At 36.2% G+C, this 230686-nt stretch carries 214 protein-coding genes, 1 other RNA gene, 4 pseudogenes and 2 riboswitches (2 of these 221 cut by a window edge); of the genes and pseudogenes, 57 read left to right on the top strand and 162 right to left on the bottom strand.

From position 1 onward, the window contains the following. The 4 genes from ACFSO7_RS10775 to ACFSO7_RS10790 form a co-directional block, all read left to right on the top strand. Nucleotides 1–1091, top strand: the 3' portion of a protein-coding gene (locus tag ACFSO7_RS10775; RefSeq protein ID WP_377877301.1) for an extracellular solute-binding protein. The gene continues 172 nt to the left of window position 1, outside the view; 1091 of the gene's 1263 nt are visible here — the last part of the coding sequence; its start codon lies off the left edge, out of view; the stop codon is at nt 1089–1091. Between the two features lie 82 nt (nt 1092–1173). Then, a complete protein-coding gene (locus ACFSO7_RS10780) occupies nt 1174–2379 on the top strand; it encodes a carbohydrate ABC transporter permease (protein ID WP_377877629.1) in 1206 nt (401 codons plus the stop codon). Between the two features lie 14 nt (nt 2380–2393). Beyond that, nucleotides 2394–3227, top strand: coding sequence for a carbohydrate ABC transporter permease (locus tag ACFSO7_RS10785; protein ID WP_377877302.1), 834 nt, complete (start codon nt 2394–2396; stop codon nt 3225–3227). A gap of 20 nt (nt 3228–3247) precedes the next feature. Beyond that, nucleotides 3248–5518 (top strand): glycoside hydrolase family 65 protein, encoded by a 2271-nt coding sequence (locus tag ACFSO7_RS10790; RefSeq protein ID WP_377877303.1) that lies wholly within the window; start codon nt 3248–3250, stop codon nt 5516–5518. 67 nt (nt 5519–5585) lie between these two features. Here the strand turns inward: ACFSO7_RS10790 and ACFSO7_RS10795 are convergent, their stop codons facing one another. From ACFSO7_RS10795 to ACFSO7_RS10805, 3 genes are read right to left on the bottom strand one after another with little or no spacing between them, the layout of a single operon-like run. Further along, nucleotides 5586–6857 carry a DUF4129 domain-containing protein gene (locus tag ACFSO7_RS10795; RefSeq protein ID WP_377877304.1) on the bottom strand — a complete coding sequence of 424 codons (1272 nt, stop codon included), beginning with the start codon at nt 6855–6857 and terminating at the stop codon, nt 5586–5588. Then, nucleotides 6854–8050, bottom strand: coding sequence for a DUF58 domain-containing protein (locus tag ACFSO7_RS10800; RefSeq protein ID WP_377877305.1), 1197 nt, complete (start codon nt 8048–8050; stop codon nt 6854–6856). Before ACFSO7_RS10800 ends, ACFSO7_RS10795 begins: the two co-directional genes overlap by 4 nt. Continuing rightward, nucleotides 8050–9009, bottom strand: coding sequence for an AAA family ATPase (locus ACFSO7_RS10805; RefSeq protein WP_377877630.1), 960 nt, complete (start codon nt 9007–9009; stop codon nt 8050–8052). The genes ACFSO7_RS10800 and ACFSO7_RS10805 overlap by 1 nt, the downstream gene beginning before the upstream one ends. A gap of 234 nt (nt 9010–9243) precedes the next feature. Here ACFSO7_RS10805 and ACFSO7_RS10810 point away from each other — a divergent pair, with 234 nt between their 5' ends. Continuing rightward, a complete protein-coding gene (locus ACFSO7_RS10810) occupies nt 9244–10434 on the top strand; it encodes an SLC45 family MFS transporter (RefSeq protein WP_377877306.1) in 1191 nt (396 codons plus the stop codon). A 98-nt stretch (nt 10435–10532) separates the two neighbouring features. Beyond that, nucleotides 10533–10970 (top strand): ASCH domain-containing protein, encoded by a 438-nt coding sequence (locus tag ACFSO7_RS10815; RefSeq protein ID WP_377877307.1) that lies wholly within the window; start codon nt 10533–10535, stop codon nt 10968–10970. Between the two features lie 13 nt (nt 10971–10983). Here ACFSO7_RS10815 and pgmB read toward each other — a convergent pair whose 3' ends face one another. The 4 genes from pgmB to ACFSO7_RS10835 form a co-directional block, all read right to left on the bottom strand. Beyond that, nucleotides 10984–11661, bottom strand: coding sequence for a beta-phosphoglucomutase (gene pgmB, locus ACFSO7_RS10820; protein ID WP_377877308.1), 678 nt, complete (start codon nt 11659–11661; stop codon nt 10984–10986). A gap of 340 nt (nt 11662–12001) precedes the next feature. Continuing rightward, nucleotides 12002–12529, bottom strand: coding sequence for a superoxide dismutase family protein (locus ACFSO7_RS10825; protein WP_377877309.1), 528 nt, complete (start codon nt 12527–12529; stop codon nt 12002–12004). Nucleotides 12530–12615: 86 nt separating this feature from the next. After that, on the bottom strand, nt 12616–12819 hold the full coding sequence (locus ACFSO7_RS10830; RefSeq protein WP_377877310.1) for a hypothetical protein: 204 nt from the start codon (nt 12817–12819) through the stop codon (nt 12616–12618). A 116-nt stretch (nt 12820–12935) separates the two neighbouring features. After that, complete coding sequence (locus ACFSO7_RS10835) at nt 12936–13682, bottom strand: peptidylprolyl isomerase (protein WP_377877311.1); 747 nt, start codon at nt 13680–13682, stop codon at nt 12936–12938. A gap of 105 nt (nt 13683–13787) precedes the next feature. Here ACFSO7_RS10835 and kapB point away from each other — a divergent pair, with 105 nt between their 5' ends. Both kapB and ACFSO7_RS10845 read left to right on the top strand, forming a co-directional pair. Then, the gene (gene kapB, locus ACFSO7_RS10840; protein ID WP_377877312.1) at nt 13788–14177 is read left to right on the top strand and encodes a kinase-associated lipoprotein KapB; all 390 of its coding nucleotides are present in this window, start codon (nt 13788–13790) and stop codon (nt 14175–14177) included. A 177-nt stretch (nt 14178–14354) separates the two neighbouring features. Further along, nucleotides 14355–14741, top strand: a complete 387-nt coding sequence (locus tag ACFSO7_RS10845) for a cupredoxin domain-containing protein (RefSeq protein ID WP_377877313.1) — start codon at nt 14355–14357, stop codon at nt 14739–14741. A gap of 50 nt (nt 14742–14791) precedes the next feature. Here the strand turns inward: ACFSO7_RS10845 and ACFSO7_RS10850 are convergent, their stop codons facing one another. Next, nucleotides 14792–16213 carry a PQQ-dependent sugar dehydrogenase gene (locus tag ACFSO7_RS10850; protein ID WP_377877314.1) on the bottom strand — a complete coding sequence of 474 codons (1422 nt, stop codon included), beginning with the start codon at nt 16211–16213 and terminating at the stop codon, nt 14792–14794. A gap of 172 nt (nt 16214–16385) precedes the next feature. After that, on the bottom strand, nt 16386–17009 hold the full coding sequence (gene kapD / locus ACFSO7_RS10855) for a 3'-5' exonuclease KapD (protein WP_377877315.1): 624 nt from the start codon (nt 17007–17009) through the stop codon (nt 16386–16388). Between the two features lie 222 nt (nt 17010–17231). Between kapD and ACFSO7_RS10860 the strand changes: the two genes are divergently transcribed. Continuing rightward, entirely contained in the window at nt 17232–19082 is a 1851-nt protein-coding gene (locus ACFSO7_RS10860) for a transglycosylase domain-containing protein (RefSeq protein WP_377877316.1), read from the top strand. A 30-nt stretch (nt 19083–19112) separates the two neighbouring features. On the opposite strand, the gene ACFSO7_RS10865 is transcribed toward ACFSO7_RS10860, so the two are convergent. Together ACFSO7_RS10865 and ACFSO7_RS10870 are read right to left on the bottom strand one after the other, a co-directional pair. Beyond that, a complete protein-coding gene (locus ACFSO7_RS10865; protein ID WP_377877317.1) occupies nt 19113–19673 on the bottom strand; it encodes a DUF5366 family protein in 561 nt (186 codons plus the stop codon). A 72-nt stretch (nt 19674–19745) separates the two neighbouring features. Continuing rightward, nucleotides 19746–19967 carry a hypothetical protein gene (locus ACFSO7_RS10870; protein ID WP_377877318.1) on the bottom strand — a complete coding sequence of 74 codons (222 nt, stop codon included), beginning with the start codon at nt 19965–19967 and terminating at the stop codon, nt 19746–19748. Nucleotides 19968–20231: 264 nt separating this feature from the next. Here ACFSO7_RS10870 and ACFSO7_RS10875 point away from each other — a divergent pair, with 264 nt between their 5' ends. Genes ACFSO7_RS10875 through mnhG form a run of 7 tightly spaced genes read left to right on the top strand, consistent with a single transcriptional unit; the run spans nt 20232 to nt 25963 of the window. Next, nucleotides 20232–22628 carry a Na+/H+ antiporter subunit A gene (locus tag ACFSO7_RS10875; RefSeq protein WP_377877319.1) on the top strand — a complete coding sequence of 799 codons (2397 nt, stop codon included), beginning with the start codon at nt 20232–20234 and terminating at the stop codon, nt 22626–22628. Beyond that, complete coding sequence (locus ACFSO7_RS10880; protein WP_377877320.1) at nt 22625–23047, top strand: Na(+)/H(+) antiporter subunit B; 423 nt, start codon at nt 22625–22627, stop codon at nt 23045–23047. Before ACFSO7_RS10875 ends, ACFSO7_RS10880 begins: the two co-directional genes overlap by 4 nt. Continuing rightward, nucleotides 23047–23385: a Na(+)/H(+) antiporter subunit C gene (locus tag ACFSO7_RS10885; protein ID WP_377877321.1), complete on the top strand. Its 339-nt coding sequence runs from the start codon at nt 23047–23049 to the stop codon at nt 23383–23385. The genes ACFSO7_RS10880 and ACFSO7_RS10885 overlap by 1 nt, the downstream gene beginning before the upstream one ends. Continuing rightward, on the top strand, nt 23378–24862 hold the full coding sequence (locus ACFSO7_RS10890; protein ID WP_377877322.1) for a Na+/H+ antiporter subunit D: 1485 nt from the start codon (nt 23378–23380) through the stop codon (nt 24860–24862). Before ACFSO7_RS10885 ends, ACFSO7_RS10890 begins: the two co-directional genes overlap by 8 nt. Nucleotides 24863–24865: 3 nt before the next feature. Continuing rightward, nucleotides 24866–25342, top strand: coding sequence for a Na+/H+ antiporter subunit E (locus ACFSO7_RS10895; RefSeq protein WP_377877323.1), 477 nt, complete (start codon nt 24866–24868; stop codon nt 25340–25342). A 47-nt stretch (nt 25343–25389) separates the two neighbouring features. Next, nucleotides 25390–25626 (top strand): Na(+)/H(+) antiporter subunit F1, encoded by a 237-nt coding sequence (locus ACFSO7_RS10900; protein ID WP_377877631.1) that lies wholly within the window; start codon nt 25390–25392, stop codon nt 25624–25626. After that, entirely contained in the window at nt 25610–25963 is a 354-nt protein-coding gene (gene mnhG / locus ACFSO7_RS10905; RefSeq protein WP_377877324.1) for a monovalent cation/H(+) antiporter subunit G, read from the top strand. The genes ACFSO7_RS10900 and mnhG overlap by 17 nt, the downstream gene beginning before the upstream one ends. Nucleotides 25964–25988: 25 nt before the next feature. Here the strand turns inward: mnhG and ACFSO7_RS10910 are convergent, their stop codons facing one another. The 8 genes from ACFSO7_RS10910 to ACFSO7_RS10945 form a co-directional block, all read right to left on the bottom strand. Next, the gene (locus ACFSO7_RS10910; protein ID WP_377877325.1) at nt 25989–26375 is read right to left on the bottom strand and encodes a hotdog fold thioesterase; all 387 of its coding nucleotides are present in this window, start codon (nt 26373–26375) and stop codon (nt 25989–25991) included. A gap of 32 nt (nt 26376–26407) precedes the next feature. Beyond that, nucleotides 26408–27034: a DedA family protein gene (locus ACFSO7_RS10915; RefSeq protein ID WP_377877326.1), complete on the bottom strand. Its 627-nt coding sequence runs from the start codon at nt 27032–27034 to the stop codon at nt 26408–26410. Between the two features lie 330 nt (nt 27035–27364). Then, entirely contained in the window at nt 27365–28867 is a 1503-nt protein-coding gene (locus tag ACFSO7_RS10920; RefSeq protein ID WP_377877328.1) for a leucyl aminopeptidase, read from the bottom strand. 138 nt (nt 28868–29005) lie between these two features. Continuing rightward, nucleotides 29006–29719 carry a 3D domain-containing protein gene (locus ACFSO7_RS10925; protein ID WP_377877329.1) on the bottom strand — a complete coding sequence of 238 codons (714 nt, stop codon included), beginning with the start codon at nt 29717–29719 and terminating at the stop codon, nt 29006–29008. Between the two features lie 148 nt (nt 29720–29867). Then, nucleotides 29868–30185, bottom strand: coding sequence for a YuiB family protein (locus ACFSO7_RS10930; protein WP_377877330.1), 318 nt, complete (start codon nt 30183–30185; stop codon nt 29868–29870). A 132-nt stretch (nt 30186–30317) separates the two neighbouring features. Then, complete coding sequence (locus ACFSO7_RS10935; RefSeq protein ID WP_377877331.1) at nt 30318–30446, bottom strand: YuiA family protein; 129 nt, start codon at nt 30444–30446, stop codon at nt 30318–30320. 161 nt (nt 30447–30607) lie between these two features. Next, nucleotides 30608–31096, bottom strand: a complete 489-nt coding sequence (locus ACFSO7_RS10940) for an NUDIX domain-containing protein (protein ID WP_377877332.1) — start codon at nt 31094–31096, stop codon at nt 30608–30610. A 244-nt stretch (nt 31097–31340) separates the two neighbouring features. Then, nucleotides 31341–32564, bottom strand: a complete 1224-nt coding sequence (locus ACFSO7_RS10945) for an NAD(P)/FAD-dependent oxidoreductase (protein WP_377877333.1) — start codon at nt 32562–32564, stop codon at nt 31341–31343. Nucleotides 32565–32952: 388 nt separating this feature from the next. Here ACFSO7_RS10945 and ACFSO7_RS10950 point away from each other — a divergent pair, with 388 nt between their 5' ends. Continuing rightward, on the top strand, nt 32953–33945 hold the full coding sequence (locus ACFSO7_RS10950) for an NAD(P)/FAD-dependent oxidoreductase (protein ID WP_377877334.1): 993 nt from the start codon (nt 32953–32955) through the stop codon (nt 33943–33945). A 64-nt stretch (nt 33946–34009) separates the two neighbouring features. Here the strand turns inward: ACFSO7_RS10950 and ACFSO7_RS10955 are convergent, their stop codons facing one another. Continuing rightward, nucleotides 34010–34216, bottom strand: a complete 207-nt coding sequence (locus ACFSO7_RS10955; protein ID WP_377877335.1) for a hypothetical protein — start codon at nt 34214–34216, stop codon at nt 34010–34012. Between the two features lie 193 nt (nt 34217–34409). Next, nucleotides 34410–34772 carry a HesB/IscA family protein gene (locus ACFSO7_RS10960; RefSeq protein ID WP_377877336.1) on the bottom strand — a complete coding sequence of 121 codons (363 nt, stop codon included), beginning with the start codon at nt 34770–34772 and terminating at the stop codon, nt 34410–34412. A 219-nt stretch (nt 34773–34991) separates the two neighbouring features. Between ACFSO7_RS10960 and ACFSO7_RS10965 the strand changes: the two genes are divergently transcribed. Beyond that, nucleotides 34992–35681, top strand: coding sequence for a DUF2225 domain-containing protein (locus ACFSO7_RS10965; protein ID WP_377877337.1), 690 nt, complete (start codon nt 34992–34994; stop codon nt 35679–35681). A 66-nt stretch (nt 35682–35747) separates the two neighbouring features. Here ACFSO7_RS10965 and ACFSO7_RS10970 read toward each other — a convergent pair whose 3' ends face one another. Continuing rightward, nucleotides 35748–35987 carry a YuzB family protein gene (locus ACFSO7_RS10970; protein ID WP_377877338.1) on the bottom strand — a complete coding sequence of 80 codons (240 nt, stop codon included), beginning with the start codon at nt 35985–35987 and terminating at the stop codon, nt 35748–35750. 358 nt (nt 35988–36345) lie between these two features. On the opposite strand from ACFSO7_RS10970, the gene ACFSO7_RS10975 reads away from it, so the two are divergent. Next, nucleotides 36346–37410 carry an NAD(P)/FAD-dependent oxidoreductase gene (locus ACFSO7_RS10975; RefSeq protein ID WP_377877339.1) on the top strand — a complete coding sequence of 355 codons (1065 nt, stop codon included), beginning with the start codon at nt 36346–36348 and terminating at the stop codon, nt 37408–37410. A 35-nt stretch (nt 37411–37445) separates the two neighbouring features. On the opposite strand, the gene ACFSO7_RS10980 is transcribed toward ACFSO7_RS10975, so the two are convergent. Continuing rightward, a complete protein-coding gene (locus ACFSO7_RS10980) occupies nt 37446–37775 on the bottom strand; it encodes a YuzD family protein (protein ID WP_377877340.1) in 330 nt (109 codons plus the stop codon). Between the two features lie 87 nt (nt 37776–37862). Here ACFSO7_RS10980 and ACFSO7_RS10985 point away from each other — a divergent pair. After that, a pseudogene (locus tag ACFSO7_RS10985) lies at nt 37863–38154 on the top strand (NifU family protein). 23 nt (nt 38155–38177) lie between these two features. On the opposite strand, the gene thrB reads toward ACFSO7_RS10985, so the two are convergent. The 3 genes from thrB to yutH all read right to left on the bottom strand — a co-directional run bounded on the left by thrB (nt 38178) and on the right by yutH (nt 41209). Further along, nucleotides 38178–39086, bottom strand: a complete 909-nt coding sequence (gene thrB / locus ACFSO7_RS10990) for a homoserine kinase (RefSeq protein ID WP_377877341.1) — start codon at nt 39084–39086, stop codon at nt 38178–38180. Between the two features lie 75 nt (nt 39087–39161). Continuing rightward, nucleotides 39162–40148: a 2-hydroxyacid dehydrogenase gene (locus ACFSO7_RS10995; protein ID WP_377877342.1), complete on the bottom strand. Its 987-nt coding sequence runs from the start codon at nt 40146–40148 to the stop codon at nt 39162–39164. A 53-nt stretch (nt 40149–40201) separates the two neighbouring features. After that, nucleotides 40202–41209 carry a spore coat putative kinase YutH gene (yutH, locus tag ACFSO7_RS11000; protein WP_377877343.1) on the bottom strand — a complete coding sequence of 336 codons (1008 nt, stop codon included), beginning with the start codon at nt 41207–41209 and terminating at the stop codon, nt 40202–40204. 518 nt (nt 41210–41727) lie between these two features. On the opposite strand from yutH, the gene ACFSO7_RS11005 reads away from it, so the two are divergent. Continuing rightward, nucleotides 41728–42228: a phosphatidylglycerophosphatase A family protein gene (locus ACFSO7_RS11005; RefSeq protein ID WP_377877344.1), complete on the top strand. Its 501-nt coding sequence runs from the start codon at nt 41728–41730 to the stop codon at nt 42226–42228. 39 nt (nt 42229–42267) lie between these two features. Here ACFSO7_RS11005 and ACFSO7_RS11010 read toward each other — a convergent pair whose 3' ends face one another. The 3 genes from ACFSO7_RS11010 to ACFSO7_RS11020 form a co-directional block, all read right to left on the bottom strand. After that, nucleotides 42268–43032 carry a TIGR01457 family HAD-type hydrolase gene (locus ACFSO7_RS11010; RefSeq protein WP_377877345.1) on the bottom strand — a complete coding sequence of 255 codons (765 nt, stop codon included), beginning with the start codon at nt 43030–43032 and terminating at the stop codon, nt 42268–42270. 329 nt (nt 43033–43361) lie between these two features. Beyond that, a complete protein-coding gene (locus ACFSO7_RS11015) occupies nt 43362–43799 on the bottom strand; it encodes a DUF86 domain-containing protein (protein WP_377877346.1) in 438 nt (145 codons plus the stop codon). A 49-nt stretch (nt 43800–43848) separates the two neighbouring features. After that, complete coding sequence (locus ACFSO7_RS11020; protein ID WP_377877347.1) at nt 43849–45162, bottom strand: EAL domain-containing protein; 1314 nt, start codon at nt 45160–45162, stop codon at nt 43849–43851. Between the two features lie 177 nt (nt 45163–45339). Between ACFSO7_RS11020 and ACFSO7_RS11025 the strand changes: the two genes are divergently transcribed. Beyond that, nucleotides 45340–45606: a DUF3055 domain-containing protein gene (locus ACFSO7_RS11025; RefSeq protein ID WP_377877348.1), complete on the top strand. Its 267-nt coding sequence runs from the start codon at nt 45340–45342 to the stop codon at nt 45604–45606. 49 nt (nt 45607–45655) lie between these two features. Beyond that, complete coding sequence (locus tag ACFSO7_RS11030; protein ID WP_377877349.1) at nt 45656–45952, top strand: cytosolic protein; 297 nt, start codon at nt 45656–45658, stop codon at nt 45950–45952. Between the two features lie 28 nt (nt 45953–45980). Here ACFSO7_RS11030 and ACFSO7_RS11035 read toward each other — a convergent pair whose 3' ends face one another. Continuing rightward, nucleotides 45981–46256, bottom strand: a complete 276-nt coding sequence (locus tag ACFSO7_RS11035; RefSeq protein ID WP_377877350.1) for a YutD family protein — start codon at nt 46254–46256, stop codon at nt 45981–45983. A 238-nt stretch (nt 46257–46494) separates the two neighbouring features. On the opposite strand from ACFSO7_RS11035, the gene ACFSO7_RS11040 reads away from it, so the two are divergent. Then, nucleotides 46495–47154 (top strand): YhcN/YlaJ family sporulation lipoprotein, encoded by a 660-nt coding sequence (locus tag ACFSO7_RS11040; protein ID WP_377877351.1) that lies wholly within the window; start codon nt 46495–46497, stop codon nt 47152–47154. A 263-nt stretch (nt 47155–47417) separates the two neighbouring features. Here ACFSO7_RS11040 and lipA read toward each other — a convergent pair whose 3' ends face one another. Continuing rightward, nucleotides 47418–48332: a lipoyl synthase gene (gene lipA / locus ACFSO7_RS11045; RefSeq protein ID WP_377877352.1), complete on the bottom strand. Its 915-nt coding sequence runs from the start codon at nt 48330–48332 to the stop codon at nt 47418–47420. A 218-nt stretch (nt 48333–48550) separates the two neighbouring features. Between lipA and ACFSO7_RS11050 the strand changes: the two genes are divergently transcribed. After that, nucleotides 48551–49501: a M23 family metallopeptidase gene (locus ACFSO7_RS11050; protein ID WP_377877632.1), complete on the top strand. Its 951-nt coding sequence runs from the start codon at nt 48551–48553 to the stop codon at nt 49499–49501. A gap of 194 nt (nt 49502–49695) precedes the next feature. Here ACFSO7_RS11050 and ACFSO7_RS11055 read toward each other — a convergent pair whose 3' ends face one another. The 7 genes from ACFSO7_RS11055 to ACFSO7_RS11085 form a co-directional block, all read right to left on the bottom strand. Continuing rightward, entirely contained in the window at nt 49696–49803 is a 108-nt protein-coding gene (locus ACFSO7_RS11055) for a methionine/alanine import family NSS transporter small subunit (RefSeq protein WP_377877353.1), read from the bottom strand. Between the two features lie 2 nt (nt 49804–49805). After that, complete coding sequence (locus ACFSO7_RS11060; protein ID WP_377877354.1) at nt 49806–51320, bottom strand: sodium-dependent transporter; 1515 nt, start codon at nt 51318–51320, stop codon at nt 49806–49808. 262 nt (nt 51321–51582) lie between these two features. Beyond that, nucleotides 51583–52338 carry a sporulation protein YunB gene (gene yunB / locus ACFSO7_RS11065; protein ID WP_377877355.1) on the bottom strand — a complete coding sequence of 252 codons (756 nt, stop codon included), beginning with the start codon at nt 52336–52338 and terminating at the stop codon, nt 51583–51585. Between the two features lie 217 nt (nt 52339–52555). Next, the gene (locus ACFSO7_RS11070; RefSeq protein WP_377877356.1) at nt 52556–53653 is read right to left on the bottom strand and encodes an HD-GYP domain-containing protein; all 1098 of its coding nucleotides are present in this window, start codon (nt 53651–53653) and stop codon (nt 52556–52558) included. A 121-nt stretch (nt 53654–53774) separates the two neighbouring features. Further along, nucleotides 53775–54077 carry a YunC family protein gene (locus ACFSO7_RS11075; protein WP_377877357.1) on the bottom strand — a complete coding sequence of 101 codons (303 nt, stop codon included), beginning with the start codon at nt 54075–54077 and terminating at the stop codon, nt 53775–53777. 58 nt (nt 54078–54135) lie between these two features. Beyond that, nucleotides 54136–54960, bottom strand: coding sequence for a sulfite exporter TauE/SafE family protein (locus ACFSO7_RS11080; RefSeq protein ID WP_377877358.1), 825 nt, complete (start codon nt 54958–54960; stop codon nt 54136–54138). A 38-nt stretch (nt 54961–54998) separates the two neighbouring features. After that, complete coding sequence (locus tag ACFSO7_RS11085; protein ID WP_377877359.1) at nt 54999–55844, bottom strand: DUF72 domain-containing protein; 846 nt, start codon at nt 55842–55844, stop codon at nt 54999–55001. Nucleotides 55845–56121: 277 nt separating this feature from the next. Here ACFSO7_RS11085 and ACFSO7_RS11090 point away from each other — a divergent pair. Together ACFSO7_RS11090 and ACFSO7_RS11095 are read left to right on the top strand one after the other, a co-directional pair. Next, nucleotides 56122–56193 (top strand): annotated as a pseudogene (locus tag ACFSO7_RS11090) (CotG/ExsB N-terminal domain-containing protein); the annotation flags it as partial. Between the two features lie 112 nt (nt 56194–56305). Next, nucleotides 56306–56590: a hypothetical protein gene (locus ACFSO7_RS11095; protein ID WP_377877648.1), complete on the top strand. Its 285-nt coding sequence runs from the start codon at nt 56306–56308 to the stop codon at nt 56588–56590. A 77-nt stretch (nt 56591–56667) separates the two neighbouring features. Here the strand turns inward: ACFSO7_RS11095 and sufB are convergent, their stop codons facing one another. The 18 genes from sufB to ACFSO7_RS11185 form a co-directional block, all read right to left on the bottom strand. Beyond that, the gene (gene sufB / locus ACFSO7_RS11100) at nt 56668–58065 is read right to left on the bottom strand and encodes a Fe-S cluster assembly protein SufB (RefSeq protein WP_377877360.1); all 1398 of its coding nucleotides are present in this window, start codon (nt 58063–58065) and stop codon (nt 56668–56670) included. Between the two features lie 166 nt (nt 58066–58231). Continuing rightward, nucleotides 58232–58666: a Fe-S cluster assembly sulfur transfer protein SufU gene (gene sufU / locus ACFSO7_RS11105; RefSeq protein WP_377877361.1), complete on the bottom strand. Its 435-nt coding sequence runs from the start codon at nt 58664–58666 to the stop codon at nt 58232–58234. Further along, nucleotides 58656–59885, bottom strand: a complete 1230-nt coding sequence (locus tag ACFSO7_RS11110) for a cysteine desulfurase (RefSeq protein ID WP_377877362.1) — start codon at nt 59883–59885, stop codon at nt 58656–58658. Before ACFSO7_RS11110 ends, sufU begins: the two co-directional genes overlap by 11 nt. Next, entirely contained in the window at nt 59885–61195 is a 1311-nt protein-coding gene (gene sufD, locus ACFSO7_RS11115) for a Fe-S cluster assembly protein SufD (RefSeq protein ID WP_377877363.1), read from the bottom strand. Before sufD ends, ACFSO7_RS11110 begins: the two co-directional genes overlap by 1 nt. A gap of 17 nt (nt 61196–61212) precedes the next feature. Next, on the bottom strand, nt 61213–61998 hold the full coding sequence (gene sufC, locus ACFSO7_RS11120) for a Fe-S cluster assembly ATPase SufC (protein WP_377877364.1): 786 nt from the start codon (nt 61996–61998) through the stop codon (nt 61213–61215). Nucleotides 61999–62332: 334 nt separating this feature from the next. Then, entirely contained in the window at nt 62333–63172 is an 840-nt protein-coding gene (locus tag ACFSO7_RS11125) for a MetQ/NlpA family ABC transporter substrate-binding protein (protein ID WP_377877365.1), read from the bottom strand. Between the two features lie 14 nt (nt 63173–63186). Beyond that, nucleotides 63187–63855: a methionine ABC transporter permease gene (locus tag ACFSO7_RS11130; protein ID WP_377877366.1), complete on the bottom strand. Its 669-nt coding sequence runs from the start codon at nt 63853–63855 to the stop codon at nt 63187–63189. Continuing rightward, complete coding sequence (locus ACFSO7_RS11135) at nt 63848–64873, bottom strand: methionine ABC transporter ATP-binding protein (RefSeq protein ID WP_377877367.1); 1026 nt, start codon at nt 64871–64873, stop codon at nt 63848–63850. Before ACFSO7_RS11135 ends, ACFSO7_RS11130 begins: the two co-directional genes overlap by 8 nt. A gap of 99 nt (nt 64874–64972) precedes the next feature. After that, a riboswitch (SAM riboswitch) is annotated at nt 64973–65083 on the bottom strand. A gap of 140 nt (nt 65084–65223) precedes the next feature. Next, nucleotides 65224–66540, bottom strand: a complete 1317-nt coding sequence (locus tag ACFSO7_RS11140; RefSeq protein WP_377877368.1) for an O-acetylhomoserine aminocarboxypropyltransferase/cysteine synthase family protein — start codon at nt 66538–66540, stop codon at nt 65224–65226. Nucleotides 66541–66615: 75 nt separating this feature from the next. Continuing rightward, a riboswitch (SAM riboswitch) is annotated at nt 66616–66717 on the bottom strand. Between the two features lie 350 nt (nt 66718–67067). Beyond that, nucleotides 67068–67463: an SCP2 sterol-binding domain-containing protein gene (locus ACFSO7_RS11145; protein WP_377877369.1), complete on the bottom strand. Its 396-nt coding sequence runs from the start codon at nt 67461–67463 to the stop codon at nt 67068–67070. 127 nt (nt 67464–67590) lie between these two features. Further along, nucleotides 67591–68838 (bottom strand): MFS transporter, encoded by a 1248-nt coding sequence (locus ACFSO7_RS11150; protein WP_377877370.1) that lies wholly within the window; start codon nt 68836–68838, stop codon nt 67591–67593. Nucleotides 68839–68951: 113 nt separating this feature from the next. After that, entirely contained in the window at nt 68952–69257 is a 306-nt protein-coding gene (locus ACFSO7_RS11155) for a thioredoxin family protein (RefSeq protein ID WP_377877372.1), read from the bottom strand. Nucleotides 69258–69263: 6 nt separating this feature from the next. After that, entirely contained in the window at nt 69264–69614 is a 351-nt protein-coding gene (locus ACFSO7_RS11160; RefSeq protein ID WP_377877633.1) for a toprim domain-containing protein, read from the bottom strand. Nucleotides 69615–69937: 323 nt separating this feature from the next. Next, entirely contained in the window at nt 69938–70321 is a 384-nt protein-coding gene (gene gcvH, locus ACFSO7_RS11165) for a glycine cleavage system protein GcvH (protein ID WP_377877373.1), read from the bottom strand. A 131-nt stretch (nt 70322–70452) separates the two neighbouring features. Continuing rightward, nucleotides 70453–70809: an arsenate reductase family protein gene (locus ACFSO7_RS11170; RefSeq protein WP_377877374.1), complete on the bottom strand. Its 357-nt coding sequence runs from the start codon at nt 70807–70809 to the stop codon at nt 70453–70455. Between the two features lie 159 nt (nt 70810–70968). Then, nucleotides 70969–72753 (bottom strand): acyl-CoA dehydrogenase family protein, encoded by a 1785-nt coding sequence (locus ACFSO7_RS11175; protein ID WP_377877375.1) that lies wholly within the window; start codon nt 72751–72753, stop codon nt 70969–70971. 18 nt (nt 72754–72771) lie between these two features. Beyond that, nucleotides 72772–73947, bottom strand: coding sequence for an acetyl-CoA C-acetyltransferase (locus ACFSO7_RS11180; protein WP_377877377.1), 1176 nt, complete (start codon nt 73945–73947; stop codon nt 72772–72774). A gap of 49 nt (nt 73948–73996) precedes the next feature. Further along, nucleotides 73997–76381 (bottom strand): 3-hydroxyacyl-CoA dehydrogenase/enoyl-CoA hydratase family protein, encoded by a 2385-nt coding sequence (locus ACFSO7_RS11185; RefSeq protein WP_377877378.1) that lies wholly within the window; start codon nt 76379–76381, stop codon nt 73997–73999. A 201-nt stretch (nt 76382–76582) separates the two neighbouring features. On the opposite strand from ACFSO7_RS11185, the gene ACFSO7_RS11190 reads away from it, so the two are divergent. The 3 genes from ACFSO7_RS11190 (at nt 76583) to ACFSO7_RS11200 (ending at nt 77446) form a co-directional block, all read left to right on the top strand. Then, nucleotides 76583–76714, top strand: a complete 132-nt coding sequence (locus ACFSO7_RS11190; RefSeq protein WP_377877379.1) for a YuzL family protein — start codon at nt 76583–76585, stop codon at nt 76712–76714. A 103-nt stretch (nt 76715–76817) separates the two neighbouring features. Then, nucleotides 76818–77093: a hypothetical protein gene (locus tag ACFSO7_RS11195; protein ID WP_377877634.1), complete on the top strand. Its 276-nt coding sequence runs from the start codon at nt 76818–76820 to the stop codon at nt 77091–77093. 71 nt (nt 77094–77164) lie between these two features. After that, nucleotides 77165–77446, top strand: a complete 282-nt coding sequence (locus ACFSO7_RS11200; RefSeq protein ID WP_377877635.1) for a spore coat protein — start codon at nt 77165–77167, stop codon at nt 77444–77446. Between the two features lie 195 nt (nt 77447–77641). On the opposite strand, the gene ACFSO7_RS11205 is transcribed toward ACFSO7_RS11200, so the two are convergent. The 5 genes from ACFSO7_RS11205 to ACFSO7_RS11225 all read right to left on the bottom strand — a co-directional run bounded on the left by ACFSO7_RS11205 (nt 77642) and on the right by ACFSO7_RS11225 (nt 81586). Continuing rightward, nucleotides 77642–77908 (bottom strand): DUF2573 family protein, encoded by a 267-nt coding sequence (locus ACFSO7_RS11205; RefSeq protein WP_377877380.1) that lies wholly within the window; start codon nt 77906–77908, stop codon nt 77642–77644. Continuing rightward, nucleotides 77844–78650 carry an IucA/IucC family C-terminal-domain containing protein gene (locus tag ACFSO7_RS11210; protein WP_377877381.1) on the bottom strand — a complete coding sequence of 269 codons (807 nt, stop codon included), beginning with the start codon at nt 78648–78650 and terminating at the stop codon, nt 77844–77846. Before ACFSO7_RS11210 ends, ACFSO7_RS11205 begins: the two co-directional genes overlap by 65 nt. Beyond that, nucleotides 78643–79464 carry an ABC transporter ATP-binding protein gene (locus ACFSO7_RS11215; protein WP_377877382.1) on the bottom strand — a complete coding sequence of 274 codons (822 nt, stop codon included), beginning with the start codon at nt 79462–79464 and terminating at the stop codon, nt 78643–78645. The genes ACFSO7_RS11210 and ACFSO7_RS11215 overlap by 8 nt, the downstream gene beginning before the upstream one ends. A gap of 65 nt (nt 79465–79529) precedes the next feature. Continuing rightward, nucleotides 79530–80585 (bottom strand): FecCD family ABC transporter permease, encoded by a 1056-nt coding sequence (locus ACFSO7_RS11220; protein ID WP_377877383.1) that lies wholly within the window; start codon nt 80583–80585, stop codon nt 79530–79532. Continuing rightward, on the bottom strand, nt 80582–81586 hold the full coding sequence (locus tag ACFSO7_RS11225; protein ID WP_377877384.1) for a FecCD family ABC transporter permease: 1005 nt from the start codon (nt 81584–81586) through the stop codon (nt 80582–80584). The genes ACFSO7_RS11220 and ACFSO7_RS11225 overlap by 4 nt, the downstream gene beginning before the upstream one ends. 188 nt (nt 81587–81774) lie before the next feature. On the opposite strand from ACFSO7_RS11225, the gene ACFSO7_RS11230 reads away from it, so the two are divergent. The 4 genes from ACFSO7_RS11230 (at nt 81775) to ACFSO7_RS11245 (ending at nt 86557) form a co-directional block, all read left to right on the top strand. Beyond that, nucleotides 81775–82743 (top strand): ABC transporter substrate-binding protein, encoded by a 969-nt coding sequence (locus ACFSO7_RS11230; RefSeq protein ID WP_377877385.1) that lies wholly within the window; start codon nt 81775–81777, stop codon nt 82741–82743. A 126-nt stretch (nt 82744–82869) separates the two neighbouring features. Then, entirely contained in the window at nt 82870–84363 is a 1494-nt protein-coding gene (locus ACFSO7_RS11235; RefSeq protein WP_377877386.1) for a spore germination protein, read from the top strand. 29 nt (nt 84364–84392) lie between these two features. Then, nucleotides 84393–85481, top strand: coding sequence for a GerAB/ArcD/ProY family transporter (locus tag ACFSO7_RS11240; RefSeq protein WP_377877387.1), 1089 nt, complete (start codon nt 84393–84395; stop codon nt 85479–85481). Beyond that, on the top strand, nt 85478–86557 hold the full coding sequence (locus tag ACFSO7_RS11245; RefSeq protein WP_377877388.1) for a Ger(x)C family spore germination protein: 1080 nt from the start codon (nt 85478–85480) through the stop codon (nt 86555–86557). Before ACFSO7_RS11240 ends, ACFSO7_RS11245 begins: the two co-directional genes overlap by 4 nt. A 95-nt stretch (nt 86558–86652) precedes the next feature. Here the strand turns inward: ACFSO7_RS11245 and ACFSO7_RS11250 are convergent, their stop codons facing one another. The 9 genes from ACFSO7_RS11250 to ACFSO7_RS11290 all read right to left on the bottom strand — a co-directional run bounded on the left by ACFSO7_RS11250 (nt 86653) and on the right by ACFSO7_RS11290 (nt 95129). After that, nucleotides 86653–87819: an FtsW/RodA/SpoVE family cell cycle protein gene (locus ACFSO7_RS11250; protein WP_377877389.1), complete on the bottom strand. Its 1167-nt coding sequence runs from the start codon at nt 87817–87819 to the stop codon at nt 86653–86655. Nucleotides 87820–87925: 106 nt separating this feature from the next. Beyond that, nucleotides 87926–88687: a DUF4931 domain-containing protein gene (locus ACFSO7_RS11255; protein WP_377877390.1), complete on the bottom strand. Its 762-nt coding sequence runs from the start codon at nt 88685–88687 to the stop codon at nt 87926–87928. A 140-nt stretch (nt 88688–88827) separates the two neighbouring features. Continuing rightward, the gene (gene pstA, locus ACFSO7_RS11260) at nt 88828–89715 is read right to left on the bottom strand and encodes a phosphate ABC transporter permease PstA (RefSeq protein WP_377877391.1); all 888 of its coding nucleotides are present in this window, start codon (nt 89713–89715) and stop codon (nt 88828–88830) included. A 2-nt stretch (nt 89716–89717) separates the two neighbouring features. Then, the gene (pstC, locus tag ACFSO7_RS11265; RefSeq protein WP_377877392.1) at nt 89718–90653 is read right to left on the bottom strand and encodes a phosphate ABC transporter permease subunit PstC; all 936 of its coding nucleotides are present in this window, start codon (nt 90651–90653) and stop codon (nt 89718–89720) included. Between the two features lie 64 nt (nt 90654–90717). Beyond that, nucleotides 90718–91590, bottom strand: coding sequence for a phosphate ABC transporter substrate-binding protein (locus ACFSO7_RS11270; protein ID WP_377877636.1), 873 nt, complete (start codon nt 91588–91590; stop codon nt 90718–90720). 9 nt (nt 91591–91599) lie between these two features. Then, on the bottom strand, nt 91600–92676 hold the full coding sequence (locus tag ACFSO7_RS11275) for a TolB family protein (RefSeq protein WP_377877393.1): 1077 nt from the start codon (nt 92674–92676) through the stop codon (nt 91600–91602). A 169-nt stretch (nt 92677–92845) separates the two neighbouring features. Then, the gene (locus ACFSO7_RS11280; protein ID WP_377877394.1) at nt 92846–93583 is read right to left on the bottom strand and encodes an amino acid ABC transporter ATP-binding protein; all 738 of its coding nucleotides are present in this window, start codon (nt 93581–93583) and stop codon (nt 92846–92848) included. A 21-nt stretch (nt 93584–93604) separates the two neighbouring features. Beyond that, nucleotides 93605–94306, bottom strand: coding sequence for an amino acid ABC transporter permease (locus tag ACFSO7_RS11285; RefSeq protein WP_377877395.1), 702 nt, complete (start codon nt 94304–94306; stop codon nt 93605–93607). Beyond that, complete coding sequence (locus tag ACFSO7_RS11290; protein WP_377877396.1) at nt 94293–95129, bottom strand: amino acid ABC transporter substrate-binding protein; 837 nt, start codon at nt 95127–95129, stop codon at nt 94293–94295. The genes ACFSO7_RS11285 and ACFSO7_RS11290 overlap by 14 nt, the downstream gene beginning before the upstream one ends. Before the next feature lie 264 nt (nt 95130–95393). Between ACFSO7_RS11290 and ACFSO7_RS11295 the strand changes: the two genes are divergently transcribed. Then, complete coding sequence (locus ACFSO7_RS11295) at nt 95394–96287, top strand: YitT family protein (protein ID WP_377877397.1); 894 nt, start codon at nt 95394–95396, stop codon at nt 96285–96287. A 124-nt stretch (nt 96288–96411) separates the two neighbouring features. Here ACFSO7_RS11295 and ACFSO7_RS11300 read toward each other — a convergent pair whose 3' ends face one another. The 5 genes from ACFSO7_RS11300 to ACFSO7_RS11320 form a co-directional block, all read right to left on the bottom strand. Further along, complete coding sequence (locus ACFSO7_RS11300; protein ID WP_377877398.1) at nt 96412–97644, bottom strand: Ger(x)C family spore germination protein; 1233 nt, start codon at nt 97642–97644, stop codon at nt 96412–96414. Beyond that, nucleotides 97641–99221, bottom strand: coding sequence for a spore germination protein (locus tag ACFSO7_RS11305; protein WP_377877399.1), 1581 nt, complete (start codon nt 99219–99221; stop codon nt 97641–97643). The genes ACFSO7_RS11300 and ACFSO7_RS11305 overlap by 4 nt, the downstream gene beginning before the upstream one ends. Further along, nucleotides 99208–100326, bottom strand: coding sequence for a GerAB/ArcD/ProY family transporter (locus ACFSO7_RS11310; protein WP_377877400.1), 1119 nt, complete (start codon nt 100324–100326; stop codon nt 99208–99210). The genes ACFSO7_RS11305 and ACFSO7_RS11310 overlap by 14 nt, the downstream gene beginning before the upstream one ends. 7 nt (nt 100327–100333) lie before the next feature. Continuing rightward, on the bottom strand, nt 100334–101422 hold the full coding sequence (locus ACFSO7_RS11315; protein WP_377877401.1) for a GerAB/ArcD/ProY family transporter: 1089 nt from the start codon (nt 101420–101422) through the stop codon (nt 100334–100336). A 405-nt stretch (nt 101423–101827) separates the two neighbouring features. Continuing rightward, complete coding sequence (locus tag ACFSO7_RS11320) at nt 101828–103438, bottom strand: ABC1 kinase family protein (RefSeq protein ID WP_377877402.1); 1611 nt, start codon at nt 103436–103438, stop codon at nt 101828–101830. Between the two features lie 142 nt (nt 103439–103580). Between ACFSO7_RS11320 and ACFSO7_RS11325 the strand changes: the two genes are divergently transcribed. Beyond that, nucleotides 103581–104594, top strand: a complete 1014-nt coding sequence (locus tag ACFSO7_RS11325; protein ID WP_377877403.1) for an LLM class flavin-dependent oxidoreductase — start codon at nt 103581–103583, stop codon at nt 104592–104594. A 57-nt stretch (nt 104595–104651) separates the two neighbouring features. On the opposite strand, the gene ACFSO7_RS11330 is transcribed toward ACFSO7_RS11325, so the two are convergent. The 5 genes from ACFSO7_RS11330 to ACFSO7_RS11350 form a co-directional block, all read right to left on the bottom strand. Continuing rightward, nucleotides 104652–105323: a GNAT family N-acetyltransferase gene (locus ACFSO7_RS11330; RefSeq protein ID WP_377877404.1), complete on the bottom strand. Its 672-nt coding sequence runs from the start codon at nt 105321–105323 to the stop codon at nt 104652–104654. Between the two features lie 20 nt (nt 105324–105343). Then, a complete protein-coding gene (locus ACFSO7_RS11335; protein ID WP_377877405.1) occupies nt 105344–106006 on the bottom strand; it encodes a GNAT family N-acetyltransferase in 663 nt (220 codons plus the stop codon). A gap of 13 nt (nt 106007–106019) precedes the next feature. Further along, entirely contained in the window at nt 106020–106895 is an 876-nt protein-coding gene (locus tag ACFSO7_RS11340; protein WP_377877406.1) for a carbon-nitrogen hydrolase family protein, read from the bottom strand. A gap of 118 nt (nt 106896–107013) precedes the next feature. Then, nucleotides 107014–107925, bottom strand: a complete 912-nt coding sequence (locus ACFSO7_RS11345; RefSeq protein ID WP_377877407.1) for an alpha/beta fold hydrolase — start codon at nt 107923–107925, stop codon at nt 107014–107016. Between the two features lie 52 nt (nt 107926–107977). Continuing rightward, nucleotides 107978–108433 (bottom strand): MarR family winged helix-turn-helix transcriptional regulator, encoded by a 456-nt coding sequence (locus tag ACFSO7_RS11350; protein WP_377877409.1) that lies wholly within the window; start codon nt 108431–108433, stop codon nt 107978–107980. A gap of 166 nt (nt 108434–108599) precedes the next feature. On the opposite strand from ACFSO7_RS11350, the gene ACFSO7_RS11355 reads away from it, so the two are divergent. Next, entirely contained in the window at nt 108600–109169 is a 570-nt protein-coding gene (locus tag ACFSO7_RS11355; RefSeq protein ID WP_377877411.1) for a GNAT family N-acetyltransferase, read from the top strand. A 57-nt stretch (nt 109170–109226) separates the two neighbouring features. On the opposite strand, the gene ACFSO7_RS11360 is transcribed toward ACFSO7_RS11355, so the two are convergent. After that, on the bottom strand, nt 109227–110048 hold the full coding sequence (locus tag ACFSO7_RS11360; protein ID WP_377877413.1) for a helix-turn-helix transcriptional regulator: 822 nt from the start codon (nt 110046–110048) through the stop codon (nt 109227–109229). Between the two features lie 128 nt (nt 110049–110176). On the opposite strand from ACFSO7_RS11360, the gene ACFSO7_RS11365 reads away from it, so the two are divergent. Together ACFSO7_RS11365 and ACFSO7_RS11370 are read left to right on the top strand one after the other, a co-directional pair. After that, nucleotides 110177–110707: a type 1 glutamine amidotransferase domain-containing protein gene (locus ACFSO7_RS11365; RefSeq protein ID WP_377877415.1), complete on the top strand. Its 531-nt coding sequence runs from the start codon at nt 110177–110179 to the stop codon at nt 110705–110707. Nucleotides 110708–111046: 339 nt separating this feature from the next. Next, on the top strand, nt 111047–111361 hold the full coding sequence (locus ACFSO7_RS11370; RefSeq protein WP_377877417.1) for a hypothetical protein: 315 nt from the start codon (nt 111047–111049) through the stop codon (nt 111359–111361). 220 nt (nt 111362–111581) lie between these two features. Here ACFSO7_RS11370 and ACFSO7_RS11375 read toward each other — a convergent pair whose 3' ends face one another. The 8 genes from ACFSO7_RS11375 to ACFSO7_RS11410 form a co-directional block, all read right to left on the bottom strand. Continuing rightward, complete coding sequence (locus tag ACFSO7_RS11375; protein ID WP_377877419.1) at nt 111582–114704, bottom strand: MMPL family transporter; 3123 nt, start codon at nt 114702–114704, stop codon at nt 111582–111584. 3 nt (nt 114705–114707) lie between these two features. Then, nucleotides 114708–115160, bottom strand: coding sequence for a MarR family winged helix-turn-helix transcriptional regulator (locus ACFSO7_RS11380; RefSeq protein ID WP_377877421.1), 453 nt, complete (start codon nt 115158–115160; stop codon nt 114708–114710). Between the two features lie 471 nt (nt 115161–115631). Continuing rightward, nucleotides 115632–116465: a hypothetical protein gene (locus tag ACFSO7_RS11385; protein ID WP_377877423.1), complete on the bottom strand. Its 834-nt coding sequence runs from the start codon at nt 116463–116465 to the stop codon at nt 115632–115634. Nucleotides 116466–116470: 5 nt separating this feature from the next. Next, nucleotides 116471–120478 (bottom strand): S-layer homology domain-containing protein, encoded by a 4008-nt coding sequence (locus tag ACFSO7_RS11390; RefSeq protein WP_377877425.1) that lies wholly within the window; start codon nt 120476–120478, stop codon nt 116471–116473. Nucleotides 120479–120809: 331 nt separating this feature from the next. Then, on the bottom strand, nt 120810–126203 hold the full coding sequence (locus ACFSO7_RS11395) for an S-layer homology domain-containing protein (RefSeq protein ID WP_377877427.1): 5394 nt from the start codon (nt 126201–126203) through the stop codon (nt 120810–120812). Nucleotides 126204–126401: 198 nt separating this feature from the next. Beyond that, entirely contained in the window at nt 126402–127496 is a 1095-nt protein-coding gene (locus ACFSO7_RS11400) for a response regulator (RefSeq protein ID WP_377877429.1), read from the bottom strand. Then, the gene (locus tag ACFSO7_RS11405; protein WP_377877431.1) at nt 127471–130539 is read right to left on the bottom strand and encodes a hybrid sensor histidine kinase/response regulator; all 3069 of its coding nucleotides are present in this window, start codon (nt 130537–130539) and stop codon (nt 127471–127473) included. Before ACFSO7_RS11405 ends, ACFSO7_RS11400 begins: the two co-directional genes overlap by 26 nt. Nucleotides 130540–130711: 172 nt before the next feature. Beyond that, nucleotides 130712–131182, bottom strand: a complete 471-nt coding sequence (locus ACFSO7_RS11410) for an SRPBCC family protein (RefSeq protein WP_377877433.1) — start codon at nt 131180–131182, stop codon at nt 130712–130714. A 192-nt stretch (nt 131183–131374) separates the two neighbouring features. Between ACFSO7_RS11410 and ACFSO7_RS11415 the strand changes: the two genes are divergently transcribed. Next, entirely contained in the window at nt 131375–132238 is an 864-nt protein-coding gene (locus ACFSO7_RS11415; RefSeq protein WP_377877435.1) for a hypothetical protein, read from the top strand. 69 nt (nt 132239–132307) lie between these two features. Here the strand turns inward: ACFSO7_RS11415 and ACFSO7_RS11420 are convergent, their stop codons facing one another. Together ACFSO7_RS11420 and hflX are read right to left on the bottom strand one after the other, a co-directional pair. After that, nucleotides 132308–133108, bottom strand: a complete 801-nt coding sequence (locus tag ACFSO7_RS11420; RefSeq protein WP_377877437.1) for an AAC(3) family N-acetyltransferase — start codon at nt 133106–133108, stop codon at nt 132308–132310. Beyond that, nucleotides 133101–134384 carry a GTPase HflX gene (gene hflX, locus ACFSO7_RS11425; protein WP_377877439.1) on the bottom strand — a complete coding sequence of 428 codons (1284 nt, stop codon included), beginning with the start codon at nt 134382–134384 and terminating at the stop codon, nt 133101–133103. Before hflX ends, ACFSO7_RS11420 begins: the two co-directional genes overlap by 8 nt. Before the next feature lie 537 nt (nt 134385–134921). Here hflX and ACFSO7_RS11430 point away from each other — a divergent pair. Further along, a complete protein-coding gene (locus tag ACFSO7_RS11430) occupies nt 134922–135503 on the top strand; it encodes a hypothetical protein (protein ID WP_377877441.1) in 582 nt (193 codons plus the stop codon). Nucleotides 135504–135617: 114 nt separating this feature from the next. On the opposite strand, the gene ACFSO7_RS11435 is transcribed toward ACFSO7_RS11430, so the two are convergent. The 5 genes from ACFSO7_RS11435 to ACFSO7_RS11455 all read right to left on the bottom strand — a co-directional run bounded on the left by ACFSO7_RS11435 (nt 135618) and on the right by ACFSO7_RS11455 (nt 139421). Beyond that, nucleotides 135618–136901 (bottom strand): dicarboxylate/amino acid:cation symporter, encoded by a 1284-nt coding sequence (locus tag ACFSO7_RS11435; protein ID WP_377877442.1) that lies wholly within the window; start codon nt 136899–136901, stop codon nt 135618–135620. A 135-nt stretch (nt 136902–137036) separates the two neighbouring features. After that, on the bottom strand, nt 137037–137510 hold the full coding sequence (locus ACFSO7_RS11440) for a DMT family transporter (protein WP_377877444.1): 474 nt from the start codon (nt 137508–137510) through the stop codon (nt 137037–137039). A gap of 17 nt (nt 137511–137527) precedes the next feature. Continuing rightward, complete coding sequence (locus ACFSO7_RS11445; RefSeq protein WP_377877445.1) at nt 137528–138226, bottom strand: Crp/Fnr family transcriptional regulator; 699 nt, start codon at nt 138224–138226, stop codon at nt 137528–137530. A 14-nt stretch (nt 138227–138240) separates the two neighbouring features. Further along, nucleotides 138241–138666: a DMT family transporter gene (locus ACFSO7_RS11450; RefSeq protein WP_377877446.1), complete on the bottom strand. Its 426-nt coding sequence runs from the start codon at nt 138664–138666 to the stop codon at nt 138241–138243. A 146-nt stretch (nt 138667–138812) separates the two neighbouring features. Continuing rightward, complete coding sequence (locus tag ACFSO7_RS11455) at nt 138813–139421, bottom strand: undecaprenyl-diphosphatase (protein WP_377877447.1); 609 nt, start codon at nt 139419–139421, stop codon at nt 138813–138815. A 278-nt stretch (nt 139422–139699) separates the two neighbouring features. On the opposite strand from ACFSO7_RS11455, the gene ACFSO7_RS11460 reads away from it, so the two are divergent. Next, entirely contained in the window at nt 139700–141535 is a 1836-nt protein-coding gene (locus tag ACFSO7_RS11460) for an LTA synthase family protein (RefSeq protein ID WP_377877448.1), read from the top strand. Between the two features lie 106 nt (nt 141536–141641). Here ACFSO7_RS11460 and ACFSO7_RS11465 read toward each other — a convergent pair whose 3' ends face one another. The 4 genes from ACFSO7_RS11465 to ACFSO7_RS11480 all read right to left on the bottom strand — a co-directional run bounded on the left by ACFSO7_RS11465 (nt 141642) and on the right by ACFSO7_RS11480 (nt 146202). Continuing rightward, complete coding sequence (locus tag ACFSO7_RS11465) at nt 141642–142802, bottom strand: hypothetical protein (RefSeq protein ID WP_377877449.1); 1161 nt, start codon at nt 142800–142802, stop codon at nt 141642–141644. Beyond that, the gene (locus ACFSO7_RS11470) at nt 142802–143374 is read right to left on the bottom strand and encodes a sigma-70 family RNA polymerase sigma factor (protein ID WP_377877450.1); all 573 of its coding nucleotides are present in this window, start codon (nt 143372–143374) and stop codon (nt 142802–142804) included. The genes ACFSO7_RS11465 and ACFSO7_RS11470 overlap by 1 nt, the downstream gene beginning before the upstream one ends. Before the next feature lie 283 nt (nt 143375–143657). Then, nucleotides 143658–144905, bottom strand: coding sequence for an MFS transporter (locus ACFSO7_RS11475; RefSeq protein WP_377877637.1), 1248 nt, complete (start codon nt 144903–144905; stop codon nt 143658–143660). 262 nt (nt 144906–145167) lie between these two features. Beyond that, nucleotides 145168–146202 carry a DUF418 domain-containing protein gene (locus tag ACFSO7_RS11480; protein ID WP_377877451.1) on the bottom strand — a complete coding sequence of 345 codons (1035 nt, stop codon included), beginning with the start codon at nt 146200–146202 and terminating at the stop codon, nt 145168–145170. Nucleotides 146203–146392: 190 nt separating this feature from the next. Here ACFSO7_RS11480 and ACFSO7_RS11485 point away from each other — a divergent pair, with 190 nt between their 5' ends. Beyond that, a complete protein-coding gene (locus ACFSO7_RS11485; protein WP_377877452.1) occupies nt 146393–146872 on the top strand; it encodes a hypothetical protein in 480 nt (159 codons plus the stop codon). Between the two features lie 263 nt (nt 146873–147135). Here ACFSO7_RS11485 and ACFSO7_RS11490 read toward each other — a convergent pair whose 3' ends face one another. The 19 genes and pseudogenes from ACFSO7_RS11490 to ACFSO7_RS11580 form a co-directional block, all read right to left on the bottom strand. Next, nucleotides 147136–147492: a 2Fe-2S iron-sulfur cluster-binding protein gene (locus ACFSO7_RS11490; protein WP_377877453.1), complete on the bottom strand. Its 357-nt coding sequence runs from the start codon at nt 147490–147492 to the stop codon at nt 147136–147138. 6 nt (nt 147493–147498) lie between these two features. Further along, a complete protein-coding gene (locus tag ACFSO7_RS11495; protein WP_377877454.1) occupies nt 147499–148347 on the bottom strand; it encodes a family 1 encapsulin nanocompartment shell protein in 849 nt (282 codons plus the stop codon). Nucleotides 148348–148361: 14 nt separating this feature from the next. After that, nucleotides 148362–148925: an IMEF encapsulin system ferritin-like cargo protein gene (locus tag ACFSO7_RS11500; protein ID WP_377877455.1), complete on the bottom strand. Its 564-nt coding sequence runs from the start codon at nt 148923–148925 to the stop codon at nt 148362–148364. 109 nt (nt 148926–149034) lie between these two features. Continuing rightward, entirely contained in the window at nt 149035–150624 is a 1590-nt protein-coding gene (locus ACFSO7_RS11505; RefSeq protein WP_377877456.1) for a histidine kinase N-terminal 7TM domain-containing diguanylate cyclase, read from the bottom strand. Nucleotides 150625–150651: 27 nt separating this feature from the next. Next, nucleotides 150652–151167: a GNAT family N-acetyltransferase gene (locus ACFSO7_RS11510; protein WP_377877457.1), complete on the bottom strand. Its 516-nt coding sequence runs from the start codon at nt 151165–151167 to the stop codon at nt 150652–150654. A 130-nt stretch (nt 151168–151297) separates the two neighbouring features. Beyond that, nucleotides 151298–152110 (bottom strand): alpha/beta fold hydrolase, encoded by an 813-nt coding sequence (locus tag ACFSO7_RS11515; protein ID WP_377877638.1) that lies wholly within the window; start codon nt 152108–152110, stop codon nt 151298–151300. Between the two features lie 31 nt (nt 152111–152141). After that, complete coding sequence (locus ACFSO7_RS11520) at nt 152142–154529, bottom strand: ABC transporter permease (protein ID WP_377877458.1); 2388 nt, start codon at nt 154527–154529, stop codon at nt 152142–152144. Then, the gene (locus ACFSO7_RS11525; protein ID WP_377877459.1) at nt 154526–155209 is read right to left on the bottom strand and encodes an ABC transporter ATP-binding protein; all 684 of its coding nucleotides are present in this window, start codon (nt 155207–155209) and stop codon (nt 154526–154528) included. Before ACFSO7_RS11525 ends, ACFSO7_RS11520 begins: the two co-directional genes overlap by 4 nt. Nucleotides 155210–155277: 68 nt before the next feature. Beyond that, nucleotides 155278–156549 carry a HAMP domain-containing sensor histidine kinase gene (locus ACFSO7_RS11530; protein WP_377877460.1) on the bottom strand — a complete coding sequence of 424 codons (1272 nt, stop codon included), beginning with the start codon at nt 156547–156549 and terminating at the stop codon, nt 155278–155280. Beyond that, nucleotides 156546–157244 (bottom strand): response regulator transcription factor, encoded by a 699-nt coding sequence (locus tag ACFSO7_RS11535; protein ID WP_377877461.1) that lies wholly within the window; start codon nt 157242–157244, stop codon nt 156546–156548. The genes ACFSO7_RS11530 and ACFSO7_RS11535 overlap by 4 nt, the downstream gene beginning before the upstream one ends. Nucleotides 157245–157395: 151 nt before the next feature. Continuing rightward, nucleotides 157396–158952, bottom strand: coding sequence for a sensor domain-containing diguanylate cyclase (locus tag ACFSO7_RS11540; protein ID WP_377877462.1), 1557 nt, complete (start codon nt 158950–158952; stop codon nt 157396–157398). A gap of 244 nt (nt 158953–159196) precedes the next feature. Further along, a complete protein-coding gene (locus ACFSO7_RS11545; protein WP_377877639.1) occupies nt 159197–160144 on the bottom strand; it encodes a methyl-accepting chemotaxis protein in 948 nt (315 codons plus the stop codon). Continuing rightward, nucleotides 160139–160933 (bottom strand): annotated as a pseudogene (locus tag ACFSO7_RS11550) (HAMP domain-containing protein); the annotation flags it as partial. The pseudogene ACFSO7_RS11550 and the gene ACFSO7_RS11545, both read right to left, overlap by 6 nt. 70 nt (nt 160934–161003) lie before the next feature. Continuing rightward, nucleotides 161004–161579: a DNA-binding protein gene (locus ACFSO7_RS11555; protein ID WP_377877463.1), complete on the bottom strand. Its 576-nt coding sequence runs from the start codon at nt 161577–161579 to the stop codon at nt 161004–161006. A gap of 142 nt (nt 161580–161721) precedes the next feature. Then, a complete protein-coding gene (locus ACFSO7_RS11560; protein ID WP_377877464.1) occupies nt 161722–163038 on the bottom strand; it encodes a putative bifunctional diguanylate cyclase/phosphodiesterase in 1317 nt (438 codons plus the stop codon). Between the two features lie 216 nt (nt 163039–163254). Next, entirely contained in the window at nt 163255–163638 is a 384-nt protein-coding gene (locus ACFSO7_RS11565; RefSeq protein WP_377877465.1) for a hypothetical protein, read from the bottom strand. A gap of 65 nt (nt 163639–163703) precedes the next feature. After that, nucleotides 163704–165857 carry an ATP-binding response regulator gene (locus ACFSO7_RS11570; protein ID WP_377877466.1) on the bottom strand — a complete coding sequence of 718 codons (2154 nt, stop codon included), beginning with the start codon at nt 165855–165857 and terminating at the stop codon, nt 163704–163706. Further along, on the bottom strand, nt 165841–166563 hold the full coding sequence (locus ACFSO7_RS11575) for a response regulator transcription factor (RefSeq protein ID WP_377877467.1): 723 nt from the start codon (nt 166561–166563) through the stop codon (nt 165841–165843). Before ACFSO7_RS11575 ends, ACFSO7_RS11570 begins: the two co-directional genes overlap by 17 nt. Nucleotides 166564–166863: 300 nt before the next feature. Further along, nucleotides 166864–167418 carry a DJ-1/PfpI family protein gene (locus ACFSO7_RS11580; protein WP_377877468.1) on the bottom strand — a complete coding sequence of 185 codons (555 nt, stop codon included), beginning with the start codon at nt 167416–167418 and terminating at the stop codon, nt 166864–166866. Nucleotides 167419–167532: 114 nt separating this feature from the next. Here ACFSO7_RS11580 and pdxR (ACFSO7_RS11585) point away from each other — a divergent pair, with 114 nt between their 5' ends. Continuing rightward, nucleotides 167533–168978, top strand: a complete 1446-nt coding sequence (pdxR, locus tag ACFSO7_RS11585; RefSeq protein ID WP_377877469.1) for a MocR-like pyridoxine biosynthesis transcription factor PdxR — start codon at nt 167533–167535, stop codon at nt 168976–168978. Nucleotides 168979–169121: 143 nt separating this feature from the next. Then, nucleotides 169122–169571, top strand: coding sequence for a GNAT family N-acetyltransferase (locus tag ACFSO7_RS11590; RefSeq protein ID WP_377877470.1), 450 nt, complete (start codon nt 169122–169124; stop codon nt 169569–169571). A gap of 209 nt (nt 169572–169780) precedes the next feature. On the opposite strand, the gene ACFSO7_RS11595 is transcribed toward ACFSO7_RS11590, so the two are convergent. From ACFSO7_RS11595 to ACFSO7_RS11610, 4 genes are read right to left on the bottom strand one after another with little or no spacing between them, the layout of a single operon-like run. Continuing rightward, nucleotides 169781–170113: a tetratricopeptide repeat protein gene (locus ACFSO7_RS11595; protein WP_377877471.1), complete on the bottom strand. Its 333-nt coding sequence runs from the start codon at nt 170111–170113 to the stop codon at nt 169781–169783. Nucleotides 170114–170135: 22 nt separating this feature from the next. After that, nucleotides 170136–170630, bottom strand: a complete 495-nt coding sequence (locus tag ACFSO7_RS11600; RefSeq protein ID WP_377877472.1) for a GNAT family N-acetyltransferase — start codon at nt 170628–170630, stop codon at nt 170136–170138. Nucleotides 170631–170671: 41 nt separating this feature from the next. Then, a complete protein-coding gene (locus tag ACFSO7_RS11605) occupies nt 170672–171553 on the bottom strand; it encodes a GNAT family N-acetyltransferase (protein ID WP_377877473.1) in 882 nt (293 codons plus the stop codon). After that, nucleotides 171546–171995 carry a MarR family winged helix-turn-helix transcriptional regulator gene (locus ACFSO7_RS11610; protein ID WP_377877474.1) on the bottom strand — a complete coding sequence of 150 codons (450 nt, stop codon included), beginning with the start codon at nt 171993–171995 and terminating at the stop codon, nt 171546–171548. The genes ACFSO7_RS11605 and ACFSO7_RS11610 overlap by 8 nt, the downstream gene beginning before the upstream one ends. Nucleotides 171996–172171: 176 nt before the next feature. On the opposite strand from ACFSO7_RS11610, the gene ACFSO7_RS11615 reads away from it, so the two are divergent. Beyond that, nucleotides 172172–173380 (top strand): MFS transporter, encoded by a 1209-nt coding sequence (locus ACFSO7_RS11615; protein WP_377877475.1) that lies wholly within the window; start codon nt 172172–172174, stop codon nt 173378–173380. Nucleotides 173381–173419: 39 nt separating this feature from the next. Next, nucleotides 173420–173986 carry a histidine phosphatase family protein gene (locus tag ACFSO7_RS11620; protein ID WP_377877476.1) on the top strand — a complete coding sequence of 189 codons (567 nt, stop codon included), beginning with the start codon at nt 173420–173422 and terminating at the stop codon, nt 173984–173986. 168 nt (nt 173987–174154) lie between these two features. Here the strand turns inward: ACFSO7_RS11620 and ACFSO7_RS11625 are convergent, their stop codons facing one another. From ACFSO7_RS11625 to ACFSO7_RS11640, 4 genes are read right to left on the bottom strand one after another with little or no spacing between them, the layout of a single operon-like run. Beyond that, on the bottom strand, nt 174155–174721 hold the full coding sequence (locus tag ACFSO7_RS11625; protein ID WP_377877477.1) for a hypothetical protein: 567 nt from the start codon (nt 174719–174721) through the stop codon (nt 174155–174157). Nucleotides 174722–174740: 19 nt separating this feature from the next. After that, nucleotides 174741–175799, bottom strand: a complete 1059-nt coding sequence (locus ACFSO7_RS11630) for an outer membrane lipoprotein-sorting protein (RefSeq protein ID WP_377877478.1) — start codon at nt 175797–175799, stop codon at nt 174741–174743. After that, nucleotides 175783–177258, bottom strand: a complete 1476-nt coding sequence (locus tag ACFSO7_RS11635; protein WP_377877479.1) for a sensor histidine kinase — start codon at nt 177256–177258, stop codon at nt 175783–175785. Before ACFSO7_RS11635 ends, ACFSO7_RS11630 begins: the two co-directional genes overlap by 17 nt. Further along, nucleotides 177255–177962: a response regulator transcription factor gene (locus ACFSO7_RS11640; protein WP_377877480.1), complete on the bottom strand. Its 708-nt coding sequence runs from the start codon at nt 177960–177962 to the stop codon at nt 177255–177257. Before ACFSO7_RS11640 ends, ACFSO7_RS11635 begins: the two co-directional genes overlap by 4 nt. A 223-nt stretch (nt 177963–178185) precedes the next feature. On the opposite strand from ACFSO7_RS11640, the gene ACFSO7_RS11645 reads away from it, so the two are divergent. From ACFSO7_RS11645 to ACFSO7_RS11660, 4 genes are all read left to right on the top strand, one after another. Further along, nucleotides 178186–178746 carry a tyrosine-type recombinase/integrase gene (locus ACFSO7_RS11645; RefSeq protein WP_377877481.1) on the top strand — a complete coding sequence of 187 codons (561 nt, stop codon included), beginning with the start codon at nt 178186–178188 and terminating at the stop codon, nt 178744–178746. Nucleotides 178747–178794: 48 nt separating this feature from the next. Further along, the gene (locus tag ACFSO7_RS11650) at nt 178795–179292 is read left to right on the top strand and encodes a cation:proton antiporter regulatory subunit (protein ID WP_377877482.1); all 498 of its coding nucleotides are present in this window, start codon (nt 178795–178797) and stop codon (nt 179290–179292) included. A gap of 6 nt (nt 179293–179298) precedes the next feature. Next, on the top strand, nt 179299–180537 hold the full coding sequence (locus ACFSO7_RS11655) for a cation:proton antiporter (protein WP_377877483.1): 1239 nt from the start codon (nt 179299–179301) through the stop codon (nt 180535–180537). Nucleotides 180538–180654: 117 nt separating this feature from the next. Further along, nucleotides 180655–180957 carry a hypothetical protein gene (locus ACFSO7_RS11660; protein WP_377877484.1) on the top strand — a complete coding sequence of 101 codons (303 nt, stop codon included), beginning with the start codon at nt 180655–180657 and terminating at the stop codon, nt 180955–180957. Nucleotides 180958–180986: 29 nt separating this feature from the next. Here ACFSO7_RS11660 and ACFSO7_RS11665 read toward each other — a convergent pair whose 3' ends face one another. Beyond that, nucleotides 180987–181373 (bottom strand): DoxX family protein, encoded by a 387-nt coding sequence (locus ACFSO7_RS11665; protein ID WP_377877485.1) that lies wholly within the window; start codon nt 181371–181373, stop codon nt 180987–180989. 313 nt (nt 181374–181686) lie between these two features. Between ACFSO7_RS11665 and ACFSO7_RS11670 the strand changes: the two genes are divergently transcribed. Then, nucleotides 181687–182637 carry a helix-turn-helix transcriptional regulator gene (locus ACFSO7_RS11670; protein WP_377877486.1) on the top strand — a complete coding sequence of 317 codons (951 nt, stop codon included), beginning with the start codon at nt 181687–181689 and terminating at the stop codon, nt 182635–182637. A 64-nt stretch (nt 182638–182701) separates the two neighbouring features. Here ACFSO7_RS11670 and ACFSO7_RS11675 read toward each other — a convergent pair whose 3' ends face one another. The 8 genes from ACFSO7_RS11675 to ACFSO7_RS11710 all read right to left on the bottom strand — a co-directional run bounded on the left by ACFSO7_RS11675 (nt 182702) and on the right by ACFSO7_RS11710 (nt 190917). Beyond that, on the bottom strand, nt 182702–183346 hold the full coding sequence (locus tag ACFSO7_RS11675) for an MBL fold metallo-hydrolase (RefSeq protein ID WP_377877487.1): 645 nt from the start codon (nt 183344–183346) through the stop codon (nt 182702–182704). After that, nucleotides 183343–184224 (bottom strand): alpha/beta hydrolase, encoded by an 882-nt coding sequence (locus ACFSO7_RS11680; RefSeq protein WP_377877488.1) that lies wholly within the window; start codon nt 184222–184224, stop codon nt 183343–183345. The genes ACFSO7_RS11675 and ACFSO7_RS11680 overlap by 4 nt, the downstream gene beginning before the upstream one ends. A gap of 254 nt (nt 184225–184478) precedes the next feature. After that, nucleotides 184479–185051 (bottom strand): NADPH-dependent FMN reductase, encoded by a 573-nt coding sequence (locus ACFSO7_RS11685; RefSeq protein WP_377877489.1) that lies wholly within the window; start codon nt 185049–185051, stop codon nt 184479–184481. A gap of 104 nt (nt 185052–185155) precedes the next feature. Next, nucleotides 185156–186118: a DMT family transporter gene (locus tag ACFSO7_RS11690; protein ID WP_377877490.1), complete on the bottom strand. Its 963-nt coding sequence runs from the start codon at nt 186116–186118 to the stop codon at nt 185156–185158. Nucleotides 186119–186167: 49 nt separating this feature from the next. Then, a complete protein-coding gene (locus ACFSO7_RS11695) occupies nt 186168–187175 on the bottom strand; it encodes a serine hydrolase domain-containing protein (protein WP_377877491.1) in 1008 nt (335 codons plus the stop codon). Between the two features lie 58 nt (nt 187176–187233). Continuing rightward, complete coding sequence (locus tag ACFSO7_RS11700) at nt 187234–188040, bottom strand: hypothetical protein (RefSeq protein WP_377877492.1); 807 nt, start codon at nt 188038–188040, stop codon at nt 187234–187236. Nucleotides 188041–188243: 203 nt separating this feature from the next. Continuing rightward, a complete protein-coding gene (gene cyoE, locus ACFSO7_RS11705) occupies nt 188244–189176 on the bottom strand; it encodes a heme o synthase (RefSeq protein ID WP_377877493.1) in 933 nt (310 codons plus the stop codon). A gap of 478 nt (nt 189177–189654) precedes the next feature. After that, nucleotides 189655–190917 carry a Zn-dependent hydrolase gene (locus ACFSO7_RS11710; RefSeq protein WP_377877494.1) on the bottom strand — a complete coding sequence of 421 codons (1263 nt, stop codon included), beginning with the start codon at nt 190915–190917 and terminating at the stop codon, nt 189655–189657. A 208-nt stretch (nt 190918–191125) separates the two neighbouring features. Between ACFSO7_RS11710 and ACFSO7_RS11715 the strand changes: the two genes are divergently transcribed. After that, nucleotides 191126–191998 (top strand): alpha/beta hydrolase, encoded by an 873-nt coding sequence (locus ACFSO7_RS11715; RefSeq protein ID WP_377877495.1) that lies wholly within the window; start codon nt 191126–191128, stop codon nt 191996–191998. 68 nt (nt 191999–192066) lie between these two features. On the opposite strand, the gene ACFSO7_RS11720 is transcribed toward ACFSO7_RS11715, so the two are convergent. From ACFSO7_RS11720 to ACFSO7_RS11755, 8 genes are all read right to left on the bottom strand, one after another. Next, nucleotides 192067–193368 (bottom strand): purine/pyrimidine permease, encoded by a 1302-nt coding sequence (locus ACFSO7_RS11720; protein ID WP_377877496.1) that lies wholly within the window; start codon nt 193366–193368, stop codon nt 192067–192069. Nucleotides 193369–193494: 126 nt separating this feature from the next. Continuing rightward, the gene (locus ACFSO7_RS11725) at nt 193495–193950 is read right to left on the bottom strand and encodes a nucleoside deaminase (protein WP_377877497.1); all 456 of its coding nucleotides are present in this window, start codon (nt 193948–193950) and stop codon (nt 193495–193497) included. A gap of 323 nt (nt 193951–194273) precedes the next feature. After that, nucleotides 194274–195815, bottom strand: coding sequence for a xanthine permease (locus ACFSO7_RS11730; protein ID WP_377877498.1), 1542 nt, complete (start codon nt 195813–195815; stop codon nt 194274–194276). 451 nt (nt 195816–196266) lie between these two features. Then, on the bottom strand, nt 196267–197217 hold the full coding sequence (gene arcC / locus ACFSO7_RS11735; protein ID WP_377877499.1) for a carbamate kinase: 951 nt from the start codon (nt 197215–197217) through the stop codon (nt 196267–196269). Between the two features lie 21 nt (nt 197218–197238). Further along, nucleotides 197239–198414 (bottom strand): ankyrin repeat domain-containing protein, encoded by a 1176-nt coding sequence (locus tag ACFSO7_RS11740; RefSeq protein ID WP_377877500.1) that lies wholly within the window; start codon nt 198412–198414, stop codon nt 197239–197241. Between the two features lie 93 nt (nt 198415–198507). Next, entirely contained in the window at nt 198508–199935 is a 1428-nt protein-coding gene (locus ACFSO7_RS11745; RefSeq protein ID WP_377877501.1) for a YlbE family protein, read from the bottom strand. A 2-nt stretch (nt 199936–199937) separates the two neighbouring features. Further along, on the bottom strand, nt 199938–201488 hold the full coding sequence (gene fdrA / locus ACFSO7_RS11750) for an acyl-CoA synthetase FdrA (RefSeq protein ID WP_377877502.1): 1551 nt from the start codon (nt 201486–201488) through the stop codon (nt 199938–199940). After that, nucleotides 201485–202375, bottom strand: a complete 891-nt coding sequence (locus ACFSO7_RS11755) for an oxamate carbamoyltransferase subunit AllH family protein (RefSeq protein WP_377877503.1) — start codon at nt 202373–202375, stop codon at nt 201485–201487. The genes fdrA and ACFSO7_RS11755 overlap by 4 nt, the downstream gene beginning before the upstream one ends. Nucleotides 202376–202711: 336 nt before the next feature. On the opposite strand from ACFSO7_RS11755, the gene ACFSO7_RS11760 reads away from it, so the two are divergent. Then, nucleotides 202712–204415: a PucR family transcriptional regulator ligand-binding domain-containing protein gene (locus ACFSO7_RS11760; protein WP_377877504.1), complete on the top strand. Its 1704-nt coding sequence runs from the start codon at nt 202712–202714 to the stop codon at nt 204413–204415. Nucleotides 204416–204618: 203 nt separating this feature from the next. Here the strand turns inward: ACFSO7_RS11760 and ACFSO7_RS11765 are convergent, their stop codons facing one another. The 9 genes and pseudogenes from ACFSO7_RS11765 to pdxR (ACFSO7_RS11805) all read right to left on the bottom strand — a co-directional run bounded on the left by ACFSO7_RS11765 (nt 204619) and on the right by pdxR (ACFSO7_RS11805) (nt 214313). Beyond that, nucleotides 204619–205851, bottom strand: coding sequence for a DUF438 domain-containing protein (locus tag ACFSO7_RS11765; RefSeq protein ID WP_377877505.1), 1233 nt, complete (start codon nt 205849–205851; stop codon nt 204619–204621). Nucleotides 205852–206061: 210 nt separating this feature from the next. Next, a complete protein-coding gene (locus ACFSO7_RS11770) occupies nt 206062–207282 on the bottom strand; it encodes an MFS transporter (protein WP_377877506.1) in 1221 nt (406 codons plus the stop codon). Nucleotides 207283–207464: 182 nt separating this feature from the next. Continuing rightward, nucleotides 207465–209261, bottom strand: a complete 1797-nt coding sequence (locus ACFSO7_RS11775) for an ABC transporter substrate-binding protein (protein WP_377877507.1) — start codon at nt 209259–209261, stop codon at nt 207465–207467. A 98-nt stretch (nt 209262–209359) separates the two neighbouring features. Then, nucleotides 209360–210331, bottom strand: coding sequence for a Gfo/Idh/MocA family protein (locus ACFSO7_RS11780; protein ID WP_377877508.1), 972 nt, complete (start codon nt 210329–210331; stop codon nt 209360–209362). A gap of 160 nt (nt 210332–210491) precedes the next feature. Continuing rightward, a complete protein-coding gene (locus ACFSO7_RS11785) occupies nt 210492–210770 on the bottom strand; it encodes a hypothetical protein (protein ID WP_377877509.1) in 279 nt (92 codons plus the stop codon). Nucleotides 210771–210922: 152 nt separating this feature from the next. Further along, nucleotides 210923–211299, bottom strand: a pseudogene (locus ACFSO7_RS11790) (hotdog family protein). Nucleotides 211300–211400: 101 nt separating this feature from the next. Continuing rightward, nucleotides 211401–212177, bottom strand: a complete 777-nt coding sequence (locus ACFSO7_RS11795; RefSeq protein ID WP_377877510.1) for an AraC family transcriptional regulator — start codon at nt 212175–212177, stop codon at nt 211401–211403. 25 nt (nt 212178–212202) lie between these two features. Further along, entirely contained in the window at nt 212203–212778 is a 576-nt protein-coding gene (locus ACFSO7_RS11800) for a LysE family translocator (RefSeq protein ID WP_377877511.1), read from the bottom strand. Between the two features lie 101 nt (nt 212779–212879). Then, entirely contained in the window at nt 212880–214313 is a 1434-nt protein-coding gene (gene pdxR, locus ACFSO7_RS11805; protein WP_377877512.1) for a MocR-like pyridoxine biosynthesis transcription factor PdxR, read from the bottom strand. Between the two features lie 99 nt (nt 214314–214412). On the opposite strand from pdxR (ACFSO7_RS11805), the gene ACFSO7_RS11810 reads away from it, so the two are divergent. Further along, nucleotides 214413–214565 carry a hypothetical protein gene (locus tag ACFSO7_RS11810; RefSeq protein WP_377877513.1) on the top strand — a complete coding sequence of 51 codons (153 nt, stop codon included), beginning with the start codon at nt 214413–214415 and terminating at the stop codon, nt 214563–214565. Between the two features lie 773 nt (nt 214566–215338). On the opposite strand, the gene ACFSO7_RS11815 is transcribed toward ACFSO7_RS11810, so the two are convergent. Beyond that, on the bottom strand, nt 215339–218812 hold the full coding sequence (locus ACFSO7_RS11815; protein ID WP_377877640.1) for a DUF4073 domain-containing protein: 3474 nt from the start codon (nt 218810–218812) through the stop codon (nt 215339–215341). 477 nt (nt 218813–219289) lie between these two features. Then, nucleotides 219290–220984, bottom strand: coding sequence for a WG repeat-containing protein (locus ACFSO7_RS11820; protein WP_377877514.1), 1695 nt, complete (start codon nt 220982–220984; stop codon nt 219290–219292). Nucleotides 220985–221282: 298 nt separating this feature from the next. Between ACFSO7_RS11820 and ACFSO7_RS11825 the strand changes: the two genes are divergently transcribed. Continuing rightward, complete coding sequence (locus tag ACFSO7_RS11825; RefSeq protein ID WP_377877515.1) at nt 221283–222494, top strand: GMC family oxidoreductase; 1212 nt, start codon at nt 221283–221285, stop codon at nt 222492–222494. A gap of 23 nt (nt 222495–222517) precedes the next feature. Further along, a complete protein-coding gene (locus tag ACFSO7_RS11830; protein WP_377877516.1) occupies nt 222518–222964 on the top strand; it encodes a GMC family oxidoreductase in 447 nt (148 codons plus the stop codon). 576 nt (nt 222965–223540) lie between these two features. On the opposite strand, the gene ACFSO7_RS11835 is transcribed toward ACFSO7_RS11830, so the two are convergent. The 7 genes from ACFSO7_RS11835 to eno form a co-directional block, all read right to left on the bottom strand. Beyond that, nucleotides 223541–224416, bottom strand: a complete 876-nt coding sequence (locus ACFSO7_RS11835) for a cation diffusion facilitator family transporter (RefSeq protein WP_377877517.1) — start codon at nt 224414–224416, stop codon at nt 223541–223543. 462 nt (nt 224417–224878) lie between these two features. Then, nucleotides 224879–225237, bottom strand: a transfer-messenger RNA (tmRNA) gene (gene ssrA / locus ACFSO7_RS11840). Nucleotides 225238–225408: 171 nt separating this feature from the next. Beyond that, complete coding sequence (gene smpB, locus ACFSO7_RS11845; protein ID WP_377877518.1) at nt 225409–225876, bottom strand: SsrA-binding protein SmpB; 468 nt, start codon at nt 225874–225876, stop codon at nt 225409–225411. Nucleotides 225877–225974: 98 nt separating this feature from the next. Then, on the bottom strand, nt 225975–228425 hold the full coding sequence (rnr, locus tag ACFSO7_RS11850; RefSeq protein WP_377877519.1) for a ribonuclease R: 2451 nt from the start codon (nt 228423–228425) through the stop codon (nt 225975–225977). A 29-nt stretch (nt 228426–228454) separates the two neighbouring features. Continuing rightward, a complete protein-coding gene (locus ACFSO7_RS11855; RefSeq protein ID WP_377877520.1) occupies nt 228455–229201 on the bottom strand; it encodes an alpha/beta hydrolase in 747 nt (248 codons plus the stop codon). A gap of 225 nt (nt 229202–229426) precedes the next feature. Beyond that, nucleotides 229427–229660, bottom strand: a complete 234-nt coding sequence (gene secG, locus ACFSO7_RS11860; protein ID WP_377877521.1) for a preprotein translocase subunit SecG — start codon at nt 229658–229660, stop codon at nt 229427–229429. 175 nt (nt 229661–229835) lie between these two features. Continuing rightward, nucleotides 229836–230686, bottom strand: the 3' portion of a protein-coding gene (eno, locus tag ACFSO7_RS11865; RefSeq protein WP_377877522.1) for a phosphopyruvate hydratase. Its footprint extends 445 nt past the window's final position; 851 of the gene's 1296 nt are visible here — the last part of the coding sequence; the start codon falls outside the window, past its right edge; its stop codon occupies nt 229836–229838.

The following is a 230686-nucleotide window of genomic DNA, read 5'->3' on the forward strand; positions in this document are numbered from 1 at the left end:
CTGCAACAGATAAGCTGATTCAAGCGTTTAACGAGAAATCGGATAAATATGATATTGAATGGGTCGAAATGACAAATGATTCAGCCCAAATGCATGATCAATTATTAAATTCTCTTTCTAGTGGTTCATCCGAATATGATGTCGTTTCACTTGACGTCGTTTGGGCTGGGGAGTTTGCTGGTGCAGGCTATCTTGAACCGATTGATGTTCGTATGAACGAATCAGATTACAAGAAAGACGACTTCAACTCTGGGTCCATGGCATCTGGTAACTACAAAGGAAAACAATACACACTTCCTTTCTTCCCAGACTTAGGATTACTTTACTATCGTTCCGATCTTGTTAGCCAAGAAGATGCAGCTAAATTAGATGGTGGAGATTATACGTATGACGATTTATATACAATGGCTGAGAAATATACTGGCCAAGGCGGAACAAAATTTGGATTTGCGTATCAATCAAAGCAATACGAAGGATTAACGGTTAACGTAACGGAATACTCAAAATCTTACGCAGATGTATCTACTGGATTACAAACAATGTACAAATTTACTAAAGCACCTTTCTCTCCTAAAGATATCTTAAACTTTATGGAAGGGGAAACTCATACAAACTTTGAACAAGGAAATGCCGTATTTGCTCGTAACTGGCCATATCAATTTGGTCGAATCAAAGGCCAAGAAGAAGGCGTAAAAATTAAAGAAGATCAAGTCGGAATTGCTCCACTTCCAAACGGTGGTTCAGTAGGTGGATGGTTGCTTGGATTGAACAAGAACTCTGAACATATCGACGGCGCTTGGGAATTTATTAAGTTCGCTGCTGGCCCTGAAGGTCAAAAAATCATGTCCACACAAGGTGGTTACTTACCAGGATATAATGCTTTATTAGACGATGAAGAGGTAAAAGGTTCAAACGCATTGCTTTCATTCCCTGGATTCCAAAAAGCATTGACAACTACAATTGCTCGCCCAGTATCACCTGAATATTCTAAAGTGTCTGATACAATCCAAGTTCAAGCACATAAGTATTTAAGTTCAGGAACAGGACTGGAAGAAGCAGTAAAAGCGATTGAAGATGCAGTAAAACAGTAGGCTGAATGAGGCTCTAATATTTATTAGAGCCTTTTTTTATAAAAATTTAGTTATGAAAGGGTGAATGAATTTGCTCAGGAAAATGGGTTTTAAAGAATGGCTTTTTATTCTTCCTACAGTTCTTTTAATTGGAATCTTTTCTTTATGGCCTGTCGTGCAATCCTTTACATATACTTTTTTCGATTATCGATTAAATGACCAGCAAAAAGCTGGCCTTTATTTGCAAGAAAGATTTAATGTCAACCTTTTTAAAGAGACTCAATTATATGTAAAAATGTTTTTAGAAGAAGAGTTAGAAAATGTGAAAGATACCGCTGACCAAATTGAAATAAACGATGTGACTAAACGTTTAGATGCGGTCGGTGACAAATATAAAAACGAAGCGAAAGTCATTAAAATTAGCACAAAACAACGAGAAGAAATTGAAGGTTTACATCAAGATGCCGCCAAGCTTGTTGCAGACTTAAACGCAAAATACACCCTCGCACATAAAGAAGATTTACCTGCTCTTGTGGATGATATTGAAAATAGCATTATTCCATCAAACTTTATCGGCTTCAAAGGGTATAGTAAAGTTTTTAAAGATGACCGTGTCGGAATTGCCTTATGGAATACAACGCTTTTTACAGTAGTATCTGTATTCATCGAGCTCGTCCTTGGATTAGGTTTAGCTCTTATTTTAAATAAATCGATTGCTGGCCAAGGATTAATCCGAACAACCTCGCTCATTCCTTGGGCCATTCCTACAGCTGTTGCTGCCTTAATGTGGAGTTATTTATACAATGGGAGCAGTGGAATTGTTGCTTATTTCTTTGAACAAATAGGATTGATTGAACAATCCCAAGATTTATTACTAAGCGGTTCTGGTGCCATGGTGTCAACCATACTAGCGGACGTGTGGAAAACAACTCCATATATGGCTCTATTATTGCTAGCAGGCTTACAGAATATTCCGAACTCCCTTTATGAAGCAGCCAATATTGACGGAGCGAACAAAGTACAATCTTTCTTTAAAGTGACGTTGCCATTATTAAAACCATCCATACTTGTTGCTTTACTTTTCCGGACTTTGGATGCATTTCGTGTGTTCGATTTAATCTTTGTTCTCACTGGTGGAGGGCCAGGTGGAAAGACCGAAACGATGTCAATTTACGCATATAAAGTCATGTTTGCCCAAACGAATTTTGGCTATGGCTCGATTATTGTCATGCTGATGTTTGTTTGTGTGGCATTTATAGCGATTTTATTCGTTAAATTTTTAGGTGCCAACTTAATGGAGAAAAGTTAAAGGAGGGATGAATCATGCAATCTTCTAAACGAAAATTATGGATCTTCTTCGGAATATTTGTTGTATTGTATTTATTTGCCATGGTTTTCCCGTTTTTCTGGATTATCATCACCTCCTTTAAAACATCCGGTGAAATCTTTGGTGAAGGGGCTTTTCGAATCATCCCTGAAAATCCAACATTAGGAAATTATATTACCGTTCTTTTTGAAAAAGGGATCTTGAAAGCCATTTTAAATAGCCTAGTTGTCGCCACAACGACAACCCTTTACGTGGTAGTTGTCGCTACTTTTGCAGCGTATGCAATTTCTCGTTTTCATTTTCGAGGAAAAAATATTTTACTTGGAGTCATTTTAGCCGTATCAATGTTCCCGCAGATGATCGTAACAGGACCAATTTATAATTTATTTTTAAAATTAGATTGGTTAAATAGTTATGCGATTGTTCTGCCTTATTCAACGATTACTTTGCCAATGGCAGTCTGGATTCTCGTTACTCATTTTAACCAAATCCCTGTTGCCTTAGAAGAATCGGCTAAAATTGATGGGGCTACCCCTTTTCAAACCTTGCATAAAATTATGTTTCCGTTAGCAGCACCAGGCGTATTTACGGTAGCGATTATTACGTTTATATCTGCCTGGAACGAGTTTCTTTTAACCGTAACGCTCAATTCGGAAGAAAAATATCATACCGTACCAGTAGCGATTTCATTTTTAAGAACTCAGTTTGAAATATTATGGGGTGAGGTTGCAGCTGCCACTGCTATTGTAACGATCCCAACATTAATTATCGTGCTATTATTCCAGAAACAAATTGTATCTGGCCTAACCTCTGGTGGGGTAAAAGAATAGATTAAGAGGGGTTTTTTAAAATGACTTGGAAAATCAACTCAGAATCCATCCAGGAAAAGCAGCTCTTAACAGAAGAAAGCCTCTTTTTCACAGGAAATGGTTACTTAGGAGTTCGTGGGAATTTTGAGGAAGGGTTACCGGAGGGCATCAGTTCCATTAGGGGTACATACTTGAATGCTTTTCACGACGTCGTTTCGATTGATTACGGTGAAAAGCTTTACGCCTTTCCTGAAACTCAGCAAAAGCTTGTTAATTTGATCGATGCTCAATCAATTTATCTTTACTTAGGAGAGGAAAAGTTTTCACTGTTTGAAGGGGAAGTCCTTTCCTATGAAAGATATCTCCATCTCGATAGAGGGTTTTCAGAACGCATCGTTCATTGGCGTTCGAACGCTGGAAAAGAAGTGAAACTGCGTTTTCTAAGACTTGCTTCTTTTTCCGATAAAGAAGTATTCATTCAAAAAGTCATCATTGAACCGGTTAATTATTTTGGTGAAATCAGGATTGTTTCAACTGTGAATGGAAATGTAACGAATTTCGTTGATCCTAATGATCCTCGTGTTTCTTCTGGTCATGCAAAGTGCTTGAAGGTGACGAATCAATTTTCAGATGAGAATTTAGCTTATGTTGAAGTGGAGACACTAAGGTCCGAATTGAAATCGGCTTGTGGTGTTCATTACTTGGTTAATCCAGAACTACATCGTGAAGATAAACAAATCGATGGATTGATTGAGAGTGAATTTACAGGTGTTTTAAATGAGACACTCGTTTTTGAGAAAAGAAGTGTGTATGTCGATTCACTGCGTCATGGCGAAAAGATAGATCAAATCGTTCTGGAATTGAATCGTCGCGTCGCAAATGAGACATTTGATTCTTTTTTAGCCAAACAATCGAGCTACCTTAATGCGTTTTGGAAAAATGCAGATGTGCAAATAAAAGGTGATGACAAGCTACAAGAAGGACTTCGCTTTAATCTATTCCACCTTTTGCAATCTGCGGGACAAGACAAATTCTCTAATATAGCGGCAAAGGGACTTTCTGGTGAAGGCTATGAAGGGCATTATTTCTGGGACACGGAAATTTATATGATCCCTGTCTTTCTCATGACCAATCCTGAAATTGCAAAACGACTGCTCATTTACCGCTATTCTATTTTAGATGGTGCTAGAGAACGAGCGAAGGAAATGGGGCATCGAAAAGGGGCTCTATTCCCGTGGCGAACGATATCGGGGTCAGAATGTTCCTCTTATTTCCCTGCAGGAACTGCTCAATACCATATTAGCGCGGATATTGCTTATAGCTTTATTCAATATTTTATGGTGACAGGGGATTTGGAATTTTTAAAGGAATATGGTGCAGAAGTGCTTTTTGAAACGGCTCGCCTTTGGTTAGAGGTTGGTCATTTTAAAAGGGATGAATTCCGAATTGATACAGTAACAGGACCGGATGAGTACACTTGCATAATTAATAATAATTATTACACAAATGTAATGGCGAAGCATAATTTGAAATGGGCGGAGAAGGTATATCGATTATTGGATGATGAGACTTTGAATGAATTGAAGGGAAAAATTTCTCTGGATGAAAACGAAGTCTCAAAATGGCTGGAGGCAGCGAATAAGATGTTTTTACCTTATGATGCTGAATTAAAGCTAAATCCACAGGATGACTCTTTTTTAAATAAGGAAGTTTGGGATTTTGAACAAACGCCGTCAGATCACTATCCTTTATTACTTCATTACCATCCATTGACATTGTATCGCTATCAAGTGTGTAAACAAGCAGACACGATTTTAGCTCATTTCTTGCTTGAGGATGAGCAAAGTTTGGAAACGATGGGTCACTCCTTTGAATACTATGAAAAAGTGACAACACATGATTCTTCGCTATCTTCCTGTGTTTTTAGTATCATGGCTTCAAAATTGGGCTACGAAGATAAAGCATATCAATACTTTATTGAGACAGCAAGAATGGATTTAGATAATACACATGGGAATACGAAAGACGGACTCCATATGGCCAATATGGGCGGAACATGGATGGCGATTATTTTCGGTTTCGCTGGATTACGAATCAAGGAAAGCGGCTTAACCCTTCAACCTATTGTACCGAAACAATGGGAGGGCTACACATTTCCCCTTCAATACAAAGGAAGAGAATTATCTGTTGAAGTTTCAAGGGATGTTACCACCATCAAATTGCTCTCTGGAGAGGAATTAAAGATTAGTGTGTATGGGAAACCTTATATGGTGCAGCCGAATGTAGCGGTTAATGTTAAGAAGTCAGAATAGATATAGCGAAAAAGAGCACTTATTAGTGCTCTTTCGCGCTTATTTTTTCTAATCGCCACATACTTTACTATTTCAACCACTCCTCAACGGATTTCTTCATTTCCTCTATTCTAGTTGTATCGGTCGGCTGATTACCATAGCGGTGTTCCTCATATAACTTTGTAAGTGTATTCAAATCCTCAATGTTTACTGGAAGTTGCTCGGATGCTTTTTTTGCAATGTCTCTAGTTGTAAAATGGGAAGCTAAATTTTCCCCACGCATCTTTTGATCATATTGTTTTAGAAAATCCATATACAGAAGCCTTATTTTATCTAATTTTGAATTTCGTCTTAGTATTTTTTTGACAAAATCGGAAAAAAAGTGGTTGTTTGTATCCTTTTCGAATTGCTGGTCAACCATTTCAATCCAATCATTCATTTCTTCGTTTTTCAGTGGTTCTCTATAAAAGGAATTCTTGATCTTTCTTACAAAAAAGATTAACAAACTAACACTAGCAATGATGGTTAAAAGGATCCAAAGCCACTCTAGTGAAGGGGAATCATCATTTACTTTAACTGTATTGAGCATGTCCGAAAATTCCATTTTCATTTTGACTTCCCTTTTGCTCCCCTCATTAATTAGCGAATAAAAAAAGTTAATCATTTTAGAAAGTAAAATGATTAAGGGAGTTGTTATAAGGCTAACTAATTTTCCAAATAGGAAAAGTATCTTCGTTAAAAGGAAAATAATCTTAAATCTAAAATAGACAAAAAATCCGACTAAGGTCCCCATGGTAACGATAAATAATAGTTGATTTCTACAAATACGTATCCAATCTTCACGGCTCGGTTTCCACCGATATTGTTCTAGAAGATTATGACAGGCAATTCCCACTATCGTAAAACTAAAACAACCAGTAACAAGCATTGGTATCGCCCACCATACCTCAATATGGTATAGATGGACTGTCATCAAGTAAATCGTCAATACGGCAATACTTATGATAATACGTTTGTAGGTTGATCCTAAATAATTATGTTCGTTTGCCACTGAAATCGATCGCCAAATACCTAAAACAACAGATATCCACAAGGCGGATACCCCAAGAAAATAACCTGAAATGGACCAACCAATAAAAGAAATGATTAACCAACTATATATCATTTTTTTTCTTAAAATATAGAACAAAGGAAGGGCCGTTAAGACAAATAATAGATTGATCCAAATAACTTGTGTGAAATCCATATCAGTCTTAAATAATAGATTCATTAATACGTGTACAAATAAAATGAGGATCATTGCTTCTAATTCAATCATTACAAAACGCTGAATGGCTATTAATAGATTGGTAGGCTTCAAAGAATGGCCACTCCTTTCCTCATTAAATAAGGATAGACTTCAATCTGTTCAGCAGATGGGTCAATCACCCAGATTGTATTACCTGCTTCCATTTGTCTTTTCCATTCTAGCTCCATTTGCTGCGTAACAAAATTTGTAACGACCAAAATGACGGCACTTTCATAAGTTGTCTCACGAAGATGCACAAACACATCCTCTACATTCATCATTGTATATGACTTTAACCGACCCAATCTTTCAAGATTGCGTACTAATTCTTTATTATCCGCTTTACACTTATGGTGATAAACTTGTTTCGTGTATGGATTTTTAATATTAAACATCCATTCATATGGGTAACCATTTGCTGTGCACCATCTTATCAATCCTGCCATCAATCCAATCACTCGTTCAATGACTATTGGATCGTTTCCTAAATACCATTTTTCCTGAGTTCGAAGATTTCCGACCAGTATAAGTTGTTTTTGGGAAGTGAAAGCAAAATGTTTCGTATGAAGCTTACCAGCACGAGCGGTTGCTTTCCAATCAATTCTGTTTAATGGGTCCCCCATTTGATAGCCTCTTGAACCGATAAAAAACGAAAGGTCGTCGTGAATTAATCTTTTCACTTGATGATTCCCTTCAATCCCTTTTAAATTTGCCTTTGGAGGGAGGGCTTCGATAAAGGCTGGAAAGACGATGAGCTCTGCTTTCACAGGTTTTTTTGCGACAATTTTCCCTAAGCCTGTTGGATCTTTGATTTCGATCAACATTTCATAAATATGATAGACACCACGCTTATTCGGAAAAACCTTATACTCATAGATTAAGGTTTTTCTTGGCTTTATCCCGAACATTCTTGTCCAAAAGCGATCTGTCACTGTTTCTTCCAAAAGAGTTAATCCTTCTATATTCATTTCCTTTGATGTATTCATTGTTAGTTTCATAGCTGGGGGAAGGACGAGTTTGCTGCATTGTATGACCATTTTAACTGTGGTAGATTCGCCTGGAAATATTCTTTTTTTTGTAAAATCGATGTTTACTAGAATTCCCTTTAGAGCATATTTGCACCACCATAAACTGAACAACAATAAGAAAAAGCCACCACCACTTAAAGCAAACAGTACAGGTTCTTTCGTGACCATTCCAGCGATCAGTAGAAAAATAGAAAAATCTCTCACTCTTGTTTGCAATTTTGTCCATTTTTTCGACATTAGGCAATCCCGTTTTCCAATGGCACTTGGGCATTTTGAACAATCTCTTGAATAACTAATTCCGGTGTTGTTTGTATTTGCGCTTCCATTGTTAAAGTAATTCGATGTGCGAGTACTTCGACTGCCAATCCTTTTATATCATCAGGTAAACAAAACGATCTTCCTTCTATTAATGCCATTGCCTGAGCAGCTCTCATTAAAGCAATACTGCCCCGCGGACTAATTCCAATCTCGATATCAGTATGTTCTCTAGTCATTCGAACAATATGTAATAAATATTTCTCTACATCTTCATGAATGTCTATTTCACGTACTTTCCTTTGAATTTCGATAATTTCGTCATAAGTCATTACCGCTCGAATATAATCTAGTGGTTCATCCAAACGAAATCTTCTTAAAATGAGTAGCTCTTGATCATAATTAGGATAACCAAGGGAAATCTTCATTAAAAAACGGTCCATTTGAGCATCTGGAAGAGGAAAAGTTCCATGAGATTCAACTGGGTTTTGGGTAGCTATAACAAAAAATGGCCGATCGAGTTTATACGTTTTTCCATCTGCGGTTACTTGTTTTTCTGCCATCGCTTCAAGTAAACTCGACTGGGTTCGTGGTGTCGCACGATTAATTTCATCTGCGAGTAAAACATTAGTCATGATTGGACCTTTGCGAAATTCAAATTCATTTATTTTTTGATTAAATATGGAAACTCCTGTTATATCTGAGGGTAGTACATCAGGAGTGAATTGAATTCTAGAAAATTGACATCCAAGTGAAGCAGCTAATGTTTTGGCAAGTACTGTTTTACCTGTACCTGGAACATCCTCAAGTAAAACATGTCCTTCACTAAACAATGCCACTAACAGCAATTTAATCTCTCGCTCTTTACCGATGATTACTTTATTTACATTAGATATAATGTTGTTTATCCGATTTATATTGGTTTGAGCTGTTTTCTCCATCACATCTGTTGCCTCCTACTTTATGCTATTGTATATTTCTTCTAATTTTAACATCATCTAACAGAAGATTCTAATTATTTTTCCTCCTTAAAGGTCTGTCTCCTTAAAAAAATAATCAAAAGGACCTACACTCCGCATAAAATAATAGTGCGTTATTTTTTCCCAAATTTGTGACCTCATCTTTCTTTCAAGATTCATCTGGAATATTTAAATTTCAACATGAGGAGAACTGCGATGAAGAAAACGTGGTTGTTAGGGGTTGGTTTTTTTAGTATTAGTTTAGGATGGTCCTTATATAACGGATTTGTTCCATTTTTTCTGAACGATTATCTCACAAGCACGGCTCTCATTGGATTTCTAATGACGATTGATAATTATTTTGCGCTTTTTTTACAGCCCTATATCGGAAATCGTAGTGATCGTACCCATACTCGCTTTGGTCGCCGGATGCCCTATTTGCTCGTAGGTATCCCAATCGCAGCTATCTTTTACGGGCTTATTCCCTTCCATAAAAGTTTGGATACTTTAATCCTCTTTATGATCTGTATGAATTTATCCATGGCTATTTTCCGATCGCCCACGATTGCTTTAATGCCCGACATTACTCCAGAGTCTAAGCGTACAAATGCAAACGGTGTGATTAATTTCATGGGAGGATGCGGTGCTATTTTAGCGTTTAGTGTTGGCTCCTATCTTTTTAATTTGGATGAAGCGCTGCCGTTTTTAGCAGTTTCTGTAACTTTTTTAGTGGCTTTGTGGGTTATTTTTAAAAATATTAAAGAAAATCGAGATACGCTTCCTTTTACTGTATCAACCACCCCAAAAATTAATTACAAGAGAGAATTAAATTGGCCAACGTTTTTCCTGTTAGCTGCGATCTTTTTTTGGTTTATGGCGATTCAAGGGATGGAGGCATTATTTACCTTGTATGGCGTAAATGAACTTGGCTTATCAAAGAGTGCCTCTGCGTTTTCACTAGCCTTCTTTTCCTTAAGCTTTGTTCTTTCCGCTATACCGAGTGGACTATTAGGAGCTAAATATGGTGAGAAAAAAATCATCCTTGTAGGGATCATCGGCTTAGTATTCATCTTTCTTCTATTAAATTGGGTTGAATCAGCCTTGTCCTTACGCGTCATTCTTCTTTTTGGCGGCATGTTTTGGGCCTGTGTTAATATCAATGCCTATCCGTATATGGTTTCTACGGGGAGTGAACACAGTTACGGAACACGAACAGGGTTATATTATTTGGTATCTTCCTTAGCTGCAATTATTTCTCCTCCAACCCTTGGGTTATTCATCGACTTATTTGGTTTTGGTATTTTATTTTTTGCTACTGCAGGAAGTATGGTATTAGCTTTATTGTGTATGATGAAGGTCAAACCAGCTAGGGATGTATCAATAAGGTTACATAAATTGAATAGCTAAATTTTAAGGATTAATTAAGAATTCGTTTACTAGGGATTATGAGTTTCAGGATACAATGAGGTAAAGTTATCCAATCGAAAGTTTATAGGGGAAAATCAATGAAAAGTATGACGTTTTGGGGTAGAAATGAACATGATGAAAGACTACTAGTAGAGTGTTTATTAGGTTTAAAAACAGCTACTTGCACACCGAAAATTTGGTATGATGCATTGCCTGAAGAAGAATTAGGGGTTGTTGGAACCCAATTTGAAGTTTATACAAAAAAAGGGATCCACGCTTGTACAATCGAAACAACAGAGATAATTGAAATTAAATTTGGTGATATAAAAGGAACAATTGGCGAGAAAATTGCTAAAGCGGAAAATTCATCACTAGATCAGTTTACCCGAGATCACATCTTCACTTGGAAAAATTCGCTTTTAGAAGAAGGAAGCGAATTAAACGAAGATACACCAATTATCGTCGAGTTCTTCAAGCTAGTCGATACAAAAATTGATTTCAGGGAATTAGGTCATCGGATTAGTGTACTTCTTTAGAAAAAAGAACGAATCATTCCGATTCGTTCTCTCTTTTTAATATCATTTCATTAAAAGAAAGCTCTGAAGTTGAAGAATAGATTAAATCTGCTTTAGCAAGTGTTTCTTTGCTGCCAACACCTACCGCAAACATTCCAGCATCCTTTATCGAATCTACACCAGCTGCTGCATCTTCAATCCCGATACAAGCGGAAGGTTCAATGTTTAATAGCTTTGCAGCAGTTAAGAAAATTTCCGGATCGGGTTTACCTCTTTTAATCGTAGCCGCATCTACAATGACATCAAACTCATCCTTTAATTTTAATGAATTCATGACCGTAAAAGCATTTTTACTAACGGAAGCTAGTCCAAGTTTAAAGCCTTTTTCTTTTATTTCTGAGATTAATTCTTTTATTCCAGGTAAAATATCCTCAGGTGTTATATTGGCAATCAACCGAACATAATGTTCATTCTTTTTTGCCGCTAGCGCCTCTTTTTCTTCTATGGAAAAATCATTTTGGCGCCCACCTAGAGCAAGAATTTTATCAAGGGAATCCATTCTTGATACCCCTTTTAATTCTTCATTAAATTCTCTTGTAAACGGAATTCCGAGATCTTCCCCGAGTGCTTTCCAAGCAAGGTAATGATATTCTGCGGTATCCGTTATGACACCATCTAAGTCAAAAATGAATGCTTGTATTGGTTTGGACAATGTTAACCCTTCTTTTTAACGTATTTTTTAGGCACTTAAAGACAATTTGCTCGTCGTTATGACGTGTAATGTACTTAAGAAGTCTCATTGAAGACATTTTACTTAGTGTTATGACGTGCTTTGTCCTTAAGATTGCTTATTAAAGACATTTCTCTTGATATTTTAACCTATTTTGTCCTTAAGCGGACTCTTATAAAACATTTTATTACAGAAGGGGATTTATTATCGAATACCTCGCCAAAAGCAACCGATTGAGATGCATTAGTCAAAAAAAGGTGAGCAAAAGTAGAATGTAAAATAGAGGGACACACTCAATGTTGCTTAAGTGCTCCCTCTATTATCACTTCTTCTTTTTATCTTTCGAAATTTCCCCACAAGCAATACGGTTTCCAGATTCACCAGCGGGCTGCGTCATGCCATCATCCTTTGCTTCGTGTATGACGATGGATGTACCGTTATTCGGTAAGAGGGACATTTTCCCCTCTTTTAAGGTAACTTGAGGGGCTGTAAGTTTCGCCTTCACTTTTCCATCTTCTTTCACGATAAGATTAGGAAGATCTCCTGCATGCGCACCTTTTGGATGTAATAGTCCATGTTCTTTATTGTCAGGATTCAAATGATTTCCAGCAGATTTAAAATCAGGTGGCTTACATACCCCTTTGTCGTGAATGTGTATCGCATGCTCTCCAGGAGGTAAGCCTTCTAAATTTATATCTAACTCTACGCCCTTTGACTGCTGTTGAAGAGTAATTTTCCCTAGCGAATCCCCTTCTGGATTAAAAATTTCAACATCCATCTGCTTCGGATTACCCTCTACCCCACAGCCTACTAAGAGCAAAATTAGGAATCCTATTAACCCTTTCCACATTAGCAAGTTCCTCCAACTAGACAATTTGCCAATAGTATGGACGAATGGTTTGGAGAATATACTTTGTTAATAGTAACGACTTTTTTCTACTCAATTTCCCTTTGTTGTTTCAATAATTTTTCTTCCAATTCTTTTGTTTTCTCGGCTTCTTTTTTGGAAATATGGATAATGAATTTCATGGTGAAGACTGCTCCAATAACAAAGATCAAGAACGTGAAGCCTGCACCCCAATATTCAGATTTATCTTCAGGAAAATATAAAAATAATGATAGGACATAGTTAAAAAACATCATAGTGATTCCTTTCCATCTAAATTTCAGTACTACTATTATAGCATGAATGGGAAAAGTTTTTTCAGTTAAAATGGCCACCTGATATCTCAGATGGCCAACCTTTAACTATTTTATTATTTGATCACATAAATCTTCTTAATCTTGATATCGTCCTCTGGTTTATCATTTTCAATCGTTTTCGCGTTGGCAATTTTATCAACAATATCCATACCTTCAATTACTTGACCAAATACTGTATGTTTGAAATCTAACCAAGGTGTTCCACCATTTTCGTAAGCTTTGATCACATCATCCGGATATCCAGCCTGCTTCATTTGATCAGCCATGCCCTCATCCAGAGCATTCTTTTGGACTATGAAGAATTGGCTTCCATTCGTGTTTGGCCCAGAATTCGCCATCGATAAAGCACCACGAATATTGAACAGCTTGTCAGAAAATTCGTCTTCAAACGCTTGCCCATAAATACTTTCTCCACCCATACCTGTTCCTTGCGGGTCCCCACCTTGAATCATGAAATCTTTTATAACACGATGAAAAATCAATCCATCATAATAACCGTCTTCACTATGTTTAATAAAATTTTCTACTGTTTTCGGTGCTTGGTCTGGGAAAAGTTTAATTTTGATACATCCCATTGTCGTATCCATACCCACTAGTCTTTCATTACCTTGAACATTAGTAGTTAATTGTGGATACACTTTACTTGCCTCGCTTTGTTCTTCAGAAGATTGTTCAGGCATTTGCTCACAAGTTGATTTTGACACCTCTTCGCTTCCATTTTTCTCTTTTTCTGAACTTGTCCCACAAGCCGTTAAAAGTAAAAATACGGCAGCTAATATGGTCATTAATTTGAATTTCATTATTTATCATCCTCCATTTTTTTACTTTACCCGATTTTATTGGAAAATGCACCTCATTTTAGTCATAATTAGAAATAGACATATTAAAAAAGGAGGAAACATTTTATGTCAGAATTAAATATTGGGGATATCGTCACATCCATTTATAAAACAGGTAAATATATTGGTGAAATAACAGACATTCGTCCAGAGCATTATTTAGTAAGAACACTTGCTGTTCTAAAACATCCGATGCAAGGGGATTTACATAACCCGAAGGAAGTTGGATTTGGCTTTTTTCATGAGCGAAAAGCGATGTCGTTTCGTGAACAGGCGAACGTACCTAAAAAAATGGTAAAGCCTTATGCGGATTCTGTTCCAACATACGAAGAATCCCTAAAAGCCTCAATTGAAAAATTAAAAACAGAACTACATGACGATGATTCTGAATGGGCTGCTTTGAGTTTGAAAAATATTGAAACATTAGAAAAGGAATACTTCAAATCTCAATCATAGTCCTATGAACAACATTACTCAGTGAATCAGCATACGAAATGTTTTTCATAAATGCTATGAACAACATACCGTTTGGGTATCCATGAATAACTCCTAAATCAATTAAATATTGAACTTTTCTTTGATAATATTTTACAAATTGGGAAAAAGTAGTATTAAAGAAAGGAGGGATTATGAGTGTCTGTGAAAAAGTGGATATCAGGATTAGTCGCAATGCTTACAATGGTTGTGGTAGTAACAAATCTAGGCTCTCTCGGTGTATTTGCCGAATCCGGTATTGTCACACCTATGGAGACAGCAAAAGCAATTGAAGTAGAGTTGAACGATGATTATTTTAATCCAAAAGCCATTACTATTCCGAATGGAATAACCACAACTTTAATTTTAAAAAACAAAGGTGTGAAAGAGCATACTTTCACAGTGAAAATGCTCGGAATTGACGTCGAGGTACTGCCAGGAAAAGATAAAACCATTACCGTGAAACCTCAACAGCCCGGTACATATGAACTGATTTGTCGATATCATTTCCAGCAAGGAATGGTTGGAAAAATAATTGTCAAATAACGAGCAAGGCCAATAAGGCCTTGCTTGTTTAATAGGTATAGTAAATTTACTTATGGAACGATTTCAAATATAGTGCCTTGGTTAAAATCAGTCACTTTCATAGAGCCATAAACTCCTAAATATAATTTCGTTTGATTCAGATTCGTTCCCAAATTAACATAATAGGCTGACTGCGACCCAAAATCATAATCAGTTTGAATCACACTAAAATCATTTTGTTTACCATCTGGTCTTACGAAGGTATAAGCTAAAGCCCCTTTAACATGAGGTTGAGATCCTTTCCTGGCAATATCGGTAAACACACAGCTTCCCGTTAATGCGGGTATTCCATTTCCCATATAAGCTTGCACTCCTGTAAGTGCAGTTCCTCCAAACTTATCAGGTCTTAAATCTTTATGAAAATAACTTGTTAAAGGCTGAAGACGACTCCCTGAAAGTGTTATTGCTTCATTGTAATAAGCAATTGTTTTCTCATCCAAAGTCGGATCTTTTATGCAACCTCTTATAATCGAAGTAGGAAAAGCACCTTCCCACCCACGCCAGCCAAAGTTAATCAATCCTTCTTGCTTAGGTTTCATTAGGGAAGTTTGAACAATCTGAGTAACCGGTATTGGTTTATAATGAACGAATGAAAAAATCGACTCGACCAAATCCTGTCCGACATTTCCCACATATTTAATATACTGATTATTAAACTTTTGAAACGAAATGCCTGGTATATTGCGTACCCCTTTGGCCACTACCGCGAGCGTTCCCTGAATAGTAGTGGGAAGTTCATTAAAACGTGTTACAATTGGGGGATTATTAATGAATGTATTCTTACTTACATCCATTTCAATTATTTTACCAGCGATTTCAAGATTGTCCTGGCTTAAATTAAATGGATCATAGCCTGATCCACCATCTCCGACTGTTAAAACAAGTCTTCCTGTTTCAGGTGAAAAATTTAAGCTATTAAAACCATTATGATTGAAAAAGGGTCTTCTTAAGTTAAGCAATGTCCGCCGTTTCCTGTGTTGACCATTCGATTGTAAAATCCACTCTTCAACGGTATCAATATGATCATATTGAGTTTCTCTATTTATCCACTTTAGGTTTTGGGTTTTAGGATCACACGGGTCAGGCTTATAAGGTTCAGAAAGAGCACCTGGACCTTGTGTTCCAGCTACTGAATAATGAAGATAAAACAGACCGTTATAAGTAAATTGGGGATGAAAAGCCAGTCCAAGTAATCCACGTTCATCATATCCTGGACCAGAAACACCAGATTCAGAAGTACCTAACTTTATGATTCGTTGGCGAATATCTAAAAAAGTCCTTATAACCCCATTTTGTATGTAAAAGATCTCTCCAACCTGGGTTGCAATAAATAAACTTTCAAATGAGTCACCGGGAAGTATGGTTGTTTTCAAAACAGTCGGTAAGTTTATTTTACTTACAATAGGCCGTAAACCAACCTTAACTTTTTTCAATCGACATTGCACCCCTTCTAATCATATTCTTTTATAAGAATATGATTAGAACTGTCTATTAGTACAAAATTATGCCGGGAAATCTGACAAAGCATTACACCACATTCCGCAACAAAGTAAATTAAATGGGAGGCACACAAAAGCCAAACCACACTTTAGGTGATTTGGCTTTTCATGCAAATTTATTTAGTAGCTTTGAGAAATCAATTCGGTCGCCAATGGTTGTTGGCTCTGGTTTTTCTAGATATCGCTTATCCTTTTCTACTAATCTGAAAATATTGTATGTTGTTAATGCATCATCAAGGGCACGATGATGTTTCCCTGTGCCTTCCTTCCCATACTCTTGAACAGCCTTCCATAGGCCTGTTTGGTTTTGGTCGCCAAAAAAACGCTTATACTCCATGGAAAGATCAATTTCTTTCGTTGAAAAAGGAAATGGAATACTTGCTTTCTCACAATTAGATCTAAGCACTCTCATATCCATATTTCCCCAGGTTACAACCGATGTGGCTAAAGCTTGCTCCTTTAATTCACCTAGTTTCTGAACTAATTGTTGAAAAGGCATTCCTTGATTCACTTGCTCCTGCGTGATATTAAGAAAGGTTTTACATCGATCGGATAATTTTTGGAATTTGGTTGGTGTGACAAAGGTTTCAAACTGTTCGACGATCTTTCCCTCACGAACAACGACAATTCCAGCTTCAATGATTTCAGGATAAAATTCTGGGTTTTTCTTATGTTTTTCTGGCATAGTAAATTCGAAATCAATAAATAAATATTGTTGCTGAATACTCATTTTATCACCTTCCTTCAATGGTAAATTGGATTCCCTCTTTTTTTCCTCTATTATAACACGAACAAATATGAATTATTTTAACTTTTCTGCAATTTTTCACAAAATTTAAAATAATCCAGTTGGTGCATGACTCAAACAAGAACAGAAGAGATTTTCTTCAGAATTTGAAAAAAAAACCGATAATTATATCGTAGTCATTCATTCTGTTAAGGTGGCAATCACATGCGTTTGTTTACGGGTTATTCCATATTTTTATTGCTTCTTCCCTTACTTATTATGTTGTTAAAATTAACAACGATTGAAGCTAATCAAAGTCAAAGCTTTCACGAATATCTAAATGATCATATTCAATTAGAGCAAAAGCTTGAAAAAAATAGTTATATACTTGACCAAGATGGAAAGGTCATAGATGAGCTAATCGGGAATGAAAGTCGCATTTTTAAACCACTTTCCGATATCCCTTTATTCACAAAACAACTGTTTCTTCAGTCAGAGGATAAGCGTTTTTATGAGCACCAAGGGTTCGATGTTCAAGCCATTAGCCGAGCATTATCCTTAAATGTAAAGGAGAAGGAGATCAGTCAAGGTGCGAGCACCATTACACAACAAACAGCAAGAAATCTTTATTTAAATCAAGATCGTTCATATAACCGAAAGCTGTCCGAATTATTATATGCATATCAAATGGAACGAAAACTGTCAAAAGAACAAATTCTAGAACTCTATTTAAATGTTATCTATTTTCAAAATGGTGTGTATGGAATGGAAGCAGCATCAATGTTTTACTTTAACAAAACCATAAGCTCGCTTACACAAGCAGAGCAGGCATTTCTTGCAGCGATTCCTAACAATCCAACTTTATACAACCCACTTAAACATTTTAATTTTACAAAAAAACGACAGGAACGTTTAATCGATCAGCTTGTTGATAGTGGCTCTATCTCACTTAATGAAGCAGATAAACTAAAGAAAGAGCCAATTCATCTTAACCTAAAAAAACACATACATGATTACCCAGATTATTCGAATTATGTAAAAGCAGAACTAGTAGATTTGATCTCTGAACAGGAAGGCTATCAGAAGCAACTGACCCATGCAAAAGGAATGGAAAAAGCAAAACTAGAAGAAAAATTAAATGATAGAGTCGAACAAGTTCTTGCTTCGGGCGTTTCTATTCACACTTCTCTTGACCCTAGATTGCAGCAAAAAGCAAAAAAAGCCGTTACGAAGCATTTACCTTACAGCGAGATTGAAGGAGCTTTGTCAATCGTTCGTAATGATAATCATACAATCGTCGCTTTAATCGGAGGTAAAAATTATCAAAGTGATGATTTCAATCGTTCTTATCAAGCCTTTCGTCAGCCAGGATCTGCTATTAAGCCATTACTCGTCTATGCTCCTTATTTAAATCAACTGAAATCTACAACTAAGGATACTGTTAGCGGAGCCCCTTTTTGTAAACAAGGATATTGCCCAGAAAATTATGGCTGGGCTAAGGTCGGAAATGTTTCCATTGAACAAGCCTTTATCCACTCCTATAATACTCCAGCCGTACGATTGTTAGATCAAATAGGAGTTGAAAAAGGGTTTTTATTTTTAGAGAAATTTCAATTTAAAAAGATCACACACGAAGATTATCGTTTAACAGCCGCTATTGGTGGCTTCACATACGGAATGTCTCCACTTGAGATGGCAGGTGCCTATTCCACCTTTGCCAATGAAGGTTTATATGAAAAACCACGAGCAATCACTAAAATCACTGATTCAGCCGGGAAAACGATCTATCAATGGAAGACAGGATCGATTAAAGTGTGGGAAAAAGATACGGTAGAGGAAATGCGAGATTTACTAAAGAAAACCGTCACATCTGGCACTGCTAGAAAGGCAAAGATTTCAGGCGTATATGCAGGTGGAAAAACAGGTACGACAAATGACTACAAAGATTACTGGTTTGTAGGGTTAACCGAGCAATTGACAGCAGCCGTCTGGGTTGGGAAAGACAGCCCTGCAAATATCGAATCTATTGAGAAAGCTGCCCCTCATTTACTGATTTGGAGAGATATTATGAAGTGAAGCTGTGCCTTATCATTGGCACAGCTTTTTTTAAATCGGCAAACTCGCCAAAACACTGTTGTAAACTTTCACTACTAAATAAGCGACTCCGATTAGAAGAGTTGACCACACGATGACTTGGAAAAAAACTAATCCTGCCATTCCTACAACAGTTAACTCGGCGCTTATTTTATAGACGATAAAAATGAAATAACCAAACGTCGCAATTAAAAATATAACTAAAACTCCTATTAAGCTATAAAAACTAACGAGTAATGACACCCCGCTTGCAAAGAAATAAATCCCTGAGCCCGAGCGAATTTTCGTTAAGCTCTGCCCCTCTGTTTCCTTCGAGAAAAATAAAAGGGACAGTTCATTTATCGTATCAGCAATGATTTTCAAAGCCGATAAAACCATAAAAAACAATATCGTTAGCAGCGTTAATAGTGATAGCTTAATGCCGCTATCACTAAAAAATTCAAGCATTCCATTATAAATTCCGATATCCTTCAAAACATCAATGAGTTTGAATTCAAAGCTAACAGCAAAGGACAAACTTAATAGTAGTAAGGACAATAAGGGGAAATAACTAGTTAAATACGTATTTTTCATTATATTTTCTCCATTACTAAAAATCTACCAACCATCATTATCTGAGATTTTTGCAATAGATACAAGTGTTAGTCATTCATTATTTCCTAGAAAAACTTCAGTTATTCTAACATATTCCCTTGGTTGAAAGGTATTTTGATTAATCGGCACATGAATATTCGATAACGGAAGTACTTCCGTTACTCCTCCCTGTTTTAATGGAATTGGTGAAACATTTGAATTTTCTAATTTCCAAGCCCCTGCAAAAAGGAGGAAAAATATGAGACAAGCACCAGACACTTTATTTAAAATCATCCTAAACACCGTCCTTTATTTAGGATGATTCGTCGTTTTATTTTTATACAAAAAAATTTTTTTTCATGCTTAAATGACTAGTTTTTTCTTATTTATTATAAAAGCTGACTTTTCCCCGTTTCTTTGAGGCCTTTGCATGCAACGCTATTCGATTTGCGCTATAATTTGAAATAATAGCTTATTTCATCACATTTTAAGACAATAAAGTGGAAAAGTAAAAATGGGAAATTGAATGTAAATTTATTTAAAAGGGAGGTATTGGTATTGTCACTGCTACATCTTGCCATAGTGTCACCATTCATATTGGCTATTTTCATACCAATTTTATACAAGTACTTACGTAATCTACATACAGGCTGGCTTGTTCTTCCATTACCAATTTTGTTATTTAGCTATTTTTTAACTTTCCTGTCTACGACGAAACAGAATGGTCGCATTATGGAAACGATGTCATGGATTCCATCGATGAATATTGACTTTACAGTCAAAGTGGATAGTCTTGGGCTATTATTCGCTTTATTAATTACAGGAATTGGCTCGTTAGTCGTCTTTTATTCCATTTATTATTTATCAAAGGATAAAGAAAAGCTCAACACATTTTATGTGTATTTGCTTCTATTCATGGGGGCTATGCTTGGAGTAGTGCTCTCTGATAATTTAATTGTGTTATACATGTTTTGGGAGTTCACCAGCTTCTCATCCTTTTTACTAATTGGGTATTGGTATACCCGTGAAAAATCCCGATATGGTGCCCAAAAATCTATGCTGATTACCGTTCTCGGTGGCTTGTCGATGCTTGGGGGAATCGTTCTTTTATACATCATGACTGGGTCCTTTCAAATTTCAGAGATCGTAAGTCAAGCAAGTCATTTATATGAACAACCTCTTTTTATCCCTGCTTTACTTTTTATCTTGTTAGCGGCATTTACGAAATCTGCTCAGTTTCCATTTCATATTTGGTTACCAGATGCGATGGAAGCACCAACACCCGTCAGTGCTTATTTACACTCTGCTACGATGGTTAAAGCAGGAATTTATCTTGTCGCAAGAATGAGTCCGGTTTTTGCCGAGTCAGCATGGTGGTTATGGCTTGTGGCAGGTATTGGGATTATCACTCTTTTCTGGGGATCCTTTTCTGCTGTTAAGCAAACCGACTTAAAAGCGATCTTAGCTTTTTCGACAGTTAGTCAGTTAGGGTTAATTATGTCTTTGCTTGGAGTCGGTGCCGCAGCACTTCACTTCGATTTTATCGGTGATGGCTATTTCACGGTGGCGACCGCTGCAGCTGTTTTTCACTTGATCAACCATGCTACCTTTAAAGGAAGTCTATTCATGGTTGTTGGCATCATCGACCATGAAACGGGAACGCGTGATATACGTAGGCTTGGCGGATTAATGAATTTCATGCCTATTACATTTACTCTTGCGGTAATTGGTGCCTTTTCGATGGCGGGATTACCACCATTTAACGGATTTCTAAGTAAGGAAATGTTTTTTACAGGTATGGTTCGAATTACCGAATTTAACCTATTCAATCTTGACACTTGGGGAATCCTTTTTCCGATATTAGCTTGGATAGCTAGTGTATTTACTTTCATTTACAGCATGGTTATTGTTTTTAAAACGTTCACAGGAAAGTTCCAGCTAGAGAAGAAACCGCATGAAGCACCGTTTGGTATGCTTGTTCCACCAATTATTCTCGCTTCCCTAGTCGTTATCTTTGGGATTTTTCCAAATACTTTATCTCATTACTTCATTGAACCGACGATGGCATCTGTGCTGCCAAGCCTTTTAAAAGAAAAGTCAGTCTTTGATGTCCATATTTCCTTTTGGCATGGTCCAAACATTGAACTATTTATGACGATTGGGGTCATCATCCTTGGAATACTGCTGTTCATTTCCTTGCCTAAATGGAAAAAAGTGTACAGCCTGTTCCCAGAGAAACTCACTTTCAATCGACTTTATGATACATTCATAGATCGCTCTCAAAAAGGGGCATTACAATTTACCCAAGGATATATGAATGGATTTATCCGTACATATCTTGTTTATATTTTCTCTTTCTTTATTGTGATTCTTGGATTTTCTCTTTATTGGAAAGATGCTTTCAAGTTGGATTTAAGTAATACTTCCTCTATCGGGATTTATGAACTCATTCTCGCTTTCATTATTGCGATAGGATCCATTACGATTCTCTTTGCACGTTCAAGGCTTACTGCCATTATCCTATTAGGGTCTGTTGGGTATACAGTTGCTTTATTCTTTGTTCTTTTTCGGGCACCAGACTTAGCTTTAACACAGTTAGTGATTGAAACTGTATCGGTCTCGCTGTTCCTACTTTGCTTCTATCATTTGCCTAAATTAAAACGTTATGAAAGACCAATGGGCTTTAAGACAGTAAATGCCCTGATTTCTATAGGGGTTGGAGCGATTGTGACGTTAATCGCTTTATCGGCTCATAGCAATAAGCTGTTTCCTTCTATTGCTCAATATTATGTTGAAAACACATATAAAAAAGCAGGTGGAGAAAATATGGTAAACGTGATTCTCGTTGACTTCCGTGGCTTTGATACGATGTTTGAAATTTGCGTTCTTGGAATTGCTGCTTTAGGTATTTTTGCGATGATTAAATTACGAATGACAAGGAGGAAGGAAGAATGAAGACGAATGATCTCATTTTACAAACGGTTACAAAAGTAGTTCTCTTTGTCATCATTCTCTTTTCGATTCATATCTTTTTCGCTGGCCATTATTATCCGGGTGGCGGATTCATTGGTGGATTGATGACCTCTGGAGCCATCGTTTTACTTCTGCTCGCTTACGATTTGAAGACAGTCGCGAATATTTTGCCTATTGACTATAAATATTTGATTGGGACTGGTTTACTTTTTGCAGTTGGGACTGGAACGGGTTCGTTATTCTTCGGAGTCCCCTTCCTAACGCATGCCTTTACCTATGCAACCTTACCTATTCTAGGAAAAACCGCTCTTCATACCGCTGTTTTATTTGATACTGGAGTATTTCTAGTTGTTGTCGGAGTGACGATGACCATTATTCAAACGATAGGAGAGGACGAATAATGGAGATATTAATGGCTTTTGTTATTGGGATTCTTTTTATGACAGCTACTTATTTAATGCTTTCAAAAAGCTTACTAAGAATTATTATTGGGACTGGTCTATTAAGTCATGGTGCTCATCTATTAATTTTAACAATGGGGGGATTAAAAAGAGGAGCCGCTCCATTGCTTGGAGAACCTGGACCTTATGTAGATCCTCTGCCGCAAGCCTTGATTTTAACTGCGATTGTCATTAGTTTTGGTGTCACCTCCTTCTTCCTTGTGCTAGCTTACCGCGCTTATCAGGAGCTTGGGACAGATAATATGGATCAATTGAGAGGAACCGAAGGAAATGAATAATTTTATTATATTACCAATTTTAATTCCGCTTTTAACGGCCATTTTGTTAATTTTCTTTGCGAAAAAGGTTCCCTATCAACGAATCCTCTCGCTGATTGCTTCTTTTATTACGGTTGTGATCAGTTTCCAATTAGTACAAACAGTTCGAAAAGAAGGCATCCAAACATTAGATGTTAGTAGCTGGGAGGCACCTTTTGGGATTACATTAGTTTCAGACATGCTTTCGGCATTACTTGTTTTAACAGCTAGCATCATTGCGTTTGTCTGTATTCTTTACTCATTTCAATCGATTGGAAAGGGTCGAGAGAATTATTACTATTATCCGATTGTGCAATTTTTAATGGTTGGAGTAAATGGGGCATTTACAACAGGGGATATTTTTAACTTGTTCGTCTTTTTTGAAGTAATGCTTATGTCTTCCTATCTGTTACTTGTTCTGGGGGGAACAAAGATTCAACTCCGTGAATCGATTAAATACATTTTAGTAAATGTCATTTCATCCGCCCTATTTGTCATAACTGTTGCTTATCTTTACTCTGTTGTCGGTTCATTAAACATGGCCCATATTTCAACAAGAATTGCTGAAGTGAATCAGCCTGGAATTTTATCTGTCATTGCGATTCTCTTTTTAATCGTCTTCGGTTTAAAAGGGGCAATTTTCCCATTATTTTTCTGGTTACCTGGATCATATTATGCTCCACCAGCACCTGTAATGGCTTTATTTGGAGCATTATTAACGAAGGTTGGGGTCTATTCGATCATTCGAACCTATACATTGTTTTTTTATCATGATCCTGGCTTCACCCATCAAATATTAGGCATACTCGCGATATTGACGATCATTTTTGGATTAGTAGGTGCAATTGGGTATTGGGATGTTAAAAAGATTATCATCTACAATATCATTGTCGCTGTTGGTGTCATTTTGTTTGGAGTATCCGTGATGAGCCAGGTATCTTTAACAGGTTCTGTCTTCTATTTAGTTCATGACATGATTATTAAAGCGGCCTTATTTTTAATGGTAGGAATCATTGTAAAAATAACCGGTACAAGTGACTTAAGAAAAATACATGGACTCATACAAGGATATCCTGGCCTCGGTTGGACATTTTTTATCGCGACACTCGCATTAGCTGGAGTTCCACCTTTAAGTGGATTCATTGGGAAGCTTCTCATTATTCAAGGGGGATTTAAGGCAGAATACTATGCAAGTACGGTGATTGTACTCTTTTCAAGCTTACTTGTCCTCTTTTCTATTATGAAGATATTTATTAATGGCTTTTGGGGAGTTCCCAAGGAGTATAATACTAATGATAAGGTACCAGTAAGGTTTTTACTTATTTCACCTGTTATCCTAGTTACCATAGCTGTTTTGTACGGAGTTGGCACAGATTTCATTTACCCGTATATTACCCAAGCCGCTGATACACTTACAAATCCACATATTTATATTGATGCTGTATTAAAGGGGGAGTAAGTGATGGCCTTTCAAATACTATTGAATGTATTTCTTGCGTGGGTGTGGATGTTTTTAAATGTTTCATATGATTCTGTCACTTTTTTAAAAGGCTTTTTCTTCGGTTTAGTCATTATTTATTTGTTTCGAAGGTTTTTCCAATCTCGATTTTATCTTTACCGTGTCAATGCAGTGGTTCGATTATTCTTCATTTTTATAAGAGAGCTGATTTTATCAAATATATCTGTTTTGAAGGTTATTTTAAAACCAAAGCTTGATATTCGTCCGGGTATATTCGCCTTCGAAACGGTGTTATCACAGGATTGGGAAATTACGGTGCTAGCAAACTTAATTACGTTAACACCGGGTACTTTTGTGGTCGATGTCTCCCCTGATAATAAAATACTTTATATTCATGCTATGGATATTGGAGATGCCACAGAAGCCATAGAGAGTATCAAAAATAGCTTTGAAAAAGCGATTATGGAGGTGAGCCGATAGTGCTTGATACAGTCATTCACCTTTCATTATTGTTGATTTCCCTATCGATGCTAGGCCTCATTTACCGTGTGATTAAGGGGCCAACCATTCCCGATCGAGTGGTCGCTTTAGATGCAATTGGAATTAATCTTATTGCCATCATTGCTCTAGTATCTATTCTATTAAAAACACATGCCTTTCTTGAAATCATTTTATTAATAGGTATATTAGCTTTTATTGGCACCGTGGCATTTTCCAAGTATCTTGAGAAGGGAGAAATCATCGAACGTGATAGAAATCGTTAGAGTAATCATTGCCGCTTTAATTCTTATTGGTGCTTTTTTAAGCCTTGTTACTGCCTTCGGTCTCATTCGTCTTCCAGATGTGTATACGAGGAACCACGCGGCTTCCAAAGCAGCTACATTAGGGGTAATGTCGATTTTAATTGGAACATTTTTATATTTTTATATTGAAGAGGGTCATTTTAATTCGAGACTCATACTTGGAATTGCCTTTATATTTTTAACCTCCCCTGTCGCGGGACATCTCATTAGTCGTGCCGCTTACAATAGTGGAGTTCCGTTATGGCACAAAAGTGTTCAGGATGATTTGAAGAAAATAAAGGAGAACGAAAATAAATAAAAGAGGAGCTTCTGCTCCTCTTTTATTATTTCTTCAATTTTAACACAGCCATCGTGCATCTAGACACACAAATTAATCGTTCTTCCTCATCAACGATCTTAATATCCCAGACCATCGTCGTTTTACCTTGATGTAATACCGTTGCAATTGCCGTGACGATTCCCTCACGTTTCCCGCGAACATGGTTTGCATTAATTTCAAGGCCTGCTACCCCTTCAGTTTCTTTATCAACAAGTTCATAAGCGCCAACACTTGCAACCGTTTCAGCTAATGCTACAGAAGCACCGCCATGTAGAAGTCCAAACGGCTGCCTAGTTCGCTCATCAACAGGCATCGTAGCAATCACTTTTCCTTTTTCTAAAGTAGTAATTTCAATCCCAAGAGCTTCGATCATTGTAGATTTCAATTCCATCTTTACTATTCCCCTTTAATTAAATAAATAATTTATAATTTGTTTGAATCCACTATCTTTATCATTTCAATTTTTTTTCGTCGTCTTCTCCTAATCATTTTGATTAAAATAAATAGGATAAAAGCCACAGCGATGACTATAAGGAATTCCTTCCCATAATGAATAATAACATCTATGTGGTCTCCAAATAAGTAGCCAAGTATAAATGTAATACATAACCAAATAAAGGCCGCACTATAAGAGAAGATGGCAAATGAACGAAAAGGTAGTTTACTAAAACCGTATAAAAACGGTACAAAATTACGGACTCCAGGAATGAAATAGCTAATCGATAAAGAAAAAGCATGATGCTTCTCAATTAATCTGAAGGATTTATCTATCAAGTGGGCGTATCTCTTTCGCTTTTCAAAAAAACCTATGAGCGGTCGACCGATGTATTTCCCTAATAAGTAACAGGTCGTTAAGGCTGCAACAATTCCCGCATAAAAGACGAAAAAGGTGATCAGCGGGTTAAGCACCTCTTGTGATGTTGCCATTCCTACCGTCATACTTAGGATTTCATTCGGGATTGGAAGCCCAAATATTCCAAGCCAAACCCAAAGGAATAAACCTATGTATCCGTGAGATTCAATAAACTGCAACAGAGTTTCTAATTCCATAAACAGGCCCTCCTCTAAAAGCGCCCAATACACTAAACTATCATTCTCAAGTTATAGAATATAATCATATCACCTTATTCTAATAATATAATCGGTGTACCTAATTTTTACAATTAATAACACTCCAGAATTACCGTTTGATAATCTCTTCAATCTTTCATCGTATAGTGATTCTATTTTGAAAGAACAAAAATAATGCATCCGTTTAGAGAAAAAGGCAAACTCTTTACCACTTTAAAGCAACGGGGGACAGTCCCCCATTACTTTAAAGTGGTAAAAAGCCAGTTTCCAAGTGCATAGGGCAATTGAAAACTGGCTTCTCAGTTGTTTTTATTTTATTGGCTCGAATCTTTCGACGAATAGAGCTAATGTTCTTGTCATTACTCCAGTAGCACCTGCTGGTCCAAGATCATGCTCACTTCTTGTTGTTGCCGTTCCAGCGATATCAAGGTGAACCCATGGTGTATCTTCAGCAAATTCACCGATAAATGCCGCTCCCATGATCGCATGACCATCTCTACCTGGAGAATTATTTAAATCAGCAATTTTACTGCCTCTAACGCGCTCTTTATCCTTTTCAAAGATTGGTAAGCGCCACATTTGTTCCCCAGCTTCTACTGCTGACTCTAATACTTGTTCAAACAGCTCTTCGTTATTCGTTAACGCACCTGTCGTATCCATTCCAAGAGCGACAATAACTCCACCTGTTAGAGTCGCCACATCGACAATATAATTTGCTCCATGTTGTTTTGCGTAAGTAACTGCGTCAGCTAATGCTAAACGACCTTCTGCATCTGTATTTAACACTTCAATCGTCTTTCCATTCATAGCAGTAATGACATCATCTGGTTTAAATGCGTCCCCACTTACCATATTGTCAGTTGAAGGAATGACCATGACTACGTTTTGCTCAGGCTTTAATTCACCGATGATTTCCATTGCACCTAGAACAGCCGCCGCTCCGCCCATATCAGATTTCATCCCTACAATTCCATCTTTCGGTTTAAGAGAATATCCACCCGTATCGAAGGTGATTCCTTTTCCAACTAATGCAATAACATCTTCCCATGTTTCTTTACCTTGGTATTTTAATACAATCATTTTCGGAGGTTCAACAGATCCTTGGTTAACGGCAAGCAACGCACCCATACCAAGCTTCTCCATTTCTTCTTTTTCTAAAATTTCTACTTCAAAGTCGTACTTCTCACCAAGCGTTTTAGCATAATTAGCTAAATCAGTTGCCGTTAACATATTACCAGGTAAATTAACTAGCTCACGTGCATTATTCGTTGCTTTCCCATATGTATAACCAACTGTTAAGGAAGCTTCGATAGCCTCTTGGTCAACGCCACCTAATACATGAATATGTTCAACCTTTTTCTCAGGCTCATTTGATTTCTGCTTATAGCCCTTAAATTGATAGGTTGCTAATCCGAAGGCTTCACTAAGAGCATGTGCCACGTCATTTTCATCAAGATTTTCTGTTTTAAAGGATTCAAGTAATACGGATACTTCTTGTAATTTATTCGTTTGAACCGCTTTAAATGCTTTACCGAATGATTCTTTCAACGAGTCAAAGTTAAGCTCTGATTCCTTACCAAGCCCGACGAAAAATAATCTTTTTGCTCCAATTTTTCCAAATGTATGTACTTTAGATATAGCCTTTTTCTTCGCTGAAATATCTCCACTTTTCACTAATTGAGTTAAATGGCCATCTAATAATTGATCAAGTTCAGCTAACAAACCATCAAACTTTGCCGGTTTATCAAATAGGCCAATAATCAAACTTTCTTGCTCAGTTGTAAAATTCCAATCTACTTGAACTGTAAACATTCATAACACCCCTTCTAAGATTACTCTATCTTATTATAGCGAAATTTTTAGATTATTTCGAGTTTCTAATCATCGAAAAGAAATAACTTATCTAATCAACATGAAAAGAGGGCACCATATTTGGCCCCTCGCAATGTATTATTCTTTCTCCGTAAAATTATATTGCTGTCGGAATACTTGCATCGATTTATTTTCATTTAAATTCACTAGTTCTTCTTCTGTTAAGTGACCATCGCCTAGCTCTACAATAAATACATCAACCGTTCTCTTTCCCCACTTATTATAAACATCTGCAACTGATTCATAAAACAAGTCTAATTTATTCCCTTTTATCGCTCCACCTTTATCGGCTACAACACCGTAGCCATAACCAGGAATGAAAAGGATGGTTCCAATTGGGAAAACTGTTAAATCGGCAGCAATCGTCGAATACAAATCCCTTTTAACTTTTACACCAGAATAAGTTATTCCATAACTTGGATGGTCTGGGTGTTTACCTGTGGATTCATAGCCAGCTGTATAACCAGTGGCTACAACCGTTTTGGTTGGATATTGTGCCCAGTTAAAGGCATCCTCTAGCCTTTGCGCCGGACCTACCATTGCTTCTGAAGACGCTAGCTGCAATTTAGTTTTGCCAATCATTTTTATTTTTTTTAGCGCTAATCCTAACGTTTGAAATTTATGTGAAAAAATTGAGCCATTTACATCATGATCCTTAATATATCCGGAATAGGCAGCAGAAATAATTGATCTAGCCTCAACACCAGTAATCGCTTGAAATGTAGTGAATAACGCAAATACAAATAATACGGACATACTTATTCGTCTTGTCAAATTATTTACTTTTTTCATCTAATATTTCATTCCTCCCAAATGTATTCATTTCCCAACGGATGTGGAATTATTCATTTAGGAGGTTATTAATTAAAAATTAGAACATGGAAATGCCATGAATCTGTGCCAAAAATAGAAAAAAACCTCCACCAGGGGTGAAAGTTTTTTAAAACATTTGGTATCCACTTTTCCGTAAAAACTTAATCGTAATCCCTGCAACAATCGCACCAGCAAGCCCGCTACTCAAAATTAGCAGATCTGCTGTTGCTAAAGACATAATTTTATCGCCTAATTCAGAAAAAGCATGCTTGCTGTTCGTGAAATACTCGATAAATCTAACCTTATCAACGATAAACACTGTAATTAATGGATAAATAATCGTCATAATCCAAGACATTCTTAACAGCATATTTAATAAAAAGCCTATTCCGAAAAAAAGCACGAAAAATAAAAGCATCGAAATAATAACAACCCATATTGGCATCGTCTTTGTCCCCCCTTAACACACACTAAGTGTACTGAATGTAGAATAAGGAGTCAATCAACAATATGAGTAAATTCAGGGAATCAATAAAAAAACTGCCCTTTACATTAGCAAGGCAGTTTGATCAATAGGTTATTCTTCTTTTTTCTTTCCGGATCCTTCGCAGCAACAACAAGTTTCAGACCCTCCTAACAATAATTGAAAATATCCTTTTCCAGAACAATACGTACAAGCTTTCTTATCTAATGTTTGACTTTTCATTTCTGTCAGCCCCCTTGAAGTTATATAACCTGAATTTTCTGATAATATATCAAGGAATCCAAAAAAAGAAAAGCATCATTTTCGATGAAAAAAGGTGATTGAAAACGCATACAAGTACAATTATCTCAAAATTTCTTCTTGTTCCTTAAAATATCAGAAAATTATAAAAATAATTTGTAGGCACTATAACCAAATTGATCGCCGGGATTTATCCCATTTATAACTTGCTTTACACTCTCCATTTTCACATCAATTAAATATCGTAATAATACGGAAACATCTTCATCCTGTAGCAATTTGTCTGGAAGAACATATTTTGCTTCGTATAATTCTTTTTCTTCAGCCTGTACCTCCATTGTTCCAATAGGCTCAAGTAAAAATAAAAGCATATTATCACTTATTTCCTCTTTAATTACCCCAGTCCTTAAACCAATCAATCCTTTATTGATACAATCGATTCCCGTTTCTTCCTTTACTTCACGTAAAGCCGCTTCATCTGCCGTTTCATTTTGCTCAACAAAGCCAGCTGGTAATGACCATTTCCCTTCAAGACCCCCATACCTTTTTTTCACAACTAGCCATTCACCCGATTCGTTGACAACCAATCCGGATACACCTAACCATACATTTCCACGTTTATTTTTTGTCATCCGTCGTTCTCCTTTCTCAATGTTCAGTAATTAAAAGCTTGTTCTCATTTACCGTTTCATTACTTTTTCTTCGTTTACGGTCGTTAAAAGTCCTTCTTAGCGACCGATTTTTTCTCGACTTTCGGTCGTTAAGAGCCTTACTTATTGACCGTTTTTTCTCTTTTCTTCGTTATCGATCATTTAGAGCTTTTTTTCATAATAAACTAAAAAAACTGAATCGACGCTGTCGATTCAGTTTTTCTAATTAAAGTAGTTTAAATTTACCTTTTTTCATTACGAGTGATGGTCCACCTATCATTAATAGTGCACGGTTATCGACCATTTTCTTCATGAAGGATGCTTTTGAGCCGAATAATTTTTTACCATAAACAACGGCAATAGCATCGTCTTCTCCTAATGAACATACAGTCCCTTTAATATCTGGTTTAAACGATTCAAGCTCCTGCTTATCACGAACAAGTGCTGTAATATTTCGGGCACATACTTCACCTTGCTGCATAGCAATTTGGGCTGTTGGTGGGTATGGACGATTTATTTCTTCGTTAATGATTAAAGAGCTATCACCGATGACAAAAATATTATCGTGGCCAGGTGCTCTTAAATCTGGTTGAACTTTTACACGTCCGCGCATTGCTTCAATGCCTGATTTTTCGATAATAGAGTTCCCACGGACACCTGCAGCCCAAATGACTGTGCTTGCTTTAATTTCTTGCACTTCTTCTTCACCTTTAGCAACTAGAATACCGTCCGGAGTAGCTTCCTTAATCGCTGTTCCAAGCTTAAACTCGACGCCTTTTCTTTCTAATTGAGAAACGGCATAGTTCACTAATTCTGGGTCAAATCCAGGAAGAACCATTGGCGATGCCTCTACACATATTAAACGTACTTTATGGAAATCTAAATCATATTCATGGCATAGTTCAGGAATACGATTCGTTAATTCACCAAGGAACTCGATGCCAGTGAATCCAGCACCACCAACGACAATCGTTAAACCTTCGTCATTGTTTTCTGTATTATTATAATTTGCAAATTGATATTCGATATGCTCACGAATTTGACGAGCAGCATTAACGTTTACAATGGAAAAAGCATATTCCTTTAGTCCTTTAATACCAAATGTTTCAGGCTCTCCACCAAGGGCAACAACTAAATAATCGTAGGAAATTTCACTATTTTCTAATACAACTAGTTTTTCTTCCGTTTTTATTTCAACAACGGAATCTTGAATAAAGTTAACTTTACTGCGATCAATGACATCACGAATATCATAACGTACGCGGTCATGATGCATTGTTCCTGCAGATGCTTCGTGTAACCAAGTGGTTTCATAGTGATAATCATGTTTGTTTACGAGGGTAATATCCGCCTCATTAACACCAATCATTTTTTGTAAACGAGTTGTTGTCATTAGTCCACCGTAGCCGGCACCTAAAATCACGATTCTTGGCTTTCTCAAAGTGATCACTTCCACCTTTTTTATTATTTTTTCAGGTCTTTTTCTTATCATCCACTGCTTTAAAGGTTTTTATTTTTAATTAAGAGAAAAAGTTTGTGATTCCCTTCACTAAGCTAGTCACAAAAAAGTCCTTAAATTGTCACAGAATCTTAACAATTATTCCTATCACCCATATTATTCTTTTTCCAAGGCTTTTTCAAGCCTATTAGATAGTGTTATAAAACTGTGAATTTTCAAAAATTGACTTAAAATCCTTTTTCCTTCATATATTCATTATATTCATAGTGTTTGTTTATTCTATTCAAAATTGACTTTATCTTCATAAAGTGAGTTATTTGAAAATTTGTGCTATTATATGAGTGGAATGCTATTTCACATCATTCTCGGGGGGATTCGGATGAAAGAGAACCAAAAAATCTATGATATTACGATTATTGGTGGTGGCCCTACTGGACTATTTACTGCATTTTATGGTGGAATGAGACAGGCATCCGTTAAGATAATCGAGAGCTTACCACAATTAGGGGGACAATTAGCAGCACTATATCCTGAAAAATTTATATATGATGTTGCAGGATTTCCAAAGGTAAGAGCCCAAGAGCTTGTAAATAATTTAAAAGAACAAATGGCAAAATTTGAACCTACAATCGTTCTTGAACAGTCTGTTGACATATTAGAAAAGCAAGAAGATGGCATCTTTAAGCTTACAACTGATAAAGAAGTACATTTATCAAAGACAGTTATTATTACTGCTGGTAATGGTGCTTTCCAACCTCGTCGAATTGAGCTTGAAAATGCTACAAATTATGAAAATAAAAACCTTCACTACTTTATTGACGATTTAAATCAATTTGCTGGTAAAAAGGTTGTTGTGTTTGGTGGCGGTGACTCTGCGGTCGATTGGGCGTTAATGCTTGAACCAATTGCTGAAAAAGTAACAATCGTACACCGTCGCGATAAATTCCGTGCTCATGAGCACAGTGTTGAAAACCTACATAATTCAAAAGTAGAAATTAAAACTCCATTTGTACCTGCTAAATTTGTTGGAAATGATAATGGCATTCAGCAAGTTGTTCTTGAAGGTGTTGATGGTGAAACAAAAGTAGTCCTTAATGTTGATGCTGTTATTGTAAACTATGGTTTTGTCTCTTCACTAGGTCCTATAAAAAAATGGGGATTAGAAATTGAAAAGAACTCCATTTCAGTAAATTCTAAAATGGAGACAAACATCCCGGGAATTTATGCTGCTGGAGATATTTGCACGTACGAAGGAAAAGTAAAACTAATAGCATGTGGATTCGGCGAAGCGCCAACCGCCGTCAATAACGCTAAAACATACATCGATCCAAAAGCAAAAACCCAACCACTTCACAGTTCATCAATGTTTTAAAGCTTTAAAGCGGTGGGGGTCAGACCCCCACCGCTTTAGTGCGTAAAAGAAATTTGGTTATTACCTAAAACCAGCATCCTCTTCTGTGTCTGTGGCTACGATTGTTGTCTTCTGCACCAGCAACTCGGTCATTGTCTCTGCAGCGGCGAACGGCACGGCAAAAATCGTCTCCGTTAATTGTTCCTCTGAATTTAACATCACGGTTTCGGTCTCTGTTTCTGTCGGTAGCACCTGCAACTCTATCTCGATCTCTGTCCCTTCTACAACTCATTATTTTCACTCCTTTTCGAATAATATGAACGATACATACTATCCTACGTGGACGCTGTACATGCTGTAGAGGCACAAGCCTATATTTAGATAAAATGTGCTAAATAATTAAATTTTATAAAAATAGATTTCAGATATCTAATAGAAACAGTAAAAAACCTCCTCATATTACTAGAGAAGGTAATTTTTTCATATTAACACTCTTCCGGCGTCCCCGCATTCGCAGCTGTTCTGAACGAAGAACCACACCCACAGGAAGCAATCGCATTCGGATTGTCGATGGTGAATCCACCGCCCATCATCGATTGTTTATAATCAATCTTCGTTCCTTTTAGGACAGGTGCGCTTTCTTCATCAACGAGTACGTTAATTCCATAAGCTTCAAATTGGATATCTTTGTCACCCTTCTCATGGTCAAAGCCCATTCCATAAGATAAGCCACTACAACCTCCACCTTGGATAGCTACACGTAGAAAAGCACCTTCTTCTTCATTTTGTTTCATCATGTCTTTAATTTGTAATGCCGCCGCTTCAGTAATTTGAACAATTTCCGTCATTTCTACCCCTCCAACCTTAGTTTTATTTTAAGTATAAACATCACCTTCACAATACTCAACTAAACTGATTTCATTCTTTAAAAGTAAATTTTAGCAATTTCCTTTGCCTTTATAGTACTTTTTTACTTGTATTGTTGTATAATCATTAATATATATAAGTGTATATTTACCTATTTTTATCTACTTATCATATTAAAGTCCTATAAGGAAGGTGATAATATGACTCAAATCTCTCCTCTTTATGATAAAACCTATGAATGCATGGCCTGTAGTAAGAACTTTTCTACTAAAAAAGTCCGGTCACGCTTTATTAAAGTACTCGAATATGATACTGATTTCTTTCCAAGCTACCATTCAGAAGAAAGCAATCCAATATTTTACCATATTAATGTCTGTCCGAATTGCGGATTCTCTTTTTCTGAAGATACAAATCGTTACTTCCGACCTAATACATTAGAAATGATAAAAGAAAAAATTTCAAACAATTGGAATTCCCTTGATTACGGCGGGGTTCGAACTTTGATTGATGCAATCAATTGTTACAAATTAGCCATATACACAGCGACAATTAAAATGGAAAAACATATTGTTCTAGCAGGAATGTATCTTCGAGTTGCGTGGTTATATCGTAGTTTGAAAAACGAAGAACAAGAGCAACGATTCATGAAGTTATCTTTACAGGAATATATTCTATCTTATTCTGAAGATGACTTTAGGGGTACACAAGTTTCAGAAGTTAAACTATTATATTTAATTGCAGAGCTTTCGATTCGGACGAGCGACTATAATCAAGCTGTAAAATATTTCTCAAAAGTCATTGAGCGCCAGAAAATATCTGTTGAACCTCGCATTATAGAAATGGCAAAAGATCGTTGGCAAGAAATTCGTGAAACCAAAAAACATGCATAGAGCGTCTGAATGCAAAAAAAAGCTGGATTGTGCGAGTATAATCCGATCAATCCAGCTTAAAATATACTAAAACATTGGGTTTTCATCTAAATATTGATAAATATTTTCAACTAGCTCATCTGGAGTTTCGCCAGTTACAACCTCACCATTCACAAGCGCGTATAATGTTGATGCGCATTTTCCACAATAGCCTAAACACCCGTATTCGATCACATCTAGATCAGGATCTCGCTCTAGTTGTTCCCTTGCTCTTTGTGCACCGCTAGCAAGATTGCTAATACAAAACTCAATGATAGGTTTTATCATTCATTTCACCTCTTATACAGTGTTAATCCTACCTTTTTTTCTAAAAATGGTCAAACTTTATTAATTATTAACTAATCTATAAAATTCTCGAAAATCGATAACTTATTTAATTGAAAGTTCACGTCCAGAGTAAGCATCCTAGCCCCAACGTACAGGATGTACTCATGTCAACAATGCGACAGTACTTCGCTTTTTTTGTTATTTGTCAATCATTTTTTGAAACTGTTGTGATTTTGTCACATATTAGTTATACTTTTTATGGCTAAAATAATAAATATTACGATTCTCAAAATTGTTTATTTACAATTTGTTCGGAAACTAAGTTGCAGCTTCCTGAGAGAAAAAGGAGATAAGCAATATGAAAAAACTTGTCATTCTTGGTGGCGGATATGGTGGTATGAGGGTATTAAACGAGCTATTACCTAATCATTTACCAGCTGATGTCTCCCTTACATTAATTGATCGGGTTCCTTACCACTGTTTAAAAACGGAATATTACGCTTTAGCAGCTGGCACGATATCTGACCAACATATTCGAGTTGCCTTCCCTGAACATCCTAGGTTAGAAGTGAAGTATGGGGAAGTAACTGGAATCGACTTAAAAAACAAAACGGTAAAATTAAAAAATGAAGATCAACTATACGATGAATTAATTATCGGGCTTGGATGTGAAGATAAGTATCACGATGTCCCTGGTGCAAATGAATTTACTTATAGCATCCAAACGATTGAAAAATCGAGAGAAACATACCAAGCATTGAATAACTTAGCACCTGGTTCAACAGTTGGAATTGTAGGAGCTGGACTAAGTGGTGTGGAACTTGCGAGTGAATTAAATGAAAGCCGCCCCGATTTAAAAATTTTATTATTTGACCGTGGCGAGTACATTCTTTCTGCTTTCCCTCAAAAGCTAAGTGAATATGTACAAAAATGGTTTGATTCACATAATGTTGAAATTATCAATAATGCTAATATTACACGAGTAGAATCTAATCAATTATTCAACAACGATACACCGATTCCTTGTAATATTGTCGTTTGGACAGCAGGTATTCAACCAAACAAAGTTGTCCAAGATTTAGAAGTTGAAAAAGACAAGCAAGGACGAGTCATTTTAACTAACAGACATCATCTTCCAAATGATGAAAATGTATTTGTCATTGGTGATTGTGCTAGTTTACCTCATGCCCCTAGTGCACAACTGGCAGAAGGGCAGGCTGAACAAGTGGTCCAAGTTTTAGTAAAACGTTGGAATGGTGAAGAACCACCTGAAACCTTCCCACCAATTAAATTAAAAGGAATCCTCGGTTCACTAGGAAAAAAACATGGATTCGGTTTAGTTGCCGATCGTGCCATTACTGGGCGAGTGGCTAGACTTATTAAGTCTGGAATATTATGGATGTATAAGTATCATAAAGGGTGACAGTAAAAGGGAGTTGACCATTAGGTCAGCTCCCTTTATTCTGCAGCCGAATAACCGTATTTTTCCATTTCAGCATAAATCGTTTTTAGCTTTGGATTTCCTTCCCCAACCACTTTACCTTCCAATAAAACCACTGGGTAAAACATATCCTCTTCTATGACACGACCTGCAAACTCTTTTTTCTCTTCATCACTTGGCGGATTGAAAATATCCACATAAGATATAGTAAACGGTTGATCCACATATTTCCTTGCAATGGCTGCTTCAAGCCATTCAAATGTTTCTTTTGAAGATGGAAGATTTACGCAGCTTGGACAAAGTACTTCTGCACCATAAACCACAATTTCAATCGATTTTTTCTCCATTTTCCGCACCCTTTTCTTTTTCTTTTATTTTACAACACGATCACATAAAAAACCTATTTATTTGATTTCGTCTTTCCAGATTCCGTAATAGATTTTTCAAGCGATAATGATTATAATAACAGTATGAAAGGAGTCGATTACAATGTCAGGTCAAGATATTAAAGCAGAAGTTCAAGAAGTATTAGATAAATTGCGTCCATTCCTTCTTCGTGACGGAGGAGATTGTGAACTAGTAGATGTAGAAGATGGTATTGTTAAACTTCGTTTACTAGGCGCTTGCGGAAGCTGCCCAAGTTCAACTATCACTCTAAAAGCTGGAATTGAAAGAGCATTATTAGAGGAAGTTCCAGGTGTCGTTGAGGTAGAACAAGTATTTTAAGTTAATGATAAAACGCGACTCTTTTATAGAATCGCGTTTTTTTTATACACTTGGCTTCCCTTTCTATCAATTGGCAGCAGTTGTATGTTTGATTGTGGGAAACTTTCGGTAAGTGATTGTTTAAGTCGTATAGCTTGTCCTTTTTCAATAAATGCTAACAATGTTGGTCCAGCCCCGCTCAATGCTACACCGAACGCACCATTTTTTTTAGCTACCTTTTCAAACTGATCGTAAAATGGGATAAGATCTTTACGGTATGGTTGGTGAAATAAGTCATTTTCCATCATCTTTCCTGCAATTATCCAATTTTGACTCAGTAACGAAGCAATTAATAAATTGGCCACTGAAGAAGCTGCAACAGCTTCCTTGTAACCTAGACCACTTGGTAAAACCTTTCTAGACTCACTAGTTAACAAAGTACTGTTAGGAATGCAGCCAACCACTTCAAAATCTAGTTCTGAAAATGAAAGAAGATGCACTTCATTTTTGAAATAGCTTCCTATGACTAGCCCACCATAAAGCGATGCTCCAACATTATCAGGATGTCCTTCTATTTCGGTAGCAATTTGTAGTTTTTCTTGCTGAGTAAGCTGCAAATGTCCTAATTGATCCGCAAGTTCAATTCCAGCCACAATGGCAGCGGCGCTAGAACCTAACCCTCTTGCTAGGGGAATCGAAGTATTCATTTTTATGGAACACGGAGGGATCTTAATGCCATATTTTCTACTAACGATTTTTGCGACGTTAAAAATAAAATGTGATTCAGCCTTAGAAAGCTGTTGCAATTCAGGTGAGGTAGTAGTGATCCTCCATCTATCAGAAAGCTCAACTTCTAAAGTTAAATATAATCCTAGAGCTATACCAACAGAATCAAAGCCTGGACCAAGATTTGCTGAGCTCCCCGGAACTTTAATTGAAAATGAATTATACATCACTTGCCACTCCACGAATATATTAGAAAAACAAATATAGGGATTACCATGGAATAAGATAATCCCTTTTGTGATTTATTTACTGATACATTGCCACTCTTTATTTACTAATGTTTTCGGGCTATTTCCTTCCAACACGGCTGTGATATTACTAATACAAAGTTTCATCATCGTGATTCTTGTTTCTACACTAGAGCTACCAATATGAGGGATAGCGACTACATTAGATAATGAAAGTAAAGGATGTGTGGATCGAATCGGCTCTGTTTCAAATACATCTAGTCCCGCACCAGCAATCTCTCCTTCGGCAAGTGCTTGATAAAGCGCTTCTTCATCCACAACAGGACCTCGGGCAGCATTCACGAAGATGGCTGATGGCTTCATTTTTTGAAAAATTTCCCTCGTAAATAAATTTTTGGTTTCAGTCGTAAGTGGTGTTAAACATACGACATAATCCGACTTTTTCACTAAATCAAGGAAGGGAGTATATTGAACTCCAAGTTTTTCTTCCGCTTCTAGTTTACGAGTACGATTATAATAAAGAATATCCATGTCAAACCCTGTTGCTCTTTTCGCAACGGCTTCTCCGATTTTCCCCATTCCAACAATCCCGATTGTTTTATGATGAACATCATGTCCCGCTAATAAAAGCGGACTCCAGCTTTTCCATTGATCGTTTTTAATATATTCAGCCGCTTCAACGATTCTTCTCGCTGTTGCTAACAGCAAGGCAAAGGTTAAATCTGCGGTTGTGTCGGTCAATACATCAGGTGTGTTGCAAACAGCAATCCCTTTCTCATTTGCCGCTTGAAGATCAATATTATCATAGCCAACTGCTAAATTAGCTACCACCTTTAGTTTCTTGCCTAAAGAAAGAACTTCCTGATCGATGGAGTCAGAAAGCATCGTAAGTAATGCATCTGCCTGACTTGTCTCTTTTAATAATACATCTCTTGGAACGGGAATATCCTCTTTGTCCCACATACTTATTTCATAGTGGTCTTGCAAAACGTTTAACACATCTTCTGGTAGTTTTCTTGTTATGAAAATATAAGGCTTCATCTTAATCCCCTTCCACAATCATTTCTACTACCAATTTTATCACATTTATCAACTTATACCTCAAGCCAATCTAACTGTGGGATTTTTAGTTTTCTCAATGGCACTTCCGCTAAGGAATAGAACTCTCCAATGAACCTTTCATAATCGCTAGTGCTCTGAAGATGCTTTTGAAACTTTTCTTCCAAAGAATTTCTATCTTGCTCAGATTGGGTCATATAATATCCTTCTACGCATTCAACAAAATGAAGTGGAAATAAGAGTCGGGCAAAAAGTAGACGCCATCCAAATGCCGATAACGGGGCGAGTGATTGGTAGTCCTTAAAGAATTTTCTAATTGGTTGATGATGAGTTTGTTTACTTTCAAAATAGACTTCTCTCGTCCACTCCGCTAAATCTCTGCTTCGATGATCAAATACCCAATCGAGAGGATTTTTTAACACATATTCCTTGCCCCAACTTTGATTCGAAAAACGTTCATGACATACAGTTCCGTGATCCATTTGACCAGGTGTTTCATCCATTTCCGCATCGACTAAATATTGAATCGCATTTTCCGCAAGTCCCATGTAGTATGGATAAGACTCGATAAACATTTTTTCAAATTCATTTTCTGGGGTTTGATAAATTTTTGTTTGCCAAACTGTTTCCATTTGATCCATTCTTTTTTCCCATAATTGCTTCCATTGCCCAATACGACTTGTACGTTCAACCTTAAAAGGGATGGATAAGCCTCTTAAATGGAATTTGGCTAATTTTCTCCCCACTTGCTTTACATCGTTTTGTTTCTCTCCTAAACGGCAGGATAATAAGCAATGTGCCTTTCCTTCTTTCGTTCCAAAAAGTTCTCCTGATTTTGTTTGTGTTATACTTAAAACATGACGGTCGCCTCTTTGTATGAGATGATCGGCCAACCCTTTTAATTCTATAAGATATTCTGGACTTTCTCCTAAAGGGGCTAGTAAATATACCACATCATTGCTTATTAATCCTTCATAGCTACCTAATCGGATCTGTCTATCTGGTCTGATCCCATACGTTTCATCAATCCATTTTGAAAACATACAGACACTCCCTTCCCTCCTTACATATATATGTGTGTCTAACATGTTTTTACATCAATCACTAAGCAAAAAAAGTATAAGTCTTTAAATGCAGGAAATGATGAAAGAAGAGAATGGGCATTTTTGTTCCTTTTTCTAGACCACGGCATATTTTATTGCAATAGGGTATATATTTATGAAAATGCGGAAGCGCCTTGTTTAGCCCCGATAAAGAAGACTGGTCGATTGGCGAGTGAAGCGAAGACAGAGACCTAGTGGCACTTATGCAAACCGTTCTTTGGTTTGCCAAGCAAATGCTTCGCCACCCAGAAAATCGTTCTTTGACTTTTTGGGTGGCGAACATTTGACCTCGAGGTCGACAAAAACGCGACGTCCTGTCGCATTATCGACACTAGTACATCCTGTACGTCGGGGCTAGGACGCTTGCGCTGGATTGCGAAAAACTTCTTATGAGTAATTCACATCTTGATATTTTATAAACTTATTAGCAAAGAAAATCTAAAGAAAAGGTGAACTATATGACTGATGCCAATAAACATGATTTTTCTGAAAATACTGCTCGTAGAATGATCTTGGAAAGAGGGGTAACGATTCAAGATATTGCTGATTTAGTTTATTTCCTCCAAGAAAAATATCACCCCCAATTAGCAATGGAAGATTGTATTTATAATGTCGAACGCGTTTTGACTAAAAGAGAAGTTCAAAATGCGATCCTAACAGGAATTCAACTAGACATTCTTGCCGAAAAAGGTTTACTCGAAGAACCACTTCAATCAATCATAAGCGTCGATGAGGGGTTATACGGGGTTGATGAAATTTTAGCATTTTCAATAGTCAATGTTTATGGCTCAATTGGCTTTACGAATTACGGTTATATTGACAAGCTTAAGCCAGGAATTTTACAAAAATTAAATGATAAAACGACGGGCGAATGTCATACATTTTTAGATGATATCGTTGGTGCTATTGCAGCGGCGGCTTCCAGTCGACTTGCGCATAGGGCAGCTGATACGGAATAGGAAGGAAAGGCTAGCTCATTGGGGGCTAGCCTTTCCTTCCTAAATTTCCCATTGACTTAACGAATCTACAACATATGTCGGCTGTTGTTCGTACTTTGTTAGTAATTCCTTCGTTGTTACTCCTGTATGAACTAATAATGTATCTAATCCTGCATGGATTCCTGCTAAAATATCGGTGTCATAATTGTCTCCAACCATTAATGTATCTTCTTTACTTGTGCCTATTACTTTTAGAGCTTGCTCCATAATGATGGATTCTGGCTTTCCAATAAAAATAGGCCTCACTTGCGTTGATACCGATACTACAGATGTTAAGGAACCATTCCCCGGCAATAATCCACGTTCTGTAGGAATAGCAATATCACCATTCGTAGAAATAAACTTTGCTCCATTTCTAACGGCTAAGCAAGCGATGGCTAATTTTTCATAATTAATTTCACGGTCGATTCCTGTCACTACATAATCAGCGTCTTCCTTTGCAAATAGGAAACCCTTTTCTTCCAGTGCAGTTTGAATCCCTTCTTCACCAATTACATAAACTGAAGCATTCTTTTTTTGTGCATATATATAATTAGCTGTTGCTTGACTAGTAGTAAAAACAAGCTCTTCTGTTGCAGGGATATCAAATTCCTGTAGTTTTGCCGCTACTTGCCATGGGGTTTTAGATGAATTATTTGTAACAAATAAATATGGTATGCCTTTTACGTATAATTTTTTTACAAAATCAATAGCTTCGGCAATTTTTTCAGTTCCTTTATACATCGTCCCATCTAGATCAATTAAGTACCCTTTATACTTTTTCAAGATAATCACTCCTTTTATTTCCTGAACCGCCATCATCATTGTAATAAAAAAGTTAGCAAAATAACAAAAGCGCAGGGCTCCTTGATCATCCACGACAAGCAAATGCCGTCCCAAAGAGGAGGTTTGCTCTTTAACCTCCTCTTTGGGGCGCCATTTGACCTCGAGGTCGACAAAGGCGCGACGTCCTGTCGCATTGTCGACACTAGTACTTCCTGTACGTCGGGGCTAGGACGCTTGCGCTGACGTGGACTATACAAGTTAATAAGTTACCACATCCGAGTATTCTATAGTTTCCTTAACAAACAAAAAGGCCGTGTTCACGACCTTTACTAATTTTTAAAAGCGGAAACAGGACCCAATTCATTTTTTAAATATTCTTTTACCTTTGGAGAGAAGCTCCTTAAAGTAACCATATGTTGATTGAAAGCAGTCATGACCTCATCGTGAGAGATTTCCGTATAATTTTGTACAAGCATTTTTCGTAATGAAATAATTGCTTTTAAGCTAATTCCCATTTCATTAGTAACAACTTTTTCATCCATTAATATATCCACAATGTCTTCGTAGCTTCCAGGATCACGCATAATAAATCCATCAATCATCGCATTACCTACATCTAATATTGATTCGATGATCATGTGTGTAATGCGTTCTAATGCTGCTTTCTCAAGTGGTGTCTTCCATTCTTTTAGAGATTGAAATAAATCAAGTTGGTTTTCTAAATATTGTAATGTATGCTCTATTTTTAGTTGGTCTACGAAATACATTTCATTCACCTCGGGGAGTCTTATGTTGTCTTAACATCCGTTCGAAACACTAGGACATTGACGCAAGTTTAGGAAGTACTTTAGGACGGGCATAGAAATACCCTTGCGCTAAATCCACTTTATTTCTTGAAAGGACGAGAGCCTCCTCTGCACTTTCAATTCCTTCAGCAACAACTAATGAACCTGTCTCCTTCGCCACTAGTAAAAGCCCTTTTAGCATTGATTCCTTTACGGTGTTTTTGTCGATATTCTGAATAACTGACCGATCAATTTTAATGATATCCGGCATGATTTCACTGATTGTATTTAAACTGGCATATCCCGCTCCCGTATCATCAACGGCGATACGAAAGCCCATTGTACGAAGTACCTTAATATTATATACAAAATCTTTAATCGTCTCAATCGAATCCCGTTCAGTAACCTCTATCGTAATTTGGCTTGGTGGAATACTTTTATATTTTAATAATAGTTTTTTCACATCTCTTACGAAACGCCCGTTTCCTAATGTTAAAGGAGTAAAATTGATAAAAAAATCATGAAAACTCCCTGATTGTTGAATTTGCTCTAATGTTTTTTCTAAAACGATTAGCTCCAATTCGTAAAGCTTCCCTGTTTGCCTTGCCACAGAAAATAATTGTAAGGGACTTTCTAAATCCGTTCCTTTTGGTCCTCTTGTTAACATTTCCCACGCTTTAATTTCCCTTGATTCCACATCAATAATCGGTTGTGCTAGAAGCTTAATGTCCTTTTGAGAAACAATTTTACTTATCGAAAAGAGCATTTCATTAAATTCTGACTGAACCCTTTTTTCAGCCATGGCAACCGATTGCTGATGTGCTTTATAAATCGCTTCATGAATTGAATAATGTTTTTTCTCAACGAACATATAACCAGTATCGAAATATATTGGAACCGTTGGATATTCAATTAGTATATTTTTTTCCACTTCATCCGAAATTTTTTTCATGATGATATCAATTTCGGAAAGACAATCGCGTTTTTGATTCACACGAACATATAAAGTAAGGCCATCACTATAATAGTCGTGCAAAGCAACGATTTCATCTTTTTCGAAATGGCGATCCACGGAATACTTAAAAATAAACTTTAATCTATTGATAAATTTTTTATAATGTAGTTGACCTAATTGTCCATGAATATCATGTAAATTTTTTATATTAAAAACGATAACAGCCACTTCGAATCCATCTTTAAAGGCATGTGTAATACCTTCAGCAATAGGGTCCCTTAAGGTGAACTGTGGTGGGAAAAAACGCATTCTGGAATGTGGGAGGAAAATTTTTCCCCAATTTAAAAGTTGCTTCATTTTTTCTACGCAAGGATGGGCCATTTCTTTCATTCCTCTCAGAAAACCACCATTAAATTTTTCTTATATTGTATCACAATTTGTAGAATTACGTATTTATTCCACCTTAAGAATTTTTAGGTATTTTGAAGTATTTTGTTTCATTTTCGTTCAATGTGTTTTTTTGGTATGATAGAGTTATTCAAGTGTTGAAAAATTTGGAGGTACATGATGAGTGAGCGATATTTTTTATACGATGATAGAGAAGATACGAAAACAAGGTTTGTCAGTTTTGTTGGCGAACACCAGCGGTACGATTTAGCCATTACCCAAACGACAAGACATTATGGGAAAGCACTTGTGCTTAATATGCAAGGAAATAAATTCGCGATTATTGGAGAAGATGATTTAAAAGAAGAAGGGTATTTAGAATACGCCTTTGACTTAAAAGAAGAAGAAGCAGAAGAATTAAAAGATTTTTTATTAGAAATCATTTAACATGATTTTCACCTCTATTGTTGATAATAAAACAATAGAGGTGATTTAATTGAAAAATAATAGTTCAGAAAAATATGGAGATTTTTCTAATGTGGAAGCCGGAAGAAATTTTCTAACGGCAGAGGAACTGCCAGAAGGTCCATACGGCTCACCCATTGGAAAAGATGAACCTGTTCAAAACAAAAGTACACCGTGGAAAGAAGGTCAAAGATATTATAGTGCTTTTAACTATGAATTCAAAACCTTCCATGAAAATCTCCCAAGACAAATGGCTGGGGCTCATCCAACCCATGATGATCCTGAAACAGGTGAACAGCCACCTTATGAGGACTACCGTGAACATTGAAAAAAGGATGGTTAATACCATCCTTTTTTCAATGTTCAATCCTTTTTAACACAAAATAAGCACAGCCGAAATTGCAATACTCATACAAGTATTCACTTAAAGTGCTTATTTTTGTATCAAAGGTTGCTTTTTGATTTTGATCATCGAAAAAGCCTCTTAACCTTAATTGCCCGTATCCCCAGTCTCCAACAATATAATCATATCGAGTTAATATATCGCTATATCGTGCACGAAAGGCTTCCTCATTAAAACCATTTCGATGCTCTTGTACAATTTCATAAGAAATATTATTAATTTGGATCAAATTCAACACCTCACTAAACTAACTTTCATTTGTCCAGCTCCAGCGGCTAGCCCCTCGAGGTCAAATGTTCGCCACCCAAAAAGTCAAAGAACGACTTTCCGGGTGGCGAAGCATTTGCTTGTCGGGGCTAATCGAGCCGCTTCCGCTTTTCCTTTTCCTCATTATAACTCATTCCCCATGAATTACTAAGTGAAAAAGTAAAATACATGGTCATTCTATATATGAGGAGGTGTTTTTAATGAACAAGATGTTCATGACATTGGGAATTTCTGGTTTATTTGCCTTAACTGGCTGCGGAGCTAATCAGATGGCAGATCGTGACATTTATGAAGAAAGTGGACATACCGTTAACGTAAATAATCAAAGAGCTGAAATTTATAATAAAAACATGAGTAATAAAAGCGAAGATTTCGGATATGTGCGCCATCAAAAAAATCCAGTAAATGGTCGAACGAATTCGCATAAATTTTCTGCACTCGACCGTGAAAAATTAGCAGATAGTATCAGTAAATTAAGTTCTGATTTACCAAATGTACATGATGTTGCCACACTTGTAACCGATGAAGAGGTATTAATTGCCTATCAAACGGACGCTAAAGATCGAAATTTAACTGCTGACCAAGTCAAGAAAACAGCTATATCTGTTGTTCCACGTTTTTATCATGTGTATGTAACAGATAATAAAAACTTAATAAAGAATGTTGAAAACTTCGCAACATTGGACTCAGATAGCCGAAATGTGGATAGTATGGTTGACCGACTTATTGTTCAAATGTTGAAATCACCACAAGGTGCGCCTCTTACTAAGATGGAGAACGAAAATGATGTGATTAACAATGATATGTCTGAAAATCGTCAGCGTAATTTCACACCAACACAAATGCAAAACAATCGATAAATAAGAAAAGCGTAAGCGCCTTGATTAGCCCCGAGAAGCAAATGCTTCGCCAGCCGGAAAGTCGCTCTCTGACTTTTTGGCTGGCGAACATTTGACCTCGAGGTCGACAAGAGCGCGACGTCCTGTCGCATTGTCGACACTAGTTCATCCTGTACGTCGGGGCTAGGCGCTGAAGCTGGACAATTTTCGAAGTCCGAAAATGGTATACTTTTAGTCATACAAAAGACCTGAGCCAGTTTAACTCGAGCTCAGGTCTCTTCAATTTATGCTTCCTTCACTTCCATATCTGCTAATTCTTGCTTTTTCTTAGCTGCAGCATTGACTTGTTCATCTGCATGATAAGATGAGCGAACAAGTGGACCAGCTTCACAATGATTAAAGCCTTTAGTCATGGCGATTTCCTTTAATTCCTTAAACTCATCTGGACTGTAATATTTTTCGACCTTTAAATGTTTCTTTGTTGGCTGTAAATACTGACCAATTGTTAAAATATCAACATGATTTGCCCGCAAGTCGTCCATTGCTTCAATGATTTCATCCTTTGTTTCACCAAGTCCTATCATGATACTTGATTTCGTTGGCGTATCAGGCTGCATTGCTTTCGCACGGCGTAAAAATTCTAGGGAGCGGTCGTATTGGGCTCTTGCTCGAATTCTTGGTGTCAATCTTCGGACCGTTTCGATATTATGATTTAAAATATCTGGTTTCGCATCCATTAGGATTCGTAAATTTTCTTCGACTCCACCCATATCAGAAGGGAGAACTTCAATAGATGTAAATGGATTTTTTTTACGTACCGCTCGGACCGTTTCAGCAAATACGGCTGCTCCCCCATCCTTTAAGTCATCTCTGGCAACGGCCGTTATGACCACATGCTTTAAATTCATATGAACGACAGAGTCCGCTACTCTTTCTGGTTCTTGCCAATCTAATTCAGATGGTAAGCCGGTCTTCACTGCACAAAAACGGCAAGCTCGTGTACAAACATCGCCTAAAATCATGAAAGTGGCTGTTCTTCTTACTGCCCAACATTCATGAATATTCGGACATCTAGCCTCTTCGCACACAGTATGTAAATTTTTCTCTCTCATCATTTTCTTTAACTCAGTATAATTTTCATTTGTATTTAATTTTATTTTTAACCATTCTGGTTTTCTTAAATGACCTTCCTTGCTCATGCCATTCCACCCCTAAATAGAAAAAAGTATGAAATAATGTTTTCACTTTCTTTAGACACTGTAACACACTAAAAAAAGTTGAACAAGCTTGACCCCATCACATTTCCATTATTTTAAAAACATTTTATTGTTGATTCAAGACAGACTATATTTATATATGACAATTGGATGGGAGGATTCATGTGAAGTGCTTTATTGCATCCTTACTCTTAGTTCTAATGGCAGCTATGTTTTCTCCAAAGACAAGTCATGCCAATACAGACGATCTTTACGTTAAAAGAATGGAGCTTTATAAAAAAGTTGAGGCAGTCACGCAGATCCCTTGGTATTATTTAGCTGCCATTGATCAATACGAAAGAAACATTCGACAAGTTCGAAGAGATTTACCAAAAGCGGAGGGAATCATTGCTATTTATTTTCGTCCGGAGGAGTGGCGCGGGCTTTTAAATCCGAAACTTAATGATGAAAACCCTACTTCAATCCAATTCTTCGATGGAGTTGGTATTGACGGTAATGGGGATGGCAAAGCAAGCCTTACAAATGATGAAGATGTTTTACATGCATTTGCTAACTATATCCTTTCATATGGGATCGACCATGATAATATTAAAATCGCATTGTGGAACTATTATCTTCGCGATAAAACGGTCGGAATTATAACAGGAAAAGCACAGATTTATAAACACTTCGGCCGTTTAGATCTTGATAAGCATGCTTTTCCTGTACCATTAAGAAGTAATCATAGCTATAAAAATACTTGGGGAAGTGCCAGAGGCTGGGGTGGAAGACGGATTCACGAAGGAACCGATATTTTTGCTGGTTACGGAGTTCCTGTAAGGGCCACAAGCTATGGGATCGTTGAGATGAAGGGCTGGAATCGCTTTGGCGGCTGGCGCATCGGTATTCGGGATATTAATAATACGTATCATTATTTCGCCCATTTGAGTGGTTTTGCAAAAGATCTTAAAGTAGGACAAGTTGTTGAGCCTGGAATGTTGATTGGTGGAGTTGGAAGTTCTGGTTATGGCCCACCAGGAACATCAGGTAAATTCCCGCCACATCTCCATTATGGGATGTACAAAGATAATGGGTATACTGAATGGTCCTATGATCCATACTCTCATTTAAGACTTTGGGAGAGACAAGAAAGGCAAAGGAATAAAAAATAAGAAAAGCGCAAGGCGCCCGCCTATCGGCGACAAGCAAATGCTTCACAGCCATCAAAGTCGTTCTTTGACTTTGCATGGATGTGAACATTTGACCTCGAGCCGATGGCGCCTGGAGCTGGACAATTTTCGAAGTCCGAAAAAGTTTTTTTACCTTTTAAATAAAGGGTGACCCCAAATGGTCACCCTTTTTCCAATTAATTTGCTTTTTTCCCTTTTACTACTGCATTGATCACACTTGCTGTAAGTCCACCCCATATAATGACCATCCCAACAATCATCATCGCAATTGCGCTTGCTGACATAATTATGAAGCCTCCTTTTCAGTATCACTTTGTATGGATAAATCATCACTCTTCCATTTGAAGAGGGTGAAAAGGAATCCTACTACGATCACTACCGCAGCAACTAACCATCCCGCATAAATAATAAACTCTGTGGAATATCCCCCGTAGTTATCTTTTAAATTGGTAATGAAATTTTGAACCATCATGTATCCTAATACTAAAGGTGTAATAGCAGCTAAACATACCTTCCACCAAGACCCAATCATAACATCTGAAACGTTATTCGCATGAGATTGTAGATTCTTAAGTTCCTTGAAAACCCAAGCAACTAGCACGACTTCAATTAACCCAGCTAATGTAACACCAAAATTATTTATAAAATAGTCTGCAGCGTCAAGGAAATATAAGCCGCTTTTTGTAGCGAAAAGAATTGAAATCAGTGCTGAAAGACCCCCACCAAATGCCACTGCTTTATTACGTGAAACTTTAAATTTCTCTTGAATTCCTGCTACATACGTTTCTACAATTGAAATAAGTGAAGTTAACCCTGCAAGAACTAAGCATAAGAAGAATGCTACTCCAAAAAATTCATTGAATGCTGGGAACTCATTAATAATTTGTGGAAAAACAACGAAAGCAAGTCCCACACCTGCATCAACCACTTTACTAACCGGAACACCTTGCTGAACAGCCATGAAGCCTAACGCCGAGAAAACGCCAATTCCAGCTAATAATTCAAAACCTGAATTGGCAAAACCTGTAATAAAAGCACTGTTCGTTAAATCTGTTTTCTTTGGTAAATAGCTAGAATAAGTAATCATAATCGCGAATCCAATTGAAAGACTAAAGAAAATTTGACCGTAAGCAGCTACCCAAACTTTTGGATCGGCGATCTTACTCCAATCTGGTTTGAATAATGCATCTAGCCCTTGCATCGCTCCATCAAGAGTTAGTGCGCGGATAACGATGATTAAAAATAAGCCAATTAATGTTGGAATCATAATTTTATTTGCTAATTCGATTCCCTTTTTTACTCCTTTAAAAAGAACTCCTAGTGTAATAATCCACACTAATACTAATGGAATAAAGACTCCTGGTACAACCCCACCTAGATGACCTGGCTTGTCCGCTAATTTCAAAAATTCACCAAATAGGAATCCTTTTGTATCTTCTCCCCATTCAAGGCTTAATGAAAATTTAGAGTAAGACATCGCCCAAGCAATAATTACTGCGTAATAAGTGGAAATCACAAAGGAAATTCCTAATTGCCACCAACCTAACCATTCAGATTTCTTATTAAGTCGAGTAAATGTTAAAGGTGCAGATCCCCTTAACTTATGCCCAAGAGTAAACTCTAAAATTAATAGTGGGATACCTGCCGTTAATAAGGCAAATAAATATGGCAAGAAGAATGCCCCACCCCCGTTTTCGTAAGCAACTGCTGGGAATCTCCATATATTCCCTAAGCCAACTGCTGAACCAATTGCTGCTAAAATAAATCCGGCACGTGTTCCCCATTGTGGACGATTATCCATTATATTTCCTCCTATACTTCCATTTATTTCATAAAATAGATAGAAAAATCTAAAGTTTTATTATTTTCAGATTATTTGTTCTAAAAATTATTATAGGGGCTCTTATTAAATCTGTCAAAACATTATTATAAAAAAATAAAAATTATTTTATAATCTAGAAAACTAACGGAAATGTAACCGTTTTCTAAAATTAATATTATTCAAAAGATAATTTCAACAAAAAAACAGGAGTAAATATATACCCTGTTTAATCGAGATTCTATTAGTTTAATGGTAGCTCGATAGAAGTTCCATCTCCTCCTCCACCATTATAATACTGTGGTACCTTTCCAGGAATCGTTCCCATTGCTAGTGGGATATCTTGTGTCACTGATGTGATTTTAGTAGAAAATGGAACAATAATTTGAACATCCACTTTTACTTCAATATAAATAGCAATCCATACATTATTGATTCCGAACGGTTTAAGTTCTGTTTTCGGATTGACCTCAACTTCTCCGACAGCATGGAAACTGATCGGTATTTTCGGTCCCAAATTACCAAGCAATGCATTATTCGTTGCTTGCCCTATTGGAATCTCATATACAATCCCTTTTGCTTTTTTAGATTCACCGTAATCGATTGCAACATCCGTATTTTGTTCAATTAGTTCAAGATTACCTTTTGATGCTTCTTTTAAATTTTTTGACACTAAGGTATGTGTATCTGCAATGACACTTGTAATAATTTCAGTATTTAAATTGGCTGCTGTTCCTCCATCATCACTAGGAGTAAGTTCAATAATATCATTAATTTTCATTCCGGTAGCAATCTTCTTATTAATTGCCTGATTAATCACCACTGTAGCTATTTTCTTCGTCTGGCTTTCCGCATATGCCATTAAGGTCGGCTCGATTCCTTTATTTATGACCCAAAGTCCTGATGCAGTTGAAAAGGTAAAAAAGACAAACGTTAACAAAAAAACATAGCGAAAAGGTAATGGACCTTTTCGGGGCAATAGACGACGAAATTTTGCCAAGAAAAATCCCCCCTTTACAAGCTATATGTATGCTTTAAAGAGGGGAACTAGACTAACAGAAAAGCGGAAGGCGCCTGTTTATCGGCGACAAGCAAAAGACGAGCCGGCAGGAAGGTTGTTCTTTAACCTTCATGACGGATTGACTTTTGACCTCGAGCCGATGGCGCCTGAAGCTGGACAATTTTCGAAATCCAAAAAAGTTAACTTTCTAAAAAGATTAATCATTTTTCATTGTCGTATCGCAATTAGTGATAATTAAAGATAATTCAATCTTTAAATCTAATTCATATGGCTCTGGAACATGGTGACCTTTTTCTTCTAAAATACGGACGATTGGTCTTTCGCTTAACCCAAAATTTTGTGCAGAAACGACTCCCTTTCTCCCGTCATTTAATTCGACTGTTAGTCCATTAGGGTAAATAACAACGGACTTTCGAAAGGCTTCAATAATTTTCGGTTCAAATAAAATATCTGATCCAGCATACAAAATTTCTAATCCTTCATGTGGTAGCATGGCGTTACGGTACACTCGGTTTGAGGTTACCGCATCAAAAACATCAGCAACGGCAATAATTTTTCCATATAAATGAATATCATTGCCTGTTATTCCTCTAGGATAACCAGAACCGTTCATCCTCTCATGATGCTGATAGGCACAATGTGCAACTAGTAAAGGAAGCGTTTGGACGGTTTTGAGCATTTTAAAACCTGCCTCTGCATGCTTCTTTACTTCTTCATACTCTTCTTCAGTTAATCGCCCATTTTTAAATAATATCGGCTCTGGAATCTTCATTTTACCCACATCATGTAGAATAGCCCCTAGACCGAGAATCTCTAAATCCTTTTGTGGCAACTTTAATTCAAGACCAATTGCAAGCGTATACATTGTTACATTTAATGAATGTGTAAAAATATAATTATCATACGTAAAAACATCAGACAGTAAATTTAACAAGTTGGGATTATTTTTCAACTCAGTTAGTAAATCGCGTATTAAATTGGTAAATTTCTTGGAGGACTTCTCCATAATAAATGTTTGAGATTTTTTTGGGGACGTATATAGTTCCTTAAAGGTTAATTCAATGGTGGTTAAAGCTTCTTTTCTTACCTTTTCAGAAATACTATCATTGACAATAATATCATCTGTCATTTTGTCCTTTATGTATATATAGTCAATTCCTAAATAAAGTAGTCGTGTAATGACTAATTCGGCTAACTCCACCCCTTCATTTAATAGGATTTGACCCTTTTCATTATAGATTGGTTTTCCAAGTATCGTCCCGCTTTTTACGGTATTCGTAGCGACTAGTCTCATTGGTTTCTCCTAAATCCCATATTCTTTTCCATATATTATTATATAATATTATACATGATTCGACATAATCCTCCAATGACATATTACTAACGAAAAAAAGACTAACTCTTTAGGTTAGCCTTTACAACATTTTTAATAATGCTTCTCTTCCGATCATTCCTTTGTGAATGCCAAGATTTTCAGCTTCGAAAGTGATCGACTCCAGTGGAGCGTTAAGTAGTTGATCAATCGTTTTAACTCCTATCGCTCTTCCCGCAATCACCTTGCGATCCTTTAATTTTTCATTTAATAAACCTATATCAAGAGCTCCACACATTATATACCCTTTATCGTTTGAAACGACTAGTAAATTTGTTTTAGGTAGTTGAACTGAAATGCTTAAAAATGTATTTCCATCGATTACAATCGGTGCAAGTTCGATCAATTTTCTTCCGCTCCTTTCATAATCAAACTATGTTGAAAAGAAAAAAGCGTGTATAAATCTAACCGAAAATCCCTTGATAAATTAAACGTAATCCCATAATAATGAAAAAAGCACGCAAAATATTGATCAGGGTATTCCCTTTGATTTTCGTATTCAAGTAGGATCCAATTTTGGCCCCAAACCAAGCTCCGGGTACTAGCGCTAATGCAAACCACCAATTGATATTCCCTAAACTAATATGGGTGGCAGAGCTAACAAGCGCTGATAGAAAAACAAGTAACATCGAAGTAGCAACAGCCACATGTGGAGGAAACATAAATATAAGAATCATCGCTGGAACCATTAACGAGCCCCCGCCAATTCCAAAAAGCCCTGAACTAAAACCAACAACAAATGAAACGATGAAGCCTAATAGTGGTTGAAATCCATATTGATGGGTTTCACCACTTGGATCCGTAAAGGTGCGGACAATTCCTTTGCTCGTATTTAACTTTAATGGCTTTAGTTTATTTTTTACAATTAATAAAATGCCGACAAAAATCATAAAAATTCCAAAGTATAAATTAAATGAGTGCACATCTAAATATTTATTTACCCAGGCACCAATAATAGCTCCAGGTGCACTTCCTGCAAAAAAGGTAAATCCACTTCTATAATCCACTGTTTTATGTTTCATATATGAAAGAGTCGACGACAGCCCTGTAACAATCAAAATCAGTGAAGTAGTCCCTACAGCAATCTGGGGTGGAATATCCCCTAGTAAATTAGTATACGTTCCGAAATAAAGTAAAACTGGAACAATAATAATTCCGCCACCAAGTCCGATTAAAGACCCAATCGAGCTTGCAACTAACCCTATTAAAACTAAAATAATCCATTGCATGATGTTAACTCCTTTGATTTTGCGCTAATTTTCTCAGTTTAAAATAAATCTAATTGCCGTGGCGCAAGATTTGTATATTCGATATTTAGCAATTGAATAAACTCTTTTGCATTGTCAGCAGCATCTCCCCCAGAGTTATTATTGAAGAGAACATAGATATTACGACAACTTTCGTGTAAATATCGAATTTTCACAGCCCATTCTGCAAGTTCTGTTTGATTATAACGATATAAATAACGAACTTCACGCCAATCAATCCCTTTTTGCTTCTGCCATCCATGAACATTTCTTCCATGAAATCGCACCAGTGCACTATCAGATTGTGTACTTGCTAATACAACAGGCACCGACCCCTGACCCGCTTGTGGTTCGTCACAAATAGTATGTATCCACCCTTCTGTTCTCATGAAATCTAGTGTTTTCATTTTTAATTCTGGATAAAACCAAGATTGATGCCGGAACTCTAGTGCACAAGGGATTTCACCCATTTCCTTTTTACAAAAACGTAAATACTCAACATGATCTTTTTTACAATCAAACCACGGTGGAAATTGAAATAAAACCATCGCTAATTTCTGATGAGTCAAATATGGTTGAATGGATTCCTTAAATGCTTTAAACATTTCCTTTTTATTTTCAAAAGGAATACCTTCCCGTTGATGACCTGTCATTCCTTGATAAGCCTTTACGACAAATTGAAAGGAATCCGGTGTTTCTAATACCCATTTTTCTGCATTTTTTACTGGCTGTATCGCGTAAAAAGAAGTATCTACCTCAACGATAGGAAAATGAGCTGCGTACACTGAAAGTCTGTCTCTTGGAGAAATTTTCCCTGGATACAAGGTATTATGATCCCCCCAACCTGTCACACCGACAAAAATCATTGTAAAACCTCCGCTAAAATATGGAGAAATTTCGCCTTCCTAATCATATTAACATAATTTTGCGAACAAATAATCTTTAAGGACTTGAAAAATACATTTATAACGTTTGAAATAAATTATCTAACTGGAAAATATTTATTTTATTCAACAATTGTAAATAAATTAGCACTATTGTAAACGATTGTCCCATTCAGATAGAACTTTGTGAGCATAAGATACGAAGAAAGCGAATTATATTTCTTCAGATGTTCATATTCTAAAGAAAGAAGGGACATTTATGACTTATTCACAAGCCGAAATTCAAGAAGCGGTATTAGAAGTTGAGGATGCTGGTCTAGGCGAATTTATGCATCAAGAACCTTTTAGTTGTCGCGGTCGTAGTCGACGTTCGCGCCGTAGTAGTCGCCGCTCTCGCCGCAGTAGTCGTCGCTCGCATCGCAGTAGTCGACGCTCTTGTCGCAGTGGTCGTCGTTCTCGTCGCAGTAGTCGTCGTTCTCGTCGCAGTGGCCGTCGTTCTCGTCGCAGTAGTCGACGTTCTCGTCGCAGTGGTCGACGTTCTCGTCGCAGTGGTCGACGTTCTCGTCGCAGTGGTCGACGTTCTCGTCGCAGTGGTCGACGTTCTCGTCGCAGTGGTCGACGTTCTCGTCGCAGTGGTCGACGTTCTCGTCGCACTAACCGTGGTACTGTTCGTTCTATTGACTATTTTTGCAATTAACTCCCGTTTGGATCTTAAGAGCTCTTTTTAGGGCTCTTTTTTCTTAGGATTAAATAAAAACACCTAATCATGCATATTCTGCCTGATTAGGTGTTTTATTATTGCTTTTTATCCAATAGATCCTTCCATTTCGAACTTTATGAGTCGATTCATTTCGACAGCATACTCCATTGGAAGTTCTTTTGTAAACGGCTCGATAAAGCCCATTACGATCATTTCTGTTGCTTCTTGCTCGGAGATACCGCGGCTCATTAGATAGAATAATTGTTCTTCTGAAACTTTAGAAACTTTTGCTTCATGCTCTAATGAGATATTGTCATTAAGGATTTCATTATATGGAATAGTATCTGAAGTAGATAAATTATCCATAATTAACGTATCACACTCAATGTTTGAACGCGCTCCGTCTGCTTTACGCCCGAAATGAACAATACCACGATAAGTTACTTTTCCACCATGCTTAGAAATCGATTTCGAAACAATCGTCGATGAAGTATTTGGCGCTAAATGAGTCATTTTAGCTCCAGCGTCCTGATGTTGACCTTTTCCAGCAATTGCAATGGAAAGAGTCATTCCACGAGCGCCTTCGCCTTTTAAAATAACAGCAGGATACTTCATTGTTAATTTCGATCCGATGTTTCCATCAATCCATTCCATTGTCGCATTAGCTTCACAAACTGCACGTTTTGTAACAAGGTTATAAACATTGTTTGCCCAGTTTTGAATCGTTGTATAACGGCAGTAAGCATCTTTCTTGATGATGATTTCAACTACTGCACTGTGTAAGGAGTTCGTTGTGTATACAGGTGCTGTACATCCTTCTACATAGTGAACATGTGCACCTTCGTCAACGATAATTAACGTACGTTCAAATTGTCCCATATTTTCAGAGTTAATACGGAAATAAGCTTGTAAAGGCGTTTCCACTTTTACTCCTTTTGGAACATAGATGAATGATCCACCTGACCAAACAGCTGAGTTTAAAGCAGCAAATTTATTATCTGTTGGAGGAATTACCTTCGCCCAATGCTCACGGAAAATATCTTCGTTCTCTTTAAGGGCTGAGTCCGTATCTTTAAATACGATTCCAAGAGCTTCTAAGTCTTCTTGCATATTATGGTAAACTACTTCGGATTCATATTGTGCAGAAACACCTGCTAAATACTTTTGTTCCGCTTCAGGAATCCCAAGCTTATCAAATGTAGCTTTAATTTCTTCTGGAACTTCATCCCATGAACGTTCAGTTTTCTCAGATGGTTTAACATAATAAGTGATTTCCTCAAAGTTTAAGGAATTCAAATCTCCGCCCCATTGTGGCATTGGCATGCTATAAAAAAGATCCAATGATTTTAGACGGAAGTCTAACATCCACTGTGGCTCTTGCTTCATTTTTGAAATTTCTTCTACTATTTCTTTTGTCAATCCACGTTTAGAGCGAAAGATCGACACATCTTTATCGGCAAAACCATATTTATAATCACCGATTTCAGGCGCCTTTTTAGCCATAATCGAAATCCTCCTTATTTGAAAAGCGGAAGCGCCTTGATTAGCCCCTACAAGCAAATGCTTCGACACCCGGAAAGTCGTTCTTTGACTTTTGGGGTGTCGAACATTTGACCTCGAGGGGCTAGGCGCTGGAGCTAGACAACTTTAACCAGCTTTTCTAATTTTTTTACTCTTCTTCCTTCAGTCCTTTTTCCATTGCCTTCCAGGCTAAAGTTGCGCATTTAATTCTTGCAGGGAACTTAGATACACCTTGCAAGGCTTCAATATCACCAAGGTCAAGGTCATCGTCATACTCTTTTCCTTGCATCATATTTGAAAAAATGCTAGATAGTTTAATGGCGTTATCTATATTTTTGCCTTTAATCGCCTGAGTCATCATCGATGCGGAAGACATTGAAATCGAACAGCCTTCTCCTTCAAATTTCGCATCTGTAACGATGCCATCTTCCACATTCATCGTTAACTGGATTCTGTCACCGCATGTTGGGTTATTCATATTAATGGTTAAATTTCCATCTTCAATAACACCTTTATTTCGCGGATTTTTATAATGATCCATGATTACTTGACGATATAAGGCATCTAGGTTATTAGAAGACATCGCTAAAATACTCCTTTGTTTTGATAAGCCCTTGAACAAACTTATCAATATCTTCTTCCGTATTATATAGGTAGAAGCTTGCTCTTGCGGTAGCAGATTGTTTTAACCATCTCATGAGTGGTTGGGCACAATGATGTCCTGCACGGACAGCAATTCCTTCTGCATCAAGAACGGTCGCTACATCATGAGGATGAACATCATCAAGATTAAAGGTAACAACTCCAGCTCTTTTTGCTGGATCCTTAGGTCCGAAAATGGATATTCCCTCCACAGTCGACATTTTCTCTAGAGCATAGGCTGCTAGTTTATGTTCATGTTCAGTAATTTGGTCTAAACCAATCTGCTCTAAAAAGTCAATCGCCGCACCTAAACCGATGGCTCCAGCGATGATCGGTGTCCCTCCTTCAAATTTCCACGGGAGTTCCTTCCATGTTGAATCGTATAATTCAACAAAATCAATCATCTCACCACCAAATTCAATTGGCTCCATATTTTCTAAAAGCTTCTTCTTACCATATAATACGCCAATTCCGGTTGGTGCACACATTTTATGTCCAGAAAAAGCAAAGAAATCACAGTCTAAATCTTGTACATCTACTTTCAAATGTGGGGCACTTTGAGCACCGTCCACCACCATTATCGCTCCATTACTATGTGCAATTTGAGCAATTTCCTTGATTGGGTTAATCACTCCAAGGACATTGGAAACGTGCATGATGGAAACTATCTTTGTATTGGATGTGACAGTTACTCTAACATCTTCTAACGATATTGTGCCATCCTCTTGTAGAGGCAAATATTTCAACTGTGCTCCGGTTTTTTTCGCTACTTGTTGCCATGGAATGATATTGCTATGATGCTCCATATGGGAGATAACAATTTCATCTCCTTCTTTCAGGTTTGCCGCAGCGTAGCTTGCTGCAACAGTATTTAAAGCCGTCGTCGTTCCACGAGTAAAAATGATTTCCTCTGTCGACTTTGCATTAATAAACTTACGAACCTTTTCACGTGCCCCTTCATAACCATCGGTTGCTTTCGTACCGAGAGTATGAACTCCCCGATGAACATTCGAGTTATACTCGCGATAATACTTATCCAACGCTTCAATCACTTGAATCGGTTTTTGAGAGGTTGCTGCACTGTCTAAATATACGAGTGGATTTCCATTAACTTCTTGATTTAGAATCGGAAATTGGTTTCGAATATCCTGGATATTCATTATCTTACTTTCCTTTCAATCACTTCTGTTAATTGTTTTTTCACGCCTTCAATTGGAAGTGCGTTAACGACTGGTGCTAAGAAGCCATGAATGACAAGACGTTCCGCTTCAGTTTTTGAAATTCCTCGACTCATTAGATAGTAAAGCTGTAATGGATCCACGCGTCCAACTGATGCTGCGTGTCCAGCAGTTACATCATCTTCATCGATAAGTAGAATTGGGTTTGCATCTCCACGTGCCTTTTCACTAAGCATTAATACACGAGATTCTTGTTCAGCATTTGATTTCGATGCACCGTGTTCTATTTTTCCAATACCATTAAAAATTGAAGATGCTTCGTCCTTCATAACTCCGTGTTTTAGAATATGCCCATCTGTATGTTTTCCAAAATGAACAATGCTTGTAGTAAAGTTTTGAATTTGTTTTCCACGACCAACGACAACCGTTTTCGTGTTACCAACCGAACCATCTCCGATTAGGTTAGTTACGTTTTCTGAAATCGTGTTACCATCATTCATTAAGCCTAATGCCCATTCAATACGTGAATCCTTACCTGCTACACCACGACGATTCACATAAGTCGTAACGCCTTTAGCTAAATTATCAACTGCTCCATATTGAACTTGTGCATTTGATTTCGCGATGACTTCAGTAACGAGATTAAAGATTCCATCAGCTTCTTCAATCGTTGAAACATAGTTCTCTACATAAGTTACTTTACTATTATCTTCTGCCACAACTAATACATGGTTAAATAGATTAACCGATGCATCATCATGAACGAAAATTGCTTGGATTGGCTCTTTAAGCTCTACATTTTTAGGAACATATAAGAAAGCTCCACCATTAAGCAACGCCGCATGCAAAGCAGTTAATTTATGTTCATCTACTTTCACACCGTTTGTCATGAAATACTTTTGTAGTAAATCACTATGCTCTTTAGCAGCTGTAAAAATATCAGTAAAAATAACTCCGCTTTCTTTTAACTCCGTGGAAACTTCTAAATAAGCTGGAGTTGTGTTGTTTTGAATATATAGGTTTTTATTGCCAGCTTCTGTGTCAACTAAAGCCTTAACCGCTTCTGGTAGATCAGATAAAGATGGATAAGTGTTGCTCTTCACTTGATGTTGCGCAAATTGAGTGAAGTTCCATTTATCGATTTTTGTTTTATCAGGCTTCGGCAACGGTAGTTGCTCCGCACTTGCTATTGCCGTTTTTCTAAGTTCTTGTAACCAGACAGGTTCGCCATTTTCTTTTGAAAAATTAGCTACATACTCCTGATCAAATGGTAATTTTGTATCAATTGTCATGTTGATCCCCCTAACGCCTAAGCTTCTTGCCCAACTGTTTCGTCTTCAATTCCAAGTTCTTTCTTGATCCAGTCATATCCTTCTGCTTCTAAGCGTTGTGCAAGCTCTGGACCACCTGATTTCACAATACGACCTTGCATCATGACATGTACAAAATCAGGAGTGATATAGTTCAATAAACGTTGATAGTGAGTAATAATTAAACATCCGAAATCTTCACCGCGCATTTCGTTAATTCCTTTAGAAACAACTTTTAATGCATCGATGTCTAATCCAGAATCAATTTCGTCAAGAATCGCTAATTTTGGTTCAAGCATCATTAATTGTAGGATTTCGTTACGTTTTTTCTCTCCACCAGAGAAACCTTCGTTTAAGTAACGTTGTGCCATATCTTGATCCATTTCAAGAAAATCCATTTTCTCATCCATTTTACGAATAAACTTCATAAGAGAAATTTCATTTCCTTCACCAAGACGGCTATTCAAGGCAGAACGTAAAAAGTCTGCATTTGTCACACCATTAATTTCACTAGGATATTGCATTGCTAAAAACAGACCTGCACGAGCGCGTTCATCTACTTCCATTTCAAGTACATCTTGATCATCTAAAGTAATGCTTCCACTCGTTACTTCATATTTAGGGTGACCCATAATAGCAGAAGAAAGAGTTGATTTCCCTGTACCATTTGGCCCCATAATTGCGTGGATTTCTCCACCTTTTACTTCAAGGTTTAAACCTTTTAAAATTTCCTTCCCATCAATCGCTACATGTAAATCTTTAACCGTTAATGTTGACCCTGCCATATCTATACCTCCGAAATATACAAAGTAATATTTAATGACCTATTTTGATCATCAAACTTCATTCTCATTTTATTCTCATTACAATCTTATAACAAATAGAATCTGATAGCAACCATTTAAACTGATTTACACTATGTACATAATGTTAACTTAATTGGATCATAATAACATTGATGTATATCAAGTTTTAAACATATTTTGCTTAGTTTTTACTACCTTTATAAATTCATGTATGGGCAATATTCGCTCAAAAATAATTATCTTCAAACCTTTTTTCTTCCTTATTATATAGTAACAAAAAAAACTGACCAATTTTGGTCAGTTTTTTTTGTTGTTATTCAGATACAGGTACTACTGCACCCTTATATTTTTCAAGAATGAAATCTTGAATTTCTTTCGAACGTAGTACTTCAACTAACGTTTTGATTTCTTCTTTTGTTTCGTCACCATTTCTAACTGCAATTACGTTTACATAAGGCGAATCACTTTCTTCAATCGCAATGGAGTCTTCAATAGGATTTAAACCTGCATCGATTGCATAGTTTGAGTTGATTAATACGGCATCGCCTTCGTCATTATTATAAATTTGAGGAAGTAAAGATGCTTCGTATTCTGCATCAAAATTTAATTTTTTTGGGTTATCAATAATATCTTCAACTGTCGCTTTTGTTTTATCGATGCCTTCTTTTAAAGTAATAATGCCTTGTGATTCTAACATTGATAAAATACGTCCATGGTCTGCAACTGAGTTACTAACAATAATATGTGCACCTTCAGGAAGTTCATCTAGGCTTTTATATTTTTTAGAGTAAACACCGATTGGTTCGATATGAATACCACCAGCATTAACAAAATCATAACCGTTTTCAGCAATTTGTGCATTTAAATAAGGAATGTGTTGGAAATAGTTTGCATCTAATTCTTTTGATTCTAACGCTTGGTTTGGAAGAACATAATCTTGGAAAGTTGTAATTTCTAAATCGATTCCTTTTTCTTTTAACAATGGTTTTGCTTCTTCTAGAATTTCAGCATGAGGTACGTTTGAAGCACCTACAACTAATTTTTTTAATTCATCTTTCCCTTCCCCACCATCTGTTTTTTCCTCAGAAGTTCCACAAGCAGCAAGGACTAGTGCAACTGCTAATGATAAAATAATACTTAACCATTTTTTCATTTTAATCTCTCCTCTTATCTTTTATCTAATTTTCTAGTGATGAAATCACCAATGAATTGAATGACAAAAACTATGACTAATATAACAACGGTTGCCATAAATACGACATCGTAACGGCCCCTTTGAAAACCTTCCAAGTAAGCGAGGTTCCCTAATCCACCAGCACCAATAACTCCTGCCATCGCCGTAAATCCTACAAGTGAAATGGCTGTCACTGTTATTCCCGAAACTAAGGCTGGCATGGATTCAGGCAATAGCACTTTAAAAATAATCGTACTCGTTTTGGCTCCCATTGACTTTGCTGCTTCAATGACACCTTTATCAATTTCCCTTAAACCAATTTCAACCATCCGTGCATAAAATGGTGCTGCACCAATGATTAATGCCGGCAAAGCAGCGTTTTCTCCAATCATTGTTCCTACGATAAATTTCGTAAACGGAATGAGAAGAACAATTAATATAAGAAAAGGAATCGAACGGAAAATGTTAACAAATGCGCTGATGACTAGATTAATCGGTCTATTTCCCCATATATTCCCTTTTGAAGTTAGAAATAATAACAAACCGAGAAGAATTCCTAGTAAAAAAGTTGCCAACACAGAAATCCCTGTCATATAAAGAGTTTCGTTTGTGGCTTCCCACATTCGTTCCCAGTTCACATTAGGAAAAAATTTCTCAACCATTTGTGATCACCTCCACTCCAACTTGCTGTGAGCGAATATAATCAATCGCTTTCGTAATTTCTAGACTCTCACCATCTATATGAACAAACAACGTACCATAAGATCCATTTTGTGTTTGATTGATTTTACCTTGTAAAATATTCACAGTAACCTCATGATGGCGAATTAGATTTGTGATGAGTGGTTGCTCTGCATCGTCACCACCGAAAGTTAATTGGACAATCTTACCCTCTGGATAACGTTTTACTAGGTGATCAGCAATTTCCTTCGTTTCATCAGGCTCCGTAACTTGTTGGACAAATCTTTTTGTAATGGCTTGTTTTGGATTTTTAAACACATCCAAAACAGGACCAACCTCAACAATCTTTCCGCCTTCCATCACGGCAACACGGTGACAAATTTTTTGGATTACATGCATTTCGTGAGTTATTAATACGATCGTTAATCCCAATCTTTTGTTAATATCCACAAGTAAATCTAAAATGGAGTCTGTTGTTTGTGGATCAAGTGCCGAAGTGGCTTCATCACATAATAACACCTTTGGGTTATTAGCAAGTGCACGGGCAATCCCCACTCTTTGCTTTTGCCCACCACTCAATTCAGATGGATAAGCATTCTCCCTGCCATCCAGGCCGACAAGTTTTATCAATTCATCTACTCGTTTTTGTCTCTCCGCTTTTGCGATTCCCGCTATTTCAAGTGGAAAGGCAATGTTTTCTCTTACAGTTCTTGACCAGAGAAGATTAAAGTGCTGAAAGATCATACTGATTTCTTGACGGGCTTTACGAAGTGCACTTCCTTTTATCTTGGAAACTACACGACCTGCAACCGTTATTGTTCCATCAGTTGGAATTTCTAAACCGTTAAGCATTCGAATCAAGGTACTTTTCCCTGCACCGCTATATCCAATGACCCCGAATATTTCTCCCTCTTTTATTTCAATATTGACATCATCGACTGCTCTTACTTTTCCATTCTTGGAAGAGTATATTTTTTGTACATTTTTAATAGAAATCATTTATTTCACCCACTTTATTCCGTAATATCATTGTTTTAGAAAAATAAAACGCCTTTCTGCACAGATAAGCAGAAAGGCGTAATCAGACGATTTCCCTTTCTCTCATCTCCCAAAGTTTACACTTTGTGTGAATTGGCACCATTTCAACATTTGACCGTTGACGGTTGCCGGGCTTCATAGGGCACTTCCCTCCACCTCTCTTGATAAGAGCAAAAACATATCTATATTCAGTTAACACTTTAAAGCGTTTAAGTAATTTTCGTAATCACGAGTGATATCGTATCACGGAAAAAGTAGGGTGTCAATGCATTTTTCTACAATAAAATTTTGGTAATAATCGCTAATAAATACTAAACTTTTAAAGCTCTCGAACGAATTCCTGTCGATATTTCAATTGCTTGCTCAAGATCCTCGATTAAATCTTCGATATGCTCTATGCCCACGGATAAACGAATTAAATCTTCCGATACTCCGGCAGCGATTAATCCATCCTGATCCAATTGCTGATGAGTCGTGCTTGCAGGATGAATGATCAAGCTTTTCGCATCTCCAACATTAGCCACATGTGCCCAGAGCTCTAAAGAATCAATAAGTTTTGCTCCAGCCTCTCTACCACCTTTAATTCCAAACACTACCACTGAGCCTGCACCTTTTGGCAAATATTTCTCTGCTAACTCATAATCTCGGTGATCTTCATGTCCTGGATAAGCGATCCAAGCTACAGCAGGATGCTGTTCTAGATAATGAATCAGTTCTTTTGTATTGGCAATATGTTCCTTCATTCTCACATGCAAAGTTTCGAGACCAAGTGCAAATTGGAACGCATTTTGCGGACTTAAGGAAGGTCCTAAATCACGTAATAATTGAACTCTCGCCTTTATAATATAGGCAATGGGTCCAAGTACCTCACTGTAAACGATATTGTTGTAGCTAGGATCTGGTTCATTGAAACCAGGAAATTTCGATGAACTCCAATCAAACTTCCCACCATCAACAATTACTCCTCCTAAGGTTGTTCCATTACCCAATAACCATTTCGTTGCAGAATGAATAACGATATCTGCTCCATACTCAATTGGGCGGCAAAGGTATGGAGTTGCAAATGTATTATCTACGATGAGTGGTAGCCCATGTGAATGTGCAATTTCTGCAACTCTTTCAATATCTAACACTCGCAATGAAGGATTTCCGATGGTCTCAGCAAAAATGGCTTTCGTTTTGTCTGTTATGGCTTCGGCGAAATTCTCTGGTCGCTCTGGATCCACAAACGTTACTTTAATTCCATACTTTGGTAATGTTGTAGCGAACAAATTGTATGTTCCCCCATAAAGAGTGGAGGCTGATACGATTTCATCACCAGCTTGTGCAATGTTCAAAATAGCTAGAGTGATGGCAGCCATTCCACTTGCTACAGCCAATGCTCCCACTCCTCCTTCTAATAGGGCTACCCTTTCTTCAAAAACGGTGACAGTTGGGTTGTGAATTCTTGTGTATATGTATCCTGATTCCTTCAGTCCAAACAAGTTAGCTGCATGTTCTGTATTTTGAAATTGGTAGGCGTTATTTTGATAAATAGGCACTGCTCTTGCACCGGTGACAGGATCTGGTTTTAATCCCCCATGAACCCCTAATGTTTCAAATCGATATTTTTTTTGTTGTTCTGTCATTGCCATCTCTCCCTAAATTATATTTGAAGAGAAATCAAAAAACCTCTTCTAAAAGAAGAGGTTAACTATCATCTCTTCTTATCTACCAGAGTGTTCCCCCTGCTGGATTTAGCACCGTGTAATCTAACCGGTTGCCGGGTTTCATAGGGCCAGTCCCTCCACCTCTCTTGATAAGAAATATTAAGTTTTAATGGTAAATTTTATATTTAGCGCTAAATTTAAATGAATCTTATCACACGGTTTTTACAAACGTCAAGTTATTTTTTAGAAATTTCTGATAGAAAAGCGGAAGTGCCCGTTTAGCGACGTATGGACTGGTCTGCTCCGCAGTCTAGCTGCGGCTCCTAGCCCCTCGAGGTCATAAGCCACTCCTGACAAGAAGGTAAAAGGCAATCTTCTTGTCAGGACCGTCTTATGCTTGTCGGGGCTGGTCAGTCGCCTCGCTTTTTGATGCATGAGATAAAGGAAACACGAAGAGCGATAGCGATTCGATGTTGACTTATCGTAAGGAGGAGAGGGACAGTACACTAGGCGCTGGGCACTGGAGCTAGACAATTTTCATAGTCCCAAAAACATTCTGACTCTGAAACGAATTGTAAACTCGCCAATTGAAATATAGCCTCAAGTAGTAGGGTATTTCGAAAGGAAGCTTGAATAGAAATTTGTCTTTGATTGACCATTTTTCTAAGGTGATATTGTCCAGTTATCAATTTTTCAAAATTATCGCTTGTTCCATGGATCTTTACATTTGGAACCTTTTCCACCGTGTTTTTGCCTAATTCAACCTCTCCATTTGAAAATGATACATATACAGTTTTATGTCCGATATCGAAACAAACTAACATATCACTAGAATGAGTTAATATAAGTACAGATGGATTTTTCTGTAAAGAATACACCCAGCTTTGAATATATTTCTTCATGGCAATCACCTCTTTAGTCATCACCATTACTATTCAGCTTTCTTGGGACAAATCCTTTAATTTTCCTTCGACAAATACCCTCATGCACTTCGACAAAATAATTAATTTCCCGAGAAATATGTAAAAACTAACTAGCTGTTTTCAGCTTTTTTTCGTCAATGATTCTTTTGAAAACAAGATAATAATACACTGAACCAATTAAATATAAGGATGCCGTAATCGTAAAGACTGTAGCGTAGCCCCAGTAAGTGCCGTATTTAATTACGATTCCTGTTGAAACAGGTCCCATTAAAGCCCAACCAAGATTGAATACCATCTGGTTTACCGAATTGGCCAACCCCTTCATCGAATCGTCTACTTTAGACATCATTAATGATGTCTGTATTGGGTTTCCCGCATTCATTAATGCTTGCCTAAATAAAAAACCAACCGCTGCAAGCCATAGATTTTCCGTATAAGCCGTTAATAATAGAAATGGCAATGACAGTAATTGCAAGACAACAACAGCCCTGACCTCCCCTAATTTCTTCACAACAAGAGGACCGATAATCATAGCAATAGCCGTCGCCGCTTGACCGAGTGAAATAATAAAACCAATTGTTGTATTAGAGGCTGCAAATCGGTCTGAAAAATACAAATTTAAATATGGGATCACTAGCCCAGCCCCAACACCGATAATTAGTGAAGGGATCGCAAATAAAATGACTAACTTGTAGTTGTTTTTTTGGGCTAAACGTTTTTCTTTAACTGGACGATTTTGTTCTTTTTTGGGTAATTCTTTAAATTTTAAAATAGGAAAAATTCCAATTAAAAAAATGACAGACCCAATAAGTAATGTATAACGAATACTTTCTACTTCGGTAAAGAAAAGAGAGAAAAGGTCCGTCAAGGTTCCACCTAATACATTTCCAATCACATTTGCTCCAGTCATGGCCGCAAATTGAATACTGAAAAGATGAACCCTTTGCTCTTGGGTTGAATTTTCAGCCAACCACGGGACACCAGAAACTTGCAGAAAAGCCATTGTCGTTCCAGTTAAGAAGGCAAACAAAATCAATAAGCTTTGTATATCAGTTATACTTCTGCATATCAGTAGAATTCCAGTGAAGACCGCTCCAATTAGCATGACTTTTTTTCGCCCTAAGCGGTCACTTAAAAAACCAGCTGGTATTAAAATGATTGCGGTGGCTAATGAATTCATTGAAATGATTTGACCGTTCACTTGCTCGGTATATCCAAGCTCTCTTATATAAAAATTATATATAACCATAAAGATTCCCATACCAATTTGGATGAAGAGGCTACTTAATAACGCCAATCGAATATTCCGATTATAGCTGCGAATTTGGTTTGCCCATTCTTGATAAAACGCCATTTCTTTTCCTCCTAATGTTTCGCTCCCCTAAATATCATAATTCTTTCATGCTGTCCTTGTAAACAAAAGAAGCCTGACTATTAGAATTTTTTGAAAAAAATTAAAAAGATGCATTAAGCATCTTTTAGTTTTTCATATAAATATGGAACAGAATGGAACGCATAGATTTTCTCGAGTAGTTGACCCTCCTTTATGCTTACTAAGCAAGGCACACTTTCAATTGATAGAATATCAGCGATATCTGCGGCATAATTGAGGTTCGCTTTCGCGATGTGTAAATTTGGAAGTAATTCACAGGTGACAGTTAGTATTTTCGAGGCCATTTGGCATGTTCCGCATAGTGGTGTATAAAGGTAAATCAATCCTGTTTTATTTTCCTTCAAAAAAAGCTTTATATCTTCTTGGCTAAATTCATTCAATACGATTCATCCTTTTTCTAAATGTTCCGAATGCACATCGATATTAGCAGCCATTAATACGCTCGCTAAATGATTACTAGGAGCCGTTGCCACTTCACGATAAGAGCGATCAATATAAAGATGACCAGCTTCAGGAAATTCACGTTTAAACTGCTTTCGAAGCTTTTCTCCTGCCGCATCAGCATCCACTAATATATATACTTCTTTTTCTAGAAGAGAGTCAATGAGTTCATCCATTTTCGATAGGCTCATCGTACCATTTGTACAAATTATCTCAACAGGCTCTTTCACAATATTTTCAACCTTTTTCTTATCTGAGGTGCCCTCTACAATAATAACTTTATCTAGCATTATGATCACCTATAATAGTTGATATTGATTACTTTAAAGTATTCCTAATGTGACCGAATGGTGTGACAGTAAGAGTCTATCTTCGCATATTGATTCTTCAGCAACATCTTTATCATTTTATATTTATAGTGCCCCGTTTTACAAAGAATGTATTGAAAAATAATGAAAGCAAGCACCTCGTGATCCGAGGTGCTTGTGTCTTTGTCCAGCTACAGCGGCTAGCCCCGACGTACAGGATGTACGAGTGTCGACAATGCGACAGGACGTCGCGTTTTTGTCGTCCTCGAGGTTCCTTGTAGGGGCTGAACAAGCCGCTTCCGCTTTTCTATTTAATCTTCTTTTACCATTTCCTCATACTGTTCTGCAGACATTAAGCTATCTATTTCCCCAGCATCAGTTGGTTCAATCACGATCATCCAAGCTTTCTCATATGGAGATTCGTTTACGAATTCTGGGCTGTCGTTTAAATCTTCGTTAATAGCGACTACTTTTCCGCTAATTGGTGCATATAGCTCAGAAACAGTTTTAACCGATTCTACACTACCAAATGGCTCATTAGCAGTTACAGCATCGCCTACTTCTGGTAGTTCAACGAATACGATATCACCTAATTCAGATTGAGCAAAATCAGTAATTCCTATGCGTACTTGTTCTCCTTCAACTTTAACCCATTCATGTTCTTCAGAATAACGTAATTCCTTTGGTGTATTCATCCCTAATCCCTCCATTATTAATTATCAGCACTCAGCTTGAATCCATTCTGAATGCATTATCTATCATATTAAATGATGATATCCTAAATTAATTTATTAGCATACTTAAAGAATTTGCCCTAATTGCCTATCTATAACCATACTTTGGCAAAATCTTTTTCATTAAAACCTATAGTCACTTTATTTCCATCACTGATTAATGGACGTTTAATGAGCATGCCATCACTTGCCAATAGCTCAAACATCTCTTGTTCTGTGGCTGTTTTAAGCTTGTCTTTTAAACCTAACTCGCGGTATTTTATGCCACTTGTATTAAAAAATTTCTTCAAGTCTATCCCGCTTTTAAGATAGATTTCTTTTATCTCTTTCACTGAAGGCGGCGATTCTGCAATATGTATTTCCTGATAGGAAAGATTGTGTTGATCTAACCATTTTTTCGCACTTCGACAGGTTCCGCACTTTGGATAACAATAAAAGGTTAAATTCACCTTTTTCACCACCTAATCGACATTGTCTCAATTGAATAGTAGCATATTTTGACGAATTTTCCTAATAAGATCATCCATCTAAATCATTCGACTTTTTTTCAAAAAATCCTTCCTTCATGCAAAAAATCAAGCCCCCTTAAAAAAGGGAGCTTTCCAAAATTAAACGATAAATTTCTCTGCTTCGATTAATTTTTCTGCAGCTTCACGTTTCTTTGCAATCACATTAATTGGTGTATGGCGAGTAAATTTACGTAAAGCAGAAACTAGCATTCTTAAAGTGTCCCCTTGCTCTGTAGCGACAAGTGTTTCTTTTGCATGCTGTTCTATTTCATTGAATGCTTCTTGACAGAAGATTTGTGTGTAAAGAAGCTTTTGCTTGCTCTTCTCAAGTCCGAATTTCTCGATCGCTTTTTCTGTACGTAATACAGCTGATTCCATTGCATAGGCGTTCGAAATAATATCAGCAATATTAACTAAGATTTCTTGCTCTTTTTCAAGTTCTTTTCCAAATTTTTGAGCAGCAAGACCCGCAGCCAATAAGCCAATTTTCTTCGCATTTTTTACTAAATATTTTTCTTGTGCTAATGGTTCATCACCAGGCTCTTCTGGCATCATCATCATTAACTCTTCTTGTAATTGTAAAGCTTTTTGGAATAGTGGTAATTCACCTTTCATCGCTTTACGTACAAAAGTACCAGGTACTAGTAGACGGTTAATTTCATTCGTACCTTCAAAAATACGGTTAATACGTGAATCACGGTACACTCTTTCAATTTCGTATTCCGCCATAAAGCCATAGCCACCATGAATCTGAACGCCCTCATCGGCAATATAATCTAAAGTTTCTGTAGCAAATACCTTGTTCAATGAACATTCAATCGCATACTCAGCAATGGATTTCGCTACTTCTTTTCCATCTTTTACTTCTTCCTCAGACAATTTACTCATACGATCTTCAAATAATCCAACTGTACGGTAAACGGAGCTTTCAGCTGCATAAAGTTTTGAGGCCATAGTCGATAATTTTTCTTTCGTTAAATTGAATTGAGAGATTGGCGTTTTGAATTGTTGGCGCCCGTTTGCATATTGTACAGTAATTTCAAAAGCACGTTTAGAAGCACCTACCGCACCAACTCCAAGCTTATAACGACCGATATTTAAAATATTGAAGGCAATAATATGACCTTTTCCTGCTTCTCCAAGTAGATTTCCAACTGGAACTTCGGCATCTTGTAAGATTAATGTACGAGTGGATGAGCTTTTAATACCCATTTTCTTTTCTTCTGCACCAGTTGAAACCCCATTGTATTCTCTTTCAACGATGAAAGCAGAGAAATGCTCGCCATCAATTTTTGCATAAACAACAAATACATCAGCAAATCCAGCATTGGTAATCCATTGTTTTTCACCGTTTAGGATATAATGGGTACCTGCTGCATTTAGTTTTGCAGTCGTACGAGCACCTAAAGCATCTGATCCTGAGCCTGGCTCTGTCAAAGCATATGCTGCTAATTTTTCACCAGTAGCCAAGGCTGGAAGGTATTTTTGCTTCTGCTCTTCATTACCGAATAATACAATCGGCAATGAACCGATTCCAACGTGCGCGCCGTGGGAAATAGAAAATCCTCCTGCACGAGACATTTTTTCAGCAATAAGCGCTGAGCTAACTTTGTCTAGGCTTAATCCACCATACTCTTCTGGAACATCAGCACCAAGAAGGCCTAATTCACCTGCTTGTTTTAATAGTTTCACAGAACGGTCGAATTCATGGTTTTCTAAATGCTCAACCTCTGGTAATACTTCATTCGTTACATAGTCCTCGGTAGTTTTGGCTATCATTAATTGCTCGTCTGTATAATCTTCTGGTGTAAAAACTTGCTCTTTCGTTACATCTTCGATTAAAAAGCTTCCACCTTTTATTAAATGATCTGTTTGATTAGTCATTATGATTCCTCCTTAAATTTACAATAGTTCAAATACTCCTGCAGCGCCCATACCGCCGCCAATACACATCGTGACAAGGCCAAATTGCTCATTTCTACGTTTCATTTCATGAATAAGTGTTAAGGTCAGTTTTGCCCCTGTACAGCCAAGTGGATGACCTAAAGCAATTCCACCGCCATTTACATTCACTTTTTCTTCATCGATTCCAAGTTCTCGAATCACTTGAATGGCTTGAGAAGCAAATGCTTCATTCAATTCGATAAGGCCAATGTCTGAAAGTTCTAAGCCAGCAAGCTTTAGTGCTTTCGGAATGGCTACAACTGGACCGATCCCCATAATTTCAGGTGGAACTCCACCAACTGCAAATGAGCGGAATTTCGCCATTGGTTTTAACCCTAGAGACTCAGCTTTTTCACGATCCATTACCATAACTGCCGCTGCACCATCACTTGTTTGTGAAGCATTTCCAGCTGTTACACTACCTGTAACCGAAAAGGCTGGTCTCAGCTTACCTAAAGTAGCTAAGTTCGTATCTACACGGACCCCTTCATCTTGAGAAAATAACACCTTTTTCTCAACTAGCTTATGATTATGATCGACGAATCGCTGAATGACTTCTACAGGTACGATCTCATCAACAAATTTACCCTCAGCAATAGCTCTGGCTGCATTTTGATGGCTTCTAACAGCAAACGCATCCTGGTCCTCACGGGAAATACCATATTTTTTAGCGACTGCTTCTGCTGTATGCCCCATTCCCATATAATATTCAGGTGCATTTTCAGCTAATTTTACATTTAGGCGTGGTGTATGCCCTACCATTGGGACCAAACTCATTGACTCTGCGCCCCCTGCAAGGACCGTGTCCGAGTGACCTAACATGATTCTTTCTGCTCCATAAGCGATTGATTGAAGACCTGAAGAACAATAACGGTTAATCGTGATGGCTGGAACACTATTAGGTAATCCTGCTAATGCACCAATATTACGTGCCATATTTAAGCCTTGTTCTGCTTCAGGCATCGCACAGCCAATAATTAAATCATCTATATTTCCTTCATAATTCCCCGCTCTTCTAAGTGTTTCTTGAACGACTAAAGCTCCTAAATCGTCTGGTCTCGTATTTGCTAGAGTCCCCTTTTTCGCTTTTCCGACCGGCGTTCGGGCTCCAGCAACAATGACTGCTTCTCTCACAAGAATCCTCTCCTTCCTTACCTCTCTACAATTCTATTAACTTTCAAAATTAGTTACGTAACGGTTTTCCTTTTAAAAGCATATGTTGCATTCTGGCTTGCGTTTTTGGTTCCGCAAGTAGACTTAAAAAGGCTTCTTTTTCAAGGTCGAGCAGGTACTGTTCGTCAACTTCTGTACCGAACGGAACTTTACCGCCAGCAATGACATAGGCTAATTTTTTCGCAATCTTTAAGTCATGCTCGGAAATATAACCCGATAAGTACATGGTTTCTGCACCTAGTAAAAGTGTCGCATAGCCTGTTTCGCCGACAACTGGCACCTTTTTGCGAACAGGTGGTTTGTAGCCTTTATCATGAAGGGCTAAAACTGCCTGCTTAGCGTCATAGAGAAGGTGGTCTCCGTTCACACTAATTCCAGCTTTGCTATTTAAGAAATTATTTTCACGTGCCTCAGCAGCAGATGTTGACACCTTCGCCATGGCAATCGTTTCAAATACTTTATTAGCCACCTTTTGGAGATCAAACTCAACCCCTTTAGGCATGTTTTCTAAATGTTTAATATAAAGCTCTTTGTTTCCGCCACCGCCAGGAATTAATCCAACACCGACTTCAACAAGTCCCATATATGTTTCTTGTGAAGCTTGGATCGCAGCACATGGTAAGCTAACTTCTGTTCCACCACCAAGTGTCATTCCAAAAGTTGCTGCCACTACTGGCTTTTGGCTATATTTAATTTTCATCATCGATTGTTGGAATTGACGTACAACCATGTCAAGTTCAAAGAAATTGTCGTCTTGTGCTTCCATTAAAATCATCGCAATGTTTGCGCCAACACAGAAGTTCTTCCCTTGGTTTCCGATGACAAGTCCTTTATAATTTTTTTCCACTTCATCTATCGCAAAGTTAATCATTTGAAGAATATCAAGACCAATTGCATTGTTTGGGGAAGTGAATTCTAACAAGGCTACACCATCTCCAAGATCAATTAAGCTTGCTCCACTATTCTTTTTAATCACACCATTTGCTTTTTTAAGATTCTTTAGATTGATTATTTTCGGGTTTTGTACGATTTCTTTATACTCGCCATTTTGGTAGAAGCTGAGCTTTCCTTCTTCTTCTTTATAAAAAGTTTCATGGCCACTCTCAAGCATTTCCTTTACCCAGTTAGGAACTTGTACGCCAGAGGCTTCCATCTTGCTAACTGATTTCTTCAAACCGATGGCATCCCATGTTTCAAATGGACCCATTTCCCAGCCAAAGCCCCATTTCATTGCACGATCAATCGCTACAACATCATCTGCAATACTTCCTAATAATTCAGCCGAATACGTTAACACAGGGCTTAAGATGTTCCATAATAACTGTCCTGCACGATCATCTGCATATACAAGCGCTTTCATTTTGTTAGCAAGTCCTTTTTCTTGCTTGCTAAGTTCGACTGCAGCTGATTTCAATTTTTTTCGTGGTCCATATTCTAATGTATTTGGATCTAGCTCGAGTATGTCTTTTCCTTGTTTGAGGAAGAATCCTTGGCCCGATTTACTGCCTAACCAGCCTTTTTCAAGCATATGTTTCATGAATGCTGGAACTTCAAAGACTTCTTTCTCTGCACCTTCCACTTGTTCGTATACGTTTTTGGCTACATGCGCAAACGTATCTAATCCAACGACATCCAATGTACGGAAAGTAGCGCTTTTCGGACGACCAATTAATGGACCTGTAACAGAATCCACTTCACCAACACTGTAGCCGCCTTTTAACATTTCTTGAACCGTGACTAGTAATCCGTAAGTACCAATTCGGTTGGCAATAAAGTTAGGTGTGTCCTTTGCTTCTACGACACCTTTACCTAAAACATCCTCACCAAACTCCTTCATAAAGGAAAGAACTTCACTTGATGTATGTTTCGTAGGAATAACTTCAAGTAATTTTAAGTATCTTGGTGGATTAAAAAAATGGGTTCCCAGGAAATGTTTTTGGAAGTCTTCTGAACGTCCCTCCACCATTGCTTCCACACTAATTCCAGAAGTATTCGAGCTGACAATACTTCCTGGTTTACGGAATTGATCAACACGCTCGAAAACTTGTTTTTTCACTGCTAAATTTTCAACTACAACTTCAATAATCCAGTCTACTTCGGATAATCGCTGCATATCATCTTCTAAGTTACCTGCTTCAATTAGAGCTAAATTGCTTTTGGAAGTAAGTGGTGCTGGTTTTTGCTTTAAAAGTTTTTGAACCGAGCTCGTGCTTATTCGATTTCTAACTAATTTGTCTTCTAATGTTAAACCTTTTGCTAATTCTGCATCGGTTAATTCGCGTGGGACGATATCTAATAATAAGGTAGGGATCCCAATGTTCGCTAAGTGAGCAGCAATTCCTGAACCCATTACTCCAGATCCTAAAACAGCAGCTTTTTTAATACTTTGGACCAACTTTATTTCCCCCTTTAATAATCGTTGAATGAACACTCATTCATTTTCCTGTCAAAAAAAATATTCTCGTTCGAATGAGTTTTACTACCTTAACTATAAAATATTTCGAAAATTTGTGCAATCCTAAAACGAAAGATAAAATTATTTTTTTTGCGACAAAAACTTTTGTCTTTGGACATGATAAATCACGAGGTGATATTTATGGCAAAGCGCAAAAAGAACCCATCAAAAGCTGGAGTGAGTGCTGCAAGCGTCCAAGGAGATGCTGGGCCAACAGTAGAACATGATGGCGGCGGAAAAGTAAATAGCCAAAATAATCAATACAAGAAGTAGTTTGTTCGTGTTCGGTGTATAAAATTCATTTTAATAGCCTGATTTAAAGGAGGACCTAATGATGCAGCAGGAAAATATGAATATGCAGAACCAGCAAGGACAAATGCAGCCACCTAATTTCAATATGCAAAATCAGCAAGGAATCATGCAACAACCACCTGGGATCATTTCTACGAAAGATTCTAGTTATATCACGGACATGCTTTCATGGAATCTTTTAGCGATGAAAAAGGCACATTTTTTCGCAGAGCAATGCCAAGATCCTGAACTAAAGGCAATTATGGATAAATGCGGACAAATGCATCAGCGCCACTATCAGAAACTCCTTCACCACTTGAATGTTCATTTACAAAATCAGCCATTAACAGGAATGCAGTAGGAGGGATGATTGTGAATCAAAATCAGCAAAAGTTTCAAAACCCAGAAACACAAGTACAAAAAACACCACAAATGAACGAACGTGATTTTTTAAACGATCTATTATCTACAGAAAAATACTTATCTGATTCATATAGCATTGCCTTAAATGAAGCAAGTCACGAAGGATTGTATCAAGATATCTTGGCTATCTACACCGAGACCCAAAATGCCCAGCGGGATTGTTATAATATGATGTTCAAAAAAGGCTGGTACAAGTTAGAAGCAGCCGACCAACAAAAAATCCAGCAATCTTATCAGCAATTTCAGGGCTATTCAAACCAATTTCCTTATGGGAATTTACCATTGCAGTAAAGAAACCAGTTCAGACTATTTAAAAACAGGTCAAACCCAGTTTGTAGCTGGGTTCGACCTGTTCATTTTGCAGATATCCGCGCATCCTAAGTGTTTATCCGTCTATTCGATCAATATATCCGCCTTTTTCTCAATATATCCGTCCATTTCAAAGATATATCCGCGCTTTTCACAATTTCGTCACATCATGACCAATTACTTATTCGCACGATGCTGTTCGTTTAATTTTTTAATTTCTTCCATGACTTCTTTCATTTCTGCCTTCGCATCTGGGTATAATTCATTCCAATGCTTTGCTAACGCTGGCATAGATTTGGCGATGTGAGAATACAGAGCCCACATTTTTACTTTTTCCTGAACTTCTACGCTAGACTCTCCGACCAATAGTTCACTATACTTACTCATTAACGCTTCGAATTGTTGTACAAAAGCTTTGTTCACTTTGACACCTTCCCTCTTCATCCACTTGAAAGCATGGACAAGTAATACAGCGTTTATTACTTCCTTTTACTTGGTAGGAATAACAGCATGTTTTACGTGGACGAATGTATTTATCTGTTGCTGCATGATATATTTTGTCAGAATCAAATTTAGAAAGAGGGTTATGATTGTATGTACCGAAAACATACCCTGGAGCCTCTTGAATAACATAACGAAAATCAGACTCAATCAAGTGTTTTCTCTCATCATTATCATTTAACACATTTTCGTATAGCCAAAATAAATATACCGCTACATTCTCCCATAGGATAAGCTTTGATATTTTTGTTATCTTTGAAAGCTGATCGACGAGGATAGATATGTGATTGGCAAATATGTTCTCTACATATCGTTCCCGCCATTGTTCCCGATTATCGCTAACAGCTTCAAACGTTAAATCCTTAAAATAAAACTTAGGTAACCAATGTTCGTCATCAAAATGAGAGACTAGAATCAGATTACTTGTTTGAACATTCAATCCTCTGTCATAATGGGACATTGTAAATAAGGCCATCGCAGAAAGAAATGCATATCTTTTTATCATCATCGAGGCTGCCACTTTATCGTTTTGAGCGCCAATACCCAACTTCACTTTTTGCAAATAATGTTCCATTCCACCACTAATTAGACCATCAATATCAACTGTAAGCGGATCATTATTAAGGGTCTCGCTTAAGCGAAACCATAGTAGTGTAGTTATTTCTTTCCTAATATCCCTATCCATTGACAACCGCCGCCTTCTGCAATACACATCTACCTTTACCGTGTGGAATGCACAACGGAGTACCAAATAGTGGGTCAATGGTAACTTGGCAATCCATTCCGAATACGTCTTTAACAAGATGACAATTAATCACATATTCTGGTTTACCTTGTGCATAAATGGTTTGATTTTTGATTGCTACAATATTATGAGCATAACGACAAGCTAAGTTTAAATCATGAAGGACCATCACGATCGTTCTATTTTCATTCTCATTTAATTCAAAAAGTAGATCCAGAATTTCTATTTGATGTGTCATATCTAGGTAAGTGGTTGGTTCATCCAATAAAATAATATCGGTATCTTGTGCTAAAGTCATCGCTATCCATGCCCGTTGACGCTGCCCACCCGAGAGGGAATCTACTGTTCTTTCTTTAAACTCTTCTAAGTTGGTTGCTTTTAAGGCTTCATTTACTTTTTTCTCATCCTCTTCTGTCCATTGCTTTAACCATGTCTGATACGGATATCTTCCTTGCTTTACTAGTTGTAAAACGGTTAAACCTTCAGGAGCAGATGGGGATTGTGGAAGAATGGCCATTTTCTTAGCAATTTCCTTTGTTGATTGCTTTGCTATCGCTTCTCCCTCTAAAATAATTGAGCCTGATTTCGGCTTAAGCAGTCTTGCGATTGACCGAAGCAAAGTCGATTTTCCACATCCATTCCCACCAATAAACACGGTAATCTCACCTTTTGGAATCGTTAAATTTAACTCATTAATGATTAAAGTATCCCCGTATGAAAGTGACAGGTTTTTCGTTTCAATCGCTTGCTTCACAAAAATCGCTCCTTCTCTTCGATATTCTGACGGATTAGATGTCGTATAGTGGACAACTTGAATCCCTATGAATTTCTTGCTCTAAAAAGTAAATAAATAAAGTAAGGTGCTCCAATACTTGCTGTAAATACACCTGCAGGTACTTCTAATGGAGAAAACATCGTTCTACCAATTAAATCAGCCACCATTACTAGTATGCCCCCAATGAGGGCGGATACTGGAAGTAATGCACCGAACGCTGAACCGACTAATCGACGAGCCATATGCGGCGCCATTAAACCGACAAAACCAATTCCACCTGCAAAAGCAACAGAACTGCCAATTAATGCCGTTGCTAGCATCAGCAACCAAAATCTTTGTTTTTGAACATGACTGCCAACACCCGTGGCAATTTCATCACCTAATTCTTGAACATTGACATTACGTGCCATCATCATGACAACGACGAGAAGAATCAATGTCCATGGAACAAGCGTTATGACGTGTTTCCAGTTGGAGCCATAAACCGTCCCCGTTAACCATATATTCGCTTCGCTCGCACGATAAATCGGTCCCATAATCATCATTAAATTTGTTAACGCCTGCATGAGGGCAGAAATTCCTATCCCTATTAATACTAGACGAATCGGTGATACACCATTTTTCCACGCAAGGAAATAGACGAGTAAAGCGACAATCGCTGCTCCAATAAACGCAGCAACAGGCATCCATTGAATGCTCACCGTTAAGGAGTTGCTTTCATCACTAAAAAGGGCAAGAAATCCAACAACTGCTACTGCCGCTCCCCCCGTTATTCCTAGAATATCCGGAGAGGCTAACGGATTTCGAATTAATCCTTGTAAAATTCCACCTGCAACTGCTAATGATATCCCGACCATTAAAGCAATAATGATACGTGGAAGTCGAAAGGTCTGAATGACGAGTCGATGTATATCCGTTCCTCCGCCAAATAATACCTTTAATACATTGATTGGGCTAATTTTCATTTCACCTAATCCGGTACTCAAAATAAAAACTGAAAATGAGACAAGTAATAATGTTAGAAAAACAATAAGTGCCTTTTTATCAATTAAAAAGGAGATTTTTCCTTTTCCTATACGTAACCCTTTATATTGACTCATCGACCATTGAACCCCTTTCTAGCAATGTAAATAAAAAATGGGGTTCCAATGATAGCCGTCATAATTCCGACTGGAACTTCTTCAGGCATCATTACGTATCTTGCGGTAACATCTGCCGCTAATAACAGCATCGCTCCTAGTAGTCCAGAAAATGGAATAACCCAACGATGATCGATTCCGACAACGGATCTTGTAATATGAGGAATGATTATACCAATAAAACCAATTGGTCCAGAAATCGCGACTGCTCCACCTGCTAGTAAAATAATTACGATTCCCATTCCTAATTTAACAAATCCCGTTTTTAAACCTAACCCTTTTGCTACATCATCACCCATAGCTAAAACGTTCATCTTTGTTGCTAGAAACATTGAACCAAGCCAACCAGCTCCCAAATAAGGAAGGACAGATGTTAAACTCTCCAATTTTCTTCCTTGGACAGAACCAGCAAGCCAGAATAAGACTTGTTCAAGCCCAGCTTCATCTAATACGAGTAGTCCTTGTGTAAACGAAGAAAACAAAGCCGACATCGCGGCACCCGCCAATGTTAATTTCATCGGTGTTAAACCTTCACGACCAATTGCACCAATAAAATACACGCTAACTGCTGCTACTGCAGCTCCTAAAAATGCTAACCATGTAAATGCTTGTAAATTAGCCACAGAGAAAATGCTTACTGCGATCACGATTGCAAAGCCAGCACCTGAATTAATTCCGAAAATACCAGGGTCAGCTAACGGATTTTTTGTTAGCGTTTGCATCATCGCCCCTGCAATGGCAATGCTCCCTCCTACCGCAGCAGCGATGAGAGCACGTGGTAAACGAATTGACTGTATAACTAAATGTTCAGTTGATGCATTATAATGTGTAAATGCTTCAACAGCTGTACTCCAGGAAGTATCGGTATATCCATATACAATACTAATGCACATAAAAATAAATAATAAAAAAATGGAAAAAAGGAGTCCCATCCATCTCATTCGTGTATTTTTTAACAACATAATGGCTTAAACCTTTCATACATAACGATATTTGTTTACAATACAAGTCTATTCTAATTGAGAATTCGTGTCAATGAGTATGATAACCATTTTCAATTAAATGTTGACAACTTTCTTTCCACCCATTATGATAAAGATGCAATTGAAAATGATTATCATTAACAGTACATAATTCAGGGGGAACAGAAATGAAGTCAGTAAAATCTTTTTTTGCCTTATTAACTATTATGATGGTCTTTCTTCTTGCTGCTTGCGGTGAGAAAGAAAAAGACTCAGCGGATAAGAAGAATGCTGAAGAACCTAAAACGGAAGAAACAAGCTATACGGTTGAACATGCAATGGGTAAAACAACGATTGATAAAACACCAGAACGAGTTGTTATTCTTACAAATGAAGGAACTGAAGCTTTACTAGCAATGGGAGTAACACCTGTAGGAGCAGTTCAATCCTTTACCGGAGATCCTTGGTATGATCACATTGCCGATCAAATGAAAGATGTGGAAGTTGTTGGTGTGGAATCTGAAGTAAATGTAGAAGCCATCCTAGCATTACAACCAGATTTAATTATTGGAAATAAAATGCGTCAAGAAAAAATTTATGATCAATTAAGTAAGATTGCTCCAACTGTGTTCGCTGAAACATTACGTGGTGATTGGAAAGAAAACTTTAAATTATATGCAAAAGCCCTTAATAAAGAGGAAAAAGGTAATGAAGTATTAGCCAATTATGATGATCATGTAGCACAGTTAAAAGAAAAGCTTGGCGACAAAACAAATATGAAAATCTCAATGGTACGTTTTATGGCTTCTGACGTTCGTATTTACCATAAAGATACATTCTCCGGAGTGATTTTTGAACAATTAGGATTTGCTCGTCCTGAAAGCCAAGATGTCGATGATTTTGCTGAACGAGGAGTAACTAAAGAACGAATTCCAGCGATGGAAGGGGATATCCTTTTCTACTTCACTTATGATGAAGGAGATGGGAAAGCAAATAGTGTTGAAAAAGAATGGATTGAAGATCCATTGTTCCAAAACTTAGAAGTTGCTAAGGCTGGCAATGTCTATAAGGTGGATGACACGATTTGGAACACTTCTGGTGGTGTATTAGCTGCTAATCTGATGCTTGATCAAATGGAAGATATCCTAATTAAATAAATAACATTGAAACCTGCCAACTTGGCAGGTTTTTTTTTTAGAAAATGATCAGTTATAAATAACTCATTCATAAACTTTCCATTCAAGGTAAATAATAATAGTTGTTATGAAGGTGGTGACATGAATATGAAAAGCTGGTTATCAAAGAGTCGTGTAAAAGAAGATATAGAAAAAAAAGAGTGGGAGCAATCACTCGTTAAGTCCAATGACTTTAAAAAAACCTTTTATGTAAATGAAAAAACTAAAGTTCGTTTCTGTCTTTCCTTCATATCCACTCTCATTGATGAAGAAATTATTCATAATAGTTTACTTCCTTATTTACAAGAGAAGGAATTTAACGAGCTTGAAGATATAAAAATGATTGCACCAATGACCGTCGTCGAGATAAGTGATGATGCTTCACAAATTGAGGAAAAAATATTAAGCGGTTATGTGTTGTTAACAATAGAAACAGAGGAGAAAAGATTTGCCTTTATTGCTGCACAAAAGGATTTTGGCCGTACCATCGCCACACCCGAAGTGGAGTTTAGCGTCATTGGACCAAAAGAATCATTTATCGAATCCATTGGTCAAAACATCAATTTAGTTCGAAAAAGATTGCCGATTAAGGAATTAATTGTTGAAGAAATCATTGTTGGAAAGTTATCGAGAACAAGAGTGGCGGTTTTACATATTGATGGAATTGCAGACAAGGATAATGTACAAACCGTTACTCAGCGTATTAGTGACATTGAGATTGATTCGATTGTGGATAGCTCTTATATCGTCCAAATTATTTCAGATAATAGAAATTCGCCTTTTCCCCAACTATTAGATTCAGAAAGGCCTGACCGGGTCTCGGCTATTTTAGCGGAGGGGAAAATTGCTATATTAGTGGATGGTTCTCCTCATGCTTTAATTGCTCCAACAACGGCAGTAGAGTTTTTTGCCTCATTTGAGGATTATTTTATGAATTGGCTTTTGTCTTCGTTTTTTCGCTTAATTCGTTTATTTTCGGTAGCCTTTTCGATCCTAATTACACCAATATACGTCGCTACCTTAACCTATCATTACGAACTGATACCGAAGGATCTACTTGCTACACTGATAACATCAAGGAGAGAAGTACCTCTACCACCTATATTAGAAGCTATCTTCCTAGAACTCACGATTGAACTTTTAAGAGAGGCTGGAGCTCGACTCCCAACAAAAGTTGGTCAAACGATTGGTATCGTAGGAGGGATCGTTATTGGAACTGCTTCTGTAGAGGCAGGCTTAACGAGTAATGTATTACTTATTATTGTTGCCTTATCAGCACTAGCTTCCTTTACAACACCGGTCTACAAAATGGGTAATACAATTCGCTTGTTACGTTTTCCATTTCTAGTATTTGCACAACTGTGGGGATTACTTGGGATTGTCTTTTGTTTTTGCCTTCTTCTAACCCATTTAATCCGATTAACCTCATTGGGGAGACCTTTCTTGGAACCCCTTTATCCATTAAGAATTCCTGATTTAAAAGATGCTTTAATTCGTTTGCCGATAAATGATCAATCATTACGTCCTAAATTTTTACGAACAGACCAACCTGTTCGCTTTAGCGAGAAAAAAGCAAAAGAAAAAAAGGATATCGATGAATAGAATTCATCGATCATTTGGAGGCGACGTAGGTGAAAGTATCCATTCCTGAAAAATCACAAATATCTCATTTCCTCGTCTACTTTCTAATTGTTGGTATGCAAGTAGGTATTGGAGTTCTCGGATATCAAAAAATCATCGCAAAAACAGCTGGATATGATGCGTGGATATCCGTCATTTTGGCTGGACTCTCCATCCATTTCATTATTTGGATGATGTATAAAATCCTAGAAACGGTTGAAGGGGATTTAGTAAGTGTCCATTCCTATTTATTGGGAGAAAAAATAGGTAAAATAATTTCCTTCTTTTTTTCATTTTATTTTATGATGATGGCTATCGCAGTCTTAAGAACTTTTATTGAAGTTATCCAAGTTTGGATGTTCCCCGATTTCAGTACCTTTTGGTTTACTTTAGGATTCCTCCTAGTCACCATTTACATTATATACGGAGGATTTCGAACGGTTACTGGAATCGCCTTTTTCGGTACTGTGTTGCCATTCTATTTAATATTTTCCTTTTTCTATACTTTACCATTTTCACATTTTGAAAATCTCTTACCTATTTGGGATCACAAGGTTAGCGAAATCATAAAAGCTTCAAGAGATATGTCATTAACATATTTAGGTTATGAAACGTTTTTGTTTTACTATCCTTATTTAAAAAATCCGAAAAAGTCTAAGAAATGGGCTCATATCGCAGTTTCTTCAACCACCCTGCTTTATACCGTATTAGCAGTTGTTACATTTTCATACTTTTCGGAAAAACAACTTGAAAAAACGATATGGCCTACTTTAACAATGTGGAAAATCGTACACCTTCCGTTTGTTGAAAGGTTTGAATATATCGGAATTGCAAACTGGAATCTAATTATTTTACCTAATTTATGTATTGCTATATGGTGTGCAAGTCGAATTTTGAAAAGAACGATTCACATTCGTCAAAATAAAGGGGTCATCATCGTTGCCGCCATTTGTTTGTTAGGCGTGAATATTTTTGAAACTCGTGAGCAGGTCAATTTTTTAAATGATCTCACTGGAAGGATTGGTTTTTATTTTAATTTCCTTTATGTTCCATTCCTATTTGTTGTCGTTTTCATTACAAAGAAGGTGAAGAAAAAATGAAAAGTAGAATAGGGTTATCGCTTTGTACCATTTCCCTCCTTTCAGGATGTGTACAATCGGAAATACTAGATGATATAGCCATTGAAATTGCCAGATCATATGATCAGATAGAAGAAAATAAGATAAAAGGGACGATGCTTGTTTATAATTTCCAACCAGATAAATCGATAAAAAACACTACCTTAACAACAACAGCGACAACCAGTAGAGAAATCGCTAATAAATTACAAAAGCAAGCTTCCCAGCCTTTATCCGAAGGGAGTCTCGAGGTTATCTTGTTTGGGAAAGAATTGGCTAGTCAAGGATTGTTTGATTATCTGGATGCTCCAATTAGGAACGCTAGTATTGGAGCAAGATTGTTTATTGTGACAGTAGATGGAAGTGCACATGATTTAATAACTGGCGAATACGGGAGTAGAGGGAATGCGATTTTCATCTCTGATCTTCTCAATCATAATATTGAACAAGAGGATTTGCCTAATACAAATTTACAGCTTTTCTTTCATGATTATTACCAACTTGGAAAAACTGGATATTTGCCACAGATAAAAAAAATCGCTGATGATAAATTGAAGTTAAATGGGATTAGCCTATTTCAAGGTGATAAGATTCAGGTCGTAGACACCATTGAAGCCAAAAATATGTTTTTCTTTAAGCTTTTAGTCGATAGCTATAGTGAGGGAACCCAAAAAATAAAGGTAAACGATAGCGAAGCCATTATTCGAAGCATTACATCTAAGAAAAAAATGAAAATAACGAGAAGAAACCCCTTTGAAATAACGATTCAATTAAAAATAAAGGGAATTATTCGAGAATATACAGGACCTGAGATACTATCTAAACCATTAATTAGAAAAATAGAAAAAAAGATGGAAGAGCAAGTGACGAAAGAATGTGAGAAACTCATAAAGAGGTTTAAAGAACACAAAGTTGATCCTATAGGACTGGGCTTCTTTATAAAAACAAGAACAAGAGGCTTTAATTTAAAAGGTTGGGAAGATGGCGAAGAATATCAATCATTAAAGGTAAAAATTAAAACAAATGTGGAGATCGTTGAATCAGGGGTAATTGAATAAGAAAAGCGGAATCCCCGTTTAGTGACGTATCTTTAAAGTTAAAAAAATATTCTCCTTTAATAATGTAAAAAGCGGAAGCATAAAGTTTCCGCTTTTTACTCTGAAGTAGAGAACATATATTTTTTATGATGGTACCGAATCGAAAATATGAGGCTTATGGCGAGCATATTCCCCATAAGCGAGCTTCCCCCATAGCTTATAAACGGTAGAGGAATTCCTGTTATTGGAAGAACACCAATTGTCATCCCAATATTTTGAAAGACGTGGAAGGTGATCATACTGATGACCCCTACACATACATAGGTGTAGAAATTATTCTTCGTTTCCATTCCAATTTTGGTGATTTGGTAAATTAACAAGAAGAATAAACTGATGAGAACACTCGCCCCAATAAAACCAAACTCTTCTCCTATCACACTGAATATAAAATCAGTATGGCTTTCTGGCAAATAAACTTCTCGATGGCCGTACCCTTTTCCAGTCGTCGCACCTGATCCAATCGCTAATAACGATTTGGTCAATTGAAATCCTGTCGTGCTTTGATAATTATATGGATCTAGCCAGGAATAAATCCTATCAAATTGATATTCCTCGACTCCAAGATACTTTTCTAATAATTCTGGTTTCCAAAGTACAAAATAAAAGATAGTTGCCACTAATACGGACCCTGCGCTAAAGAGGGAAACTAAGATCTTCCAAGATATCCCTGAGATAAATAACATCCCTAAAAGGATAGCAATATACACGAGTGATGTCCCTAAATCCTCTTTAATCACAAGTGATAAAGGAAGAAGTGTCACAAGGCCTAACTTCACTAATAGCCATAAATCCGTTTGGATCGTTTTGATTTGAGTCTTTTGATGGTGCTCTACAATGACCCTTGCTAAAGCTAAAATAATAAAAACTTTAACAAACTCCGATGGTTGGAGTGACATTCCAGGTAATTGAAACCAGTTTTTGGAACCATTCCTTACGGGGGCAATGCTTTCTGGTGCAACAATCAAGAAACCTAACATCACAATTCCAAATCCGTATGCATACCATGTAATTTTTTTCAATTGGTCTGAATCTAATGTGATAACGGCTGCAACGATTCCAGCCCCCACTAGGTAAAATATCAACTGTTTTATTAAAAAATTCCCACTATATTGCCCTGTCTTTTGCGCACTATAAATCGAAATACAGCTCGCTAAAAAAAGTAAAAATAAAATTAAGACTAAATTATAATCAATTCTTGATGTGGATGTCTTATTAGTAGACATGGTATACCTCCTTTCCGTGAAACAAGAAACCATGTACCTCAAACTTTAATTATATTTATTTTTCAACTAAAGCACAACTCGAATATGAGGAATGGGGGCGATTTCCTTACATAAAATACCGCTCCCTAATGTCTTCTACCATCCATGTCAAATTATTCGGTACTTGCGGGATACTGTACCCGATATAAATGGGGGTCGTCACAAATCTTGGAATAATTTTCACGAAAATTTCTCCATCAAAATCATAGAAAAATAAATTATAGCTTCCACAATGAAACGGGAAATCATTTAATAAGTAGGATACAGCTGTTTTAATGTAATGTGAGAATGTCTTAACTTGTTGTAAACTTGTCATTCTCACATTAAATTCATAGAAGCCGATACTAGGCTTCGTCGATAATGTAAACTCAACGTCATCTTTTTTATCGATTAAATGCCCTTGGAGACATTCCTTATTAATTTTTTCTTTATAGTCTATATCATGCAAACCGATTATTTGCATATGGGGATGAGCGATGGTTCCCCCTGATAACGGGCCATGATTTTTAAAAAATAATACAGATTTGTACTTTCCGCTTTCCTCCATTTCGATCCAATGCTTGAGACCAAAAGCAATTAATCGCTCTAAAAAGGTATCTGTATAAAGTGAAATTTCCCCGTGACAATCATCTGTTTCAATGAGTACGGTTTGATTGGAATTCTCTAGAACAGGAAATTTATTTTTCAATAGGATGATTGGACCATCCGTGGCCAAAATATCCGTTAATTCTTCTCTTGCGCAAAAAGGACATGATTGTTGTTTATTACGAATGCTGTTAGGCTTTTTACGTCCAATCGTTGTATTAAAATGAAGATGACTGTTACTCATACTAAATTTCCCCCAGTTATCCAATAAAGTTCATACTTTATTGTAGATAAAAAAAAGGAATTTTTCGATGAAAATGCATTTTTTTACGTAATTTTTTTAATACAAAAAGGAAGCCCAATTGCTAGGCTTCCTATTAACTCCTATTTAATCTTTTTTTCTCGAATCCAAATAGGAATTCTTGTAATAAAGCTAATCAAAAAGACAGCGATGACTAAAACGGCCGCAGACTTATTTGCGATTTCCTTCGCATCTTCTACTAATGCTTCGGACTGTACATACCAAAGATGGACAGGCAAAGTTCCACCTTGGGAAAGTAAATGGAAATCCCACATCGTCCCTGATGAACTTGTACCTCCTGCCAGTAATATGACAGCGGATTCACCAAAAGCTCGACAGGCGGTTAAACTAATCCCTGTCAAAATACCATTCAATGCTGCGGGTACAACTACCTTAATGATTGTCTGTGCTTTAGATGCACCAATAGCAAACGAGGCTTCTCTTAACTCTTGTGGTACAGTATGTATGGCTTCTTCACTGACACGTGTTAAAATCGGTAAATTTAGTAACCCAAGTGTAATGGAAGCACCGATGATCGTTAAGCCAATTTCAAAAAAATCGACAAATAAAACATAGCCAAATAGCCCAATAACTATAGATGGAACGGATGCGAGTCCTTCCACACATGTTCTCACAATTTCCGTGTATTTATTATTAGGTGCATATTCAGCAAGAAATATTCCCGCCCCTATCCCGAAAGGTAGCGAGAATAGTAGCGATAAGATAAGAATATAAAGCGAATTAAAGATAAAAGGACCGATTCCACCACCCGCTTCGATTTCATCTGGTAAAGTGAGAAGGAAATCTAACGTAATGAAGCCCAAACCTTTGCTAATGATGGTAAACAATATATAGGCAATCAAGGAAATAATGATAAGAGTAATGCCCCAGAATAACGTAGTTGCGATTTTATCTTTCATCATGGCCTTGGCATTTTTTTTATAATATTGTAGAAAAAGCGTTTCCCTCATCATCAAACCCCTTTTACACGTAGCTTTCGTATAATCATAATTAAAACAAGTGATATAAGTAATAAGAGAAATGCCATCATATATAAGGCATAATTCCAAGTAGAATCAAACTGAACATTTAATATTTCCATAACGATATTACTCGTTAAAACGGATGTTGGCGAATATAAATCCTTTGGAAGGATGGCGGTATTTCCTATAACCATCACTACTGCCATCGTTTCTCCAATCGCACGGGCCATCCCTAAAATGATGGCCGTTATGATGCCTGATTTTGCAGCAGGAAGAATGACTTTTGTGATCAATTGGATTCTCGTACTTCCTAGAGCATAACTTGCTTCGCGTAATTCCTTCGGTACTGAAGTTATGGCATCATCACTAATTCTAGCAATCGTCGGTAAGACCATAGTCGAAAGCACAATTGCAGCTGGTAAAAACCCTTCTCCTATCGTAGCACCCGTTAGATCTCGGATAAGGGGAACAAGGATTGTTAAACCAAGATATCCGTAAACAATAGAAGGGATACCTACTAATAAATCTAATACAGGTCTTATTAAACTTTTTAACCATAAAGGAGCCATTTCAGCAGAAAATATAGCAATAACCAAAGATGTTGGAATGGCAATCAATAATGTTAATAACGTTAAGGAGAATGTTCCAATAATGAAAATTCCTGCTCCAAATTGATCATCATACGGTTCCCATGATAAAGAAAGAAAGAATTCTTTAAATGACACTTCCTGAAAAACTAAAAAGCCAGTTTTCCCGATAAAAAATAAAATAGATACTAAAATTAAACCTAATAAGCAGGCGCTTAGTAATGTATAGAAATGAAATAATTTGTTTTGAATGCGGGGTGTTTTAATTCTGTTCCTATCACTAAAAATAACCTCTTTCTTTGCTTCACTCTTCGATGAATGAATGATGACTTTTTCCAATGTCTCTTGCCCCTCCTGACAAACGGAAAGGCCAATCCTTACGACTGGCCTAAATTCCTGCTTCTTATTTCATCTCACTTAGAGGAATGAATTTTAATTTTGCTGATGTGTTTTTCTGGAATTTAGCCGTTTGAATATATTCAATAAATGCCTTATCTGCGCCTTTGGCTTTCCCTTTTGTTAATAAATATCCGTATCCCCAAATTGGGTATTTTCCCTTTTTAATATTATCGACCGTTGCAGCAATCCCATTGAAGTCCACTGCTCTAATATCGCCTTTCACATAAGGAAGATCAACATAGCCAATCGCATATTTGTTTTCTTGTACTTTCGTTACCATCTCACCACTTTTACCAGCCTTGACTAAATTAGGCGATTTATCATTAATGTCTTCACCTTCAAGAGCTTTTTCAATAAAGTTTACTCTTGTTCCAGATCCAACTGAACGTGTGACAACAACGATTTCTTTGTCTTCTCCGCCAACTTCTTTCCAGTTCTTGATTTTCCCAGAGAAAATTCCTTGTAATTGGCTAGTTGTTAAATTTTTTACTTTATTGTCTTTATGGACAATAACCGCAAACGGAATAACGGCGATCTTATGAGCGACTAAACCTTCGAATGCTTTGAAGCCTTGAACAGCCTTCGTTGCGTCCCAGTCACTTGCACCGATCGTTGCCGAACCTTTTAATACAGATTGTGGACCTGCAATCGAAGAAGAACCAGATACAGAAATGGATACTTTACGATTTTTCTGCTTAAATTCTTTCGCCGCTTGTTGTGTCAAAGGTAATAGTGCTGTGGATCCCGCAATGACAATTTTCCCTGAAACCGTAGCAGCGCTCGCATTTGCTGGAGCCACTCCAAACAATACCCCAATTAATAGAGCAAACATGACCATACTTAAGGTGATTTTGTTTAAGAATTTTTTCAATTTAATCTCCCCTTTTTAATTTTTCGTTAACTCTTCCAAACGTTTATCTTTAAAGATGGCAAGTTTATCGCCATTGTCAGTCGCAATAGTCGTTACGATTTGCTTCCCTTCCTTTGAAACTTCTAAACTCGTTATTTCTTGTTTCGTATTAATTTTCCGCTCTAGAGATCCAGACGTTGAAACTTTGTAAATACTTGAGCTACTGTCTTTTTCTTTTACTAAAATGTAGATGCCTCCATTGCTAGAGACTGTAACTCCTTCAATTTCCATATTCTCTACTAAATTGTTGATTGTTTTACGATCTGGGCTTGTTAATTTTAAAATAGGTAATTTCCCATCATCTTCTGGACTTACTTCTAAATACAGAATTCTTCCATTTTGTAGTGGTGTAATAAAAAATTTATTTTCTTTGGATGAAGTGATGATGACTGACTCAGGCTTACTTGATGCCAAATTAAATTCAAATAATTGTGGCTCTGTCCCTTCCGTCACAATCGTGTCAACGTCAGTTTTTTTATCATCTGTATATTTCGTTTCAGCCTGCTTTGCTGCTAAATAAAGGATTTTTGTTTCATCAGTAGATAGACGTAAGTCCGATTTATACTCTACCTTATCGTCTAGTATTTTTGTGATGCTTCCGTCCTTCACAGAAATACTAGAAACAGTCTCACCTTTATCCCCTTGCAGGAAGAAAATTTTACTTCCATCATTTGACCATACAAAGTCCGATTTAAATGAATCATCATTGGTAAGTAATGTGCTTTTACTCGATTGGATATCTAATAAAAATAAAGCATCTTTATCATCGGAATAAATGGCTTGTTTTCCATTGGGTGAAATAGTCAGTTCAGATTGATTAAATTGTTTTTTCACTTGTTTCGTCTGAACATTTAATAAATATGTAGAGGATATTTCATTTTTTTCGTTTGTAAAAAGAATATGTTGTTCATCCAACCATTTAGCATTATACGAACTTCCAGATACTAAATTATTAATCGATTGAGCTGCCTTTACCTCATTAATAGGAAATACATTCGGAGCAGCTCCAACAATCATTCCTGTTAAAACTAGGCTTGTTATCATCCTTTTCATGTTCTTCCTCCCTCATTTCTCTTACTCAATTGAATTATATAAACCGAATATTAAGACAGTTTATGTTTAATATAAAAAATGTAAATAAATTGTAGAAATATTATTAAGAAGGGCTCGCTTTAACAAATTAAAGGACTGGGGGGTCCCCCAGTCCTTTAATTTGTTAAAGTTATTTTTCTATTAGGCTTAGAAATTGTTTGGTTCGGGCTTCTTTTGGGTTTGTGAAGATTTCTTCTGGACGACCTCTTTCGATGATGATGCCTTGGTCCATGAAAAGGACTTCGTCGGCTGCTTCTTTGGCAAATCGCATCTCGTGTGTGACGACGACCATGGTCATACCCTCATTTGCCAAATCCTTCATTACCTTCAATACTTCACCGACAAGCTCGGGATCGAGAGCAGAGGTCGGTTCATCAAATAGCATCACCTTTGGTTCCATAGCTAATGCCCTAGCAATTCCAACTCGCTGCTGTTGACCTCCAGATAATTGAAATGGATAATAGTCCATTTTATCTCCCAAGCCAACTTTACTTAATAGTGATTCTGCTTTTTGGCGTGCTTGTTCCTTATTCTCTTTTTTAACCGTAATAGGTCCTTCCATGACGTTTTCTAGAGCGGTCATATGCGGGAAAAGATTATAGCTTTGAAAAACCATTCCTGTTTGGCGTCGGAACGAAGCAATTTTTTTCTTTGAAACTTCTTTCGAAAAATCTAATGTCTCGTCTCCAATTGAAACAACACCTTTTGTTGGAGCCTCTAATACATTTAAACAGCGCAGAAAGGTTGTTTTTCCAGAACCAGATGGACCAATTAGAACAATAACTTTCCCCTGCTCTACATCTAAATTCATTCCTTTTAATACTTCTAAATCACCAAACTGTTTATATAAATCTTTAATCGATATCAACTCTTCATCCCTCCCCTCAACTTATCGTGAAACATAGCGATCAAGTTTTTTCTCCAACCTTTGTTGAATCATTGATAGGAAGAAACAAATGATCCAGTAAATAAGGGCAGCTTCTGTATAAAGTAATAAAACTTCATAGGTTGCAGCGGCAATTTCTTGCGCTTTACGGAACATTTCCGTAACAAGGATGAGCGAAGCAAGTGATGTATCCTTAACCAAGCTAATAAAGGTATTTGATAATGGCGGAATGGATACTCGTGCTGCTTGAGGAAGAATAATCCTTTTCAATGTTTGTGAATAGGACATCCCAACTGAGTAACCAGCTTCCCATTGTCCTTTAGGTGTCGATAAAATGGCAGCACGAATAATTTCCGATGCATAAGCTCCAACATTCAAAGAAAATCCAATAACAGCTGATGGATAAGGATCAATGATAATTCCTACTGATGGTAAGCCATAAAAAAGAATATAAAGTTGAACTAAAAGCGGTGTTCCCCGAATGGCGGAAACATAAAATCTTGCAATGCCTTGTAAGATTTTCGAACTAGAAATTCGCGCTAATGCGGTCAGTACAGCTAAAATAATTCCACAAATAAAAGTAATGATTGTCAATGGAAATGTATAAAAAAGAGCTCCCTTCAACAATGGAAGAAGGGAACTTTCTGCTATGGAAATAAGCTCATCTAACCTCTCTGGATTAGCAAAAATACTATTTAAGTACATCTTCACCAAACCATTTCTTAGAGATTTCAAGATATGTGCCGTCTGTAATCATATCTTCTAATGCTTTATCCACTTCTGCAACTAGCGTTTCATTTCCTTTACGGAACATGAATCCACTTTGGGAAGCGTCATCAGCCGTATCAACAATTTTCACTGGTGCATCAGGCTTTTGTTTTTTAAAATCTAAAAAAGATAAATTATCATTAATTGTCGCGTCAATACGCTTGGAAGCAAGTAATTCAATCGCTTGGTTAAATCCTTCTACACCAACAATTTCTGCCCCGTACGATTTTGCGATATCCGCATAGTTACTCGTCATCGATTGACCTGACTTTTTCCCTTTTAAATCTTCAAATGATTTAATTTCATTATTACTTTCATTCACAATAAGTACCCCAGCAGAAGTGATATAGCCTTGTGAGAAATCATATTTTTCTTGACGGTCAGGTCGAATACCAACCTCATTCGCAATCATATCAAAACGCTTTGAATCTAAACCAGCAAACATCGCATCCCATTGTGTTTCCATAAATACAGGCTCTACACCGATACGCTTCGCTACTTCTTTTGCCACTTCTACGTCAAAACCAGTTAATACACCTTTATCATCATGAAACGTAAACGGAGGGTATGTACCTTCTGTCCCGATTAATAATTTTCCTTCGTCTTTCACTTTTGCAAGTAAATCTTGATCTTTGGAAGAATCGCTTCCTGTTGTTGCCTTTTCATCCGCTTTATTATCTTTATTTTCTGAAGTTCCACATCCAGTTAAGACAAACATAAAACTAAAGAATAGAGCAAACATAATAAGTAATTTCTTCATCTTTATAACTCCCTTAATTCATATAGATTTTGTCGGCATTAACCATCATAGTATAAACTTACTTAACTGTCAAAAGAAAAATATTGGTCTTTATCAGAAGTTTCCCCACGTTAAAAAGAATACATGTATATTTTCACAAAAAAAATTCAACCCCAATAAGCTAAGCATATCTATGAACAAAGACCCTTTACTATGATAAAATAAACATAATGGTGAGAATCGTTCAGTTCTCGTATCATGTCATAATACTAATAGGAGGGATTTATGAAACAATTAGAAGAAGAAGTGCTCGCTCATACAAAACATAAAGGTCTGACAAAGACAAAGGTTGCTCAAAGAATATTTTTTATTATTTTTGGAGCAGCATTAATGGGAGTAGGAATTGAAGAATTCCTCGTTCAAAATAATATTTTAGATGGCGGTATCGTAGGTATTTCGATTATTCTTGCACACCTCACTGGAATCAAGCTTGGTGTTTTTATTTTTATCCTCAATATCCCATTTCTCTATATTGGTTATAAGCAAATTGGCAAAACCTTCGCTCTATCTACTCTTCTTGGAATCGCTATATTATCAGTAACAACTATTCTGTTACATGATGTTCCTGTATTCACAGATGATCTGCTGCTTGCTACAGTGTTTGGTGGCGTTGTTCTTGGTGCCGGTGTCGGTATTGTTATTCGTTATGGTGGTTCTTTAGATGGAACGGAAATTATGGCCATCCTTTTGGATAAAAAGATCCCTTTTTCGGTCGGCGAAATTATTATGTTTTTTAATATTTTCATTTTCTGTATAGCTGGTTTTGTCTTTGGATGGGATCGTGCTATGTATTCGCTTCTTACCTATTTTATTGCTTTTAAAGTAATTGATATCGTCTTAACTGGCTTTGACGAATCGAAGTCCGCTTGGATTATTAGTGAGCATCATAAAGAAATTGGTGATGCGATTTTAGCGCGACTTGGACGAGGCGTCACTTATTTAAAGGGCGAAGGAGCCTATACAGGTGATGATAAAAAGGTGATTTTCTGCGTGATCACCCGAATTGAGGAAGCAAAACTAAAAGAAATCGTTGAAGAACTTGATCCATCCGCCTTTTTAGCTGTTGCTAATATTTCGGAAGTACGTGGTGGAAGATTTAAGAAAAGGGCTATACACTAATGCAAAAAACTGTCGACTAAGAGCGCCACGCCCAGTAGCAATGTCAACACTAGGACATCCTGTCCGTAGGAAATTAGTAAAAAATCTGAAAAAGACATAACCCCTAGTTATGTCTTTTCCTATATTATTCTTCTGTATCGTTTTGCGATTCCTTTAATTTATCTAAATCCCTTATAAAACTATTACCTCTAATACCTGATCTCCGAATATATATTGTTGATTCAACTTTGACATCTGCATTGGAAAAATATTGATCCCAATCCGATTTAATTTTTTGAAAAACCTTATGATTAGAGCGATTCAAGCTTTCCCCAAATCCAAAAATATCTACATTATATTCTTCCTGAACTTTTCGAATGGTTCCTTCGATTTCACTTTCAATAAACCGATTCGTTTGCTTCTCATATTTATCAAAGGTTTCCGGTTTATCTAACGCTTCTTTACAATGAGTCCCGACAAGATCAGCTTCACCCGTTACTTTAATAATTAATTCTGCCCTACCTGACTTATATTTCGTTACTTTCTTCGTAGAAGTGGAAATAATTCGAATATCATTATATAACGTCTTATCATCTAGTTTTCCACATGGAACGCTCAAACTCGTGGATTTTAAATCTTCCGTCCATAAATACGATCGGACATCTTCGACTGACATCATTCCTACAAGCTTGTCATTATTAAAAACAGCCATTCCATCCATGATTACCATTGCATCTAAATCAAGCATTTTATTATTTTCGACACTCTGACCTTTTTTAGCATCGCCTTTTATCGTGACAACTGCTGCAACAGGATGCCTTCCTTCAACCACTAATGCGGTAATAAAATCCGTTAATCGTACTTTCGGATCTCCTCCCCAATAATCTAGAAAAGATTGAGCTTGTTTATGAAGCTTTAAAGACGGATCTTTTTGCAGTGGGTAAGCGACCTTCAAGATGTCTGAAGCTTTGACCCCTTTGGATACCATGATATTAAAATCATTACGAAATTCTCCACTACGTTCAAGAAAGTCCAAAAATTCTAACATCCCCTCTTTAGCAATTTTCTCGCTAATAACGAGGATCCTAGTATGAGAGTAAATATTCTTTCTCGTAAGTCCTATATTCATTTTATTGGACAATTCTGAGATCGAATCCCCCTCCAAACTGAAAGTCGTACTTGGAGTATTTCCTGTTGCACTCGATTTTGATAGCTCCGTAGCATTAACCGTACTAACCGTCATCTTATATAGCGCATTTTCTCCTTTTTCAATAGCTATTCCGGTTATGATGGCAGCATCATTAATTTCAAGTGAATCCCAGCAGCCAGTTAGGAGGAACACGGCGATAAAAAAGGGAAAAATAAAGATCCTTTTCAAGAATTCCCCTCCTTTTTCGGCGGTCCGGGTTTATGGATTTCATTCATTTTAATATTTTGTTCTGTTTTTAAGAATGTTGGTCTCGTTTTATTTGACCATACAGGGAAACGTACAAAGACATCTTGCTGATCCTCCATAATTAATGGAGCAACTGGGGCTAAGTATGGGACTCCAAATGATCGTAGACTTACTAAGTGTGCCACCATAGCGATAAGGAAAATGAGTATTCCATACAATCCCATTACTGCTGCAAATAGAATTAAAACAAATCGCAATAACCTTGTCGAAATGGAAAAATTATATATAGGTGAAACGAAAGAAGCGATTGCTGTGAAAGCAACAACGATGACAAGTGCATTGGAGACAAGACCTGCTTCAACGGCAGCTTGTCCAATAACGAGTGCTCCAACAATGGACACTGTCTGACCAACCGCTCTCGGCATCCGGATCCCTGCTTCCCTTAAAATTTCGAAGGTCATTTCCATCAAAAAAATTTCAAACACCGCTGGGAATGGGACCCCTTCCCGCTGCGCTTGGATACTAATAAGTAAATCTGTCGGTAATAGTTCATGATGAAACGAAATAATCGATACGTACAAGCCAGGAAGCAGCAATGAAACCATAAAGGCCATGTAACGAATGATTCTTATAAACGATGACATTAAATAAGGCTGATAGTAATCCTCAGCACTTTGGAAAAAGTCTGTCAGCACAGCTGGAATGATTAATACGAACGGACTTCCCTCGACAATGATAGCAATTCGCCCTTCCAAAATTCCTCCCGCTGCCACATCTGGACGCTCAGTATTGAAGATTAATGGAAAGGGAGTGTAGTTTTTATCCGTAATGACTTCTTCAATATTTCCTGAATCAAAAATTGCATAAAGGTTTATCGATTGAATTCGAGATCTTGCTTCCATCAGAATCCCTTGATTCACAACCCCTTCCATATAGGCCATTGATATTTTCGTTCTTGAATCAATTCCTACTACATGTTCTTCAAATTGTAGTTTTGGATTTTTAATTTTCCTTCTAATTAAACTTATATTCGTATCAATTGACTCGGTAAAACTGTCTTTTGGACCACGAATAATCGTTTGCGTGCTTGGCTCCGTAATTGCCCGATACTCGATACTATTAACAGCAATAACAAGCGCACGGTCAAATCTATCAATCAAGAGGGCAACATATCCATTCAAAAGTTTTCCTGATAAAGATTTGTAATCTTTAACAAATTGGAACGGAAGACCTGCGAAATATTCTTCTCTTACTTTTTCTAAATCATCATCCGAGATGATAACCTTTTCAGATTGATTTATTTGGGTGAAATTTTTCAATATCCGCTCATTTACTTCTTTTTCATCTACCATACTTTTGAAATAAAAAAGAAATCCCGATTTGTTCACTAACTTAATTGGTTGATAATAAAAATCAGTTGTTGAACCGAAAATTCCTAAAAGAATTTTCTTATTTTCTAAAAGGTCTCTACCTATCGGTTGTTCTACAGAAATTTGTTCATCTCTCCATTTCTGTTGCTGTGGAAAGATGTCTTTAAATAATTTTTTAAATAGACTCATTCTTATTCACCAACCCCATTTTCTTCTTAATGAATGCAATGGTTAATAATAGTAACGGAATGATCATATTGAGAGGGGTCTGGAAATAATTCGGGATGAATATAACTCCCTTTTCAAAATAAGATGGGTAATCTTCTCCAATGGAAATTGAGAATAAGGATACGATCATCGCCATTGGAAATCCAAATGATCGATAGGGTAATCTGAAAATATGTTCAAGTCCCTTCAATCCTCCGTAAAATAAAACAGACACCTTTACGACAATTCCTAGCATCATGATAAAAACAATGAGTAAATCAATACGTTCAATAAAATGAAGGAGAGAGATTTCCCGTGCTGCAGATAATAAAGGGAAATTCGCCCGATCCTTTAATATTCCCAATGCTGCAATTTGCAGAATAGCGGAATAAGCTAGAATGATCCCACTCAATAAGTAGGCACTAATTCCAACCTTTCTGGCATATCGAATATTCGAAACATATGGGATGATAACCATAAATGTGATAAACTCCCCAAAAGGGAAATTCAAGAGCACTGGATAAACAGGTTTTAAAACAGGCATTAATCCATCACCTAAAATGGGAAATAAGTTTTCAATATCGAACTCCCCAGAAAATATTATTCCAAGACCAACAAATAGTAGAAATAGAAGAGCATAAGGAATAAAGATCTCAGCAGCACGCCCTAGTACCTCAATGCCTAGCGTTAATATATAGAGAATGACGATAATCATCGTAAGGTGAATAAATTCGATAGGTGTTCTAGTATAGATAGTTGAAACCATTAACTCTCCAAAATCCCGTAATACGAACGATGCTAGCAAGAAGAAGTTCACAATATAAAGGGTACTAAAGAGACGCCCTAACCATTTGCCAAAGCATGCTTCAATAATTTCAAACAGATTTTGTTTCGGGTACCAAGAGAGTAATTGATAATAAATAAAGACGAGCAAAAGTCCAGCAGCACATGCAATTAAAATTGAAATCCAAGCGTTGTTTTTTGCTTCTGTACCTAGGTTCAACACTATCGAGCTGCCTAAATTAAAGAGTAGAATGAGAATAAACAACTGCCACAGCGAAATATTTTCTTTCATACTATCATCCATTCATTTATCACCGTGATGATCTTATTTTCTTCATAAATAAAATAGGTAGGATTAGAAGCGGTACACCCATTTGCAATGGCAAATGTAAATAATGAGGAACCACTTTCAGTCCCTCCTCGATATGTTCGGCAAAATTTGTACTAATCACAATCGAAAAATAAGCAATCATTAACGACATCGGAACAACGAATTTTCGATAGGGTAAATGAAATAATTTTTCTAAACCGATAAGACCACCGTAGAAAAATATTGATATCTTCACAATAATTCCGAACATGACAATAAAAACAATTAATAAGTCAATTCGTTCAATAAAGTTCAATAAGGAAATTTCCCGTGCTGCCGATAACATAGGAAAATTGGAGCGATTCCGTATATTCACACCAAGGGTTCCAATTTGTATCACCACCGTATAAACAAGAAGGATGCCACTTAAGAATACGGATATCATGGCAACTAATTTTGCCTTTTTCAAATTGGAAACGATGGGAATAATAAAAGTAAAGACGATCAATTCACCAAATGGAAAACCAATTAGACTAGGGAAGATTGTCTTCAAAATCGGCATAACACCATCTCCTAAAACAGGCTGCAGATTAGATAATTCAATTTCACCTGACAAGAGAATCCCGAGTCCAACAAATAACAGAAACATCACGATATAGGGAATAAAAATTTCAGACATTCGGCCAAGTACTTCTATACCGAGAAATAATATATAGGCAATGAGCAACATAATCGTTAAACTCAAAAATTCAACAGGCGTTTTTTCAAAAATAGTCGAAACCATTAGTTCGCCAAAGTCACGTAAAACACGGGCAGAAAGATAAAAAAAATAAGTGATATAAATGAATATGATAGCCTTGCCTACGTATTTTCCAAAACAATATTCCATAATCTCAAATAGATTTCGATAATCACCTTTTTTCACGATCATAAAATAAAATAAGATGAGAAAAACCCCAATAAATGTAGCAAGTAAAATAGCAATCCAGGCATCCTGCTTTGCCTCACCAGCAATTCCGACCACAATCGCAGACCCTGTTTCAAAAATAAATATTAATAAAAAAAACTGCCACAAAGAAAGTTTTTCCATCCAAATTACGCTCCACTTAAGTTCCCTTCGAAACTTCTCTTTTAGCTTTCAACCTCTTGTAATCTCCTATGACCGAATAAAAAAGACCCGCAAAAAGACCGAAAAAAACCCACCATTTCCTTGTACCAAATTGTAACGACAAAACCGAATGGTAAAATTGATCCCACGTCTTATGAAAAAAAAATAAATCAATGATTCCAATTAAGACAGTCAGCAGCGAAAAGATTAATATAAATGCAAAGGTAAGCAATTGATCTCACCGCAATTCTTTAGTAATAGTATTTAATCTGTACAACCAGGTGAGGATTTAAACAAAATAATTGGAGGGATTTTCTAATTTCAAGAAATCAGTTTATAAAAAAAGAAGTTGCCTGCAAAAAATACAGACTACTTCTTTTATATTTTTTATTTTTGAAATGTTTTCAGCCACTTTCCTTGTCTCATGCTACAAATAACATACCCCACGAAAGAGATACCCAATAATCCAATCGAACCTTTCCAGATCAGGGAATGGTGTAAAAGCAAACCAGAGAAGGTTCCTACAATTCCCACTACTCCTAAGTAATAACTTTGCTTTTTTTGATTTTCAAAAATAGCAAACTGAAATTCTCTTTGCTGCTGTATTTCTTTTAATTCAAGTAATTGTTGGGGTTTTTTGATTAAATCAGTTACAGAATGAAACAGCCCGAAAACTGGCTGGGAATGAATCCATTTTAAAAACAACTTCCATTTATTCGTATCACTATGATTGAGCCAATCCATAAATGCTGGTTTAATAATGTCAAGCGGCTCCTTTTCAGGGCAAAGGGTAAAGAAGATGCCTTCAATTGTCATAAATGAACGTCCTAAAAATACAAAACGAGTCGGTACTTGAACGGGAAGCGATTTAACTAGATCATTCATTTGCTTTTGGACAGCAAATAGATCCATTTCCTTTAGTTGGGATAGATCAAATGATAGTACTTCTGCTAGTAATTTTTCAATGTATTTTAAATCTGCTCCCTGAAGTAAAAAGCCCAAGTCTAAAAAAGCTTCCGCTGCCTTAGAATAATTTTTTAACAATATCGCTTCTAGTAGGTTTTGAAAATTAGCCGCATCTCGCTTCGAAATCTCTCCTACCATCCCAAAGTCCAGTAAAACGATTGTTCCATCCGATTTCATTAAGACATTTCCTGAATGAGGATCTGCATGAAACATTCCCGCTTCTAACCATTGTGGAAGGAAAACGCGAAATAATCTTTGAGCTAATTCATGTCGATCTATATGATGAAGGTCAAGTGCTTCCACATCCGTTATTCTGACACCATCGATCCACTCCATTACTAATACTTGAGAGGTAGAAAGTTCTGAATAAACAGTAGGGATCTTTAGCCATTGAAAGGAGTGAAAACGCTGTTGAAATTGAACCGCGGTTTCCAGTTCTTTTTTAAAATCCAACTCCCTTTCGATCACTTGCTTTATTTCTAGATACAATTTTTTAAAGCTAATAAACCCTTTGGGAACGGGGGCAAAATAATGAGCAAACCAAATAATGATTGATAACGTTCGAAAATCTGTTTGAATAATAGATTGGCTGGAAGGTCGCCTCACTTTCACAGCTACTTTTGTTCCATCCTTTAACACTCCACGATACACTTCACCGATGGAAGCGGACGCCACTGCTTTCGTCTCGATGGAGAGGAGCTTATCTTCAATCGACCCATTCCACTCTTTTTCCAAAACCTTCTTAATTTCTTCCCAAGGTGATGGTGGAACTTGATCGACTAAATCCTCAATTTGTTTAATAAAGCTACTTGGAAGAAGATCCGCACGAATACTTACGATTTGTCCGACCTTTATGAGCAATCCTTTTAATTCAAATAGCATTTGTCGAAATTGCCGGCCTAATTTCTCCCATAATCTTTCCCAGTCAGTAGCTGATTTTTTTCGAAATTTATACCAGTAAACTTGTACAACTAGTGATAAGGCAAAGGACAGTACCTTCCATATTCGATATGATTTACTTTCAGATGTCATCATGATCCCCCAATTATGTTTTACTATTTCTATGTACGGTTGAAAATGATTGATGTTTCATTAGAAGAGCAGAATATTTTGTTTCATAAAGTTATATTGATAAAATATAATTAAATTTTGTTTATGAAAGAAGTGGATTCAATTGACACTTAACAATAAAAAACAACTGCATAGCATTCCATTTTCTGTACTTGATCTAGCTCCGATAACCGTCGGAGGATCACCAGCTATTTCTTTACGTAATACTCTTGATCTAGCTCAACATGCAGAAAAGTGGGGATATAACCGTTACTGGTTAGCAGAACATCATAATATGCCTGGAATTGCTAGTTCTGCAACATCTGTTGTGATTGGGCATGTGGCAACTGGGACTTCGAAGATTCGTGTTGGCTCGGGTGGAATAATGTTGCCGAATCATGCGCCACTTGTGATTGCTGAACAGTTTGGTACGTTAGAAAGTCTCTTTCCTGGTCGAATCGACCTTGGACTTGGTCGTGCGCCTGGTACAGATCAGTTGACTGCACATGCATTAAGAAGGGATCGTAGGAGTGATGGACAGGATTTTCCTGAACAGCTAGATGAATTGCGCAACTATTTTAACCCTACTAAGAAAATGCCGGTAAGAGCTATCCCTGGTGAAGGACTAAATATACCTATTTGGTTATTGGGATCAAGTGGTTTTAGTGCACAATTGGCTGGTCAACTTGGTTTGCCGTTTGCCTTCGCCAGCCATTTCTCTCCAGATAATACTCTACCAGCCCTACAATTGTACCGCCGAAGCTTCCGTCCTTCGGAAGTATTACAAGAACCATACGCTATGGTCGGAGTAAATGTTATCGCTGCAGATACGGATGAACGAGCACATTATCTCGCAACCTCTTTGCAGCAGCTATTTTTGAACCTAATTCGTAATATGCCTAGTCAGCTGCAGCCACCAGTGGAAAATATCGATACCCTTTGGAGCGAATATGAAAAGTCTATTTTGAAACAGCAGCTAGGTTCCTCGATTATCGGTAGCCCTGAAACAGTTAAAGAGAAACTCCAACAGTTTTTAGATATAACAGGGGCAGATGAAATGATGGTCAATGCCAATATTTTTGATCATAAGGAAAGACTGAGATCGTTTGAAATTTTGGCTGAGATTACTAATCGCTAAAAATTGAAAAAAAGATCCTTAAGACTTTAGAGCCTCGAGGATCTTTCTCTTGCTATTTTAAAGTGGCTTTAACTCTACTTTATCTTTCGCCCCTAAATCTTCAATCATTTCCAGCCAAGCTTGTGGCTTATTGGATAAAACAGCATAATAACGTTTCAAAAATTTCACAATAAGCTCTGAATCTAATTCTTTCACGCCCTCTTCCATGACAAGGAATGAAAGGTCTAGACCTGATACAGCCTCACCGTCATTATTCCAAGAAGGATGAACATACGGGAAGTCGAGACGTTGATAGCCTAAGTGTGATAATACTTCACGACGAACATAAGGATCCATCGGCTTTACGCCACCAAATTCATAATGATCGACTTGGTATGGATTATAGATTTCTGCGAACATACCAAATAGCTTTTTACCGTTAGCAGTAGCCAAAGATTGTAAATCCTCTGCACGTTTCCCTGCTAAAAACGGCCCAATGCCAAGACCCGCTTGACCAATAATCGTAAAATCAGTCATTGCCACGTTAAAGTCTTCATAATAACGATACTCCGTTGCACCGACCACTTTTCCTTCATGTACAGCAACGAATACACGGATTCCTGGATCTTCTAAAGGCTCCTTCCAAAGATCAAATTCTAGAACTTCCTCAGGTGGGAACACATCTTGCATTAATTGATGCATTTGTTTAAACAACGGATCTTCAATATTGTTAATTCGAATAAATTCCATTCTAGCATTCTCCTTTTCTATCACTTAAATGGATTTTTCCATTCCATTAAGGTTCCATAATTGCAGGATTCTTCATCTTCTAAATAATGAGGCACCACTTTTACCGGTGTTCGGCCGCAACGGAGTAAAAAGGTCAAGACTGGATCCTTTATTTCACCTTTTACAACCGATTTGACGTATTGTTCGGGTGTCATGTCCCGCGATTTTTTCAAATAGCCAGGCATTCTTCCGCCGCCTAGTAATCGATCTAATCCTAAATGCACTACGACTTCATACATGGATTGCATGAGCCATTTGCCTAAACCGAGCTTGCGGTAAGATGGACGAACACTAATATCAACGATATATAAGGTATTGCCTTCAGGGTTATGGTTTCGAATATAACCGTTATCGGTTATTTCTTCCCATGTATGGTCTGGATGATCGGGTTCGTAATTAATGAGTAGCCCCGTAATAGAACCGACAATTTCACCATCAACTTCGATACATAAAGCCCCTTCATTAAAAAGGTGAACATGATTATTTAATTGATCTTCATTCCACCAAAGCTCAGATGGGAACGGTGGCGGAAAGCATTCCTGTTGAATCTGAATTAAGCTTGCAAAGTCCTTTTTGGCATAGTTTCGGATGACGGCTTGAACCGGTTTGTCTTGGTCGAAAACATAGAATTCTTTTCGATACACATTGACCCCACCCTTATATTTTAGTCAATTCCTTTTCCCAATCTGGATATAAATCGCTTCTTCGATCACGCCAGGTTGTGACGGAGCCACTCTCACGAACTTTATATAGAAGTTCCAAGTTAAGGTCTGCGGTGACAATCATGTCTTGATTAATTTCGCCTTCTACCATGATACCTTGTGGAGGAAATGGAATGTCATTCGGCGTGATCACTACAGCCTGACCGAAATTAGCTCTCATAAAATCGACTGTTGGAAGGGAACCTACTGTACCTGTGGTCACAACATACACTTGGTTCTCGATTGCTCTTGCATGACTCGTATATCGAACCCGATGAAATCCGTGACGATCATCTGTACAGGATGGACAGAAAATAACATCGGCTCCTTTCGCTTTTGCCATGCGAACTATTTCAGGAAACTCGATGTCATAACAAGTTAACATTGCGATTGTTCCTTTTTCGGTCTCGAATACCTCAAGCCCATCACCAGCGGACATATTCCATTCATTCACTTCAGTTGGTGTGATGTGAAGCTTCGCTTGCTCTGCCACTCTACCATCTGGATAGAATAAATGGGCAACATTAAAAAGCTTATCACCCTTACGAATCACATGGGTTCCCCCAATAATATGCATCCCTGTTCGTTTCGCTTGCTCTATAAATAATGATCGATATTGTTCAGTAAAATTAGGCAGGTCTTGGATCGTTAAGGATTGTCCATTTTCGTCTCCAATGGACATAAGCTGTGTTGTAAAAAACTCAGGAAACAAAATAAAATCCGCACCATATTCCTCAGCTGTTTTTATATAATGCACCACTTGCTTAGCAAAATCCTCAAAGGAATAAATCGTATGGAGATGGTATTGAACCACAGAAACACGAAACTGCATAAAATTCCCCTCTTTCATTTGGCATCTCCATCTATTATAGCGAAACAAATCCTTTTTTGTACCCTGCTTTTCATTATATTTAGCGCATTAAAGCACTGGGGGACTGACCCCCAATGCTTTAGTGTGTTAAAGTAGTTCTTTTTAAGATGGTGTTCAAGATGTTTTTCCATGTTTCTTCGTCATCCGCCAGGAAGTGTCCTGCACCTGGAATATAGTGTGTCTGACAATTAGGGATGGTCGGAGCTAGTTTTTTCATTTCATCTACAGGTGCCATTATGTCTTCCTCACCATGCCAGACATCAACTGGAATTTGAATATCCTTTAAAGAAAACCCCCAAGGTTTTGTCAGTAAGGCAGGTTCATTGACACATTCATCAACAGAATTTCTAATCGCCTCTCCTAAATGCATCATCAATGATTGTAGTTGCTCTTCAGTTTGCAGAAATTGCCGGTCCCACTCATTTAAATGCTTATTTCCGTCTTTATTCATTTTCATAAACTTTTCTGGTTGGTTTTCAATCAATTTCTTTGTCGACCGATAACTTGCTTTTATAAGCCAAGGAGCTTTTCTTGCTAAGAAAAAGGAGATTTTATTTGCCTTCATCATATTTTTTGGGGCCTTCCCATTAACAAACTGTGTAGCACTTGAAACAATCGCTGCAGTATGAAGTCTGTCAGCAAGTCGATACGCACATGCCGCTGCGAATGCACCTCCACCAGAAACACCGATGACTGAAAACCTTTCAAGCTTTAAATAATCAGCTACTTCCTTCACGTCATCTGCCCAATCTAATAAAGTACGATTCGGTTTTGGGTCCGATATTCCAAACCCAGGACGATCAAGTGAAATGAGCCGTATTCCTAAAGATTTAGATATCTCATCATCATCCAAAAACATCAGTCTCGAACCAGGTGTACCATGAAAAAATAGGACTGGAGTACCCTCTTTATCACCATACTCAATATATCCTATTTTTCTACCATCCGTTAATGGAACCGTTAAGTCTTTCAGTTTGTATCTCCACCTCATTTAATTTGATTTAATAATTAAGTTTACTTAACTATTAACTAAAAAAATTTCTTTAATCGATGTTTTGTGTCTCTACCGCAATTTTGTATAGTTTTTCATGAATATCTAATAGTTTCTCTATATCTTCCTTCGACAGCTTAGCATAATACTTTTCAATTAGATGCAATTGATTTTCTTCAACAAGTTGGTTATACTCTTGCCCCTTTATACCGATATGAACAATAATTTCACGTCTATTTTCAGGGTTAATTTCTCTTTTTACATACCCTTGCTTTTCAAGTTTAGATACTAGTTGACTGGCCGCGCTTGCTGTAACTGAAAAATATTGGGAGATTTCATTTACGGTGCGAGGACGGACCCTGAGCAGTTCTAAGATCACCTTTTGTTTCGTTGATAACTCTGCAAATTCATTCGTAAACAGCTTTTTATAATCCTCTAAAAAGAGGGAACTTAATGCATTAGAGTAATCTACAATTTTCCGACAAATCATCGCTAAATCTTGTTCCAACTTTAACCACCTCTTATTTTTATTATAAACAACCATTAATAGTTAAGTAAAGTTAAATATTAAATAAAATTAAATATTTTTATTGTTTTGGATATCAACTTATTTTATATAAAAAAAGAACTTCCTAAATTAGGAAGACCTATTTTAATATGAAATGAGGAATAAAATGTTTATAAATGCAAAAATAGAGACCGACCGACTGATTATTAGACCCTATCAACTTGATGATGTTGATGCTCTGTATGAGGTTGTTTCAGAGCCTAATTTCTATAAGTACGTACCTGAGGAAATTCCAACAAGAGAAGGTGTAAAGAGGATAATTGAATGGTCGATCAACTGTAATTCGAAGAACAATCCTGAAAAAATCTATAAATTTAACCTTGTCATTTTCTCTAAAGAAGATAATCAATTAATTGGATATTGCGGACTTGGCCCCTATGATTTAAATTCTAGTAAAATTGAATTATATTATGGAATTTCTGAAAAATATCGTGTCAAGGGGTTAGCTAAGGAAACTGCTATTTCCGTTTCTGATTACAGATTCCGTATTATTGGATTAAATGAAATCGTTACAACCGTTCATCCTGATAATACTCCCTCCTTAAAGATACTAGAAAAAATAAGATTTACATCTACTTCAACCTTAAAAAATATGTCTAAAGAAGATGAATACTTTGAAGGATATGATTATTATCTATTAACAAAAGAAAAATTTGAACAGCATATATTAGTATAAAAGGTAGTTAGGGGAATGATATTTTAATATCCCCCAAAACTACCTTATTCATTTCTATTATATTTTCTTTCTATATGTTTTTGGATTTACATTGAATCGTTTCTTAAATACTCTTTCAAAGGTACTAAAGCTTCCAAAGCCTGCATCCATAGCAATTGAAGTGATGGATAATTTTGTTTCCATTAATAATCTCTTAGTATAATCAAGTCTAATATTTAGTAAGTATTGATGTGGTGTAAAACCAGTAACTTGTTTGAAAGATTTAATAAGATATGATTTACTAACATTTGAAGCTTTAACCAGTTCTTCAAGTGATATAGAATGCCTAAAATTTTCATGCATAAAATCTAATGCTAGATTTATGGATGGACATTTTAATTTATATCTAGGATTAAGCCAATTTTCACTGTGGGTACCATTTTGTATAGATAGTAAATTTACAACAATATCCCATTGATACTCTTCCAGTAAAGTTACATCAAATGGGTTATGCATCATAGCTTTCGTCATTTCCTCAACACTTGTCATTAAACTAGAGTTACATCCAACATTCCACATTTCAAATTCAATCGTTTTATTTGTAGATTCTGTAACTTCATTAAATACATTTAGCAGATACTCCTCTTCAATATTCACTATATACATATGTCCTTCAGAATGATTCGTAAATTTCCTATGCACTTCTCCAGGTCCTATAACAATTCTATTTTCTGGGTTCATCATTCTTTGGTCAGTTCTATGCCCCAAAAAAATATTTTGATCTAAAGGTAAACAAACCTGGTAATATTTATCGTGCTTATGAAAATCACAAGGGTTATCTTTATTGACCTGATACAACGATACTGAAAGATTTGAAAGCTTAAATGAATAGATATTCATTGGATATCGGCTCCTAATATCTCAAAAATTAGTCATTAGAAAGAGAATTTTTACTTAGTATTCATTTTTAATAATTGGTAATATTTTCATTGTAATACAATCTATTATAAAAAGGAGAAGAATATAAAATGAAATTACAAGGAAAAAGAATTGCGATATTAGTAGAAAAATTCTATCATGAAATTGAATTTTTTGTGCCTTATTATCGCCTGTTAGAAGAAGGAGCAATAATTGATATTATTGGAATTAATGAAAAGAAAACATATAAGGGGAAAATTGGAGAATTAATTGTAAATGTAGATAAGGATATTTCAGAAATTTCCTCATCTGATTACGATGGAGTGATCATCCCAGGAGGTTATTCACCTGAATATTTAAGAGTTAGCGACAAAATTATTCAATTCATCCAAAATATAAATAGTGAAAACAAGTTGGTTGCCGCCATCTGCCACGGGGGATGGGTCATTTCCTCTTCTAAAATTATAAAAGATAGAATGGTAACTTGTCATCCATATATAAGACATGATCTTATAAATGCAGGTGGTATTTATATAGATGAGAATGTAGTGATAGATAATAATTTGATTACTTCACGTCTTCCCAATGATTTACCTTTTTTCAACAGAGAAATAATTAAGTATTTATTGAAACAAAATTAAACAAAAACCGATGAAAAATCTAAGTAGTTCAGTTTTTGTAGAGAAACAGTCAAAATAGCATAGTAAATAAAAGACCAATTCACAATACGATTTGGTCTTATGCAAATTTCAATCCAAAGTATGCTCAATACGCATTGACTATTTTAAGAACATTCTACAACTTTTGCGAAACTTATAAATCAGCTGATGGGAAGGAACTCACTCCTGCACAAAGATTGGGTTTAACTGATAAAGTCTTTGATTTGAAATATCTTATTTATCTTAGATAGTTCGTTATTTTCAATGTAAAATATTGTATAGAATTAATTAGATAAGAAATGTGTCAGGGGGGAATGTAGAATGATAGTTGATGATTTTAGACCGATTTTGATTTCGTTTATTGTACTTTTAATGATTTTTTTGTTAGCTTCCATATTTTATAAAGGGAAACACAAATTAATAATTAGAGCATTTATGGTTATTGTGTCCTTGATTTGTACAATATTATCTGCAAAGTATATGTGGGATATAGGGATTATCGCAGATGAAAAAGGTATAGGTGGAGACCCTGTATCATTTTTTATGTTTTTATTCATCGTAGGATTATCAATACTTAATTTTATTATTGTTTCATTTAGAAATAGACCCTCCTTAAAAGAAGACATCATTAAATGACAATCAAAAAGACGCTGAAAAACGCTTGGAGATTTCTCCAAGCGTTTTTATGTGCTAAATTAACTGTTAATCATAATGCTAATTCTACTGTTTTTTGAGATGAAAAAATTACTGTGTATAATCCTATTTTATAACGCAGCATCATGAATCTGAAACATCATTCTATAATGATTAGCATAAAAAGGCATTAACAACCAATTCTTTTGTATTTCCATATTTATTATGCTCTCTTAAACGGCCACCAGTTTGCGTTTCCGAAGTTTTTAACCATTACTGGAATAAACAATGGAAGTACGATAAACGCGTATAGGAGTAAGCCAACTAAAACTATGGACGCGATTTGTAGTAAAGATAGCATTCCAGATGGCATCATCGCAGCGAATGTTCCACCTAAAATGATGGCTGCTGATATGATAACCGTACCCATCTTCTTCATCGCCATATGCATAGCCTCTGATACGGAAAGATCCTTATATTCATTAAATCGATCCATTAAGAAAATGCTATAGTCAACGCCGAGGGCAACGAGAATAACAAATCCAAAGAATGGAACAGCCCAGCTAATACCCGTGTAATCGAAGATATTAGTATAAATTACCTCATTAATCGCCATCGATGTAAAGAAAGTTAGGATGAGCGATCCAATAACATAAGCTGGCATAATAATTGAACGGAATAAGAAAACTAGAATAATAGAAATGCCAAGTAGCATAAGAACAACCGTGCGTGAATAATCTTCACCAGACACCTTTTTTAAGTCCGCATTCACACTAGTGATTCCACCAATCGCTACGTCAGCGTTCTCTAATTTCGTATCTTTTGTCGCTCTTTTTACCGCTTCTTTTATTTCCTTTACTTGATTAATCGCTTCATTGGAATACGGATTAGCTTTAAAAATAACATCCATTGTCATCACTTTACGATCGTCTGACAAGTAAGTATTTAATACTTGATCGAATTCTTCATTTTCTAATACTTCTTTAGGTAAATAGAAGCCATCCATTTCTGTTGAATTTGTCAATCCAGATAAATAATCTTGGGCTGAGCCTAACCCTTCAGAAACTTTATTTAACCCTTCCGCACTTTGACCAAGACCTTCGGTTAATTGATTGATTTGTCCGCCCAAATCTCCAAACCCTGAAAGAAGTTTCTTTTGTCCATCACTGATTCCTGCTAAACCATCTGTTAACTTCGGCATGTTTGAAACAATTTGTCCTTGACCATTTGCTAACTGATCTAACCCAGCTTGTTGCTTCTCAATTCCAGTGATTAATTGTTCAAGACCTGTAATTAACGCTTGCTGTCCACCTATCGCATTCTTAAATCCAGTGTTAGCCGCACCAACACCATCTGTAATTTGAGTTAAACCTGAATTTAATTGGCTTAGCCCTGCTGATAATGGAGCCATTTGCTGCTGAGCAACCTGGACAGTTCCTTTGATTTTTTGATACTGACCATCCGCAGATAATCCTTGATGATTTTTTTCTAAATTGGCGAAATCTTCCCCTTTAACTTGGGCTAATGCGTTCGATAAAGAAGTGATGCCATTGCCAATTTCTTTGTATTTAACGTTAAGATTATTTAGATTTCCACCAATATCTTCGTAGCCTTTAAGAATCTTGTTATAGCCAGCCAACAATTCCTCTGCGCCAGCTTTTGTTTTGGCTAAGCCTTTTTTCAGTTCATCAGAACCAGCGGAGCCTTGTCGGATTCCGTTTTCAATTTTTGCTAAATTTGTTTGAACCTCAGTTAAACCTGATTTAATTTGATTTGTACCTGTAATTAGATCATTAATCCCTTTGGTTGCTCCTTGTAATTCTGGGGCTGATTTCGATAATTCACTTCCCGCTTGATTTAAGCCTTCACTAATTTTATCAAGCCCTTCTTTTCCTTGACCGAGTCCTTCTTCAAGGCTTTGTGCTTGCTTCGAAACGAAGAAGTCTTCAATCGGTACTCCTGTTGGTCTTGTTACAGAACGAACCGTATCAACCAAATCAACCTTTTCTAATTCTTGGCTAATCTTCTCTGCCAAGCCTAAATATTCTGCTGAATCCATTTTTTCATCATTTTTCAAAATAATCTTCGTCGGCATGGATTCCCCAGGACCGAAGCTATCTGAAATTGCATTAAAAGCCTTAATGGAATTAACGTCACCACTGATTTCTTCTAACGAGTTGAATGAAATATCTCCATCATACGTAACAAGAAACGGTACACATATAACTGCAACGACTACTAAGGCAAGTAATGGACGTGCAAGTGAAAATTTCCCCACTGCTCCCCATAGCTTACTATCTCCGTGCTCTGCCTTCGCTTTTGAAGGCCAAAATATTTTTTGACCTAAAATAGCCATAAAGAAAGGAACAATCGTGAATAGAGCAATAAGTAAAAGCGCAACCCCAATCGCTACGGCTGCTGCGGATTGGTATAAAATAAATTTAGAAAAACCGATGGCCGCAAAACCGATCATCACGGCAACTCCGCTAAAAAATACTGTCCGACCAGCATTTCGGTATGTCTTAACAATCGCTTCTGTTACATTTTCACTGTGCGGCAATTCTTCTTTAAAACGGCTAAGTAATAAAATACAGTAATCCGTCCCAATCCCGAATAGAACGGCAACTAAAAATATTTGTGTGTAGTTTGAAATAGGAAAATCAAATTTATCAACTAGCATCGATACAATTGATTGTGATGCTAAGTAGGAGAAACCAACCGTTAATAAAGGAATGATTGGCGCAATCACTGATCGGAAGACAAGAAATAATACCGCTAAAATAAAGACAACCGTAATACCTTCCGTTTTCTTCAATCCTTCTTCGGAGCTTTTCATTAAATCTTCGTTAATTAACCATCCACTTGTATAATAGTGGTCAACTTCCACATGATCGATCGCCTTATATAAGGCTTCTCCTAGGTCAGCTGGCTCTTTGCCTTCCATGTTAATGCTTACAGATGCTAAGATGGACTTTCCATCTTTAGAGACCAACTGATCTTTCAAGCTTTTCTCATTAAAATGGGTAAGGATTTCGGTAATCCCAAGCTCCTCTTTCTTTTTCTCAAGCAGACGAATCGCCTTTTCCGCTTCCTTTATTTCATCTGCGGAAAGTTTTTTCTTATCATGGAAGACAAGGGCAACTTGAGTTGTATCCCCTGTTCCCTCTTTTTTTTGGACGTCACTCATAATTTTCTCCGCTAATGTGGATGAGTAACCTTCTGGAACTTTAATTTCTCCCTTTTCACGTACAAGGTCTGCCATATTCGGTGCAACCATGAATAGGCCTACTACCACTGCAATCCAAGCAATGATGACGAGCCATTTATTTTTTACAATCCATTTCACGAGCTATTCCTCCACCTTATAATCAATTAATACTTGGTTAAGCTTTTCAAAGGTTTCAATAAATTGTTTAATTTCCGATTGATCAAATTTCGTAATAAGTGATTCCACTAAATGATGAATCCGTTGCTCAGATTTTAAATACAATTCATTCCCTTTATCAGTTAAGGTCAAATACACTACTCTACGGTCTTTCTCATCACGGGTTCTTTGAATGAGTCCTTTCTCCCATAAGCGTTGAATAATGGCGGTGATGGCACTTTTTTGAACATCAAATACTTCTGCTAATTCGGAAGACGTACAGGTTCCAACTTGATTCATATATCTTAGTGTGAAATGCTGGTCATTCGTAAGATCACTGCCAATTTGCTCTTTTACAAGCGATCCTGCCTTTTTCTCAACGGAGAATGAAACCGCAATATATCGGTCAACTAAATCTTTAATATTTTCAGTAGACATTTTTATATATTCACCTCACTCGTGTATTATTCTACTATTTAATTGTTCAACTGTTTAACTATTTATGTATTTAACTATAATAAATATGTTGGAAATAAGTCAATGGTTTTAATAATGGCGATAAATATTTTTCGAAAAAAAAAGAAGGAGATTTGGTTAAGTAGGCGTCAAGATAATAAATTTGAAGAAGGTCGTCCAAAGAAAAATAGACTAAGTTACGATTCAGCAAGTCATTCGCTATTATCACAAACGAATTAAGGCATAATTAAAAGGCATGAGTCCAGTTTTAATACTGAACTCATACCCAGGTAGCTGCAAAATTTTCTGTGTCTAACTATTTGGCTTCAGAACATTTGCTTGATAAGTTGTTGGATCAATCCTTTTTCATCTATGACGTTTTTTCAAAATATTTGTGCCACACTTTCAGTACTATTTCTTTAGTGTTTTATTTAGGAGAATTCTAATCAAACGCTATAATGCTAATTCATACACTTTTAATTCTTTATAATCAACTTTGTAATCTAAAGTTCTTTTATGAAGAATTTTTAGCAAAGGTTTATTGTCTCCATGAACCGTAAATGTAACATACTTAATGTCGGATTCCTCACACTGGATTTTCAATGATTTACCAAAAAGAGAGATACTTCTGCCCAAATTCCAGTATTCCTTTTTTACAAATAAATTATCATACATGAGCATATTGCTGCCCGCTATAGTAGTTACACACCATCCAATAATATTCCCTTTAAATCTCATGACAAGACTATTTTTACCCATAGAGTTATATTGAAACGGATAAAATCTTTCAGGATACCAAATATTTTTACCTCGTTCTATTTCTTCCTCTTCTTGATTCGTGACAGATTGGATGCTATCAATTGTGAAATCCTCAGTTAAATGGTTTATTAATAACCAATGATCTTTGTTCATATTTTGGCCATCAAAAATGAAGATATTTTGATGGTTTTTTAGAATCCAATTGGAAGAAATGAGATGATTTTCTAGAACACTTGTTTTTCCAATGGTAGTAAAATGGTTTTGAGAAACAGTTAAGTAAATAGTACTTAACTGTTTCACTTTAGCTATTTTCACAACCTCTATAAAAAGAGTGCTATAAATTTGATCGTTATCGATATCGTTATCCTGATCCGATATTTTGATATCGCTGATTTCTGCTTCTTCCTTGCTAATAATTGAAAGAACACATTTGCCTATGATTTCATTGGATTCTATCATTTCGATAAGAATAATATCTTTACTACCTAATAATGTTTGATGAAAAATTATTTGGTTGTGATCCTTCATAATCTTCAATCCATTTCATTATTGATAGGTGTTATTGTTTGGTTTGCAAGTTTATTACCTGATAAATCTGTTATATCTGATGAACTTCGGATATATTCCACTCTAGTCACACTATCTTTTTCTTCATAGGAAATAGTAATATATTCATCATTTACATCAGTATCAATGATGCCATCAGTTCTATCAGTTGAAAAACCAGTAACAGTTCCATAATCAGTTCCTTGACTATTTCTTGAACCATAAATTTTGAAAGCACTTATACTGTTGTCAACAGTACTATCATTGATATTTTCAGAAAATTTAATTTGTACTCTGTCATATTTTCCATTTTGATTTTTTATAATTTTAGCTTCAACAATTGTTGGTGGTGTTGTATCCTCGATGACCTCTGGAATTCCATTAATGTCAATAGATTTTGGATTTGAATACACTGTTTCAGACACAAATTCTTTCTGAGGCTTCGCTTTGTTACCAGCAACATCCACTAAGGAAATATCATTTCCAATAGAGCTCATCGTAATTGTTGTACCATGGGATAGATTTGCTGCTGTTGCCGCTCCTAATGTAACAGTTACTACATTTCCAGTAATCAAGAAACTATCACTATTGTCAAAAGCAAAATCAGCTGTTTTATTTAGTGTAAAATCATTCACTAGAACCGCAAGATCAGTACCAGTAATAAGATTCACATTTTCTGAGAATATAATATTTATTTTATCTCCTGCATCCATTCCATTAGCGTTTACGTCAATGAAGTCAGAACTAATAATGACTGGTGCAGCCTGATCTTTTGCTTGAATATTGATTCCTGTAATCTCCACTCCGTTAACATCTCTAATTACTGAATTTGGATTTTGAATAACCATTGGAGTGAAGTCAGTGCCATTTGTTGGAGTCACCAAAATTGTAATATATTTGTTTTCACCTTGTGTATACAATGGATTGGGAGTGACACCATCACTAAGCTTAGGTGTTCTTCCATTTTTATCTGTCACTTTTATGGAATCTATAGTAAAACCATTTACCATAAATGTATCGTTCGCTACTGTCGTTGGATCAATGTTTGCTGAAAACTTTAGACGAATCGTTTCAACTTTTCCGTCTTGTGAGCTAACTCCATCCTTACCGTCTAGCATGACCGCTTCTAACAATTGGTTATTGACTGTTGTCACCGCATTTACTTGTCCAACCTTTTTTGCTAGTTTACTTGTTGTTGTTCGTTCTACAACTACGACCACCTTATCATTAGCAACTGAAATTTTCCCATCTGCTGGTAGTAGTGTCCAATCAGACACATCATTGTTTTGTATTGGTTTACCTGCATTGGCTTCAGTCTCATTATCAAAAATTTTATAGGCAAATTCATTTCCAGAGTCCAGAGTACCTGCTGCAATGATTGTTTTATCGTTACTTAAAGGATCATCCACTGCTGTGACAGTTAAGTTTTCAATCACCTCAATAGTTTGTGGAATGCCAATTCTAGTTCTAAAACTTTCAGCATATTGTGTCCCATTGTCTGAGATTTTTACGATTGCTACGTCAATTTCTGTCAATCCGTTGGCAAAACCATTGCTAACCCCGACCGTAATTTCTCCTAGTGCTCCATTTGGAACTATATTGTCAGACAGTTGCTTTCCAGTTGTATCGTAAACAGATATCATATATTCAGAATTAGGTAATGGTACTTTCACAGTAACGGTGTCAATTCCAGTAGGGTTGTCAGTAACTGTAATATCACTAATTTCTGGAGCATCAGGGAAAGTGGTTGGTACGCCTTTTTCCTCTCGATCGCTCTCTGATTTTCCAGTTTCTGTGATTGTTACATAGACCTTGTCAAGATCTTGTTCGAATCCATTAATAATTTGTACTAGAGCATATCCTGCTTGAGTTGTTATAAAACTTCCAATTACATTCCCGTTTGTACTTGCATCATACACCTTGACTGTCGCATCTGCAGGAACATTAGAAACTTGAACCAGATCAGGGCCAGCTGTCTCAAAATTAACCAATCTAATTTCCGATGCTTGTGGTGCTTGTGATTGAACTGGATTCGCTGCTTGTATCGTCACCAATGTTGATGGGCTAGCAGGTGTACTTCCATTCGCCGCAATGCGTACTTCATAGACTCCTGCTACTAAACTGGTTATTTCGGTTGATGATGCAGGGACATTTATCCATGTTGTAGCTGTTACTAATTTATATTGATAGGTTTTAGTTGAATCCAATCCTGTAATTTTCCCATTATTTATAATGGACGAAGTTGGTGGCATCCCTTGTAGACCTGTTGGTGCAGTTGGAGCTGAAGGAGTCCAAGTTCCACCATCACTTGATCCTCCACCTGTGTTGTTGGATGGAGGTATAGGCGTTGTGTCTGGGTTCTTTGTTCCACCAATTTGTTCCACATTTGTTTTTACAGAATCGTAGTTTCCAATAATATCAGAAGGTTTTGATCCTGATGGAACGACTAGGTTGCCTACTTTTGTTTCTGTTCCCAGCGTTACTTTTGCTTCTTTATTAACTGTTTCTAATGTTCCTACTTTTCCTTGCGTTTGCAGAGCTACATTTGCGTTTGTTGAAACGGTTAGATTAGCAATATCACCTTTACCAGATAATTTTACTTCGCCAGTAGCCTTTACTTGTAGAGCCGTTACCTTTGAGTTAATGGCAATGTCTTTCGCTCCTTCTGCAATGACAACTTTAGGAATCGTCACCGAAGAATCTGCAGTTAATGTTGCATTACTAGTAAAAACGATTTCTCCTACTGATGACGTTCCTTGTGTTTTCGATAGGAAAATAACATCTGCATTTTTATCAACACCCACATCACCTAATTGGAATTCGCTAAATACCACTCTTCCTCTAGTTGCAGTTTCATTTGCTGCTAATTGGAAGCTCTTAGTGGCTGCAACTTTGTATTCTAGAGAATTATAGCCTTGATTTGTTTGATTGACTACTTGCAAGGAATCATCAATTGTCGTTTTTCCTTCTACTCTTGTGAATTCTGAGAAGAGTGAGTTTTCAACACCTTTTCCAATATGTAAATCGCCTTTAATCGTCACATTTTTCATAACGACATAGTCGCCATTCACTGTGATATTCGCGTCAACTGTTGCCCCTTTTCCATCGAAAACAACATGATTCGCATATGGATTAGACGTATCTGTACTTTTTGAACCCTTTGCAATTAGCTCAACCCATTGTATTTTTTCAATTTTATTCTCTTGTGCCGTTAGTTTAATTGTAGCTCCGTTCAAAGCTGCTAGATTACTAGGGTTGATCCATTTCTTTTGTTCATCTGAAAGTGTGTATGTTCCGTCAGATGTAACAAGTGTTTCATTCGTAATATTTGAAATCGTCTCATATACTTGAACAGGGCCTACTTTGTTCTCACTGCGATAGACGAAAGCGGCTATTTGCCCGCGTGTCACATTTTTATTAGGTGAGAATGTTGTAGGAGTAGTTCCAGATGTAATTTCATTTCCAACTAATGCACCAACATAATTCGCAAACCAATCACCGTGTTTAACATCTGTAAATGGCAGTTGCTTTGAATCATCAGTTTGTAAATGATAGGCTAAGGAAATAATCTTCGCCATTTGGGCACGAGTTAATGGGTCATTCGGTTTGAATTCATCGCCATAGCCTGCAATGATTCCTTTATTTGCTAATGCAGAAATATATTGATAGGACCAGTTTTCTTTGGGTACATCTTTAAATCCTGGGTCTTTTATAATTGTCATATCTAAATCTAATGCTAGAGCAAGGATTTTTGCTGCTTGAGCCCGAGTAATGATTTCATTAGGACGGAATGTGCCATCACCAAAGCCATTAATGATATTGCGTGCATGTAAACTATTAATTGCTTCGAAAAAGTATTCATTTGAAGGTACATCCTTGAAATTAGTTGCTGCAGCGTTAGCATTTGGAGCAAACGACACAATCGCACTTGTTGCAACAGAAGCTGTAATGGCAGATGCCATGATTTTGTTCATTTTTCGATTCTTTTTTTGCATAATATTTCCCTCTTTCTTTTAAGTTATGAGTAAATTCCCCATAAAAAATATAGTAACTTGAAATGCATCTACTCTATTGTGAATAATGCAGGGAGCCCTCACCTTTCGTTTTATTTATACAGGTAGATTACCATAGTGCACTGAACAAATTCTGAACAAATTCGACGAAATATTACAAATTTAACCGTGCTCATAGAATTATAAAGTGTGCTTATCTATGTTGATTCCTATGTAATTCACGCCTCATTCTTTAATAAGATAGATTTTTAAAAAAATTAAAAGGACAAAGATTCCAACTATCTAGAAATCTTTGTCCTTCTTTTAAATCCTTTTACTTTTCTACTAACCACTCTTCATTTGCTTCATGCTTATATTGATGGTATCTTGCCGCTTCTTCAATTTCTTTAAATGCCCAATGGGATGTTGGTACGTCTGGAAATGTCGATGTTTCAACTCCATTTAATGGCCCTCGTTTGAATAGGCGATTTAATACTTTTACAGCTTGCGCTCTCGTTAATTTATCTTCTGGTTTAAATGTGTTACCATCAAATCCTGTCATGATATTCGCAATCTTCATGAAGGAAATGGCTTCTTGTGCCCAGTATTTTGACGAAACATCTTTATAGCCAGCTGAATCAATTTTACTTAAAGAGTCACAGCTTTCAAAAGCCTTCGAATCCTTTACACATTCTTTTTGGATATAACGATAAGCAATCACAGCCATTTGAGCACGTGTTACAGCTCCACCTGGATTAAATTTTGTTTCGGTTACACCCAGCATGATTCCAGCATTTTTTGCTTTCATAATATCGGCGTAAGCCCAATTGTTTTTATTCAAATCTGTATAACCCTTGATGCCTTGGTTAATAGTTTGATCTGGTAAATTTCTAGCTAACATTGCAGCCATTTGCTTACGTGTGACAACTTCAGTTGGCTTGAATTGTTTTCCGAAGCCTTGGATGTATGGTGTGTGCGTTTTTGTTTCAGTTTTATCAGTTACACTAATAATTGTAAATGTACTGAATTTAGTAATTTCAATTTCAATTCCTACAGGCTTGCCATTAGCATCGTATTTAATTTTCCCTTTATTGACTACTTTTTCACCGTCACTATGCTGGATAAACACGGCTAATGAATTTATAAACGCTTCTCTTTCTGTTATGTCAGTTGGAAGAGCAATTTCCTTTAATGAGAAAGTAACCAATGTTTTTTGATTTTGATAGTTCGTTTCAATTGTCATCGGTTTACCAAGAATTTGTACATCGTTTTCTCCCGCAACTTCTTTCACAACACTAGCATTTAACGTATTGGAGATTACTTCTTTTTTCTCATCTTCTTTTCGGATCGGGACAACTCGGAAGAATAAGTCGTCTGCCTTTCCGTTTAATCCTTGTACAGATTCTTTTGGTAATTGAATACTAACATCCTCTGTTTGAATATTTAATGCCACATTTGAGCCAGATAATTGACCGATAGATTGTTTTGGTATTTTAACGGAAACCTCATCTGCTAAGTCATTAGGTATATCTGAGATTGATATATTTACAGTATCTTTCTTTTGTTCTAATGCTTTTTTAAGTGTATCCTCAGTAGTCTTATTATCTAATACAACTTGATCAACTTTTTTATTATTTTCTGATTGACGTACGATTTCAACCTTAGCTGTTGATTCTGATTTGTTTCCATCACTGACTCCCACATCAGCTGGGCGAGTCGTTCCACTTGGTTTTGAATTAGGTTCTCCTCCAGTGTTTCCACTCGGTGTTGTAGTGTTTCCTCCACCATTATTATTCCCTTCTGGATCTGGTGTTGCAGCTATATATTGCGGAACGACTACTTCTTTGATCTGGCCAGCATTATAACCTGATTTTGTTTTATAACGTACTTCGTACGTACCTGCTACTAATCCTGTGATCGTTGTTCCTGTCACTGGAATCCATGTTGAATCAGTTTTTAACTTATATTCCATTTCTGATGATGTATCTGTGATTTGACCATCATTCCCTAATACTGTCGGTGCGACTCCTGACAGTCCTGTTGGGGCAGTTTGTTCTTGATTTGGTGGTGCCACATATGCTGGAACGATTATTTCTGCTGGTGTTCCTGCATTGTACCCTTCTTTTGCTGCATAACGTACTTCGTACGTGCCTGCTACTAATCCTGTGATCGTTGTTCCTGTCACTGGAATCCATGTTGAATCAGTTTTTAACTTATATTCCATTTCTGATGATGTATCTGTGATTTGACCATCATTCCCTAATACTGTCGGTGCGACTCCTGACAGTCCTGTTGGGGCAGTTTGTCCTTGATTTGGCGGTGCCACATATGCTGGAACGTTTATTTCTACCGATGTTCCTGCATTGTACCCTTCTTTTGCTGCATAACGTACTTCGTACGTGCCTGCTACTAATCCCGTGATGGTTGATCCTGTTACTGGGATCCATATTAAATCCGTTTTTAGCTTATATTCCATTTCTGATGATGTATCTGTGATTTGACCATCATTCCCTAATACTGTCGGTGAGACTTCTGACAGTCCTGTTGGGGCAGTTTGTTCTTGATTTGGTGGTGCCACATATGCTGGAACGACTACTTCTACCGATGTTCCTGCATTGTAACCTTCTTTTGCTGCATAACGTACTTCGTACGTGCCTGTTGCTAATCCTGTGATCGTTGTTCCTGTCACTGGAATCCATGTTGAATCAGTTTTTAGCTTATATTCCATTTCTGATGATGTACCTGTGATTTGGCCATCATTCCCTAGTACTGTCGGCGCATTTCCTGACAGTCCTGTTGGGGCAGTTTGTTCTTGATTTGGTGGTGCCACATATGCTGGAACGATTATTTCTGCTGGTGTTCCTGCATTGTACCCTTCTTTTGCTGCATAACGTACTTCGTACGTACCTGCTACTAATCCCGTGATGGTTGTTCCTGTTACTGGGATCCAAGTTGAATCGGTTTTTAGCTTATATTCCATTTCTGATGATGCACCTGTGATTTGGCCATCATTTCCTAATACTGTCGGCGCATTTCCTGACAGTCCTGTTGGGGCAGTTTGTTCTTGATTTGGTGGTGCCACATATGCTGGAACGACTACTTCTACCGATGTTCCTGCATTGTAACCTTCTTTTGCTGCATAACGTACTTCGTACGTGCCCGCTACTAATCCCGTGATGGTTGTTCCTGTTACTGGGATCCATATTAAATCCGTTTTTAGCTTATATTCCATTTCTGATGATGTATCTGTGATTTGACCATCATTCCCTAATACTGTTGGTGCGACTCCTGACAGTCCTGTTGGGGCAGTTTGTTCTTGATTTGGTGGTGTCACATATGCTGGAACGACTACTTCTACCGATGTTCCTGCATTGTAACCTTCTTTTGCTGCATAACGTACTTCGTACGTGCCCGCTACTAATCCCGTGATGGTTGATCCTGTTACTGGGATCCATATTAAATCCGTTTTTAGCTTATATTCCATTTCTGATGATGTATCTGTGATTTGACCATCATTCCCTAATACTGTCGGTGCGACTTCTGACAGTCCTGTTGGGGCAGTTTGTTCTTGATTTGGTGGTGCCACATATGCTGGAACGACTACTTCTACCGATGTTCCTGCATTGTAACCTTCTTTTGCTGCATAACGTACTTCGTACGTACCTGCTACTAATCCTGTGATCGTTGTTCCTGTTACTAGGATCCATATTAAATCAGTTTTTAGCTTATATTCCATTTCTAGTGATGCACCTGTGATTTGGCCATCATTTCCTAATACTGTCGGCGCATTTCCTGACAGTCCTGTTGGTGCTGCTTGTTCACGATCAAGCGATACTTTAACAATATTAGAAAAACCTGATCTTTCCCCATCAGTAATCACTAATCTAAAATAATAAGTAACATCATTTTCCAATTCCGTTGCAACTGCACTTGATGATAGGGAATTAAGAGATTCAGTTTGTGCTTTGCTCCAAGTTACTCCATCTTCTGATTGTTCAAGTTCTACTTTAGTAGCATTAGATGGTACGTCAAAAGTAAAACTTACCATTTTGTCCCCTGCAATTGCTTTAAGATTTCTAATAGGATTGGGTTCTGTTACTGCTAAACTACCTGGTCCCAGCCCTTTAAATTTTAATTTTCCTGATAATCCATTTTGATAAGTAGATAAGACTAACGTATATTTTTTACCTGCCTCAAGATTAAGATTAGGAATATACGATAATGCACGATTCCAATCACTTCTATATAGTGAAAGCATATCATCATTACCAACCATTAGATTTATTAATGGATTAGTAGGATCAAAAGTATTTTGATATACAAATAGTACCGGATCCTTAGTAACGCTAGATTCATCACTTCCAATAAGATCTGTATCCTCGACCCAGATCATATAATTTCCAGAAATTACAGGTGTTACATTAACATTATAATAATTGTATTCCTCAGCTGATAACTCGTTGAAATCATCCCCCAAAAATACCAATTCTGGATTATCACCATTCCCTGGGAATTCCGGTCTTTTAAATAGATCAGTTGTTGATAAAGTACCTTCAAACGCTGTATTTATTAAACTATCTGTAGAAGGTTCTTTTATCAACTGTGGCTCACTAAAGACAGGCTTCCCTTTTGTATCAAATATGTCTATTGGGGTTACTACCAAACTAATATACTTTCCATAATCTGCTGGAGTAATAATATAAGAAATCCCATTTGCTCCAGCAATAGGAACTTTGTCAGTATTATCTGCATCATTAGAACTATACCATTGGAGCAAAGATTGTCCAAAGTCGTCATTAACGTCATATATATCGGAAATCTCATAATCACCCTTTAAAAAATAACCTACATATGGATGACCCGATATATAAATATTTGTAACAACTGGAGCATCTACGTAGATCAAGCAAGTATCCGATAACCTTCCATCCTCTGTTTCAACGGTAATAGTTGCACTCCCAGACCCAACTGCAGTTATATTACCATCTTCTATAGTTACAACATTTTCATCACTACTAGACCATATCAAATTGGTGTTTGATGCATTTTCCGGAGATATTGAAACATTTAACGCTGCAGTTTCTCCAGTTAACATAGATAAGGTCGATTCAACTATATCAACTCCTAGAACAGTAGTATCAGTACTTATCGGATTGCTAGAATTCGTTACAGTCCCTGGTCCAGTAACTTCAAAATCAGCAGTACCACTATCATCCGCAAAATAACTTGTCATTACAATTATATAGTTAGTGTCCGCTGTAAGTTCAATGGATGGAATATGTAAGAGATAGTTACCATTGCTAATATCATCATTTGCTTTTAATAAATTCATTTTTGGATTTTTAGGATCGAACGAATCTTTATATAAAAATAAAGCTGTATCTTTTTCAATTATAGTACCATCTGGGTTTGTATTTTTCTTTATTAAAGTCGTTTCCTTAACTGTAATTGAATACGCCCCAGATACACTTGGATTTATATATTGTAAATAGTAATTATATGAATTCTCTTTAATATCAGTCAGTTGAGTTGGTTCGTATATGAGTGAATAGTCAAGATCACCATCTCCCACTTCATGTGGAAATTGCAATCTGTGAAATACTTTTGAAGGTTCTAACTCTCCTGTAAATTTTGTAGTTAGGGATTCTGCTTTAACATGATTTCCATTTGGAAAGTAACTGAAAGATACAATAAACATTAATAGCAAATTGAAAACTCTTCTAAACATATATACCTCCTTATACCCTTCATAAAATTTTGATGATCCCTTTCTGTTTTTCAAATAAAATAAAAAATCCCTCCCTAAGTTGATACTATTATTTTCATAGTCTAATACACCCCACTCAACAAATTCTGAACATTTTCGACAAAAAACAACAAAAAGACCGCTATTTTATATAAAATAGCGGTTTTAGAAAAATTTTATTTATTCGTCCCAAAAATCTTCTATTCTTAATCGTGTTTCTACTCCCATTTCTTCTGTAAGTCTTATATTATATTGTTTTAATAAATTTAAAGCTTCTCTTTGATTTCCTTGTTTAAGATAATATTGGATGGTTCTACTCATATATTGCTCTTCCCATGGGTCGAGCTCTATTAGTTTATCAAGTGCGTCTTTATATATTTTTATCACTTTCGTTTCATCCGTAGCTGATTGAACAAATTTTTTGAGGACTATTGTGACTTTCTTTTGTAGGTTTTCACGTTGTTCAACAGCCCATGAGTAATCTTCTTGAGCTAAATAACCCTCTTGATATAAGTTTAATAATCTCCTCACATTATCACTAGTGATGGATGAAAGCTTCAATATAGAGTGCAGTGTTTGAATATCTGAATCAATTCTGATGTTCAATGAATAGCGATCATCAACAAATAAAATCGCATCTTCATATCCTTGCTGTTTCATCTCTTTTCGCAATTGATATACTGTTGTGTGTAATATTTTACTCGCTTTATCAAGAGTGAGGGTTGGCCATAATTTCTCTATAATAATATCTTTATGAACAGGCTCTTCATGATGTAATAAAAAAGCACAAAGCTCCTTTACTTTTTTCGTACGCCACTTTATCTTTTCACCACTTACGCTGTATAAATAAAAACTATTTTGGAAAGTAGCTTTTAAACTAGTTTGCTGATTAGTTGTCGGTGGTGTAATGACCATTCTTCTATTAAGAATGGTTTGAATCGTCTTTTGGAGCCGATCTTTATCGATTGGTTTTAAAACATAGTCGGTTGCACCAACATTAAATGCTTTTAATGCATATTCATCGTAGGCTGTCACAAACACGATATCCATGTATGTTTCTGGCTGCTCAATTAAATCGGCTACCTTAATTCCATTCATCTCTGGCATTTCAATATCGAGAAAAAGAATATCAGGATGGGATTGATTAACCTTCATCAACCCTTCTTTTGGGCTTAGGAACTTTCCCACTATTTCAACGCCACCAATTTCTTTCAACATCGCTTCTAGTAAGTCTAATGCCAATATTTCATCATCCACTAAGACCGCTTTTAACAACCTTTTTCTCTCCTTTCTCCTCTTGAATGAGTGGGAAATTAATTAAGATAGTCGTTCCGATATTTTCTTCGCTTTCGATCGCAATAGATGCTTGTTCGTAATATTTCAATCGTTTGGCAATATTATGTAGCCCCACTCCAAGTTCCAATGGCTTTGCATCATTCCATACTTGCTGAAGTTTTTTATTTGAAATACCTTTCCCATTATCCGTTAATTGAAAAATTAACATCTCTCTTTCTCTACTAATTGAAAGGTTGATTTTCCCACCTTCGGATATCCCTTGAAAACCATGAATAATCGAATTTTCCACTAATGGCTGCAATAACAACGGTGGAAAGAGGCAATGAATGTCTTCCGCACATTCGATTCCCCACTCTAACTGTTTAGGAAATCTTGTTTTATGAATATCCAGATACGATTGAAGTAAGGTTAGTTCTTTTTCCAATGGAACGAGCTGGTTTGTGTTCGCAAATGAAAAGCTACCTCTTAAAAAAGTAGCGAAATCAGTGATCATTTTTCGCGATTTATCGATATCTAAATAACTCAAAGACAAAATAGAATTGAGCACATTATAAATGAAATGCGGCTTAATTTGCGCTTGTAGAAAGGCTATTTCCATTTTTGTTGCCGTCTCTGCAGATTCCTTCATTAATAATAAATTTCGGATCCTTGTCTTTAACTCAGAAGACTCTAAAGGTTTATGTAAGAAATCATTGGCTCCTGATTGAAATGCCGCCACCATATCCTCAGGGTGAATCGCTGCAGTTAGCATTAATACCGGGAGTTCGGATAAATGATACGACTTTCGTATCGCTTGACAAACTTCATAGCCTGAAAGTTCTGGCATCATAATATCCAAAATAATCAAATCGACATCAGCATGGAATTTTAATTGCTCCAATACTGCTTTTCCATTATCAACTGCGATAATAAAATACTCTTCTGTTACTAAAGTATCAATTAATATTTTTAAGTTTGTATGATCATCATCGGCAATTAAGATTTTTTTTCGTCCAGCTTTCTCATTAACATAAGGGATTGAAATATGCACTTTTCTCCACTCTTCCCTTGTAGGAATCTGCTCAGATGACGCTAGACTATTACTAGGATGAGGCGCTTCAGGTAGACTAATCATACATTCTGTACCCTTACCTATTTCGGATTGTATCGAAATTTCTCCCCCTTGTAATTCAACAAGTTGCTTTGAAATAGGCAATCCTAGACCTGTTCCAATCGATGTATTTCCAAACTGCTGAAATGGATCGAAAATCGTATTCAGATCTTCACTTGAAATTCCTGGTCCACTATCACTCACTTTGATAAACACCTTACTATCAGATCGATAACTATTAATTTCAATAACACCTTTTTCGGTATTTTTAATCGCATTGTCAATTAAATTATATAAAATTTGACGGATGCGTCCTTCATCGCCAAGTACAAATAATCCTCTTTCCATTCGATTAATAATTTTAATATCTTTATCGATTAAATAGTGGAAAACACTTGTTACCATATGAGTAACTGCAAATAAATCGACGGAAACAATCGTAATCTTTAATTCTCCTTGTTTTAGTTTAGAGAAATCTAAAATATCATTGACTAAATGAGATAATCGCTGTGAAATATCAACGATTGTTGATACTTTTTCAATTTGATCACTTTTTAGGCTCTCTTTATGATCAAGCATATTTTGCGAGATTGCGATAATACCATGCAAAGGGGTTCGAAATTCATGAGAGGTTTTGGCAAGAAACTCATCCTTTAATTTATCAATCTTGATAAGGGCTTTAGTCAGTTCCTCTTTTTTTGAAAAAGAATCTGTAAACCGTTTCGATATAAACAGTGTCAGCATTAAAAGACAAATAAAAGGTAACATTGGTGGAAGAATTGTTAACTCTAGGCTGTCGTTTACATTTATAGAACCGACAATGAAATACAAAATAATAGCAATTAAACTAATGGTTAAATAAGTAGCACCTACTGCTCGTCGGTAGATCGCTACACCTTGTATATAACTAATATATAATAAAACTACAAATAAATAGATTGAATAAGGCATTTGAAGCTCTGAATTAATACGTACGGGTAAAAAAGCAGTAGTTGTAAGAATTATTCCTGCTATGCAAAGAGTATTAGCAATTTTTTTATGCGTATATTTCTTGAATGAAGATACAAAATAGAGCAGTAAAAATAAACCGATAATAATAGTCGACAATGCCTGAATTCTTTCAAAAATCTCATACGGAATGGATGGAAAAATAGAATAGACAACCTTCTCTCCATGTGAACCCGTGTACAATCCAGTAGCCAAACAAAATAAAGAGAAAAATAGAAGATTTGAATCTTTACTCGTATGGAGATACGTTCCAATAAAGTAAAGAAACATCGTTAAAAAGGCGGATATGGTTATCCAGTCGTAGGCAAGTGAATTCTCACGCATGGTTCCAATACTCTTCTGATCACCTAAAAAAATCGAGCCCATGATTCCTCCACCTGTGGCATAATCAAAATTGGCGACATGGACAAGTACCTCGATCTGTTTCCCTTTAGTAGAGAAGTACGAAACATATGGTATATTATGGGGCACATAGGAATGATCTTCTTTTGGATTTCCACTTTGATTTACATTAATACCATTAATAAACATGCTATTTGACATTCGAATATTTGTTGTCTTTATGCCTAGATCCTGTTTAGAATCCTTTACTAATACCTTTAGTCGATAGGTTCCACTTGTAAATTCCGGAACCTTTTTCCCATCATGTTCATATTTAGTCCACAATGAAGGGACAGGTACATAATAGGGAGAAAGCTTGTTAAATTCCAATGAGTTCAGAAGTTTACCCGGTATAAACTCCCATTCTCCGTCTAGTTTTATAAGCCCCTTTTCACCGAAATCATAATTTCGTAGATCCAATACCCCGTTATTCGCTGTGGGTTTATCTGACTTTTTCCCATTCCAAGCTAAATAAATAAGGTAGACGCTTGCAAAAAGAAGAAGGGCTGAACTCAAAATGATCGTTAACAATCTCGTTTTCATGTGTATTACCTCATAAAAGTTTACTTTTCCTCTAATAATATCGGTATTTGATAATAAAAGTTAATCATTTTAAGGAAGTCAGACTACAAAGCGATTAGTAAAACGTTTGGAAATTTTTATACTTAATAAGTAGAAGGGCAGTCATTTTACTCCGACTCCCCTTCGCTTTATTTTAAACGTTCCATTTCCTGCACATATTTCTCATCCATTTTTCCCATTCTTTCATTCGTGACTCAAGCGTTCTTCCGTCCAAAAGAACTTCAATCACTTCTAAGCAGACATGCCAGCCCGCAAGGTCTTTAGGAGTATGGTTTGTTAATTGAAGTAAAGATTCCGTAAGAATTAATCGGCAGCCTTCTTCGAGGGGGCTCAATTCAAAACGTACCATATCTTCACCCCATGTATAGGCCAACACTGAATACATGTCCAAGTCAGTAATTTTTAATTCTTTAAAAGTACCGTCCTGCATGTCAAACTTTATAGCCCCGCCCACCCGGAGATCATCCACACTTAGCTCTTTGAACCATTGTGACAACTTATCATTTTCTGTCAACATGGACCAAACTTGCTCAACTGAATGATTCAGATGACGGTCGTATCGAGCGGTATAACCATTTTCAACTTTTTCAATTGTAGCTAACATTTTCGTTCTCCTCCATTAAGGATTCTAAAAGGTAATTAAAATTAAATCCAGTTTGAAATAAGCTTAACCAACGTGCAATAAAACTTCAATTTGTTAGATTTGCTTCTATTATAAGGTGGATATGCCTTTTGGAATATTTTCCTTACCAAGAAACATACTTATATTATTCAGCTATACTTGGAGTGAGGGGCTATGCATCATTCATTTTGGTATTTTTCGCTAATTTTTTTAAGCCTCGTCTTATTTTGTTTTATATTATTCAAAAAAAGAAACACAAAGGTTATTCTTCTCTATTTAACAATGGTTGGGTTCGGATATATGATTGAAACCACCATCTTTAACTTCTTAGGCAGTTATGATTATAACCCTAATTTTATTAAGCATTCTTTTTATGACAATGAATTGGGGGCATTTGTCTCGAATGCTTTTTCTCTACCAGTTACTGCTGTATTAATTGCAACTTTTCGGTTAAATTGGATTTGGATTTTAATACTAGCAGGATTATTTGTCGGGGTTGAGTGGTTATTTTTAAAGTTGCATATCTATTCACATAATTGGTGGAGGTTAGCATACTCATGCTTGGGGTTTCCTGTTTATTATGTTTTTGCAAAAATCTTTTACAATTGGATTTTACAGTCTTCAAAAGGATTCAAACATATTTGGTTACTCTATTTAATCATTGGCTCCATATCTGCCAGTGCTCATGTTCTCCCAATTGTTTTTTTCGAGAATCGATCTTATCACCCAGGTTGGTTTGAAAATCATGGACGCGATACAATTGCCTTTGCTGCAGCATTTTATTTATGCGCCAGCTTCTACTATTGTTTAATGGTGAAGATCAACTGGAGGACGATATGGACCAAATATATTTTTACTGGGTTCCTTATGTTTATTGTGAATCAAGTTCTCAAAAGTATAGGTATCCTTCATAGTCACTTATGGTGGGATCAGCTGTACTATATTTGTATATCTTTATTACTTATCTTTCTTGCTGATCGAATAGATGCGAAATTATATACAACTCCTTATTTAAAAGAAGGAAAGCTTAGTACTTAATTAATAATAAGTCGAGACAAGAAAAAAGCTCTTCACTAATTCTAGTGAAAAGCTTTTTCTTTGCTAATTCTATTTACTTACCAGCCATTCTTTGGCAAAATCTACGATTGTTCGTTGCTTCATTAATTTGCAAGCTGCTATACCAATGGACAAAGATTTTATTGGATGAACTTCTTCAAATTCTTTTCCAAGCTCTTCGAATACATCTGAATCATATACGATCTCTTCGTACGTTTTCCACAAGCGTTTCCCCTCAAAATTGTATGCCGCGCCCTTCTTTACTTTTTCTCTATTAGGTACGGCATGCTCAGCTAGATGTAAGGATGTATTACTGTCGTGATTTACCCCTAACAATAAAATAAAACCATCTAACTCATATATTTTCCCGAGTGGAGATCGTGGACCAAATCCTGATTCTAAAGGTTGTTCTGATAGTATATAGTCAGCATGCTTTCCCCATGCGGCAAAGGAATACATAGGATGAGAGCTGCGTTTTACTCCTGGAAACGTTCGAAATACCTCTACAATTTTGCCCATTCCCCTTGTTGGGGTCACGTTTGGATCAAATGCGGGCATTTCCTCACGTATGACTGGCCACCACTCCTCGGGAACTGGAGGGTTCCCCCAACCTGCTGGATCGGAATTATCAGCTGTTTGTGTAGGCATGATAATCGTTCCTTCTGCACCTATGATATCCATTAATGCTTGAACAACGGTTACTGGACCACCACAAACCCAGCCGAAAGCACTTAATGATGAATGGACGATGACGACCATTCCGTCTTCTAAACCGAGTTGTTTAAAATCAGCATGTAGGCTAGATCTTGTATTCGGAGATTGAATTTTTTCTATCGTATTTATTTCACTCATTTTTCTCCCCCACAGCTTTTTTGTTTACGATATATTTCTCGTATTTGGCCGCATCAATTTTTTTACATTCAACCAATAGCTTTGTTCCAGTCGAATCATAATCCATTGACCGTACATGACTATTTTTATTAAAAAATGAAACGATTTCCCCTTCATGAAATGGAATGAAAAATTCGCATTGCACATAATCCTTAAAAATTTGATTACATATGGCTTCGGTCAGTTCATCCAAGCCAATTCTTTTTCCCGCAGAAAGGTAAACACGATCTAGATGAATAGCCGGAAAATCACATTCCATTAAATCAGCTTTATTGTAAGCGTAAATAATTGGGATATCTTTGACACCTATTTCAGTTAAGATCTTGTTTGTTAAATTTCTCTGTTCCTCATGATAGGGATTGGAATAATCTAACACATGAATGAGTAAATCTGCCTCTGTCACTTCTTCAAGGGTTGAGCGAAATGCTTTTACTAAATGATGCGGAAGCTTGTTAATAAAACCGACTGTATCCGTCAACAAGAACGTTTTATGATTCGTTAATTCGACCTTTCTTACCGAGGTTTCTAATGTGGCAAATAACATGTCTTTTTCAAATACTTGTTTATCTGTGTTAGGGTGATATTTTTCGAGCATTGCATTCATCATTGTTGACTTTCCAGCATTCGTATAACCGACGAGAGAGACAACAGGAATACCATTTTTGTTTCGCAGCTTTCTTTGTGTTTTACGTTGATCAACTAATTTTTCTAGCTCTTTATTTAAGACCGCAATTTTTTCCTCGATTCTCCGTCGGTCGAGTTCTAGCTTCGTTTCCCCTGACCCTCTGTTTTTAAAACCTGATCCTCCACCTTGTCGGCCTAATGATTCCCCCATCCCAACTAAACGAGGAAGCATATATTTTAGCCTTGCCACTTCTACTTGTAGCTGTGACTCCCTTGTTTTAGCGCGCTGGGCAAAAATATCTAGGATTAACATTGTGCGATCCACTACTTCACAATTGAGTTCTGATTCTAAATTACGAATCTGTGAAGGTGATAACTCATCATCAAAAATAACGATATTCGCTTCTTTCTCATTTACGGCAGCGAGTAATTCTTGAATCTTTCCAGTTCCAATATAATGAGCTTTATTGATTTGATATAAATTTTGTGTCATTGCCCCTAAAACGTTCATATGACAGGCCTCTGCTAAATTACCTAATTCCTGCATAGAGTATTCAAAATCCTCTTGACTTTTCTTTATGTTGACACCAACTAATATCGCGTTTCTTTCCATATATATTCCCTCCATTACTTAAAAATAAAAAACACAGACTATCTGCCTGTGCCTAAAGTAAACGGAATGGATAAGACTAAAAAGGGTAGACGAGTGCCCTTACATCGAAGAAAATAGATACCCATCTGCGTAAAACAAAAAAGCAGATTCCTACATCTTCAAAATGAAAAGACAACAAAAAAGAGGGTAGACTCGCCCCCCTCTTTTATCGATATTCGAAAAAAATAAGGTTTCCTAATTTAATAGGCAGACCAATCCCGTTTACTCTCCCACAGCAGGCAGAGTCATCTGAACATATGAAATTACTTGTTCAAATTTTGGAAACGACGTCTGATTAAAAACACTAGGAAACCTCCGTTCATTTAAAGTGATGTTTATTATATCACGTTAGGAAAAAGCTGGCAATATCTTTTCACCTCGTCTTATTTCTCATACGCCCCAAGACCTATTTTGAATTAAAGCTCAGGCTCCTTATTGAATTTGTGATGACTTGATAAAGTGAAGATATCATTTGATTCGAAAAGGAGATAAGTCGTGATGGAACGGAAGGTATACTTATTGCTTACGGATACAGGTACTCTATTTACAAGAATGATAAAGTTATATACAAATAAACCATATAATCATGCATCCATTTCATTTGATTCCCAATTGGCAGAGGTTTATAGCTTTGGAAGGAAAAGTCCACGAAATCCCTTTATCGGTGGATTCGTAAAAGAAAATATCCAGGATGGTTTACTCAAACATTCAAATTGCGCAATTTACTGTTGTACTTTAACGGAATACCAATATCAAAAGATGAAAAATTTTATTCAGAGTATTGAGGAACAAAAGCACTGCTATCGCTATAACCTATTGGGGCTATTTGCTATTATACTTAATAAAAAGTTAAAAAGGGAAAATGCCTTCTTTTGTTCAGAATTTGTCGCTACAGTATTAAACAAAGGAGAAAACTTCCATTTTTCAAAACCCCTTTCACTTGTGACACCCCATGACCTACAACAATCTTCTAATTTTCAAAAAATCTATCAAGGCAGTCTTAAAGATTTTTCAAAAGAAAATGAGGTTCAAAGAAATATTAGAGCTGTGACTTCCCAATTGATCGCTTCGGGTTTTTAGATAGATCATCACATTTTAACAGAGGAAGATATTCCCTTTATAAAACGAAAATCTCCTCCATTTTTTATAAATGAAGGAGATTTTTCTTATCCAAAAGCCTTTTGATCTTTGTTCTCAAGTATATTGTTTACTCGTTCCATCACTTTTGTTTTTTAAAGCGTTTGTAATCCAGTTCTTACCTTCGACCAAACGCGTGACAAGCATGGCACAAACTGTATTCCCTGTTGAATTGAGTAAAGTGGCTGGAGCATCAATAATCGTGCTAATCACAGCGATAATCGGTAATGTTTCTGGTGGAAAACCGTAAATACTAATAATGAGCATTTCACCAATCATCCCGCCACCAGGAATAGCTCCCATAACAGCTCCAACTAAAAAAGCAACGGCAAGAATACTTAAGATATTGGGAATGCTAGTTAAATCTTTACCAAATAACGCAAATAAAAAGACAATTTTCAGCACCCCACCAAAGACAGAACCGTCTTTATGAGTGTTAGCCCCGAGCGGAATTATGGTTTCAGCGATATCCTTTGGAACGCCCATCTTATTAACAGCTGCAAGATTCACAGGAATACAGGCTGCACTTGAACAAGTAGCAATCGCTGTAACTGATGGTGTAATGGCATTTTTCCAAAAAAGCTTGACCCCCGCCTTTCCGCCTGCTATGAAAGCATACAGGCTGAAGAAACCGAAATAGTAAATCACCGTTAGGAGCAAATAAAGAACAAATGAACGGGCATAGCCCTCCAATATTTGCGGACCTAAATCACCGACCACAGTGGCGAAATAACAGCCTAATCCAATCGGAGCATAATACATAACGACGCTTACCATTTTCATCATGACTGCGGTAGCAGCTGATAAAAAGTCAGCAACAGGCTTAGCTTTTTCCCCAGCCATTGCCGTCGAAATACCGAATAAGAGGGAAAATACGATCAACTGTAACATATTACTTCTGGACAGTAATAAATGAAAATCAGGTACAGTAAAGGTATTAACTAATCGACTTAAAAATGTTATTTCCTCTTCATCAGAAGGCTCAGCGCTACTCATAATCGCTTTAATCGACTCAATATCCGTATTTTCAATAGGTTTTATGAATGATGCACCTATGAACCCAAGGATAGCCGCAACAGATGCAGTCAGCAAAAATACAATAAGGATGCTGCCCATTATTTTTCCAAGCCTTTTCATTCCATTCATATTTGCAATGGCTGAAGCGATACTGAAAAATACTAACGGCACGATCATCATAAACATTAAATTCAGGAACAAATCTCCAAATGGACGAACGACCGCTGCCTTTGGACCATACATCAGTCCAGCTGCACCTCCAATTAAAATGGAAGCTAACAGGACAATCGTAAATCGATAGTTCTTAAAAAACATTTTCAACATTTCCACTGCCTTTCGAAGTTTCTACAAATGCAGTTTTCCCACCCTGAAAATCATACATAAGAACTTGGTTCCCGTAAATCAATTTTTTAAAGAAAGCATTTTATTTGAAAACAAATATAGATTCGCCCACTTATTCTACTTCTCTAATTTCATTCCAGCTAGTGACCGCTGCCCATAAGATTTCTTCCATTTAAAAACAACAATCCCCGCAATCATTAATCCAAGTCCAAACAATTTACCAGTAGTAAATGGGATGATTTCAAAACCAAACCAACCGAATGTGTCGATCAGAACAGCTATTGTAATCTGAGAGACGAGTACAATGGATATAGCAAAGGCTGGTCCGAGCAGTCGGATTGCTTGCATAATACAAAAGACGATTCCTACTCCAAGGATCCCACCTAGTAAATAAAGTTTATTAATCCTTCCAAAGGATAGTAAATTTGCATCTTCCGTCAATAGAAAAATCGGAAGTGATGTAAAAAAGCCAAGTCCTAGAACAAGGGTAGTTGTCGCCCATGAGCCAACTTTTTCACTCACTCTCGTATTAAATACAGTTTGTAAGCTAATAAAAACACCTGCCATAATGGCAAATAAGATTCCTTGCATGAGGTCTGCCTCCTATTTCATTCATAGATGTTTCCTTCTGCTCGCTCCCGCAATCGGGGTAAATCTTTTATATAGAGCGATCCTTTCTTCCTTTGTATAACGCCTTCATCACATAGCTTTAAAATGACTCTATTTAAGTGCCGATAACTGGTACCTATGAGATCGGCAATTTCCGTTAGGCTTGATGTTCCCATTTCCTTATGAAACATCGATCCTTCTCCTTCCGATGAAAGAGATAATAAATAGCTTGCTAATCGAACCTCGACAGGATAAAGAATGTTAAAGCTCGTAGCATGAGATTCCGTATAAAATTTTTGTGTGACAATCTCCAATAAAAATTTCAAAAACTCCACTTGATTCGTCTTCATTGTTCTTAACTCGTCAAAATGAATCCCAAATACGATGCCATCACTAACTGCCTCCACTGTATTGAACACCGTCGAGCCTTGCACATATTCCACATCACCAATAATGGCCAATGGTGTTTTAAAACGGACAATTAACGTTTTCCCTTCTGGAGTAGTCGTGAAAATCTTCACCTTACCTTTTACAAGGAAATACATATGCTGAATATCTTCGCCTTTTCGGCAGAGAATATCTCCTTGTTGAAAGGAAAAGAGCGTCAAACGATTCTTTACTTCTGTTGAAAAAATCGTATTCAGGTCAAATTGGTTTAAATAATCAGAAAGCCCCGTTCTATCTATCAATTCCTTCATCTTTTATCACCCATTTACATTTTAAAAATAATAACACCCGCTATCATCATTGCCATTCCAATCAATTGCTGAGTCGTCACTTGAAGCTTTCTTACACCAAATAAACCTTTCATATCTACTATAAAGGCACAAAGTAGCTGAGCGATTAGCAAAGTAGCAATAGCCATTGACATGCCGAGTAAGTTGATAGCTGTCATTTCACCAACCACAATTAGAACACCAAACATACCTCCAAAAGCATATATAATGGGAACCTCTTGAAAGCCTTTTACTTTCCCGTCTCTTACAAATAAATATATAATCATGGCAAAAATAAATCCGACGAGATGAACAATCGTCGTCGTGTGCCAAGGACTGATTACCTTACTTAATTTGGAGTTAAACACTCCTTGCAGAGAAATAAATACCCCAGCAATAATAGAAAAAATAATTCCTTTCACGTTCTCCCTTCCTCTCTAAAACCCTTTCATCCATTTAAATATAAGATTAGGTGGAAGAGAAAGGACATATGTCCTATTTTAAACCTAATAAAAGAAAAATGGCGATCCATTCCCAATAAAGCTAGGGATGAATCGCCATTTTTTATTTAAAAATTCTTCGTTTGGTTTTTAGATTTACTTTTTCTAGGTATGATGGCTTGCTCCACTTTTTCATAGAAAGCAAGTAACTGCTTTAGAAACGCAAGCTTCGGAGCCAACCAAAATATGAACGACGCAGAAATGATTCCGTAAAGGGCTCCAACTAGCACATCAACAGGATAGTGAACACCTACCCAGATTCGAGAGATGCCTACAAAGAGGGCAATCAATAACCAAAGCCATCCCTCTTTCCGCACTAACAAAATTGAAAAGCAAATCGAAAAAAAGATGATCGTGTGGTCACTCGGAAACGAATTATCTACACTATGCTCAATTAGCTTATTCACATTTGTTAATTCTGCAAATGGCTGAAAATGCGAATGAAACTTTCCTGATATTTTTCCAAGTATCTCAGCAAGAATGACTGCTAATACGGACTGTATAATCATCATTCTGTTTTTGTTCGTTCGTGATAACCAGTAACATAACACACCAAAACATAAAATATACAACATATATTCCGCAATAAAAACAGCAATTGGGTTCAGGGAATCATATTGTTTTCCTATATCATTGATTGATCGAAAGATGTCAATGTTTAATTGAGATAAAGACATTTTTAACCTCCTGCAGAAAAGACTTGATAAGTTTATTATGGGCGAAAGGCTTTAAATAGCCCTTAACCATTTCTTAATTGTTTCTTAATCAGATTTCGATTTTCCACTAAGGAAACTTTACTTCACTCACTGCATATTCTAGGAGAATGGAATACATTTTAAGTTAGTAATTTCGTCAACCAAAAAACTTGCAATCTATGATTAACTGTCGTTTGATAGAATGGTAGAATATTAGTTAAATATACAAAAAAAGGATTTACGTTTCGAGGTGACATTGTATGAATCTAAAAATAAAAGAAAATCTTATACGTCCCTATACTTTAATTATGTTCGTTTTATTTATCAAAATCACGGCTTTTCAGGTTGTTATTTTTGATAATAAATCAATTTTTCATTTATTACTAGTTGAATTTCCGTTGTGGGCACTCTCCATAACCTTGATGATGATTATTTTCAAAAAACGCACATGGTTAGCCATTTGGATTTTTAATCTATTTCTATCCATACTTTTTCTCATAATTGTTTATTATACAAGGTACTTCTCAACTATTCCTTCCTATTATGACGTGAAACAAGTGTACCAATCGAACTCTGTCGGTGGAACCGTTGCTCTTCTTGGAAGTCCGTATGATTTTTTATTTTTTTTGGATGTCGTGTTCATTCTTCCGCTTATTTGGTACCTTACCAAAAAGTCTAAAAATGTATCGTTTGACAATTTAAAAAAGTGGGTAATCGGCTTTAGCTGCATCGGCTTCGTTACGACCATCATTGCCTTTTTCTACCCATTAGTTGATGTCTCCTATTTCGCTAAAAAGCATGGCTATATTCAATCACAATTCGTTCAGTTATATGAACGAGGCATTGGTACAGCCTTCGCAAAAAATGATCAATTATCTGACAAGGAAATCGAAGAATTAAAAGGCAATACGTATGTCCCTTTTTCCGAGCATAACACTTTTGGTCTTGCAAAAAATCGCCATGTTTTTATTATTCAAGTGGAATCTTTGCAAGAATTTACGATTAACCAAACCGTCAACGGGCAAGAAATTACTCCCTACTTGAATGCTTTATTAAAGGATAGTGCCTATTTCAATCAAGTTTACCAGCAAATCGGGGCCGGTAATACATCAGATGCGGAATGGCTCATGCACACCTCCCTTTACCCAGAAGGGATGGATCCAACCGTAAACCTAATAGACGGAAGTCCTATCCCTTCTCTTGTTCGTACATTAAAAAAGAATGGCTATGGTACAGCCACCTATCATGCCGATGACATTACGTATTGGAATCGTGATATGTTGTATCCGGCGCTTGGTTTTGATTATATTCATACAAGTAATGAAATCCCAAAGGAAAAAGAAATTGGATTTGGCCCAGCTGATGAAGTTTTATTTTCCTATGTGGAATCGCAGTTACCGAAACAATTGAAAAAGCATGAACGGATGTATTCGAATATCATTACGCTTACAAGCCATACACCGTTCAAGATGCCTGCAGAATATGAGTCACTTAATTTACCTGATACTTACAATCAAACGTATGTCGGAAATTATTTACAATCCGTTCATTATACCGACCAACAAATTGGTCGATTCATTGATCGCTTAAAGTCGATGGGCATCTATGATGATTCAATCATTCTTATTTACGGGGATCATTCAGGTCTGCATGGGGCACCAGTTACAGAAGGGGATAAAGTTTTATTAAAAGAGATACTCGGCCACGAGTACAATTTGCATGATCGCTTCGTCGTCCCCGTTCTCTTTACTGCGCCTGGCATTTTCGCAGGTGAAACGCATTCACAGCTTGGCGGTCAAATTGACTTAATGCCAACATTACTGAATTTGCTAGGAATTGAACACGATGCCCAAATGATTGGACATAATCTATTTCAATACAAGAAAAATCTTCTTGGCATGCGCTACTATCTCCCTGGAGGATCTTTTATAAGTGATAAGACTATTTACACGGCACCGAGTGCGAAACTGCCGGCTGCACTATACGATCGAAAAACAATGAAGAGAACGAAGAATATTAATAGAATGCAAGAGAAAATTGATCATACTTTATTGATCATGCAACACTCTGATTATATTCGGAAGGAAAAAGAATAAATCCACACAATATAATGGAGGACATAAAGGCTTTCATATAAATTAAAGCACCCTTACTTTCAAAATCTCTTTTGAAGGAATGGGTGCTTGTTTCGTTATTGAGTATTTATGGTAAATATTTCACTTTCCAAATTCCAGAAGAATTCTGAAAAAACTCGATCTTTACATTCTTATGATCATCGAACGTAACATAGGCACTATCTTCATCTATCATCATTCCAAAATCAGAAACTTTTTCTCTCATTTTCTCAAATAATCTATGTTCTTCTTCAAAGTTTTCCTCAATGGTTTGCTCTGTAAAAGTTTTATAATCTGGAAGTTCTGATCCTTCTAGCAAAAAGTATATAATTTCAAGATTCCCATATTCAAACGCTTGCCAATAGAGTCGGAATACATCCATTGGACCTAAACCTTTAAGGTCTGTTTCTTCTCTAGAAGTCACCAATTTCTTATAAAGTGGTTTTAACTCTTCTGTTAAAATTTGAAATTCTTTGAAAGCTTCAATTGGCGGAGTGCGCTTGATTTTACTTCCATTTAGTTTAACGATTTGTCCCCTATCAAAGTATTTTTTTAAAACGGGATCTTTATATATAGCATAGTGTGCAACTGTCACCATTGCATCCTTTTTAATACCAGGTTTTAACTGTAAATACTCGGTCAAGTTCTCTATCGGACTAGCGAGAATGATGAATGGATCTCTTTCAATCCCCTTAACAATTGGAAGTTTAAGAAGGGAGGTTTCGTTGGGATAAAAGGCTACTCTTTCCCCTTCTTCATTTCCACCGTCTAAAGAAACTAATTCCAAAACTCCCTCTAATTCCATTTCACCATTAAAATTAAGTGAAAAATAATCATCCGCGTCAGATTCTGCATTTTCACTTATATCAACTAACTCAACCTCAAGCTCATTCATTTTATCTCCAACTTTTACTACTTTTGGATCAATATTCGGTCTCGCCTTTTCTTCCCCATTTCTCACTTTATCATCTGGAACTGAATCTGGATTCTGACCTACGTTTATATCATTTGAATCTTTTGGGAACAGTCCTCCTAAAACATCACTGAAAAAAGGACTCGATAAAAGTACAAATAATATGCCCGCGGTACAGGTTGCTAAGATGGGAACAAACTTAAAAGATCTATTTCTACTTACTTTAACTTCTTCTAATTTCATTCTTATTTTGTTTTTATCTTTATCGGTAAAGATATTTTGATCTGAAATATACGTATCGAGCTCCTCTTTCAGATTGAACAGATTTTTCTCCATTATATCGTCACCTCAATTTCTTTGATAAAAACATCCTTAAGCTTCTTTCTTCCACGGTGCAATCTTGATTTAGCGGTATTTTCGCTAATTGATAATATTTGAGAGATTTCTTGAATTGAAAATTCTCGATAATAAAATAAAAGTAAAATCTCACGGTATTTTAAAGGCAGTCCCAGTATTTTTTTAATCATTTCTACACTCTCATCATTGAGAGTAACAATTGCTTCTGGGGAATGAAAATGAATCATATTGGGTTCATTTTCATTCCCAAAAAGTCTCACTTTCCGATAATGCCAGCTCTTAAAAAAGTCTTTACACTTATTAATTGCAATGGAATACATCCAAGTTTTTATTGAAGAGTGACCGTTAAAACTATGTAACTTTAAATAGACATTCACAAAAACTTCTTGTGTAATATCCTCGGCAGTTATAGCATTTTTCGTATAGGTAAATATAAATCTCTTAATCTCTTCTCCATATTCATCCATAATTAATTCCAAAGCTTTATCAGCTTCCATCGTATGAATATAGGACCACTTATCGCAACAATGCTCATCCCTAAGATTTTCCATAATAACCTCCTTTTGCTACTCCTTTGACGAAGCTTAGCAGATTGAGGTTGCAAAAATAACTTTTTAATATTTCCTTTATCATTCTTATTATTACTTCCTCAACTAAAAAAAAACGTACATTAGTCCCATTATTCTAAATCTAAACCATATATAAATTTTAATAGAAAGATGAATTCATAAAAAAAGACATCCGAAAGTAGTTTCGATGTCAATTTTTATTAGCATTTTATAGGTAATTTACTTTATTTGTTCCTCTTTGTATTCGAACAATGTTAACTAATTATTACTCCTTTGCCCCAACTGCCTCCAGCTGCTCCTGTTCTTTTTGATTATAGATCGGTAAAATAAAGACTAAACCAATGAAGAACAAAACTGCAGCAATTTCAAACATCGTAACTAATGAAAATTGTTCCTTTAAAATACCTGCCACACTCATGGTTAAAACCATTGAGCCAGCAAATAGTGGGCTTAGTATCCCATTTACCCTTCCGATAAAAGCTTCTTCTGTTTTTTTCAAAATTAAAGTATTAATACCGATTTGGATACAAGGCATCATTAATCCATTGAAAAATTCAGCAGTTAATGTAAGCCATAAATTAGTTGAATAACCCATGACAGCTAACCCAATCGCATTGATGAGCATTCCTGCTACAAGCAGTCTTTGAGGAGCCACATTTTTGGCAAAAATCATTGCCGCCGCTCCACCTAAAATCATACCTGCACCATTAATCATAAGTAACCATTGAAGATTTTCCTTTGGCAAGCCTAATTGCTCCGTCACAAGGAAAATCGATAAGGGTTGAATAAAACCAATACCAAGCCCCGCAGCCATAAAACATAATCCCAATAGGCTTAATTCTTTTTTTCCTAGAACGTATTTAATTCCGCCTTTCATTTCTTGCCATAAAGTTGATCCTGTGGCTTCTTCCATCTTGTGATCTTTTGGTAAGTAAGCAAGTGCTCCAGCAGAAAGTAAAAAGGCAATACCTGTAATGGTTATCGAAACTTCGATTCCAAGAGATTGGAAGACAAAGGTTCCAATAATCGGACCTAAAACCATGAAGATCGCAAAGATTGTTTGATAAACGGACATACCTTGCTGTACTTGATCTCCAGTTAAATGCATTTTAAATAGCTTCATCCCTGAAGGCTGGGAGAACTGTGACAGAATCGCTGAAATTAATGTGGCGAAGAACACAACTTTCCACGTGCCAAGAACGAGCGTTGCTAACACTGCAAATACAGAAACCGCACTTAAAATATCGCACCAAACCATCGTCTTTTTCGGACGCCAACGGTCAGCAAACGTTCCACCAATAAATGAAAAGATAAAGATTGGCGCAAACTCTGCCACAGAAATCATTGAAACCGCAAAGGCATCCCCTTTTGTTTGTTCCATCACAAATAACAATACCGCAAAATTCCGAATCCAAATTCCAACTTGTAAAAACAGTCCGGAAACGATAATCGCCTGAAAGACACGATTACGAAACAAACTGGACGACGAGGCAGATCCATTTAAATTGTCTATACTTTTTTCCAAAATAAAAACCTCCTGTAAAATTTCTGAATAGGAGGCCGTACAATACAAAAATCAATAAAGAATCTCATTTCCCACTTAGAAAGAAATGAATATCAATTGGCTTTGTATATAAATGTACAAACTAACCCCATTCAGAAAAAAATAGATCGTATGAATAACGAATTTTTTCAAAAAATAGGATTAATTGTTCATCTGCTCAAAGCCACCTTCCATTTTGTACATAAAATACTAAATGATTTCCAATATTAAATCAAGATTTTTCTTTTCTAATTGGTTGGATTTTCAAGTAAGTTACCATCCTCCAAATCCATTCAAGTGGCCCAAATTGAAAGAATCGTAACCACAGGCTGCTAAAGATTAGTTGAATGACAAGAATGGATAAACAAAGATAGAGTGATTGCACATATGAAATGTTTCCGTATAGATTAAACAACTGACCGGCTAATAATATGAAAGCCGTCTGCAAAACGTAGTTTGTTAATGCCATTCGTCCGTAATTTCTTAACGGTAACAATATCTTTTGAAAAAATGACCAATGTAACAGTAAGCAGATGAGACTGATGTAAAAGGCTGAGACAATCGGTCCGACCATGATTCCGATATTTTTAAACGTATTAGACTGCTCTATATTCCGATCATCCATTCCACCTAAATTCATGAAATCAAATGGATTCCCTGGGACATTTTTCCACTGATAAAATAGAGCGATACCACTCAATACAAATAAAATGACTGTCATTGGAATAAGCTTTTGCTTTTGGTTTGGTAAATTTTCAAATACCCGATATTGCCCAGCAGTCAGTCCTAGTAAAATCAATGGGAAAACCAATAATAATTTTGCTGAGATTAAACTAAAAAGAACGAGAAAAGCTATTCCAATCACGAGATTTATTTCTTTTTTCACTTTGTAAAAAGGTAAGACAAAAAGCCCGAAAACCGAATAAACTGTTAATGCCTCACCTGGCTGAAAAGTAAAGTGTACAACTCCCATAAGAAACATCGCCAATATTCTTCGCAAAAATAAAGCGGTGCCATTCTTCCCTTTTTCCTTAGCCCGCGATAAAAACAAATAAAACCCAACTCCAAATAAAAAGGAAAATATCGTGTAAAATCGTCCTTCTATAAATAAGAACAGAAATCTTTGATAAGCTGCATCTAAAGTGTGTGGTGAGGGGGTCGTGACCAAAAGCAACGGTAAGACATTGACAAGAATAATTCCGATCAAGGCTGTCCCTCTTAAATAATCTAAGATGCTAATTCGTTTATTTATGTCAATTGAATTCATAACGATTTTTTTCCTCTCGTTTCCTTTTCTATATTTTACTATATAAATCAACGAAACTCTTTATTATTTTGGCATCTTAGCACGTCACATTTTCGTCATCATTTAGGAAGGAAAACCCTATTGACAATGATTCTCATTATCTTTAAAATTCTTGGTAAGAACAACAAGATGTATCAGCGGGGGGAACAACATGTTTAACATGCTTTTTGGGTTGAAGGATATTTATACCGTTATTTCAAATCATCGGAAAATAGGCGGTGCGGCAGAAGCAGATGAAATTCGATTAACTTCTGGTGAAATCTACATTCACCCAGTTTTTACAAATGTTGATATCTCTAAAGGCCAATATGTTTCCGTCGGATTTATTGATGAAAATGGGGTAAATATTATTGCCCATATTGATCAAATTGCAGTCATTAAAGGATTACAGCATAAATTAATATGTCAGCTCAATAACCTATATATTAAACAAATGATGGTTCGCGATACATTACAATACTTACAAAAATTATGTGAAATAAATGCCGGATTTGTAACTCAAACATTTAAAAAAGAAGCATTGAAGCTTGTTCGCGACGTTAGCGTGAAAGAACTTAACAAGCATAATATTTCCCTTCCATTTCCTGTGGAAGATAATTTAGTTCATCTAAATAATCGATTATTTGCATAGAAAAAAACGAGGTTTCGTGATGAAACCTCGTTTTTCTATTTAGCTATGATACCTTCTTAGTGACCGTTTTTTCTCTTTTTCTGGGTTACGGGCTCTATGAGCACTTCTTAGTGACCGCTTTTTCCCTTTTTCTCGGTTTGCGGGCAATAAGAGCACTTCTTAGTGACCACATTTTCCCTTTTTCTGGGTTGGCGAGCAATATGAGCACTTCTTAATGAGCTCCTTTTCCTTTTTTCACAATTCGCAGGCACTATGACACCCTTCTAATAGATTTGCACCTGGCATGCCAAGCGATAGCCTTCGTTTAACTCCTTTTGTAGCTTTTTTTGTTCTTGTTCATTCGGATTTGATAGTCGGTGCGCATCTTCAATCTTCACCTTACATTGACCACAAGTTCCTTTGAGACATTTATACTGCAATGGTTTTCCTTGCGCTAATGCTACTTCTAATAAATTTCCTTTTAAAGGTGTAATCTCATAGCTTTGCTCATTTTGCATGATCACGATTTTAGGCGATCCTACTTTTTCAACTTTTAGTGGAGTAGGTTCAAAAACGCTACTCTCTAAAGGATTAACATTTCCAGGAATAAGTGAACCCACTGTAAACACTCTTTTATCCAATGAGCATTACCTTCCCGGGTCTTCTAACGTACAGATAGCTGATGGACGCTTGATTCGTAATACGACCGTTTCATATACACGAAACGGATGATTCATCCCTTCCTGTCCCATATAAGCAGTATCGAAATCCTCTGACACGGCAAGGTCAAGATTATTACGCCCTGTATTGAGCAGCACACCTGTCTTCCCTTTTAACACCGATGATTGGAATACACCATCTGTTACTAGTTCTCGAACATGCTCAATTTCAAGCACATTTGTATCACGATGTACCCGATGCAAGAGTGAATAAAGCTCTGGTGACAGCACTAAAGCAAATGGTCCATTATGATTCATTTCAAGTAATTTACTTCTAGCATCAACAATATCTTGAAACGCGTTGCCCGATTCTAACCATTCGCCAAGTAAATGGGTTAACCGTCCATGAACATTCATCAATCCAGGGATGTCAAACTCCTTAGCACCGTGGAAAATCATTTGATCTTCTAATCGTGCCACATCGCGTGCCGCATTCGCAGCTACTGAAAAATCAATCGGAATATCCAAAACTTTCGCCTGTTCTAAATCACGCCAGAACAGAACGAAATCTTTATACAATAACGGAATCGTATGATTCACTCGTTTACTGGACTCAATATCCGTATCAAAGGAGCCTTGAAAATCCATTTTTGCTTCAAGGCTTTCTGTGAAAATATCATTAAAAATGCTTTGTACCCCTCTTCCAAGAGGTCCGTATAATTCAATAAAGCGCCGTCCGACCAATTGTCTGCGAGCTGCATCTATAACCGTTTTATCTAATTGAGTAAAATCATTAGATGTTAACGGTGCATCTGGATATAATTGTGACTTATTCATAATCTCTTTCCTCTCTAAATTAAACTACCAACCGTAAAACCTTTTCTCTGTTTGGATCCAATATCTACTGTTGTTACAGAAGTGGACCGATCTAAGTGATCATGATGCTCATCATGGTGTGCGTGCGGATCAACGTAATCGTGGTCAAAACGACTATTGATTTCATTTAACATCGTTTTCACTTGCTGATAATCCTTATAGGATACTTCTCTTAATTGATTAAGTAGTGTACTCCGCTCCACATCCTTAAATCGAAACAACGCTAAATCAAGATGCTCGACAAAATTATGTAACCCGAATTTTTCAAGATTTAATTCCTGCAATAAACGGTTAAACTCATTATTCGTTGGCGTAAAATCTGACTCGTCCTTATCCTGTTCGAACTTACTGATAAGTGGAATAAGCACCACCAAACGAGATAACCGTTGTTCCTCTTCTTCATATATATGATGGTAATACAATCTCTCATGGTCATCAGTTGCGTTTTGAATTACCGGATCGAGCATATTCATAAACTTTTCAATGGCATCCTTCGTCGTTGTGAAAATGTGATAAAAAATCTTTAGTTCCTCTTTCACTCCCTGCACCCCCTCTAAATTTCTACTAATTTCCATTATTGCCCTGAAAGACTTTTTTAAAACTCACAAAAAAAGCTAACGAGGTCTTTCAACCTTCGTTAGCTTTGCATTACGTATTTAATATAATCTCTTGTTCTTCACAAGCTAATTCATTGAATGAGCGAACAATATTTCTGCCGCTTTTTTTCGCAAAATACAATGCTTGATCTGCTTCATCAATGAGTTCCTCTAATGAAGTAAAAAACTCTTTTCTATCAGCCACCCCAAAACTAGCGGTAATTGAAATAACATGATTCTCTGTTATCAACTCATTATTCTCAATATCACGACGAATAGTTTCAGCAAATGTGACCGCTTCATGAAGAGGGACTGATGGTAAACAAATGATAAACTCTTCCCCACCGTAACGGGCAAATAGATATTCCGTTTTGAGATGCTGATTACAAATGGAAACAATATGGCGAATGGCTTCATCTCCTACGATATGACCGTAGTTATCATTAATACTTTTAAAAAAATCGATGTCAAAAAGCAAGATTGATAATGGTTTATTTAGAAGATTGGATTGATTAAGTAATTCATTACCTTTTTCCATAACATATTTTCGATTAAAAATATTCGTTAATCCGTCCTTAAATGCCAGCTCCTTTAGCTGCTCTCTCAGAAGAATCTCTTCTGTTATATCACTCAGGATCACTGTTCTCCCCGCTAATTGCCCATTACTCTTATATACAGGTGAAGAGTAGATTTGGTAATAGGCAGAATCACTTTTTCTTTTAAGTACCTCTGAATAATCTTCTTCATCTAACCATAACGAGGATGAAAATCCCTCCAATTCATTCCCCACTACAGATTCTAATTCTTTTCCAATCGAGGAATGATGAAGATTTTCAAATATTCGTAAGGCCGCTTTATTATAATCAATGATCATATTCGAAAGATCGAGAACGAGAACACCATCCCTCATGCTTTCAAATACTCTCTCTTTTGCAATCGGGGCAATAACGAGCATTTTATTAGAAAAGATCGCCCAAATATATAGAACAGAAGTCAAACACATGACAATAGGAACCGGATCCATTCCATAAGGCGCTTTACCTATTAAATAGAGGAAAGACGCGATCATAGGAATCAATAGTCCTAATAACATGGTAGTCAATTGCTTCCAATACGCTGATTTTGCATTCTTCCAATGCGAAAGTAGTAAAATAGCAGCGACTAAAAGACAGCCAAATGTATAACTACCATGAATGATATACCATAATCCAATTTTAAAATCTACGAGAAGGGCAGAAGTATCTTGACGGAATATATACGATTGATAGAAAAGATGGTGATATTCATTCGTAAGAAGCATCAAGAAAGTACAAACTGGAATGGCGAATAAAATCATCAATTTTTTTCTAGTCATATATTTTTCAAGACCAATATATTGCATGATTAATACTAAACTACTAGGCGAGATGAAGGGCATCCCTAAATATTGAAACTTAATCCAAAATAATATTTCTGAAAGAGAGTTACTTGCCAGCTCAAAAGCATGTCCAAACGTATAAATGGCAGAAAAGACCGAAATGAACATTAAGGTGATACTTCCAGAAAAAGCTCGTCTTTTTGCGTAAGCAAAAGCTCCTAATACTAATGATAAAACACCGGAAATAGAGATAATGACAATATAATTGAAAACATCTGGATTCATCGCTTCACCAATCTATGAACTTCCCACTCAATTCTTTTTTAATGAAAAATATATCAGTCCATCAACAAGCTCTGGCGCTTTTGTAAATCCTAATCGGTCCATCAGGACAATGGATCGTTCATTTTGTGGATCAACCGTTGCATCAATAACATCTAAATTCATGCAATTAAAGCCAAAATCAATTAAAGCCTTCATGGTTTCATTCATTAGCCCTTTTCCCCAAAACGGCTTTGCTAAATCATATCCAACCTCGGCAATCACTTGTTCTTCCATTTCTCTAATATAGTGAAATCCACATGTTCCGATAAAATCATCATATTCCTTATCATACATACCCCAGCGGCATCCTAAATCCTCAAGATGGTATGTAATAATTTCCGCGGCTTCTACATGATCCTTGCAAGGTTCAATATCCATATATTCAGTAATATTTTTATCGCTAAAATGCTTGTAAACTTTCTCTGTTTCATCAAGAGATAACACCCTAAGCGAAACTCTTTCCGTTTCAATGCTTGGGTAGTGAAAGCTTTGATACATCTTCATTGAAATGTAACCTCTCTTTACAAATATTATTTTATGTTTCATTAGCAGATTATATCTGACCCGAAAGTTAAAAAATCTTTATCAAAACTAGAATACTCGCATTCCGTACACAAAGGGAATTCTGTATGTATCATAAATAAATTTTATTAAGCCAATCTTTTACTAATGCTTGTACAAGTTCCCTTTTATCCATTTGAATCATGTGCCCTGCTCCATCAATAAAAGCTACAGTAGAATTTGAAAAAAGATCCAAAAGTGTCACATAATCCTTATACCCACAAATTGAATCTTGTTTACCAGCAATTATGAGTGTTGGCTGGACTATATTTGAAATTTGTTCAAAGGGCTTTTCCGAAAGAAAGTACCCCTTTTCCTTCCAGTTGGAACTCAAAAAATCACGGTTTGCTACCAATCTACCAGGCTGTATCTCTTTTAAAAAAAGTTCTAACTTTTCTTTATTTTGATAGATCATTAAGGTTTCAAAGGCTAACCGTATATCCGCATCTAATCCGTCTAGGAGCGACTCATCTTTTTCAATTACTACTTTTTCAGGTAAAGTTCGATTTTTGATATGAAGAGCAGATGCCATTAAACAAATCCCTTTTACCATATCCATGCGATTATGCATGATTCCTTGTGCCAAGTATCCTCCAAAAGAATGCCCAATTATTGAAAAAGATTCTTCAAGTAGAAGTCCATCAATAAATTCTAGCAGATTATTAAGAATATCTTTAGTTGACTGTAAGTTGTGATTAATCTTACTGTACCCATGAGCGGGGATGTCAATATATATTCTTTTAATATTTTCCATATTCTCAAAGATAGGCTCTGCCCATGCCTTCATCGAGCGATGATCTGTTCCCATCGAGTGAAGGAAAAGAAGTGAAGAACCCTCACCAATTGTTTCATAATTTATAGTCCCATTGCTAACTTGGTATTCTATCCCTTTCACCCCTTTATTAGCAGCTAATGCCTTATTCCACATTTCTTATTGTTTCAATAATACTAAATTTCTTTAATTTTTTCGAGGACCATAAGGCAACGATACTACTAATCCCTAAACATACTAATCCTGAAAATAGACAAGCTTCAAAAGGAAATTTCCAAAAAGGAATCAATCCATTCATAAAATGATTAACAAATAGAAATTGTACATAAGATAAGACAATTGATAAGAATGTTCCTAAGATTATGCTTATTAGTCCGTAAATTGCCCCTTCCCAAACAACCATTTTATTTAATTGACGCATGGTCATTCCAATTGCCCTTAGCATCCCAAATTCATTTGACCTTAATAAAAGACTAGTTAGTATGACATTATAAATACTGAACACACCTATTAACCCAATAATGAGAATAGAACCATACATTAACTTCTTAAATACCTGAAAATCAGAATCAATACTTTGTATATTTTCATAAAAAGATCTAAGCCTAAAACCTTTTTCTTTAGAATAATTTAGTAGAGTATTATATATTTTCGGATGGTTTTTACTATTTTCATTTAATATAAGATCTAGTCGATTATACGTATGTTGTTGCGTGAAAGATTCGTAAAAGGTATGATGACTAACGATCTTAATGCCCTTTACTTCACCAAAGGTTGGATAATCCGATAAAATGGCACCTACACTCACCCATTTCTCGGTCTTTTCATTATTTTGCTCTAATCCAATTATTATTTTATCTCCCACATTGATATTTAACTTAGGGTTTCTAGAAGATTCAACGATTAAGACTTCTTCCCCTGTACGGAGCTTTTCTTCATTTATTTTTCCTTTTTCCATATAGAAATTTGCTTTATTTAATAGTTCCTTATCATATCCATAGATTCGGGAGGTAGAGATGATTTCTCCTTCCCATTTTGAACTACTGGAATTCTGTAATTCTTTTAAAAAGTCGGATGTCACTTGGTGTTTTTCTATTGATATATAGCCATCGATGTATTTTGAACCGTAAATTTTCGAATCTGTAACTAAATTCCGAATGTCATCTATGTCTTGACTTGAAAAACCATTGCTAGATTGGAGAGAGTAGTTAGAGTCCCATAAATAATTGCTTCGAATTAAAGAAGCGGGATCCTGCGTTTGAAAAAAGGAGAAATTTAAAACAAAGAGTACCATTCCTATCGACATGGAAAGGGTCGTCACAAGCAATCGAGTCTTATTACGAAATACATTTCTCCATGCAACGATAAAACTTACTCCTAATATTCCCCCTATTTTATTTTTTTTCAAAGTTTTCGTCGTTATGACCAAATTTCTATTCATTTTCATTGCCTGGGTAGGGGATATTCTTCCGGCCGCTAATGCAGGTCTGTATGCAGAAATAATGATTGTAACGAGACTGATCACTGCAATGATCCCTATTGATAGCAATGGTATTTTAAATGTAGATGCATTCTTGAAAAATGATATGTAGACTAGTAAACGCTGTGCAAAGAGACCTACCGCAACACCAATTGGAATAGCAATAGCTCCCAATAATAGCGCTTCACCTAAAACTAGCTTTCTTATTTGTCGTGGTGTTGTTCCAATCGATCTTAATATTCCATACTGATGGATCTTTTCAATCACGGAAATACTAAAAATATTGTTAATCGTTAAAATGAGAACGATTAAATTAACAATGATTAAGAATAGAGATGAATAGTTTGGTTGATTATATTCCTGTAAAGCCTTATAAACTATTTCGTTTTTTTGAACTCTCTCTAAATGTAACGTTTTAGTCAAGTCATTAATCATCTTATCTAAATCACTAGTACTTTCAATATATTCTTCCTTGAATTGAACGTAAACTACCTCCTGCTGATTACCTAATGCCTGAAGACTTTTAGTTACACCTAAAGATGTATTTTTACTTTTTGAGTCAAGTTGTGATTTCATGATTCCAACTATTTGGTACGCTTGTCCTTCAATGATTACTTTATTTCTCAATTCAAGATCTAAATCGTTCATAATCCACTCTTCTAATACAATATCTGTAGTTGATGCTGGCATTTTCCCTTGCAATAACCTTGAATTTCTAAAAATTTCAGTCGTCTGTTGATCCTGTGTCATTAAACGAATGTTGCCATCGAAGCCTTTCATTTTTCCATTTTTATAAAAAACAGAGCCAACTTTATTGATCTTTAAATGGTTTTTCAATGCGTGAAGCTGTTCCTCACTAGGTTGGACAATTTCCATATGATAAAATCCCGTACTGTATTTGGTAGAATCATAGATGGTTTCTTTTAATTGATGGACGAAAATAACGCAAAAGATCATTAAGCTAACCGAAAGGACAATTCCTATGATGGTTAACAACGTTCGTTTACGTTGATGCTTTAAATATTTTGAAATGAGACCAGTATACCGTTTCACCCTCTAGCCACCTCATCACCGATCATTCGTCCATCCTCAATCGTAATAATCCGATCTGCATGGTAAGAGATTTCTTTATTATGTGTGATGAGGATTAAGGTTTGATGGTATCTAGTAATAGACTCACGTAATAAGGTTAGCACTTCTGTACTAGATTTAGTATCTAAGTTTCCAGTTGGCTCATCTGCAAAAATAATTGACGGTTTAGCAACTAAAGCTCGCGCAATAGCCACTCTTTGTTGTTGACCACCAGATAACGCATTAGGAAGATGATTTTTTCGATTTTCTAATCCTAAAAAGTGAATTAAATCTTGAATATAGGTTTTATCTACTTTTTTATTATCCAATAACAGTGGGAGTGTAATATTTTCCTCGACCGTTAACACAGGAATTAAATTAAACTGTTGAAAAATAAACCCTAATTTTCTTCTCCGAAAAATAGCTAAATCATTCTCCTTTAAGGAATATAGATTTTGACCATCAATGAAAACATCTCCAGTCGTCGGTGTTTCCAATCCACCAAGCAAATGAAGCAATGTACTTTTTCCTGATCCACTTGTTCCAACAATTGCTGTAAACTCACCTTGACTAATTTCTAGATTAGTCGAATGAAGCGCATTTACTTTTGCGTTATCTTTCCCATAAGATTTACTTAAATTTACCGTTTTTACTACGTTCATAATAGCCTCCAATTTGAAATATGTTTTTATTTTACAGAGACTACCTTACATTTAGGTGAAATCAAAGCTTACAATTTTGTCATCTTCTCGTTTTTTGGAAATGTTAAGGTAAATACCGTTCCTTCATTTATCTTACTATTCACTTCAATATGACCTCTGTGCTGTTCGATAATGATCTTTGCGAATGACAAACCCAATCCTGTACCATGCTTTGCAAAATGACTAGGTTTTTTCCCCTGGTAAAACCGTTCAAATATATGTGGAATATCTGTTTTTTCCATTCCATAGCCATTGTCAATAATATTAATCTGTATGATTTTATTTGTTTGTCTAGCTTGAATCTTTACAAACCCATCTTCCCGATTATAATCAATGGCATTGTCTACAATATTTCTAATCGCTTCTGAAAGCCATCTAACATCATGGTTAAAAAAAATCTCGTTTTCGAATCCTTCCAGCTCTAAGTGAATCCCTCTTAGGTTCGCTTTACTTTGAAGGGAGAGAATGACATCTTCAATAGACTCCATCATATTCCTGTTTTGATACTCGAAATCCATGTTCCCAAATTCTACTTTCGACATATTTAGTAATGTCTGAATCAACCACTGCATTCGTTCTAGTTGGGATTTGCTTTTATCGATAAAGGTTTCTCTCGTTTCATTATCGAGATCGTCCCCTTTTAATAAATCATGAAATAATAATGAGGAGCTTAAGGGCGTTTTCAGTTGATGGGATATATCAGAAAAAAAACGTTTTAACCTTTCTTTATCTTTTTCAAGCCTCTCGAGTGTTTGCTCTAACCGATTTGCCATTTGGTTAAACTGAAAATTCAACTTTGGAATATCCCCTTCTTGAGAAGCATTTAGATTGGTTCGAAAATCTCCATCCATTATTTTTTCGGCTTCTGCTGTTACTTCATTTATTCTGCGATAAATGTACCTAAATACTCGAAACGCTAGAAAAGTCGTTACACCAAAAAAACATAAAATAATGATGATCGCCCAAGTCATCGCTTGATTGAAACGATTATGTAAAAATAAATTGGAAAAAAGAGGATCTTCACTCGTTAGTCCGTATTTTACTGTTGCCCGTATTCCAACTTCATAATCTTTCTTTGACATTCCTTTTGTATAAAAAGGAACAATCTCTCTTTCTAAATCAGGATGTTGCTGGATTATGTTACCTATTATAGCTATATTTCGATTGTTCCACTCTTGGTGGATCGCTTGGAATAGATGAATAAAACATACAGAAACAATGACCATGGCTAGTAAAATACTAAAACTTAATAGTAAGGTATACTGTCGTATCTCCCTATTTACAATGATCGATTTGTTCATGAAGATGGTTCTCCTTCATACCATTTATACCCTGTTCCTCTTATGGTAACGATATATTTAGGTAAAGATGGATCGTCTTCTAATTTTTCTCGTAATCTACGAATATGTACGGATAATGTATTATTTTCAATAAATTGACTATCCATATCCCAAAGCTTTTCTAAGAGGATTTCTCTTGTCAATACTTGATCGGGATGCTGCATAAAGGTTAAGAGCAGTTTAAATTCTGTATACGAGAGATTTATTTCAATTCCACGTTTCTCTACTCTTTGTTGATCTAATAGAATGATAATATCCTTTGACTTCAGCCTTTGATTTTGTAAGGGAGTTGCTTTAACAGACCTTCTTAATACAGATTTTATTCTTGAAATAAGTTCCATCACTCGAAAAGGTTTCGTCACATAATCATCTGCACCAGCATCTAGCCCTCTAACAATATCAATCTCATCATCTGCAGCAGTTAGAAAAATGATCGGGATGTTATAAGCTAAGCGAATTTTTCCGCAAAAATCCAGACCATAACCATCTGGTAATTGATTATCAAGTATAATTAATTCTGGAGTATGATTCTCCAAAAAATCCGTTGCTTCTTTTAAAGAGGTCACAACTGAAACTGACCAATTCTCCCTCTCAAGAGCATATTTTACTCCGAACGCTAACGTCTGATCATCTTCAATAACGAGGATGGAAGTCATACAAATTCTCCTAACTAATGAAATAGAATATTTTGAACAGGTTTTGGTATTAATTATAAATTAAATAACGAACATGCGAGTATTTATTATTTCCTATACAAAAAACCACCACCAAATACGTCTTTGGTGGCAGTCAGAAAAAGGATATTTATTAATATTTTTTAAGACCATCCGCTCTTACGACTCGATTTCTACCATCATTCTTCGCTTGATATAATGCTTGATCAATGAGATCAAATAATTCAGTATGATGAATGGCTGTCTTTGGCATATTTCCTACTCCAGCTGAAATAGTAATGGACCTTCCAATCGGACTAGTCGCCGTTTCTAATTGACTTCTAATATGATCGGTGATGGTATAAGCCTCATCCAAATCAGTATTAGGGAATAAAATAAGAAACTCTTCTCCTCCAAAACGGAAACACAAATCTTCATCTCTCGTTTCCCTTCTTATTAGGTCAGCAAGAAAGATTAAGACTTTATCCCCCATTAAATGTCCGTACTCGTCATTTACCGATTTAAAATAATCGATATCGAACAGAGCTAGTGAGTAATCATTATACTCACTAATTTGTTTGTTAAAAGCACGACGATTATATAATTCTGTTAAGGGATCAAGAATGGCTTCCTTTTCAAATACGTGAATTTGCTTTTTATAATATTCAATCATAATGAACATCGATTTCTTTAATTCCTTCAATTCAAAAAAGCTTTCCGGTATAGTTGGCAAAGGAATTGAAGGTTTATTGATGATATTATGAGCGAAATCTGCTAATATCCTTAAAGGATTTACAATTCTCTTTAGCAAAATAAATGTAACCAAAAACACAAAAAGCATAAATGGTATCGTGAATTTCCCTACTTCTTTTGCAATAATCGTTGTCGGTTTCTTTATCGAATCTTTCGGAGTTTGACTAACAATACCCCATTTACTCGATTTAACATAGGCATATCCCGCAAACATCGGTATTCCCTTTGTATTAATAAGCTCAAGCTTACCATCCTTACCTTTTATAACTTGTTTAACTGCTTTGTTTTCCTTTACATTATCGCCAATTCGATTCTCATCCCGATGATAAATAATGCTCCCCTTAGAATCTACTACATATACATATGAATTACTTAAATGCTCTGGATGAAGACCTAAAGTATTTTGAAGGCTATTTTCCTCTTCCAAATAGATACTTCCAGCAATAAACCCTAAATATTCACCATTCTCACCGAAAACTGGATTTGAAACAAGGATAATAAGTCGGCCAGTTAAACCTAAATAGGGCTGTGAGATTAATGGTGCTTTTTTCTTTAATGCTTCCTTCGCCGCAATAGAATTTAGCAGTTTTCCTTCTAAATCAAGATGTGGCGCTGTCGAAATAACTATACCTTTTGGATCAATAAAGATAATCGAATTGAAGAAATCAGTTGAACCATATATTTGATTTAATTCAGAATACAAGGCTTTCTTGTTTTTAGTTAGGTTCGCAACCTCATTTGCCCCTACTTTTAAAGTTTGTTTCATATTTTTAAAAAGTGAATCTGTAGTACGGGCTAATTTTTGAGCATAAAACTGATTTTCATTTAAATAATTACTTTCTAAATTTTGTTTACTTACGATCACACTTGAAAGGATACTTCCAAGTAAAGTACCTATCATGGCAAATGCCGTTAAAGCCATAATAAGAGCTTGTATCGTAATTTTTTTTGAATTCATTCAATCACCATTATTCAAGAAGTTTATTGTGCTATTAAGTATTACTTTTATTATCGGAATAAAAACATCGATTTACAGTCATCCTGTTCTTTTTTCCCTAGCGTAGAAGGAAAAAAGCATATTCCTTCCATCAAATGCGTAGTAGGAATGAAAACATATCAAGGAAAGGGTAATTCCATTTTAATTTAGAAGCCTTAAAAAGTATAAAAAGCCAAGAAAAATTTCTCAGCTTTTTACTTCAACATTACAACTTATATTTAGCAGTGTTATCATCCAACTCCACTGCCAACTCCTTTAAAGTTGAGGATGAGGCAGTTAATTCATTCATTAACTCGATTTGATCTTGTGAGATTTGTGTCAAGTCACTAAAGGTTGTAACTGTTTGACCAGCAATCGTGGAAATCTCTTCGATTGATGCACTAATTTCCTCTGAGCTTGCGGACATTTGTTCAGAAATCGCTGAAACCTCTTGAATTTGGCTTGTTACACTTTCCGTTTCAGTGACGATTTTTTGAAAGGTTTGTCCAAGTTGTTCTATTAGTTCCGTTCCAGAGGCTACTTCAAGTATGCCTTCCTTCATCGTTGTCACTGCTGATGCTGTATCCCTTTGCGTTTCGATAATTAAATGGGATATTTTTTCGGCTGAGCTTCGTGATTCCTCTGCTAATTTTCTAACTTCATCAGCTACGACCGCAAATCCTTTTCCATGTTCTCCAGCTCTTGCCGCTTCGATCGCTGCATTAAGGGCTAAAAGATTCGTTTGCTCAGTAATGGAGGTGATGACCGAAAGAATTTGACCAATTTCATTCGAGCGTTGTTCTAATTGTTCAATCACCTTTGCCGAATGGTTCACATTTGTATTAATCGTATTCATTTGATTAATTGTATTTTCTACTAATTTACTACCTTCCTTTGTTTCTTCAAGAGTTACCTGAGATTTCTCAGAAACCGTGCTAGCCATATTAGCAATTTGCTGAATTCCAATGGCCATTTCTTTCATCGCTTCGGTACTTTCTTCTGTTCCTATTAGTTGTGTATCCATCTGAGAAGAGACATCCTTAATCGAAGTCAATACTGTATTGCTTGATTTATAAGTACTTTCAGACACGGAAACAATCTTGTTTGATGATTCTCCAAGAGCATCCGATGCGAGTTTAATTTTTGAGAATAAAGTCTTTAAATTGTCGACCATTCCATTGAAGTTTTTGGTCAACTGTCCTAGATCATCTTCTCTATCTAAGTCCAATTTTGTTGTGAAATCACCTTTACTTACTTGTTCAATTGCGACAAAAAGTAAAGATATCGGTTTTAGTAATTTTTTTAATGAAAAATATTGAATAAGTGCAAAAACAAGAACCAACCCACCTGTAAGTATAGAAATCAACATCATCAATTGTTGTTTTGTCTTTAGGATGGATGAAGCATCGATATCATATCCGAAAATAGCTATAATATTTCCTGACTCATCCATGATTGGTACCATTCCTGTCATCCAATCTCCAAATTCGTCTTTATAAATATCTGTCGTTGTTGGTTTCTTACTTTGCATCGCTTGTTTTGCCGCCTCAAGAAAAGCACCACCTGGTTCGTATTCGAAACCTGGAGTAACCCCACTTTCAAAAAGAGCTTTAGAAGCGTTTATAACCAAAATTATGTTATTGTCTTGAATTTCTGGTGAAATAAAATAACTATTACCAGTTGCTTCATGTTGATCTACTAATTGATTCAGCTTAAAGGAAACGGATTCTTGCGCCGCATTTGCAATATCGAGATTTTCCTTTGCTTCTTGAACTTCATCTTGACTAAAAACACTGGACCACAAACTTCCTGTATCTATTGTATTCCTTCTAAGTTCTTTCTGAGCCAACATGTCTTGTAAAAAATAACTTGTCAATCCTAATACAATACTAACAACCAAAATACTTCCAACCGAAAATAGTAGGTTTTTCTTTGCAAAACTCATTTTTCTAAGCCTATTCATTGAGATTCTCCTCTAATCTATAAAATACTAGATTATGTACACCGCTTTATTTTTGGGGTTAGCACATACTCTATGATTGTGTCCTAAATAATTTTTTCAATCGACCATATTTTCTTTGTATGGAATAGACTGATCGATCCAAAAACATTGCGATCTCATCGTATGTTTTACCTTCATTAATTAAATTCAGTAGATGTTTCTCTTCCAGATTAGTCCAACATTTATAATTTGAAACTGTATTTGTCTTTTTTCGTTCGATGTCATACCAATGCGGATGTGGCGGCAATGTATCTGGCTCTATTTTTGAAAAATCAATTTTTTCTTTATGTTCAATAGCCCAATCCCAAAAATCTAGAATATCAATGAAGGTAAAATTTTTTTTACTGTTGGTTACACGTCGTGTAGATTTTAAACCATGGCGGCTAATCCAGCCAATCACCGTATTACGATCGACTTTTAAAATGGTGGCAAGTTCTCCAGCCGTTATCATACCAGTGTGGATTTTTGTATTGGAAGAACCCTTTTTTTTATAAAGCGTAATTTCTAAGGATTTAACAGGTTTTCCTAAGCGTTGGGCTATTTTCTTTAATGAGAGAACACCCAAGTTTTCTTCTATAAAACTCATTTGTGATTTGCGACTTTGCACTTTATTAATAAAACTCCTTTCGTTACTCGCTAACAAAGAATCGTTCAAATCGAATAGAAGTCCATTTTTCTTTACCTCTACCAGATTCTTTCTCCTCTTTATTTACACTTATACTAGATACATAAACTGTATCTTCTTCTTTTTAAATGAAGAATTGATCACTAGTCATTCCGTTCCATTCTTCGATCCATTTACTAAATCTATCTTTCGGAAGTGGTTGGGTAAATAAATAACCTTGAACAACTTTACAATCTTTATTTAACAAGTAATTATATTGTTCTTTCGTTTCTATACCCTCAGCTACTATTTCTAAATTAAACTCCACACCAATTTTAATGATCATTTCTAGGATAGGTAAATAGACAGTCGAATGAGTTACTTTAGATAAAAAGCTTCTATCTATTTTAAGGATTTGAACTGGAAGTGTTTCAAAATAACTAAGTGATGAGTATCCTGTTCCAAAATCATCTATAGCTATACGAATTCCAAGATTTCTTAAATGATGTATTGTATTAAATATTTCATTGTTACCTATTGGCAGGCTTTCAGTTATTTCAAACACGAATATGGATGGATTGATTTTATATGTTTGGAAAATTTTATCAACATTACTTACGAAATCAATACTATGTAACTGTCGAATAGAGATGTTTATTGATACCTTTCCTTGGAATTTCAATTCCTTTTCCCAAACAAGATATTGCTTACACGCTTCGTATATAGTCCAGTATCCTATCGATTCAATTAAACTAGACTTTTCCGCTATCGGAATAAAAGCGGCTGGACTTAATAGTCCTTTTGTGGGATGATTCCATCTTATTAAACATTCATAACCAAATATTTCATTTGTTCTAATATTGATTTGCGGTTGATAGTATATTTCAAGCTGTTCATTTTTTAGGGCAGAAGCAAGTTCATCCTTCAAAATATTAAAATCAATTTTTGTATCGATGAAATCAGGTTGAAAAAAGCGATAATGATTTTTGCCAGAATTTTTTACTATCTGCAAACTTGCAAATGCTTTTCTAAGAAGTGATTCCGCTGTCTTTCCATCATAGGGGAATAATGATATTCCTACACTTGTTGTGATATGCACCTTTTTTCCATTAATTACAAAGGGGTATTTTAAAAGTTTTACAATTCTATTTAATTTATCTAACACTTTCCTTTTTTCATGAACATCTGTAAAAAAAATAGCAAACTCATCCCCAGAAAGATGTCCTACAAAATCAGTATGTTTTACTACATTCAATAACCTATTCTTATATAAGGATAAAAGTTGCTCCCCACCAGCATAATTATATTTTGAAATGATTGACTTAAAATTGTCTATGTTAATAATTAATACCGCAAATGGATTATTGATTAGGACCTGATTAGTAATGAAGCTTTCTATAGATTTTCTACCTTTAGGTAAAAGTTTTTTAAACTTAAGTGTAAATAGAGTATCTATTTTCATATTTACCTCACAATTTAATATTGAGTAACAAATCGAAAATCCCCCAATTTTTACATTGACTGAGGTATTCTAACATTTATAAGTAAAATTTAAGTCAAGAGGTAATCAAATCCTGGTCAAACTACAAATTTTTTCTAAAAAATGCTTAGAATCCTATTTTTCCAAAAGGCAAACTTTAATAGTATTTTTCCTTATACATAGCAAATAATCCTCATCTTAATAGACAGGGATTATTTGATTCTTCTGTTCTTTATGTTGGGAAACAGTCTCATATACCGTATCAATGACTCCTCTTTCAGTATCTTCTTCTAATTTCTGCAGAAGAATTGCACAACTTCCATCTCCAAATGTAGGATACGAAAGAAGACATTCTTGATTTGCTATAACTTGGCTATAAAATGAACCTACAACCAAGGCATTTAATAAACGTGTCTTTGCTTTAAGGTATCTACTTACGTGGTCTATTGCTGAAATCATTCCGATACAATTAGCGTTATTATCGTAGACAATATTTACAGCAACAGCCTTGATTTCTTCTTTAATTAAAAGTGCATTCGATGGAATTAAGTATTTTGGAGTATCTGAAACTATAATAACCATATCAATTTCTGAAGGCCTGACACCCGAACTAGTAAAAACTGTGTATACATAAAAATAGAAAACAATTAGCTATTCTCTAAGGGAAGAATGATTTTTACAAGTGTATACTCTTGTATTTTACTTTCTATTTGGATCGTACCATTATGTGCTTCGATAATCGCTTTTGTAATGGACATCCCTAATCCAGTACCATTTTTTATATTTTGAATTCTACCTTCTCTGAAAAACTTATTAAAAACTTTACTGAGGTTGTCATTCGATATCCCGATACCGAAGTCTTTAATTTCGATGAAAATGGATTTATGATCAACTGTATATACATTTACCTGGATTTCAACGATCTCATGCTTGGAGTATTTTATGGCATTTACAAGTATATTATAAAAAGCCCTATTCATCTTTTTCGGATCTACAAAGGAGTATGGTAAATGTTCTTCATAAACTCTATCAATCTTTATATCCTTTTTGCTTGCTTGTGTACTAGCCAATTCAATCGAATGATCCAAAAGCATGTCAATAAATATAGGTTCTTTATGGTATTCTTCAAGAGGAGAGGTTAATTGTGACACGATATATAAATCGTCTATTAAATCTGTAATGTGATTCAATTTTATTTTTAATATATTGATGAATTCATCTCGATCACTTGTAGGTAGATCATATATCTCAAGCATTTCTAAATATCCCTGAACAGATGTTATCGGTGTCTTTAAGTCATGGGAGAGCTGCATGACTAATTCTGATTTAGCTTCTTCCAACTCTCTTAATTTTTGATTTGTATCAACCAAAGCCTTATTGGATAATTCCAACTCTTTTTTCTTGGAATCCAGTTCATCCGCTCTTTTGTTCAAATTTTTTAATAAAGTTTGAATCGTCATATTCATGTCATTATAAGAGCTTGTTAATTGACCTATTTCATCCCATTTCCTTATGGGAATTTGATAATACTTCCCGTTTGCTAAATCTGTTAAAGCAATTTTTAAAACATGCATTGGAATTGTTATATGCCTAAAGAACACATAAGCCAACATGATAATAAACAGAGAAGATATTAGGGTTGTAACGATTAACTTTTCAAAAAACTCGGTTAACTCTTTTTTTTCTCTCGTTTTCGTTGATAAGATAATAGGGTCCAAAATCTCCCTTTCAGGAATGACCATATTATAGATCCATTTATTACTTTTTATTTCTTTAGATAATAAATAATATTTATCATTCAAAGCTATAATCCTTTTTACTTGTTTGTTTGATTCAAGATTTCTCCTAATCATACTATAATCATTTACGGGAATATGGTTGCCAGTCATAAATTTGTCCAAATTATATGGAGTAGTCTTGATTTCCCTATTTTTATTACCAGCAATAAAGTTTCCTTCATGATCAATGACAAAATTATAGGTATTCTCTTCTTTATACTTCACATTCAATATTCCTGATAAATATTGCAAAGGTACGTCCACACCTACCACACCAATCAACTCTTGTTTATCTGAATATATTGGTGCTGTTGCGCTTACTACCCACGCCGAATTAAACGTGAATTCCTTATATGGTGCCGTCCATGTAATTGTTCTAGTAAGGTTATGGTATTCGTCGGAAACTTTATAAAATGGATACTTTCTAACATCTAAATCTGGCTGTCCCTCACCTGCATCGATTTTCGCTTTAAAATCAAATGAGGGATAAGAAATAATTGCAGAATTAGAATGACAAAACCAAAGATTAAGTTGAATTGCGGAGTTTTTATATACCTCTTTAAAAATAGTATCCATTTCCTTAATAACCATTAACTCCCTATTGAGATCCTTTAAGTTCCTGGAACGAGCACTTACAAACATGTTCGATTCCATATATCGATTTTTATATGGTTGCCATAAAAAACCTTTTGGATCCTCCGTAAGCTCAATTTCTTTTAATGGAATTTTTTCTTTTTTTGAATACAAATATTCAACTTGCTTTTGAATCATTTGAAGGTTTGCTTCAACTTGTTCTAGTTTCAAATTAATCGATTCCGTTTCCTTTTCTAAGGACAACATTTTTTCCTGAACGGTTTGCTTGACTTGCTGATGGATTTGATCATCATTATTACCTTTAATGAGTTTTGAGACTAAGGCGTAATTATAAATTCCAAACACTGTAAATGGTATTAACGATAGCATGAGAGAGAATACAAGTATTTTTGAAAAAATTGATTTGGTTATTTTAGTCTTTGAGAACAAATTTGTATCCTACCCCTCTTACTGTGACAATATATTTCGGATTCAAAGAATTCTCTTCTAACTTCTTCCTTAAGGAGGAAATGTGGACGATAACGGTTCTTATCTCACTATTCGTATCTTCCCCACAAAGGTGATATAGGAGATCCTCAGCAGGAAAGACTTGATTTTTATTTGTATACAAGAAAATGAGCAAATCATACTCTTTTGAAGTCAAATGAATTTCTTTGCCGTTTTGAAGGACCTCTCTAGCTTGTAGATCAATTTCGATATTATCAAAGATTACTTTATTCGTAGATGTTGTGGATATTGGTGTAGGAGGTATTTCTATATATTTACTTAAAATTCTATTCCTTCTCAGATGTGCTCTCACTCTTGCTATAAGAACATTTAATCTAAATGGTTTTTCAATATAATCGTCAGCACCAACACTAAACCCATACACTTTATCGTGATCTCCATTTTTACAACTCATTAAAATGATGGGTGTGCATGTTATTTTTCTAATTTCTTCACAGATGTTAAAACCATCTTTACCTGGCAACATAACATCAAGTAGGATTAAGGAAGGCTCTTTATCAGACTCCAAGTAATCAAGTGCTTCCTCTCCAGTAGAAACCATATTATATTTGAGACCTTCTTGTTCAAAACATAAAGATAGTAACTTTTGTATATCTATTTCATCTTCCACAATTAATATTTCTTCCATATTTCTTCCCTTCTGTCTTTATTAAGTAACAAATTCATTAGGATCCAAATCTTTTAATCTTAAATCGTTAAAAGATTTAGTGCAACCGTTTCCCCAAAGGGGAATATATCCCATAAAAGTAAAAAAGTCCATAATCGGACCAAATTGTTAATGTTAATTTAAGGTTATATTAACTAACGTACGTTAGTGTGTCAATGGAAAACCATGGAAATGAAAGGTAGTTATTGTCCTATTTAATGTTGGTTGATGGACAAAAAGTAGACCGCTATTTCAGCGGTCTACTTTTGATTATTTCTCTATTTACTTTTTATTCTTAAAAAAAGCATAGAATGAATCTAATTGACTTTGGTCAGGGAACAGTTCCAGCTTCTCTGCTACTTTAAATGCAAACTCTACATAGGCATTCCCAGTTGCTGTAATCAGATTCCCGTCAATAACAACATCTTCTTTTTCAAAGATACCTTCGAAAAGCTCAAATTGTGGTTCATTTTTACCGACATTACTAGTGAAGTGCTTTCCTTGGACAACGCCCGCTTCTGCTAAAAGAGCAGGACCATGGCAAATGGCTGCTAGTATAGCTCCATGATCATTTAACTGTTTCAGTTTTGCTTTTAATACCTCGTTCCCCAATGCTGGATAGGAGTTCCCCCCAGGAATCAGGAATAAATCTGCTGTCGTCACATCTAGTTCTTCAATTGCTATATGTGGCTGAATGAATAATCCGTCGTAACTATGTATAGCCTGTCTATCCTTTCCTACTAAAATTAGTTTGTGCTTATAGCTTTTTAGTAAATACCCTAATACAACTGCTTCAAATGCAGCGAACCCTTCATAAACATACATGTAAACTTTCATCTCAATTCTCCTATCATTTTGTATTCTACAATGAAAATAGTAAAATATAACATACCTATAAAAAAGGTCCAATTACGATTATTTTTACTGTACCACTTTAAGGAGGAAGGTTTTTTGACCATCTTAGGGTTACCTATTAATTTATACTTAAACAAATACCCATATAAATATTTAGCATTTTATCATGCGATACGAGACGGAATTTTTAATGGTACGATACCTGCTGGCACTCGCCTCCCTTCTTCAAGGGAATTAGCTAGTCAATATTCGTTATCTAGAGGGACATCCAATATTGTCTATGAAATGCTTTTAGCAGATGGATATATTAAAACGAAAATAGGAAGTGGTACATATGTTTCCCCTACCTTCATCCATGAAAATGTTGATAAAAAAGAAATTAATTATCAATTATCTAATTGGGGGAAAAGACTAAAGAGAGATCCCTATCAATCCGGAATATCTCCACATATTAAGTATGATTTTTCATCTCAAAGAACCCAAAACGAGCAGTTTCCAATTGAAGCATGGAAGAAAGCTGTAAATCAGGGGATTAAAGATCGAGAATATTTAATAGATTCATCATCCAATACAGATCCTAAAGGATTACTAGAGCTAAGAGAAGGAATTGCGAATCATTTAGCGACCACAAGGGCTATCGATACAAATGCTGAAAATATAGTGATCATCAATGGTTCTATAAATGGTATGGCCATTATAGCTCAATTATTAATCTCAGAAGATAATCAGATTTTGGTTGAGGATCCGTCCTACATTAGAGTAAGAAATATTATCGAAACAGTTGGAGGGAATCCTATTCCTTTTTCAATAAAGGACGGACTAAACGATTTGGCTAATCATACAAGTAGACTTGCTTATGTAACACCAAGTAGTCAATATCCTACTGGAAGGGTGATGACATTAGATGAACGATTAGTCTTATTGAATTGGGCTGATTCTAATAATGCATTAATCATAGAAGATGATATTGATAGCCTATTTAGTTTAAAGCAACGCTCTGTTGAGCCTTTAAAGGTGTTAGATTCCCATAATCGCGTTATTTATTTTGGAACCTTTGCTTTTACCTTATTGACCTCTTTAAGAATTGGATACGCCGTTGTTCCTTCCTATTTAATGGATGATTTCATAAATGCTAGAAATGTATTCCAGCCATTTACCGTTTCACTATTAGAACAAGCGGCCATTTCTCAATTTATAAAAAATGGAAGCTATACCAAGCACCTTCGCAAAATGCGAAGAGTTTACCGGCAAAAGCACGATATATTTATGACACTTATGAATACTCATTTAAATGATGCCTTCCATTGGAGTGATGGTGACACCGGAATGCATATATTTGGCTGGTGGAATGGGACAAGTGAAACCTATCAAATATTTCAGGAGTTATGTGCGAAAGAAGGAATCCTTTGGGAGGACCCTTCTCCATATTTTTTTAGTAAACCTAAACCATGTGCAGTTTTTTATTTTAGTGGGTTTAGTGATGAAGGATTAGAAAAGGCTGTGTGTGCAATGGGAAAAATCTATACTACTATAAGAAGTTAAATCTTGTGCTTTTCAATATTCAAAGTCCATGTAATTATTAAATCCTAAGGCAAAGAAATCATTTTGTTTTATAGAAATTCAAGTATTTAATTGCTATTATATGTTTTAATCAAAACTATACTGAAAAATGGGGGCTGAAAATAGTGATTGTAAAATTAGATCTTCATAATAAAGAAATAACCCAAAATATTCTTGATGTGCAAATCCCCTCTTACAAAGTGGAGGCAGAATTAATAAATTTCGATGGTATTCCCCAGTTAAATGATACCGTAGAAAATATATCGGAATCCCCAGAAATTTTTATGGGTTATTACATAAATCATGAATTAGTAGCCTTTATCTCTTTTGATATGAACGAAAACGAGATTGAAATTTGCCGGTTAGTTGTTCACCCTAATCATTTTCGTAAGGGTATAGGAAAAAAACTTGTTGAATATGTTATCAAAGAAATTTCAAAGGATAAAAAGGTCATAGTCAGTACCGGCCAAAAAAATTTCCCAGCCAAAAAACTGTATGAATTCTTTGGATTCAAAGAAGTTAAAAATATCGAAGTAGCTACTGATGTTTATATTACACTACTGGAATTAAATTAAATTTTAAAGAAAGATAGCCTAAAACAGGAGAGAACTTCTGCTCAGGCTATCTTTTAAAAAAGGAATAATTCACCAAGTTTCATCTAACTTATCAGAATAGAACTTTAAAGCTCGACTATATGTTTTTATCCATTGATCTGAGGAAGTATCGATTAAATTATTTAATAATAGTGTCATTGCCATTTCTGACTGCTTCAAGTTATATAGTGTCATAGACAAAATGTTTGGATAGCCCTATTTTCTGGAAATTCAAGTAACCCTTTTTCCAAAGTGCGTAAAGCCGCTTCATATTCTCCAATACATCTTTGGCTGCTACCTAATTGAACAAATACTTTTTCTCTATTACTGCCTTCAATACCTAAGGAAATAGCTTTTTCATAATATGGGATAGCTTCACTTTCTAGTCCCAGCCCATCATGTGCGGAGGCACAATAAAACTGAACATCTGCGTCATCCGGATACGTTTCTATTAATTTTATTAGGATATTACGTGCTTCTTCGTCTTTATTCTCTTTCATTAGTTGGATGGCAATATCTAACATCCATACTTACCCCTTAAATATATTAAATCTGTAATTCTGACACCATATCCCAAGAGGTTCCATCAATGCCTACCTTTTTGAAGCCAAATCTAGTATATAAATTTAATGCGGGATTATTAGGATCTACACTTAAAGAGATTGCGGTAATTCCTTTCAACTTTGCTTCTTTTATTAAAGATTCTAAAAGCAGTGTTCCCACACCTTTTCCTCGATAATTAGACAAGACAGCCATACTAAGTATCGGTGTATTTTCATTGACGAATCCATATGTTTTATTTTCTTCTTTAAATAGTCTTATCCATATGGCTCCTATAGGAGTATTTTTTGAATCCACTGCAATAAAGGATAAATCCCCTTTTCTCCCCCAACTTTTCACATAACATTGAATCTTTGGATCGTCTAATATGTCTCTTGGTGGCTTCGGATGTCCCTCAGGCACATAAATAGCTTCATATAACATATCCCAAAGAAAATCTTCATCTTTTTCTGTACCAAGTCTTATTTGATATTCAACCATTTTCATTGCTCCATTCTGATCTGATTTTGTAAGCAAGCCCATTAAGCTTGAGAAGTAATCGGATGTTTAAAATATTTTGGCATTTGAACATTTTGATTATTTTTTACAAATAGAACATTACTATCTTCATAGGGTACTAATTCAAATTTTACACTCTTATCATTTGGAGTAAAGTGGAAAATGACATGATTGATGTCCTTTGTAGCAAAGGCGCCAACTATTCTACTTATATTTACTTCATCCTCACTTATCACATCATAAATATGGAGATCTTGGCCCTTCGTTTCGCATAAAACAATAGCCTTTTGGTCTGCTAAATAATAGATATGATGATTAAAAACATGGATACAATAGAACATTAGCAGTTCTTCTGTACCATTCGTTCCGAAAAGATTGGAGACAGTCGATCTTTGTGATGCCAAATAATAAATAAAATCTAAATCTTCTTTTCTACTTACATCTAACTTTTGAAAATTTATTCGTTCATTTTCGGGAATTTGAGGAATCGCCATCGTAAATAACGTTTCCCCCAATCGATTGAACCCAAACTTTGGATAGAAGTCGAGAACTGATTGATTGGCAAAAAGATACATTAGATCATACTCGGAATAATCTTCTAACACCCGATTCATTAATTGCCTGGAATAACCCTTCCCCTGATAATCTGGATGGGTCATAACCGTACCAATTTGTATTGCTCGTTTTTGCTCATTTTGAATGACTAAATTCAGAATATTTACGGACACATTTGCTACCACCTTATTTTCTAGTACGAAAGAATAAGGTATGTATTTATCTCCCCAAAACCCATGCTGGTACCACTCTTCAAATTCAATGCCAAAGATAGAAGTAGCTAATTCATTAAAGCTTTTTCTAAGAACCTCATTATTTCTATAGCCTTTTACAAACGTTAATTCACTCATTGCCTTCACCTCTTTTTCCTATCACGGAATGAAGTTTTTTAACAAGATTTCTGAAAGTCATCACTTCTTCTAATGTAAATTCCGAATAGTATTTGTTGATAATGTCTTGATCTATATCGTCATAGTTTTGAAAGAGGGCAACACCTTTTTCTCCTAACATCACAAAGACTTCACGTCTGTTGTTTACATTTACCTCTCGTTCTAAATAATTCGCCACCTCTAGTCGACTAATTAATTGGCTTAGTGAACTCGGTGAAAGTGACAGCTTTTCTGATAAAAAATTAACCGTGATCTTTTGCTCATCCCTTACTGTACGTAATAATAAAAGCTGTTTAGGTGTTAATTCATGATTTAATAGGGATTCATATTCTTTCGTTATGGCCGAATTTACTTGTTCAAGTAAAGCAAACGCTTCTTTAACATAGGCATTTTTACTCTCCATAATTGCCTCCCAGGTTTATATTTTATACTCGTAAATATTTTATATACATAAAGTATTTATAAACATAAAACAATCAACTGTCAACTGATTTCAAATCGAAAGACTTAATATTACATTTTTTTCTATACTTGTAGTATCTTTAGAGGAACGAAGTAAGAAGATCGTGAGGAGCTATCATGTGGAAAAATAAAAATGTGTGGATTTTATTAACGGGTGAGTTTATTGCAGGATTAGGTTTATGGCTTGGTATCATTGGGAATTTGGAATTTATGCAGGAAAAGGTTCCTTCTGATTTCTTAAAATCTCTCATTCTAGCAGTAGGTTTAGTTGCCGGTATTATTGTTGGACCAATGGCTGGTCGAATGACTGATCAAATAAGCAAGAAAAAAGTGATGCTTATTTCAGGCTTTGCTCGAGCCATGAGTGTCATTTTCATGTTAATCGCTATTCAAACTGGATCCGTTTGGTGGATGGTTGTTTTTCTTATTTTTCTTCAAATCTCGGCTGCTTTTTATTTTCCAGCTTTACAAGCAGCCATTCCTCTTGTAGTCGAGGAAAAAAATTTATTACAGCTTAATGGGATTCATATGAATGTATCCACGATTTCACGAGTATTAGGAACCGCTTTAGCTGGAATTTTATTAGTAATCATGTCACTTTCAATGCTATACGTCTTGTCTTTAGTGGCTTATTTAGGGTTATTTCTTTTGACCTTGTTCTTGAAGATCGATGAGGAGAAAAAAGAACCGAAGCTAGACAAAGGGAAGGATGCAGCTAGATCGAGCTTTAAGGATGTTTTTCCAGTTATTAAAGGAATACCCATTGTGTTTATGACACTTGTATTAACACTCATCCCTGTCCTTTTTCTCGGTGGATTTAACTTGATGGTCATTAATATTAGTGAACTACAGGATAGTACATCCATAAAAGGGTTAATTTATACTTTCGAAGGTATTGGTTTCATGTTGGGTGCCTTTATCGTCAAGCAACTTTCGAAAAAAAGATCGCCATATGCAATTTTATTTTTCTTCTCATTTGTGATTGGGTTGTCACAGCTAATGCTCTATTTCGCAGATATAAGAATTTTATCTTTATTAGCTTTTTTTGTCTTTGGTTTTTCGGTTGGATGCTTTTTTCCAACAGCTGCAACGATTTTCCAAACGAAAATCCCGAAAGACTTTCATGGAAGGTTCTTCTCCTTCCGAAACATGCTTGATCGCGTTACGTTCCAAATCGTTCTGCTCATGACGGGATTCTTATTAGATGCAGTGGGGCTTTCAATCATGTGCGTGATATTTGGAGTACTCTCCCTTATCATGACTGGGGCATTTTATGCGAAGTTTAGGCAGAAAAGAGTAGGTATGGTGGAGGAGAAGGTTTCCTAAATTTCATTAGAATATAGTACTAGAAATAGGAGTCTATCTATGGAAATTTCATTAATTAGACACGGAAAATCTCTGTGGACTGAAAATAATCCAATAAATTGTAAAGAGTTTAAAAATTGGGTTGAAAACTATGATAGCAATGGAGTTTTTAATGAGAAATCTTACCCACCAGAAACAACTAATATTATTTCAAAAGCAAATGTTGTAATTACAAGCCACTTGAAAAGGTCAATCGAGTCTGCTAGCTATTTACAGCCGAGCATTAAAACAATTTCAGAACCATTGTTTCGTGAAACAGAACTTCCTAATTTTCCAACAAATTTGTGGGGATTAAAGCTACATCCAAATATCTGGGCAGTTTTTTTGAGATGCCTATGGTTTTGCGGATATTCAAATGGTTGTGAATCTTTAGTTGATGCAAAAGTCAGAGCAGAAAAAGCAGCTAAACGTTTAGTTGAATATACTAAAGAAAAAAATAATGTAGTACTAGTCGGTCATGGATTTTTTAATATGTTGATTGCTAAAGAACTTCAAAATTTAGGTTGGATTGGCAAAAGAAACACAAGTTCTAAGCATTGGCACTCAACCACTTATTCTTTTGATTAGCAAATATACTATGTAATTATTAAGGAAGCTTTTAAAATACCGCCTATTAATAAAGGAAATCCAATTCATATGCGAATTGGATTTCCTTTATTTTCTCCCAAAATTTATTCACTTATTTGAAGAATGTTGCACTGCTGATAAGATTATTTTTTCCATTTCTTCCTCTAATCAGTTATTGCTGATTTTTTCTGCGATATCCATTAAATTATTTACTCCTAATGTTGGCTGCTTTTTATTTATATGATTGTAAACTCCATAGAAAACGCCATCTTGAATCCATGTCAGTCCTTCACCATATTCAACAATTCCGTATTTCGCGTCTTTTCCATTCGGTAGTTTAACTATCTCCGTTTCTAATTTCTCGTAATCTTGTAAATCCTTATCTAATTTCGAAAATACTATGTATAGTTCTTGCGCTGTTTTTTCATTCAAATAATGAAGGCTTACGCGATGTACCTTTTCTTGTCCATACTCAGTTATATTGATCGTTCCCTCTTCTTTAGTGATTGAAAAGGGTAATTCATTGATAAGAGGAATAGCAAAATTCGCTTTTTGTTTTGTTTCTTCTAATGAAAGTCCCACTAAATTGGAATAGCCCGTTGGAACCTTACCTCCTGAATCGGATGTAAGATATACTGCTAACGCCAAAATAATGAAGAGTCCACACATAATCATAATTTCTATCTTACTTTGAAATTTATGTTTAAAGGATGTCTCGATTGTTTGTGTACTCATCTAGTTCCCTCCCTACTCTTTAAAATTTCTTCATTGCATTAGCAATCTTCATGATCTCTTCCTTCTTTACTACATTAGCAAGGTCATAAATCGTGTACTGAATACCGTCTTCGCTCCAACTCAATGAATAGCCATTTCCATTTTCTTTTTTTAATTGCGCTTCATTTCCACGTATCATATGGTCTCCTTGAATCTTCATGTCAGTTTCAGAAATTTTTCTCATAAAAACAGTAAAATACGTAAGTTGTTTTTCCTTTGTATAGGAAAGGCTGATGACACCTTTACTTTCCTCAACTGATTCAATTTGAATATCTTCTGAACTAGGAAAATAATAAAAGGATTGATTAAAATAGGTTTTCATCTCATCTAAAGTAATGAACTTTCTTGCCGAAGGTTCCTCAATCTTTTCTACACCTTCCGGAAGCTCTAGAGTGAATTTTTCAGTTAAATCAGAAGGATTGGCTTTGTAAACCTTAAACAAAGTTTCTTGACGTTCATTTCCAATTACACTTACCATCTTTTTCATCATCCATGTTTCTTGATTTATCCAAAGTTCTTTATCACCAAAAATCGCCCTCTGGTCCTTCGCTTTTAATTTCAAATGATAGGTTGGAGCACCATCAATTTCTTTCTCACCAACCAATTTAATCTCGTGAGTGCTCGAAAATTCCTGAAGCATTTGAATGATAGAATCAATCATTGATTTTGGTTTTGTTAGTGGATTATTTTGCGACTCCATCACAACCGCTTTCGCATCTCCATCGGTATAAATAATTCGGTTATCACCGTCATAAACCGAATATTGAACAGGTTGACCTTTTGGCATTGTTTCTATTCTCTCTTTACCTGTTTTAAATTCATACCAATGTTTCGATGTATTTTGATTTTGAACTTTATTATTTTCATAGATGGTTGTTTCCGTCTCTATGTAATAGGAATCAGGAATCTGTGTCGTCATTCTGTACTCAATTATTTCCTCCATCATTTGATCATAAGAGGTCAACCGATTTTGACTACAGCCAGAAAGAAGGATAACAAATAAAATTCCTATGATTCCTAGTCTAGTAAAGCTTATCATTTTCTCTATCTCCTTTTAAAAAGTAAGGAAGGCAGCAAACAACAGAAGTTCCATATCCGTCTTTCGAATACACACGAATTGACCCTCCATGTTTTTCGATAATCATTTTTACAATACTTAACCCTAACCCTGTTCCTTGATCTTTCTTCGTCCGTGAAGCTTCCACTTGATATAATGGCTGAAGAATTTTTTCCTGTTCGTGAAAGTCAATTCCCTTCCCTTCATTTTGAACAATCATCATCATGCCATGTCTTGTTTTCTCGATAGATTCTATAAATGGTGGGAAAATCCAATCCGGTAATTTCATCTCTTCTGAAAAAGCACCTAGCCATATGTTATTGGTTGTTGATGTGTGCTTTAAAGCATTACTAAATAAATTGTCAACTACCCTTGTCAGTTGGTTGATGTTCACTTCAAGAATTCCTGTTGTTCGAATATCCGCTGTAAGATGAATGTTTCTTTGGCTACATACTTCTTCATAGCCGCTATATAACATTTCAAAAAGCTCTTCACTTTCCACAACGACTTTCTCAACTGGTCGATCATTGTTTTGCAATAAAGTGTAGATGGTCAGATCATCAAACATTTGCTTCATAAAATCTACTTTATCAACAATAATTTCAAGATAATCTTTCTTTTCTTGTTCTGTTAAATGATTGTGTAAAACCGACTCACTGTACGCTCTAATGGATGTAAGTGGTGTTTTTAAATCATGTGAAATGGAGGCAATCATGTACTCTTTTTCATTTTGTGTTTGTTCAATCCTTTGCTGACTTTCAGAAAGCATGGTTTTCATCGTTTCAAAATGTTTGATTAAGTCGCCGATTTCATCTTTTCTAGGTTTAAGTTTGTCTATCTTTTCACCTGAACCGAGTAAATCCATTTGTGTCATTAATTGTTTAATGGGCTGAATCAGTTTTCTATTTACGAAATAAATCATCACGATGTATATGACGATAAAAGTTAGGAAAAGTAGCGCTATGATCATATCCCTTTTAGCTTCAAGCTTTTCAATATTCTCTACCCTCATCATACTAATCTCATAAACTCCAATTAGTTTATCTTCAAAAAATACAGGCTTTTTTATCGTGTGCGCTCGTAATCCTGTTTGCAAGCGATAGAAATCTTGATAAAGCTCTGATTTATCCACACGGCGATTTCTCCATTTATCAGAAGGATGCGAATATAAAATATTTCCACTAGCACTAAATAAAGCGATTCCAACATTTTTATCCGCCAATTCATCCAACTGATCTAGATATCTGTCCGTATTCATATAGAGTGCTGGCTGCTGTAAATCTTGATCAAGCTTACTCAACATTACTTCCACTTTTAAAAAATCATGAAAGGCTTGTTTTTCATAATAACTTTGTATCCAGTTATAAAAAAGGTATGTAAAGATCACAGGCAACAGCATGATGACCAAATAAGAGATCATTAACCAAGTTTTTACCTTCATTCGTTCACTCCGATAAACCGATATCCGACTCCCCAAGCAGTTTGAATATAAACTGGGTTTCGGATCGAATCATTTAATTTTGTCCGCAAACTTTTTATATGTACGGTAACGGTATTATTCCCATCCACATCCACTTGGTTCCAAATATGCTCGTAAATCTCTTTTTTTGAAAAAACTCTACCAGGATGCTTGATAAACATCACTAATAGATCAAACTCTTTAACGGTTAATGAAATCTCTTTTTGATCTACTTTTACATTTTTATTTTGTAAATCGACTATTAATCCCGGCTGAAACGTTAATACTTGATCGTTCAATTGCTTGTCCATATCATAGTAACGCTGATATCGCCGTAATAGTGATTCCACTCGGGCTTCTAATTCACGTAAACTAAAGGGCTTCGTTAAATAGTCATCTGCTCCATCTTTCAATCCACGAACTTTGTCATCCTCGTCCACCTTCGCACTCAAGATTAAAATAGGAATATCACTTTGTAATCGAACATGCTTAACTAACTGAAACCCATCCATCTCTGGGAGCATGAGGTCAACCATAACCAGGTGATAGTCACCCTGTTGAAAATCCTCCCAACCTTCCTTTCCTGATGATGCCCAGGTGACTAAGTATCCTTTTCGTCTTAAGTGATCACAAACAATTCTCGCAATCTCTGAATCATCTTCTGCCAGTAAAATATGTACACTCAAAACCAAACTGCCTCCTTCGATTAGAAGTATATATGCTAAAAATAAGTTCGTTTAAAATTTAATAAATTCTTTATAAATCTAGTTTTATTATACAATTTACGTATTAAGACTACGATATGGTTGGTTAAAATAAGTTAATGTTTACCAAAATTTATTAAATTTGAATGTTACATAACACTATGTTAAACTCATATTATGTAACATGAATGAAAGGGCGTTATTTATGGAGTATGTCGAAGCTTTAAGAGACATCATGCAGATCAATTCCATCAAAAAATATTTAAAAAAGCATTCCGAGCGTGACTACGTACTCTTTGTTTTCGGCATTAATACGGGGTTGAAAATTACCGAAATGCTTGATATTAAAGTGGGTGATTTACTAGAAAGTACAGATTGTGTGAAAAATTTCTATCTATATCCACACAATGAAATCATGAAAGAAATATACCTTAATACAAAGGTAAAGCAAGCCATTTTGCATTATGTACAACATCAACATCTTTCCAATGAAGATTTTTTATTCAAATCCACAAAAACAGATAAACCAATTACCCGCCAGCAAGCCTATCGAATTATTCACCAAGCAGCAGAATCGATTGGAATTGAAGGGAAAATTGGTACCAACTCGATGCGTAAAACCTTTGGATATCATGCCTATAAACGCGGTATTGCCATTTCACTTTTACAAAAGCATTTCAATCACTCCACCCCATCCGAAACACTTAAATATCTTGGGATATCTAAAGATGAGAAAATTAGAACGGAAATTGATGTCAATCTTTAGGATTGAGTCTCTTAATCCATGTACAAACCATATAAGGAGGAATAGAAAATGAACATTCGGGAAATTGAACTTCCAGGTATCGGAAAAAAATTCGAAGCAATCACGAAAGATAATGAGAAATTGGTTATCATCATTCATGACGACGGCAGAAGAGAAATGTATTATTTTGAGCAGGGTCAGTACGAGGAATCCTCGGCTAGCATCTCCTTGGATGATAAAGAAGCAAGGCAAATTGCGGCAATTATTGGTGGGATGACTTATGCTCCAAAAGCATTGGAATCAATTGAGATGGCCTTTGATGATTTAATGATTGAATGGTTCAAGGTAGAGCCTGAAGCCATTGCCGTTAATCAAACAATCGGTAAATTAAATATTCGCCAAACGTACGAAGTTAATATTGTAGCTATTATCAAAAAAGATCATCAGAAAATTCTCACCCCAGGTCCTGAAACCCTCATCGAAGTTGGAGATACACTCATCGTATCTGGACAACGTAATCAAGTAAAGTTAATCGTAAAAGACATACTTTCAAGAAAGGGTGGGTGATGTATTATGACAAATCACTTAGTTTTTGAAGTAGGTACAGCATTAATTTTAGTTGCCCTTACTGCATTACTAGCAAGTAAATTGAAATTTTCGATCATCCCATTTCTTATTCTTCTTGGAATGGCTTTAGGTCCACATGCTCCTCAAATAGGTATCATTGATCTTACCTTCATCAAAAGCTCAGAAATTATTGAGTTTTTCGGACGAATTGGCGTTTTATTCTTACTATTTTATTTAGGACTTGAATTTTCTGTAGGAAAATTAATTCGGTCGGGTAGATCGATTGTTGTCGGTGGAACGATATATGTGGCACTTAACTTTGTATTAGGTTTAGGTTATGGTTTTATCGTCGGATTTCCTATTATGGAAACATTAATTATTGCTGGTCTCCTAAGTGTTTCCTCCAGTGCCATTGTTGCCAAAGTTCTAGTAGATTTAAAAAGAACCGCCAATGCGGAAACAGAATTAATTTTAGGAATTATTCTGTTTGATGATATTTTCCTAGCTTTATACCTCTCTATCATGTCTGGCCTCTTACTAGGCGGTTCAACGACGATATTAGGTACGATGACATCCGTTCTAATATCTTTAGGATATATGATTTTATTTTTCATTATTGCTCGTAAAGGAGCTCCAATCCTCAATAAACTATTAAACATCAAATCTAATGAAATTTTCGTCATCGTCATATTTGCTTCATTATTTTTTGTTGCTGGTTTTTCTGAAAAGCTCCATGTCGCCGAAGCCATTGGTGCCTTATTACTTGGCTTAGTCTTTTCTGAGACAGAACATCGTGAACGCATTGAGCATTTAGTAATCCCCTTTAGAGATTTCTTTGGCGCTATTTTCTTCTTCAGCTTTGGATTAAGTATCGACCCTTTCAGCTTAGGTGGGGCTGTCTGGCTAGCTCTAGGTGCTGTTATCCTTACCATTATTAGTAACTTTGTAGCTGGGATGATTTCCGGAAGAAAGGCAGGATTATCTTATAAAGCCTCTTCAAATATCGGATTAACAATCGTTTCTAGAGGTGAATTTTCGATCATTGTTGCTAATTTAGGCCTGATGGGAGGCTTAATGCCCATATTAAAACCATTTACTGCTGTTTATGTCTTAATTTTGGCGATCATTGGCCCATTATTAACAAGAGAATCCAAAAATATTTATTTATTTTTAAATAAAATATTCAAATGGGAAGCACAAACACAAAAGAATCAGTTACCTCAAAGAAAAAACCTTGATCTTTAATCTAAAGTAAGCTAACAAAGTTGAACAATCAACATTGTTAGCTTATTTCTCTACCTTTGCTTGTTGTTAACGCAAGGTAAGTTTCAACTATACTCTAATGAAAGGAGACGATGTTTTATGGGCATTGGATTAGCCATTTCGTTATTAACCTATGTCTTTTTATTAGTGATGTCCTATGTGATTATTATTTGCACTAAGGAGAATAAAGAGAGAGGCTCTAAAATTGTTAACAAAGCTTATCAGCACGCATATACCATCTTTCTCTTCGGTAACCTTATTATCATCGCCCTCATACAATTGCCACACATCACTTTAGACATTCAAACCACAAGCTACCTCATTCTGATAAATAAATTCATTTCAGTCCTCACACTAGGTGGCAGCCTTTATCTTCTTAACCATAATTATTGCAAACGATAAATTAAAGTCCTTTAAATATTTGTATAATCTTAGAAACTCGTTGATTGCTTTGTTAAATGATTTAATTCTTTTTTTATCGCTACGGCTAAAAGACCGCCTATTATTGCTATATTCTGTAAGAAACTCAAGAATTCAGATGCTGCCTGTTCTGCTGGCATAGCCCAAAAGTTGTGAAAAATAACATTAGTCGGTAAAAGGAACAATGCTAGTACAGTAGCGACAATTTTCAATTTTTTCCCAAAAACTAACATAACACCACCAACGACTTCAACGAGGATAGCTACCACTAATAATGCAGGAATCAACGGTAAACCCTTCATAGCCATCCAATCCGCCGTAGCTCCCCAATTCAATATTTTATATACGCCCATATATGTAAAAACTAAACCAATTAATATTCTACCGAATTTCTCCATCGTAAACTCTACTCCCTCTATTATTAAAATTGACTTATCTATCTTTAAAACTAATTACTATACCACCCTAATGTATATAATATAAAAAAAAATTTTAGACAATTTCTTAATTCATTCAACTTATCACCTCCTGATTCATAATATACTATACCCATCTACCGTATGTAAAGGGTTATTTATTACAAATATTTACTTCATATTTCTAACCTTAATCCACATCTTGAAATTTTTCACCTATTCTTTCGCTTATACCATGACATTTCCAGCTCTAATAAAGTATATTGGTGACATAATCTTTCGTAGGTGATCTATAATGAAAAAAATGAATCGATTATTTGAATTACTGAATTATATAAATGACATAAAAAGGTTTAGCACGCAGGATCTCGTTGAACACTTTTCCGTTTCTAAAAGAACGATTATAAGAGATTTAAAGATTCTAGAAGATATGGGTGTTCCAATCTATAGCACCACCGGTCCAAATGGTGGCTATGAGATTTTACAAGCTGCTAAAGTGCCGTCCATTCCCTTATCGATGGAGGAGGCAACAGGTGTTCTTTTATCTTACGAAATGCTAGAGCTTTATCCAGACAGCCCTTTTAAAAAAGATCACATCCCTACGGTTTCAAAAATACGTGCCAGTTTACCTAGAAACCTATTAAACGAAGTTGATGAGTTTAAAAAGAGAATCTTACTAGATGTTCCACACCGAACAACAAAAAATATATTTCTTAAGGAACTTCTTTTAGCTGCCATTTCGAAAACCATCATTAACATCGAATATGAATCAAAGTCTGGGTGTACAAGAAGAAATATTTATCCTTTTGGCATCTATATGTCAAATGGATTGTGGTATTGTGGCTGCTATTGCTATAAAAGACAAGAGCACGTCACACTTAGAGTCGATCGCATTGTTTCCTTGGAAGAGTTAGATGACAACCATCTTGAAAAACCAGAGGATCAAACTTTTGCAGAATGGAGAAAAATGCGAAAGAAATGCGACGAGGACAAACTTCTTTCTCTTCATATCTCTTTAACTCAAAAGGGATGTAAGATGCTGGATCCAGAACCACATTTTGCAGCATTAATTAAGGTCGCACTTGATGGTACAGGAGAAATAAAAACGAAGATTTCACCGGATGATATCGATTGGTACGGTTCAATCATGCTATCCATGCATACAGAAATCCATGTTCATGAGCCGATAGAATTAATTGACTGGATAATGAACAAAACCTGCAATATTAGGGAGAAATATCAATAAAAAAGGTAAGCTTGGTCGCTTACCTTTTTCCTCCTGTTTTTTCTAACCGATATGGGGTGGGGGACTAAAGCATATTCAATATTTTTTCAATCACTTGCCTATCTAAAATGATATTATGACCAGATACACAAGTATCAAATTTCAACTTGTGATATTTTAATAGCGTGTTTCGATACTCATCTTTTGAGCACTCTAAACTTGGAAGCAATTCATCCAATGAATCACCGATATTATCAGCTACATTTAATACCTTATCCACTTCATCCAGCACACTGATGGTATCCATCGTATGCCCAGGTGTGTACATGATTCTTATCTGATCTTCCGGAAAATATAATTCCTTTTCGAAGGTTAAATTAGGAAGAACCATTTCTGCTTCACCATCAACATATTGATGATACTTCTGAATCATTTCTTCCCAATGTAACTCTATCATTTCCTTACAACGTTTGTGAGAGATAATCATGCTTTCTTGGAATGAACAATTTCCCCAGATATGATCCCAATGATAATGTGTATTAATCACGATGAGTGGTTTGTTATCGTGTTTGATATATTCCTTAACAGGCTCCATACTTAAGGAACCAAGACCCGTATCAATAAGATAATTGTACTTATTACCCATTATAAGTTGAATATTTAAGTTCCAGCCTGCTGGGACATGATAGGTAAAAAGAAAACTTCTACTTTTTATTTTTTCTATTTTCATTGACTCACTCCATCTATAAACTCTAGTGCTATTTCTCCCGCTTCCTTTGGATATTGAAACCAAACATAAGCATGATAGGAGCCCTTTATATATTTAATTTCATATGAATCTAGTAAGGATGCAAAATAGTCTAGACTGTTCTTTATTTTTTCATTTTCTGACTCATCCTGACTTGGAAGAAAAAGGACCGGGCATGTCACCTTTTTATAATAGTCCTCAAAACGAAGTTCCCAATACTTTGAGATGTACTCCGTTCGAACATAGTTTGGATAACCATTCGTGTAATAACCGTCTTCCGATTGTGTCATCGTACTTTTTATATAATTTAAAATATGGTCGCTCCATAGACCACTTTGTACAAAGGATTTTTTTACTTCCTCTATATACTCTGACTCTGAATTACAGATTGGTAGCTTGCGATTATTTATTTGTGGTCTTAGCTTTTCTTTTTCTTGGTTAATTTCTTCCACACTACCATTAAATAGCCCATATTCCCCGAATTCATTATAGATGGCCCCTTCACATATAATGGATGTGACCATATCGGGATGAGAAGCTGCTAGACTTATTGCCACTTCTGCTCCAAGTGAGCTGCCTATAACATGGCATTGCTTAATATTTAGCTCCTTTAACAATAAGTACATATCATTTGCCATGTCATCAATATGATAACCAGTTAGTGGCTTATCGGATTTCCCTTGTCCGCGAAGATCTGGAGCAATCACACTATATTTCTCTGTAAAAATGGGTAAGACCCCATCCCACATTTGTAACGTTCCCCCGCTAAAATGAAGAAATAGAATGGTATCTTCGTGATCTAATGAATATTTAACATTGATTCCGATTGAGTTTTCTAGTTTAATTATTTTTTCAATCATTGGATTATCCTCCTAGTGCCACATTATTAATTTTCATTTTAAAATGTATTAGTGACAAAAACTGTCATTAATAAAAAATAAAAGTACTCCAGTTCAAAATGAACGGAGTACTTTACTTTTTGTATTTACAAGTCAAAAAAGAAATCATTAGGGAAGATCTACTAACATTAGTCCAATACTTAAAGATTTAAAAAAACTGATGGCGATTGTTCGATCATTCTAATATCTATTTACTTTTTATAACATAAAAAAACTTATAGTCGGATAGCAGTGCTTTCTCTTTTCTTTTCAACTTCTTCTATAATGGCTAAGACTAAGTTATCCATTATACTAACTGTTTTTTCATCAATAATTTCCCCCATATCATTAATCTTTGAAGGAGCTTGGGAAATTAACACTTCCGGTCTTCTAATCAATTGAGCATTCATTGCATACAAAATTTCTCTTAGGTGTAATTGTCCCCTCACTGTGCCAAGCATACCAGGAGTTGCCCCAATAATAGCTGCTAATTTATTCGATAGTGGTGTCCCTGTAACAGGTCTTGAAATCCAATCAAGCGCATTTTTGAGAACACCTGTAATCGACGAATTATATTCTGGTGAACTTATTATGACAACATCTGCATTCTTTATTTTCTCTGCTAAATTTTTCACGGCAATAGGAAGATCTTCTTCTAGATCCGTATTATATAATGGTACTTCTGACAAGTCTCCAAGCTCAAACATATAGTTTTCTGGCAATAGTTTGCTCAAATATAAGAGAAGATCTTTGTTTATCGAGTTTTTTCTAAGACTTCCACAAATTCCTACTACTTTTAATTTTTCCATTTGGTTGATTCTCCTTTGGTTATTTTTATCTAGATCAGATGATAAAGATACCGTTCTACTAAATTAATATTTGTGATATTCATTTTATAATTAAAGATGCAGGTTTAATGGCTTACCTGTTTCCTATTTTCTGTTTTGCAGTGCTTTATTTGCCTCTTTCCTTTATATAGATTCGTTCCCATGACACCGGTGATAATCATAATTGAACCAATCACATGGTGAATTTTTATTTCTTCTTGTAGGAAAAATGCACCCCCTAAAATAGATATCACGGTTGATAAATTAGAAAAAATACTCATTTTCGAAGCTGGTATTTTCGACAGAATATAATTTGATAAAAAGGAAGTTAACATCGTTGCGAATATTCCTAAAAATACTACAGCGAGCATGAAATCTGATTTTATGAATAAAGTAAAATAATCTATCAGATTCCCTTTAATTACCTTTTGCCCAATGGCATATAGATTAAAGAAAACCATTCCAAATGTAACCATTATGTAAGTCATTTGGAAAGGACTAAAAGAAACGGATAGATATCTAGCTAATACGGCATAGCCAGATATCGAAATACATGAGACAAGCAGAAACAATATTCCAAATAGTTGCTCTTGAGATACCTTAAGTTCTAGTCCGTTCATCAAGAAGATATAGACTACTCCAAAAATAGACAAGCAGATAAAAAGAATCTGAATACTATTCACTCTTTCTTTTAAGAATAAGGAAGCAAAAATAGCCGTCAAAGCAGGAGAAAATGCCAGGATAATCCCCCCTTCAGCTGAAGAAGTATAATTAAGTCCAAATGCCTGAAAGCTAAAAAATAAGGTAGGGTAAAATAAAGCCAGTATAATTAAAGAAACAATCGTCTTTTTATTTTTGACTTGAAAAGTTCGCTTATTTTTAACAAAGGCTTTTATGTAAATGGTTAGAACAATCCATCCAATAAGAAAACGATATCCCAATGTATCGATCGGGGATGATGCCTCTAAAGCAATTTTTGTGAATAAGAAGGATAGACCGACAATTGTTGCATTTAATAAGGCGGCAATATACGGTGCTGAATTTTTCAAGTAATCCCTTCCTTGTTTGTGTTTTTCTTTAGTTATATTAACGGTATCATCATATAAATTTTTGCCAAAAGTGTAGTTTTTGGTCAAATAAGATGGAGGAAATTTCCCGGCATATCCATGTTCCTCCCAATTCTTTCATGGAAAACTTTGAATAGGATATTGTGTTATTACTTAATACAACGATTGTAATATCATCCTTGATATATCGCTCAAGATGAGTAGTGTATCCACCAGGATGTGTTCCACCGTGAGACATGCTTTTTCTACCAAACAGATTCTTAATAATCCAACCGTAACCAATTGTCACATACTTTCCCTTATATGAAGGGTGTTCCATTAAATTAATAGATTCCTCGTTTAGAAGGATTTGAGTTTTAAGCGCTAAATCAAATTGATGGATGTCTTCAACAGTTGAAAAGGTTTCTCCGCACGCAAATAAAACGGAAGGACTTATATGAGGCCCACTTTCTTGATTAATATAGTTTAAAGCAACGTCATTTACTCCTTCACTAATAAAACCAGTATTAACCATACCAGATGGGATGAGTATATTCTCTCTAACATAATCGTAGTAAGACATCCCTGTTATCTTTTCAATAATTATACCTAGCATCAAATAACCAGTGTTATTGTAAGACGATTTTTTTCCTGGAGGAAATTTCAAACGGTGCTGTTCCACTACATCAAGTATTTGTTCTGGTGTATAATCCTGATCCCATTTGATTTTATTCCGTAGCATTAAATAGTTTACGATTCCGGATGTATGATTCAATAAGTGATGGATCGTAATACCCTTTCCCTGATAATGCGGAAAGAAATCTTCTATTGATTGGGTTAATGTTAATTTTCCTCGTTGTATGAGCTGCAAGATACTTACTGCAGTTAATGGTTTATTTAACATAGAACCTACACAAAATTTTGTATCTATTTTATTTTTTATTTGGTTTTCTTTATCTGCCCAACCAAATGCATGTTCAAAAACAATTCTTCTATTTTTCAAGATGGAGACAACCCCTGAAAAGTTTTTTTCACTCAAGTAATTTCTTACTTCTTCCATCAATAACACCTCCATTGTTCCAGTTCAGACTGGATGTTTAATAATTAACATTCATTCTCTATCTTTCAATATGATAAATATAACGATCTGCAGATTTTATAATAGCTTCCTTTCCCTCGTTTTCAATATAGTATTCAAAAGCACCATATATCGAATTGAAATCATATTTATCGACAATCTGTCTTATCTTTTTCACTTCACTTGTAGGTAAAGGTATTCTGTTAGGGTGGCTGTATAAAAAGCTTACCCATCCAGGATCAGGAACAATAAAAATGGTGTCTCCTACTAATAATGTACCTTTACTATTTGATCCATAGTTCCAATGCAGTACTGAACTTCCTTTAAAATGACCACCCAAGTTAATTAGGGAAACTTCAGAATTTAATTGAATAGTTTCTCCGTTCCAAAAATGATAGTTTAAACTTTCCCTGGCTATCCATTCCCTATCTGCTTCATGAATATAAATTGGACATTCAAAAGCATCTGCCCAAACGGTAATCGTACTATAATAATGAGGATGTGATATTGCTATTCCTTTAAGACCACCTAACCCATTTATCTTATCAATAGTTAGTTGGTCAATATATGTAATACAATCCCATAATATATTCCCTTCAGGAGTTGTAACTAGATAAGCCCTTTGCCCGATACCGACTTGCGGTTTTGTTTGTATCGCATATAATCCTTCTTCTATTTGAATAAATTCGTTATAATGCCCCGTCTCTAAAAGACCATTTAAATCAATCCAGTCTTGACCTGATTGAGGAACGTACTGTCGGTCATCTGAACAAATTTTACATATTACAGGTGGTAAGATTGAAGCTTCATACTGTACACCACATGTTTTACATACATAATTTATCATTAGTCCTTTTCCTCCAAACTCCCTAAGGTTTCTATTTAATTATAATAGCTAACGTTCGTTAGTTAGTCAACATGGATACTTAAAATTTTCCACTTTTTTCATTAACCTTGGAAATAAAAGAACGTTTTAAATAATTTTACTTCAAATCTACAAAAAAAAATGAAGTAACCCCTGTCAAAGTAAACGGAGTACTTCATTTCTTTTTACAAATCAAAAAATATGCCCATTAAAGAGTAGATGATGACAGTCGAAAAAAGAATCGTCATATGAAAAAGGGAAAAGATGAACATCGATTTTGCCCATTTTTCCGAATCCATTTTTTTATAACCAGAAATGCTTAAGTAAAGCCAGGCGATACTCAACAGAAGGGCTACAAACATTAATCCCGTACTTAAAGAAACAAATAGAAAACTGATGACTATTAAAACAATTAAATAAATATTCGTTTGAATATAGGTTCTTTTAACTCCCTTTACGACTGGAAGCATTGGAACATTGGCAGCTTTGTACTCATCATGCTTACGAATCGCAATCGCATAGAAATGCGGCATTTGCCAAAGAACCGTTATGACAAATAGACCAAGTATGGCAGGATGTGTGATATCTGGATGAATGGCAGCCCAGCCAATTAGTGGTGGCATTGCTCCAGAAATACTTCCAATCTCTGTATTATAGATCGTTCTTCTTTTACTCCACATTGTGTAAGGGACGACATAAATAAACAAACCTAAAAATCCTAATAGTGCGGCAAGAGGAGTAGCAAGAGCCAGAGCGCCTAAACCGAAAATAGTCATGAGCGTACCAAGCCATACTACTGTTTTGGGCTGTATTTCCCCTGTCACCGTTGGTCTATTTTTTGTTCGCTTCATAACCGAGTCAATGTCCCGATCATACAAATTGTTAAAAGCCCCTGCTGCACCAATTACTAAAATCGAACCGATCAAGGCAAAAACAATTTCTGAAGCTTTTTCATAAATGTCAATCTGATAGGTGTATAATGCTAGAGTCAATCCAGCAATCATCGGAATCAAATTGGATTTAATAATACCTGTTTTAATGGTTGCTGCCAAAATTTTCGAAAAGGACTGCTTTGGCAAATTTACAGAATTTTTTTCAAATCTATTATTATTTCTCATGACACATCCTATGGTTCCCTTTTATTATTTGTTATTCGAATATATGTATTTCTTTCTATTCAGGTTGAAATACGCTCGACTATTACATTGTAACTTTTTTACGCCTCTTTACACAACTGATCATTACTAATTTTCTTTTGAAATCAGCTTATAACGACCTTATTCTCATACATTTCTATTAATATCATCATATATATTTTTAATAGTTTCGGCAACTAAGGTTAGGAGATTGAGCAATACTTTTACGGTTCTTAAAGGACTAACAGTACTACATACTCTAGATTTAAATAAATTTAAAAATAGGATACATTAGGAGGATTCAGATGAAAAAATTAGGCAAGATGACTTAGTTTCAGGATTTGTTCCTCATCAAAATCACCGATCAGTCCATGGGCTTAATTCAATACACAAACAAAAGACCACTCAAAGGAGTAGTCCGGATATAAAATTGCGTCTTTTCAATTATTGGATATAGATTTCATACTTTCAATTCTTCAAAAAACTTGAAATCCAGCTTCGAAAAATGAAGTACGACTTCCTCTAAAACGTCAATACCAGTTAGAATATCGTCAAGGTCGGTAAACTCTTCTGGGTGGTGACTTAGCCCATCAACAGATGGTACAAAAATAAGTCCTGTAGGACATAGCCTTGTCATGTTCATAGCGTCATGCCCAGCCCCACTAGCCATCACGTTATAAGAAAGATTTTTTTTCTTGCAAATCATTTCTACAACGTCATTTATTTCAGTAGATAGCAATACTGGTTCCTCTTTGCTAATTTCCCGGCTACAAATTTGAAGCTGTCTATTCTTTTCTACGGTTAGAATTTTTTGATATAGTTGATCCAATACCCTTTGTCTAGATTCTACCGAAGTTGACCTAATGTCAATTTTAATTTCCACTTCGCCTGGAACTACGTTCATTGCACCTGAATGAACATCAATAACACCAACAGTAGCCACCGTTCCATAATTTTGTTCTGCAAATGCTATTTTTTCAAGTTCCAATGCTATTTCGGAAGCACCAAGAAGGGCATCCTTTCTCATATTCATTGGAGTCGTGCCCGAATGTGAAGGGGTTCCTTCTATTTTGACAAGTAATCTCACTGGGGCTGCTATCCCTGTAACAATACCAATCTTTTTATTATTATTTATTAAGACCGGTCCCTGCTCTACGTGCAATTCAAAAAAAGCTTTTATTTTTTCATTAACCCTGCTCGCATTTTCAATACTATTGATTTCAAAGGCACATAAGGAAAGAGCCTCTTCAAACGTGATACCATCTTTGTCTTTTAAATACCTCAATTTCTCCTTATCAAAAAGTCCAGTCATAGCCTTACTTCCCACTGTTGAAACTCCAAATCTAGAAGATTCTTCACATGCAAATGAAATGATTTCAATTGGATGATCTGTTTCAATACTTTTTTCATTAAGTCGTTTTATTACTTCTAAAGCGGCGGTAACACCTACAACTCCGTCATATTTCCCACCTTGATATACACTATCCAAATGAGATCCAATTAAAACAGGAGGGAGACCTTTTATTTTCCCTTCTCTTCTGGCAATAACGTTACCACACTGGTCCATCCGGATATCGAGCCCTTCGGCTTTACACATACGCATAAAAGCATGTGTACAAGTCTGTTCCTCATTTGTATATGCAATTCTTGTAATTCCCTTTTCTCCTGAGTTATATTGGCTAATGTTATCAAAAAGTAATTGATATCTTTGCTTACTATCCATACAGATATCTCCTATCCATAATTCATCGTTTGAATACTTCTATTATAGAACTTAACGATCAATCATCGTATAATCCTCCTAAATGACAGGTTATTTATTGGGCACTATATACAATGATATTAATATGTTCTTTTGCTATATTAATTAATTGGAGAGATACGAATGAAAGTATAGACATTATTTACTTTATAGGATGTGTTTGACACCAATGAAAAGTACTATATTATATAAAAAAAGTGAAAACTATACACTAAAGGCTGATTTCTATGGTACTAACCGTGAAAATGCTCCAGTAATCATTTACATTCACGGTGGCGGTCTACTTTGGGGAACTAGAGAAGAACTTTCGGAACAAATGGTACAACTTTACACCGATAATGGATTTGCATTGTTTTCTATTGACTATAGGCTAGCTCCTGAAACAAAATTGCCAAATATCCTTGAGGACGTTAGAGACGCTTTACATTGGGTAGAATCTGAAGGACCAAAACAGTATTCTATAAATCCGGAAAGAATAGCTGTCATAGGAAGTTCAGCAGGAGGTTTTCTTGCACTTAGTACTGGAACATTTACTTTAAAGCCTCGAGCAATTGTCTCTTTCTATGGTTATGGTGACATCGGTGCAAATTGGGCAACAAACCCAAATAAATATTATTGTCAAAAAGACTTGGTACCAAAAGAAATGGCAAAAAAGCTTGTGACAAATAATATTATTACAGAGGGAACTGTTGAGGATCGTTTCCTTTTATATTTATATGCAAGACAGACTGGTGAATGGATTCAAGAGATAACAGGTATTAACCCACAAATCAATCCGGAGGAGCTTTTAGCTTTTTCTCCAATTCATAACATTCACGAAGATTATCCACCAACTTTATTATTACACGGAACGAATGATGTGGATGTGCCATACGAACAGTCTGTGTTCATGAGAGCTGCTTTACTTAAAAAGGGAGTACAATGCAAGTTAATTACGATTCCAAATGGGGAGCACGTATTTGACAAAGATTTTCATAACCCAGTTGTGCAAAATTCATTGAAGCAGGTTATTGAATTTCTTCAAATTTATTTAGATAATTAATTAAAATAATGAAGGAAAAGGCTGCTTAAGAAACAAGCAGCCTTTTTCTACTTAGTCTACATGATCATTCATGCACCTTCTATTGAACTTCTTCTACGCTTTAAAAGCAGTTCAAGAGAAATTGCCATAAATGTTCCTACTAGTAATCCATTTGAACATATATTCTGAAGTAAATAAGGTAAACCACTGAAGAATTCATCCGAAAGAAACATTGTCCCAATCCCCGCAAAAATTGAAATCCCCATAATGCAACTACTTTTTATTGTAAGCCCCTGTTTCTTTAGTGAGTATAGTGCAATCCTATACATTTCGATAAGTGTAGCTAAAAGTGCAGCACTCGCTACTGGTAATGGAAGTGCAGCTAGAAAACCTACGATCGGTGGGAACACCGATATCACTATTAATATTCCGCAAGCAACTAGAAATGGTAATATCCGATATTGCTTAGTTATTTTCACAAAGCCAGCGGTTGCTGGTAATGGAACCACTGCAATACTAGAAAACAGGGAAGCTACTATGTGTGAAACTCCCCCAGCCCATATACCAGAATAAAGCCTTTTCCGAAAAAAACTTTTTTGTTTAGGGATTGCTTCTTCGGCTGATGCAATGGCTGCAATAGTATTTGAGATTAATAAGAAAGTAAACAGAATTGCAGTAATCATAATGCTGCCATTAAAAACAGGAAGTCCCCAATCAAATAATTTTGGTAATTTTAATACTTCATCAGTACTAAATATAGATGTGCTATCTTTACCTAAAATCGCAAACATGATCCAACCAAACATAATGCCAATTAGAATTGCATAACTCTTTAACCAACCTTTTCCCTTTACGAGTAAAAGAATAATAAGAAAGAAGACAAATAATGATAGTATGAGACTTACGATATCAATTTGTCCTGCACCATTATTTGTTGAAACCATTCCCTTCAAAAATACACCACTAAGTTGTACAGCCAAGATAAGAAGAAAAACCCCAGTTACAATCGGTGTAAAAAGAAAAACTAAATGCCTAACCCACTTTGTTAGTCCCACTAATAATAAAATCAATCCCGATATGAGGATTCCTGATTCAAGTATTTGTAGAGTCTCTAACAACGGTTTCCCTTGCTGTATCCCTAAACTCGCGTAAATAACGAAAATACTTACCCAAGACCCTGCGGGGCCATCCGCAATTGGGTAACGATGTCCAAATTTCGCTTGTATAAATGAACTAAGTCCAACAATAAAAAACACTCGTTGCATAAGAGAGGATAATTCAGTAGAAGATAGTTGGAAAATATCCCCAACAACAATAGGGATTGCTATGGAATTAGCTAGTAGGTAAATAAGCCACTGAAATACACTTAAAGAATTGTTCTCCGTTTTCATTAGATGCCATTTTCACCATCCATTAAATTGAATCATACATTAGAATCTAGTATGACATAAATGACAAAATCCGGTTCTAAAAAGAGCCGGATTTAATCCATTTACAAGGTCAAACAGAATTAGACTTTACTTTTCCTCGTTTAATTTATGGAAATGCTCCCATAAATGATCACAGTCTTCTCTATTTTCAACTTTAATCATATTAAGGACGCTATCATCTTCACCTTTTAAAAACTTGCGAAGATGTTTGTCAGAAAACCCGTGTTCATGAGCATCTTCATTTGTGCTGCAATAGTATACGTTTTTAATTCCTGACCAGATAATTGCGCCAACACACATTGGACATGGTTCGCATGTAGCATAAATTTCACAGTCTGACAGGTCCAATGTACCTAACTTTTTACAAGCTTCTCTAATTGCGACCATTTCAGCATGTGCGGAAGGGTCAGTATCTCTTAACACTGTGTTACCGATAGCTACAACAACTTCTCCATTACGTACAATGGTTGAACCAAATGGGCCACCGACTTTTTTATTCATACCATCAATCGTAGCATCTACAGCTAATTTCATATAGTCCATTATGAAAGCCTCCAAAAAATAGATATTTTAATTATTAAATTGATGTTGCATACATATGATTCAGATCCATCTTACTTGAGAGTGTCAAAATGAATTATTGATTAAATAACACTTAACATTGAAACGATAAAGCTGATTGCCAAAACGAACTTTGCAATCAGCTTGTACCCAATCTTATATTCATCATTTGATCCTGGTGCAACATTTCTAAATCAAACTAGTATTTCTTGTGTAGGAAGAAAATCGATAACCTCAATCCTTCCATTGATTCATTCATTGAACGAATAAATGCGTTGAAGAAGAATGTATCACTAGTCTCTATTTTACTCTGTAACAGGTCCAATATTTTCTTTCTTATTTACATAAAGTTTATATGCTAAAAACGCTGCAATTAGTAAATATCCCCAAACGAAAGGCATAGCAATTGGTTGTGCAAATCCGATCGTGCTTGTATGAATTGCACCAACAAAAGTTAGAACGGCCCCTAGTACAGCAGCAACGATGCCTCCAATAGGCGTGTTACGGATCGTAAATATTGCTATACAGCCCCAAAGTACACTAGTAATAGGAGCTCCATTACCTAGAGCAAGCAAACCGTCGTAGAAAAGTCCAGCATTGTGCAGGGCAAGTGGAGAAACTTGACCGGCAGCAGTTCCCACCGTCATACCTGTAGCTGAAATTGCATTGTTAACAGCGGTAAGCGCCCAAGTAGCAACCCACGGGAAGAAACATATAAATATTACTGGGACTTCAAATTGCGGACTGTTTTTGACCGCTTGATGTCCTGTTACAATCGCAATAAACACAAGCATCGGAACAATAGCTGCAATTGGGATAACAGCTAATAACAGACCCATTAGACTTAAAATTGATAATATAAATATCGCAGCTGAGCTGGCAATAGAATAGCCTATACCTGCTCCAACTTCTTTCCAACCAGCATGTCCTACATATACTGTTACTGGGAATGGGTTACCACAAAGGCCACCTATTGCAGAAACGATACCGTTTGTAAGCATAACATCCCTAGTTTTGTACTCATCACCAACAACAGCAGCAGCTTCTACGTTTTCCAGATTAAAAATGTAGTTTGCCAACCCTAGAGGTACAGCTGTTAATAAATATGGCAGAGCAGCATCAATATGATCGAAAAGCCCATTTAAATGCAACATAGGTGGATTGAAGCCAAATGATTTTAGCGCTTCACTAACCGCTTCTGGACTTTGATATCCAAATATCCAAGCAATTGCAGTTCCAATTACAATCAATAATAAACCCGTAGGTATTTTCTTCATTATTGGATGTTTACTTAACCAGTTCATGAAAATAATGATAATTGCAACAAATGCCACTACAGGCATTTCAAAAGATTGCAGCATTGGGTTCATACCCAAAAATACAAATGCCAAACCTGCTAAAGCTGCGAGCAATACAGTTCTTGGTACGAACTTTCTAAGAGTATCACCCAGGAATGCACCTACTATTAGCATGGAAGCCTCAAAGAAGCACCAAAGCACACCAACTGTTGTTGTGAAAGCAGCATCCTTTGTTTGATGATATAGAGGAAGCATAATCACAAATACGATAAGAAAAATACCAGGTGAACTAGAACCTGATGGTAGTGCGGTAACATCTTTTCTACCTGTTTTCTTTGCTAATTTATAGGCAAAATATGCAAACACAAGACCAGATAGTAGGACGGCAAATCCAAAGCCCGGAACAATTTGTTTAAAAATAAACTCTTTGGGCATACCAACTACACCGATTAATAATGAGATCATAACCAAAAAGTCTGTTAAAACATTAACGAACAAACCGAAGGAAGCTGCAAAGTCTCCTTTTTTCCATAAAGATATTTTTTCCATCATTAACACTCCTTGCTTTTTTATTAAAAAAAGCCTGTTTAAGTTATGCTCCCAAAGCGAGGATCCATTCGTTTGTGAGCGTTTTCAATTCGTACAAAATCCCAGTGCGTGCGCCTATAGGTCTCTTCGATCTAAATTGAATTAATTAATTCTGCATTTTTGCAAGGCTTATTTTGATGCCTTTGTTTGGATTGAGTCTTTTAGGCATTTGCACTAACCTTACATGATTATTTTAAACAAAATGCACAAAATCGTCATTGTATACTGAACCCAAAAATACTTGCATGCTTTTAGGCAGACTGTACAATGTATTGTGTACAAAATAAGAAAGAAGCTTTAACCAGTCTACGGAAGTATCAAAATTGCTTAATACAACTTTTTTCATAAGATTTGAACAATAGTTATCGAAAGGCCAGCCTAAAATTTAGACCAGCCCAATTATATTTACATATTATTTAACAATATGCGTACCCGCTTTTTCAGCAATAGCATCCTTTAAGCTTTCCGGGTCTGTGATAATAACTCTAGAACCGTTCCGCTCAATGAAACTTAAACTGGCTTCAATTTTAGGTAGCATACTTCCTGCTGGAAAGTGACCTTCTTCAACATATTGTTTTGTTTCTTCAACAGTAATTTTTTCAAGCGCCTTTTGGTTAGGTTTACCAAAGTTAATACACACTCTTGAAACACCTGTTGTAATAATTAATGTTTCAGCGTTTACTTGTTCAGCTAATAAGCTTGTAGCGAAATCTTTATCAATGACAGCATCAATACCTTCGTAAGTGTTGTTATCATTTTTCACTACTGGAATTCCACCGCCTCCAACAGCAATAACAACATAGCCTGCATCAATCAAAGACTTAATTACATCTTTTTCAACAATATTGATCGGTCTTGGAGATGGAACCACTCTGCGATATCCACGGCCCGAGTCTTCAATGAAAGTCCAATCTGGATGCGCCTTTTTCATTTCTACAGATTGCTCAAGCGTAAAGAAAGAGCCTACAGGTTTAGTAGGATTTTTGAAGTTAGGATCTTCTTTGCTTACTTCCACCTGGGTGATAACTGTTGCAACCTTTCTATTCATTCCGCGATTGGCAAATTCATTCGTTAATGCCTGTTGAATTTGGTAGCCGATTCCGCCTTGTGTGTCAGCTACACAGTTAACAAGCGGCATTTCAGGCATACCCGCCACCTCATTTGCAATTTCAGAACGTCTTAGTCCGAATCCTACTTGTGGACCATTTCCGTGTGTAACAACAACATTGTAGCCTTCTTGTACCATGTCAGTAATATTGATAACGGTTTCCTTTACTGCTTCATATTGATCTTGAACAGAATCAAGGCCATTTTCTTTCACCAATGCATTGCCTCCAATGGCAACAATAACAACTTCTCCCACTTGTGTACCTCCTTTTAACTTTTAAACTTCTTTGTTCTTTTCAAGTAATTTGATAGATTGCTCTTTATGCAAATGATATAAAGGATTTGTTGGATCATTGGCAATAGCATTCTCGATTGCAGTAATAGCTTCATCATGCATGTCTAAAGATCTTAAGCTGTTTGCCTTATGAAAAGAGAAATCATATCTATTTGGTTGGAGAGCCAGCAACTTATCCATTTCAAAAACAGCTTCTTTATGTCTACCCAATTCTCTTAAATAATTGGATTTATGGTAACGATAAAATGTTTCCTTGGGATCTAGATCACAAGCCTTAGCATATTCATTAAGAGCTTCTTCTGGCTTCTTCCAAAGTCTATAGCAATTTGCCGTGTAGAAATAAAAGTCAAGTTCGTTAGGATTTAGAGCTAAAGCCTTGTTATATTCCTGTAAAGCTTCTTCGTATTTCTTTAATTCCTGTAAGAAGTAGCCTTTATAGTAATATAAATCAAGGTTTTTATTATCTGTTTCTAATGCTTTGCTTATAGTAGCAACCGCTTCTGCATACTGATCTTCTTTTGCTAGTGACTTCGCCTTAACAATCACTTCATTTGTTTCAAAATTTTCTTTAATAAGAATTTTAACAACCTTATGCTGTTTTAGTTCTTCAGCATGCTGAAGTGAGGACTTTCCATCTCTGTCTTCTAAATGTATATCCGCTCCAGCATCGACAAGAGTTTGAATAATATCAGAGTATAAACGCCCTCCATTGCCGAGAATAACTGCCTCTAATAGAGCAGACCAACCTAAGTTATTGACGTGATTTACAGGTACGCCAGCGTCGATACATACTTGAACTGTTTTTAAATAGCCCTTTTCGCTGGATGGCAATAAAGCTGTTCCTCCAAAGCGATTCACACTCTTTAAATCCGCACCCCCAGCAATCATTTGACGTGTAATTTCGTAAAATCCATTTGCGGCTGATGCGATAAATGGTGATAATTGAGTGATATCTCTTGTATTTACATCGCTGCCAGCATCAATGAGCATTTTTGCCACAGCAACTTGGTTCTTTAATGTAGCAACCATTAGGGCAGTACGGCCAAGTTCATCTTTATAATCAATACTTGCGCCTTCTTTTAATAGATTCTCAATAGCATTTAAATCTCCCCGTTCACTTGCAAGAAGAAGTTCTTTATTCAAGGATTGATTATCCACAATTTTTCTCTCCTTTAAAAAGGGGTCTGACCCCAGTACTCGTATCTCGTATGGGGTCTAACCCTTTATGTTTTGAGCCATAATTTAATGATGTTATTGAATGTTTTCGGCTAAGGCGAGCAATGCTTTTTCAAATGATTCAACAGGAGGGTGTGTAATACCCGCACCAATCATTCCAATTCCTGGATCTTTATGAGCGATCGCCGTATTAATAATTGGCATGATACCTGTTTGAATAACTTTCCGAACATCAATTCCTGTTGGAACACCCATGAAATCAAGTAACGGAATCGTTACATTTGGATTTTCATCTGTTGTGATTTCCTTCATTTTTGTCGTAAATCCAATTGCTTCTTCAACTGTTCCACCAACTAAAGCTACAATTGCAGGTGCAGATGCCATTGCAAATCCGCCGATACCATACGTTTCAGTAATTGCGCTATCACCGATATCAAGACCAGAATCCTCTGGCTTATAGCCAGCAAACATTGGGCCAATTACTTTTTGTGCTGGCCCTGTGAACCAAGTGTGTCCAGCCATACCGCTTACACGAATACCAAATTCCACACCATTACGAGCCATAGTTGTAACAATCGTACTATTCTCAATGCCATGTGCAGCATCTAGAGCACATTTGCTCATCGCCATCCAAGTTGGACCAGAGAAATAGTCACTGCTTGCGATGAATTCAAATACTTCACGCTTTTGCTCAGTTGTATAATCTGTTTGAATGATATAAGGAGTTAGTGCTTGAACTAATAGAGTCGTACCAGCCACGTTTCGGTTATGACACTCATCACCCATATGAAGAGCTTGAGCAAGCATTAAACGAAGGTCAATTCCATCTGGGTTTAACTTCATTGCATCTCTTAACATTGGGCCAAATACATCACGCATCCAAATTAAACGATTAATAACACTTTCATCGTTCGCACCCATACGAAGGATTTTCGCTAATTGCTCACTTAGGTTTGTATAAGCAATATTTCCGTATGTTTTGTTTTCAACAATATGCATGAACATAGATGCAGATGTTACCCCAGCCATGGAACCAACACAATTGTGCTCATGACACGGTTTAAAAGTAATCGTACCAGAAGCTGCAACTTGCTCTGCTTCTTCGATTGTTTTTGCTAAGCCTTCGAATACGATCGCTCCTGTAACGGCACCTTTCATTGGTCCATTCATTTTGTCCCAAGTAATTGGAGGACCAGCATGAAGAATTGTCGTTTTAGTCATACCAGGTACACAGTTGATCGCTTGGTCATAGCCAATTAATACTGGCTGTGAGTTAATGATTCTTTCAACTGCTAATTTGTTAGCTTCTTCAATTTTCGCCATAATTGCTGGATCTTCAAGCTTATCCAGCGCAGCAATTAGTGCAGGATTTCCTCGTCCTGGAGGAGTCCACTCCAAATGAGTAACTACTGCGTTTTGCTCTTGCATGTCATCTTTAAATGACTCAATCCCTACATTGATTACATTAAGCTTACTATTAAAAAGTTCGTTAATTTTGCTCATGGCTATTCCCCTTTCACAACGAATTCTCTAGCCAATAGACCAGCATTCTGACTGCTGCTTGCATGGGTTACACCTGCAGCTAATAATTTATTTACTTGCTCATCAAGGTTTTGACGATCTAATTCTGTTCCAAGAACATATCCGATGATTTCTAAGTGTCTGCCTTCAGCCTCTGCATTTTGTTTTGCTTCAATCATTGCTGGTAGCATTGCACCAACTGGATCTTCATGCGCACCGTAGCCTAATACGAAGTCCATAACGATAACCCCTACTGCTGGATCTTTTGCTTCTTGGATGAATCTTTCGATACGAGTAGATGGGTCAATCATTGGATGTGGCTTGCCTTGTGTAAATTCATCATCACCGAAATCGATGAATGTATGCTCAATGCTAGTATTTCTATTTGTTAAGCGATGTTCAGGCTTTTTAGAAATATTGCTGTAAACGTTATCAAACTTTTCCATTGCTGCATGCATTGCTTCATCACAAAGCGTACCGCCGCTGAATAATCCTCGGATATATTTTTGTTCTGGCTTTAACTTAGTGCGAACTTCTTCAATTAATGGAATGTTTAGTGCACGTTTGTTCAGCTTGCTTTCATCTGCACCCGCTAATACAACAGCTTTAATTGCAGCCTCTTTAGACATTTTTGCAAAATGGCCGCCAGCTTCTGTCACTGCAGCTTCGTCGCCGCCGATGAACCATACGACTACTGGTTTCTTACATTCTTTAATTTTTGCTAAAACCTTTTCTTGAACACTTGGTGCAGGTGGCTTAGAAACAAGTACGATCACTCTTGTTGCTTCATCGTCTTCAAGAGCTTGAATACCATCTAGCATCATGATTCCGCCGATTTCTTCTTTTAAATCTCTTCCGCCTGTACCGATTAATTGGGAAATACCGCCGCCAAATTCATGAACACGAACGGTTACTTCCTGGCTTCCTGTTCCAGAAGCAGCTACGATACCGATATTGCCTTGTCTTACTTTATTAGCGAAGCATAGGGCAACATTTCCGATGATAGCTGTCCCACAGTCTGGACCCATCATTAGTAAGCCTTTTTCATGTGCTAATTGTTTTAAAGCTAATTCATCTTCAACGCTCACGTTATCACTGAAAAGCATAACGTTTAAATCATTTTCAAGTGCTTTTTTAGCTTCTCTTGCTGCGTACACACCGTTAACAGCAATAACTGCTAGGTTTGCACCTGGAATATTTTCAGCTGCAGAAGAAATCGTCGCGTATTTAACCTCGCTTGCTCCTGCTTTTGAAGGACCCTTCTTTTTCGTTAATAATTCGTTGATGCCAACGAAAGCGTTTTCGCATAGTTCATCTGATGCAGCCTTAACAACAATAATCAGGTCACTAGTTCCCGCCGCTTCAATTTCAGGTGTAAGTAATCCAACGTTTTTCATTACTTCTTTATTCATTTCAGTACCCATTGCAATAATGGCTTGCTCAACGCCTTCAATTTGGTTTGCTTTAGTTGATAAAGACATTAGCGATACTGAATCAAAATACGTGTTTGGCTTGATTACAGCTTGTACAGTCATAATTTACCTCCGACTATTATATTGTGCTCTAATCCGCAAATAAGCCCGTAGGCTATATCTGTCCCAGATGATGAGCCGATGTTTAATACTTTGGTAAGAGAATGGATTACCTCTTCCTCTTCTCCTCTTAGCAAGGATTTGACTAGAAGAACGATAGACTCTCTTACTTTTCCTACAGAAGCCTTTTTTAAAGTAAAAAAGCTTATCTCATTCGTTAAAGGCCTAGCAATGTCTACAACTTCCCTACAAAATACATGTAGATGATCATTGGGGCTATTTCTAAGATTAAAGGTAGTTAATAACCCTACTAAAAAATCATCCCCAGAGGGTGTTAAGCCTGGACCAAGGCCAATAAGGGCACGAGCATGTTGTAAGGCGCTTGTCAATTTTAAATCCTTTAGTTCTTTTAGTAAGAGACGTGATTTTTCTTCAAGCATTTTATGTGTTTCAATTTCAAAGGCGTTATGAGACATTGGGTTTTTTTTCATGCCACCGCATTTACCATGAATACCGATGTAATCCCTAGCCTTGGAAATATTGCTTCTAGCTATAGTCACATCAACATCATTAGGAAATTCAGGTAAAATACTCTCCCACTTTTCACTATTTTCAATTGAAATGGCTAGTTTATCAGCAATACAAAGTTTTCCATTTACAATATTCACCTGGTCATTTACTTCAATATCCGTTTTTTCAAAACTAATTAGATTTATAACAAGTGTATTGGGTCCATTATCCATTTCACTACATGCAATGGTGTATATTTCATCATTTTCTAAACATTTAATATTAAATGTGCGTTTAAATATACTATGAACATAACCACTTATTTCCCGCCGATTAATTCTTTGAATAAAGTCGCCATCACCAGATTTTGCAAAAATCACTAGAGTCACCTCTGATTTGGAAGACTAACTTAAACAAATCTGATTATTTTGCATCAAGTCAAAAAAATTGTTCAATTTGTTTATAATCAGTTCCTCCTTTTAGGTTTGAATGATGTTTAACAACTTCTCTTGTCACTTACTATAAATGGTTACAGCATACAAGCTACTAACCAATATCTATTGACAAATAACAAACCTTACACGATTATTTTAGGTATTATACATAAAAAGTACATCGTTTAATTAAACCAAAAAAAAACAAAACCATTTGTGCATGTTATACAAATATATGTGTCCAATTTTTGTTGGAAATACGTTCTTTTAGGAGTGTAAAAAATGCTAACAGTTAAAGACTTATTAAATATTAAAGCCATTGATGGGCTAAAGATTATTGCCGGAGAATCAGGGCTACATAACGAAATATCGATTGTCAATATAATCGAAAATCCCGATGCATTTGACTGGCTTTCTCCTAACGAACTACTTTTATCAACAGGTTATATATTTAAAGAAAACGAAGAGCTTCAAAACAGGATAATCAAGGAGCTTTCAGAAATTAACTGTGCGGGTCTTGTAATAAAAATGAAGCGGTACTTTGATAAAATTCCGCAAAACATGATTGATCAGGCTAACAAATATGGATTACCTCTGATAGAGCTACCGTTTGAATACACACTTTCTAGGGTAATCTCCATTATTAATGAAAAAGCATCTGGGAGATATGATGAATTAAATAGGAAAACGTTGGACATGCATAATTTATTTTTTCGTATTACGTTGGAAGGTGGGGGAATTGAAAAAATTTCTTCCATGCTATCCAGTACAATAAATAATCCGATTATCATCGTGGACAGAGATTGGAATTTACTACAATATACAGAACATAGGAGTAACAACATTCCTCTTGAATACTGCCTAGATTTGGTTAAAAATAGACAGGTATTTAACAATGATTTTATTGAATCCATACCTCAAAATATTAAAGAGATTAAAAAGTCGATAAAGAGGATTTATCACTTGGAACAGATGGAAATTAAATGTCGAATTCTACCTGTTGCTGTATCCAAAGATATTTATGGTTATATAGTTGTTTGGCAAACCGTTCGTGAACTAACTGAATTTGACTATATTATTTTAGAACAAGCTGCGACAGTTATGGCTCTTGAAAGGATAAAAGCAAAGGAAATTGAAGAAGTCAAATTAAAAATAAGGCAGGACTTTTTTGATGATTTACTTTCTGGAAAAATAACATCGAATGATACTCTTCAAACCTTATGTGATTTGCATGGATTAAATCCTACCTATATGTATTACAGTATGATTGTTAATATTGAACCTAAGAAATTTGATGATCATGAAGATATGATTATTGGAAAATACAGAATGGAGAATATTGCAAAAAAATGCGTAGAACTAGTATATGATTTCTCATATAAAGCAGAGGGAGAAATTACTTGCTTTCATAGAAACAATAGAATCATCATTCTAGTTGGCCAAAGTAATGATCGCACCTCCATAACGGTTAACGCTTCTAAACAATTTGCTAGTGTGTTACACGAAGAATTTACTAAAAAAATCCAAGAAACAACCTTCATGTTCGGTATCGGTCAGCAATACCAACGGATAAACTCCCTTCACAAAAGTTTTTCCGAGGCGAGTGAAGTTATTAGGCTGATGCAACAAGTTAATGAAAGAAACGAAATCTCTCATTTTGAAGATTATTCTGTGTATCACCTTTTAGATTCAAATATAAAGGTAGCAGCATTAGAGGACTTTTTCCAAAAATGTCTTGGAAAAATCTTTGAGCATGATAAAGTGCACCGTACAGGCTATATATCAACCCTTGAAAATTATTTTATCAATAATCTTAACGTTTCTGAGACGGCAAAAGCAATGTTTTTACATAGAAATACACTCATCTACCGAATCGATAAAATTAAGGAAATTTTAAATACAGACTTGAAGCATTCGGAGGAATTGCTGCGGATTCAAATCGCTTTGAAAATATACAGAATATTATATAAAGGTTCAGCCATCTAAAATTTCAATAAGTTATGGACGGAGGGAATGGAAGCTTCCCCTTCGTCCTTTCAGCTTAGGCATCCATTCTTCTTTTGTAAAAAGGTCTAATTGGAAAACACTCGTCTCCCAATTAGAAATTGTCCCATAGATGTAGCCCATGGGACAAAACACCGGTTTTCCAATTAGATGATGGGACAGGGGCCCACATCCAACTTGATCTATTATGACAATATCCGTTTTTCCCCTTCAATTGCTTGAATTGGATCGATATTTTGAGTAAATTCTAGAGTACCGATGTATTTACTATTTTCATCACGAACAGCGAAATAACGAATATATACATATTTATCACGGAACTTGATATAGAAATCCTCCGTGTCTTTCTTGCCTGCTTTAAAGTCAGCCAATAGCTCCTCCACAACATGAACACTTCTCGGTGGATGACAGTTTTGTACAGTTCGGCCTATAACTGCTTTAGTACGGGCAAAAATTCTTTCTTTTCCATGAGAGAAGTAGCGGACAACATCCTCTTGATCAATGAAAGTGATGTCTACAGGCAAATGGTTTAAGAGCAGCTCCAACTGTTTTAATGACAAAATACCTGTTTCCATCTTAATATATCCTTCTGACATGGCATTCTCATGCAGTTCCTTTCTATCGGGCTTCCATTCATCAACAGGTCCTGTCAGACAAAATCCGATTTCATCACTTTCATGAGCAATTTTTACCCATTCATCTTCTGTAAAATGATTCAAAGCCATTGGGAGGAGCATTTGTTCTTCTCGAAAAATCATATCTTTTACTTCATTTATGATATAGGTAACAACGTGGACGATTGCCTTTTTGTCCCCATTGTAAGTAGCTAGTTTTTGTTTTGCTTCCTTTATCGCATCTCGGATGAAATCATCAATTCTCCACATATTGTTGGTCGGTCCGTATATCCCGTACTTTTCTAAATATGGGAAAATTAGATTTTCTTTACGACTGTAGTGTTTGTCAATATCAAGCAGCAGATTGATATCACCCAATAGCTTGTAGACATTTTCAGTTGTATCCTCTATTACAAACTGATCTAAATGCATTTGAACCTGTGATTTTAAGAGTTTTTCAAGTTCTCTGTTTTCCATTTTAAAGGTATGAACTGGATGTCCTGGACAATCTTCAGGTCGTTTTGTTTGATCGCTTTTTACCTCAATCGCCCCTTTAAAAATAGCTGTATGCTGAGTGTATATACGCTGTAATTCATCAACAGATATACTTCCTTCGTCTACAAATTCATGTTGGAGTTGGGCAATTTCATCAACAGTAATTTTTCCGATAAAGGTATCAAAATGAGCTTTTACCTCTTCCAAGTTCCTTCCGTTATGAAGATCATTAAAGATTTCTTTTAATTTCGCCATTCGGTTCTTATTTTTCATCAGTTGTTGTTCACGGTTATTTATAATTTCGCTCATGAGGAGTCTCCTTCAATGTGGAATAGTAACTCTACTAGTAATGAGATTGTTTCTCACTAATAAAATAGCACTTTCCACCGCGAAAGTTTGTGATATACATCATAAGGCCTTTCATCACTTATTCTTGTTGTTAAGTCATCAATCATGTGGGGTATTAAATTAGTACCACCGGATATTGGAGTTCGCTTCTCAAATGATACTACCCTCAAACTATTTAATACTCCAAAGAGTGCTTTTACTGTAAAACAAAAAAATTATTAGGTTGATGATAGCCGAGCTTAAAAACACTGATGATGTTCCCCACCAACTTATCATCCAACCTGAAATGAGCATCGTAACAGGCATTCCGATTCGAAAGAGGGTACCCGTTAGACCACCTATTCTTCCCATTAAGTTCGCAGGTGTTTGCTCATGTCTAAAGGTGTAGGCACAAATGATGTAAATCGTTGTAGCAAAACCATTCAACACTAATGAAATGGCAAAGAGATAGTAATTGTCTGTATAATATAGTCCTAAATAAGCAAATGCATTCATCATGATCGACACACCAAACATCAAACCAAGTTTCCATTTTTTTCGAAGTGAATTGATTGTTATACTAGCAACTAATCCTCCAATACCGGCAAAGGATAGAATCATAGAAAGCGAGGAATTCGTTAATTTTAGGTCTGCCGTACCAAAGATCAAAACAGTTGTACTCACTACGGTCATCGTACTGTTAATAAAAATAATAAAGATGGTCATCGTCTTTAACGCCTTATTATGTCTAAATGCATCCCAGCCTTCTTTAAAATCAAGCCAAAATGATGTTCTTTTCGTTCTTTTTTCCGGCTCCTCTATCGTTAGACCCAAAATGAGTAAGTAAGAAACTATATATAGAATCACGGTCACTAATATTCCTTGTGTTTTGTTAGCAAAAAGTAAGACAAGTCCTAGAAATACAGGTCCCATAATACTAACAAAGGTTTCAACGAAGCTGAGCTTTGCATTGGCAGATGTTAGCAAATAAGCTGGAACGCTAAATTTAATTAGACTAATTTGCGTATTAAAGAATCCGTAATTCAAAGTCATAAGTATAAACCCGAGAATATAATAAACGATAGGCTGATAAAGTTTGGTCCCAAACAGGAAATACATTAAAAATAGTACTACGGCTTGAATGGAAATCATCAATAATGCCCATTTCTTTTTGTTGACTCGATCGACAATAACACCAATGAATATACCAAAGAATAAGTTTGGTAATAACTCAGCTGTCCTCATCGACGTCATGACAACGGATGAGCCATTTGAGAGATCATACATAATTAAAGGCAATAGCAGCTCATAAATTTTGTTTCCGATGCTAAGCAATAAGCTTGCAGATAGAAGTAAAGTAAACTGTCTCAATTTCCAAATACTAATAGTAGGTGATGTGTATTCCAACGCCATATAAGATGCCTCCAAAATCAATTTGTACCTTAATCTTATATGGATAGTGAGTTGCTAAAAATAGTAAAGTAGTGCTGATTTTTTCGGGTTTTTTAAGAAAGATTTGTTCAATGCCATAGATGATACACAGAGCTTATGAAAAAACAGAGACACTGCAGCATAGGTGGCTGCGGTGCCTCTGTTTAGTTGGATGAAATTCTAAAGTGCTTATACCATAAATCCTTAAAGTCAATCCACTTTCTTGAATTAAAATGGACACCTTCTAAAGAAACATCATAGGAAACCTCTACCTGCTTATGGACCAAGAAGGTAATAATACCATTATCAACAAGAAATTTCTCCAAATCCCTGTAGAGCTTCAATCTTTGTTTGGAATTGATTTCGCCTCTTATTTGACCAATGAAACCCAGCATTTTATTTCTCAAAGGTTCTGTTAACAATGGAAAAATAAACCCTTTCTCAAATAAAAGTAGTTCGAACAGTGAGATAAAGCCTTCATTCGGAGTGCCTTCAAACATGATCATATCGGCGCTACTGAGAACATCACTGCACTGAATTTTATTCCACCCAACAATCTTTAGCTCTAAACGAACCCCCGCTTCAGCTAGCATTCTTTGTATCACTTTTCCATCTAGAGAGTGTCTTGTATAGGTGTAAAGTGTTATTTTCTCGCCTAAATAGCCGAAGCTTTTTAGTTTCTCTTTTATAACAGATAGCGGTGGATTTGGGGCAGTGACAAACTCAGCTTGCTCTTGGTCAATTAAAAACCCGTCGGCTGGCTGTAAACGTGGTTTCCCAAGGCCTGCCAGTTTTTTACGATCGAAGAGTTGCCCGAGTATTTTCCGTATCTTTACATTTTTTAGTGGACCATCCTTGACTGTATTAAAAGTGATGACATTTGTTCCAGAAAAACTAACACTGGTTGTATCCCATTTCTCCTTTTCATCCCTTTTTGTTTCTCCTGTATCAAGAAATATTTTATTTAAGCCCTTGATGCTATCTTTTAACTCCTCGGGAATCTGAATGATTTCAATCTTATCTAGGTGCGGCCGATAGCCAAAATAGTTAGGATTAGCCTGTATCACACAGGAGGCTGACTCAATTTTTTCAAACTGAAAGGGTCCCGTCCCAAAGGGAAACTCAAAGAAACCTTCATGAGAGTGGGCGGTATCAATGATTGACATAGGTGTGTACGCTAAATAATGAAGAAATAAATGATTCGCTTTATTTAATGAAAAAGAAATCGCATACTTTGATAGAACCTTTATCTCCAAAATATCATCCATGAGCCACTTATGTGGGGAATGACGTAACCGTTCAATCGAGTTTTTCACTACATTGGCAGTCAATTCTTTTCCATTATGGAATTGAACTCCTTTACGTAAAAAGAAAACCCATTCCGTACAATCCTCGTTATTTTCCCAGCTATGTGCCAGACTTCCGGTAAACTCCCTTGTATCTTTGTGATAATCGACGAGTGTATTATAGACTTGTTTAACTAAGTGTGCATCGAAATCAAAGAACACCTGACACGGGTCGACTGTTGTAATAGGGCGATAGATGGGGAATCTTAAGATTTCTAACTCATTTTCAGAGTATGGTATTTTTTTATAGCCGAAGTAGTTGGTAATCCAGTTAATGACGTATTCCTCTACTTCTGTGCTTTTACCGAATTCTTTCACCAAATCTAATGCCTTATTTACTTCATTTTCTTTGATAAGGATTTTAATTTGCTTTAGTAATGATGAGTTTAGGCTTTCTAAAAAGGTGATGGTAGATGTATTTCCTCTCCCCCTTCCAGACGTAAATTCGATTAATCCCTCTTCTATTAATTTGTTTAAGATCAACTTTACGTTTCTTTCAGTACAAAATAATGTTTGAGCAATCGTGGTCATGGAAATGGGTAAATGCACATAATTTTCAACGTCTTGGTATGCTCGCCTTAATAGTAAAAAATAATAGTATGTTTGAAGATTCATAGCTACCTCCATCCTACTCCGATATAGTTATTATAGATCTCCTGTAACAATTTTTCATATCTTGATAGGTAGGGTGAATTTATTCTTTTCTTTTTGTGTTATTCCACTTTCTTACTAGATTCGAGTAACTGCTCAAGCACCTCCTGAACTTTTACACCTTCATGGAAGGTGACAAGGCCAGTTGTAGCACCAGTTACACATGCCACAATATCATTTATGAATCCTGTAAAATGATTTTCTTGCGGTAAACTAACCTTCTCCATTTTGGTTCCTTTCGTCGCCTGCCATAATTCTGTCCAATTCACAAGAGACAGCACTCCATTTGTTCCATATAGAGTGAACTTTATTTCCTCCTCCATTCCAATTTCGGAGATACCATTAAACAAAATTGGTGTTCCATCCATTAAAGTAGCCATTGCAATTACACTTGACTCACATAAGTCAACTGTAGCTGGGTACTCCACCTTCGAGGTAATATTCTCTATATCTCCGAATAATCTTTGAATCATTTCGATATAATGTGGGAAAACCTCTCGTATAAAGCCTCCCTGCTCTCGGGACTGAATCCAACTATTTTTTTGCCAGGTTCGAGGCCATTCAGTAAAGTGGCATTGTACTTCGATTCTTCTTAATTCCCCTAGGAACCCTTCCTTTACATGTTCTTGCATAGTTAAAAAGGATGGGCGATAAATGGTTGGGAAGTTCATAATATGTATAATATTATTTTTTTCAGTGAGAGCTAGCATTTCTTTTGCCTCTGGCAACGAATTAGCTAATGGCTTTTCGCATATGAAATGTTTTCCTCGCTCTATGATTTCTTTTGCCAATGGATAATGATATTTAGGTGGAACAGCTAAATAAATGAAATCAACGTCTGGTGTTTCCATCAGCTTAATTGAATCATGAAACACCTCAACACTGTATTTCTCTCCAACAGTTTTTAATCTAGTTTCATCTGTATCAAATATTCCGACTACCTCTGTTTGCGGATGCTCGTTAAAAGCTTGCAGAAGTCTTTCACCTACTCCACCAATTCCAATAATTCCAATCTTATACTTGCTTTTCAGCATACTTTAACCCCCTAACTTAATATTCTTTTATATTTTCATAATTTGCCCTTTTTAAAAATGGAAGAATGCAATATATTATTTCAGCTTTTATAATAAGGAAAAACCGAAGTCCTAAAATGACTTCGGCTTTGCTTTAATTATTTCTATGTAGCTTTATTAATCAGTGAACATGTTTGTTAAGCAAATTTAGAAAATATGATTGAGCTTTTGAACTATTCATTAATCTTTTAACTCTAAACGGACTATCTAAATATCGTCGTGTTTTATAATTCATCACAAATAATTTTCGATATTTCTCTTCCTGATAAAGTTCTTGAAACCAGGGCAGTTTATTCAATTCATGTATATGGGAATCAATTCTTCTTGTATCAATACTCCTCCATTCATACAAAGGGTGTGTAATCGCGATGATAACATCAAGAATATAAGATATTTTCATTCGTTTACCTCCTAATTCTATATTATATAGTTTGATCAATTAGAAAAACTGCCATCCGTTTGAATGACAGTCTTGTTATTCATATTTAGTTTTCTCTCTAATATTTTTTTCAAAATAGTCCTATAAATACTGTCGTTATTGAAGTAGTGAATTTAAAGTATTACACCTGAAAAATCCCCTTTTAATACTTCTTTTTATTCTGATTTTTACATAAGAAAGATGCCATAATAGCTGTTCTATTATTTTCTTGTCTTTCGTATTTTTCAATTATAACTTCACATATTATTGTATCTCCCGTAAACACAGGTCTTAAAAACTCAAAATTCATTGTACGAGCGAGTACGTTGTTATCGCCTCCTATTTTTGTTGGTAATGTAGCTGTTAGCAATCCTTGTATAACAAGTCTTCCCTGTTCATCAGGAGTAACATGGTGAGATCCTTCATCACCTGAAACCTTAGTAAACAATTCAACATCTCTTACTGTAAAAGTTCGTTCAAACAATATGATATCCCCAACTTTTAATGGCATTTAAGTCTCCTCCTGAAGGTTTTAAACTGAAAGCATAAAATAATATTCAGGTGATTCGTTTAAATCCCCCTTAAATTTCAATCATTTTTATAAATTTCTTCTCAATTTAAATATGACATATATTCATATGCTGTTGTTCCATATATGCTTTTAAAGTGTTTATTTAAATGGGTTAAATCAACAAAACCACATTCAGTTACGGCTAAATATACATCTCTTTTTCTTTCTATTAACTGCTTTGCACATTCAATCTTATAATTAAGAAAGTATTGGTATGGGGAAATTCCAGTATGTGCTTTGAATAATCTAATAAACTGAAACTTTGATAAATGTAGCTCTTTACAAATTTTATCAAGTTTCAGTACGTTTTCTAAGTTGGAATGAATCAAATCCTTTGCTTTTCTAATTAAAGCATTATCTTTCTTATGGTTTGTAGAAAGATTATTTTGAATAAGACTATCTGTCAGGGATAAAAGTAATTCAGTGCACAAAGCCTCATCTTTTTCGCTTAATATAGCACTTGCAAGACTTAATATTCCTTGCTCAAGTCTTTTATCATACACAATTGGAGTTAAAAAACGTACTAGTTCTTTCTTCTCAGTAACTTCCAACATTAATGGTTGATCAATATATAGCATTACATAATCAAGTCCTGCCTCATCGTGTGCCATTCCATCATGTGCCTGTTCTGGGTTAAAAAGCATCACACCATTTTGATAGGATAATTGTAAACTACCTTCCAAGTTATAGTGTTGAATGCCACGCAATGTTACACCAATTGCATATTCTTTGTGTGAGTGCTTTTTATATTTAAAATCTGTAATACTTGCAGACAATGCAGTAATACCTGCCGACTTTTTATAGATAAATTTGTCCACTTCATTCACCTCTTATAGCGCTATGCTACATCCAGATCATGAATACAGCATAGACCAAACATAATGCCATTATTACATTAACAACCTTTTTATGCTTTTGTAAAAACTGCTTAAAGATTGCACCGAAAAGTACCCATGTAATAAATGCTAAAAATCCAATGATTGTTATAACTATAACACTTATTGCCACAGCTGATATTTCGGTAAAATAAGGCAAAACAAAGCTAGGAATGACAGTCAGCGTAAATAGTACTACCTTTGGATTTAAAAACTGCATAAGAAATCCAGAAATAAAAGTGCCAGTTTTATTTTCAGCTGGTTCTGATGTATCCATTTTGTAAATTTGATAGGCAAGATATAACATATAAATGGATCCGATAATCTGCATACCAATTAGTATTTTTGGTATGACCGTTAGAAGTACTGTATTTAACAAAGCAGATACGCCAAGTAATAAACCAAAAGCAATAGTTGCCCCGTACGTATATTCCATTGCCTTCTTGGGCCCAAAATTATGCACTGTATATAAAATGACGATGTTTGTAGGTCCTGGAGTAAATGTAACAATAAAACTGTAAAATAATAAGGATGTAATATTCATGAGGGTAACTCCTTTCGAGATATTCTCATGTATATTACACCTTAAAATGAAACAATTTATAGTACATTATTGCAGGTTTATATGCAGAGTTTATTCTAAAACTATTTAGTAGCGTTTAAAGCTTCTGCAAACCTTTTCATTCCCTCATGTATTGATTCTTCATTCTCTCTAGCAAAAGTAAAGCGCACATAACCTTTTTTTGAACCCATCGTTGAGCCTGGAACATAGATAACTCCATGTTTAATTGAGTTTTCCAATAGTTTCATTTCATCCACATCTTCTTTTAATTTGCACCAAATATGAATTCCACCTTGTGGTATACTAAACTCCATTTGATCTTTTAAATAGTAGTTAAGACTGGTTACGATCTGATCTCGCCGTTTTTCTAATTCCTTAACTATTTTTTTGAGATGAGACTGAAACTCATCTGAATCTAAAAAATCGTTGGCAATCCACTGTGTAAAGCTAGCATGCCCAAAATCAATTTGTTGTTTAGCATCCGATAATCTCTCTATGACTGGATTAGGTCCGATAATCCAACCAATTCTTAACCCTGAGGCAACGACCTTCGACAAAGAGCTAATATACAATACATTACCGTGAGTATCCAGTGATTTTAATGTTGCCACTTCTTCTCCTTTAAACGACATTAGACTATATGGATCATCCTCCACTACAGGAATCCCCAGTTCAGAACATATTTCTAAAAGAACTTTCCGTTGACTCTCTTTTAGTAGAATCCCTGTCGGATTTTGAAATGCAGGATTTAAAAATATCATTTTAATGCGGTGTTTCTTATGCAAAGCGAGAAGATCGCCTGTATTAATACCATCTTCATTTACTGGTAGAAAATAAGTTTTAATACCCGCCGATTTAAAAATAGGAAGATTATAATGATAGGATGGATCCTCAATCACCACAGCATCACCTGGCTTTAGTAGACATTGGACAACTAGGTGCAAAGCCTGTTGTGCGCCAGAAGTGATGAGTATCGATGAGGAATTTGTTTCTATATTGCGGAACTCCTTCACATGCTTTGTAATCGTATTCCTTAATATTGCATTTCCCTGTGGATGATCATATCCTAGTCTACCAATAAAGGATCTAGTTGAAGTGATCTCCCTTAAGGCTTTCATTGGAAAAAGATCCTCTGACAATTCCCCACTAGCTAAATTAATAAGTTTATGTTCTTCCATCTCTTTACGTATTCTTTGGGTAACAGGCAAATTAGGTAAAAATGAACCTGCTTCAATGTACCGGTTCCAGCTAGGTATACGTTTTTTGGTTATCCCCCATATATCCTTACTTATAGTAGTACCACTTCCACGAGTACGTTGAATGAGCCCATTTGATTCAAGCTCATCAAATGCAGATACCACTGTGCTCCTATTTATATTAAACTCTTTAGCTAAGTATCTCTCCGAGGGTAGAGGTTTATCTGGTGGAAAAGTTCCATCTGCAATCCCATCTTCAATATATTCAGCAAGTTGTTTATAGATCGGTTTCTTGGCTTTTCGATCAGGTTTCCATCCCATTGTTTTACATCCCTTTTTTGAATGAACTTTTATTAATATTATATCCTTTTCAAGAGCATAACAAAGGATCCAATTTATTATAAGAAAAGTGGAAGCGCCTTGATCAGCCCCGATAAAGAAGACTGGTCGATTGGCGAGAGTAGCGAAGCCAGAGACCTAGTCGCACTTATGCAAACCGTTCTTTGGTTTGCCAAGCAAATGCTTCGCCACCCAGAAAGTCGTTCTTTGACTTTTTGGGTGGCGAACATTTGACCTCGAGGTCGACAAAAACGCGACGTCCTGTCGCATTGTCGACACTCGTACATCCTGTACGTCAGGGCTAGGCGCTGGAGCTAGACATTTTTCAAAGTCCAAAAATGAATGCTTTTTTATCTATTATAAAAAATAACCTATTGGACAATTCGACCAATAGGTTAATAAACAAAAATAGGACTAAGAAAAAAATCTAATGTACACACCAAGTGCAATTAACGACAGTAGGATAACGACAACGTAAATTAGCGTCAAGTTTGTTGTATTTCTTTTAGTCGAACTACTATAATTGTCATCACTTTTCCCTGCAATCAATAAGGTTCCAACAATAGATATTATTAAAATAATAATGACTATGGCAATTAAAATATTCATCATACACCTCTTTGCAATTATGTTATAAACAAATCCTAATGCAAATTTTATTTCATTCAAATAATCATTATAAGATAATTTTGCAAAAATACGACCATCCATTTTAGTAGAAATTTAGCCATCCACTTTAAAAACCCATTTTTAACAATCAAATACAATTGAATAAGCCCGAATATAACGGCTATAGTGACTGTATTTGGAACTTTATTTTGTATGATATGAAATATATTTAATTGAAGAAGTGTCTACCTAGAGAAGCTAACTCAATTTACTTTCAATTCTAAACTAAAAGTACTTCGTTAAATTAAATAAAAAAGGGTAAGTTTTGATTAATCTCTTCTCAAAACTCACCCTTTTTATTCGATGTTAAAATAGGTTGCAGAAATGTTTATTTAATATTAATTTTTGATATACTCATCATTTAAATGATTCACTGTATAGCTATGGGCTTTTCCCGCCTCTTCAATTTCTTTGAAAGCCCAGTGATTACTATCTACATCACTAAATGTAGAAGGAATATCTCCATTCAATGGTCCACGCTTAAAGAGTCTGTTAAGTACCTTTACAGCTTGGGCTCTCGTTAATTTCTCATCAGGATGGAATGTATTATCTTTAAAGCCTTCCATTACATCAGCTTCCTTCATAAATTGGATTGCTTCGACCGCCCAATGTCCTGCTGATACATCACTGTAAGATATTAAAGAATTTTTATCTAGGGATGAACAGCTTTTATAGGCATTACTGTCTTTTTCACATTCATTTTTCATCCATCGGTAAGCAATCGTTGCCATCTGTGCACGTGTTACTTCCTGAAGAGGGTTAAATTTATCCCCAGAAAAACCAGTCATGATACCAGACTGCTTAGCTTTCATGATTTCCCCATATCCCCAATATCCAGTACTAACATCAATGTAATTTCCTTTATTAGATAGCACTACGTCCGCTGGTAGGTTTCGTGCAAGCATGGCAGCCATTTCTGAACGTTTGACAAACGCACCCGGACGGAAAGTTCCGTCTTTAAACCCTTTGATATATGGTGTATGAGTCTTTGTGCCCTCCATATTAACGATCGTAAACGTACTAAATTTCTCTATCGTGAATTTTAATCCTTGTAGTCCATCCTTGTACGTAACGACTTCTGGTTTTACTAGTACACGTTCGCCATCGCTATGTTCAATAAATATCCCAAGATTATTCAAGAAAATTTCTCGTTCCTTTAGATTATCCGGAAGGGTCACGCCAAGTAATGGCATGATAAGATCGACTTTTCGACTTAATAGGTTTGTTTCAATCGTCATAGGGCGTCCAACAACCTCAATTGTCCCGTTACCAAGAGCTTTTTTCACGACTTCTTCCTTTTTAGCCCTTTCTTCCACTTCCATGCGCTCTGCTTCCTTCTTAATAGGAATGAAATGGAAGTATAGATCGTCATTGAAGTCTGTTAACGATGTTTTAGGGATTGAAACGGTTGCGTTTTCCGTAAAAATCTCAAGCCTTAATTCCCCACTTTTCAGCTCGTTTAGTGAAGTTATTGGAACCTTAACAATGGTTTCAGTCACGATATCCTTAACATCAGGGATTACAATTCGGGCTGTATTATTTCCTGATTCTTTTGCATTTTTCACGGTATCCCTTGCAATATTTTCTGGCATGATGACATCATCTTTAACAGAACCATTTGTTTCTGTAGTACGTTTGATCGGTGTTTTATTTAGGTTTTTGCCACTTTCTCCATCTACGTCCACTGTAATAATCTCGGTCTTACTCCCCCCTGGTGCAGTTCCTGAATCACTTGGCTCAGGACGTGAATCAGGTGTTGGTTCTGGGGTCGGCATTGGTGTTGGATCCGGGGTAGGCACTGGCACTGGTATCGGTGTCGGAACAACTATATTAGCCGTAAAAGTTAGCTTAGTTGATTCACTCGCATAATTTTGTCCTTCGACTGACTTTACCCTAACCCATACAAATTCATTTCCAGGGAACTTAGGAATACTATTGGAATTATAGGAAGTCCAGCTATCTATTCCATTTGGTGAGTACTCCATCGTGTCATCTGCACCCACTATTACATTTAAATCGTCATCTGCCGTCACATTTGGTTTTTCTGGTGTACCATAATCTCTTGTCACTTCTAAAGTATATGTTTTCGTAAATCCACCTTGGGCAGTAACGACAAGAGTAATCGTGTTTTTCCCAACCTCTAGTAGAAATGCTTCTGTACCATTATTGCCCATTAATTGACCATTCATCGTTAATGTTGCCGTTGGATCTAATGTAGCCGCTGTTAAATCTAAGCTTGTTATATGATTTGGTACATTTAACGTATAATTTTCCTCTTTAGGATCAAATACAGGGATTACCTCTCCAAATGAAGGTACCAATGTCTTTAACTCATTCGAAACTACCTGTACATTTCTTGTCACTTCAGTAGCTGCATTATTAGAGGAATCCTTTACATTATATTTCAATACATAATTCCCCAATTGATTGGTATCAACCAAACCTGACACCGTAACTTCATTGGTCAAGTCACCATCTATATCATCTTCAGCAGCAAAGCCAGGCTCTTGATAAAACTCATTCATCAATGAATAGAATGGATTATCACCCTGAAGAGTAATTATCGGCTTATTTTCATCCTGAATGATAAATTCTGCTTTACCAATAGCGGTTTCTGGGTCAGCTTCACCATTAGTCGTTCCATTGTCAGCGATTGTATAGTTAAAGCGTGCAATACCTTGAAATTTGGAAGTAGGCACAAACTGTACTTGACCATCCTCGAGGCTGACAGTCCCCCCTACCGCTCCACTTACGTCTATAATACTAAGAGTTTGATCATTTTCATTTATTGGGCCTGTTTTATCATTATCAGTTAGTTTACTTAGAGGGATGGTAATTTTTTCAGCACCCAAACCAATGGTATCAAGGGTATCCGTATTTGCCGTTGGAGCATCGTTAACCTCTGAAACGGTAATCGGAACTGTAGTTGGTTCACTTAATCCCTTTCCTGCAGCATCAACGGCTGCTTGGACCTTGAATGAAAAAATTCCCCCTTTTATAGAATTGGCATCCGCATTAGGAGTAAATTTTATAACACTATTCCCTTGTGAAACTGGGATAAACTGACCTTCAGTGATGGCTGTTACCCCATCTTTTTGAAAAAGCTTCCCACCTTGAATATCACTAATCTTGTAGTAACCAACATCTTGCTCAGTAGAAGAAATAGTGATTTCGTTTGATTGAGTATCTTCAACTGCATTAATAGTTGTAGGTGTAAAAGTCGGTGGGTTTAATTTGATAATCGCCTCTTGACCATATAATTCAAACTCAAAAATCTCTGCCCATGACTTTGAAGTTGTACTAAAACTTTCTGTCACCTTCACTCTGAAATATCTGTATGTTACAGGAGTAAAGGATTTATCAATACTTGTAAACCCTCTTTTATCTAATTCAAGATTGTCATATGAATAATCGATAGTTTGAAAATTTACTCCATCATTACTACCTTCTAAGATAATATCCTTAATAGCCCCCACCTGATTACTACCTACTACTACCCAACGATAGACTGTGTGAAGTTTTTTTGTATCGATCTTTATCCAAACTGGATTACTTTCAGAAATCATTTTTTCCTCTGATCTCCATGAATAGCTGTTAAAGTCACCTATCTTCCCATCGACAGCCCAGATTGCTTCAGCATAAAGAGAATCATAATACACCCCTGATGCTGTAATAGGTTTCCCCCATGCAACATTTCCGCCTGTAAAGTCTTCTGCGTATGTTTTTTTTGGTCCATTAGAACCACCTAAAGGGAATAATTGAACTATTAATAAAAACACTAATAAAAATGATGCTAGTTTTCGTATTCTCATTTTCAACTCAAATCTCCTTCCTTAATGTTTCATATTCTCTAGCATTCTAGTAATACTGCCTAACTATTTAATGTACTGATTCAGTAGTTACAGAAGTTGCAACAGTTGAAATACTAGTTGCCGTTCAAATTTCCATTCCCCCTCTATTAAACTATCACTCCTATTTTGACAAAATTCGACATTTTTTCCATAAAAAAAAATACTGAACTCATTTAAGGCTGTAGGAAAAAGAAACTCTAATTCCGACAATCCAATATAACATACCAAACTGAACAAATTCTCAACAAAATACTTTCTATTTTTCAAAGCATCTACTGTAGTAGTTTTAATAAGCTTTTCTCTGTTGGAATACCTTCAAAGGGAATGAAAAAATTTAATCTCAAATAGAAAAGCAGTGAATTTCACAAGTGAAATCACACTGCGTTTATTATTTATTTGACTCAAAAAGGGTAAGTAACAGTAAAGGGACTTATAAGATTAATAGTAATTTAACTTAATAATGACCTTTCCATCTTTGTCGATGAATCCTGCTTTTCCGTCCTTTTTTACATAGAGAAGTCCTTCATGGAAGTCACCTAAGCTGTCGTATTCAGGTAAAATTACGATTTTTCCAGCTTTATTGATGAATCCATATTTTCCATTGTCGTTTATATAGAAATAACCATACTGATTCGAAAAGGAGTTAATTTCATTATATTTTGGTTCGACTATAACTTTCCCTGTTTCGGTCACAATTCCGTACTTTGAACCAGTCATCACTCTTAATAGTCCTGTATCTTCCATAGAATCAATTCGATCATATTTTGGTATGATGATGACTTCCCCTTTGCTGTTTATCACACCTTCTTTATTGTTTTGCTCAAAAATCAAATAATCACCATTCAATAGACCATCTCCATAGGTTGCCATCCTTATATGGTCGTAGGTTGGCTCTACTATCACTTTACCTGTCTCGTTAATAAAACCATATTTATTATTTTGACGGATAATCGCTAAACCTATTTGGTTAAACCAACTAATAAAGTCATAGTTGAATTCAAGAATGACCTCGCCTTTTCGGTTAATGACTCCAAACTTTCCGTCCCTTGTGACCACCGCTCCATCCTTTCTAAATACATAAAGCGCTGTTTCATCCCCATTTTCCGTTTTCTCAAAAATTGGTTTTATCACCATCGCCCCAGTAGAGTCAATGAATCCAATCTTTCCATCAACTTCCACGGAAGCCAAGCCCTCTCTAAAGGCACTTACTACGTTGAAAATTGGCTCCACTATTACTTTTCCTTCCGAATTAATGAATCCGTACTTTCCATTCAGTAAGGTTTGAGCAAATCCATTGGAAAATGGTCGAATCTTATCATATTGAGGCTCAATCAAGATTTCCCCTTTTAAGCTGATTAGACCATATTTGTCTCCCTTTCGAATAGATGCTAAGCCATTTTGAATGAATCCGATACTATCAAAGGTTGGGGAGACAATGATGTTTCCCTGCTTATCGATCAGACCGCTTTTTTTATTGAGAACGACATTGAATACACCATTTGAGTTTTTGCTGATTTTATCATAGGTAGGGACTAAAACGATTTTCCCACTTTTGTTTATCATTCCGTATTTACCATTTTGCTTGTAATAAGAAATTCCATTGTGAAATTCTCCGATTTTTTCATACTTAGGTGAAACGATTATTTTTCCGTTTGTATCGATAAGTCCGTATTTTCCTTTACGTTTGTAGTAGGCGACTCCGTTGTGAAATTCTCCAATTTTTTCATACTTTGGTGGAGCGATTGTTTTTCCCTTTGTATCGATTAGACCGTATTTATTGTACCTTTCAACTAGGATCGGACTTTTATAACCATCAGCTGCATAATGGTAGATAGGCTTAACAAGTACTTTACCCCTTTGATTGATAAACCCATATTTACCATTCCTTTTGACTCTTAATAAATGAACTCTCTTTGATTGAGTTATCTCTTCATAAAGTGGCTTTAAGACAACATTTCCCTTGTTGTCCATCATGCCAAACTTCCCTTTTTGCTCGAATGAAACAAGCCCATTAACAAATTGATAACCTATAGTTTTTTTACTGATAGCGGCATTTGATGAGGGCAAAGCTGCACCAAGTATCAAGCAAAACAACAAAGATACGAGTACTCCTATTTTTAAATGATTTCTCATATAATCACCTTCTCGTCCGTATATTCAATTATTTCTTTACAATTTACTTAGTCGATAAAGATAATTTTCTAATATTTATTTTATTTCTCTATTTAGACGAATTCGATAGTTGGAAGTTACAAGTATCGGAAATCATTTTCATTTCTTACCTTTGTCCCTAAAAAGTAATTAGTACTAAGGTCAAAGGCTCAGGAGGTATGAAAAAGTAACGTGGACACTCACATATAGGTAGATAATCATAATACATATAAAAAGACTCGTAGTCTGACTTAATAGGCTTTGTGAAGGGAATGATAAAATGTCCGAAAAAAATACTTTTGATTATATTGTAATCGGGGCTGGAACTGCTGGGGGAGTGGTTGCAAAAAAATTAACGGATGACAAATCTACTTCTGTAATCGTCCTAGAACCAGGAACAAATATGGTTAAGGGGCTAAGCAGTCCTTCTGGTGCAGTATCTGGAATTTTAGCTTCTGATAATAGACATTCCTTTAATATGCTTTCAAATGCAGAGCCTAGTATAGGGAATCAGCAGCTCAGAATATCAAGCGGGAGAGCAATAGGGGGAAGCTCCGAGCATAATGCTATGTATGCAGTACGGGGAAGCAGAGAACTTTATGATGAGTGGGCACAACTAGTTGGATCTCAATGGAGTTATAACAACGTAAGTTCTTTATTTATAAAAAATGAAACTTATACGGGGAATACGCAAGAATCCGAAGAACGCGGAAGAAGAGGCCCCATTTTTGTCAAACAGCAATCCATTCCAAAGGATGGGCTTACCGTTACGTTAGCAAGAGCAGCATCTGCTGTATTAAATATTCCCATTGTTGAGGATTACAATACTGGAATAAGAGATTGTACATTTTTCAAATCACAATTTTTAAATAAGGAAGTAAATGGAAAGTTCGTTCGTTCTTCTACAGCCACAGGATATTTAGGTAGCAATATTGTTACACAAGGAAATGAGTTCCATCCAGATGAAGTTGGAGTGGGTAACAGAAAATTAGTAATTTTCACCAAAACAACAGTGAATAAAATTCTATTTGAAAAAGATGGAAGAATTCAAGTTGCCGTGGGCGTTGAATTTGTCAGAAACGGTAAAACTAATAGGGTTTTTGCTAAAAAAGGGATAATTGTTAGTGCTGGTAATTTTTCATCTGTTATTTTACAACGTTCTGGAATTGGGCACCCGAATGATCTGGCTAGAGCAGGTATTGAAACCCTTATAAACAGCCCAAATGTGGGGCATAACTTTCAAGCTCATTTTACGATTGGAATGGGAGTAGAAGTTAAAACCAATCGAATTTTAGATCTCATGTCTGCAGATCCAGACAATCCATTTCCATTAGGCGCTTTTAAAGGGGAGGGTAGAAGAGGAGGTCGCCGCCTTCAAATATATGGATCCCCAACTCCAACATTTCTCCCTACTTCAGATGTACTGTCTAATAATTGGGGGTTTGATCGTAAAAAGCAGAGCAATATTATGAGCATTGGCTTTTTGACCTAAACCCCAAAAGTAGGGGTTCGATATTGGCCTCACACAGCGACCCTGAGGCATATCCTTCCATCGACCTTAATCCGCTTGGAAATCCTGATGACCTGGATTTCATGATTGATCAGTATATTGAGACCTTCCACATTATGAAGAAAGCACGTGAACTTGACCCTGAAGGCATTTATAAAGTCGTATACCCACCTGAAAAAATATTTGAGATTAGAAATAGAGAAGAACGCCGTAAAAATTTAGAAAGATATGCAAGAGCTTCATATCGCAATATTTTCCATTTTGGAGGTCAATGCAAGATGGCTAGGAGTATTGATGACGGAGTTGTAGATGGATATCTGAATGTCTTCGGTACCAAGAACCTAAAAGTCGCCGATCTTTCCATTTCCCCCATTTTACCAGATGGCAACACTTCCATACCTTCCCAAATGATTGGTTTAAATGCCGTTAAATTTATTCAGGAACAAGAATGAATAGATACGTCGGGATAAATTAAAGACTAAGCTATATTACAAGGAATCCATCTAAAAAATGACGTTGGTTAGAAAATTGACCAACGTTTTTTATCTCATAAAAAACTCGTAATATCTTGTGCTTAACAATCTTTCGGTTCAATTTCGCCTAATCACCTCTCCGTTCTGCATTACAAAATGGTGTATTAATTCGCTGAATAACCTGAATAGATGATTTTTTCCAAAAACATGGAAACTCCAACTTACATCTTGTCAACACAATTCAATAATAACAGAAGTTACAAACTAGTGAAGATAGCCGCTGTTTTAGTAAATTAAGTTAAATTATATTATGTTCTTTAAACTACCCTTTTCTTGCCCGAAGAAATTAAAATAAGTCAATCTAAGAATGCTATCAGGTTTCTGTTTATCGAAGGGAACGGAGTATGAATCGCCTTTATCGTCCTTTAGTATTTTTGCTAGTTCCTACCCCGAACGAAATACTCTGGCTAATAAAACTAAATCACCACATCCCATAATGTGCAAGTTCAAAATTCGAGGTGTTTCATTAAGTAAATATCCTTAGCTAATTTAAAATCATTGTACAAGAGGTTCAACGTGAACATGAACGTTATATACTTCATGTTTTTCTTCTAATTCATTCTCCACATTCGTAGCGATATTATGTGCTTCTCTTAGGCTAAGCTCAGATTGTACTAAAATGACCACGTCAACCACTTGATTATTACCATAATACCGCGCTTTAATATCCTTAACGGCTCTTACTCCCTTAGTGCGAAGAATCGCTTCCTTATAAATCAGTATTTCTTCTTCATCAAAACCATCTGTTAAATGGTGAGAGGCATCTCTAAAGATTTCCCAAGCTGTCTTACATATGATTAATCCCACAATTATTGCAGCCACTGGATCTAACCACGAGATTCCAAGTTGAGAACCAATAATTCCAATTACAGTCCCTATACTGACCAATGCATCGGATAAATTGTCCTTTGCTGCTGCCATAACAGATTGACTTTTGATTTCTCTAGCTAGGTTTCTGTTATATCGATAAACAAAGTACATGACAACAGCAGCGAAAATACCTGCCCATGCAGAAATCAATTCTGGTGATTGATATTCTCCAATAATTGATTTATGAACCGCCTGATAAACTACATGAATACCCACTGCCCCCATAATAAATGAAGCAACCATAGATGCGACAGTCTCAGCTTTCCAGTGCCCGTATGGATGATTTTTATCGGCTGGCTTTTGGGCAAATTTTAACCCTATTAATACAGCTATAGAAGCAACAATGTCGGTTGCATTATTTAGACCGTCTGCCTTTAATGCTTCCGATCCCGCCCATAGACCAATGACCACTTTCAATATGGATAAAAATATATAAGAAATAATGCTAATCATTGCTCCCGTTTCACCGCGTTTAAGATCTTGATATTTTGTTTCCTCCATAAGAACGTCCCCCCTTAAATGCCAATCTATAATATCAAAGGGAATCTGGGTGGGTCTATAGCAATCTTCTTTACCTGATAAACAAATCTAAGAGGAAGAAAACTATGTTTCATTAGGGCAAAAAGCCAATCAAATCTAGTTGATTGGCTTTTTGTTCATAATTAGATTTTTCTACCTTTTTTCCTTTATGTTATCAACATTTTTCGGATAATTACTTCCTATATCAATTAAATCTTACATCAGTTTCAGTTGTAGGACTCTTCCTGACGAACGTAAATAAGCAGAAAATATGCTCGAAAGCTTGCACATTTCTGCTTATTACTATTTTTAGTTATAATTATTAATCTTGTTCCAGTATTTTGAAGTATTTATTTGCCGAAAGTATTTTTAAGCATAAAGTTGCCAAAACGGCAAGATTATAGTTAAAGTCACACAAATATAAAAAACCACCAAATATGTATTTGGTGGAGACGGTGGGAGTCGAACCCACGTCCAGAAATATCGCCACTTAAGCTTCTACGAGTGTAGTCGACATATTCGCGTTTCACTGATCCATCTGCCTATCGACAGGCGTCCGGTCAGCTAGTCTGGTTGTTCTCTTCCTTCATCCTCAGACGGTGGACTCCGGCGTAGCCTACTAAGAGTGAGTCCGCTACCGTACCACATAGGCGATGGACGGGCGAACAGCTATGCAGTATTAAGCTGCGAAAGCTAAGTTGTTGTTAGTTTTGCCAGTTATAGGCTTTGACGTTTTAACGAGGCCGATCCCCTCGACTCGCAACCTAAGCTCGAACTACCCCTGTCGAATCCGTAGCGTCCCCATTATAAAATGGTCAGCAGCTGATTAGGCATGCGTGACGTTCGGAAGCTCATTGATTTCCTCGAGCTAAGTTATTCATCGCCGGATAAGAACCCGTCGACATTTATTATTATAACACAGAGCAATCGAATTTCAATTGTAAGTTATTGTAAAATAAATTCCAGTAAGCACTCTATTCCTTCTGGCGGCTACGAAACGCTCTTTCGATTTCCCGCTTCGCTTCTTTTTGTTTTAAATCCTCACGCTTATCATAGTTTTTCTTACCTTTAGCTAGACCAATTAATACTTTCGCATAACCATTTTTTAAGTACAATTTTAAAGGTACGAGTGCATAGCCTGTCACTTTTGTCTCACCAATAAGCTTATTAATTTCCCGATTATGAAGAAGTAGCTTTCGTGTTCTGAGTGGATCATGATTATATCGATTCCCTTGTTCATACGGGCTCACATGCATGCTATATAACCAAGCCTCACCATTTTGAATTCTAGCATACGAATCTTTGAGGTTTACTTTTCCTGCACGGATCGATTTAATTTCAGTTCCTTGAAGGACAAGTCCTGCTTCATATGTATCTTCAATAAAAAAATCATGATACGCTTTTTTGTTTTGAGCGACCGTTTTCCCTTCCCCTTTTGGCACTTGTCTCTCCCCTTTCAAACATCGTTTATCTTTTTATTCTACCAAAATTTTCACAAGGATGAAAGTGAGCTGAATCAATGATTCAGCTCAGTCCCTTATTACTTACGTTTTTTCGGTTTCCGTTTGGCACCTGGCGCATTTTCGAAGAATTTACGCTTTTTCTTCGGTTTCTTCGCTTCTCCGCCTCCGCTTGAAGCATTTCGACTTTCTCCAGCCTGATTGGATGAAAATCTTCCTTCACCCTTACGACCTTGACCGCCTGAACCTGATGGGCGTCCTTCTCCTCGGCGTTTTTGTCCCCCAGAGCCTGCAGGACGTCCTTGACCACCGCCTCTTCCAGAACCGCGTCCACCTTCACCTGGACCTTTCGTTCTAAAAATCTTTTTCGTATCACTTCTTTCACGACGAGTGCCCTTCATGCCAACAATTTCAAAATCAATTGATCTTTCTTCTTTGTTTACATTGACTACTCGGACGGTAATTTCATCACCGATTCGGAACACATTTCCTGTTCGCTCACCAATCATCGCGAAATGGCGTTCGTCAAAACGGTAATAATCATCGGTCATATAGCTAACATGAACAAGTCCTTCAATGGTATTCGGTAGCTCGACAAACATACCAAAATTCGTGACAGAGCTGATGATTCCATCATATTCTTCACCAATTTTATCCTCCATGAACTCGGCTTTCTTCAGTTCATCCGTTTCTCGCTCCGCATCTACGGAACGACGCTCCATTTTCGATGAATGTTCTGCAATTTCCGGAAGTCTGGCATTCCATTTTTCTCTCGTTGTATCGTCGAGTTTTCCTTCAATTAAATAAGTCCGAATTAAGCGGTGGACAATTAAATCAGGATAACGACGGATTGGCGAAGTAAAATGGGTGTAAAATTGGGTCGATAAGCCAAAGTGACCTAAACTATCTGGATCATATTTCGCCTGTTGCATCGATCGTAACATCACAGTTGAAACAACCATTTCCTCAGGCTTCCCCTGCACCTCTTCAATAATTTGCTGTAGTGCTCGTGGGTGAACGTCATTGGCTGTTCCTCTTACAAGATAGCCAAAGTTTGTGATGAACTCGAAAAATCTTTGCAGCTTTTCTTCTTTTGGGTCTTCGTGAATCCGGTAGATAAACGGTACATCCATCCAATGAAAATGTTCGGCAATCGTTTCATTTGCTACGAGCATGAACTCCTCAATGAGACGTTCAGCTACCGAACGTTCACGTAACACAACATCAATTGGCTTTCCATCCTCTTCGACTAAAACCTTTGCTTCTTTAAAATCAAAGTCAATTGCCCCACGGTTCATCCGCTTTTCTCTTAAAATAGCAGCCAATTGCTCCATCATTTGAAACATCGGAACAAGTGGTTCATAGCGCTTCATTAACTCTTCGTCCTGGTCGACAAGAATTTTATTCACATCCGTATAGGTCATGCGCTCTGTCGTTTTAATGACACTTTGAAAAATTTCATGCCCGACTACTTCACCCGTTGGGGTAATTTCCATATGGCAAGACAAAGTTAGGCGATCGACTTTCGGATTTAATGAACAAATCCCATTCGATAAACGGTGAGGGATCATCGGAATCACTCGGTCAACTAAGTAAACACTGGTGCCACGATCAGCTGCTTCACGATCGATAGGTGATTCCTCCGTCACATAATAGGAAACATCCGCAATATGTACGCCTAGCTTATAATTTCCACTGGCCAATTTTTCCACCGTAACGGCATCGTCTAAATCCTTTGCATCCGCGCCATCGATGGTGACGATCACTTCATTACGTAAATCGCGGCGGTTTCCGATTTCGCTCGGATCGATTTCGTCAGGTGTTTCATTGGCGTGTTGAATGACTTCCTCTGGGAACGCCATTGGTAAGCCATGCTTATGAATGACAGATAGAATATCGACACCTGGATCATTTTTATGACCTAAGATTTCAGTAATTTCCCCTTCCGCACTTTTTCGACCTTCAGGGTAACTGGTTAAGTGAACGACTACTTTATGACCTTCCACTGCCCCTTTGGATACAGCTTTCGGTATGAAAATGTCACTGGCGAATTTTTTATCATCGGGAATGACAAAGCCAAAATGCTTGCTTTCTACATAGGTTCCGACAATGCGTTGGATACCCCGTTCTAAAATTCGGACTACCGTCCCTTCACGTCGTTGACCTGAGGTTTCCGTTGTCACTCGAGCTAGTACGGTGTCTCCGTGCATTGCATTGTTCGTTTCATTTGGTGGGATAAAAATGTCATCCATCCCCGGTTCATCAGGAATGACGAAAGCAAACCCTTTCGCATGCCCAGCCAATTTTCCACGGATAAGGTTCATTTTTTCAGGTAAGCCATAACGATTGCTTCTTGTGCGAACGACTAGTCCTTTTTCTTCCATAATTACAAGTGCCTTGACGAAATCTTTAAAGTCAGCGGAATCCTCGATTCCAAAAGCCTGTTCCAGTTCTTGAACGGTTAACGGCTTATAAGCTTCATCCTTCATGTAACGCAGCATCCGGTCGATGTGGTTTTGAATCTCACTCATTTGCTAACCTCCTTTTATATTTGTTTATATTAGTCTATCCAATCTAATTTTTCTAAAAACTGATAAATATCTTCGTGCAATTGGTCTTTTTCTTTATCGAGGGTGATGACATGACCTGATTCTTCATACCATTTGATTTCTTTGAATGGTGATTCAATTTCGTTGTAAATGATATTGGCACTTTCTGTATTGATCATATTATCATTTCTCGCTTGAACGACAAACGTTGGAGCGTAAATCATATCCACGTTTTTCCGAACCTCTTGAATCAAGCCTCGCAATGCTTTTAATGTGTTCATTGGTGTCTTTTCAAATTCAGCCATTTCTTGCTCTATTTGCTGGTCAGATTTTGTTTCTCGCTTTTTATATTCGCGAGCGTAGTCCAAGATTCCTTTATACATGACTTCTTCACTTTTAATATGCATCGGTGCGCACATTGGGACAATTCCTTTTATAGGTAAAGTGTAACCTAATTTTAAAGAGAATACCCCACCCAGTGACAATCCAACGACAGCTATTTCATTGTGTCCTTTATCTTTTAAATGCTGGTAGCCTTTTTGAACATCCTCCCACCAATCATCTGGACCTGTATGTACGAGTTCTTCAGGGGGAACACCGTGGCCTTTATATTGAGGTGCATGACAAGTATAGCCTTTTGCTTCAAGGAATCGACCAATCATGCGGACATCAGAAGAATTCCCCGTAAATCCGTGTAATAAAAGCACAGCCCTTTTTCCACCTTCAAAGGTGAATGGTTTAGGTAACGCGATTTTCATTTATTTCAATCTCCTTAATTAACCATGAAATTCATAATCCTTATATTCTCTTTATTAGTTTTAACAAAGTAGGGACGAACATTCCAGAAAAACGAATGTATTGGCACTTTAGCGCATCACCGCATTGGGGGTCAGTCCCTCATCGCTTTAAAGCGATGGGGGACTGACCCCCAATGCTTTAAAGCGTTAAAAAGCCGCCCTTTTTCTAGGACGGCTTAATGGGTATTATAATTTAAAATAGGTTACTGCAATCGTTAGTAGGAAGAATAATACAACTAAAACGATTGTAATACGGTGTAGCACTAGGTCAAGTCCTCTTGCCTTTTGTTTACCAAATAATTGTTCTGCTCCACCGGAAATAGCTCCAGATAGTCCAGCACTTTTCCCTGATTGTAAAAGCACAGATAGAATAAGGCCGATACATACGATAACTAATAATACAACTAAAAACGTGTGCATGAAAGACACCTCCTGTAAAACGTACATAATGCATTATTACTAATTTATCACAAATTTCTAAAATGGACAATAGCTGTTAAAAAGCTCCTATTCTTTAACACATTAAAGCAATGGGGACTGACCCCCGCCGATTTAATGTGTTAAAGAGGGGCAATGTTTGCCCCTCTTGGAATCATTATTTTAGGTTGTAGAAGGATTTGCGGCCTAGGTATTGTGCTGTGTCGCCTAGTTGGTCTTCGATGCGTAGTAGTTGGTTGTATTTCGCTACGCGGTCGGTACGGGATGGTGCACCTGTTTTAATTTGACCTGCGTTTGTAGCAACAGCAATATCAGCGATCGTGTTATCTTCTGTTTCACCAGAACGGTGGGAGATAACCGCTGTATAGCCAGCGCGCTTCGCCATTTCAATCGCGTCAAATGTTTCTGTCAATGTACCGATTTGGTTTACTTTGATTAGGATAGAGTTCCCGATTCCTTGTTCAATACCTTGGCTTAGCTTTTCTGTATTTGTTACGAATAAGTCATCGCCAACTAATTGAACTTTTTTACCAATACGCTCTGTTAAAAGCTTGTGACCTTTCCAGTCGTTTTCGTCTAAACCATCTTCAATCGAGATGATTGGATATTTAGACACTAACTCTTCGTACCAAGCAACCATTTCTTCTGAAGTTTTCACAACACCTTCGCCTGCTAAATGGTATTTGCCATCTTCCTTGTTGTAAATTTCAGAAGCTGCACAATCCATCGCTAACATAATTTGCTCGCCTGGTTTGTAGCCTGCTTTTTCAATCGCTTCGATGATGGTTGAAAGTGCTTCCTCGTTCGAACCTAGGTTCGGAGCGAATCCACCTTCATCACCTACAGCTGTGTTTAAACCTTTTCCTTTTAAAACGGATTTCAAGCTATGGAAAATTTCAGCACCCATGCGGAGCGCTTCTTTAAAGCTTTCTGCTCCAACTGGCATTACCATAAACTCTTGAATATCTACGTTATTATCCGCATGTGCTCCACCGTTGACGATGTTCA

Origin of the sequence: Bacillus sp. CGMCC 1.16607 (genome assembly GCF_042683745.1) — a bacterium.
Lineage (GTDB): Bacteria > Bacillota > Bacilli > Bacillales > Cytobacillaceae > Pseudoneobacillus.

What these genes read in the sequence shown, in the direction of transcription:
- ACFSO7_RS10780 (WP_377877629.1), top strand. Translation starts at nt 1,174, where the DNA reads ATGGGTTTTAAAGAATGGCTTTTTATTCTTCCTACAGTTCTTTTAATT.
- ACFSO7_RS10785 (WP_377877302.1), top strand. Translation starts at nt 2,394, where the DNA reads ATGCAATCTTCTAAACGAAAATTATGGATCTTCTTCGGAATATTTGTT.
- ACFSO7_RS10790 (WP_377877303.1), top strand. Translation starts at nt 3,248, where the DNA reads ATGACTTGGAAAATCAACTCAGAATCCATCCAGGAAAAGCAGCTCTTA.
- ACFSO7_RS10800 (WP_377877305.1), bottom strand. Translation starts at nt 8,050, where the DNA reads ATGTCGAAAAAATGGACAAAATTGCAAACAAGAGTGAGAGATTTTTCT.
- ACFSO7_RS10805 (WP_377877630.1), bottom strand. Translation starts at nt 9,009, where the DNA reads ATGGAGAAAACAGCTCAAACCAATATAAATCGGATAAACAACATTATA.
- ACFSO7_RS10810 (WP_377877306.1), top strand. Translation starts at nt 9,244, where the DNA reads ATGAAGAAAACGTGGTTGTTAGGGGTTGGTTTTTTTAGTATTAGTTTA.
- ACFSO7_RS10815 (WP_377877307.1), top strand. Translation starts at nt 10,533, where the DNA reads ATGAAAAGTATGACGTTTTGGGGTAGAAATGAACATGATGAAAGACTA.
- ACFSO7_RS10825 (WP_377877309.1), bottom strand. Translation starts at nt 12,529, where the DNA reads ATGTGGAAAGGGTTAATAGGATTCCTAATTTTGCTCTTAGTAGGCTGT.
- ACFSO7_RS10830 (WP_377877310.1), bottom strand. Translation starts at nt 12,819, where the DNA reads ATGTTTTTTAACTATGTCCTATCATTATTTTTATATTTTCCTGAAGAT.
- ACFSO7_RS10835 (WP_377877311.1), bottom strand. Translation starts at nt 13,682, where the DNA reads ATGAAATTCAAATTAATGACCATATTAGCTGCCGTATTTTTACTTTTA.
- kapB (WP_377877312.1), top strand. Translation starts at nt 13,788, where the DNA reads ATGTCAGAATTAAATATTGGGGATATCGTCACATCCATTTATAAAACA.
- kapD (WP_377877315.1), bottom strand. Translation starts at nt 17,009, where the DNA reads ATGAGTATTCAGCAACAATATTTATTTATTGATTTCGAATTTACTATG.
- ACFSO7_RS10860 (WP_377877316.1), top strand. Translation starts at nt 17,232, where the DNA reads ATGCGTTTGTTTACGGGTTATTCCATATTTTTATTGCTTCTTCCCTTA.
- ACFSO7_RS10865 (WP_377877317.1), bottom strand. Translation starts at nt 19,673, where the DNA reads ATGAAAAATACGTATTTAACTAGTTATTTCCCCTTATTGTCCTTACTA.
- ACFSO7_RS10870 (WP_377877318.1), bottom strand. Translation starts at nt 19,967, where the DNA reads ATGATTTTAAATAAAGTGTCTGGTGCTTGTCTCATATTTTTCCTCCTT.
- ACFSO7_RS10880 (WP_377877320.1), top strand. Translation starts at nt 22,625, where the DNA reads ATGAAGACGAATGATCTCATTTTACAAACGGTTACAAAAGTAGTTCTC.
- ACFSO7_RS10885 (WP_377877321.1), top strand. Translation starts at nt 23,047, where the DNA reads ATGGAGATATTAATGGCTTTTGTTATTGGGATTCTTTTTATGACAGCT.
- ACFSO7_RS10890 (WP_377877322.1), top strand. Translation starts at nt 23,378, where the DNA reads ATGAATAATTTTATTATATTACCAATTTTAATTCCGCTTTTAACGGCC.
- ACFSO7_RS10895 (WP_377877323.1), top strand. Translation starts at nt 24,866, where the DNA reads ATGGCCTTTCAAATACTATTGAATGTATTTCTTGCGTGGGTGTGGATG.
- ACFSO7_RS10900 (WP_377877631.1), top strand. Translation starts at nt 25,390, where the DNA reads ATGCTAGGCCTCATTTACCGTGTGATTAAGGGGCCAACCATTCCCGAT.
- ACFSO7_RS10910 (WP_377877325.1), bottom strand. Translation starts at nt 26,375, where the DNA reads ATGGAATTGAAATCTACAATGATCGAAGCTCTTGGGATTGAAATTACT.
- ACFSO7_RS10915 (WP_377877326.1), bottom strand. Translation starts at nt 27,034, where the DNA reads ATGGAATTAGAAACTCTGTTGCAGTTTATTGAATCTCACGGATACATA.
- ACFSO7_RS10920 (WP_377877328.1), bottom strand. Translation starts at nt 28,867, where the DNA reads ATGTTTACAGTTCAAGTAGATTGGAATTTTACAACTGAGCAAGAAAGT.
- ACFSO7_RS10925 (WP_377877329.1), bottom strand. Translation starts at nt 29,719, where the DNA reads ATGAAAAAAGTAAATAATTTGACAAGACGAATAAGTATGTCCGTATTA.
- ACFSO7_RS10930 (WP_377877330.1), bottom strand. Translation starts at nt 30,185, where the DNA reads ATGCCAATATGGGTTGTTATTATTTCGATGCTTTTATTTTTCGTGCTT.
- ACFSO7_RS10935 (WP_377877331.1), bottom strand. Translation starts at nt 30,446, where the DNA reads ATGAAAAGTCAAACATTAGATAAGAAAGCTTGTACGTATTGTTCTGGA.
- ACFSO7_RS10940 (WP_377877332.1), bottom strand. Translation starts at nt 31,096, where the DNA reads ATGACAAAAAATAAACGTGGAAATGTATGGTTAGGTGTATCCGGATTG.
- ACFSO7_RS10950 (WP_377877334.1), top strand. Translation starts at nt 32,953, where the DNA reads ATGAAAGAGAACCAAAAAATCTATGATATTACGATTATTGGTGGTGGC.
- ACFSO7_RS10955 (WP_377877335.1), bottom strand. Translation starts at nt 34,216, where the DNA reads ATGAGTTGTAGAAGGGACAGAGATCGAGATAGAGTTGCAGGTGCTACC.
- ACFSO7_RS10960 (WP_377877336.1), bottom strand. Translation starts at nt 34,772, where the DNA reads ATGACGGAAATTGTTCAAATTACTGAAGCGGCGGCATTACAAATTAAA.
- ACFSO7_RS10965 (WP_377877337.1), top strand. Translation starts at nt 34,992, where the DNA reads ATGACTCAAATCTCTCCTCTTTATGATAAAACCTATGAATGCATGGCC.
- ACFSO7_RS10970 (WP_377877338.1), bottom strand. Translation starts at nt 35,987, where the DNA reads ATGATAAAACCTATCATTGAGTTTTGTATTAGCAATCTTGCTAGCGGT.
- ACFSO7_RS10975 (WP_377877339.1), top strand. Translation starts at nt 36,346, where the DNA reads ATGAAAAAACTTGTCATTCTTGGTGGCGGATATGGTGGTATGAGGGTA.
- ACFSO7_RS10980 (WP_377877340.1), bottom strand. Translation starts at nt 37,775, where the DNA reads ATGGAGAAAAAATCGATTGAAATTGTGGTTTATGGTGCAGAAGTACTT.
- thrB (WP_377877341.1), bottom strand. Translation starts at nt 39,086, where the DNA reads ATGTATAATTCATTTTCAATTAAAGTTCCGGGGAGCTCAGCAAATCTT.
- ACFSO7_RS10995 (WP_377877342.1), bottom strand. Translation starts at nt 40,148, where the DNA reads ATGAAGCCTTATATTTTCATAACAAGAAAACTACCAGAAGATGTGTTA.
- yutH (WP_377877343.1), bottom strand. Translation starts at nt 41,209, where the DNA reads ATGTTTTCAAAATGGATTGATGAAACGTATGGGATCAGACCAGATAGA.
- ACFSO7_RS11005 (WP_377877344.1), top strand. Translation starts at nt 41,728, where the DNA reads ATGACTGATGCCAATAAACATGATTTTTCTGAAAATACTGCTCGTAGA.
- ACFSO7_RS11015 (WP_377877346.1), bottom strand. Translation starts at nt 43,799, where the DNA reads ATGTATTTCGTAGACCAACTAAAAATAGAGCATACATTACAATATTTA.
- ACFSO7_RS11020 (WP_377877347.1), bottom strand. Translation starts at nt 45,162, where the DNA reads ATGAAAGAAATGGCCCATCCTTGCGTAGAAAAAATGAAGCAACTTTTA.
- ACFSO7_RS11025 (WP_377877348.1), top strand. Translation starts at nt 45,340, where the DNA reads ATGAGTGAGCGATATTTTTTATACGATGATAGAGAAGATACGAAAACA.
- ACFSO7_RS11040 (WP_377877351.1), top strand. Translation starts at nt 46,495, where the DNA reads ATGAACAAGATGTTCATGACATTGGGAATTTCTGGTTTATTTGCCTTA.
- lipA (WP_377877352.1), bottom strand. Translation starts at nt 48,332, where the DNA reads ATGAGCAAGGAAGGTCATTTAAGAAAACCAGAATGGTTAAAAATAAAA.
- ACFSO7_RS11050 (WP_377877632.1), top strand. Translation starts at nt 48,551, where the DNA reads ATGGCAGCTATGTTTTCTCCAAAGACAAGTCATGCCAATACAGACGAT.
- ACFSO7_RS11055 (WP_377877353.1), bottom strand. Translation starts at nt 49,803, where the DNA reads ATGTCAGCAAGCGCAATTGCGATGATGATTGTTGGGATGGTCATTATA.
- ACFSO7_RS11060 (WP_377877354.1), bottom strand. Translation starts at nt 51,320, where the DNA reads ATGGATAATCGTCCACAATGGGGAACACGTGCCGGATTTATTTTAGCA.
- ACFSO7_RS11070 (WP_377877356.1), bottom strand. Translation starts at nt 53,653, where the DNA reads ATGAGACTAGTCGCTACGAATACCGTAAAAAGCGGGACGATACTTGGA.
- ACFSO7_RS11080 (WP_377877358.1), bottom strand. Translation starts at nt 54,960, where the DNA reads ATGCAATGGATTATTTTAGTTTTAATAGGGTTAGTTGCAAGCTCGATT.
- ACFSO7_RS11085 (WP_377877359.1), bottom strand. Translation starts at nt 55,844, where the DNA reads ATGATTTTTGTCGGTGTGACAGGTTGGGGGGATCATAATACCTTGTAT.
- sufB (WP_377877360.1), bottom strand. Translation starts at nt 58,065, where the DNA reads ATGGCTAAAAAGGCGCCTGAAATCGGTGATTATAAATATGGTTTTGCC.
- sufU (WP_377877361.1), bottom strand. Translation starts at nt 58,666, where the DNA reads ATGTCTTCTAATAACCTAGATGCCTTATATCGTCAAGTAATCATGGAT.
- ACFSO7_RS11110 (WP_377877362.1), bottom strand. Translation starts at nt 59,885, where the DNA reads ATGAATATCCAGGATATTCGAAACCAATTTCCGATTCTAAATCAAGAA.
- sufD (WP_377877363.1), bottom strand. Translation starts at nt 61,195, where the DNA reads ATGACAATTGATACAAAATTACCATTTGATCAGGAGTATGTAGCTAAT.
- sufC (WP_377877364.1), bottom strand. Translation starts at nt 61,998, where the DNA reads ATGGCAGGGTCAACATTAACGGTTAAAGATTTACATGTAGCGATTGAT.
- ACFSO7_RS11125 (WP_377877365.1), bottom strand. Translation starts at nt 63,172, where the DNA reads ATGAAAAAATGGTTAAGTATTATTTTATCATTAGCAGTTGCACTAGTC.
- ACFSO7_RS11130 (WP_377877366.1), bottom strand. Translation starts at nt 63,855, where the DNA reads ATGGTTGAGAAATTTTTTCCTAATGTGAACTGGGAACGAATGTGGGAA.
- ACFSO7_RS11135 (WP_377877367.1), bottom strand. Translation starts at nt 64,873, where the DNA reads ATGATTTCTATTAAAAATGTACAAAAAATATACTCTTCCAAGAATGGA.
- ACFSO7_RS11140 (WP_377877368.1), bottom strand. Translation starts at nt 66,540, where the DNA reads ATGACAGAACAACAAAAAAAATATCGATTTGAAACATTAGGGGTTCAT.
- ACFSO7_RS11145 (WP_377877369.1), bottom strand. Translation starts at nt 67,463, where the DNA reads ATGAAGAAATATATTCAAAGCTGGGTGTATTCTTTACAGAAAAATCCA.
- ACFSO7_RS11150 (WP_377877370.1), bottom strand. Translation starts at nt 68,838, where the DNA reads ATGGCGTTTTATCAAGAATGGGCAAACCAAATTCGCAGCTATAATCGG.
- gcvH (WP_377877373.1), bottom strand. Translation starts at nt 70,321, where the DNA reads ATGAATACACCAAAGGAATTACGTTATTCTGAAGAACATGAATGGGTT.
- ACFSO7_RS11175 (WP_377877375.1), bottom strand. Translation starts at nt 72,753, where the DNA reads ATGACTAATCAAACAGATCATTTAATAAAAGGTGGAAGCTTTTTAATC.
- ACFSO7_RS11190 (WP_377877379.1), top strand. Translation starts at nt 76,583, where the DNA reads ATGGCAAAGCGCAAAAAGAACCCATCAAAAGCTGGAGTGAGTGCTGCA.
- ACFSO7_RS11195 (WP_377877634.1), top strand. Translation starts at nt 76,818, where the DNA reads ATGCAGCCACCTAATTTCAATATGCAAAATCAGCAAGGAATCATGCAA.
- ACFSO7_RS11200 (WP_377877635.1), top strand. Translation starts at nt 77,165, where the DNA reads ATGAACGAACGTGATTTTTTAAACGATCTATTATCTACAGAAAAATAC.
- ACFSO7_RS11205 (WP_377877380.1), bottom strand. Translation starts at nt 77,908, where the DNA reads ATGAAGAGGGAAGGTGTCAAAGTGAACAAAGCTTTTGTACAACAATTC.
- ACFSO7_RS11210 (WP_377877381.1), bottom strand. Translation starts at nt 78,650, where the DNA reads ATGGATAGGGATATTAGGAAAGAAATAACTACACTACTATGGTTTCGC.
- ACFSO7_RS11220 (WP_377877383.1), bottom strand. Translation starts at nt 80,585, where the DNA reads ATGAGTCAATATAAAGGGTTACGTATAGGAAAAGGAAAAATCTCCTTT.
- ACFSO7_RS11225 (WP_377877384.1), bottom strand. Translation starts at nt 81,586, where the DNA reads ATGTTGTTAAAAAATACACGAATGAGATGGATGGGACTCCTTTTTTCC.
- ACFSO7_RS11230 (WP_377877385.1), top strand. Translation starts at nt 81,775, where the DNA reads ATGAAGTCAGTAAAATCTTTTTTTGCCTTATTAACTATTATGATGGTC.
- ACFSO7_RS11235 (WP_377877386.1), top strand. Translation starts at nt 82,870, where the DNA reads ATGAAAAGCTGGTTATCAAAGAGTCGTGTAAAAGAAGATATAGAAAAA.
- ACFSO7_RS11245 (WP_377877388.1), top strand. Translation starts at nt 85,478, where the DNA reads ATGAAAAGTAGAATAGGGTTATCGCTTTGTACCATTTCCCTCCTTTCA.
- ACFSO7_RS11250 (WP_377877389.1), bottom strand. Translation starts at nt 87,819, where the DNA reads ATGTCTACTAATAAGACATCCACATCAAGAATTGATTATAATTTAGTC.
- ACFSO7_RS11255 (WP_377877390.1), bottom strand. Translation starts at nt 88,687, where the DNA reads ATGAGTAACAGTCATCTTCATTTTAATACAACGATTGGACGTAAAAAG.
- pstA (WP_377877391.1), bottom strand. Translation starts at nt 89,715, where the DNA reads ATGAGGGAAACGCTTTTTCTACAATATTATAAAAAAAATGCCAAGGCC.
- ACFSO7_RS11275 (WP_377877393.1), bottom strand. Translation starts at nt 92,676, where the DNA reads ATGAAAAGGATGATAACAAGCCTAGTTTTAACAGGAATGATTGTTGGA.
- ACFSO7_RS11285 (WP_377877395.1), bottom strand. Translation starts at nt 94,306, where the DNA reads ATGTACTTAAATAGTATTTTTGCTAATCCAGAGAGGTTAGATGAGCTT.
- ACFSO7_RS11290 (WP_377877396.1), bottom strand. Translation starts at nt 95,129, where the DNA reads ATGAAGAAATTACTTATTATGTTTGCTCTATTCTTTAGTTTTATGTTT.
- ACFSO7_RS11295 (WP_377877397.1), top strand. Translation starts at nt 95,394, where the DNA reads ATGAAACAATTAGAAGAAGAAGTGCTCGCTCATACAAAACATAAAGGT.
- ACFSO7_RS11305 (WP_377877399.1), bottom strand. Translation starts at nt 99,221, where the DNA reads ATGAGTCTATTTAAAAAATTATTTAAAGACATCTTTCCACAGCAACAG.
- ACFSO7_RS11310 (WP_377877400.1), bottom strand. Translation starts at nt 100,326, where the DNA reads ATGGATGATAGTATGAAAGAAAATATTTCGCTGTGGCAGTTGTTTATT.
- ACFSO7_RS11315 (WP_377877401.1), bottom strand. Translation starts at nt 101,422, where the DNA reads ATGGAAAAACTTTCTTTGTGGCAGTTTTTTTTATTAATATTTATTTTT.
- ACFSO7_RS11320 (WP_377877402.1), bottom strand. Translation starts at nt 103,438, where the DNA reads ATGACATCTGAAAGTAAATCATATCGAATATGGAAGGTACTGTCCTTT.
- ACFSO7_RS11330 (WP_377877404.1), bottom strand. Translation starts at nt 105,323, where the DNA reads ATGGAATTTATTCGAATTAACAATATTGAAGATCCGTTGTTTAAACAA.
- ACFSO7_RS11340 (WP_377877406.1), bottom strand. Translation starts at nt 106,895, where the DNA reads ATGCAGTTTCGTGTTTCTGTGGTTCAATACCATCTCCATACGATTTAT.
- ACFSO7_RS11345 (WP_377877407.1), bottom strand. Translation starts at nt 107,925, where the DNA reads ATGAGGTGGAGATACAAACTGAAAGACTTAACGGTTCCATTAACGGAT.
- ACFSO7_RS11355 (WP_377877411.1), top strand. Translation starts at nt 108,600, where the DNA reads ATGTTTATAAATGCAAAAATAGAGACCGACCGACTGATTATTAGACCC.
- ACFSO7_RS11360 (WP_377877413.1), bottom strand. Translation starts at nt 110,048, where the DNA reads ATGAATATCTATTCATTTAAGCTTTCAAATCTTTCAGTATCGTTGTAT.
- ACFSO7_RS11365 (WP_377877415.1), top strand. Translation starts at nt 110,177, where the DNA reads ATGAAATTACAAGGAAAAAGAATTGCGATATTAGTAGAAAAATTCTAT.
- ACFSO7_RS11370 (WP_377877417.1), top strand. Translation starts at nt 111,047, where the DNA reads ATGATAGTTGATGATTTTAGACCGATTTTGATTTCGTTTATTGTACTT.
- ACFSO7_RS11380 (WP_377877421.1), bottom strand. Translation starts at nt 115,160, where the DNA reads ATGTCTACTGAAAATATTAAAGATTTAGTTGACCGATATATTGCGGTT.
- ACFSO7_RS11385 (WP_377877423.1), bottom strand. Translation starts at nt 116,465, where the DNA reads ATGAAGGATCACAACCAAATAATTTTTCATCAAACATTATTAGGTAGT.
- ACFSO7_RS11390 (WP_377877425.1), bottom strand. Translation starts at nt 120,478, where the DNA reads ATGCAAAAAAAGAATCGAAAAATGAACAAAATCATGGCATCTGCCATT.
- ACFSO7_RS11395 (WP_377877427.1), bottom strand. Translation starts at nt 126,203, where the DNA reads ATGTTTAGAAGAGTTTTCAATTTGCTATTAATGTTTATTGTATCTTTC.
- ACFSO7_RS11405 (WP_377877431.1), bottom strand. Translation starts at nt 130,539, where the DNA reads ATGAAAACGAGATTGTTAACGATCATTTTGAGTTCAGCCCTTCTTCTT.
- ACFSO7_RS11410 (WP_377877433.1), bottom strand. Translation starts at nt 131,182, where the DNA reads ATGTTAGCTACAATTGAAAAAGTTGAAAATGGTTATACCGCTCGATAC.
- ACFSO7_RS11415 (WP_377877435.1), top strand. Translation starts at nt 131,375, where the DNA reads ATGCATCATTCATTTTGGTATTTTTCGCTAATTTTTTTAAGCCTCGTC.
- ACFSO7_RS11420 (WP_377877437.1), bottom strand. Translation starts at nt 133,108, where the DNA reads ATGAGTGAAATAAATACGATAGAAAAAATTCAATCTCCGAATACAAGA.
- hflX (WP_377877439.1), bottom strand. Translation starts at nt 134,384, where the DNA reads ATGGAAAGAAACGCGATATTAGTTGGTGTCAACATAAAGAAAAGTCAA.
- ACFSO7_RS11430 (WP_377877441.1), top strand. Translation starts at nt 134,922, where the DNA reads ATGGAACGGAAGGTATACTTATTGCTTACGGATACAGGTACTCTATTT.
- ACFSO7_RS11435 (WP_377877442.1), bottom strand. Translation starts at nt 136,901, where the DNA reads ATGTTGAAAATGTTTTTTAAGAACTATCGATTTACGATTGTCCTGTTA.
- ACFSO7_RS11440 (WP_377877444.1), bottom strand. Translation starts at nt 137,510, where the DNA reads ATGCAAGGAATCTTATTTGCCATTATGGCAGGTGTTTTTATTAGCTTA.
- ACFSO7_RS11445 (WP_377877445.1), bottom strand. Translation starts at nt 138,226, where the DNA reads ATGAAGGAATTGATAGATAGAACGGGGCTTTCTGATTATTTAAACCAA.
- ACFSO7_RS11455 (WP_377877447.1), bottom strand. Translation starts at nt 139,421, where the DNA reads ATGTCTTTATCTCAATTAAACATTGACATCTTTCGATCAATCAATGAT.
- ACFSO7_RS11460 (WP_377877448.1), top strand. Translation starts at nt 139,700, where the DNA reads ATGAATCTAAAAATAAAAGAAAATCTTATACGTCCCTATACTTTAATT.
- ACFSO7_RS11465 (WP_377877449.1), bottom strand. Translation starts at nt 142,802, where the DNA reads ATGGAGAAAAATCTGTTCAATCTGAAAGAGGAGCTCGATACGTATATT.
- ACFSO7_RS11470 (WP_377877450.1), bottom strand. Translation starts at nt 143,374, where the DNA reads ATGGAAAATCTTAGGGATGAGCATTGTTGCGATAAGTGGTCCTATATT.
- ACFSO7_RS11480 (WP_377877451.1), bottom strand. Translation starts at nt 146,202, where the DNA reads ATGAATTCAATTGACATAAATAAACGAATTAGCATCTTAGATTATTTA.
- ACFSO7_RS11485 (WP_377877452.1), top strand. Translation starts at nt 146,393, where the DNA reads ATGTTTAACATGCTTTTTGGGTTGAAGGATATTTATACCGTTATTTCA.
- ACFSO7_RS11495 (WP_377877454.1), bottom strand. Translation starts at nt 148,347, where the DNA reads ATGAATAAGTCACAATTATATCCAGATGCACCGTTAACATCTAATGAT.
- ACFSO7_RS11505 (WP_377877456.1), bottom strand. Translation starts at nt 150,624, where the DNA reads ATGAATCCAGATGTTTTCAATTATATTGTCATTATCTCTATTTCCGGT.
- ACFSO7_RS11510 (WP_377877457.1), bottom strand. Translation starts at nt 151,167, where the DNA reads ATGAAGATGTATCAAAGCTTTCACTACCCAAGCATTGAAACGGAAAGA.
- ACFSO7_RS11525 (WP_377877459.1), bottom strand. Translation starts at nt 155,209, where the DNA reads ATGAACGTAGTAAAAACGGTAAATTTAAGTAAATCTTATGGGAAAGAT.
- ACFSO7_RS11530 (WP_377877460.1), bottom strand. Translation starts at nt 156,549, where the DNA reads ATGAACAAATCGATCATTGTAAATAGGGAGATACGACAGTATACCTTA.
- ACFSO7_RS11535 (WP_377877461.1), bottom strand. Translation starts at nt 157,244, where the DNA reads ATGACTTCCATCCTCGTTATTGAAGATGATCAGACGTTAGCGTTCGGA.
- ACFSO7_RS11540 (WP_377877462.1), bottom strand. Translation starts at nt 158,952, where the DNA reads ATGAATTCAAAAAAAATTACGATACAAGCTCTTATTATGGCTTTAACG.
- ACFSO7_RS11545 (WP_377877639.1), bottom strand. Translation starts at nt 160,144, where the DNA reads ATGGTCGACAATTTAAAGACTTTATTCTCAAAAATTAAACTCGCATCG.
- ACFSO7_RS11560 (WP_377877464.1), bottom strand. Translation starts at nt 163,038, where the DNA reads ATGAAAATAGATACTCTATTTACACTTAAGTTTAAAAAACTTTTACCT.
- ACFSO7_RS11565 (WP_377877465.1), bottom strand. Translation starts at nt 163,638, where the DNA reads ATGGTTATTATAGTTTCAGATACTCCAAAATACTTAATTCCATCGAAT.
- ACFSO7_RS11575 (WP_377877467.1), bottom strand. Translation starts at nt 166,563, where the DNA reads ATGGAAGAAATATTAATTGTGGAAGATGAAATAGATATACAAAAGTTA.
- ACFSO7_RS11580 (WP_377877468.1), bottom strand. Translation starts at nt 167,418, where the DNA reads ATGAAAGTTTACATGTATGTTTATGAAGGGTTCGCTGCATTTGAAGCA.
- ACFSO7_RS11595 (WP_377877471.1), bottom strand. Translation starts at nt 170,113, where the DNA reads ATGTTAGATATTGCCATCCAACTAATGAAAGAGAATAAAGACGAAGAA.
- ACFSO7_RS11600 (WP_377877472.1), bottom strand. Translation starts at nt 170,630, where the DNA reads ATGGTTGAATATCAAATAAGACTTGGTACAGAAAAAGATGAAGATTTT.
- ACFSO7_RS11605 (WP_377877473.1), bottom strand. Translation starts at nt 171,553, where the DNA reads ATGAGTGAATTAACGTTTGTAAAAGGCTATAGAAATAATGAGGTTCTT.
- ACFSO7_RS11610 (WP_377877474.1), bottom strand. Translation starts at nt 171,995, where the DNA reads ATGGAGAGTAAAAATGCCTATGTTAAAGAAGCGTTTGCTTTACTTGAA.
- ACFSO7_RS11615 (WP_377877475.1), top strand. Translation starts at nt 172,172, where the DNA reads ATGTGGAAAAATAAAAATGTGTGGATTTTATTAACGGGTGAGTTTATT.
- ACFSO7_RS11620 (WP_377877476.1), top strand. Translation starts at nt 173,420, where the DNA reads ATGGAAATTTCATTAATTAGACACGGAAAATCTCTGTGGACTGAAAAT.
- ACFSO7_RS11625 (WP_377877477.1), bottom strand. Translation starts at nt 174,721, where the DNA reads ATGAGTACACAAACAATCGAGACATCCTTTAAACATAAATTTCAAAGT.
- ACFSO7_RS11630 (WP_377877478.1), bottom strand. Translation starts at nt 175,799, where the DNA reads ATGATAAGCTTTACTAGACTAGGAATCATAGGAATTTTATTTGTTATC.
- ACFSO7_RS11635 (WP_377877479.1), bottom strand. Translation starts at nt 177,258, where the DNA reads ATGAAGGTAAAAACTTGGTTAATGATCTCTTATTTGGTCATCATGCTG.
- ACFSO7_RS11645 (WP_377877481.1), top strand. Translation starts at nt 178,186, where the DNA reads ATGGAGTATGTCGAAGCTTTAAGAGACATCATGCAGATCAATTCCATC.
- ACFSO7_RS11650 (WP_377877482.1), top strand. Translation starts at nt 178,795, where the DNA reads ATGAACATTCGGGAAATTGAACTTCCAGGTATCGGAAAAAAATTCGAA.
- ACFSO7_RS11655 (WP_377877483.1), top strand. Translation starts at nt 179,299, where the DNA reads ATGACAAATCACTTAGTTTTTGAAGTAGGTACAGCATTAATTTTAGTT.
- ACFSO7_RS11660 (WP_377877484.1), top strand. Translation starts at nt 180,655, where the DNA reads ATGGGCATTGGATTAGCCATTTCGTTATTAACCTATGTCTTTTTATTA.
- ACFSO7_RS11665 (WP_377877485.1), bottom strand. Translation starts at nt 181,373, where the DNA reads ATGGAGAAATTCGGTAGAATATTAATTGGTTTAGTTTTTACATATATG.
- ACFSO7_RS11670 (WP_377877486.1), top strand. Translation starts at nt 181,687, where the DNA reads ATGAAAAAAATGAATCGATTATTTGAATTACTGAATTATATAAATGAC.
- ACFSO7_RS11675 (WP_377877487.1), bottom strand. Translation starts at nt 183,346, where the DNA reads ATGAAAATAGAAAAAATAAAAAGTAGAAGTTTTCTTTTTACCTATCAT.
- ACFSO7_RS11680 (WP_377877488.1), bottom strand. Translation starts at nt 184,224, where the DNA reads ATGATTGAAAAAATAATTAAACTAGAAAACTCAATCGGAATCAATGTT.
- ACFSO7_RS11685 (WP_377877489.1), bottom strand. Translation starts at nt 185,051, where the DNA reads ATGGAAAAATTAAAAGTAGTAGGAATTTGTGGAAGTCTTAGAAAAAAC.
- ACFSO7_RS11695 (WP_377877491.1), bottom strand. Translation starts at nt 187,175, where the DNA reads ATGGAAGAAGTAAGAAATTACTTGAGTGAAAAAAACTTTTCAGGGGTT.
- ACFSO7_RS11700 (WP_377877492.1), bottom strand. Translation starts at nt 188,040, where the DNA reads ATGATAAATTATGTATGTAAAACATGTGGTGTACAGTATGAAGCTTCA.
- cyoE (WP_377877493.1), bottom strand. Translation starts at nt 189,176, where the DNA reads ATGAGAAATAATAATAGATTTGAAAAAAATTCTGTAAATTTGCCAAAG.
- ACFSO7_RS11710 (WP_377877494.1), bottom strand. Translation starts at nt 190,917, where the DNA reads ATGGATAGTAAGCAAAGATATCAATTACTTTTTGATAACATTAGCCAA.
- ACFSO7_RS11715 (WP_377877495.1), top strand. Translation starts at nt 191,126, where the DNA reads ATGAAAAGTACTATATTATATAAAAAAAGTGAAAACTATACACTAAAG.
- ACFSO7_RS11720 (WP_377877496.1), bottom strand. Translation starts at nt 193,368, where the DNA reads ATGAAAACGGAGAACAATTCTTTAAGTGTATTTCAGTGGCTTATTTAC.
- ACFSO7_RS11725 (WP_377877497.1), bottom strand. Translation starts at nt 193,950, where the DNA reads ATGGACTATATGAAATTAGCTGTAGATGCTACGATTGATGGTATGAAT.
- ACFSO7_RS11730 (WP_377877498.1), bottom strand. Translation starts at nt 195,815, where the DNA reads ATGGAAAAAATATCTTTATGGAAAAAAGGAGACTTTGCAGCTTCCTTC.
- ACFSO7_RS11745 (WP_377877501.1), bottom strand. Translation starts at nt 199,935, where the DNA reads ATGAGCAAAATTAACGAACTTTTTAATAGTAAGCTTAATGTAATCAAT.
- fdrA (WP_377877502.1), bottom strand. Translation starts at nt 201,488, where the DNA reads ATGACTGTACAAGCTGTAATCAAGCCAAACACGTATTTTGATTCAGTA.
- ACFSO7_RS11760 (WP_377877504.1), top strand. Translation starts at nt 202,712, where the DNA reads ATGCTAACAGTTAAAGACTTATTAAATATTAAAGCCATTGATGGGCTA.
- ACFSO7_RS11765 (WP_377877505.1), bottom strand. Translation starts at nt 205,851, where the DNA reads ATGAGCGAAATTATAAATAACCGTGAACAACAACTGATGAAAAATAAG.
- ACFSO7_RS11770 (WP_377877506.1), bottom strand. Translation starts at nt 207,282, where the DNA reads ATGGCGTTGGAATACACATCACCTACTATTAGTATTTGGAAATTGAGA.
- ACFSO7_RS11775 (WP_377877507.1), bottom strand. Translation starts at nt 209,261, where the DNA reads ATGAATCTTCAAACATACTATTATTTTTTACTATTAAGGCGAGCATAC.
- ACFSO7_RS11780 (WP_377877508.1), bottom strand. Translation starts at nt 210,331, where the DNA reads ATGCTGAAAAGCAAGTATAAGATTGGAATTATTGGAATTGGTGGAGTA.
- ACFSO7_RS11785 (WP_377877509.1), bottom strand. Translation starts at nt 210,770, where the DNA reads ATGAAAATATCTTATATTCTTGATGTTATCATCGCGATTACACACCCT.
- ACFSO7_RS11800 (WP_377877511.1), bottom strand. Translation starts at nt 212,778, where the DNA reads ATGAATATTACATCCTTATTATTTTACAGTTTTATTGTTACATTTACT.
- pdxR (WP_377877512.1), bottom strand. Translation starts at nt 214,313, where the DNA reads ATGGGATGGAAACCTGATCGAAAAGCCAAGAAACCGATCTATAAACAA.
- ACFSO7_RS11815 (WP_377877640.1), bottom strand. Translation starts at nt 218,812, where the DNA reads ATGAGAATACGAAAACTAGCATCATTTTTATTAGTGTTTTTATTAATA.
- ACFSO7_RS11820 (WP_377877514.1), bottom strand. Translation starts at nt 220,984, where the DNA reads ATGAGAAATCATTTAAAAATAGGAGTACTCGTATCTTTGTTGTTTTGC.
- ACFSO7_RS11825 (WP_377877515.1), top strand. Translation starts at nt 221,283, where the DNA reads ATGTCCGAAAAAAATACTTTTGATTATATTGTAATCGGGGCTGGAACT.
- ACFSO7_RS11835 (WP_377877517.1), bottom strand. Translation starts at nt 224,416, where the DNA reads ATGGAGGAAACAAAATATCAAGATCTTAAACGCGGTGAAACGGGAGCA.
- rnr (WP_377877519.1), bottom strand. Translation starts at nt 228,425, where the DNA reads ATGAGTGAGATTCAAAACCACATCGACCGGATGCTGCGTTACATGAAG.
- ACFSO7_RS11855 (WP_377877520.1), bottom strand. Translation starts at nt 229,201, where the DNA reads ATGAAAATCGCGTTACCTAAACCATTCACCTTTGAAGGTGGAAAAAGG.
- secG (WP_377877521.1), bottom strand. Translation starts at nt 229,660, where the DNA reads ATGCACACGTTTTTAGTTGTATTATTAGTTATCGTATGTATCGGCCTT.